Here is a 230,686-nt window from a genome sequence, read left to right on the forward strand (position 1 = left end):
GGTGCGCGAGGCGATCCACTCGGTGTTCCTGCTGTACGCCATCCGCGCCGGCCTGACCATGGGCATCGTCAACGCCGGTCAGCTGGAGATCTACGACCAGATCCCGCAGGAGCTGCGCGACGCCGTTGAAGACGTGATCCTCAACCGCACCCCGGAAGGCACCGACGCCCTCCTCGCCATCGCCGACAAGTACAAGGGCGACGGCAGCGTCAAGGAAGCCGAGACCGAAGAGTGGCGCAGCTGGGACGTCAACAAGCGTCTTGAGCATGCGCTGGTCAAGGGCATCACCACCCACATCGTCGAAGACACCGAAGAGTCCCGTCAGTCCTTCGCCCGCCCGATCGAAGTGATCGAAGGCCCGTTGATGTCCGGCATGAACATCGTCGGCGACCTGTTCGGCGCCGGCAAAATGTTCCTGCCCCAGGTGGTGAAATCCGCTCGAGTGATGAAACAGGCTGTGGCGCACCTGATTCCGTTCATCGAACTGGAAAAGGGCGACAAGCCGGAAGCCAAGGGCAAGATCCTGATGGCCACGGTCAAAGGCGACGTGCACGACATCGGCAAGAACATCGTCGGCGTGGTACTCGGTTGCAACGGCTATGACATCGTCGACCTCGGCGTGATGGTGCCAGCCGAGAAGATCCTGCAGGTGGCCAAGGAGCAGAAGTGCGACATCATCGGCCTGTCCGGCCTGATCACCCCGTCGCTGGATGAAATGGTCCACGTGGCCCGCGAGATGCAGCGCCAGGACTTCCACCTGCCGCTGATGATCGGCGGCGCGACCACCTCCAAGGCGCACACGGCGGTGAAGATCGAGCCCAAGTACAGCAACGACGCGGTGGTCTACGTGACCGACGCCTCCCGCGCCGTGGGCGTGGCGACGCAGTTGCTGTCCAAGGAACTGAAGGCCGGCTTCGTCCAGAAGACCCGCGAAGAGTACATCGACGTCCGCGAGCGCACCGCCAACCGCAGCGCCCGTACCGAGCGTCTGAGCTACGCCGCCGCGATCGCCAAGAAACCGCAGTTCGACTGGGCCACCTACACGCCGGTCAAACCGACCTTCACCGGCACCCGCGTGCTGGACAATATCGACCTCAACGTCCTGGCCGAGTACATCGACTGGACACCGTTCTTCATCTCCTGGGACCTGGCCGGCAAGTTCCCGCGCATCCTCGAAGACGAAGTGGTCGGTGAAGCGGCGACCTCGCTGTACAAGGACGCCCGCGAGATGCTGACCAAGCTGATCGACGAGAAACTGATCAGCGCCCGTGCGGTGTTCGGCTTCTGGCCGGCCAATCAGGTGCACGACGACGATATCGAGCTGTACGGCGATGACGGCAAGCCAATGGCCCGCCTGCATCACCTGCGTCAGCAGATCATCAAGACCGACGGCAAGCCGAACTTCTCCCTGGCCGACTTCGTCGCGCCGAAGGACAGCGAAGTGACCGACTATGTCGGTGGTTTCATCACCACCGCCGGCATCGGTGCCGAAGAAGTGGCCAAGGCTTATCAGGACGCTGGCGACGATTACAACTCGATCATGGTCAAGGCCCTGGCCGACCGTCTGGCCGAGGCCTGCGCCGAGTGGCTGCACCAGCAGGTGCGTAAGGAGCACTGGGGTTACGCCAAGGATGAAGCTCTCGACAACGAGGCGCTGATCAAAGAGCAGTACTCCGGCATCCGCCCTGCTCCCGGCTACCCCGCGTGCCCGGATCACACCGAGAAGGCCACGCTGTTCGCCCTGCTCGACCCTGAGGCCCAGGAAATGCGCGCCGGTCGCAGCGGCGTGTTCCTCACCGAGCACTACGCGATGTTCCCGGCGGCAGCGGTCAGCGGCTGGTACTTCGCCCATCCGCAGGCGCAGTACTTCGCCGTGGGCAAGGTCGACAAGGATCAGGTGCAGAGCTACACCTCGCGCAAAGGCCAGGAACTGAGCCTGACCGAACGCTGGCTGGCGCCGAATCTGGGTTACGACAACTGATCCCGCTTCACGCGACGACACCCTGTGGGAGCCTGTTGGCTCCCACAGTTATTTCTGCGGCCTGAAAACGGTTGGCTATGCTTGTCTGACACACACGGCAGACGGGGGATTTATGGACGATCCAGTCGACAACAAGCCACCGACGTTCTGGCAGATGCTGCATAGCGTCATGGCGGCGGCGTTCGGGGTGCAGAGCGGCAAGAACCGGGCGAGGGACTTCACCCACGGCAAGCCCAGCCATTTCATCTTCTTGGGTATCGCGTTCACGGCGGTATTCGCCCTGACGCTGTTTGGCATTGTGCAACTGGTGGTGCATCTGGCGGGCGTCTGACGGCCCTAGTGCATCAGGGTCTGCAGATTGAACGGGTAGCGATACGAAACCGGGCGCCCTTTCGCCGAGAGCTTGCGAAACTGCACGCCGTAGTCCGGTGAGGCACCCATTGCAAGGATTCGGCGGGCATGATCCCTGTCGATCAGTTGCAGCAACGGAATCTGCCGATCCCGGCCGCCATACTGATTCAGATCGACGCCTTGCGCGTGATCATGCAGCTCGACCAGTGCCCAGCCACCCAGGGTGAAATGCCCGCCGAGCAACGCGCTCAGGCGTCCGTCGACCACCGCCTGCAAAGCTTCGGGCGAGGTATTGACCGCGCTGAACAGCACGTCCTTGCCCGGCACCTTGCCGACCTCGGACGCAGCACGCATCGCGCCGAAGGCCATTTCATCATTAGCTGCCCATACCAATGAAACGTTGGGATAGCGGACCAGCAACTGCTTCGCCTGCTCGTAAGCCCGTTGCTGGGTCCAGCCGCCATAGACCAATTGCCGCAAACGTACCTGCGGATTCTCCGCCAGGGCCCGCTGCATGCCCTTTTCGCGCAATTGCGCCGATGGCGTGATCTTGAGGCCGGAAAACGCCAGCAGATCGATGCTTTCACCGGGCGCCACAGGCGGATGCAGGCGAATCAGTTCCTTCATCATCAGGTAGCCGCCCTCCTCGTCGTTGGGCACCAGGCTACCAATGCGATCCGCGCCCTCTGTCACCAGTGCCTGCTGGTTGGGCGTCAGTGCCGAATTGACGATAAAGAGCTTCACGCCGCTGCCATTGGCCAAGCGCAGAATCTGCGGTGCCACGTACTGTTCGTTGACGAACACCAGATAATCCGGGCGCTCAGGCCCCTGCAGGGCCAGTCGCGCTTGCGCCAGGGTCAGTTCCGGCTGGCGCTGGGCGTAGAGGATGCGCAGATCGATGCCCAGATCCCGGGCGGCAGCCTGCATGAATTGCGAGTAGCTGACCCAGAATGCTTCCTGCGTCGAGCCCGGATTCAGGAACAGCACCGACTCCGCACGCGCGCAGGTACCGAAAACCGCGCCGAACAGCAGCAGGCTGAGGTGAAGAAGCTTGAACATGAATCATCCGGGCCCAAGGAAAAATGGCCGCGCATTATAGCCATTGATCACCTGGCCTTTGGCGCTTGATCCCGCCTTTTGTCCGACAATCGTCGCAAGCGGGGCCCGGACGAGTCGTTTTACTGATGGCTGACCCAGAATACCGCCGTTCCAACGACCAGAATGATCAGGAACAGAATCGCCCAGGCATCGACGCTGCTATCGCTTTTCCTTGCTTTGGTTGGGTTGCTCATTGCATCGCCTCTTGTCGGTTTTATCGGTGATTGCAGAAAGACTCGACCACAGTTAAGACGATGATTGTCCGCACGACAAATGTGGTTTAGTTGACAGTGATTCTTGTTAGGCGATTTGGTTCTTTACATATACTCAAACATCACTTTTGCGCATAACTGCAAACGGGTATATTGCCCCGGCTCCGTCAGGGAGTGCGCGGCCGTGCGCGCAGAATTGCAGAGGAACCATCGGACTCCAGCAAGCGAAAACGCAGCGTTTTCCGAGTGGCCAAAGCCTGAGAACAGGACTTATATGTACGTATACGACGAGTACGATCAGCGGATCATCGAGGACCGCGTCAAGCAGTTCCGTGATCAGACCCGACGCTATCTGGCAGGTGAGCTGAGCGAAGAAGAATTCCGCCCCCTGCGCCTGCAGAATGGCCTGTACATCCAGCGTTTCGCGCCGATGTTGCGAGTGGCGGTGCCTTACGGCCAACTGACCTCGCGTCAGGTGCGCATGATGGCCAAGATCGCCCGCGACTATGACAAGGGTTACGCCCACATCAGTACGCGGCAGAACGTGCAGTTCAACTGGCCGGCGGTCGAAGACATCCCGGACATCCTCGCCGAACTGGCCACTGTGCAGATGCACGCCATCCAGACCAGCGGCAACTGCCTGCGCAACGTCACTACCGACCAGTTCGCCGGTGTTGCAGCCGACGAGTTGATCGACCCGCGTCCGTGGTGCGAAATCGTTCGTCAGTGGACCACGTTCCACCCGGAATTCGCTTACCTGCCACGCAAGTTCAAGATCGCCGTCAACGGTTCGACCTCCGACCGTGCGGCCATCGAAGTCCACGACATCGGCCTTGAGCCGGTACACAACGCTGCCGGTGAACTCGGTTTCCGTGTGCTGGTCGGCGGTGGTCTGGGTCGTACCCCGGTGGTCGGTGCGTTCATCAACGAGTTCCTGCCATGGCAGGACCTGTTGAGCTACCTCGACGCGATCCTGCGGGTGTACAACCGCTACGGCCGTCGTGACAACAAATACAAGGCGCGGATCAAGATCCTCGTCAAGGCGCTGACGCCGGAAGTCTTCGCTCAGAAAGTCGATGCCGAAATGGAACACCTGCGCGGCGGCCAGACCACACTGACCGAAGCCGAAGTGCATCGTGTGGCCAAACACTTCGTCGACCCGGACTACAAGGCGCTGGAAAACCAGACCGCCGAACTGGCCGCCCTCGACAAAGAGCATCCGGGCTTCGCCCGCTGGCGCACCCGCAATACCCTGGCACACAAGAAGCCGGGCTATGTGGCCGTGACCCTGTCCCTGAAGCCGACCGGCGTTGCACCGGGTGACATCACCGACAAGCAGCTCGACGCCGTCGCCGACCTGGCCGACCGCTACAGCTTCGGTCAACTGCGCACTTCCCACGAGCAGAACATCATTCTGGCCGACGTCGAGCAGAGCCAGCTGTTCACCCTGTGGGGCGAGCTGCGCGAGCAAGGTTTCGCCACGCCGAACATCGGCCTGCTGACCGACATCATCTGCTGCCCTGGCGGTGATTTCTGCTCCCTGGCCAATGCCAAGTCGATCCCGATCGCCGAATCGATCCAGCGCCGCTTCGACGACCTGGACTACCTGTTCGACATCGGTGAACTGGACCTGAACATCTCCGGCTGCATGAACGCCTGCGGTCACCACCACGTCGGCCACATCGGCATCCTCGGTGTGGACAAGAAAGGTGAAGAGTTCTACCAGGTTTCCCTCGGCGGCAGTGCCAGCCGAGACGCCAGCCTGGGCAAGATCCTCGGCCCTTCCTTCGCCCAGGAAGACATGCCGGACGTGATCTCCAAACTGATCGACGTGTACGTGGAACAGCGCACCGAAGACGAGCGTTTCATCGACACCTACCAGCGTATTGGCATCGACCTCTTCAAGGAACGCGTCTATGCAGCGAATCATTAAGAACAACGAGGTCGTCGACGAAACCTGGCACCTGCTGCCCAAGGATTTCAACATCGACGAAATCAGCAACTGCGACGACCTGATCGTCCCGCTGCAGCTGTGGCGTGAACACGCCCGCATGCTCAAGGCCCGCGATGGCGGTCTGGGTGTGTGGCTGGATGCCGACGAAGAAGCCGAAGAAATCGGTGACGACGTGAACGAGTTCCAGGTGATTGCCCTGAACTTCCCGGCGTTCACCGATGGCCGCAACTACTCCAACGCCCGCCTGCTGCGTGACCGCTACGGTTTCAAAGGTGAACTGCGGGCGATTGGTGATGTGCTGCGCGACCAGTTGTTCTACATGCGCCGTTGCGGTTTCGATGCCTTCGCCCTGCGCGCGGACAAAGACCCGTACGACGCCCTTGAAAGCCTCAAGGACTTTTCGGTGACCTATCAGGCCGCCACTGACGAACCGCTGCCGCTGTTCCGTCGCCGCTGACCGCCTGCCCCGGGCCCTTGTCGAAGGGCCCGGGGCCTCTGTTCAGTCCTATTTCGTTCCTAATCTGTTGGCCCCGAGGTGGCCGGCAATGGCAGCCCTGGATGGCGTGCCAATGCCGCATTGGTCAGTTGCTTGCGCAACTCCAGGCTTTCATTTCTGAAGTTGTCGTAGATTGTCGTCATTTGCTGTGCGGCGGCTTCGCGAGACAGATTGGCCTGAGACTCCAGCAGGGAAAAAGCCCGCGCACAGCGATCCAGAATCTCGGCAAATACGTCCTGACGACTCGTCCACAAATACTCGGCCCAGAATTCCTGCCGGCTGATCGAGTTTGCCAATTGCGCAGTATTTTCGGCCTTGACCACCTTTTGATAGGCTTCATCGATCTGCTCATCGCTGACCTCGACGTCCAGCCGCACATTCAGCTCAGTCGGTTGCGCAGGCAGCTCCAGCCGCTCTGCCAGTCGCACCCGGTAAATCAGGTTGATATCCAGAGCCTGGCGCAAGGTCAGCGATTCCGTTCTGGCGCGACGCGCCGTTTCCAGGACAACCTGTTTTTCAAGCTCCTGCAATCGAAACAGTCCACGCAACAGACGAATCAGATCACCCTCGAGCGCCTGACTGCCGGTGCGAGCCGCTACCAAAGCCCTGAAGCACAGAACCCTGACCTCCAGATCGCTAAATAACGCAGTGGCATTGGCAGTACTTACACGCCCTTCTCTGGCCATCCGAAACAGCACACGGCGCAGCCTGTCGTTTTCACAGGCAGCCTCCAGCACGTTCCAGACCCGCTGCCCAAGCTGGGTGCGGGCTCGGAAATAATCGGCCGTCCCGCGCAATTGCATGAGCATCTCGAAAAAGGCCCGGGAATCGGGATCAGCCGACAGCGATAACAGTACCTCCTGCGCCCGCGCAATCTGCGTCCTCGGCAACCCGCTGACCCACCCGGCACCCTGCATATCGACAGCCGGTCGTACCGTAGCGAGGTAGTCAGGGGTGATCACACCCAGGCTGATACCTTGCACTCGCTGATAATCGGCAAGGGCCTGAAGGCTGGCCACGGACAGCGGGTTGCCGTCGATATGGGTGCCTCGATTGAGCACGGCGCGCGCCTTGAACACAGAATCCGGAACCTCGGAGATTTTGTTGTTGCGCAGATCCAGGGTTTCCAGGTGCGTAAGCGCGTCGATGTCCGCCGGCCACTGGGTGATTCCCGTATGGTGCAGATCCAGGTGGCGCAAATTGCGCATCCCTGCCAACGCGGGCACTTGGCCCAAGTCTGGATTCAGACTCAGGTTCAACGAGTGCAGGTGTGTTTTGCTACCCAGCTCCTGCGCTGCTCGTTCGCTCAGGCGAATTTCGTTGTTACTCAGATCCAGTTCTGTGAGTCCCGACATGTCCGCAACGACCTGAGGGATGCGGGTCAGTTCGTTTCCTGAAAGGTTCAGCGCTCGCAGCCGGGTAAAGTTGCGCAGAAATGCATTCAGTCCTGAACTCGCCCCCACACCACTCATCTGCAACGCCGTCACATGGGTGAAATCACCGACGACCACCGGCAGATTTCCCAGCGGGACCGCATCGAAAACAAGGTTGTACAAGTTCTCACCGGAAGGTGCGGGCGCCTGGTTTTCCTTGCGCCACGCACGCAGGATCGCCTGCGCCGCCCGCCTCTTGTTATCGGCAGGAACCCTCAGCCTCCTACCATCGCCGTCGTGATACCACGTTTCGCGATGAACCCATCGCTCAAGCGTGTCGAGGATTGTTTGGTATTCCTGACGCATGTCCTCAAGCTTTCGAATGGCCAGCACTTCGTCAGTCCCAAGCGTCGACACAAAGCGTTCAATCTGCGCCGTTGAATGCGCGGGATACAGCCGTCGGGCACGGCGCATCAACACGGACGATCGATGCGGCATCGGATGAGTGGACGACCCTGCCCGCACAACCGATTGTTCGATTTGCCGGTCCGCCAACCCCATGGGAGACCGATAATCGGCATGCGGAGCTTCCATTCCCAGCACCTTGGCGTAGGCCACACGTCGCTGCAGTGCCAACGTGGTTATTTTTTCTCTCAGGCCCGTGCCATCCGGATCCGCATCGACGCCAATGGCTTTACGGCTGTGTGACGGAAGGCTTTGCCACAATGCCTGGAAAAAATTCGTCCGGGTACGCCCCGGCTGCCTGGAAACGACGGCATGGCTCGAATCCAGGCCCTGATAGCGTTCAGGGTAAGCCTCGAGCAACGCCTGATGTTCAGCGCCGTCAGCACCGATCGTGGCTCGTTGATCGGCAAATACACCCCAATCCAGTATTTCGATAAACACATCACCAGGCCAACCTGGCAAGTGCGTCAAGGTGTCGAGTATCAACATATCCGCATCGCGCCCGCTGGCGGCGTCCAGATACAACGCCTCATAGGCGCGGTTCAGACGCAGGATCTGCTGATATCGCCGTGCTTCTTCCGCCAGACGCAGCGGAACGGTACCTGCGTCAAGCTGCGCCCATTCATGCGCATCGGCATGATGCGCCAACTCGTCGGCGACGCTTGCCGACAACCCCGGAAAGGCCTTGACGATCGGCTCGCTCCTGGAAAGTTCGCAGACGTCCGCGCGCCGAAACAGTCGATCCATCATTGCCATGCGCATGCGGGGCGCCAGCCCGGCAATGTGCATCCCGAGCAGCGCGCTCTGATTGTTGGGCTCTACGGTGGCGGAACCCAGCAGATGCGAACGCTCACTGTCACTGAGCGCTGCCAGCAACGGCGGATAAAACCGGCCGTCGCGCATCAGATCTTCATTGATTTTTACCTCGCGGGTGCCTTTGGTCCCACCGTATCGGGTCACTTCGTTGGCCATGATATCCGTCACGCTGATTGCCAGATCCCGCGGCCAGCGGCCCCTTGCTGTCAGCAAGTACAGCTGCAGATCGGCATCGGCCAGCGGCGCGGAGGCAGCAACGGCCATCTGGTCCATGAACCGGGTGACACCGATATCCGCACGAAAGCGCCTGACCGAATCTGTCAGGATCGCCATGGGCTTGCCACGCTCGACAAACAGCCGGCGCATGGCGGCTTCGTCGATTCCGGTTGCGGCGATGATTTGTTCGGCACGAGTGTCCGAAATCTGTTCTTCACGAAAGCCCAGCCGACGGAACAGCGTCAGCGCATTCCACTCGTGAGGCAGCTCCGAGTCATGCCGCCAGGCGCCCGCACCATTGGACTCAAGCAATGGCGAATAACGTTTGGGCAATGTGGGATTATGCACCTCCCACAGACTGGTGCCGCTCAACGGACGCACCGCGTAAGCATCGGGCCCCAAGGGCAGATAACCGTCCTTGCCGCGCCAGACCAGACCTTGTGCATCGGTCGACATACTGCTCGGCATCGACTCCTGCTGGCGGTAAGCGCTCATGTCTGGATTCCACAACCGTTGCGACAGGTCGTCAGCCACCGGTACACGCTCAAGGCCCTTGATGAAATTCGACGAGCGCACGGTTTTAAAGACGTTTCCCACCGCTACGCCGCCGGCGGCGAACCCCGCCATCAGGATCAGATTTTCAAGCGTGTCAAACAGGCAGTCGGCGGCATGTTCCTGATCGCCGTGGGCCCAACTGTCAATGCCTTCATATATCTCGTTGAGCAACTGCAAGCCGGCCACGGCACACAGGACTTCACCCAGAACCGGGACAAATGAAAGGAAGAACAGCACGGTGTTCAGCCCGATGGCTTTATAAGTGTCCAGCCTCGCCAGCCGGGTTTTCTCGTCTTCGTCGTCGGTCGGCACCACCAGCAGACGAGCGTCGGCGCAAACCTGCGCGGCACGGTGCTGGAAGATCGCCAGAAACAGATCCTGTTTTGCGTCACCTTCAAGATCTATACCCGTCAGCGGCAGATACGTCGTGGAGATCGGGAAATGATTCGGCTGGACTTTCAACAACCTTACATCCAGTCCGTTAAGGAACGCCGGACGATCCTTCATCGTAATGAAGCGCGAAAAAAAACGGTGGAACCGGGCGTCACGCAGACGCCCGCTCAATTCGAGTTCGAACCTCTGAAACGACGGGTATTCTTTCAACGGGTGATCAGGATCGCCTGGCATATAGATCACACAGCGGTAATCGCTGTCGGCATGCTCGCTGACCGGGCCGATGAACATTGGGCCCCTGAGCGTCACGCCGAGCATTTCAAGGCTTTGAAACCCAAGTGTGTTGTTGCCCAGTTTGATCGACGGCTCCTGGTTTTTTACCGAATTCAGCATCTGATAGACATCTGGGCTGATGTAGCCGCGCATTAAAGCAATGTGCCGATCAACATCAAACTGGTCTTTCGAGTACGTTACCGAAGTTGCCTGCAGACTTGCGACTTGACTACCGCCACCAAAAAAAGTCTTCACATGTTTTTGATATTGCTCGCCAAGATCCAGATAACGGCACAGCCTGGCGAATTCGTTGGGCCGCATCGACAACACCCGACTGGATCGCCCTGTTACCTGTTCCGGAATATAAAGCAAGGAATGTTCGTGATAGTTGCTGGCCAGCGTTTCCGATAATTCGAAATTTTCGCAGGCAGCCATCAGTAAATCGCGTTCGATGGGTAATACCAGTTTCTTGCGCAGGCCCAAAAGGCTGGAGGTGGAACGCACATGCTGAAAAATCGCTCCCTCGACCTCGAAAGGTTCACCCAGTTTTTCACTCATCGCCTTGGCCAACAGCGGCGTACAGAAGCTTTGTGGAGACTTCAGTGCGCGCAGTTGCTCCAGCGCAGCATGTCGCGACTTAAAACTTTTTTTCAAACTTTCGTAGAGGTCATTGCGAACCGTCTCCGCAGACGTCAGCAACCAGGAAGGAATCTGTTTTTTATACAACTCAAAAAAGACACCTTGTTGATCAGGCGTCATGGCAGGCAAACTTGATTTACTATTTTCAACGTCCATGTTTAACAACTTTATTCTGAAGTGGACATTCAGAATAAAGGCGAAAAACCCTTGGATACAGCGCGCTTATTTGATGAGTTCGTCACTGAAAACAGCAACATTATCAAACTTTAAAATATCTATATACCGCACTGTCTTGCGTTGAAAATGCATCGCGCTCGCGGGGCGAAAACCTCGCGAGCGTGCGCAATTGTTACCAGAAACGCTGCTGGGTCAAGCGACTCCACCAGCTCAGCAACACGCGATCCACCGAGCCGCTGGCCGCCATACCGATACGCTCCTGCAGGCTTTTGCGTTCGGCGTAGTGCAGGTGATAAACCTCGGACTGCTTGGCGCGCTCGGCCAGGTATTCGTCGCTGGTCTTGAGTTCGTCGACCAGTTGCTTGTCCAGTGCCGCGATGCCGAGCCAGACTTCACCGGTGGCGACCTCGTCGATCGCCAGCTGTGGGCGATAACGGGCAACGAAGTTCTTGAACAGCTGATGGGTGATGTCCAGGTCTTCCTGGAATTTCTCCCGGCCCTTCTCGGTGTTTTCGCCGAATACGGTCAGGGTGCGTTTGTATTCACCGGCGGTCAGCACTTCGAAATCGATGTCATGCTTTTTCAGCAGGCGGTTGACGTTGGGCAACTGAGCCACCACGCCGATGGAACCGAGGATGGCAAACGGCGCACTGATGATCTTCTCGCCGATGCACGCCATCATGTAGCCGCCGCTGGCCGCGACCTTGTCGATGCATACGGTCAAGGGCACACCGGCTTCACGGACGCGCGCCAGTTGCGACGAGGCCAGACCGTAGCTGTGCACCATGCCGCCGCCGCTTTCCAGGCGCAGGACCACTTCGTCTTTCGGTGTGGCCAGGGTCAGCAGTGCGGTGATCTCGTGGCGCAGGCTTTCGGTGGCCGAAGCCTTGATGTCGCCGTCGAAGTCGAGCACGAACACCCGAGGTTTGGCCTCGGGTTTCTTTTTCTGCTTCTTCTCGGACTTGGCCTGGCCCTTGCGCAAGGCCTTGAGCTGATCCTTGTCGAGCAGGGTCTGCTCCAGGCGCTCACGCAGGCCTTTATAGAAATCGTTGAGCTTGCTGACCTGCAACTGGCCGGCCGATTTGCGCCGGCCCTTGCTGCGCAATGCAGCAAAACTTGCCAGCACCACCAGAATGGCGATGACCAGCGTCACGGTCTTGGCCAGGAAACTGGCGTATTCAGTCAAAAACTCCACAGAGACTCCTTCAAACGATGCGCGGTCGTAAAACACACGCGGGAATTGGCTCCAGCATACCCATGCACCGGCCCGTCGGCCAGCCGTGAAACCTCTGGCAACAAGGCTGGAACGGGCATTTCAAACAAGCGTATGTTTTTTCATTGACAGCTCACCGTCATCCCCATAACCTCGCCACAACCTTCAACGTACCGGGATGACGCGGACGTGGGCAGCATCTACTTGATTCGACATGGCCAGGCCTCCTTCGGTGCAGACGACTATGACGTCCTGTCGCCGACCGGTGTACGCCAGGCAGAAATCCTCGGCCGCCACCTCGCCGATCTCGGAATCAGCTTCGACCGCTGCCTGTCGGGCGATCTGCGCCGCCAGCAACACACGGCCAACAGCGCTCTTGAACAGTTCGCCGCCGTCGGCCTGCCGGTCCCGACTCTGGAAATCGATTCGGCGTTCAACGAATTCGATGCCGACGCCGTGATCCGCGCCCTGCTCCCGGCCATGCTGCCGGAAGAGCCCGAAGCCCTGGAAATCCTGCGTAACGCCGCGCAAAACCGTGGCGAGTTCCAGCGCATCTTCGCCTTGATCATCGAACGCTGGCTCGCCGGCACCTACGACACACCGGGCCTGGAAAGCTGGCTGGGTTTCGTCGAGCGGGTACAGGCCGGGCTGCAGCGGATTCTCGAACAGGCCGACAACACCCAGAAAATCGCGGTGTTCACCTCCGGTGGCACGATCACCGCCCTGCTCCACCTCATCACTCAAATGCCTGCCCGGCAGGCCTTTGAACTGAACTGGCAAATCGTCAACACCTCGCTCAACCAGCTGAAGTTCCGCGGTCGCGAGGTGGCTCTGGCTTCCTTCAACAGTCATGCACACCTGCAACTGCTGAAGGCCCCGGAACTCATCACCTTTCGCTGAGTCCGGATTACTGTGACCCTGCTGCAATCAACCAAAAAGGATCGAACCATGACCTCCGTAGCTGATGCCGTAAAAGCAATGCAAGCCAAGTTCAACCCAGCCGCCGCTGCCGGTCTGGATCTGGTCTTCGGTTTCAACATTACTGACGAAGACAAGCAATACGCCCTGATCGTCAAAGACGGCACCTGCGACATCCAGGAAGGCGAAAACCCGGACGCCAACTGCACGCTGGTGCTGGACAGCGAAACCCTGAAAGGTATCGTCAGCGGCGAAACCGACGGCATGCAGGCTTTCATGGGCGGCAAGCTGCGCGTTGAAGGCGACATGATGCTGTCGATGAAATTGTCCGAGCTGTTCCCTGCGTAAGACCGCAGCCAGCCTGCAAACGAATCCCGCCCCTGTGGCGGGATTTGTCGTTTCAGGCGTTCACACCGGCAAACGACGCCGCCAGCAGCTCCCGCGTATACGGGTGCCGGGCTGAATGAAACAACCCGGCCGTATCGCCACGCTCCACTACCTCGCCATCCTTCATCACGATCAGATCATGGGCCAGCGCCCGCACCACCGCCAGGTCGTGGCTGATGAACAGATAGGTCAGCCCGTGTTCCTCCTGCAACCGGCGCAACAGCGCGACGATCTGTTTCTGCACCGTGCGATCCAGCGCCGACGTCGGCTCATCCAGCAGGATCAGATCCGGCTTGAGCACCAGCGCCCGAGCGATGGCGATGCGTTGCCGTTGCCCGCCGGAAAACTCGTGGGGATAGCGATGACGCGTCGCCGGATCGAGCCCGACTTCCTTCAGTACATCGATCACAGCCTGCTCGCGCGCCTGCGCATTCAAGTCGCTGTGCACCTGCAAACCTTCGGCAATGATCTGCTCCACGCACAAGCGCGGACTCAGGCTGCCGAACGGGTCCTGAAACACCACTTGCAGGCGTTTGCGCAGCGGACGCAATTGCTTGCCGCTCAGTCGTTCAAGCGCCTCACCCTTGAAGCGGATGCTGCCGTCGGCGTCGATCAGACGCAAAATCGCCTGACCTAAAGTGGACTTGCCCGATCCGGATTCACCAACAATGCCCAAGGTCTTGCCCCGTTGCAGGTTCAGATCGATGCCATTGACCGCGTGCAGATAAGTCTTGGCCCGCAGCCATCCGCCACCCAGCGGAAAGCGCACATTCAGATCACGAACCTCGAGCAAATCCTCTGCTGCATCACGGCACAGCGCCGCGCCGCCGGGTTCGGCATTGAGCAACTCGATGCTGTAGGGATGCTGCGGCGCACGGAACAACTGCTCGCAGCTCGCCTGTTCGACGATTTCGCCCGCGCGCATCACCGCCACCCGCTGGGCGATGGTGCGCACCAGATTCAGGTCGTGACTGATGATCAGCAGCGCCATGCCCAGCCGCTGTTGCAGCTCCTTGAGCAGCAACAGAATCTTGCGTTGCACCGTGACATCGAGGGCTGTGGTCGGCTCATCGGCGATCAGCAACTGCGGTTCGCACGCCAGCGCCATGGCGATCATCACCCGCTGCCGCTGCCCGCCGGAGAGCTGATGCGGATACGCTTTCAGCCGCTCGCGCGGACGTTGAATGCCGACCAGTTCCAACAGCTCCAGAATCCGTTTGCGCGCCGCCGTGCCCGCCAGGCCTTTGTGCAGCGCCAGGCTTTCGCCGAGTTGCCGCTCGATGCTGTGCAACGGGTTGAGCGAACTCATTGGCTCCTGAAAAATCATTGCGATGCGGTTGCCGCGCAGTTGCCGCAGATAGCGCTCGTGCACACCCAGCAGCTCTTCGCCGCCATAACGGATGCTGCCGTCGATCTGCGTGATGTGCGGGTCCAGCAGTTGCAGAATGCTGTGGGCCGTCACTGACTTGCCAGAACCCGATTCGCCCACCAGCGCCAGGCATTCCCCCGGGCAAATGTCGAGGTCGATGCCGTGCACCACTTCCTGCCCTTTGAACGCCACCCGCAGGTCGCGTATTTCGATCAGATGTTCACGCATATCAAGTCCTGGGGTCGAAGGCATCACGGCAGGCTTCGCCGATGAAAACGAGTAAAGAAAGAATCAGCGCCAGGGCGAAGAACGCCGTCAGGCCCAACCACGGTGCTTGCAGATTGTTCTTGCCCTGACCGATCAGCTCACCCAGCGAAGCACTGCCGGCGGGCATGCCGAAGCCGAGAAAATCCAGCGCCGACAACGTGGCGATCGCCCCGGTCAGAATAAACGGCAGGTACGTCAAGGTCGCACTCATGGCGTTGGGCAGAATGTGACGCACGATCACCTGCGAATCGCCCACACCCAGCGCCCGCGCCGCTTTCACGTACTCAAGCCCGCGGCTGCGCAGAAACTCGGCGCGCACCACGTCCACCAGACTCAGCCAGGAAAACAGCGCCATGATCCCCAGCAACCACCAGAAATTCGGCTCGACGAAGCCCGACAGAATGATCAGCAGGTAAAGCACCGGCAGCCCCGACCAGACCTCCAGCAAACGCTGGCCGAGCAAATCGACCCAACCGCCGTAATAGCCCTGCAAGGCACCGGCGGCGATGCCGATCAACGCGCTCACCGCTGTCAACCCCAGAGCAAATAACAGCGAGACCCGTGTGCCGAATATCACCCGCGCCAGCACATCCCGCGCCTGATCGTCGGTGCCCAGCCAGTTTTCAGCGGTGGGCGGGCTCGGGGCCGGTTCGCTGAGGTCGTAGTTGACCGTGTCGAAACCGAACGGGATCGGCGCAAACCACATCCGCCCGCCCTGCCCCTCGATCAGTTCACGCACCTGAGCGCTGCGGTAATCAGGCTGGAACGGCAGCTCACCACCGAAATCCTGCTCGGTGTAACGCTTGAACGCCGGGAAAAACCATTCGCCCTGATACGTCACCAGCAACGGTTTGTCATTGGCGACCAGTTCGCCGCCCAGGCTCAGGCCGAACAGCGCGAGAAACAGCCACAACGACCACCAGCCGCGCCGATGAGCCTTGAACCGCGCCCAGCGGCGCTGTCCGATGGGAGAAAGCGTCGGCATCAGGCAGTCCTCGCGGTGAAGTCGATGCGCGGATCGACCAGCGTGTAGCACAGGTCGCCCAGCAGTTTTATCAAGAGCCCGAACAGGGTGAAGATGAACAGCGAACCGAACACCACCGGGTAATCCCGCGACACCGCCGCCTCGTAGCTCAGGCGGCCGAGACCGTCGAGGGAGAAGATCACTTCGATCAAGAGCGAGCCGCCGAAAAACACCGTGACCAATGCCTGAGGCAATCCGGCCACCACCAGCAACATCGCGTTGCGAAACACGTGCCCGTACAACACCTGCCGTTCACTCAAGCCCTTGGCCCGGGCCGTGACCACGTACAGCCGCGAGATTTCATTGAGAAAGCTGTTCTTGGTCAGGATCGTCAGCGTCGCGAAACCGCCGATCACCAGCGCGCTGACGGGCAACACCAAATGCCAGAAGTAATCGGCAACCTTGCCCCACAGCGACAGCTCGGCGAAGTTGTCCGAGACCAGCCCGCGCACCGGAAACCAGTCCAGCGCCGTACCACCGGCAAACAACACGATCAGCAGCAACGCAAACAGAAACCCCGGCATGGCGTAGCCGATGATGATCGCCGCGCTGCTCCAGACATCGAACGCCGAGCCGTTGTGCACCGCCTTGCGAATGCCCAGCGGAATCGATACCAGATAAGTGATCAGCGTCGCCCACAATCCCAGCGACAAGGTCACCGGCAGCTTCTGCCAGATCAGCTCGGTTACCGTCGCACCCCGGAAGAAACTCTTGCCGAAATCCAGTTGCGCGTAACTCTTTAGCATCAGCCACAAGCGCTCACCGGCACTTTTGTCGAAGCCGTACTGGCGCTCGATATCGGCTACCAGTTTCGGGTCCAGGCCCCGAGTCGCGCGGGACTCGCCGCCAATGCTTTCGACATGGCTGGCACCCACCGCCGCACCGACACCGATCCCCTGCAATCGGGCGATGGCCTGCTCGACCGGGCCACCGGGTGCGGCCTGCACAATCACGAAGTTCACCAGCAGAATCGCCAGCAAGGTCGGCACGATCAGCAGCAGACGCCGCAGGCTATAACCCCACATGGGCGAACTCCTTGTGCTGTTGCTGCATTTGCGTCGCGGTCAGCGCGGTCGGGCTGATTTCCCACCAGGTGTCGAGGCCGGCGTCGTACAACGGCGCAATTGCCGGGCGACCGAAACGGTTCCACCACACCGTGGAAATTCCCGGCGGGTAATAGTTGGGAATCCAGTAGTAACCCCACTGCAACACCCGATCCAGCGCATGGGCGTGGCGCAGCAGACTCTCGCGATTGTTTGCCTGCACCACGCCTTCAAGCAGCGCATCCACCGCCGGATCGCGCAGCACCATGTAGTTGTTGGAGCCGGGATCGTCGGCGCCGTCGGAGCCGAAATAGTTGAACAGCTCGCGCCCCGGCGCCTGACTCACCGGGTAACCGACGACGATCATGTCGTAGTCGCGGCTGCGCACGCGGTTGGTGTATTGCGCGGTGTCGACCTGGCGAATATCGAAACCGATGCCGATCTGCGCCAGGTTGCGCTTGAAGGGAAGCAGCAGGCGCTCGAAGCCCTTCTGGCCGTTGAGGAAGGTGAATTGCAACGGCTCGCCGGCGGCATTCACCAGTTGATCGCCACGGGGTTTCCAACCAGCGGCCTCCAGCAATTTCAGCGCCTGCAACTGTTGCGCGCGGATGTTGCCGCTGCCGTCGGTGCGCGGCGCTTCGAACACTTGACTGAAGACTTCATCGGGAATCTTGCCGCGCCACGGTTCGAGGATTTTCAGCTCTTCGGCATCCGGCAGTTCGGTGGCCGACAACGCACTGTGGGAAAAGAAGCTGCGCTGGCGCAGGTACATGCTGCGCATCATCTGCCGGTTGCTCCATTCGAAATCCCAGAGCATGGCAATCGCCTGCCGCACCCGACGATCCTGAAACATCGGCTTCTGCAGATTGAACACAAAGCCTTGGGCACCTTGCGCGGCGCCGGGTGCGAGGTGTTCGCGCAGCAACTTGCCCTGCTCCAGCGCCGCCCCCGCATAACCGATGGTGTAACTGGTGGCGGAGAACTCGCGGTTGTAATCGAAGCCGCCGGCCTTGAGCACTTGTCGCGACACGTCGGTGTCGGCAAAAAACTCCACGCTCAACTGATCGAAGTTATAAAGCCCGCGAGTGATCGGCAGATCCCTGGCCCACCAGTCCTTGATCCGCTGGAATTTCACACTGCGCCCGGCGTCCACCGCGCTGACCTTGTACGGCCCGCTGCCCGGCGGAATCTCGAAACCTGCGCCATCAGCAAAATTGCGCGTGCGCCACCAATGCTCGGGCAGCACCGGCAACGTCGCCAGATCCAGCGGCAAGGTACGGCTCTCGTTGTTCTTGAACACGAAACGCACCTGGGTCGGCGACTCGACCTGCACCTCGGCGACATCACGAAACTGCTGGCGATATTTGAGGCTGCCCTGAGTGGTGAACAACTCGAAGGTGTAGCGCACGTCCTCGGCGGTGATCGGCGTGCCATCCTCGAACTGTGCCTTGGGGTTCAAGTAAAAGCGCAGCCAGCGCCGGTCAGCGCCCAGCTCCATCTGCTGCGCCACCAGACCGTAGACGCTATAAGGTTCGTCCTTGCTGCGATAGGCCAGCGGCGCATAGAGCCAGCCGTCGATGTCGGCAACGCCGGTGCCTTTGTCGATGTAGGGAATCAAGTGATCGAACGGACCGCTCTCCAGCGAAGAGCGGCGCAGGGTTCCACCCTTTGGCGCGTCGGGGTTGGCGTAGGCCAGGTGCTGGAAGTCCGGGGCGTATTTCGGGGCTTCGCCGTAGACCGTGAGGGCGTGTTGGGGCGCGGCGAAACTGAGCGGGCTCAACCACACTAAGGCGGCAAAAAGCATGAGTCTGAAGTGCATTGGCAAGGTCCTGATGATTGGGCGACGCCAAGGGCCTCTTCGCGAGCAAGCCCGCTCGCACACAGGTTCGTGGTGAACACAAATCCCCTGGGGGAGCGAGCGTGCTAGGGAAGAGGTCAGAGCAGTCACCACACCTCCTGCCTACCTGGGATGTGCAGCAGGCAGGCATTTTTTATAGGGCGGGGTTTAGAACGATAAGTGACTAAAACCCGCCACGACCGATCATTTTCAGAACTTGTAATTGACCCGCGTGTACAGCGTGCGGCCAAACGGGTCGCCGTATTTCGGGTCGTAGCCGCTCTGGAACGTGTAGGTCTGGTTGCTGAACGGCGGCTCGCGGTCGAACAGGTTTTTCACCCCGAGGGTCACCGCCAGGGTCTTGTGCCAGGTGTAGGTGCCGGCCACGTCCCAGACGTTGTACGAACCGACGTAATCGTGAGTCTCGCGATCCGAGTCGTGGTAACCGCTGGTGTAGCGGTTGGTCAGGCTTGCGCCGAGCGGGCCGTAGTTCCAGCTGCCGGTCAGGCTGTGACGCCAACGGGCCACGGCGCCGGCCGAGGCAAAGTCGCCGCCGCGAAAATCGCCGAGCTTGTCGATGTAGTCGCCCTTGAGCTGTTGCTGATAGTCATAACGGGTCACGTAAGTGCCTTGCAGACCGATGCCGAAATCACCGTACAGCGTGCTCGGCAGGCGATAGTCGAAACTCACGTCGACGCCGTTGGTCTTGATCTTGCCGAGGTTGGCCAGCCCGGTGACGATGTGGTCGATGGAACCGTCGGGCTTGCGGATCAGGCGCTCCGGGTACAGCTCCGGATTCTCGAACACCGCCGATTCGGGGAACTCGGCGATCTGGTTGGCGATGTCGATCCACCAGAAATCCAGGCCGGTGGTCAGGCGATCAAACGGCTGATATACGAAACCGAGGGTGACGTTGCGCGCGGTCTCCGGGCTCAGGTCGGTGTTGCCGCCGGAGGTGCGATTGAACTGCTGGGCGCAGTCGCGGTTGGCAATGCCGCCGTTGCTCGGGTTGCCTCCAGCGCACAGGCGCGGGTCGTTGTAGTTGGCGTTGGTGAACGAGGTAAACGTCGGGTTGTACAACTCGTACAGCGATGGCGCACGGAAACCTTCGCTGTAGGCGCCGCGCACCACCAGTTCCTTGAACGGCTGGAAGCGGAACGAGTATTTCGGGTTAGTGGTGCTGCCGAAGTCGCTGTACTTGTCGTGGCGCACGGCGGCGGACAGTTCCAGGCTGTCGAGCACCGGCACGTTGACCTCGGCGTACTGCGCCGAGACGCTGCGATCCCCTTGTACGCTGCCGTTGGGATCAACACCCAGGCTCTGCACGTCGCCGGCAAACGCAGCGAAATCCTGATGAAAATCTTCCTTGCGATACTCGCCGCCCAGCGCCAGTGCCGAAGGCCCTGCACCGAACCAGTCGCCGATCTCGCGGCTGACACGCCCGTCAATCGCCTTGACCCGGCCCACTGCGGTCGCGTAATCGCCGTCTACCTCGTTGGCTGCCAGTAGTGCCGAACCGGCGGCGGTCTGCGGGCCGAACGGGTTGATCACACCGTTGGCGATGCCCTGGCTGACGGCACGGTCGTTCACATAACCGCTGCGAATTGTGTTGACCACTTTGTTCTGGTTGTACGACGCGCCGAGGTTGTAATCCCACCCGACCAGCGTGCCGTCGAAGCTCAACAGCAGACGCTGACCGGTGTTGTCGTCCTCATGCTGACGCGCACCGACAGCCGTCTCGCGCCAGTTCACGTCCACCGGTTGCGTCGGGTCCAAAGCAAAACCGCTCGGCCCGGGCGTGATGCCGTTACCCGGATAGAACGCCGTACCAGGATTAACCTGATTGCCCATCAAAGTGCCGGGCCCGATCTGCGTACGGTTTTCGTTGCGCGCCCAGAAGTACTCGAGGCTGACGTTGTGATCGTCCGACAGCTTGCCGGTGGCCTTGGCGAAGGCCGAGGTCTTCTCGGTTTCCGGCACCAGATCAAGGTAGTTCCACAGGCTCTGGCGGCAGATTCCGTTGCGTGACAACAGCCCCGGCGCATTGCAACCGGAACCGGCCAGCGAGTTGGTGGCGTTACTGCCCTGGCTCCAGTTGGCGGGCGATGCCGTGCCGGAGGTGTAATCCAGACCGCGCCCTGGCTGGTAGTTATAGGTGTAGCCACGATCATCGGCGGCCAGGCGATTCTGCTTGTCGTAACTCACCACGCCGAAAACGTTGAAGCGATCGTCCTGTAAATCGCCAAACCCCCAACTGCCGCTGAAATTGCGGCTTTCGCCGCCGCCAGAATGGGTCGGTGTGTCGTAGTTCGTGCTGATCTGACCTTCGGTGAGGCTGGTCTTGGTGATGAAGTTGATCACCCCGCCGATGGCATCGGTACCGTACAGCGCCGAAGCGCCGTCGCGCAGCACTTCCACCCGGTCGATGGCGGCGAACGGAATGGTGTTGAGGTCGACGCCGGAGCCGTTGATCGCATTGGTTGCGTTGTTGCTCAGGCGTCGACCGTTGAGCAGCACCAGGGTTTTGTTCGGGCCAATGCCCCGCAGGTCGGCATAGGACGCCCCGCCACTGCTCGACCCCACCGAGCGCCCGGAGCCCACCGAAGACTGGTTGGCCGAGATGCGGTTGACCAGCTCTTCAGTGGTGGTCACGCCCTGCTTCTGCAACTCCTCGACCCGCAGAATGGTAACCGGTACGGCGGTTTCGGCATCGACCCGGCGGATCGCGGTGCCGGTGACTTCGACCCGTTGCAGTTGGGTGGTCGGTTCGTTTGCCGTGCTGTCGGCAGCGACGGCCGGCAACGTGTTGATCGCCAGCAGCAAGGCCAGGCTCAAAGGGGATTTAACGGGTGAAAAATGGATCATGAACAGCCATCCCTGCGTTTTGGTTTATGCAGGGATGTGCGATGGCAGACAGGGTTTTATAGGGCGCGATTTAGACCGTTGGGTGCTGAGGTTATGCAAAAAGACGCGCGTGATTTCTCATACCAGTTCCGCGTCCTTGAGCAATCGCGTATCCAGCCCGAATCGCTCTTGCGAGACCATCCTGAATTGCCCCTCTGCCAAATCGCAGCTCACCAGCAAATTCCACGAGTGCCGGGTGGCTGCCGATGGAATCAGTACAAATGGGTGCTCGGCGAGCAACGCGTCGGCAAAATCCTGCTGGTTGGGCGAGGCCTGTGCGGGACTCATCCAGTAGGGGTTGGGCAGCTCCTCGGGTTGCACGATTTTCACAAGCGCCTCACTGACCACCTCAAAGCACGTCAGCACATAGGGACTTCTATCAAGTGCGTTGAAACTCCCGTGAGCGGCCACCTCCAGAATGGCTGTAGATGGATCGATCGAAGCATAAACGACACGGCGGCCGGGCCGGTTTCATCGCCCGCCCTGCAGTTCTGAACCGATGCCGCTGTCCCATGTGCACCGGTAAAGCTCAGGGTCCAAACGCCACGCATACCAGCGGTCGTCCCAAGGCAGCGGGTTCATTGATAAACCCCGTATTTAATCCGGTGCAGATAAGCAATGACCGATTGATACCCCAGTGAGCTTTCAATCAATGCAACGGGTCTGTAACCGTTTAACCATTTGGTCGCCTTGCTCATCCACTCCTCGGCGCTCGGCTGATCGTGGAACACCTCGATAGCGGACTCAAGAGCGTGCGCATACTGAAAAGCGATCATGCTCTGCTGTCGGCTCATTCGCGTCGGCTCGCCACTGTTCAGCAAGCGCCGCACGGTTCTGACGGACTTTCCGGTGATGAGCTGCACAAGCTCGCTTTCCCGGTAGAGCTCGGATGTTGAAATCATGTTCACAACGTCCCGCAGATCAAAACCTTCCCGCGCGTAACCAACAATGTGCATGGTGTCTCTGTCCCATATCCGGCCGTTCAGCAACACCTCAACAGGCTTCCCCTCGACCTTCTTCAGCCCCGTAAACCGGGGTGCTTTCGCTTGGGGCATCGGAACACCCTCCATAGGGCATCTGGCGTGATCGTGGCGCCAGGAATCACGAGGGGAATAAGTAGAGTTTTCGTGCTCGAGATGTGGGATTCGCATAATCCATCCAATGTCAGGGGCCCGAGTCTCCAGGCCGGTCAGTGACTTCATGTCACGACCGATGCTATAGGCCCCGCTTCCGACGGCCAACCTTAAAAAGTCGTCGGAAATATCCCCGTTTTCGTCCAAAGCCCGGCAACTTCCGTAGGACGCTGCCGGGCATTATTCCGTCCTCAACTGCCGAAGTGATAACTCACATCCAGCCACCACTGGCGCCCGTACGGGTCGTAGTTGCCGGTCGGGTAATACGGCCATCCCGCCGAGTCGTCATGCTTGACCTGATTGAGCACGTTGTTCACGGTCAGCCCGACGCTTGCCCGGTCGTTGAGCTTGTACCGCGCACTGGCGTTGAACACCGTCCACGGCGACAGACGCCCGTCGCCCGCGCCATTGGTGACCGAGCCGTAACGAATCCCCATCAGCGTTGCCGTGGCCTTTTGGTAATCCCAGGTCAGGCTGGCGTTGACCTTGCTGCGCCAGTCGTAGTTGGTGCGCGAAGTGCGCCAGTCCTGGGTCGGCGCCTCGTCCGATTCTTTGTAGTAATGCGAGAGCACCAGGGTGTAACCCAGCGCAGAACTGAACGCGCCGTACTGCCCGGCGCCCCAGCGGATGTTGCTCTTGAAGTCCAGGCCGCTGACCCGCTCGCTGGCGGCGTTGATCGCGTTCACGCGTACCCGTTGCAACTGATTGGGATCTACGGCGGCGTTGCCGGGATTGCGATCGACGCGCGCCAGGGTCGACTGGCAGTTGGCCGAGTTGATGTCCTGGGTGCCATTGCGGCATTCGTTCTCTTGCTGCAACAGACGGTTTTCGTCGACGGTGGTCAGCAGGTCATCGATCTCCACCCGCCAAAAATCCGTGGAGAAATCGAAGTTGCGCGACGGCGACCAGACGAAACCGTAGGTCCAGGATTTGCCGCGTTCGGATTCCAGATCCGCCGTGCCGCTTTGGGTGTAATCGACCCGCCCGCGATCACAGGCGCCCTCCACGCCCTGGCTGCAGCCGTAATAGTCGATCTGCGCCGGGTAGTAACCGTTGCTGTCGGACTGATAGATGTAGTTCAGGTCCGGTGCGCGGAAACTGGTGCCGTAGCTGCCGCGCACCAAAAGGCTGGTCACCGGCCGCCATTCCAGGCCGAGGTTGTAGGTTTTCTGCTGCTCGGTGCGGCCGCTGAATTTGTATTGGTCCCAGCGCCCTGCCGCTGTCGCCAGCACCGTGTCGGTGACCGGAATGCTGAACTCGCCACCGGCCGCATAACGCTTGCGCGAGCCGCCGGAGCTTTGCGCAGGCGTCACGCCGTAGAAACTGCCGTCGTTGAGGCTGTCATCCGGGTCGATGCGGTATTCCTGCTTGCCCGCCTCCAGCACCCCGGCGAATCCCACCGGACCGGCGGGCAGGTCAAACAACTCGCCGTTGACCGACGCGTTGTAACTGGTGGAAACCGACTTGCTGCTCTGCGTCAGGTTGCCGCGAAACTGCTCCCATTCCTGCTGCGTCAGTGGCCGGTCGAGGCGCGAGGCATCCGGCGCGAACACCGGGTAACCGCCACGGGTGCCCAGTTGCGGGCCGAGGTAGAAATCCTGGATCGACGACAGCGGCGTGTAACGGGTGGTGCGCACGCTTTTGTACTCGGACCGGTTGGCCGCCAGTTCATAGTTCCACCCGGTGTCGGCGATCTTGTCCGAAAGGCCCAGGGTGCCGGTCCAGGAGGTGTCGCGCCACTTGCTGTTGTTGCTGGTGCGCCCGCCAATTTCCTCTTCGCCGAAGCGTCGATACCAACGCTCCAGATTGCCGCTGTTCTGGTTGATGAAATCCGGCGAGGTGAAGCTCGGGCCGCGTGTGTTGTTCTGGATGTGATCGAGGCCGTACATCAAATCGGCGAAGACCTGCCCGCTGTCGCTGAAATGCCAGGTGCCACGGGTGTAGCCGTCGTAGTTTTCCTTTTGCGTCTGCACCGTCCAGTAATCGTTGTAGATCTGATCGGTGCGGCAACGTCCGCCGCTATTGAACAGCTTGTTGTCGAACGTGCCCTGATACGCGCCACAGCCGGGTCCCAGGTAGCGGTTGTTGGTCAGGTCGCGACGGTAGCCGACATCCGCCAGCGGCCCGCTCTGCATGAAGCCACGGTCATCGGCCCAGATCGGATCGCGGTTAGTCAGTTCGAGCCCGAACAACCCGTCGAAGTCGCCCCAACTGCCGCCGCCGCTGATCTGCAAACGCTGGTTGTCACCGCCGCCGCGCTCGCTGGTGCCGCCCTTGAGATTGACGTCGACGCCATTCATTTTGTCCTTGAGGATGATGTTCACCACCCCGGCAATCGCGTCCGAACCGTAGATCGCCGAGGCGCCGCTGCTGAGCACTTCGATGCGCTCGATGATCGCCGACGGAATGTTCGCCAGGTTGGTGAAGTTGACCTTGCCGTCGTAGGGCGTCGGGTAATCGGCGACCCGTCGGCCGTTGATCAGCACCAGCGTGTGGTTCGGGCCGAGGCCGCGCAGGTTGAGGGCGCTGGCCGCCGGTTGCCAGGTGTTGCCGTAGTCTTCGCCCTGGGTCATGCCGGTGTTCTGGGTTTGCGTGGCGAGGGCGTCGTAGACATTCTTGTAGCCGCGCGCTTCCATCTCTTCGTGGGTGATGACGTTGACCGGGGTCGCACCATCGCTCTGGGCGCGGGCAATGCGCGAGCCGGTGACGGTGACTTTTTCCATGCGGTAATCGGCAGTGCTGGCGGGTGCCACGGCAGCGGCCTTGGCCGGCGCGGCACTCGGCGTATCGGCCGGGCGAATGCTCAGGCCCTGCGCCCCCTGCTCGACTTGCAGACCACTGCCGAGCAAGGCTTTCTCTACCGCCTGGCGGCCACCCAATGCGCCGCGCACCGCACTGCTGCGCTTGCCCTGAACCAGATTCTGACTGAAGGAAATCGGCACGCCGGTCTGGCGCGAGATGTCCAGCAGCACCTCGTCGAGGGCCCCGGCGGCAATGTCGAAGGTAAAGACCTGAGCGGCGGCGTCTTGTGCCTGAACGGCGACCGGAACCATGCCCGTCGCCAGCACGATGGCCAGCGTCAGGCGGGACAATTGTTGTTGTTTGAATGAGAACATCGAGGGGCTTCCCTGTTGAAGGCGTCTGCAGGGAATGAGCAGCGGGCCGGCGCTTTTTATAGGGTCGCGGATAGACCGGGAAGTTATGGATTTATAACCGTGCTTCGATGCTGACCCAGTACGGGTTGTGCCAGGTGACTCGGATCGGCAGCGAACGCTCCAGCAGCTGCAGGGTGCGGTCGCTGTCGTCCAGCGGATAGAGACCGCTGAGGCGCAAACCGGCGACCTCGGGACTCAGGTGCAGGATGCCGCGACGGTAGCTGCGCAGGCTGTCGATGACTTCGCTCAAGGGGCGATCACGCACTTCAAGCCGCCCATGCACCCAGGCACTTTCCTGCCCTTTGCTGTGTTCCAGCGCGAGGATTTCCTGAGCGTTGAACAGCAGACTTTCGCCCGCCTCCACCACTTGCCGCGCGCCGCTGGCGGTGACCACTTCGACCTGTGAATGCAGCATCACCAGCCGCGTCGAATCCTCACCGCGCTGCACCAGGAATTTGGTCCCGAGCGCGCGCATCCGCCCATGCTCGGTTTCGACCACAAAGGGGCGTCCCAGATTTTTCGCCACATCGATCAGCAGTTCACCGCTGCGCAAGTCCAGCAGACGCTCAAGATTGTTGAAGCGCGGCACCACGCGGCTGCGGGCATTGAGGGTCAGGGCGCTGCCATCCTCCAGCGTGAACGCCCGACGCTCGCCCGTTCCGGTCGACAACTCGCCGGCCTCCGGCAGCCAGCCATAGCGTCGCCCGAGCAGACCCGCCAGCACCGCGATCCCGAGCACACTCAAACTGCCGCTGAGGAATCGACGGCGACTGGACGGCGCATTCAGGCTGTGCAGGACACTTTCACGCGGCAAGCCGCGCAGGTTCGCATGGCGCAGCAGGTTCAACCCGCCACCCATTTGCTCGATGATTTGCTGATGCCGTGGATCCGCCGAGCGCCAGGCGTCGAAGGCCGCGCGCTCCTGCAAGCTGACGTGCCCCGATTGCAGCAGCGCCATCCATTGCGCGGCTTCGTCGATCAGCGTGTCGTCCGGCCTCATGTCTGCATCGCCTGATAGCAACGTTTGAATGCCTCGACCATGTATTGCTGCACTCGGCTGGTGGACACGCCGAGGCGTTCGCCGATTTCGCTGTAGGTCAGGCCATCGAGCTGGTGATAGAGAAATGCAGCCTTGGCCTTGGCCGACAGGCCGTTGAGCAAGCGATCCACCGCCAGCAGCGTTTCGATCACCAATTCCCGCTCCTCGGGCGACGGGTGCACCGGTTCCGGCGCCAAGGCAAGGCTTTGCAGATAAGCGCGCTCCAGATCCTGCCGGCGCCAGCCTTCATAGACCAGCCGCCGCGCAATCGTGGTCAACAGCGCGCGGGGTTCGCGAATCGCCAGCGGATCGGGCAGTGCCAACACCCGAAGAAAAGTTTCCGAAGCAATGTCCTGTGCGCTGTGCGGGCAGCCGAGGGTACGACTGACCGCCGCGCACAACCATCGGTAGTCCTTTTGGAACATTTGCCCGATGACCTGGTAATGCGGGTTGTGACTCCCCATGCCTTACTCCCTGAAAACGGGCTCCACCCGCTGCGAAAATCCATGGATACGCCGGGATCTTCCGGCGGTGATCAAGGGTGCGACTGTGCAATAGCGCCGGATACATTTGAAGTAATAAAAAATCAGGATCAGCAAACCTTTGAGAATAAGGCACGCCGTCGGCACAGCAACATTGCCTGACACAACGTTGATCTCGATCAGTGGCGCCCCCCACGCCAGTCTCTAACCTTGCGCCTCCATCGATAGCCACGGACGGCTCACCGGGAGCCTGCGGCTGACCTTTCAAGGAAGAGCAATCATGCGATCACTCAACATCATTCTTCTGTCGTCGGCGTTCAACGGCTTGACCCAGCGCGCGTGGCTGGAACTGCGCCAGGCCGGGCACTCACCCAGTGTGGTGCTGTTCACCGATGAAGCCGCCGTGTGCGAACAGATCGAAAACAGCGGCGCTGACCTGGTGATCTGCCCTTTCCTCAAGGACCGCGTTCCCCACGCGCTGTGGAGCAACCCGCAGCGTCCGGTAGTCATCATTCACCCGGGCATCGTCGGCGATCGCGGCGCCAGCGCACTGGATTGGGCGATCATGCGCGAGCTGCCGTCCTGGGGCGTGACCGCCCTGCAAGCGGTGGAAGAAATGGACGCCGGCCCGGTCTGGGCCACCTGCGAATTCAACCTGCCGACCGGCCTGCGCAAATCCGAGCTGTACAACGGGCGAGTCAGCGACGCGGCGATCCGTTGCATCCGTGAGGTGGTGGAAAAATTCATCGACGGCTTCGTGCCGGTGGCGCTGGACTACAACGATCCCAAGGTTCGTGGACGCTTGCAGCCGAACATGAAACAGGACGATCGCACCTTCAGCTGGCACGACTGCTCGCGCTTCATCAAGCGCTGCATCGACGCGGCGGACGGCCAGCCCGGCGTACTCGCCAGCCTCGCCGGCGGGCAGTATTACGTGTACGACGCGCACCTCGATCAGCGCACCGGCATGCCCGGTGAAATTCTCGCGGTGCACGACGACGCAGTGCTGGTGGCGACCGGTGATCACAGCTTGTGGATCGGCTCGCTGCGGCGCAAACCGCAACCGGGCGAGGAAACCTTCAAGCGTCCGGCCCGGCATGTGCTGGCCGGTCAGTTGTCTGGCGTGCCGGTGCTGGACTGGTCGCTTGCCAACGCGCCGTTCAGCGACGAGCCGTATCAACCGATCCGTTATCGCGAGTCCGGTCAGGTCGGCGAACTGACGCTGGAGTTCTACAACGGCGCCATGAGCACCGAGCAATGCCGGCGCATGGTGGAAGCGCTGCGCTGGGCCAAGTCCCGCGACACTCAGGTGCTGCTGATCAAGGGTGGACGCGGCAGTTTTTCCAATGGCGTGCATCTGAACGTGATCCAGGCCGCCGAAGATCCGGGTGCCGAAGCCTGGGCCAACATCCAGGCCATCGATGATGTGTGCGAAGAATTGCTCAGCGCACGGCAACTGGTGGTCAGCGGGGTTACCGGCAATGCCGGCGCAGGCGGTGTGATGCTCGCACTGGCCGCCGATATCGTGTTTGCCCGCGCCGACATCGTGCTTAACCCGCATTACAAGAGCATGGGCCTGTATGGCTCGGAATACTGGACCTACAGCCTGCCCCGCGCCGTCGGCCCGGCCATGGCAGAACAACTGACCCAGGCCTGTCTGCCGGTCAGCGCGGCTCAGGCGCTGCAACTGGGCATGGTTCAGGAAATCGGCCCGCACTGCCCGGACGAGTTCTCGCTGTGGCTGCTGCAACGGGCCAACAGCGTGCTGAGCGATCCGACTTATGCGCCGGTGCGCGAACGCAAGCTGCGGGTCGATCATGTGTTGATCCGTCAGTGTCGCGAGGCTGAGTTGAAGGAGATGCAGGAAGACATGCTGTACAACCGCAATCAGTTTGCCGAGAAGTGCCGCAACTTCGTCTACAAGCGCAACACCTGCTGCACACCGGCGCGGTTGGTGGAGGATTGGGCTCGGGTGCGAGAAGTCGAAGTGGCTGACTGAACAATGACGCGGTCCCGGGGCTGCCCGTACAATGCGCGCACTTCAACCACCGGCCCGCCCATGGACATTGACCTCGCCCGCACCTTTCTGGAAATCGTCCGCCACGGCAGCCTTGCCGCGGCGGCGGAGAAACTGTTCGTCACGCAAACGGCAATCACCGCCCGGGTCCAGAAACTCGAAAGCCAGTTGGGCAGCACGTTGTTCGTGCGCAATCGTGCCGGTGCGCGGCTGACCGCCAACGGCGAGGCCTTCGTGGTCTACGCCAATCAGCTGGTGCAGACCTGGGAAGCCGCACGCCGCGACCTGCCCTTGCCCGAGGGCTATCACAACGTGCTGCACATCGGTGGCGAGGTCAGCCTGTGCAACCCGTTGATGCTCAGTTGGGCCGCCGAATTGCGCGAGAAAATCCCCGGTCACGCCCTGCGCATGGACATTCGCGACGGCGAAAACCTGCTGCGCCAGCTCGAACTGGGGGTGCTCGATGCGGCGCTGGTCTATCAGCCGGAATACTGGCCGGGGCTGCAGGTCGAGCAGGTGCTGGAAGAGAAACTGATTCTGGTGACCACGCCCGGCCGCCCTGCCCCTTACGTGTACATCGACTGGGGCCCGGACTTCCGCCGCCAGCACGACGCCGCCCTGCCGGAAAAAGCCAAGGCTGCCCTGAGCTTCAACCTCGGCCCGCTGGCCCTGCAATACATTCTCGAGAACGGCGGCAGCGGCTATTTCCGGACCCGGGTCGTGCGCACTTATCTGGAAAGCGGCGCGCTGGAGCCGGTGACCAAAGCCCCGGAATTCGGTTATCCGACCTACCTCGTCTACTCCCGCGACCGTGACTCGGCGATCCTGCAACAGGCGTTCGACCTGCTGCGCGAGGTGATCAGGGCCGATGACGACTGGTCGCAGCGCTGGAACCCGTTGAGCTGACGGCCGCTTTACACCGAAGCATGGCACTTGTGACCTGAATGTTGGCGCTGCACAAACGGCCGGATCGGCTACGCTGCCGGGATGACGACAATATCCGCAGGTGAGCGCAGTGAGGCAGACCACCGAGGCATTTCGCAGCCGCTACCGGGCGGCGATCCATCCCCGCTACAACCCGTGGCTGCATGGCGCGTTCGTGCTGCTGTTCGGTGTGCTGGCCATCGGCGCGTTCTGGAGCAGCGTGCACCAGATGCGGTCGCTGGAATGGCTGACCGTGCCGCTGACCTTGCTGTTCTTCAATTTCGGCGTGTACATGGTGCACCGCCACCTCGGCCACCACAAAAAGCGCTTCGCCCGGATGTTCTACGCCCGACATGCCGGCGATCATCACAGCTTTTTCACCCCCGGCCACATGACCTACGACGGCGCCCGCGACTGGCGGGTGATCCTGTTCCCGGCCTGGCTGATCGTGCTGCACACGCTGGCGATCACCCTGCCCCTGTGGTGGCTGTTCGCGCAGGTCAACAGCAACGTCGCCGGGCTGTTCGGTGGCTGCATGGTGTTCGGTTACCTGACCTATGAAGTGTTTCACGCCTGCGAGCATCTGCCGCCGCAGAACCCGCTGACCCGCCTGCCGTGGATCCGCCAGATGCGCCGTCTGCACGAGCTGCATCACCGTCGCGAGCACATGCAGGAACGCAATTTCAATATCGTTTTTCCGCTGATGGACTACCTGTTCGGCACCCTCTACCGGGAGCCGGAAACCGCCCCTCTGACCGATTCGAGAACGCCCATGACCCGCATGCAGCACACAGTCGATATCGCCGGTGATCCGATTGCCGTCCTCGCCTACGCCGCCACCGTCAGTCGCTGGCCGGAGTGGCACCCGTCTTCGCTGAAAATCGACGGCCCGAGCGGTGCGTTGCATGCCGGCGCACGATTCGACGAGGACATCCATGCCGGCGGTCGCGAGGGGCATTTGCGCTGGGAGGTCACCGAGTACCTGCCCGGCCGACGCTGGTGCGCCCGGGCCCAGGGTGATCAGGGGCTGTCGTTGCGGCTGACCTATGAATGCTCGGCGCACGACGCTGCCACGCGGTTCGTACGCACCCTCGATTACCAGTTCGAAGGGATCGGCCTGCGCATCGCCAACCATCTGCTGCTCAAGCGGCGCATCGAACGCGAGTCGGCAACGTCGATGCTGGCCCTGCGCGACATGGCCACCCGGCATCTCGCACTCGCGGGAGCCCACGTGTGAGATGGCGTTATCTGGTGTTGCTGCTGGTTGTCGGGGTTCTGGGCTTTTTGCTGTTGATGCCGACCAGGGTCGAGCCCGTGGCCTGGACGCCGCAACCGGCGCCCTCGCTGACCGAGGGCCAGTACGCTGACAATCAGCGGCTCAAGGGCGCGGCGCAAGTCGGCCCGAGTAACATCGAAGGCCCGGAAGCGCTGCTGCTGGAAAACGACTTTCTGATCACCGGACTGCACGACGGACGCCTTCTGCGCACCAGTCTCGATGGCCAGCAGCGCAAGGTGCTGGCCGATACGGGCGGCCGGCCGCTGGGGCTGGCGCGGCATCCCAACGGTTTGCTGGTGATCGCCGACGGGGTCAAGGGTTTGCTGTCCCTTGATGCACAGGGGCAACTGGTGGCGCTGACCACCGAAGCCAATGGCCTGCCGTTCGGGTTTACCGATGACGTGGCCATCGACAAGTCCGGGCATTACGCCTACTTCAGCGATGCCTCCAGTCGCTGGGGTTACGGCCACGATGGCGAAGCGATCATCGAGCATGGCGGCGACGGGCGCCTGCTGCGTTACGACTTCCAGACCGGAAAAACCAGCGTATTGCTGGACAGGCTGGAGTTCGCCAACGGCGTGACCCTCGGCCCGGAAGACGCCTATGTGCTGGTCAACGAAACCGGCGCCTACCGCATCAGCCGTTATTGGCTGACCGGGCCCAAGGCCGGCACCCACGATCTGTTCATCGACAACCTGCCGGGGCTGCCGGACAACCTGGCGTTTAATGGTCGGGATCGTTTCTGGGTGGCGTTGTACACGCCTCGCAATCCGTTGCTCGACCGCACCGCCGCCCATCCTTTCGTGCGCAAGATGCTGGTGCGGGCGATGACCGTGCTGCCCAAACCGGTGGAAAAGCGCGGGTTCGTGCTGGGGCTGGATCTGGACGGCAAGGTGATCGCCAATCTGCAGGATGCCAGCGCCGGCAATTACTCGCCGATCACCACGGTGCGCGAGTATGGCGACTGGTTGTATTTCGGCTCGCTGAAGGCGACGCACATGGCGCGGATGCCGTTGGAAGCAGCCTTGAAGTGAGGCGATGGCAGCCGGTCAGTTACTGGACCGATCGAACTTGTCCGGGTCTTCATCCTCCGGCACTTCCTCGCTCTTGCGTTCCTCTTCAGGATTACGGACGGTATGCGCCGGACTGTTGGGCTCGGGATGGGTGGGAACCGGGTCGAATGCACCCTGTTCTTCACTGGGGAATTTTGGATCTTTCATAAGGCACCTCGTTGAGAGTCGCAATGTGAAGACTCTGAACATTCGAGGTGCCGGTCGGGGCTGTCGTTCCAGTCAATTCACCACCGCAGGCCGGTGGTGCGACTGACGGTCAGGATCGAGCCTGCAACTGCTCGACGATCTTGTCTTTGACCTGCAGGCGTTTCTCTTTCAGTTTCTTCAGGGTGTCGTCGCTCGGCGCATCCGAGGTCGCCGTCTCGGCCTTGACGACTTCGGCGTCCGCCTGGGAATACCTGTTGATCAGTGCATCCAGATGTGGATCCGCGGTGCGTCGTTGCTGGATCTCTTCCTTTGTAAGTTTCAAGTCCTGTAACAGATCATGGGTCACCGGCATGGAACACCTCCGTCAGTTGATCGGCAGCCAACGCGACCGATTGCGCTGGCCAGGTATCAGAATGGCCTCGGTTGGCCACTTCTGTCGACCACCTGTCAGACCAGCGGTGTCCGTTCGTCGCCCTTTCGCAAATGCGATAAAACCTTTGGTCGGCGAACTCCCTCCATTGAATAACGCTCACAAAAACCTGCGTGGAGAAGCACCAATGGACGGATTCAAACTGCGTCACCTTTTTCTGGCTGTCGCCCTGAGCACCGGCATGGGCTCGGCCTTTGCCGCCACCGACAACGATTTCGTCGATAACGCAGCGGCCGGCGGCATCGCCGAAATCGAAACCAGCCGTCTGGCACTGGAAAAGAGCCAATCTGCCGACATCAAAGCGTTTGCCAACATGATGATCACCGACCACGGCAAGGCCAACGATGAACTGGCGACGATTGCCAAGGCCAACGACATCGAAGTGCCGGACACCACGACTCTGGTCAAACAGGCCAAGGAAAAAATACTCGAAGTCCGTGATGAGTCGTTCGACGCCGCCTATGCCAACAATCAGGTGAAGGCTCACGAAGAAACCATCGAGCTGTTCAAGAAACAAGCCAATACCGTGACCGACGACAAAGTCAAAGGCGCCACCGAACTCAAAGCCTTTGCGCAGAAAATGCTGCCGGCATTGGAGAAACACCTGGCCCATGCCAAAGAGCTGCAGGCCAAACACCCCAGCAAGTAATCGCCAGGTATACAAAGAGGCCGCCTCCATTGGACGCGGCCTCTTTGCGTTGGGCTTTGTTGCTGGCAAAAGATCAGCATTCCTGGCCGCGCCGACTAGAGTTACCGGTGCGTTCCTTGCGGCAGATCAAAAATATCCTCGGGGGAACGAACAACTATTTCGAACGGCCAAGGTCATTCACTTCGCGCCGGTCATTTCCCGAAGAACCGGCCCCCTATTCGCAATGGAGCAACAGGCACATGGCAGCACTGCAGAACAGCACACTTAATGCGATTAAAAACAATCAGGTTCAACTGCTGGGCGAATGGATCAACGGGCTTCAAACCACCGGCGCTACGCGCAACCTCAAAGAACACGACATACAGCAACAGACCGGCGAATTCCTGCAACTGGTGGTCAGCGGCCTGGAAAACGACAGCGGCACCAACATCACCGCGCCGGGCTGGGAAGGCATGCGCCAGTTCCTCGAAAAACTCTCCCACAGCCGTGCCCAGCTCGGTCAGGATTCCCAGCAGACCGCCAGCTTCATTTTCTCGCTCAAGGGCCCGCTGTTCGCCCTGCTGCAAAACCATTATCAGGATCAGCCCGCCCTGCTCGCCGAACAGCTTTGGGAAATTTCCGAATTGTTCGATGCCTTCGGTCTGTACACCATCCGTACCTTCCAAAAATCCCGTGAAGCGGTGATCAAGCGCCAGCAGGAAGAACTGCTGGAACTGTCGACCCCGGTGGTCAAGCTGTGGGATGGCGTGCTCGCACTGCCGATGATCGGCACCCTCGATTCACAGCGCACCCAAGTGGTAATGGAATCGCTGCTGCAACGCATCGTCGACACCGGCTCGGAAATCGCCATCATCGACATCACCGGCGTGCCGACCGTCGACACGCTGGTCGCCCAACACCTGCTCAAGACCGTGACCGCGATCCGCCTGATGGGCGCCGATTGCATCATCAGCGGCGTGCGACCGCAGATTGCCCAGACCATCGTGCACCTGGGCCTCGACCTGCAAGGCGTGGTCACCAAAGCCAATCTGGCTGATGCGTTGAAACTGGCGCTGACCCGTCTGGGCATCACCCTCACCAAGACGGTCTGAACAATGGAACGTATCCCGATTCTTCAGATGGGTGACTTCCTGCTGGTGACCATCCAGGTCGACATGCACGACCAACTCGCCCTCACCCTGCAGGACGACCTGTCCGAACGCATCAGCAAGACCTCCGCGCGCGGGGTGCTGATCGACATCTCGGCGCTGGACATGGTCGATTCGTTCATTGGCCGGATGATCGGCACCATTTCCGGCCTGTCGAAAATCATGGACGCCGAAACCATGCTCGTCGGCATGCAGCCGGCGGTCGCCATTACCCTGGTCGAGCTCGGTCTGTACCTGCCAGGCGTCAGTACCGCGCTGAACGTCGAGCGCGGCATGAAACTGCTGCAGGAACGAGTACGCCAGCAATGACCGTGCGCAGCAGCGGTACCCAACCGATCAACATCGAGCAGGACGTGGTGCTGGCCCGGCAACAGGCGCGAAAGCTGGCCACCGAATGCGGCATGCGCCTGATCGACCTGACCAAACTGGTGACCGCCGTCAGCGAGCTGGCGCGCAACACCATGGTGTATGGCGGTGGCGGAGACATGGACTGGCAGATCCTCGACGACAACCACAAGGTCGGCCTGCGCCTGACCTTTCGCGATGAAGGCCCGGGCATTCCCGACATCAAACTGGCGATGACCGACGGCTGGACCTCCGGCAGCGGTCTGGGCCTGGGCCTGACCGGGGCAAAGCGTCTCGTGGACGAATTTGAACTGGACACCGAGCCCGGCAAAGGCACTCGCATAACGATCACCCGATGGACATGAACATCAGCGGGACATTGACCCAGGTGTTGGTGATCGAGGACAGCAGCCAGATCGGCCATGCCCGGCGTACGGCGCAACGTCTGGCCGAGCAACACGGTTTTGGCGAAAGCGATGCCGGCCGCGTCGCGCTGGTGGCCACGGAGCTGGCGAGCAATGTGCTCAAGCATGCCGGGCGCGGGGAATTGCACCTGCGCCTGTTGCCCCGTCAGGGTGACGACGGCATCGAGATGATTGCGGTCGACCGTGCCCAGGGGTTTGATCTGGACGCGTGTCTGGCGGATGGCTTTTCCACCGGTGGCACTCAGGGCATCGGCCTCGGTGCAGTGGCTCGACAGGCGGATATCTTCGACGTATTTGCCGATCATCGCGGCGCCGTGCTGCTGGCTCGTCTGTACCCGCGCAGCGACCGTCAGGCGGATCTGCCGTATGGTGTCAGCCAGCACTCGCTGCACAACGATCCAGCCTGCGGTGACGTCTGGCATCTGGCGATTCATGGCCGTGACATCAGTGCCCTGATCGTCGACGGTCTGGGCCATGGCGAGGACGCCGAGCGTGCGGCCCGTGCAGGAGAGAAAGCCTTTGCCCTGAGCCCGTTCGGTACGCCGACGCTGCTGATGGAAGACATGCACCGCGAGATGATCGGGAGCCGGGGTGGCGCAGTGGCATTCGCGCAGTTTCACGCAGGGCGTGCCAGTCTGTCGTTCACCGGTGTCGGTAACATCGGTGCCAGCCTGATCGCCTCCGACAAGTCGCGCGGACTGGCCTCGCATCCAGGGATAGTCGGCGGCCAATACCGAAAAGCCCAGCCCTTTGACTATGCTCAAGTGAACGGACATCTATTGATCATGTACAGCGATGGCTTGCAGTCCCGTTGGAACCTTCAAGACTACCCCGGTCTGGTGCATCGCCATCCCGCCGTGATAGCCACCGTCCTGCACCGCGATTTCTGTCGCGGGCGCGACGATGTAACGGTGCTGGTCGTTGCCCTGGAGGCCGCCCATGGCTGAGTCCCCGACACTGAGCAATGCCGAACAGGCTGCGTTGATCGCCCAGTTGCAGAGCGAAACCGCTGCGTTGCGCGAAGAGCTCGACGAAACCAATCAGGGCGTGCTCGCGCTGTACGCCGAACTCGACACTCAGGCCGAACAACTGCGCCAGGCGTCCGATCTGAAAAGCCGCTTTCTGTCGTACATGAGCCACGAGTTCCGCACGCCGCTGGGCTCGATCCTGAGCATCAACAGCCTGCTGGCCGACGAACTCGACGGCCCGCTCAGCCCCGAGCAGCACAAGCAGGTGGCCTTCGTCAGCAGCGCCGCCCGGGAACTCAGCGACATGGTCGACGACCTGCTCGACCTGGCGAAGATCGAGGCCGGACGCATCAGCATTTCTGCGGCGTGGTTCGACATGTTCGACCTGTTCGCGGCGTTGCGCGGAATGTTCCGGCCGATTGTCGACGCCACCGCCGTCGACCTGATTTTCGAGGAGCCGGTAGGCCTGCCGCGTCTCTATACCGACGACAAGAAGCTCGCGCAGATTCTGCGCAACTTCATTTCCAACTCGCTGAAATTCACCACCCGTGGTGAAGTCCGGATCTCGGCGCGCCTTGAAGGTGAGGACAAGGTACGGTTCGCCGTCAGCGACACCGGTATCGGTATCGCTTCGGAGCTGCACGGCACCTTGTTTGAAGACTTTTCTCAGGTCGACTCACCGCTGCAAAAACGCCTGCGCGGCACCGGGCTCGGCTTGTCCCTGTGCAAACGCTTCGCCGAACTGCTCGGTGGCGAGGTCGGCGTCCAGAGTACCCCGAGCGTGGGTTCGTGCTTTTTCGTGATCATCCCGCTGGCGATCGCCCAGGAGAGCGTCGATGAAACATGACATCCGTCTGTTGATTGTCGACGACAACGTCGCCACCCGTTACGCCTTGCGCCGGCGGCTGGAACGCCACGGCTATGAGGTGTCAGAGGCCGGCACCGGTGGCGAAGGCCTGGCGTTGATCGCCAGTGAAAAGCTCGACGCGTTGATTCTCGACGTCAACCTGCCGGACATGAGCGGCTTCGATATTGTCCGCGAACTGCGCGCCGACGCCCGCACCGCCCTGCTCCCGGTGATCCACGTGTCGGCCGCGTCGATCCAGACCGGCGACATCATCACCGGCCTCGATGCCGGGGCCGATGCGTATCTGATTCACCCGGTCGATCCCGATGTGCTGCTGGCAACATTGCGCACCCTGCTTCGGGTGCGCGACACGGAGAACGCGTTGCGCGAAAGCGAGGCGCGTTTCCGCGAGATCTTCGTCAACATCTCCGCGCCCATCGCGGTGCTGGATGCCGACCTGAAAGTCCACGAGTGCAACCACGCTTTCTCCCAACTGATCCAGGACAACCGTGACCCGCAGACCCTCAGCGAATGCTTCGCCGAGGATCAGAGCGCGATCCTCGACGAACTGCGCCTGCGGCTGGTGGATGGCGAACGCTGGAAAGGCACGCTGAACATGCGCGTGCAGGGCGAGATCCGTGAGACCGAGTGGCAAATTTCCCCCTACCGCACCCCGAAACTGAGCCTGGTGTTCGTCGAAGACGTCACCGAACACCGTCACCGCGAACGTTCGCACCTGGCGCGGCTGGACGACACCACCACGCAACTGGCCAAGGAAGTCGCCGACCGGGTACGCGCCGAATCGCAACTGCTGCAAGTACAGAAAATGGATGCGCTGGGCAAACTCACCGGCGGCATCGCCCACGACTTCAACAACCTCCTGACCGGGATCATCACCAGCCTCGAACTGATCCAGAAACGCGTCGCCGATGCGCGCCCGGACAAGGTCCAGTTCTATGCCGAAGCGGCCCTGAGTTCGGCGATGAGCGCGGCCTCGCTCACCCATCGCCTGCTGGCTTTTGCCCGCCAGCAACCGCTCGACACCCGTCCGGTGGACATCAACAAGCACGTCCGCTCGCTGGAAGAGTTGCTGGTGCGCACCATCGGCGAACGCATCGCCCTCAAACTGGAAATGACCACCAAACCTGCCATCGCGCTGGTCGATCCGATCCAGCTCGAAAGCGCAGTGCTCAACCTGGTGATCAACGCCCGGGACGCATTGCCACGGGGCGGCAATATCTGGGTCAGCACTTACGCGGCGTATTCCCACGGCGACCCGAACCTCGCCGATGGTTCCTATGTGGCGCTATCGGTGCGCGATGACGGTACCGGCATCGAGCACAGCGTCATCGATAAGGTGTTCGAGCCGTTTTTCACCACCAAACCGCTGGGCCAGGGCACCGGGTTGGGGCTGTCGACGATCTACGGTTTCGCTCGTCAATCCGGTGGCGATGCGCACATCCGCAGCGTGGCGCGACGCGGCACCGAAGTGACGATCATGCTGCCGGCCACCAGTGATCCGACCGCTGTCGATGTGGCCCCGGTGACCATCGATCCGCAAGGCTCGGGCGAACATGTGTTGATCGTCGAAGACATGCCGGCGGTGCGCCTGTTCGTCACCGAAGTGCTGGAAGACGCTGGTTACCGCTGCACCCAGGCGGCCGATATCGAAACCGCGCTGGAGCGCTTGCAAAACGACTCGTCGATCGACCTGCTGCTGACCGATGTGGGTCTGCCACGCATGACCGGCCGTGAACTGGCGGACGTTGCCCGGGGCTGGCGTGAAGCGCTGCCGATCCTGTTCATGACCGGTTACGCGGAAACCGCGATCAACCGCCAGGTGTTCCTCGGGGCCGGCATGGAGATGCTGGTCAAACCGTTCCAGATCCGCGAGTTGCTGGACAAGGTTCGCCGCACGCTCGACGGCGCCTGATACACCGCCATTGCGTGCAAGCCCGTGATGAGGCCCGCCTAGGCGACGCAGTTATCGGTTCAAGGCACGGGCTAGAAACGGCGCAGTCCGGCTCTTCTTGCTCGCCGCCACTTTCTGCGGCGTACCGGCCACGACGATCTTGCCGCCCTGATCCCCGGCGCCCGGACCAATGTCGATCACCCAGTCGCTCTGCGCCACCACGCGCATTTCGTGCTCGACCACGATCACCGTGTGCCCCGCCGTCACCAGCGCATCCAGCTGCTCCAGCAAGCGGTCACCGTCCCGCGGGTGCAACCCGGTGGTTGGTTCATCCAGCACATACAACGTCGCGCCACGCTGGTTGCGCTGCAGTTCGGTGGCCAGTTTGATGCGCTGGGCTTCGCCGCCGGACAACTCGGTCGCCGGTTGACCGAGGCGCAGGTAACCGAGACCGATGTCGCGCAGCACCTCCAGCGAACGGCGGATCGCCGGTTGCTCGGCAAACACCGTCACCGCCTCGTCCACCGTCAGTTGCAGCACCTGCGCGATGCTCAAGCCCTGCCACAGGATGGCCAGGGTCTCCGGGTTGTAACGCGCGCCATGGCAGGTCGGGCACGGCGCATAAACGCTGGGCATGAACAACAACTCGACACTGACAAACCCCTCGCCTTCGCAGGTCGGGCAGCGACCCTTGGCGACATTGAAGGAAAACTGCCCGGCGTCGTAACCCGCCGCTTTCGCCTCGTCGGTCGCGGCGAACAACTTGCGCACGTTGTCGAACAGCCCGGTGTAGGTCGCCAGATTCGAACGCGGCGTGCGGCCGATGGGTTTCTGATCGACCTGCACCAGACGCTTGATCGACTCCAGCCCGGCGCTGACCTGGCCGGTGCTGGCAGACGGGGTATCGTCTTCCAGATTGAGTTCTTCCGGCTCGGCGTCACTGACGCTGCGCCCGAGCTGCGCGCCGACCAGTTCCAGCAGCGCCTGGCTGACCAGACTGGATTTGCCCGAACCGGAAACACCGGTGACCGAGGTGAAACAGCCCAGGGGAAATTCGGCGCTGAGGTTATTCAGGTTGTTGCGGGTGACACCGTCGAGCTTCAGCCAGCCCGACGGTTTGCGCGCCGTACGGGTCGACCGTTGCTGTTCGGCGAACAGATAGGCGCGGGTCTGCGAGTCCTCGATCGCGGCCAGCCCCGGTGGCGGGCCGCTGTAGAGAATCTGCCCGCCCTTTTCACCGGCCGCCGGGCCGACGTCGATCAGCCAGTCGGCGCGGCGCATGGTGTCCAGATCGTGCTCGACCACAAACACGCTGTTGCCGTCGGCCTTCAGACGCTGCAAGGCCTCGAACAGCGCCTCGCCGTCCGCCGGGTGCAGGCCGGCGGAGGGTTCGTCGAGCACGTAGATCACGCCGAACAATTGCGAGCCCAATTGAGTGGCCAGTCGCAGGCGTTGCAATTCGCCGGACGACAGGGTCGGCGTGCTGCGCTCCAGCGCCAGATATCCGAGCCCGAGATCGGTCAGGGTGCTGACCCGCTCCAGCAAGTCCTCGGCAATGCGCTGCGCGGCCAGGCGTTTTTCCAGCGACAGGTTCGGCGTATGGCGCACGTCCGGCGCGTTGGCGTGGCCGCTGGCGCCATGGGCCACGCGTTGTTGCCGGGCTTCGCGGGTCTGACTGTGGCTCAGGGTTTCGCCGGTTTCATCGGCGTGTTCCAGCCAGCTCGGGTCCGCCACCGGTTTCAAGACTTCGGCAACTTGCAGCAGCGGCATCCGCGACAACTCGCCAATGTCATGCCCGGCAAACGTCACCGACAGCGCCTCGCGCTTGAGGCGCTTGCCATCGCACAGCGGGCACAGGCTGCCGAGCATGAACTGCGACACGCGTTTCTTCATCAGCGCGCTTTGCGAATGGGTGAACGTGTGCAGGATGTAGCGCCGGGCGCCGGTGAAGGTGCCTTGATAGCTCGGCTCCATGTTGCGCTTGAGGGCGACGCGGGTTTCTTCCGGCGTCAGCCCGGCGTACACCGGAACGGTCGGTGTTTCCTCGGTGAAGAGGATCCAGTCACGCTGTTTTTTCGGCAGCTTGCGCCACGGGATATCGACATCGATGCCCATGGTCACCAGGATGTCGCGCAGGTTCTGCCCCTGCCAGGCCAGCGGCCAGGACGCCACGGCGCGCTGGCGGATAGTCAGATTCGGATCGGGCACCATCAACGCCTCGGTGACCTCGTAGACCCGGCCCAGTCCATGGCATTGCGGGCAGGCGCCTTGTGGCGTGTTCGGTGAGAAGTCCTCGGCGTAGAGCATCGGCTGCCCCGGCGGATAGCTGCCGGCGCGCGAGTACAGCATTCGGATCAGGCTCGAGAGCGTGGTGACGCTGCCCACCGACGAGCGCGTGCTCGGCGTGCCGCGCTGTTGCTGCAGGGCCACGGCCGGGGGCAGGCCTTCGATGGAATCGACGTCCGGCACGCCGACCTGATCGATCAGCCGCCGCGCATAGGGCGCCACCGATTCGAAATAGCGCCGCTGGGCTTCCGCATACAGCGTCGAAAACGCCAGCGACGACTTGCCCGAACCCGACACCCCGGTGAACACCACCAGTGCATCGCGAGGAATGTCGACGTCCACGTTCTTCAGATTGTGTTCACGGGCACCGCGCACGCGAACCATGCCGGCGGCAGAACTGGAATTGCGTCTGGAAGTCATCGGCCAGCCTTGGTCAGGGGATTGGAGCTCAGGTGCTGAGCACGGAACGGATCATCTGCAGCAGTGCTTCGGGGCCATAGGGCTTGCCGAGCAAATGGGTGTCGGGGCTGAGCTGGTGGTTGCGCGAGATGATGTCGCGGGTGTGGCCCGAGGTGAACAGCACCGCCACCGGCGGCATTTGCACCTTGGCCCACGCCGCCAGATCGGAGCTCTTGATAAGACCGGGCATGACCACGTCGGTGAAGATCAGGTCGACCCGCGCGCCTTCCATCAACATCTGCATGGCCGCATCGCCGTTGCCGGCGATCAGCACGCGGTAGCCTTCTTCGCGCAACAGTTCGACCGCCGAGGTGCGCACCGCTTCGTTGTCCTCGACCACGAGGATCGTTTCGTGACCGCCCGCCTGCTGATGATTGACGCTCGGCGAGTCATCGAGCACGGGGCGCAGGCTGCGTGGAAAGTACAACTGCACCCGTGTGCCTTCGCCGATCCGACTGTCGATCTCCACATGCCCGCCGCTCTGCTTGACGAAGCCGAACACCATGCTCAAGCCCAGGCCAGTGCCCTGGCCGTCGGCCTTGGTGGTGAAGAACGGTTCGAACACCTGCTCGAGCATGTGCGGGGCAATGCCCACGCCGCTGTCACTGACCGAAACCCGCACGAAATCCCCCGGCACGATGCCCTTGCCCGAACAGAACGCCCGGTCCAGCGAGAGGTTGGAGGCGCCGAGCACAATCGTGCCCTCGCCCTTCATGGCATCCCGGGCATTGATCGCCAGATTGAGAATGGCGTTTTCCAGTTGATTGCGGTCAACGTTGATGTGCCAAGGCTCAACAGGCAGTTGCACGTCGATCTGAATGGTTTCGCCCAGCGCCCGTTGCAGCAACTCGCCCACGCCTTCGAAAATCTGCCGGGGATTGCACACCGCCGGCGACAGCGGCTGACGCCGGGCAAACGCGAGCAGTTGCGAAGACAGCTTGGCGCCCCGCTCCACCGCCGCCAGCGAGGCGCTGACCCGACGCTGGACGTTGGCATTGTCCGGTTCATGGCGAGCCAGCAGGTGCAGGTTGCCGGCGATCACTTGCAGCAGGTTGTTGAAGTCATGGGCCACGCCGCCCGTAAGGCCGCCGATGGCTTCGAGCTTCTGCGACTGACGCAATTGCTCTTCCGCGGCGAGGCGCGCCTCGACTTCATCCGCTACCCGCTGTTCGAGGTTGCGGGTGAACTTGAGCAGCGATTCCTCGGCGGTCTTGCGCTCGTGAATATCGATCAGCACACCGGGGAAACGGAACGGCCGGCCCTGCTCGTCGAATTCGCAAGCACCGCTGGCGAGCACCCACAGACAACTGCCATCGGCACGCACCACCCGGTACTCGGCGTTGTAGGGCTCGCCGGTACGCACCGAATTCTCCACGCACTCCTGTACCCAATTACGGTCGTCCGGATGAATGTGCGTCTCGGCGATATGCTGCGGCAGGTTGCTCAGGTCTTGATCAGGCGGGTAGGAAAATGTCCGGGCAAAACGCTCGTCGGCCGACAGCACGTTGTTTCTGACGTCCCAGACAAACGAGCCGAGCAATGCCCCGGCATTCAGTGCCAGGCGCACCCGCTCATTATCGGCGCGATAGGCATCTTCAGCGGCCTGGCGCAGACGCTCGGACAACACCAGTTCAGTGGTCTCCACCACCATCGCCATCACGCCCGAAGGCACACCGGCATCGTTGGCCACCGGGCTGTAATACAAATCGAGCCAGACATCCTCGGGCACGCCGTCGCGCAGCAACACCAAGACCTTGTTGCGGTATTCCAGGGTGCCGCCGGCCAGACAGGTGTCGACCACATGCCGGTTGAAATCGGCCACCTCCGGCCAGCCAAGCTCCACCGGCGATCCGAGCAGGTAGGGATGTCGTCCGCCGGCGAATCGTGAATAAGCGTCGTTGTAGATCATGTAACCGGCATGCCCCCAGAGCATGACCATCGGCAGCGGCGAGGCCAGCATCAGCTGGACAGTGCTGCACAGGCTGGCCGGCCAGGTTTCGAGGGGGCCCAGATCAGTCCTGCTCCAGTCAAACGCACGAATGCGCCCGGCCATCTCGCCTTGCCAGCCGTCACACCCATGGCTATCGGATAAAAACTGCATCAGCTGCTTCAACGCCTTGTAGTGGGTCCGGTTCTATCGCCGCGCGTTCAAACGCCACGCCCGTCTGTTTCGAGCGTGTCGGGCAGCGATGGTTTCATTAGAGGTATAGCCGATTTCACCTGCACTCGACGCTCACACTCCGATCAGGTGTTTGAGCGGATGGTAGCCAGTCTTCATTTTCGCAGCGACGTCGAGGATCGCCTTCTGGATGCCGTCCAGGTGCATGCAGGTCAGCTCGATCGCGGCGCTCTGATTGCCGGCCTCGATGTACTCGATCAGGCGCAGGTGCTCGTCATCACGGCAGGCTTCGTGGCTGTCGTCATCCAGCGCGGCGGCGTACAGCGAGGCGCGGGAAATCAGCTTCTGGAACCAGTCGAGCAGTACCGGGTTGTTCAGGCTGCGGGCGAGTTTGATGTGGAACTCGCCGAGCAGGTGAATCAGCCGCTCGTGATCGCCGGCTTCGTGGGCTTCGTCTTCCAGCAGCAAATGATCACGCAGGTCCTGCATCGCCGCAGAGTCCTTGCGCCGGCACAGTTCGGTGACGATGCCGATCTCGATCAGGCGCCGGGTTTCGAACAGCGAACGGATCTCTTCATCACTGGGCAACGATACCGATGCACCTTTATTGGGCTCGGTGGTGACCAGTCCGTCGGCCTCCAATTGCTTGAGCGCGGCGCGAACCGACGTGCGGCTGACATTGAACAATTCCGCCAGCGACGCCTCGCCCAGCTTCATCCCCGGACGCAGCGAACGCTTGCTGATCGCCTCGTAAACCCCTTGGTAGACGCGGTCGACCGTGGTTTCCGTTTTTTTCTCGGTCATTTGGAAGCTCCTTCAACGCTGGCGACGCTGCCCGACGAACGACTCAGTCAGGGAAATGGGGGGTTGCGCCAGCAGATTAATCCGGGTATTTCTAAATTGCATTCAGATATTGCATACAATAATTAGAGGATTGCACCATTATGGGTCAGCCAATAGCCATTGAAGTGCGTAACGTATCCAAGCGGTATTCTGATGACCCTGGCCTCGCGCCTGCCCTCGACAACGTGTCGGTGAACATCGCCGACAACGAGTTTTTCACCCTCCTCGGCCCCTCGGGCTGCGGCAAGACCACCCTGCTGCGCACCATCGCCGGTTTCGAACACGTCAGCGACGGCGAGATCCGTCTGGCGGGCGAAACGGTCAATCACCTGCCGCCGTTCAAGCGTCGGGTCAACACGGTGTTCCAGAGTTACGCGCTGTTTCCGCACATGAGTGTCGCGCAGAATATCGCCTTCGGCCTCGAGATGCAGGGTCTTGATCGCAAGACAATTCCGGGACGGGTTGACGAGATGCTCGCACTGGTGCAGATGGAGCACCTGGCCGGGCGCAAACCGGCTGAGCTTTCCGGCGGCCAGCAGCAACGTGTCGCGCTGGCCCGGGCCCTGGCGCCAAAGCCCAAAGTGCTGTTGCTCGACGAGCCGCTGTCGGCGCTGGATCTGAAGCTGCGCAAGGAAATGCAGGTCGAACTCAAGCGCGTGCAGCAGGAAGCCGGAATCACCTTCATCTTCGTCACCCACGATCAGGAAGAGGCCTTGACCCTGTCCGACCGGATCGCGGTGATGTCCGCCGGCAAGATCCTGCAGATCGGCACCCCGACCGACATCTATGAACGCCCGCAGCACCGTTTCGTCGCCCAGTTCATCGGCGACATCAATTTCCTCCCCGGCGAGCTCAAGCGCGGCGACCACAACGAAAACCTCTTCGTGCCCAGCGGCATGCCGGTGGAAATCCCCTGCCCGCCGCAAGGCGTCAATGGCAGCAGCGTGCAACTGGCATTTCGGCCCGAGCGCTCGCAACTGGTCGCAGCGGATCAGCCGCATCACCTGCGCGGGGTAATCGAGGCGGTGCTGTATGTCGGCACCGCGACGCTGTACCAGTGCCGTTTGAACAACGACATCAAAGTCATGCTGCGGGAAAACAACGAAGGCCTGAACCGTGGTCGTGCAGTCGGCGAGCCCGTGGCGGTGCACCTGCCGCCCCAGGCCTGTCTGTTGATGGAGGCCTGAGATGAGCGTCAGCAGCACTTCCCCCTCTCTCAACCGCGCGCTGTTGCTCAGCCCGGTGGTGTTGACCCTGCTCGCCCTGATCGCCATTCCGCTGGGGATCATGGGCTACATCAGCCTGCTGCCGCGCAACACCTACGGCGGCGTCGACTGGCAGGCCCAATGGCAGTTGCAGAGTTACGTGCAGCTGTTTTTCCAGGAAGGTTTTGACGGCGAGCTGGAGCTGAACTGGGTCTACGCCCAGGCGCTGTTGCGCTCGGTGTTCCAGGCCGGTGGCACCACACTGTTGTGTTTCCTGTTCGGCTTTCCGGTGGCGTTGTGGATGTCGAGCCTGACCCCACGCCGGCGCAACCTGATGGTGTTGCTCATCACCATTCCGTTCTGGACCAACCTGCTGATCCGCAACTACGCGTGGCTGATCATCCTGCGCGAACAGGGCTGGGTCGCCCAGAGCCTCAACGCGCTGTTCCCGAGTGCCGGCGGCATCACCCTGCTGTACAACGACTTCGCCGTGAGCGTCGGTCTGGTCTACAGCTTCTTGCCGTTCATGATTCTGCCGATCTACTCGACCCTGGAAAAACTCGACTGGCGTCTGGTGGAAGCCGCCTATGACCTGGGCGCCAATCGCTGGCATGCGCTGCGGCGGATCATCCTGCCGCTGTCGATGCCCGGCGTGATTGCCGGTGCGTTGCTGGTGTTCGTGCCGAGCCTCGGCGCCTTCATCACCCCGGCGATCCTCGGCGGCGGCAAGACCCTGATGATCGGCAACCTGATCCAGCAGCAATTCGGCACCGCACGCAACTGGCCGCTGGGCAGTTCGCTGTCGTTCCTGCTGCTGGGGATTCTGCTGTTGTCACTGGTGCTCTACGCCCTGTACAGCCGCAGCGCGGCGAAAACCCTGAACCGGGGAGCGAAAGCATGATCTCTCTGCACCTGAAAAAACTCCCGGCGACCCGGGAAATCAGCCTGCTGATCCTCGCCTATCTGTACGTGCCGATCCTGGTGTTGATCGCCTACAGCTTCAACGCCAACCGCTCGGCGACGGTGTGGACCGAGTTCTCGTTCGCCTGGTACGGGCGGATCCTGGCCAACCCGTCGATCCAGACCGCGGCGCTGAACTCGATCATCGTCGCGACCATCGCCACCGTGTGCGCCACGGCGATTGCGCTGCTGGCGGCGCTGGCGACCTACCGGCCGTTCTACGGGCAGAAAATGGTCGAGGGCGGGATCAACCTGCCGCTGATCCTGCCGGAGATCGTCACCGCCGTGGCCACCCTGCTGCTGTTCATGGCGCTGGGCATCAAGCTCGGGCTGATGACGGTGATCGTCGCGCACATCGGCTTCTGCATCCCGTTCGCCTACCTGCCGATCCGCGCACGCCTGAACGATCTGGACAAGAGCCTGCTGGAGGCCGCCAACGACCTGTATGCCAATCCGTGGCAGGTGTTTCGCCGCGTGACCTTGCCGCTGCTGTGGCCGGCGGTGCTGTCCGGTTCGGTGCTGGCGTTCGTGGTCAGCCTCGACGATTTCATCATGACCTTCTTCGTCGCCGGGCCCGGTTCGACCACGTTGCCGGTGTACATCTTCTCGGCGATCAAGGCTGGCGTAACACCTGAAATCAACGCGATTTCAACCCTGATGCTAGTGATTTCCATCGTGCTGGTGGTGCTGGCCTTCTGGCTCGGCCAACGCGGCAAACAACAATAAACCTGGAGCGCGCTCATGAAAGTGAAAAACATGCGTCTGGCAGTATCCGGTCTGGCCCTGAGTTGTTTCACCGCGTTCGGCGCCCACGCCGCCGAGCCCAAACAGTTGTTCTTCTACAACTGGACCGATTACTACCCGGTGGACCTGCTGGCCAAGTTCGAAAAGGAGACCGGGATCAAGGTCACCATGGACGGCTACGACAGCAACGAAACCCTGCTCGCCAAGTTGCAGGCCGGCGGCGCCGCGTATGACGTGATCGTACCGTCGCAGTCGATCATGCAGACGCTGATCAAGCAGGACCTGCTGTTGGAAATCGACGCCCCGACCCTGAGCAACTTCCAGTACGTCAAAGGCCCGTTCCGCGACCCGAGCTTTGACCCCGGCCGCAAGTTTTCGGCGCCTTATCTGTGGGGCACCACCGGGTTTTCCTATGACAGCGCCCGCGTACCCGGCGGCAAGCTCGACGACTCGTGGAAAGAATTCTTCGAGCCGCGCAAGGAACTGCAAGGCCAGCTCGCCGCCCTCGACACCTCCAGCAGCGTGATCAACGCCGCCAGTCATTACCTGAACGTCGACGAATGCACGGAAAACCCGCAGGACGCCAAGCGCATCCTCGAGCTGCTGCAAAAGCAGAAACCGTTTTTGAAGATGTACAGCTCCGACAACACCGTCGACCGCATGGCCTCGGGCGAGGTGATCATGATGCAGAACTGGAACGGCTCGACGGCCCGCGCCACGTTGCAGAAGAGCACGATCAAATACGTGTACCCGAAAGAAGGCCTGGCAATGTTCCAGGACAACTTCGCCGTACCGAAAAGCGCGCCGCATCCGGGCAACGCCAAGATCTTTATCGACTGGATGATGAAACCGGAAAACGCGGCGGCCGTGTCCAACGCGATTGCCTATGCCAACGGGATTCAGAGCGATCAGTTGCTGGATGCGAAATGGAAGGTCATGGACGCGATCAACATGCCCGAGGAGTACGCCTCGCGCCTGCGCCCGGAGAAGGAATGCAGCAACAAGGCGCGGGAGCTGCAGGATCGGATCTGGTCGAAGCTCAAAGGTTGATCGCCTGACTCAAGACCGCGTCGAGACCATCGCGAGCAGGCTCGCTCCCACATTGGATCTCTGAGTGACACAAATCCCTGTGGGAGCCGGCTTCCCAGCGATGAGGCCCGCCCAGACAACCTGGAAACAGAGGTATGAAATGTCCCACCCCCGCTGGCTCAGAAACATCCGCCCCTACGGCGCCCCCGCCGAAGACCTGCTGATCGAAAACGGCCGCTTCACCCAACGCCGTCCGGCCTCGAATACGCCGCTGGCCGCCACCGACATCGACGGCCAGAACCAGCTCCTGACCGCCCCGCTGGTGGAAAGCCACGTCCACCTCGACAAGACCCTGTACGGCCAGCCCTGGCGCCCGAACAGTGCCGGCCCGACGCTCAAGGACTACATCAGCAACGAGCGCCGCGTGCTGCGCGAAGTCAAAGCGCCAATCGCCGAACGCGCCGGCGCCCTGCTGGAGAACTGCATCGCCCGGGGTTCGCTGACCATGCGCTGCCATGTCGACATCGACCCGGAATTCGGCCTGCGCCACGTCGAGGCCATGCAACAACTGCGCGAAACCTACAACGACCTGATCGACCTGCAGCTGGTGGTCTTCCCGCAAACCGGCCTGATCAGCCGCCCCGGCACTGCCGAGCTGATGCGTGAAGCCATGGCCCTGGGCGTGGAAAACGTCGGCGGGCTTGACCCCTGCGGCATCGACAATGACCCGATCGCGCAACTGGATTTCGTGTTCAAACTGGCCAGCGAATTCCAGCGTGGCGTCGACATTCACCTGCATGACAAAGGTGAACTGGGCCTGTGGCAGATCGCCCGGATCGCCGATTACACCGAGCGTTTCAATCTGCACAACCGGGTGATGATCAGCCACGCCTATTGCCTGGGCATGCTGCCGTGGAGTCAGGTCAAACCGGTCGCCGAACGCCTTGCTGCACTGGGCATTTCGCTGATGAGTTCGGCGCCGGCCGATTGCGCCGTTCCACCCTTCCTGGCGCTGCGCGAGACCGGCGTCAACGTGTGTCTGGGTTCCGACGGCATTCGTGATGCGTGGTCGCCGATGGGCAATGGCGACATGCTGGAACGGGCGATGCTGCTGGCCTTCCGTTTTGATCTGGGCAAGGACGATGAACTGGCGGCGGCGTTCGACGCGGCGACGGTCAACGGTGCGCGCGCATTGGGGATCGAGGATTACGGCTTCGCCGTCGGCCGGCCGGCGGACTTTCTGCTGATGCCGGTGGAAACCCTCGGTGAAGCGGTGGTCGCGCGGCCGGTGCGTCAGGTCTATCGCGGCGGAGAACTGATCGCCAGCGGCGGTCGTTTGCTGGGCAGCCGTCTGTGAAACGCATCGGCCTGAAGGCCGGTTGCGTGGTCGGTTTCGACGGCACGCAACATGTGCTGTGGCGCGACGGCGAAGTGGTGTTTGCCGGCTCGCGCATCGAATTTGTCGGGCGCGGTTATCAAGGGCCGGTGGATCAGTGGATCGACTACGGCAATGCACTGATCGGCCCCGGCTTCATCGACCTGGATGCCCTCGGCGATCTCGACTCCACGGTGCTGACCCTGGACAACGGTGACGAACGCGCCATGGGCCGCATGTGGTCGGCGGAGTATCTGGCGGCCGACCCGCACGAGTCGTTCAGCCCCGAGGAAGAGGTCTTCAAATACCGCTACGCCTTCACTCAGTTGATCCGCAACGGCATTACCACGGCCATGCCGATCACCTCGATGTACTACCGCGAATGGGCGGAGACCTACGACGAGTTCGCCGCTGTCGCTGACGTGGCGGGCGAGTTGGGCCTGCGTACCTATCTCGGCCCCTGCTACATGAGCGGCATGAGTTACTGGCGCGCCGACGGCAGCCTCGCCCATCACTGGGATGAGGCTCGGGGCCTGGCGGGACTGGACGCGGCCGAACGGTTTTTCAAGGATTTCGATGGCGCCCACGCCGGGTTGATTCGCGGCGCGCTGCTGCCGGATCGCATCCAGACCTGCACGCCGAAACTGCTACAACGCACATCCGCCTTGAGCCGCGAACTGAACGCACCGATGCGTCTGCATTGCTGTCAGGCGCCGGGGGAAGTGGCGATGGTCGAACAGTTGCGCGGCACCACGCCGCTGGGCTGGTTGCAGCAACTCGACCTGCTCACCCCGCGCAGCCTGCTGCCCCACGGCCTCTACACCTCGGGCGATGACGACTTGCAGCGGGTCATTGATGGCGGCGCCAGTCTGGTGCACTGCCCGCTGGTGTTCGCCCGTGACGGCGAGGCGCTGAATTCGTTCGGCCGCTATCGTGCCAAAGGCATCAACTTCGCCCTCGGCACCGACACCTGGCCGGCAGACCTGCTGGAGAACATGCGCCACGGTTTGAACATCGCCCGGCTCATGGAAGGTGGTCCATCGCTGACCAGCAGCCTCGACCTGTACAACGCCGCCACCCTCGGCGGCGCCAAGGCGCTGGGCCGTGACGACCTCGGTCGTCTGGCCCCCGGCGCCAAAGCGGATATCACCGTGTTCAACCTGCGCGGTCTGCATCTGGGCCCGCTGTTCGATCCACTGAAAAACCTGCTGCTGGCCGGACGCGGCGACGACTGCCTCGCCAGTTACATCGACGGTCGCTGCGTGATGCAGGACGGTCAGGTCATCGGCGTCGACTACCCCTCTCTGCAACGCCAGGCCCAACGCCAATACGAAAAACTGATGCGCAGCCACAGCGACCGGGCCTTTGGCCGACCGGATTGGAAAACCCTGTTCCAGCCGGCCATTGCGTTCGCCGACGAATACAGCGCCGAAGCGCCGTTGAGCGCCATCGATCCACTTCTTTAGAGAACACTGCCATGCACAGCTTCGATTTCAGCCAACTGAGCCCACGGGAAAAGTACAAGATTCTGATCGGCAGCGTGGTACCGCGCCCGATTGCACTGGTCACCACCATCGACGGCGAAGGCCGGGTCAATGCCGCGCCGTTCAGTTTTTTCAATGCGCTGTCGGCAGATCCGCCCATTCTCGCGCTTGGCGTCGAGAACTATGGCGACCAGAGCCCGAAGGACACCACGCGCAATATCCAGATGAATCAGGAGTTCACGGTCAACATCGTCAGCGATGCACTGGTGGAAGCCATGAACGTCTGCGCCGTGCCGTTTGCGCCGGGCTTCGATGAGTTGACCGCTGCGGGCCTGACAGCAATCCCCGGCACCTCGGTCAAATGCCCGCGAATCGGCGAAGCACCGGTGGCGCTGGAATGCCGACGGATGATGGCGCTGAACATCGGTCAGTCCCGGGAGATCATTTTTGGCGAGGTGTTGATGGCGCATGTGCGCGACGAGTTGATCGACCCGAAAACCCTGTACATCGATCAATTGGGGCTGGATGCGATCGGGCGCATGGGCGGGCATGGTTATGCGCGGACCCGGGATTACTTCGACCTGCCGACCCGCTCGTTGCAAGCGTGGACGGAAGCGCCGGGGGGTGGCGAGCGGTTCTGGCCACAGCGCTGATCAGTGGAAGTCGCGGCTCTGTACGCGGATGCCGTTGAGCAGCGGAGTCAGATCGCTCAGGCGTCCGGCAATCAGGTGCCGCACCTCGCCTTCACGCTCCCAGCGGCCATCGACCTTGAGCAGTTGTGAGCCCACCAGCACCTGACGCTGACGCTCGGCCAGATCGCGCCAGACCACCACGTTGACGTTGCCGAACTCGTCTTCGAGGGTCACGAAGGTCACGCCGCTGGCGGTGCCCGGCCGCTGGCGACCGGTCACCAGCCCCGCCACGCTGACCGGCCGACCATGCTCGACTTCCAGCAACTCCCGGGAACTGCGGCAGCGCCGTGTCCGCAACTCGTTGCGCAACAACGTCAGCGGGTGCGGCCCCAGCGTAGTGCCCAGTGTGGCGTAGTCGGTGAACAGGTCTTCGCTGACACTCGGCGTCGGCAGCAGCACATCCGGCTCTTCCTGACTCGGCAACCCGGCAAACAATCCGAGCTGTTTCTGCACCCCGGCCACTTCCCAGCGTGCCCGATGACGATGACCGGCCAGACCGCGCAGTGCCCCGGCATCGGCCAGCAGCGCCTGAGCGCGACTGTCGAGCCCGGCCCGTTCGCCCAGATCGGCGACATCGGCAAACGCACCCCTCGCCCGTGCGCTTTCAATGCTGCGCGCATCCTCCTCGCGAAAGCCCTTGATCATCCGCAGGCCCATGCGGATGGCCGGTTGCTCGCCGGTGATCGGCTCCAGGCTGCAATCCCAGTCACTGGCGCGCACGTCCACCGGGCGGATCTGCAAATGATGCCGGCGCGCGTCCTGAAGAATCTGATCCGGGCTGTAGAACCCCATCGGCCAACTGTTGATCAGCGCACAGGCGAACGCCGCCGGTTCGTGGCACTTGAGCCAGCAACTGGCATAGGTCAGCAAGGCAAAACTGGCAGCGTGGGATTCAGGGAATCCGTAACTGCCGAAGCCCTTGATCTGCTCGAAGATCTGCGCGGCGAATTCCGGGCTGTAGCCGTTCTTCTTCATGCCGACGGCCAATCGCTCCTTGTGCGGCTCCAGCCCGCCGTGGCGTTTCCACGCGGCCATGGAGCGGCGCAACTGGTCGGCCTCACCGGGGCTGTAGTCGGCGGCGACAATGGCGATCTGCATCACCTGTTCCTGAAACAGCGGCACGCCAAGGGTGCGCTTGAGCACCACTTCCAGTTCCGGGGACGGATAGGTTTCTTCTTCCTCCTTGTTCCGGCGGCGCAGGTACGGATGGACCATGCCGCCCTGGATCGGCCCCGGCCGGACGATGGCCACCTCGATCACCAGGTCGTAGAAAGTTTGCGGGCGCAGGCGCGGCAGCATCGACATCTGCGCCCGGGACTCGATCTGGAATACGCCGATGGTGTCGGCGCGGCTGATCATGTCGTACGTGGCGCGATCCTCGGCCGGAATCGTCGCCAGGCTCAGCTTCTGGTTACGATGACGGCGCAGCAGGTCGAAACAGCGGCGGATCGCGCTGAGCATGCCGAGGGCGAGGATATCCACCTTGAGCAGCCCGACCGCATCGAGGTCGTCCTTGTCCCACTGGATAATCGTGCGGTCGGCCATGGCGGCGTTCTCCACCGGCACCAGCGTGTCCAGCGGTTGCTCGGAAATCACGAAACCACCGGGGTGTTGCGACAGGTGCCGGGGGAAGCCGATCAGTTGCCCGGTCAGGCTCAGCACCCGGTGCAGCAGCGGACTTTCCGGGTCGAAACCGCCTTCGCGCAGGCGCTCCACGGGCGGCGTGTCATCGCTCCAGTGGCCGCAGCAGTCGGCCAGCGCATTGATCTGGTCCGGCGGCAAACCCAGCGCCTTGGCCACATCGCGGATCGCGCCGGAAGCGTGGTAGGTGCTGACCACCGCGGTCAGCGCCGCACGACGGCGACCATAACGACGAAACACGTATTGCAGGACTTCTTCGCGGCGTTCGTGCTCGAAATCCACGTCGATGTCCGGCGGCTCGTTGCGCTCCCTCGACATGAAACGCTCGAACAGCAGCGTGGTGCGGTCCGGATCGATCTCGGTGATGCCCAAGGCAAAACACACCGCCGAGTTGGCCGCCGACCCCCGGCCCTGACAGAGGATTTTCTGCTCACGGGCGAAGCGCACCACGTCGTGCACGGTGAGGAAGTAGCTTTCGTAGCCGAGTTCGGCGATCAGCTTCAGTTCCTTGTTGATCTGCCTCAGCACCTTGAAGGGCGCGCCGTTTTCCCAGCGCCAGGCGATGCCCTGTTTAGTCAACTGTCGCAGCCAGGAACGGCCCGAGTGTCCATCGGGCACCAGCTCTTTCGGATATTGATAACGCAATTGGCTCAAATCGAACGTGCAGCGTCGGGCCAGGCTCACCGACTCGTCCAGCAATAGCTGCGGATACAGTTCCCGCAACACATCGAGGCTGCGCAAATGCCGCTCGCCGTTGGGGTGCAGGCGCAATCCGGCTTCCGCTACCGGGACGTGGTGTCGGATCGCGGTCATGGTGTCCTGCAAGGCCCGGCGACCACGGGCGTGCATGTGCACATCGCCGCTGGCCACCGCTGGAATCTGCAGTTCATCCGCCAGACTCAGCAGTGCAGCCAGTCGCCGCTGATCGTCCTGCCCGCGGTGCAACTGCACCGCCAGCCACAGCCGCTCGCCGAAGGTCTGCTTCAGCCAGCGGCCCTCTTCCACCTCATCGACCGAATCCGGCACCCACAGCACCAATAGCCCCGGCAGCGGTTCGCTGAAGTCCTCGCGCAGTATTTGATACTGGCCTTTCCGGGTACGCCGTCGAGCCTGGGTGATCAAACCGCACAACGCCTGATAACCCTCGATGTTCTCGACCAGCAACACCAGTTTCGGGCCGTTCTCGATGCGGATTTCGCTGCCGATGATCAGCGGCAGCTCCACGGATTTTGCCGCTTGCCAGGCACGGACGATCCCGGCCAGGGTGCATTCATCGGTGATCGCCAGCGCCTGATAGCCGTGTTTTTTCGCCCGCTGGAACAGCTCCAGTGCACTGGACGCCCCGCGCTGGAAGCTGAAGTTCGACAGACAGTGCAGCTCGGCATAACCCTGACTCACGCGAACCAGCCCTGCAGCCACAACGGGCCGCCCTCACCCACCGCCCGGTACGCCCAGCCTTGCTGGCCGGCGCGGTTCTGGATCAGGTAATAGTCGCGGCGCACATCGTCACCGTCCCACCAGCCGGACTCGATGCGTTCCGGGCCCATGAGAATCCGCGCCGAACCTTCGGGCACCGACTGCGGCTCGCTCAACAACCAGCCCGGACGCTGCACGCCCGGCAATGCAGGACAACGCTGTTTGTCATCGGCGCTCTGCCACGCGCACTCCGGTCGATGATCGGCCTGAAAGCGCAGGCCCTGCACCGCCTCATCCCCCAGCCGCGCGCGCAGGCGTTCGCGCAATTGTTCCCAGGGCAAGGTCTGCTGCGGACGGTCGTCGAACAGCTCCTGAAACTGCGGCACGAAACTCGGCAGATCCTCGGCGCGCAGACGAAAACCGCGCACCGGGGCTTCGACCTGCACCTGCTCCAGTCGACCACGGGCCAGCTCGAACAGCATCGCCGGATCGCGCTCGGCGCTGAGCAGGCCGACCTTGATCAGCGTGTCCGGCAACCCGGCGTGTTCCAGATGCAGATCGAAGCGCTGCACGCCGCTGTCGCGCCCGCACAAAAACGCCGCCAGATCGGACGTCAGGCGGCGCAATGGAAACAGCAGCGCCTGATGGGACTGCACGTCGAAATTGAGTTCGATGCGCACATCGAAGCGATCCGGCGGCAGGTAGAACGCCAGCGCCAGCGGCCGTGCGCCGAACAGCGTGTCCAGGTGCTTGAGCATCGGCGCCTCGAAACGTCGGGCCAAGGCCTGACGCGGCAGGTTCTGCACCTGATGGAGGTTGCGCAGGCCCATGCGCGACAACGCCGTGGCCACGCTCGGTTCAAGGCCGATGCGGTCGACCGGCAATTGCCCGAGGTGATGGCGCAGGGCTTCACCGTCGGGCACCACCAATCCGTCGTAGGCGTTGGCCAACACCCGCGCCGCCACCGGATTGGGCGCGGCGACGATGCGGTGACGAAAACCCAGCTCCGTCAGTTCCGTGCGCAAGCGTGCCTCGAACTGCGCCCAGGAACCGAACAGGCCGAGGCTCGATTCGATCTCGAACACCACGGTGCGCGGATAATGCACGCTGACCTGGGCGCTGAAACGATAGGCCCAGGCGGCGAGAAACTGCTGCCAGTGCTCGACCTCGGCTGCGTCGTAATCGACGGTGGCAAACCCTTTGCTCATGGCCTGCGCGGCGGTCATCGATTGCCCGGGACGCAAGCCCAGTGCCCGCGCCGCCGGGTTGACCGCTTGCAGCACCCGGCGCTGGGCCGGGCCGCTGAGCAGCGCCAACGGTTGCTCGGGATCGGGGCGCTGACGCAGTACGGCGTCGAGGGCCAATTGCGGGAACAGAATGCAAACCCAGCGCATGAAGACCTCAATGCCCCACGGTGAAGGCAATCGGTGCGCTGCGCGCCAGACCACCCCGGCACTTGAGCACGCGCAATTGCGCCGGGCGGGCATCGATGGCAATGCGCAACGCGGCCGGCGACGGGTTGACCGCTTCGCTCAATGGCCGCCATGCGAACGCCAGGGTCTGGCCGGTCTCCGCCGCCACCTGCAAACGACGCAAGGCGCGATCATCGGCCTTGTGCGGCCAGCACAGCACCGCACCGCAGCTGCCCGAGCGCAGGCATTGTTCCGCCGCCCACAACGCATCGCGCTCGCTGGCCTGGATCACCGACAACTGCCGCAGATCGACCCCGGCATTGGCCCAGGCCTGCGGGTACGGTACGAACGGCGGCGCCACCAGCACGATGCGCTCGCCCGCCGCCGACAACCGCGCCAACGTCGGCCACACCAGTTGCAGCTCACCGACACCGGGCCCGGCCAGCAGGATTTCGCTCAGCGCCGCTTCCGGCCAGCCGCCACTGGGCAAGGCAGCGTCCAGCGCCGCGTGGCCGGTGGGTTGCGGGCTGGCGGCCGGTGGCGCAGGCCGGCCCTTCCAGACCTGGCCGCCATTGAACAGCGTATCCAGCGCAACGACGGCCCCCATCAGCCTTGCCTCACCAGACCGCAGAACACCCCTTCGATGGCCAGATCCTGATCGGCCCGCACCACAATCGGCTGGTACGCCGGGTTGCGCGGCAACAGGCGAACCTCATCGCCGACCCGTTCGAAGCGTTTGATGGTGACCTCACCGTCGAGTCGTGCCACCACGATCTGGCCATTGAGCGCCTCGGGGTTGCGCCGCACGCCAACCAGATCGCCGTCGAGAATCCCGTCCTCGATCATCGAATCGCCCTGCACCCGCAGCATGTAGTCGGGCGTGCGGGAGAACAGCGCCGGGTCGAGCATCAGCCGATTGTGCAGGTCGGCATCGGCGCCGATAGGCGCACCGGCGGCCACTCGGCCGAGCACCGGCACTTCGAGCAGTTCCGGTCGCGCCGGTTGCCCGAGCAAACGAATGCCCCGGGCCTGATGCGGGTTGACCTCGATAAACCCGGCTTCGGTGAGCGCCAGCACATGCTTGCGCGCCACGCTGCGGGAGGCAAAACCAAAAGCCTCGCTGATTTCAGCGAGGCTTGGGGGCTGACCGTGTTCGGCGATGCGTTCGCGGATAAAGGTCAGGATGGCGGTACGGCGGGGAGTCAGAGTCGTCATGGAGTACATTTGTACTCTTGTGGGAATTTCCTGACAAGCACCGCCAGTCAGCTCGGTCCCACTTCATCGCGCGGTGCTCAACGGCCACCTGAGTTACGTCAGCCATCGCTGAAAAACTGTTACCGGATGTTTACAAAATTTTTACCCATCATCTTCTACAGTCAGGAGCACATTCGTATGTGTTTTCTATCGGTAGAGGAAAGATTCAAATGGCTTTGGGCAAAGGACTGCGCTTGCCAGTCATCACTCCGACCCGCCTGGTGCTGCTGTTTTCCCTGGCACTGGTGGCGCTGTACAACCTGGCGACCTGGAAGGCGCTGGGAACGCTGATTACCCTGCAAGGCGCACAGAAACTGGCGTTTTTCGCCTCCTTCGGGCTGTTTCTGTGGGCGGCGATCACCCTGCTGCTGACCCTGGTGTCGTTTCGCTGGACGCTGAAACCGGCATTGACGCTGGTGGCTGTGCTTTCGTCTTGCGCGGCGTATTTCATGAACGAATACGGCATCACCATCGACACGGTGATGATCCAGAACGTGTTCGAAACCAACCCCGGGGAAGCCACGGCGCTGTTCAGCGGCAAACTTCTGGCTTACGTGCTGTTGCTCGGTGTGTTGCCGGCCGTGCTGATCTGGCGCTGGCCGGTGGTTTATCGGTCGTTCTTTCGGGGCTTGCTGAACAAGGTGCTGGTGATCGTGGCCTGTGTGCTGGTGATCGGCGCTTCGGTGGGCGCGTTCTATTCGACCTACGCGCCGATCTTTCGCGAGGAAGACAAGCTCACCCACTTCATCAACCCGACCAACTACATCTACGCGATCAGCAAATACACCAAGCAACGGCTGGGGATCAAAAAGCATTTCGTGGTGCAGGCCATCGGCGAAGACGCGGTGATGAGCGCCAAGGCGGCCGGTCGCGAGAAGAAATCGCTGATGGTGTTCGTGGTCGGCGAAACCGCCCGGGCCGACCATTTCTCGCTCAACGGCTATGAGCGCGAGACCAATCCCGAGCTGAGCAAACTCGACATCATCAACTTCACCAACGTGCATTCCTGCGGCACCTCGACGGCGGTGTCGGTGCCGTGCATGTTCTCGATGTTCCCGCGCGAGGACTACAGCGACAAGAAAGGCAAAACCTACGAAGGCCTGCTGGATATCCTGCAACGGGCCGGCGTACAGGTGCTGTGGCTGGACAACAACAGCGACTGCAAGGGCACCTGCCTGCGCGTGCCGAACCGCGACATCGCGAAGAACCAGCCGGGGCCGTTCTGCGACGGCAACAACTGCCTCGACGAAGCGCTGCTGGCTGACCTGCAAGGCTACATCGACCGCCTCAAGGGCAACGCGATCATCGTCCTCCACGCCGACGGCAGTCACGGCCCGGAATACTACGAGCGCTATCCCAAGGACATGGAGCGCTTCAAACCGATCTGCCACACCAATCAACTGGGCAGTTGCAGCCGTGACGAACTGGTCAACGTCTACGACAACACGATCCTCTACACCGACCATTTCCTGGCCAAGGTGATCGAGCTGCTCAAGCGCAATCAGGACCACCTCGATACGTCGATGCTGTACGTCTCCGACCATGGCGAATCCCTGGGCGAAAACGGCCTGTACTTGCACGCCGCGCCTTATGCGCTGGCGCCTGAGGCGCAGATCCATGTACCGATGGTGATGTGGTTCGGCAACAACACCCTGGCGCAACTGGGCATCGACCGTGGCTGCCTGCAAGGCAAAAGCAGTCAGCCGGATCTGAGCCATGACAACCTGTTCCACTCGGTGCTGGGGTTGTTCGAGGTCAGGACGTCGCTGTATCAGCCGGGGCTGGATATTTTCCATGGCTGTCGGCCGGCGATGACGGCGGGACAGTGATCCCCTCCAGCTGCGCCAGATAGGCCCACGGGTAAATCCCGCGCTGATGGCCGTCGCTGAACACCAGTTGCAGACCGTAGCCCTGAGCGTTCAATTCGAGGACCCGCACACGCGGGTCAACCATGGGCGGCGAGCCCCGCAGGCGAAACGCCCGGCATTGCGAGCACGGGCATTGGCGGCGCAGTTCGGCATGGTCAAGCAACTGCTCGCGGCCATCCGGCCAGCTCAGCCGCAATCGGTGTTCACGTTGGGAATTGCCGACCGACAGCGGGTTCATTGCAACTGACTCAAGGCAATCCGCACGGCTTTGCGCACTTCCGGGTCGCCGTCGTCCTGCGCGGCCTGCAATGCGGCCACGGCCCCATGATCGTTCAGTTCGCCGAGGGCCAGCGCGGCTTCCTTGCGCAGGTTGCTGATGCGGTGGCCGAGGGTGTCGATCAAGGCGTCGAGGGCAGCGACGTACTTGAGGCGCCCGAGACTACGGGTAGCGCGCAGGCGCACTTGCCAGTAGTCGTCGGCCAAGGCTTCGATCAGCGCCGGGCCCGCGTCGGTGTGGCCGACCTTGCCGAGGGTGGTCGCGGCTTCTTCGCGCACTTGCCAGGCCTGGTCCTGCAAGGCTTGACGCAAGGCTGGCAGCACTTCGGCGTCACTTGCCAGACCCAGGGCGCCGGTGGCGGCGCGGCGAACTTCGGTGTCCGGGTCATCACTCGCCAATCGGGCCAGAGCCGGCAGTGCGTCGAGTTGCTTGAGCCAGCCGAGCACGCCGACGGCTTCACGGCGCACGCTGGCGTCGGCATCGCTAAGCGCCTGAATCGCGGCCGGCGCAGCGCCGGGGAAACGCAACTCGCGCAAGGCCCGGAACGCGGCAATCCGCACGCCGGTTTCGGCATGGCTGGTCCACGGCAGAATCACCCTGCCCGCCGCTTCGGTCTTGAGCAGGCTCAGGCTCTGCGCCGCAGCGGCTTGCACCGCCGGCGACGGATCCGTCAGCGCCTGGCACAGCGCTTCAACCACCGGCTCGTCTTCCCAGGCTTCCAATAAACGCGCCGCTTCGGCACGCACCTCTTCGGCAGGGTCTTCGGCCAGTCGTTCGACCAGCCAGAGCAGACCGTCCGGCTCTTCGAGGTCGGCCAGGTCGATCAGGGCAATCCGCCGCACCCCGGCATCATCGGCGGTCAGGCGTGGTTGCAGGGCGAGAATGTCGTCGTTATCGGTCAAAGCAAAAAATGAAGTCACAGGGCAAATCTCGGCAAAGAGTTTTCAGGAGGCAGGCCGAGCGGATTGAGGCGCGGCAGCGGTCGGTCGTTGTCGTGGCGCAGCAAGTCGAGGCAGTGGCGCTTGAGGCGCGAAAATTCGTGGCTGGTCACCAGTTCGGTGGTGCGTGGCCGGGGGAAATCCAGGCGCAGGTCTTCGATGATTCGCCCCGGTCGTGCGCTCATCACCAGCAAGCGGTCGGCAAGGAACAGCGCTTCGTCAATGTCATGGGTGACGAACACCACGGTGGTGCGAATCCGTGTCCAGATGTCCAGCAGAAGTTCCTGCATGTTCAGCCGGGTCAGCGCGTCCAGTGCGCCGAAGGGTTCGTCCATCAGCAACAGCCGTGGCCGGTTGACCAGCACCCGGGCGATCTCCACCCGTTGCTGCATGCCGCCGGAAAGTTGATCGGGCCAGCGTTCGGCGAAGCCTTCGAGGCCGACCAGTTTGAGGATTTCATCGGCGGCGCGATGGCGCTCGGACTTGCCGATTCCACGCATTTTCAGGCCGAAGGCAACGTTGTCGCGCACCGTGCGCCACGGGAACAGGGTGTGATGCTGGAACACCATGCCGCGTTGCGGTGACGGGCCGGACACGTCGGTGCCGTCGACTTTCAACTGCCCGCCATGGGGCTGCAGATGCCCGGCCAGCGCGCCGAGCAAGGTCGACTTGCCACAACCGGACGGACCGAGAATACACACGAACTGGCCGGGCTCGATCTGGCAATCCAGCCCCTGCACCGCTTCAAACGCTTGCCGGCCTTCGCCGAGGACAATGGATAGCTGACGGATATCGATCCGCCCTGCCGGGGTTTGCATCACGCTCATCAGGCTTTTCCTCGTGGACGATGCCAGGACGTGAACAGCCCGCCCAGGCGTTTGATCAGCAGGCTGCTGCCCATGCCCAACACGCCGATCAGCAACATGCCGACCACGATGTCCGCATAGTTCTGGATGGTGTAGGACTCCCAGGTGTAGTAACCGATGCCGAACTGGCCGGAGATCATTTCAGCGGTCACCAGACAGAACCACGACGTGCCCATGCCGATCGCTAGGCCAGTGATGATGCTCGGCGCGGCGCCTGGCAGGATCACTTCCAGCAGAATCGCCCGACGCCCGGCCCCGAGGCTTTTGGCCGAGGCGATCAGGCGCGGGTCGACGCCTTCGACGCCGTGCACGGTGTTGAGCAGGATCGGGAATAGCGCGCCGGTGAAGGTGATGAAGACCATCGACAGTTCGGAGGATGGGAACATCAGGATGGCCAGTGGAATCCAGGCGACGGCGGGGATTGGGCGCAGCACTTCCAACGGTGGCAGCAGCAGGTCTTCGGCCCACTTTGAGCGGCCGATGGCCAGGCCCAGGGCGATGCCGATCACCAGCGCCGCGAGGTAGCCGGCGAAGACCCGGCCGAGGCTGGCGCTCAGGTGCTGGATGAGCTTGCCGGAGTCGCCGAGGCCGAGGGCGGCTTCGATCACGGCCAGCGGGGTTGGGACGTTGGCGAAGGTGACGAGGCCGAGGTTCCAGTGGTGGCTGGCGGCTAGTTGCCAGAAGAGCAGGCAGAGCAGCAATGAGGCGGCTCGGGGGATCCAGCGTGAAAACATATATCACCTCTGATCGTTCCCACGCTCCGCGTGGGAATGCATCCTGTGACGCTCCGCGTCACATCCAAAGCGGACGCAGAGCGTCCATAGCGGCATTCCCACGCGGAGCGTGGGAACGATCTACGTTTGAGTCAACGGGTGGCCACGGCCTGGGTCGTGGCGTCGGTGAAGTCGAGAACCTTCCCGCCCTGCGCCGACGCGTATTGCTGGGCTTGGCCTTTGAGCAGAAACGCGCTGAGGCGCCCCTTCGCATCGCTGGCAAACCACGCCTGCTCCGCCAGCAACTTGATTCCGCTGTCACTCGCCTGGGCATACACCGCCCGGATGTTCTTGCCTTCCGACTTCAGGCCGGCCAGCGCGGTGAACGCCTCTTCAGCCGAGGCATAGCGCCGGACCTTGTCCTCACCGCGCACCCAGATTTCCGCGACATGGCTGAAATCGCTGATAGCTTTTCCAGTCACCGCATCGACAGACTTCAACGGCGTCTGCGCGTAGTTGGCCAGTTGCGCGGTGTAATCCAGATTCGAAGCCTTGAACGCCGCACGGATGTACTGATCGTCAATAAAGGTATTCAGATCGAGCCCACGATCGGCCTTCTTCAGCAGCTTCAGCGTGTCGATGGCCGTGCCCACAGCCTGGCGATATTCCGGTTTCCAGCTCAGGTCGCGGGTCTGCACGCCGAGCGGGCCGTGGAACAGGTAATTGACCTCACCATCAACGCCGGTGACCTTGGCGATCAGCTCGCTGTATTTCTCCGGTTCGGCGGCCAACAGTTGATTGGCCTCGATGCTGGCGCGCAGGTAAGCAACGACGATTTCCGGGTATTTTTTCGCGTAGGCCTGATCCACCAGCGCACCGTGGAAGGTCGGTGCATTGGCCTGGGCGCCGTCGTAGATCTTGCGAGCGAAGCCACGGCTCGGGAACAGCTCGGCGAACGGTACGAAGTCGGCGTGGGCGTCGATCTTGCCGGCCTGCAACGCCGAGCCTGCGACTTCTGGCGGCTGGGCGATGATGTTCACGTCCTTGAGCGGATCCCAGCCCTGCTCCGCCACCGCGCGCAGCAGCATGCCGTGGGCGGTGGACGCGAACGGTACGGAAATGGTCTTGCCCTTGAGCTCGCTCAGCGACTGCACGCCCGACGCGCTCGGCACCACGATGCCGTTGCCGCTGCCCTTGATGCTGCCCGACAGCACGCTGATGAACAGGCTGTGTTTGCCGGCGGTTTCGAACGCCACGCCGTTGAACGCACCGGGGAAATCGGCCATGGCGCCGAAGTCGAGTTTGCCGGCGACCATCTCGTTGGTCAGCGGCGCACCGCTGGTGAAGTTTTTCCACTGCACGTCATATTTGGCGTCTTTATAGGCGCCCTCGTGAGGCAGGTATTTGTCGAGCAGGCCCAGCTCACGAATCAACAGGCCGCCGGCGGCGCAGTTGATGGTGGTGTCCTGGGTGCCGATGGCAATGCGGATGGTTTCGGCCGAGGCCGACAGGGTGAACGAAGCCAGTACCAGACCGGCGATTGCTGCACGCAACATGGTTGAATCCCCTCGAATCATTTATAGGATGTTCGTCTCCGCCGCGATCAGGGCGCGGTGGGAAACGAGGGGTGTTTGGTGAATCCAGCGTCCGGGGTTTTCCGGATGGCTATCGGCTCGCTACAAATCCCCTGTGGGAGCGGGCTTGCTCGCGAAAGCGGTGTTTCAGTCAATAGTGATGCCAGCAATGCCGGCCTCTTCGGGAGCAAGCCCCCTCCCACAGTGGATTTGGGGTCACCGCAGGAGATAAGGGATTTCGACTTTGACGGCACCAGTCGGGCAGTCCTTTTCGCACGGCATGCAGTACCAGCACTCATCGAAGGCCATGTAGGCCTTTTGCGTGGCCGGGTTGATCGCCAGCAGGTCCATGGGGCAGACGTCAACGCACACGGTGCAGCCCTTGTCGGCGATGCATTTGTCCTCGTCCACGGTGACGGGGGCATTGGAGCGGAAGAAGATTTCCTGGGCTTGATAGGCCATGGTTCGGACTCTCTCTAGTGATGCATCAAGCGGCGAAAGCGCCGACCCGCAAGCGGTCGTAAGCCTGCATTTCCTCGGCGTCGAGGGGGATGATGTAAGGCTCGACGGCTTTCTTGAAACTGGTCATGCGCCCGTCCTCGCCCTTCTTCAGGTGGCAGTGGCAGAACCATTCGCGGTCGTCCCGTTGCGGGTGATCGACGCGGTAGTGGTACAGGCCCCAGCGGCTTTCTGCGCGGAACAGCGAGGCGCGGGCAGCCATTTCGGCGCAGTCGCGGATCACGCTGGTTTCCATGGCGCGCATCAGTTCGTGGGCGTTGTTGGCCTTCATCTCGTTGAGATCGCGCTCGATGTCGCTGAAGCGTTGCAGGCCGATTTCCATTTTCTTGGTCACTTTCGGCGGTTGCAGGTAGTCGTTGACGAAGCGTCGCAGCTTGTACTCGACCTGCGCCGGCGGCAGCCCATGCTCGCGATCCAGCGGTGCGTAGACCCGGGCCTTTTCCTTTTCGATCTGCTTGGCATCCAGCGCAGAGAACTCGCGCCCGGCGACAAACTCCGCCGCGTTGTTGCCCGCGAACCAGCCGTAGGTGAACGCGCCGAGCATGTAGTTGTGCGGCACGGCGGCCATGTCACCGGCCGAGTACAACCCCTTCACCGAGGTTTCGGCGCGCTCGTTGACCCACACGCCAGACGCCGAATGGCCGCTGCAAAAACCGATTTCCGAGATGTGCATCTCGACCATCTGCGTGCGGTAATCGGTGCCGCGATTGGCGTGAAACTGGCCACGGCTCGGGCGTTCGTTGCTGTGGAGGATTTCCTCGATGTTCTGGATGGTTTCCTCGGCCAGGTGATCAAGCTTGAGGAACACCGGGCCGTTGCCGCTTTCCAGTTCCTGGTGGAATTCCCACATCATCTGCCCGCTCCAGTAGTCGCACTCGATGAAGCGTTCGCCCTTGTTGTTGGCGGTGTAGCCACCCAGCGGGCCGGTGACGTAGGCGCAGGCTGGGCCGTTGTAGTCCTTGATCAGCGGGTTGATCTGGAAGCACTCGAGGTTCGCCAGTTCGGCCCCGGCGTGATACGCCATCGCGTAACCGTCGCCGGCGTTGGTCGGGTTTTCGTAGGTGCCCATCAGGTAGCCCGAGGACGGCAGACCTAACCGGCCAGCCGCGCCACAAGCGAGGATTACTGCCTTGGCTTTGATCACATGGAAGTCGGCGGTGCGGCAGTCAAACCCCATCACACCGTTGACGGCGCCCTCCTCGTCGGTCAGCAAACGGGTGCAGACCAGGCGGTTGGTGATGCTCACCCGCGCCCGCTTCAACTGGCGATACAGGACTTTCTTGATGTCGTGCCCTTCCGGCATCGGCAGCACATAGGCGCCCATGTGGTGGACTTTCTTCACCGCGTAATCGCCGGTTTCGTCCTTCTCGAACTTCACGCCCCAGCGGTCGAGTTGTTCGATGGTTTCAAAGCTGTGCGTCGCGTAGGCGTACACCGCCGCCTGATTGACGATGCCGTCGTTGGCGATGGTGATTTCCTTGGTGTACTGCTCGGGCGTCGAGTGGCCGGGGATGATCGCGTTGTTCAGGCCGTCCATGCCCATGCTGATCGCGCCGCTGCGCTTGACGTTGGCCTTGTCGACCAGCAGCACGCGCAGTTCCTTGTTCTTTTCCTTGGCCTTGATCGCGGCCATCGGGCCGGCAGTGCCGCCGCCGATCACGACGATGTCGTATTCCTGTTCGAGAGTATTGCGGGTCATGTTCAGGCCCCTTTTTGCCGGTCGATCCGCAGGCGGTACTGGAACGCATCGCCACGGTAGTAAAGGTGTTCGAAGTCCAGCGGCTGGCCGTTGGCGTCGTGAGTCAGACGCTCAATACGCATGATCGGCGAGCCGGCCTCGACGTTCAGTGCCTGGGTCAGGTCGCTGTCGGCCAGCACCGCGTCGATGGCCAGATCGGCGTGGCCGAGGGCGATGCCGCAGCCGTTTTCGAGGATCAGGAAGATGTCGCGGGTCACCAGATCAGCCTTCTCCAGCCGCTCGCCGACGGCTTTGGGCAGGTAGGTGATTTCCAGCGAAATCGGCTCGCGATTGATCAGGCGTACGCGTTTGATCTGCGCAACAGTTTCGCCTTCGGCGACCTGCAAACGCTCGGCGACCAATTTGTCGGCGGCGATGAATTTGAAGCTGCGCAGGCGGTTGATCACCTCGTAGCCACGGCCGGTCATGGATTCGGCGAGGCCTTGCAGGGTGCTGACGTTTTGAAAGGTCTTGGGCTTGGCGACGAAGGTGCCTTTGCCGTGGATCTTGAAGATCAGCCCTTCCTTCTGCAGATCGCCCAGGGCCTGGCGCACGGTGATGCGGCTGACCTTGAACAGTGCGCCGAGCTCGCTTTCAGACGGCATCTGGCTGTCTTGCGGGTATTCACCGTCGAGAATCCGGGCGCGCAGCACGTCGCGCAGTTGGGTGTGCAGAGGAACGCTGCTTAAGGAGAGAACGTTATCGGTCATCACGGGATCACTTGTTATAACGAGTTATGACGTGATCTTAGAGACGTTATGACAAGCTTGAGAAATACCGAATGAGCATAAGGTTAGACAGGTGGCGCAATTTCTTAATGTGGGAGCGGGCTTGCTCGCGAATGCGTCGTGTCAGGCACTATTCTGGTAACTGACACTCCGACTTCGCGAGCAAGCCCGCTCCCACATTGGTATTGAGTGCGACCAGCGAATCAGTAGCGTTTGAGAATCTGATCCATGACCCAATCGGTCTTCAGGGCTTCGGCGGCGACTGCCGGGTGCCGGGACTCACCGCGAATCTGCGCATTCATGCCCAGTACGTGCCATTGGATGTGCTCGTGATGGGAGATTTCCAGGCTGATGTGTTCATCGGCGTGCAGCTCGACCGGATGTTCGTCGAACACCGAAAAACCGATCCGCCCTTGGCTGCCGATGATCTCGACCCGATCCTCGCGCCGGTCCGCGACAAAGCTCCAGCAACCCATGCCCAGCGCGCCCGAAGCGAATCGCCAACTGGCGCTGACCGCATCTTCCGCCGCGTACAACCCGGCCTGACGCGCGGTGAAGCCGGCGACTTCGACGATGTCGCCGAGCAGGTACTGGAACAGGTCGAATCCATGGCTGGCCAGATCCGCGAAATACCCGCCACCCGCCACCGCCGGATCGGTGCGCCAGTTTGCGCTGCCGTCCAGATCCTTGGGCGATGGTGCCTTGGTCAGCGTCCAGCTCAAATGCCGCACCTCACCGATGCGCCCCTGCTCCAGCCATTGCCGCACCTGCTGGAAGCGCGGCAATGAACGGCGGTAATAGGAGACGAACAGGTGCAAACCGGCATCGGCAAACACCTGCTGCATCTCGCGGCTTTGCCCGACGTTGAGCGCCATCGGTTTTTCCACGCAGCAATGCTTGCCGGCGGCGGCGACTTTCAGGCTGTAGGCGTGGTGGCTGTCGGGTGGCGTGGCGATGTACACCGCGTCCACCTCGGGGTCGTTGATCAGGGCATCGACGTCGGTGTAAGTCCGGGCGATACCGTGGCGCGCGGCGTAATCGATCACCGCTTCGAGGCGTCGCCCCATGACGGCCACCAACGCCGAGCCGGGCGCCTTGTAGAAGGCCGGCCCGCTCTTGCGTTCAGCGACACTGCCGCAACCGATCATGCCCCAACGCACCACGTTCATGCTTGCGCCTCAGCCGATGCGCAGTGCGCGCAGGTCGAGGTGGCCGTTTTGCAGCGGCGGGCACCAGTAGTAGCCGCCGGTGATCGGCCGGCTGATGCGGTACAGACCGTCGGTGATGCCGTCTTCCAGACCGCTCATGCGCCGCAGTTGCGCTTCGAAGGCATCAAGGGAGAAGCCGAACGCGAGGAACATCAGGCCGGCGCGATCGCCTTCGATCCACGGCATCGAACGGCGCACGACGAAGGCTTCCGGGGCGAAGCTTTCCTGAGCGGTGCGTTTGACGTGAGCGGACACCGGGGCGTCGTCGATCTCTTCGTTGTCGCTCAGGCGACGGCCCATGATGTTGTCCTTGTCTTCAGCGGACAGCGCATGGAATCCCTTGAGGTCGTGTTGCCACTGCTGGATCGCAGCGAAGCTGCCACCGACCAGACCGTCAGCGCCTTCACTTTGCAGTGCGGCGGCGATGGCGGCTTCGTCATGGGGGTTTTCGGTGCCGTCTTCATAACCGGTGAGGTCATGGCCGTCCTTGTGGCGGAAAGCTTCCTGCATCTGCACCAGACGCAGCGCCGGGGCCAGGGCGGCCTCAAGCGCAGTGCTGCGATTGAGCAGCTCGCCACGGTCGACGCCGTGCAGCCAGACCCACAGGGCGTGCTGGGTCGACGGGTTTTCCACGCCGACACCGGTCAGCGCCGGAAAGCTGCGCAGGCCGTCGACGTGCACATTCAGGGCCTTGGCCAGGGATTCACCAAAACCGACCACCGCCGACTTGCCATCCACCAGGTTCAGCAGGTTGTCGATCGCCTGCGGCAGCGCTTCAACCGACTCGAGAGCGAAAAACAGGTGACGTGCTTGCGGCGGAACAGGGGTGGCGAGAATGCCCGGCTGGTAGTAACTCATGTCGACTCCTTGGAAAGAGCGCGGAGTTTAACTGTAGGCGGAGGGTTTGTGGGGGATCAGATGACGCACTCGCTGCGCCACGCACTCGGGCTCTTCCCCGTCCAACGCTTGAACGCCCGGCGAAAACTGCGCACATCGCTATAGCCGACCTCCTCGGTAATCCGCTCGATCGGCATATCAGGATTGGCCAGCAAACTCATGGTGCGCGCCTGCCGCACCTGCTCCAGCAACGCTTCGAATGTCAGCGAGTGCTCAGTCAGCCGTCGGCGCAAAGTCCGGCTGCTCATGTTCAAGTCACCGGCAATCTTTTCAATATGGCTGCCCCGGCTCAGATCCCGGGCAATCGCCCGCTCCACGGCCTGGATCAGATCAAGTTTCTGATGAACCTGCGCCGCTTCCAGTTCCAGCAGTTTGACCGCCTGACGCAGCGCCAGCGAATGATGATTGGGCAGGTTCACATCCAGCCATTGCACGTCGATCAGCATCCGATTGTGCAGGCAACCGAAGCGCACCTCCGGCCCCAGCAGGCGCCGGTATTCATCAACGTAATCCGGCGCCGCATGCATGAATTCCACGGCAATCGGCTTGAACGTCTCGCCCACCAGCGCCCGGCCATAGACCAGCAGGCTGGCGAAAAACTCTTCCACCGCAAACACCTGCACCTCGGCAAACGGCAGCCGGCATTCAACGTCGACGTAGACCTGATCGCCCACCACATCGACGCTGGAAACGACAATCCCGCCGGAGGTGTGCTGATGCCGAACGCCAATGTCGAACGCATCGCGCAAGGTCTTGCACAGCGACAGTACGTGCCCCAGCAAACCGAGCGTCCCGAGCACGTTCTGTGCGCCCACCCACAGGCCCAGCCCCTGATTGGGCAAAGCTTTAAGCGCCCGCTGGATCATCGCCACGGCCTGGCGGTAGGAAATCCGCTGCGCCGGATCCTGCAGATCTTCGAAATCAAAACCCAGGCCACGGCACAGGCTCTGCGGCTCGACGCCCTTGTTGGCGGCGACTTCGGCCAGGGTTTGCAGGAGAAACGGCGACACCAGCGCCATTTCGAAGGTCGGGTCTTGGACTTTTACGTTCATGGGGGCTGACATTCCGGATCACGCTGAATTGTTATTTTTGTAACCGGTTATGTCGAAGGAAGTTAGCACAGGGTTGGCGGACTGTCCGCAGAAGTCCCCTTCCGTGTCCGCCAATACCCTGCCCTGTTGTGCGCCAAGGGCTTATTTCTATCGTGGCCGGGCACCCTGCGTGCCGGCGTTGCGCCCAAACACAATAATAATGAGGACGGACATGACCCCGAACCGCGCGACATTCCCTGTGCGACTGGCGCTGAGCCTGCTCGGCTGCGCCGCGACCCTGCCGGCGCTGGCCACCGAAGCCGGCGTCGACAACATCGGCCCCGGCACCGACGGCTTCTTCATGCTGCCGCTGGAAGTCGACAGCCTTCCGGAGAACATGGTCGCCTTCAACCTCTACTACAACCACTACAAGTCACGAAAGCTCAACATCAGTTCGCTCGGCGGCAAGGTGCCGAATGTCGAGATCGAATCCACCGCCGTCATCCCGCGCCTCGATTACCTGAGCCCGGTGCGGATTTTCGGCGGGCGCCTGGCCGGTTACATCGCCCAGCCGTGGCTCAAGCAGGAAGTCTCGGTGTTCGGCCTGAGCGACACGCGTGAAGGCATGGGCGATACCACCATCGCACCGATCATCCTGTGGGACATGGGCAAGGACCTGACCCTCGGCGCCGCCGTGGAAATCACCGTGCCCACCGGCGAATACAGCGTCGATCGGCTGGCCAACACCAGCAACAACTTCTACACCTACAAGCCGCTGTTTTCCTTCACCTGGCTGCCGACCGAACGCACCGAGGTGTCGATGAAGACCACCTACAGCTTCAACGAGAAGAACAAGGACACCGACTACAAGTCCGGGCAGATCTTCCACTTCGATTACTCGGCCAGCTACAAGATCACCGACGACCTGATGCTCGGCATCAACGGCTATTTCCTCAAGCAGACCACCGACGACAAACAGTTCGGCCACACCGTGCAGTTCGCCGGCGAAGACGTGAACGACGGCGTACGCGGCAAGGTCTTCGCCATCGGCCCGGCGCTGCACTTCACCTTCCTCAAGTACGCCAGCGCGGAGATCCGCTGGGCCAAGGAGTTCGACGTGGAGAACCGGCCGGAGGGGGAAATGCTGTGGGCGAAGGTGAGCATTCCGTATGCATTCTGAGTGCATTTGTAGGAAGGTGCGTGCGGATTTGTAGGCTGAAAACCTGAAAAACAGAGGGCAGGAATAGGCCTACAGTGGCGGTCGAGATTGCCGGACAACGGGAGGAAACGTCCGGCAGATTTAACGGGGGTGCTTGCAGATACTGGGCTTCGCAACCGAAGGGTTCGTTTGGAACTCATGAGGTGCATCGTCCGCGAGTGACGACAGCGAGCCAATCCTCTTGAGATTGATCACCGAGGCCACTATGAGCATTTTGCTTTCCCCGTTTTATTCCGAGTTCGAATCCGAAGAAGAGGCAGAGAGCTACGATCGCTGGTTTCGTGCCAAGGTGCAGGAGGCACTTGATGACCCCAGCCCTGGCATTCCCCATGATGAAGCTATGGCAATGCTCGACCAGATGCTGGAAGAGATGCGCAGGAAGCGCCGCGCTGCTGCTTGAATGGATCAACTGGCTGACATCTTCAACATAAAAAAAGGGCGACCAAATGGCCGCCCGAAGCGTACTACACGAGAGTTCTTTACAACGTCAGCTGTCCCCGCTCCTCTTCGGTCAGCTGCTGTTTCGCCTGTTCATCCAGCGCCCCGGCGCCCAGCACCTGCACCGGGCTGTTGGGGTTGTAGCCGGGTGTCGGTGCGCGGCTGGCGCCGTCGCGGGTCGGGGCCAGTTGTTCGTTGCCGAAGCTCAGTACCTGCACGGTGAACACCGAGGCCTGGTTCTGGCGCGAGGCGGCTTGTTGCTGACGGGCGACGTCTTCCGCCGCCTGGGTGGCCGACGACGCGGCGGAACTGGCGGAGGTGATCGCCCCGGTGTTGACCGCCGACACCACCGGCACGCCAGTCGCCTTGCCCTGCACCGAGATGTTGGCGGCGTTGACCACCGTCAGCGCGGCGATGTTGACGTTACCCGAAACGCGAATCCCCGCCTCGCCCGCATCGATGGTGCCCAGCGGCGCGATCAGGTCGATGTCCCCCGGTGCCACTTCGGCAATCGGGTTGAGCGTGGCGATACCGGCGCCGGTGCTCGGCACCGATGGCGACAGGGTCACGTTGCCCCAGGTGTCGTACACGCGTTTCGGCGGGGTGTAGACCACGGTGGTTTTCGAGCCGCGACCGGCGTTGATGTCGCCCTCGGCAGACCAGCCGAGAATCGAGCCGCCGAACGTGGTCATGATCCGGCTCTGCCCCAGCAAAATACTGCCTTGGGAGTAAAGCTGAATGTTGCCCGAACCCTGGGTGATGATCCCTGCCGTGGACGGCGGCGCGGCACCCTCGATGCCGAACACCTGACCGCCGCCCGGCGTGAGCATCTGGATATCGCCACCGAACAGGGTCTTGACCCCGGCGCCACCGTAAAGGGTGATGTCGCCGTCATACCGGATCGGGTTTCCGGCCACGTCGGTGGTCGGGAACAGCGAAGCAATGGCGTTGCGACCGCGCAGGTAACTGCCTGTGCGCGGGCCGTCGACATCGTTGTATTCCAGGCCGCCAGCACGCAATTCGGCGAAGTACACCTGGCGGGCGAAGATCGCCTGCTCGGCACTTGGCAACGCGGCGAAGAAGGCTTGCGCCTGCTCTGCGTTGCCGCTGAAGCCGTAGCCGAGGGTCAGCCAGCTCTGCAATTCGTCGAGGTAGGTCTTGACCACTTTGCCCGGCTGCCCGTTGAGGGAAACGCTCGGATCGGCAAGGTTCTGCGGGTTCAGATAACGCGCGATGAACCGCGAATAATCCGGTCCTTGCGCACCCACGCCCGCCTGCATCACCACGCTGGCGCCGGGTCGCTTATCGCCTGCCACCAGCGATCCGAGGCTGGTGATGCTGGCGCGGTTTTCCATGAGGATGTTGCGCCCGGCATTGATATCGAGGACACCAGGACCGGCGATATCGAAGCTGCTGTAGAGAATGTCGCGACCGGCAGAAACGCGAGAGATGTCTCGTGAGTCATTGTGGACGAACAGGTTGCCGGTGGACGTGATGTTCTCACGGTTGATGCCCATCTCTTCCGGCTGCACGGAGGTTGGCTGTCCAAGATTGGTTCCGGACGCGACGATGTCACGACCGGCGATCATCCAGACGGGGCCCGCGGCTTCGTACCAGGTCCGTTTGGATGTTTCGAAATTCAAGGTCTCACCGGTGCGTATACCCACCAGATCACCGGTCAACGCATAAAAGCGTGCAGGCTGCTGCACATCGCTCAATCCCGAATAGCTGTCGGGACCGAATGCGAACAACGGATAACGCGTGTTTCCGTCCGGAACAACACCGTCGCGACTGTAATTGCTGGCCACCAGTGTGCCTTGCGAATTGGCATCAAAGCGATTGAACGCCGGATTGAATGGTGTCGCGATGGCTAAAGGACTGGCACCGGATTGATTGATCGCATAGCCACCCGCGTAGATCGAATCACCCGCCAACAATTCCAGCTGACCTGACTGCGATGGCGCCAGCAGCAACGAATAGGCTTTAAGCGGGTTGTTGCCAAGCCCGCCGTCAAAAGCGGCAGACGGACCGGCATAAATGGAACCCTGCCCCGCCACTGCCCGAAGGATGGAGGGATAGACGAATCGACCGTCCGTAGGCGAAGTGTTTCGCCCAAGGATCAGATTGTTGGAACCGTCGAACTCTGCGATCTGCGTACTGGGCGTGAGATTGCCACCCGCCGAAAACAAGTCGATTGCCGTATGGTCGGTCCACAACGAAAAACCACTCAGGATCCCGCCTCTCTTGATGTCCCCATTGCTGTCGAAAACAGGGGTCGCGTTCTGCAGGCTCACTCGCCCCGGATCCCCAGCCCCGCCCAACACCAGATCGCCACGGGTGCTCAGGCTCATGCCCGAGTCACCGGGAATCAACACCAGGCCACCGGAAGCTTTGCTGAGCGTGGAAGTAAACGGATCGAAAGCGCGCGTCTCTCTCGGGTCATTGAATTGCGAGGCCGCGCCGTATTGCAGATCAATTCCGCCCACAGCCCCGCCACTCAATTGTGCCGCGCCGCGCAGGTTAATCAGTGCACCTTGCAGATCGTGGAATGGTCGCGCCGTGCCGGTATCACCCGCCCGGGCTTGCAGCGACGGGTTGAGCTGACCGCCAATGCGGATATCCATGTCACCGCCACCGGTCATCTGCACGCTACCATCGCTGCCGATTCTGCCTGTGCTGCCGACTGCCACGATCAGCCCTTGACTGCGCAGGTAATTGCGCGAATCGCCCATGGGCTTCAACAGGCCCGCGTCAGCCCCGGCGCGCAAACTGATGTTGCCGCCGCCCAGCGTACCAAAGCCGGTAAACCCCACCAGATACGGGTCGGTACTGGTTGCATTCGGTATCGGCTGAGTGATGTAACTGCCGAAGTTGATCCACCAGGCGGTTGGAACATCGGCACTCCCCGTCCCCTGGCGCCACAGCCAGTTGCCGACGGCGACGCTGGCGATCTGGTCGCGGAAACCGCCGGACGAGGTTTGCTCCTTGTGCCCTACCGAATCGCCGGAAATCGATCCACCGGCATTGATTGTGAGGTTGCCGCCCAGCTGTGGATACCAGGCCTGATAAAGGCTGTCAGTGCCACCGTTGACCCATTTTTCGTAGTCGGCCCCCGTGCTGCCCAGAACCGAGTTGGTATCGGAAAGGTGCCCGCGTGGCTGGTTATAGAGCGGATCGACATTGGCCGACTGCGTCCCTGCGGTGTACACACCAAAAGGTGAGTCCATGCTCAGATTGCCCGCCGATATCAGGTCGAGATCGCCCGTCCCTGTGCGCAGCACACTGAACATCTGGGTGTGAGCCTTGGCGGATTTCTGCGGATTGTTTTCCAGGCACAACTCCGGCATCAGTTGGCAAAGGATCAGGTAGTCATCTGGAACGGGCTCGTAATCGGCGCCCATGCCACTGCCCGGTGCCCAGACCCAGCGTGCCATCGGCGCGCAATCGCCGGGACCGATCTCGCACAGAATCAGGTACTCCTCGGGGATCGGCTCATACGCGGGGAAGCCATACTGGTTGCCGACGGCCCAGACCAGTTTCGCGGCACCCTGAGTGACCGTCACGCCATAGTGAGTATCCGCCAGTCGTAAATTGCCTTCGCTGGTCACCGGTTTGACCATGCGGTTATCGGCGGCCTCAAGATCGGCACCGGCCACCACACGCATTGACCACGACGCACTGCCCGACGGCAACATGCTCGCCACTGCCCAGTTCTTGCCCTGCTGCGTGCCGTTGAACGGGCGCAACTCGATCAGGGACGTACCGTCGGCCAGTTTCACGTCCGTCATTGACGGAATCAGCGACCCGCGCAACAAGGCCAGTGAACCGCTCAACAGAACGCCGTCAGTGTTGCCGGTGTCTGCATCGACAGTCCCGGGGAGCGGCACTCCTTTGGGCCAGGTCATCGCGTCCAGCGAGGTCGCCTTGTTCAGGCGAATGCCTGCACCCAGACGCGTAGTGGCTGGCAAGGTCACGCTGTCGCTGAGCAATGTTCCTGCGGCGTACAGCAAATTGCCGTTCTGGTCGTGAATCGCGCCAGCCAGCACCGTACCGGCGCTGAAGGTATAGGACTCTTTCAGGGTCACTTGACCTGGCAGCAACGTACCGCTGGCGAAGGTCGCACTCTGAATCGCCACGTCATAGTTCAGCGTTGCACCTACCGGGAACCTCGTACCCTCGGCCAGCGAAACACCGGTGCCCGGAACGATCAGATCGCCGCCGAACGGCTGCACACCTGCAATCAGTTTCCAGCCGGCATCATCGACGGTTTCAGGTGGCGGGGCGAAGCCGTCGTTGATGCTGCCGTAAATATCGAGGTTGCCGCCGGCACGGATCACCAGGCTGCCGGCCTCCCCTGAACCGTAAACGGCAGGGTTCAGCCGCGTGTGCGGATTGAGACTGGCGTAGCGATAGCCCGAAAGGTCCAGATCGCCCTCCACCACCAGATCACCGTCGGCAGTCTTGCTGGCGATTTCCACGCCCGGTCGCAGATGGAATGCATCGGCGTAGGTGGCGTTGTTCAGCCCGGCCAGTTTGCGTTGCAGCAGCTCACTGTTGCCCAGCGCAGCGTTGATGAAGCTGTTGCTGTCACCGTGAATGCGATCGAGCATGGCTTGATCGATGACCTGATACGGCCGCCCGCTGACGGCCTGATCGACACCATCACGGGCATCGGTGTAACGGCGCACGCCATTGAGCCCGATAGAACGGGCGCCCTGAATGGTCAGCGCACCGCTGGCGTCGATGGCGAGGTCATTGCTGCCCAGGCGTGGCGCGTTGAGCTCCAGCGTGCCGCGCAGCATTCCATCGTGTTGCCCCGCAAGGAAACCGGGCACGGCATCGGTGCCGTGGCGCAGGTCGATGCGCGCGCCGCTGCCCAGCGTGAGCAAGCCATCGCCTGAACCGAGTTCGACCGTGGCACGGTTCGGCGCATCGATGATCTTGCCGTAGCTGTCCACCCGCAGCACGCGACCATGGGCATCGAGCACGCTGTTACCCGCGAGGGTCAGACCGTTTTTCGCCGACAGACGAATGCTGCCGACACGTTCGCCGCTGGCATCGATCAGACCGGCCACCATCAGGCTGCCATTGTCCACCGACACATTGACCTCACCGGCCTTGAGACCGTCGCCGATCACCAGGTTGCCCTGCTTGAGCTGCAAGCTGCGGCTGCCGAACACCTGACCGGCGTTCAAGCGCTGGTTGAGCGCGGCAAACTGCTCGGAGGCGTCACCGTCCAGACGCTGCGCGCGAATGTCCACGCCCCCGGCCTTGTAGGGCACCAACGTGCCCCCGGCGTCGTAGTAACCGCTGCTGCCGCCGACAATCTCGCCTTGCAGGTCGACCATCCCGGCTGCGTCCGCCAATGCGACGACGCTGAGATTGCCGGCCTGATTGTTCTGCGCCGACAGATCGATGCGCGAGCCCGCGGCCTGACGGATATTGCCGTTGGCGCTGTACAGCGAAACATCGCCGCCCCAGCTGTACTTGCTGACATCGTTGAACGGCAAGGTGCGCCCGGCCATATCCAGCACGGCTCCGCTGCCCAGGGTCAGATCGCCCTCGGACTTCACCGTCAGCTTGCCGCTGGCCAATGCGATACGGCTGTCGAGCACGACGTTGCGGGCTTCAAGGTTCAACTCCGCCCCCAGGGCATTGGCCACTCCAACAGCCCCGGCGCCACTGAGCGTCAGGCTGTTGCCGGTCTTGAGCAGACTGACCGATGCGGCCTCCCCCGTGAGCAAGGGCGTGCGCAGATTCAGATTACCGCCACTGTAGCTGTAACCCTTGACCGGGTCGTAAGCGCCCTGCTCCTGATACACCGCCAGACTGCCCTTGTGATTGGCGGTAATGCGTTCACTGGCCGTCAGGTTAACGTTGGCAAAACCCAGCACCAGACGATTGTTCTGATCCAGACCATTGGGCTGTGGCATCGGCCCGTAACCCAACTCGATGCGTTGCGCCTGAATATCCAGCGTCCCCTTTCCGGTGCCGGCCCCCTCTTTGATCACCGTGCCCGGGTTTTGAGTGGCACCGTTCCAGATCAGATTGCTGGTACGGATGGTCGCCACATCATTGGCATCGCCCAAGCCGTAAATCGCAGGTGTAACGAGTAACAGATTCTGCAACTTGCTCTGACCGGTCTGCGGATCCAGCGTATCGAGGGTCACGCTGCCAAAGAAGTTGATTGCATCGCGAGCGGTCAGGCTCAGGGTTTCAAGGGCTGGCGCACCATACTGGGTATCGCCGCGTAACAGGCGGTCAAGCACAGTCGGGTTCAGTACCAGGCCATTGGGTACGCGGTTGCCTGCCGCCGCCAGCGACGCTGCATTACCGACATTCACCGCGCCAACGGCGAGCGCCAGATGTCGGGTACCGAAACGTACGGCCTCGCCCAGCTCGAACTGATCGTTGGTGGCGGCGGTAATGCTGCCATTGGAATAAAGCAGCGCCGGGTTGCTGCATGCGCCCGACGCGCAACTCCCGATACGAACGTTGCCGCCGCTGCCGAGGTCGGGTGCCAGCACATTGGTCCAGCCGTTGGACACCAACAACATGCTGGCGGCCCCCGGTTTATAGAGATAGCCGTCTGCGGAGTCATAAGCGACATTGCCGCGCCCCAGCGTATTGATGCCCGCCCCAGCCTCGACCGTTATCCCGCCGGCGCCCGATGTCGTGCGCAACAGCACTTCCGGCGCCGACAATACGGCCCCTTCACGCAGAACGATGCTGGAGTTATCACCCAGGAAACTGATGAGATTACCTTCCACGGTGTACCGCACATTCGGCATTGCGCCGACGGTCAGACGTCCTGCATTCAGGTTGTTCAGGGTATCGGCATAGAGAGAGACGCCTTTGAAACCTTCCGTGGGTGCATGCCCTGCACCCAGGATTTCAAAATCTGCGCCGGCGTTGCCACTGCGTACCACCGCTGTGCCAACCCTGCCATTTTCGGCTGCCGCGAATAACGCGCGACCCGCGAACTGAAGCGCAATGTCTTGCTTGCCGCCAGCAACCAGACGCAAATCCAGTGTCTTGCCATCCATCGGTGCCAGCGCCCTTGGCACGCCACGGCGCGCGGCATCGCTCTGGATAAATGCAGTGAATCCGGTTTCGTTGTACTGCGAATAACGGCGCAACACATCAGCCGACGTCAGAATGACCTGACTGGCCAGACTGTCGCGCAGGCCGGTATTGGCAATCGACATCTGTGCGTTACTGGTCCACGAACCATTGCGCAATGTGCCCGTTGTCGTGCCTGGCGCGGCCTGACCATTGACCTCGACCCGGAACGCGCCGGGCAGCAGCGCGAAGGTAGAAGGCAACAGTGTGTAAGTGCCCGCCGGCAGCCCCGGCACACCGCTGCCAAGGGTGATTTGCTGGCCGATACGCGGGTCCACCGCACCGGCTTCGGCGAGCACGGGCGCGTAGGTACTCTGATTGCCCGGGACAATGGCGTACACCGGGTTGCTTGCCAGCCCCGGCAAGCTGAATGTACCGTCAGCGGCGTTGCGTACCAGCGGGTTGAAACGCGCATCGGTTGAGCCGCCACGCCCGGAAACGAAACCGGCGCCGCGCAGATCGCCACCGCCCGAAAGGTCAATGACCGCGCCGCTCTGTACGTCAATGAATTGCGAGCGGATTGCCACGCCGGTGTTCTCGCCCGTGATCCCCTCAAGGGCGACGGACTTGCCGTTGTAAAGGTAGTCGATGCCATCGGTGGTGCCACCATACGGCATGACCAGGCCGGCAGCGCTGACCGAGGTCAGGCTGCCGGGAAGCAGATGAACCTCGCGGGTCTGGGTCAACAGGTCGTCACCCAGAGAAATCTGGCCCAGCGGTGCGCGAATCACCCCTCCCTGCTCGACGTACCCGCCATACAGACTCAACTTGCCGAACACCGAGTACGGCAATGCAACGGGCGCCGCACCCCGTCCGCTGATGCGCAACGTGTGCGCCGGCGCCGTAATCGAGCCCTGATAACCGACACGCACTTCAGCCTGGACGCCGCTGGCGGGATAAATCTGTGCAGCGCCAAGGCTCAAGTCACCCGGCGTCCACAGGCGGGTCCTCTCCGCGCCATCGGTCTGTGCCAGGAAACGCAGATCACCGCTGCTGTCGAGCGATACCTGGCCAAAAGCCCGTCGGCTGTATTCAGCGGCAGGTCCGCTGACTTGCCGGATCACGCCCTGGGTACCGAACGACAGACCGTTGCTCAGATCCAGCAGATTCGCCGATGCGTTGAAGCTGGCCTCTGACAGTCGGGTCGTCGGATTGAGTGTTGCCTGAGGTCGAACCTTACCGACGATGCCGTAGTAGGTGCCGACTCCGGACAGGCGCAGATAGGGTGCGCTGACATTGACACGCGTTGCATCGTTCGACGACTCGGCCAGAGACAGGGCGCCCGCATACAGGCTCAGGCTCTGATTCATGTGCAGATTCACGTCACCGTCGAACGACAGCAGACCGTTGCTGAGCAGACTCAGGTTATCGAAACCACCACTCATCAAACCATCGGCACTCAAGCGCGCCTGCCCATAGCGCAAACCGTCAGCGCTATGGCCGGGTTCCAGATCCGATCCCAATCGCTGATCAGCCGCGCCTTGAGCAATGATCATCTCCCTTGGCGCTCGCACCTTGTTGTCCGCAGAGTCCGCGTACAACGGTGATTCCAGGGCAATGTCCAGACGTCCTCCAGCGGCCCCGAGACCACCCGCCACCGCACGCAGACTGCCTTCGATGAACAGACCGTTATAAGAACTCAGGCTGATGCGACCACCGTCAGTGGCGATGCGGGTCGGACCCTGACCGGCGATATCGAGCAACGCCTCTGCACCCGAGGCATCCAGCCGTGCGCCTGGTCGTACGATCACGTAAGCATCGGCAGCGGTGGCTGTGGCGAGTTTCGAGTCGATCTCGCCGCCGATGACGATGCTGCCGCCCTTGCCCACCTGACCATACGTGCGCCCCAGAACGTCCGTTGCGGTACTGACTTGGCCGGATACATCCAGCACGGCCTGTTCACCGATCCAGATCGAACGGTCATGGGCCTTCGGATCGGCAACCAGGATGGACGTCGCCGGCTTGATCGAGCCGAACTGTTGCTGGCGGATGTCAATCGTGCCCCCCCTTGCATACAGCTCACCATCGACAGTGATCTGCCCGGCGCCACGCAGTTTGATGCTTTGTCCCGGGTCGACGCTGATGCGCGAGCCACGGCCCAGCGTCAAGGTGCTGTTGGCGGCATCGATCAGGTCGTCCAATGTCGCGCCACCTTGCAACGTCAGGCTGGCACCGGCGCGCTGGGTCAGAACGCCCTTGGTCGGGTTTTCCTGGAACAGCGTCGGGGTCCACAGCTCCAGCGCCGTACGCGGATCAACGCCGCTGATCGCGTTCGGTGCCGCATCGCCGAAACGGTAGACCGGCATGGTCACGTCGATTGCGGTGCCTTCGGCAACTTCGAGTCCGCTCAGGCCGATCAGGTTATAGGCGGAGAATCCTTTGCCGAACAGATCCGCGGACAGTTGCAGGGTGTTGTCCGCCAGGGCTTTATCCGTTTGCCCGACGAGTATTTTGTTGGCCTGCACCGTCAGGGTGCCGCCGCCCGTGACGCCGTACCCGCGCAGTTCGCCATCGAGGTTCAGATGGGTCTTTCCGGGCGCGGAAATAGCGCTCGACTCCAGCGTCAGATCGCCGCCCTTGCCGCCCCGGGTCTTGCCATTGGCAAGCACGGCACCACCGGAAGAGACATCGAGCAGGCTGTCGGCAGCGACGTCGATATCGCCGCTGCTGCGGACCGATATCAGGCCACCGTTCAGATACGCCAGGCTGGCGTTATCGTCCGGGTTGGTGCGCAGGTTGCTCCACAGGCCTCGTGTATCGAGAAGCACGCCCTCGGCGATGCGGGTTTGTGTCGCCTTGTCGGTTTTGGCCGCCAGGCGAGTGTCGGTGTTTGTACCGCCGTTGAACTGGTTGAGTACGTTGCCCAGACGCAGGCTGCCACCGCGAGCAGTCAGGTCGGCGCCGACCTGCACATCCGGGGCGTAGAGGGTGATTTCGCCACCGCTGTCGACCGTGAGCGCGCCGTCAACGGCGATCTGATCCTTGGCCGAAACCTTGAGCGCACCCAGGCGGAATCCGTTGAGCTGATCGTTATCGAGATACAGCTTGCCCTTGCGGGCATCGGACACCGCGCCGGTCAATTCAAGATCGTTGCCGGCGACCGGGCGCGTGCCACCGATCTGCACCTGATCAAGCATTGGATTGAGGGTGTAGAGCAGGCCGTTCGACGCCGCGACAAAGGTCGGCTCGTAACTGCCGACAATCAATTGCGCACGCCGGGCCAGCGCGGTCTGGCTCTGCTGATAGCCGTCGAGCACCGGTTTCGGCGCCTGATTCTGCCGCTCGCCCTGGTACACGTCACCGATCATCTGCCCGTCGAGCACGGCGCTGGCAGTGGAAATCACCAGTTGCCCGGCATCCCGGCCCACGGTGTAACCCGACTCGAAGCGCGAACGCGGAGCGATCAGCGGGTTGTAGAAGTAGCTGGTCTGGCCCCAGCGCTCGCTGTTGTCTTCATAACCTTTGTACAGCCCGGTGTAGAGCAGATCCCCCGGTGCACGGGAAACTTCGTACAAGCGCCCGTCTGCGCCACGCAGCCAGCTCTGGCGGATCTGCCCGCTCTGCACATCCAGGGTGCCGCCGGACAGGTTGATCAGCGAACCCTTTTCGGTGACCACGTCGTTGCCGGCGAAACTCACCACGCCACCTTGGGCCATCCACTCGCCGACGCTGTGCCCCTGGGTGCCGAGATAACCACCGACTTCCAACAGGCCACCGGCGGTGTACCAGCGATCCGTGGCATAGCCGTTGGTGCCGGCCGGCACATACACCAGCTCGCGAACATCGACCCAGATGTCGTTGCTGTTGAGCGCGCCCTTCTCGCGGTTGACCGACGCATCACGCTGCTCATTGCCCTGCACGTTGATTTTGATGCTGTTGTTTTCCATCGCCACCTTGACGCCGATGGCACCGGACACATCGATCATCGCGCCCTCACGCACCAGGCTGCGGCGCTGCGCGCCGACCGCGACCTGCCCGCCTGTGGCCAGGGTGATCGAGCCGTTCTGGAACTCGACGCTGCCGCCGCTCTGGATCTCGATGCGCGACTGGTCGCCACGGATCCGGTTGTTGGCCGTGACTCCCGTCAGCGCGGCCTGATGCTGGCTGTCGAGGGCGGTCATGTCGCTGCTGTCGAGCATGATCGCCGTGGCACTGCCCTGCCCCAGCGTCACGCTGCCGTTGGTATCGGAGATCGGGTTGGTGAGGTGAATCGTGCCCCGCGTCGCTACTGACGTACTGGCGAGCGATACGCCGTTTTGCACCACCTCATGACCGGTCAGGGTGATGTCGCCCGTAGCGGACTGGATCAATCCGTTGTTGCTGACCTTGCCCGCCACCGCACCGGCCTTGAATCCCGGAATCACTTCGCTGCCAAATGTGGTCGACAGCGCATTGCCTTCCGTGCCCGAGCCCTTGCGGATGTAGAAACGGTCACCGGCCGCGAGCACGGTCTGGCCCTTGGCGGTGTTGATGCTGCCGTCGTTCTGCACTTCGTTGCCGAGCAGCAGCGCATAGCCGCCGGCATCGGTGGAAGCCGACGGTTTATGGGTTTCAATCGAGGCACCGCGCTCCACCAGCACTTTGCCGGCTGCATCGGTGAAGGTCGGTTGACTGCCGGTGCTGTCGAAATACAGACCCCGATCACGGAACTGGATATCGGTGATGTTCGCCGCTGCTGCCACCAGGTTGCGCACGTTGACCTGACTGCTGCCGCTGAACACGATGCCGTTGCGGTTGATCAGCATCACCGTGCCGTTGCCCTTGATCTGGCCTTGAATCTGGCTGGCCCGGGCGTTCGGATCGTTGACCCGGTTGAGCACTGCCCAGTTCGACTGCTGCGCGAAATCGACCGTGGTGTTGCGACCGACGTTGAAGGTTTCCCAGTTGAGAATGGCCTTGTCGGCGGTCTGCTCGATCGTCACTGTGGTCTTGCCATCGACCTGGGTCTGCTGCGGGCCCTTCGCGTTCTGCCAGCCCTGGGTCAGGCTGTTGTCGACTTTCAGACCGCCTTCACCCAGACCGTCCGGCACAAACTGCACCGAGCCCAACGCGGCGGCGCGCCCGGCCGCCTGCGCCGCCTGTTGCGCGGCAATCGCGGCGACCGTGTTGTTCAGGGTCTGAATCGAACGCTGCAACTGCGCATTGGCCTTCTGCTGCTGGGCCAGCGGCGGTGTCATTCCAGGCAAGCCACCCACGCTCGGACGCGCCGCCGCAGCCTGTTGCGCCGCGCCCTTGGCAGCAAACCAGCCCGAACTGAACGCCGTCTGCGCCTGCGCGCTGCCCGCCACCAGACACAACGCCACCGCGTGCGCCAACGGTTTGAGCAACCACAGCGCCGGCTCCATGGCTTCACGTTTGGAGGACAGAACGCTGGTACGACGACGGGATGGGCGAGCGAGCATCACTACGAGATCCTTTTTGATTGCCACACAAGGCCGCAGGCGTGCAAAAACCTGCTGTTACGTCATAGGCAGTTGGCGAGGGGCGCGACCGAACGGATGTCACACAAACTTCATGATTGAGGTGTATCCAGCCAAAAAAAATGGCGGCAACCCGAAGGTTGCCGCCATTTCTGTTACGACTGCGCGAGCTTACAAAGGACGACCGATGGTGTTGCACACGGTGGTGTTGTTGATGTCCAGGTTGTTGCCCGAGGTGTTGGTGATGAAGTTGGCGGTTACAGCGTTTTTCCAGGAATCAGGCACTGCGACGAACTTGTGAGCCTGAGTCGCGGCGTTGTTGCCCGGGATGCTGTAGTGCTTGGTCAGGAAGGCTTTGACGTCGGCGGCCACGGCTGCATCCTTGTAGCACTGACCGAAGATGAAGTTGGTGTAGGCAGCGAGCTTGTAACCCAGAGCCGGGTTGGCAACCACTGGCGACCAGTTGGCCGGGTTGGCAGCCTGGGCAGCGGTCGAAGGAGCGGTAACCGATGCCAGTGCCAGGTTGACGTTGGCCGAAGTCGGTTGAACACCGTTGACGCGGGCAACAACAGCGTTGCTGGTGGCATCTACACCGTCCGGACCGACGTAACCGATGGAGCCGTCAACTGCGTTCACGGCAGTGGCGACATCGGAAGTGTTGGCAACGCCGACCCAGTTCGAAGGCAGCGCGATGCCACCGATACGAGCGGCGGTGAAGGTGGTGCTGGTGGCGAACTGAGTCGGGCAGACGGCGTTCAGGTGACGGGTCAGGATTTCCGAAGTGCCGCTGGAAACGTTGCGATAAACAACGCGGATGGCGGTGGTGTCGGAAGTGCCCAGTACAGCACCCCAAGTGGTTTTGGCGCCGGAGAACACGTCGCACAGTTGAGCGCTGGTCAGGTTCAGAGCGGTCTGACCGGCTTTTTTGTAAGGGATGGCAACCGAAGTGGCAACCGAAGGCAGTTGAATCAGCGGCCCGAACGAAGCGCCGTAGGTGCTGCTGTAGGTGCTGAGTTCCGAAGCGCTGAGGATCGAGTCGCTACCGGCGAAGTGCACAGTGCCAGTGGTGCTGAAGCCAGCCGGGTTGTTGGTCAGGAAAGCGGTCTTGCCACCGCCGCTGCCGATGGCTGCGTAGCTGAAGTTGGCTGGCAGGATGCTGTCGGACGAGCCTTTGTACAGAGCGGCTGGCAGGGTTGCACCACCACCGGTAACGGCCATGGCTTGAGCGGAAGCCAGAGCGGCAACGGTCAGGGAAGCTGCGATCAGAGTGCGCTTGAACATGAAGAATCTCCTTTTCAACGTTGGTTGTGAACACAGGTTTTCAGGGGTCTTGCATGACGCTGGGAGGACTCACCGCTGACCTTCGCAAGCGGGGTCCGGGGTTAAGTCGCACTGAGAAATTCGCAGTTTCCGGTGACAGATAAAGGAAAAAACCTCGGGAGGTGCAGGCTGATTTTCGAGGGATTTTCTCGGGTGTTCCGGGGGTTGTGCGAAGTGTCTACGGCAAGCTTTTCGAGGGAATCGGCCACAGCCCTTGAAGGGCCGTTGCAGATGACAGAAAGGAGAACCCGAGGATGGGGGGAATGAGGGTCGGGTGATGCTGAGGCTGCGGAAAAAAACTGAATTATTTATTGCTCTGACCGGCCTCTTCGCGAGCAAGCCCGCTCCCACAGGGGTATGTATTTCAAATGTGGGAGCGGGCTTGCTCGCGAAGGGGCCGGAACAGCCAACGTCAAACCAACAGACACACCCCTACTGCACCAACTGATTGATCTCGATGATCGGCAACAGCACCGCCATCACGATCACCAACACCACCCCGCCCATCACCACAATCATCAGCGGCTCAAGCAACGCGGTCGTGCCCATCGCCCGGCGCTCGATATCGCGTGACAAGGTCTGCGCAGCGCGTTCAAGCATCGGTGGCAGCGCGCCGGTTTTCTCGCCGCTGGCGATCAGGTGAATCAGCACCGGTGGGAACACGTTTTCCACTTTCAGCGCTGCTGCCAGGTTGACGCCCTCGCGCACCTTGGCGGTGGCCTCATTGACGCTCAGGCTCAGACGATCATTCGACAAGGTCTGCCGCGCCGCCTCCAATGCGCGCAACAACGGCACCCCCGCGCCACCGAGAATCGCCAGGGTCGAGGCGAACCGGGCGGTGTTCAGCCCCAGCACAAAGCGCCCGATCAGCGGCAGCTTCAGCACCCGATGATGCCAACTCAAGCGCGCCGCCGGGTTGCGCAGATACAGGCGCCAGCTCCAGAACGCACCGGCCATGACGCCTGCGCACAACCAGCCCCACGCCCGGATGAAATCACTGGCATTGAGCATCGCCAGCGTCAGCCCCGGCAGATCCTGCCGCGCCTGGGAAAACGCACTGACCACCTGCGGCACCACGTAGCTGAGCAGGAAAATCACAATGCCGATCGACACCAGCCCGACCACGCCCGGATAGATGAACGCGGTGAGAATCTTGCCGCGCAGGTTGTTGCGTTCCTCGATGTAATCCGCCAGCCGCTCCATCACCTGCGCCAGATCACCGGACTCCTCACCTGCTGCAATCAGCGCCCGGTAAATCTCCGGAAAATCCCGTGGCCGCGCCGCCAGCGCTTCGGCCAGGCGCATGCCACTGCGCACGTCGGCGCGCACGGCGCTGAGGGTGTGGGCGATATGCTTTTTCTCCGCCTGTTCGACGGTGGCACTTAGCGCCGCTTCCAGCGGCAGACTGGCGCCCAGCAGGCTCGACAGCTGGCGGGTGGCCCACGCCAGATCGTTATCCGAGAGCTTGGCGCTGAACAATCCACCGCCGCCATGCTGGGAGACATTGCTTTCCTTCTCCACCGACAACGCCGTCAAACCACGACCGCGCAGCACGCCAAACGCCGCGCCCTGACTCTCCGCTTCCAGATGCCCGGACTCGATCTTGCCGCTGGCATCGGCGGCTTCAAAACGATAGCGATTCATCAGGCGTCCCGTGTCACACGAAGGATTTCTTCCGGCGCCGTGGCACCGCTGCGAATCCAGCGTTCGCCGTCCTCACGCAGGCTGAACATCCCGGCCTTGCTCGCCGCCGCACGCAACGCCTGCTCCCCTGCCCCTTGGTGAATCAGGGTGCGGATGTCGTCGTCGATGCAGAACAATTCGTGAATGCCGGTCCGGCCGCTATAACCGGTGTGATTGCACGCCGCACAACCGACCGGGCGCCAGGTGCCGGGCGTGGCCGGGTCTTCCTGTTTGCACTGATTGCACAGGCGCCGCACCAACCGCTGGGCCAACACGCCGAGCATCGACGAGGCCAGCAGAAACGGCTCGACGCCCATGTCGACCAAGCGATTGACCGCCGACACCGCATCGTTGGTGTGCAGGGTCGCGAGCACCAGGTGACCGGTCAGCGAAGCCTGCACCGCGATCTGCGCGGTTTCGAGGTCGCGGATCTCGCCGATCATGATGATGTCCGGGTCTTGCCGCAGAATCGCCCGCAATGCCAATGCAAAAGTCATGTCGATCTTCGCGTTGACCTGAATCTGGCTGATGCCCGGCAAGTCGTATTCCACCGGGTCTTCCACGGTGAGGATGTTGCTGGTGCTCGCATCCAGTCGTGCCAGTGCCGCATACAAACTCGTCGTCTTGCCACTACCGGTCGGGCCGGTGACCAACACGATGCCGTGGGGCTGGCGGATCAGGTGATCGAGTTTGGCCAGCACCTGCGCGTCCATGCCCAAGGTTTCCAGATGCAGGCGTCCGGCCTGCTTGTCCAGCAAACGCATCACCACCCGCTCGCCATGGCCGGTAGGTACGGTCGAAACGCGAATGTCGATTGGCCGCCCCGCCACGCGCAAGGCAATGCGGCCGTCCTGTGGCAGGCGTTTTTCGGCGATATCGAGCTGCGCCATGATCTTGATCCGCGACACCAGCGCACCGTGCAACGCCTTGCGCGGCGAGACCACATCACGCAGGGTGCCGTCGACCCGGTAGCGCACCACCGAATGGGTTTCGAACGGTTCGATGTGAATGTCGCTGGCCTCGTCCCGCGCCGCCTGCGTGAGCAAGGCGTTGATCATGCGGATCACCGGCGCGCCATCCTGGGTGTCGAGCAGGTCGGTGATTTCCGGCATGTCCTGCATCAGGCGGTCGAGGTCGACTTCGTTTTCCGCCGCACCGACCACCGCCGCCGCGCTGCCGGTGTCGGCGTAGGCCGTGGCCAGCAAACCGTCGAGTTCGTCGTCGCGCACCCGCTCAAGCTTCGCTGCGCCGAACTGCCGCCGTACTTCGCTGATCGACCAACCTGGCGTCGACGGGCACACCGTCAGCACGCCATCGCGCAGCAAAATCCGCTGCGCCTTGGCCCAGGCGTAAGGCAATGCGCTCATTGCAGCGGCACCGCTTTGATCGTCGCGCGCGGGCCGGACACCGGTGCCGGCACGCCTTGGGCAGTGGCGGGCAATTGCGGCGCCTGCATGTCCGGCATCGCCCAGCTGCGCTCCGGTTGCAGACCGCCCTGTGCGCGGCGCATGAAATCGTAGCGGTTCAACGTGATGCTGCGCCCCGCCGCGCTGTCGCGGATGATGTACGGGCGCAGGAACACCATCAGGTTGGTCTTGGTGATCGAGCGGCGCTCGTTGCGAAACAGTGCGCCAATCCCCGGAATGCTCGACAACCACGGCACCGCGTCATTGCTCTGGCTGTAGCCGTCCTGCAGCAGACCGCCGAGCACCATGATCTGGCCGTCGTCGAGCAGGATGCTGGTGTCGAGCGCGCGTTTGCTGGTGACGATCCCCGCCGAATTGGCCGCCGCCGAGGCGCGCTCGTCGATGCTGCTGACTTCCTGATAGATGTCGAGCTTCACCGTGCCGCCCTCGGAAATCTGCGGCCGCACGTTGAGCTTCAAACCGACCTCTTCGCGAGTCACGGTCTGGAACGGGTTGTTGCTGGTGCCCCCGCCGCCGGTGACGTAACTGCCGCTGACAAACGGGATGGTCTGGCCGACGAAAATGCTCGCCGCTTCGTTGTCCAGGGTCAGCAGGTTCGGCGTCGACAGCACGTTGGTGCCGCCCTTGCTCTTCAGGGCCCGGGCCAGCACTTTCAGGTCGAGGATCTTGCCGATGCCGGGGATGTCGACCGTGCCGTTGACGTAGCCAAGGTTCAGGCCTTGGGGCAGTACATCGAGGCTGGTCTTGCCATTGACGTTGATCCCCGAACCGCCAAGGTTAGCGCCGCCGATCACGCCTTTGCCGCCGAGGTTGCCGGTCTGCCATTGCACGCCGAATTCGCTCGCGTCGTCCTCGCCGACTTCGACGATCAGGCTTTCGATGACCACTTGGGCGCGGCGCTGGTCGAGCAGATCAATGACTTCGCGCAGGTTGCGGTACAGCGGTTCCGGCGCGGAAATCAGCAAGGTGTTGGTGGTCGCGTCCGCCTGAATAGTCACGCCGCCGGCGCTGAAGGCCACGTTCTGTTCGCTGCTTTGCGCATTGCCGCTGCCGCTGGTGGCGCCGCTGCCCTGGGCGTAACTGCCGCCGGTGCTGCCGCTGTTGGTGGTCGACGTGCTGCCGTTGGTTTGCGTACCGCTCTGGCCGTTTTGCCCGCCGCCCGAGTTGGTGGAACTGCCCATGTTGCTGAGCACTGAGCGCGCATTGTCGCTGGTGCCGCTGTCGCTCTCGCCGGTCAACAACCCGCGCAGTGCCTGGGCGAGTTTGCCGGCCTGGGCGTTGCGCAGATACACCACGTGCAGATTGCTCGGGTTGCTCTGGGCGTTGTCGAGTTTGTAGATCAGGTTGCGCGCCAGCTCCGTGCGCTCGGGGCTGCCGGCGCGGATGATGATGGTGTTGGAGCGCGGATCGCCGATCACTGCGATTTTCTGGGTTGGATCGTTGCCCGGTGCGTCGAGCAGGTCGGCAACCATCGGCGCGATGTCGGCGGCGATACCGTTCTGAATCTGCACCACGTCGGTGTCGATGGCGCTCGGGGTGTCGATGCCCTGAATCAGTTGCGCGACCCGCGTCAGGTTCTCGGCGTAGTCGGTAACGACAATGGTGTTGTTGCCCGGATAGGCGTTGATCGGGTTGTTCGGCGAAACGATCGGGCGCAGCACCGGGATCAGGTTGACCGCGTTCTCGTATTGCAGGCGGAACGTGCGGGTGAGCATGCCGTTGCCAGCCGGTTTGTCGGCGCTGTAGATCGGCCCGCCGAGCAACTTGGCATCGGCTTCCGGCACCACCTGCGCCACGCCGCCGACGTCCACCACGCTAAAACCCTGCATACGCAGCGCCGCCAGCAACATGTCGTAAGCCTGATGCGCCGGCACCTGGCCCTCGGAGACCAGCGTCAAGTTGCCCTTGACCCTTGGGTCCACCAGAAACTGCTGGCCGGTCGAGCGCGACAACGCCCGCACCACCGCTTGAATATCCGCATCGACAAAATTCAGCGTCACCGGCTGATCGCCCAACGGATTGGCCGGCAACGTCGTGCCCCGCGCCGAACCGCCACTGCGGGCGCGTTCGGTGATGTTGTGCAATTGCTTCGGCGCCGGTTTTACCTGGGCCTGCGCGCGCTCGCGGTCGAGCACCGCGTCGCCGCTGCGCTGGGTGTTGGCCAGCGGCCGGCCGAGTTCGCTGTCCACCAGCAGCGGCGGTTGATTCGGTGGCGTGGTGTTGCTGCACGCGCTCAATGCCATCAACAGCATCGGCAACGCCATGCGTTTGGATCCTGACCCCTTCATGAAGCTTCCTTAGCGCCCAGCGCCTGATCCATGCGTACGGTGCCCGACAGAGTGCCGGCCGTGTCATCGGTCGCGGCGTCGTCTGCGCGTTGCAGACGGGCCTCGACCACTTGCAGTGAAAAATTCCGGGGTTGGCTCAGCAGCCAGTCGAGCACGGCGTCGGCCGGTGCCGCGTCGAAGGTCAACTGCCAGCCGGCGGACACGGCCGCCAATTGGTAATGGCCGCCCAGTCCGCTGGCCTGCAAGGTTTGTTGCAGCGACTGCTCCAGGTTCTGCCCGTCGGGGCGCACGCTGACGTCGCGCAACAGCACTTCCAGCGCTTCGGCCTGGGCGCGCAATTTCGGGGTTTCGACTTGCGAGGCGGTGATCTTCTTCAGTGGCGGCTGAATCAACGCCACCCACACAAACAGCCCCAGCAACAGCGCCGCCATGCCGCCGACCATGCGTTTTTCCCGCAAGGCCAACGGCTGCCAACGGGCCTTCAACTGAGCGTTGAAGCGCTGCCAACCGGCGCGGTATTTCGCAAGCGAGGGGCTATTCATCTTCGGCTCCGCTGCTGTCTTCGTTGTCGGTGGCGGCGGTCGCCTCGCCGGCCGGGCGCAGGACCCAGCCGTCGTCATTCGGGCTGATGCTGATGCCGGCCTGGGCCAGCGTGCCTTGCCAATCCTTGTCGTTGCCCGAACGCCGAGCCTCGGGCAGCAGACTCAGTTGCAACGCGCCGTCGACAAACTCCAGACGTTGCACCGTCCCGGCCATGGACGGCATGCCACTGCCGGCCTGCGACACCAGCCGCGTGAAATCCTGCCCCGGCGCATCCACCGCGCCTTGCTGGCGCGCCGCGATCTGCTGACGGGCCTGTTGCAACGGATTGAGGATCACCGGCAACTCGGGGAACGCCTGCTTCACCCGCTGCGCCATCTGCGCCTTGAGCTGCTGGCCCTGCCCGGCCTCGCGAGCGGCGTACAGGTTCAAACCGATCACCCACACCGCCAACGCCAGCGCACAGCAACCGAGCGCCCTGCCCCAGCCGCGATGCTCACTGCCCGGTTGCTGAAGGCCGCCGTGCAAGCCCCAGTTCGGCACCGGGCCGGAGCAACGTTGTGTGTCGGCCAATGTCGATTGCACCGCTTCCGGCGCGCCGTCACCGATCCAGTGCGCTGGCAGACCGGTTTCCAGCAGCCAGGCTTCATCAATCATCGGCTGCACCTGCGCCGCATTCGGGCCATGGCGCAGCAATAGATGATCGTCATGCAGGCAACCGACGCCGCCGGCCATCACCGGCAAGCTGTAAGCCGCCGGGTACAGGCCCTTGAGGTTCAAGCCGAATTGCCCGAGGTGCTGCAAATCCTTGCGGGCCACCCAGGCGATCTGCACTTGGCCGCTTTCATTTCGAGCGCTGTGGGCGATGTGCATCTCGGCGCTGTCACCGAGCATCAACGCCTGCGCCGCACATTGCACCGCCGCAGCGGTTTTGTTCGCGGGCAGCGGCGGCAAATCGATGCTCGCCAGCAGGCTGTCCGACGGGTGCAGAAAGCACACCAACGGCTGTTTCGGCAGAGCGCCGAGCTGCACGCGTTCCTGGCGAGTGACCTGCCCCTGACGATCCAGCCACGCGCAATCCACTTCACTGTCGAGACTCAGCTCCGCCAGCGGCGGCAAACTCACACGCAACTGGCTCATACGCCCACCCGCGACCAGATCACTTGCGGCAAACGATCCTGACTGCGATGCAACAACGCATCGAGGCTCACCCGCCGCTGATCGCGCCGCGCCTGCCCACGCAGCCGAAACCAGTCACTGGTGATCCCGACCTTGACGCTGGTGATCTCCAGTTGCGGCAGTCGCAGGCGATTGACGAAATCCCCGCGATTGATAAACCAGCGCCCGGCGTCACGCTCATTGATCAACGCCTGCGCCCGCTCCAGCGACAACCCCGGCACATACGCCGCGAGCACCGGCGCCGTGGCGGTGTTGCCGTTGAGCCAGGTGGTCGCCGGAATCACCGTCAGGTACGGCGCCAGTTTCGCCAACAGCGCATCGTTGACCCCGTCGACACTGCGTAAATCGTCCAGCGTGCGCAGCATCGGCAAGGTCGGCGGTTGCGGTTTGCGCGAAGCGGATGGCGACGTGGCGCGCCCGCTGTCGAACGTATTTTTCGCCACAGGCTTGTCCACCACTTGGGCATTCAACAGGTGCGGATAAGAGCCGATCACCCGCTGACTGATGCGCCGGCTCAAGCCGCTGCTGACACCGATCAACTCGCACAAGCGCTCGAACGCCTGCACCTGGGCGTCATCGACCCGCTCGTTGGCCACCAGATTGCGCAGGTTGAACTTGCCCTGCTCGTCCTCCAGCCGCCCCTCGAAACCTTGGGCATTCAACAACTGCGCCCAGGGTTGATCGAGGCGGGTCAGCGGATCGCGCTGCCGCGCATCCCACAACAATTGCCGGCTGATCTCCAACCCGCCGTGCAACAGCCAACGGCCCTGCACGCGCAGTTGCTCGGCTTCCAGCGCCCGGGTCGAAACGCTCTGGCGGGTCAGCATGCCGGCGGCGATAACCGCGACCACCGCCGCGATCAGCAGCGCACTGATGATCGCCATCCCCTGCTGGTTCGATTGGCTGTTCATGGCCGGCCTTACAACTGCCAGGAACCGATGTCGGCATTCACGCCGTCGCCGTCAGGCTGGCCGTCGGCACCGAGGGAAAAGATGTCGATCTCGCCGTTGGCACCGGGATTGAGGTACTGATAAGGACGACCCCACGGGTCATTCGGCAGGCGCTCCAGGTACGAGCGCCAGTTGGTGTTCTTCGCATCGGCCGGCCGCTCCACCAGCACTTTCAGGCCCTGGCTCTGGCTCGGGTAAGTGCCGTGATCGAGGCGATACAGCTTCAGCGCCTGCATCAACCCGCCAATGTCCTGCTTCGCCGCCGTGGCCCGCGCCTGATCCGGCCGGTCGAGCACCTTGGGCACCACCATCGCCGCCAGAATCCCGAGAATCACCACCACCACCATGATCTCGATCAGCGTGAAACCCTGCTGCCCACGGGGCATCCGGCTCGGTCGACTGGGCTGTTTGAACTGCGCGATATCCATCTCGTCATTCCCTGGCTTGATTCGATTCGACGCGCAGTGTTGCAAGAAGATATGTCAGGGATGTTGAAAATCCTCGGGAGAAAAAGTCATCCAAATAGAGGCTGGGCGGCGACTGCCCGGTCGCCGCCCAGCCTTACGCAGCACCTGTCACTGCGTACCTGCATAAGTGCCTTTCGCTGGGTTCGTTGATTGCCACTTGCCCACCACCTGTTCCCCGCTGAAAAACTGGAAGCTGGCGCTGCCACCCTGCACGGTGGGCATGGTCACCCGAATGATTGGCGCCACGATCCCCCCTGAAGCCGTATAGAAATCCTTCTGGTTGTATTGAGCATCGGGCAGGCCACTGCCCGTGTAGAAGAACGCCCACAGCGGCACGGTGCGATGAATGTTTTGCGGCCAGATACCGCTGACGACTTCGTTCCAGCCCTGGAACGAAGTGGCCCCCAACAACGCCATCGCGCGAATGCCTTCAATATAGGCAGACGCCGAGTGATCGCCTGCCGTCGTTTCGCGGACATTGAAGCCGCATTGCGCATTGTTGGTACGGTAATTGGTCATCCACTGCTGGGCCGTGGTGATGCCCTGAATGTGGCAAGGCCGGCTGGTGAGCGGTTGAGAAGCCAGCGCGCCACAACCGTTTTCAGAGCGGGAGGCGGTGCTGCCGTTCATGGGAAAAATGCAGAAAAAATCGAAATCGACCTTGTCTGTCGGGCTCTCGAAGATCGGATAGATGATGTAGCCGTTGTTGTAGTAAAAACCTTTGAAAGACGAATCACGTCGTAGCCATGACCATGACACCCGCCCCTGCTGCACCGAGCCCGGACTCGGGTTCCAGACATGATAGGCCAGCGATTTCACCGTTCCCCTGGCCATGACGCCTTCGCACAGAAACGCAGGCCGGGATGGACCGCCGCAATCGGTACGAGTGCCGTTATAAAGTGCCTGGAGCCTGGCGGCCGTTGCCGCTCCGTCAAGGGTAGCTTGCTGAATCTGCAGATCATCGGAGACCTGCTGCTGGCTGGTGCAGCCCACCAACAGGCACAGCATCACAACCGTGAGCATTCTCATCAGTGAAATTCCTCTCTCGAATGGACGTAGCCAGCGACAGACGCAATTCCAACTGGCGGATGCCCTTGGAAACCCTCTGCAAAAATACCCGCCAGACAGAGCTTTTTCAGGGACGCCTCAATCAAATCTCACGGACATAAGTGTCGCTACTGTCAGATCTGACAGTAGCGACCAACGGTCTAGCGTCCTCGGGAGCTTTGGTCAGCAATCGGTCAACTCCGATGTTTACAGTGCGACCTCCTTCCCATCGAAATGTCCCGATGCCCAACAAAACCCCACAAGCCGGATTCACCCTGATTGAAGTGCTCGTCGCACTGGCGATCATCGCCGTCGCCATGTCCGCCGCCGTGCGCGTGGCGGGGTTGATGACGCAGAGCAGCGGGGTTTTGCGGGATCGTTCGATTGCGATGATTGCGGCGCAGAGTCGGATGGCGGAATTGCGGTTGGAAGGCAAGTTGCCGATGGGGGTCAAGGCGATGGAATGTGATCAGGGGCGGTTGTTGTTGCGGTGTGAGCAGGTGATTGGGGCGGTGGAGAATGGGCGGTTGTTGAAGGTTGGTGTGCAAGTCTTCGATCGCAGCCAGGAGGGGCCGCCGCTTGCGCGGCTGGATACGTTGTTGAATCGGCCCCAAGACTGAATGGCCCAGGTCACCAGACATAGCTGACAACCTCGGCCAGATGAATCAAGTCAATCAGGGTTTCAGTACTCCGCCTCCCGCACCGAGAATAACCAGAAGCACGACATCCGCAGGATTAGGCGTTCCGACATAAGGAACACCCGAATTCCGATAGCCGGAAATCCGCACAAGGTTGCCGCCCTGACTGCCATTGAAGTCGATCGCGCCGTTCACACATCCACCGTCGGTGAGATCGACCATGTTACCTGCGCCATTCATCAGAATACCCCGGTAATTAGGGTTCACCGCCGCCGCTGTCGCGCCAAGCACACCGCTGATCCTGTTCGCCGTTCCATAGTTTTCAATACAGTAGGTGCCACGGGTCGCGTAGTAATCACAGTCGCTGAATGAGTTCTGATTGCTGCTAATCTTGAGTGGGCAGTGACCTCCCTCAAAGTGTGAATTGACGGCCGTACAACCTGGTGCAGTGTCCTCGATATAAACCGACGCCGCTGGAACATTACTGGTGGAAGAACGGTTCCAAGGATGCAGGTTGTCCGCTCTGAAGTTTCTGCTCGCGTACAACCCAAAAAAGGAGTTATCCGCGGAGACTCCACAGTCCAGCAACGTGACGTTAGTCATCGAGGAATCGGTCGGGCCGTTGTACAACCAGCCATGGCGACCCGTTGTGTCAATCAGAATGTCTTCATACGTGCTTTCAAAACCGAGCTTGCGCTCACCGTCAATGATGTCGAAATCAGTAACCAACCCATGGTAGGCAGACTGCGTTATCGTGATCTGTCGCAGGCTCTGCTTGGCGCCTTTGAGGGCAAAGGTGTTTCCGCTGGTGTTGTTGGCCCGGTTGCCGTCGAACTGCATACCGACAATCGAAACGTTGTTCGTGTTGACGTTGAAATTCGAAGAAATGAAATCCGTGTTCAAGCCACCATTGGCCTTGAGAATGGTAAAGAACTGCCCTTTGCCAACCCAGGACATGTTCGGAATGATCTGGATGAACTCACAGACGTAAGTGCCGTAACCCCACACGATTCTCGCGCCTGCAGCCGTCACTGCAGCGTTCGCCAGATTCAAAACACTTTGGGTATTCACCGAGCCATCGCGCTTGAAGCCACACTGCTCGGCGGTGACATTGCCGTCGTGCATCAACTTCCAACGGCCACCATCGGTCGCGACGATAACCATCGGGCTTGCCTCCTTGGCCGTCGTGCCTGTTGTGTCCAAAACGTACTCGGCATGCCCTCCATCTCCGCGAGCATAAAAACCAAGCGTTGAAACCTTCTTGTATGTGGCCGAACTAACGGCGCGGAGATCTTCGAGGATATCGACCGTCATGCAATCAATCTGGGCGGCGAGGTTTGTGGTGTTTCCTGTCATTGGGCATAAATCCTTTTGCTTGGAGAAAGCTCCGCGTCTGGCGGGGCTCGGTGGCAACCTGAGATGTTGAGGACGGGTTGCGGTGGGGTGGAGAGATTTGTTTTTAGACGGCTTGCGGAACCGGCTGGAAGCAAGATTATGCATTTATGCATAGTTAATCAATGCATTTGTGCATATCCATTTCCATCACTGCGCGCCGCCTAATAGGCGGTGGTGTAAGTTGATATGAATCGGAATGAAGCCCCGGAGATCAGCAGCACGCCGAAAACAGGAGCTATAGACCAGGCTGAGATTTCGCTCCCAGGCCAATAAACGGATGTGACAAGGGTAACTATGCTTTCGAATTCCCCCGGACGAAAAATCATCAACCAATGCCGTTTACGAAGCAATGGAGTGCAGGATGAAAATCATCGCTTTTTTTGCTATCTATCTCGCCGGCGGGGTTGCCCTGTTTCCCCTCATCGACCTCTTTCGTCCGGTAGGCATCTCTCTCGACCGATTCTATTCGGAGTTCTACCTCAGCCCCGGCGCTGATGTGGCGCAACGTCTAAGCCTGAGCTTCATCTACGCAAGCGTGTTTCATCTGGGGTGGGCTGCCCTGTTTTCTGAATCCGCAAAAAGCTGGGTGTACACGACCAACATCAAAGACCTTTGCTATCTCGCCTTACGGTGTTTGAGCTATTTTTGCATCAGCCTGATGACGCTTGGACTGGTCGGGAAAAGCGCACAGAAAGTGCCCTCTACAGAATTTCATCAATATTTTCATTTTCTGGTTATCGGCATGCTCGCGGGCGTTTGGGCGTGGGAGCTCAAGAATTTTTTGATAGCCGTCATTCATTACACCGCAAGAAAAATCAGGGGAACGACTGAATGAGAGAGGCCAGATTTATTTCCAGACAGGAAAATTGGCCTTCTTTTTTCACCTGTTTAATCAATTCCCACGACCCCGTTTAAAGACACCCTCCGTTACTTCCTCAAGGCTACAACGCCTTGCGTCATTGCCTACGACTACGCCAGAATCCGCCGGCTTGTGCGTCTAGGGTGCGGGTTTTATCGTTTCCGGGTCACTGAAAAACAGTGATCGGGTTTGGTAGCCCGACCTCCCATATGACGCATAACGTCACCTAGCGCAGATGCTCTTTCGGCATCCGTCTTATGGTGGCCATGCGCAGGGCGCCCTCGGGCGCGCCGGATTTTCCATATGGGCCGGTCTACCAACCTTCGTATGGCCACCACCACTCGTTTGGTAGCGAGAGTGATGGCTCCTTAAGTCCCATATGGAGCTACATCTATGTTCAAACCAACACCAAACCCACCAGAAACCGATCCGGTCTCCCCCTACAAATTCCCCGACTCCCGAACCCTGAACGAAGCCGCCGAACGCGCCCTCGACCACTACCTCACTCCGCAGCAACGCATCATGGGCAGCCACCATAAACACGACCCCATGTACCTGGCTAACCCGGCCTACAACACCGAGTCCCTTCTAGCCAATGCCAGCGAATCCCTGGGATCGGCGAGCGAAATGCTCAACAACTTCGCGGCCACGCTGGAGCCTGCCCATCGCAAGACTGCGATCGGGATTGCGCAGTTGGTGATGTTGAGCGAGCTGGCGGTGAATCAGGCGTTGGATCATGTTGAGGTGAAGGCGTGATCGGCTAAGCGCTGTAGCTCAGCAGCCGGAAAGAAAATGGCCGAGGTTGTCAGGTGTAACTGATGACCTCGGCCAAATGAGCAGTTCTATTTTTTGCGGCACATCTCGACGTCATCCTGCGTATTCAGGTCGGTGTCGCTCCCAAGCGATACTTGCAGTAATCAATAATCCACCCCCGTTCCTCTGCTGTCAGGCGCTCTACCCCCTCTATTTTCCAGCGACTGAATTACCGCAAATGGCCAGGATGTCTATGCTGTCGACTTGCCTGATCGAAAAATCGTTTGTCGATGCCGTTATACGAAGCAATGGAGTGCGAGATGAAAATCATCGCTTTTTTGGCAATCTATCTCGCCGGCGGGGTTGCCCTTTTTCCCCTCCTCGACCTCTTTCGTCCGGTAGGCATTTCTCTCGACCATTTCTATTCGGAGTTTTACCTAAGCTCCGGCGCTGATGTGGCGCAACGTCTAAGCCTGACCTTCATCTACGCAAGCGTCTTTCACCTGGGGTGGGCTGCTCTGTTTTCTGAATCTGCGAAAAGCTGGATGTATACGACCAACATCAAAGACCTTTGCTATCTCGCCTTACGGTGTTTGAGTGCTTTTTGCATTAGCCTGACGACGCTTGGACTGGTCGGGAAAAGCGCGCAGAAAGTGCCTGCTACAGAGTTTCATCAATATTTTCATTTTCTGGTTATCTGCATGCTCGCGGGCGCTTGGGCGTGGGAGCTCAAGAATTTTTTGATAGCGGTCATTTATTACGCCGCAAGAAAAATCAGGGGAACGGCTAAATGAAGGCCCCGATGCTCCTCATCGCCATTTGTTGCATGGGCACAAGCGCTGCGTGCGCTGATGTCTCGCAAGCGGCAAACGACAAAAACGGGTCAGCAGGCATCACCGTCGATGAGCCCTTGGTGTCGGCCAGATCCAAGTTGATCAAACAAGGATGGAAGCCAACCCGGATGCACACCAGCGATGGCTATGAATACAGTGGTGTCGAGCGGGAGCTGGCCGCACGCAACTTCCTGGAGCTCGATGTCTGCTCTTTCGATAGCTCGCGCTGCATCCTGTTCTATTCAAAGAAAGGCGCCTGCTTGCGTGTCGACACCATGGGTGAGCAACTCAAAGACATGACGGTAACGCGATGGACCGATGAATGTCCTGATGCGCCTTCAGAGCCAAAGAGCGGCGACGCGGGTTAAGCAACAAAAAGGGATCGATTGAAATGAATCGATCCCCTTTTTCCACTGACGGCTAGGCGTCAGAAACAGCGCATGTGCCATCGCCCTCTCTGCCAGTCCAGCTCCCACAAATTTCAGCACCTACACAATATCTGTGATCAACATAAATTCCGTGGGATCGGGCTTGCTCGCGAAGGCGCCAAAATTGACACCCGTTTAATCAGCAGGTGATCCCGAGGTCTGCTTCACCGGCAATTGCAAATTATCCAACGCCCGATTCACCGCCAACTCGCCGAGCATGATCAACTGCGCAATGCCCACCAACGCCCGACGCTGCGAAGCCGGCACCAGACTGGCGATGTTCTGGGCAATGGTTTGGGCCGAAGCGAGAGTTTCACTGGCATCAATCAGCAGTTCTTCGTTTTTGTTGTCCGCCGTCACGGCATACATCCCGCGGGTTCTGCGTGGGGGCGGCGTGGAGCCGGGCGGACAGAGGTAATGATCGAGCGCGCGGTCAGCGGCTTCGTGGAGTTTTCTGGAATCGATGGATTCGTAGGGGGAAACCGAGTCGGTTTCGGGCGGGTTGGGTGTTGGTTTGATCATGGTGAAGCTCCATTTTTATACCTGGTGGAACCACCAACACCTGTCGCTAAACAAGTAAGGGTGGCAGCTGTACGCGGGTTAGCGAACCGAGAGGTATAAGACCCGGCAGACCCGAAGGTCTCCCACGCACAGCCACCATATCGCCATCGCAAATGTCTGCGACAAACAGGAGCGTCGTTGAACTTATACCTGGTCGGGTCGCTAAACCCGGTCGCTGGGTTACCAGCGACACGTAGACGATAAAGACCAGGTACAAAGCGCACAAGCCGGCGGATTCTGGCGTAGCTGTAGGCAACGGCGCAAGGATATGTAGCCTGAGAGAGTGTCTGGAGATGTCTTTTTAAACACAGGCGTTTATCGAGGCCTTACTGCGGCACCTCCCCCACTTAAATAAATCCTCCCCATAACCGGCTGTACTCACCTATCGAGCACTCATAACTGAGCATACGCAGCTTCAAAATCATTGATCGCTTGGTTTACTTTGTATCGAAGCATCAGCGATGCCGAAAGCTTGACCATTGCTTCAAACAGGACATGCCCTGATTGAATCTGGCATTGACCAACACAATGTCCAGCATACCCGCCAGTTTCATATGCGTAGACGTTGTAAAAAACCCTGCCTGACTCCCGTCTCAACCCTGCAGTGAGAAGTGCGACAGCGCCGTCTGCCACTTGGGGCTCAGGCCGTGAAAACTCCAGAACATCATCGAACGGAACGAACATAGCTGAAGCGGACATTACAAATAGACTCGCAATATCTAATGCTTCCTCAACGTTTTTGAGCTCCGGTGTCGCGTACTCGTGTTCAAGAAAATTTCGCATATCGACGACTTTACGCAACAGACTGGGCGCCAATAATCCAAGCGCCCTTACTCGCTCGATCTTTTTTGGCACGTTCCATCTAAGTGATGGATAGCCGAAGGAGATCAGTAACTGATCAAGCTGTCCGACAATGGCTCGTTTCACATTGGTCGTTGCGTTCACAAGCGCGGCCAATCCGCCCCGCTCAAAATCTTCTTCGGCCAAGATCAAAAATTCCATTGGAGAAATTTTCAGATCTGTCATTCCAAAACTTCCACCTCCTAACGCCACTCCACTTTTACTCAAGTCAAATCCATGAGCGACGCAAAACTCTTTGATATCCATCTCAGCTCCTGGCTAATCGGCGAGTCGAAATCAGTGTATCAGTGACAACATGGCCCACCTGGCCGAATTGAGTAGGCAGGCTGCCTCCCTTATCCCAACAGTGGGTAGAAAATGGTCTTGGCTGCCGGTCCTAGCTGGCAACCTTGGCCAAATAGACAGCTTATTTTTTCCAGCACCTCTCGACGTCATCCTGAGTTTTGAGGTCGGTGTCGATTCCCAACCGGTACCAGCAGTAATCAGTAATCCACTCTTGCTCCTCTGCTGTCAGGCGCTCTACCTTCCTGATCTCTCCGTCATTAGCGTGGATGTTGTAGAACTTCATCTGAAACGTCGGATGCTTCTTGATGAAGACAATGGTCTCGATGTCTCCGTCCTCAAGAGCTTCGTAGTAGCCGACGTAAAGCATGGTCACTAGGGCGAAGACCGCCGCGATTAGAAGCTTTTTCCATTCTTGTGACGCCTTTGTCTGTAGCCCTCCGACCGTACAAACGAGGCTCTTAATTTTGCGTAAGAGTGAGATCCGCGCGTTGCACAATGCGCTAAACAAGCCCTGACTTCACAGCTACTCCGAAGCAGATCATGACCAATAACAAAGAAATCACGCTCCATTGCAGCACTATCAGCTTGCGTTTAAGGGGGACCGGGAAATTGGCTAGATCTTGAGAGTTCAGCTCACCCCTTTTCAAATAAAAATTGGGGAATGTCACAATTCCCGAAATGCCACCAACGAGCAGAAGTTTTCCCCAAGGCCCTCCATTCCGAAGCGGAGCGCGAGTCATGATGGCTGAGCAATTCTTCAGATGCTCCAACATCAGATCCATCTTCGTATACGCAAGGTGCAAACAGACTCCAATCCAAAGAACAAGTCCTGCCAGATCAGCGACGGCAATGGCCAGAAGCACCTTATCAACGACGTTCAAACTCATTTACCTGCCTCATAGATCTTCTCACCCGCCCATTCGCCTGTAGCCCCACCAAGGACTCCACCCGCATATGAGCCCGCCGCTACGACGATGACGCCACATGCCAAGGTTGCCATGCCACCTGTGGGTACACCCAAGCCAACACAGATAATCCCCGCTGTGGAACCGGTCAAAAACGCGCCGGTAGCAGCACCGCCGGCCACTCCTCCGACAAAGTTACCAGCCTCGGTATATTTGATTTTTTCGCAAGCATCTTTATTACCTGCCGCACAGACTTCTAGAACCTTCATGTAAGACGCCCCGCCACCTACGGCTGTACCCACCCAGCCACCATACTTCACAACCTTGGCTGCTCTGGCGACACCTTCTGCGTGAGTGGCGTAACCGGGAATCTGTCCCGGAGCACCGGCCAGGGTCCAGTGATGCACCAGGCTTTTGCTTGAGATGCCAAGAGCTGATTTCAGACTTGGATGATCAGGGAAACCGATACCCTTTCTGGTTAACCCGTTGAGCTGTCTATCAAGCTTGGCAAACAGTCGTGCGCGCTCGTTAAAAAACTCCGAACTACGCAAGTGACCGTCACGCTGAAAACTTTTCTGATGCAGCGTTTCGATTTCCTTTAGCGACGTTTTCACGTCTTCAAGATTCTTGGCGAAGATCGACTCACCGACACCGATTGATGTAGAGCCTTGCGAAAGAACGGATTCTATCTGACTCCGATAGCGGACCATGAAGCTCGCTTCTTCGTCGGACATGGGCTTGAGTGCCGCGTCCACTTTCTGAGCCGCTTCCATGAGCAACGCTTCTTCACGTGTGCACTGGGGATTGTTCGGATCGCTCAACACGATGAGCTGCCCGGGCTTGGCGTAACCGGTGACGTGAGGGTTGAGGCGCGAGAATTTCTCAAGCGTTGCGCCGTCCGGCTTATCGAACAATGCTGCTTCTAGCGCAGAGCGCGGCATGACTTGCTGAACGATGTAGAAACCAGGTTCAGCTATTGGCTTTGCAGCCGCCGGTTTCTCTGCCGGAGCCTCAGGGTATTCCGCCCAGTGCTTGGCGTGCAGGTCAGTCGGTTCTACGCCACGGTAGACCTTTTTTCTTGGCGGGTTAGGTTGCGCGGGCCTCGGTACGTTTCCAATTTCACTCATGAATCATCCTTGTTCACTTCGGGAATCCCGGCTTGGGTTTCTGACAGTCCGACGCTATCGAAAAGCCCAAATGCTGGCTGTAGGACAAAACCTAAAAGGCTGTACCCAAACGGCTGATTCCTGTCATTCGCGGGGTGCGCAGGGTAACTGGTAAAAAAGGGTGGTTGTATGGCAGCAGATGGCCACCTACGATGATTGCGGCCCGAATAATCTGCGTTTAACTGCTATTACGTCCAATAACGACAGCTATTTTCGGCCGAAACGGACGTACGCAAGCGGCCGTCCATAAGCGGCAGCTTTCGGCCAATAGCAGACGCTAACTGACATTCCGTTTTAGCCGAATCGACGCCCCAGCCAATTGCCGCCACTGTCTGATGCGGTGCAGTTCGATGGAATAAGAACGGAACTCGAGCTTAGCAACCGCTATGACCCAAACTTCACTATTCGAGAGCTTGGGCGCCAACTAGTAATTAACTTCAATACCTGGTTGTCTTCACCCGCGGCGTCGACCGCTGCGATGAGGAGATCTACTTTCGAAACACTGCGAGGGTGGGCCCTTCTTTGGCAGCATCCATATACCGACCGTGGTATGGCTCAGAAGCGGTGCTGCTGCATTTCATCAAATAAAGCTGTGCTATATCGCTGACGGCCGGTATTTCGATTTTCCAAGGTGACATATTGATGATTTCGAGGGTTATGTACCCGTCGAAACCCGGCTCTACCTGACCGTCATTACAGGTTACCTGCACGAACAACCGCGCAAGGGTTCCTTTGGTTTGCACCAAGCCAAAATAGTCCAACGGTATTTTGTATCGATGTTTACTGCAGGTAATGACTTGCTCACCAGGTTTTAGCACCAAATTTTGCTGAATTTCTTTTTTCTCCGAAAAAACCGTCGAAGGGACTGGATGCGAACCGTATACAATGCTTTCGGAGACGGGCAAAGATTTTGGCTCGTAATACGTATGCCCCAATTGAATTTTGAGAGAAAATTCATCAAATAAGGTTTTTTCGCATACTGAATACTGTGCAACAAGGTGTTCTAGATTTTTATCAATGACAATCATTTTGGCTTTACTTCATTCGGCGATGGCTGAGCGCTTTGTTGTGCTTGAGGAGTCTGCGATTGGTGTTCCAGTATCGTCTTGTAATAGATCGCGTACAGTATAAGAGAAGACACCAAGGAGCTTCCGATTAAGTTCAGCGTCCACCCGATCCATATGGTGGGATTGAGCGAAAACCATTTCTTCAATCGCGCGCGCCGCGTGATGGGAAGCGTCGATATTTCACTGCCACGCTTGATGGGGTTCTGGGTATGCGTCGATTCTGTGGAGAAAAAAATCACAGAGCCCAGCTTTTCGCCTTTGGTCAGGTGAACATTCTTGTTGGTGGTGTTGAATATCCTGAGCTTGAGCTTGCCATCAAATGCAGGTTCGACCTTCGCCGAAGCAACAAGCACCCCGCGTGAAAGAAAAAGACTGCCCGTCGGCAGGACGATGCCATATCGATTGTGCGGCACCTTTATTTCTTCAGCGGCCTCCACCACCACAGAATCGTGGCCCTTGATCGTCATGCCATCGACGATGCGCCACAGGTTTTTGTCGTTGCCAGAATAGTTATCACTCCACCCTTCACCTACGGACAGTTCGAGCGAAAACTCTTCGATTCTATCGTCCTGTGCATTAGTGAGAATAAGGCTGTTGCTGGAGTACGATGCCGCGTCAAAGTCCGTGTGGGATTTCGTTGTACGCCCTTTGATCTGTAACACACTCATCAGATTTGTCCTTCGTCCTTGGGCTGCGAGACGCGGCCACCCTGCCACTGTCCTTTATACCGGCCGATATCCCCGGATACCGCCTGAAAGATAACGTGCGCAAAGCGCGCACCAATCTGAATTTCAAACGCCTCGCTGTGATGGTTGGTGAGCGCGAACGTCATCGGTCCTATATAACCTGGCGGCAGGACACTGGAACTGAACGTTATCCCGCTTCTGAACAGCGTGCTTCTAGGAAAAAAAAGCGCTGCCAGATCTTCTGGAAGATCGAATTCTTCCATGGTGCTCGCCAGATAAGTTTCGCCCGGCTCCATGACGAAGCAGTCATCTGCGTCTGCGAGCATGACCTCGCTGGCAGGGGTGCGTCGCGTAGACTCCCGCAAGCTTCCACCCCCTACAGTCAGGCGAGAGAGGCCTGCGAGTCTTAGGTCAAATCCAACGCCTTCCGGGGTAGTCAACTCACGCTGAGCAAGATGCTTGATTAGTTTTCCATCCCGAACCAGTTTTAGGAGCGAGTGCGGTGAATAAATCATATGTGTTGCCTCGGGAATGGCTCAGTCTCTATTACTGAAAAATCGCCTACGTTTGCAGGCAAAAATTCTGACTCAATCGTTGTGGCCGCATTTTGCGTGTCCTGCGGGCGCAGTAGCAAGGACAAAACCGCGCGACATGCTCAGCGCAGCGCACTGACAGATCCATCGGCGTAGCAAGCCTTCACCGCCCTCTGATCGGTCACGTCCGACAAAGAGTCGATCACCGAAATACAGCACGCGCCTGTGGCAAAGTCATTCGACATATGCTCGCAGTCAGTGGGAAATCCTTGGAACTTAACCCCGGCGGCTGCATACCTGGCTTGCCATATCCCCAGTCATTTGCAGTTCATGGGAGATCTGAACCTTGCTTGCCCCCGAGCGCCCAGCGTCGTCCGTAGTCGCTACTCAGTTACGTACGTTGTAGTACGAAGAATCGATTCGGCTTTGCAAGACTTCCCACATCACCAAGAGCTAAAAAATTTTGCCAACGGCAGCTAATGGCCGATAGCGGCCAGCCGCGAAACAGATCAGCCAGGCTTCGGTAAAAGTAATGGCCTCAAAAATGCTGCTTCTGGCGCACGGTCTTCAAGCGATTAAGGTCTGCAAGCCCTCAATTAACTCTTTAAGCTCGGAGCGATCAACATCGTTCTCTCGATAACTGGAACGCTGGAGGATTTGATCAGCACTCATCAACGGCCAGAATCGGTCAATGACGTCGTTAGGGTTAATACGCGCTGCTGATCCGATTAACTTCTTGGCGTCGCAGGTATCGGATAAAACCACACTGACTCCGAGTTGGGCCTCGATCAAATCGGGGCAAAGGTAGTTTTCGATTTCTCGTTTGCGCGTGGAGTAGAACGATCGGCCTCGCGCCTCGACCTCTCCCTTGCGCTTGGTAATCGCAGCCATTTGCTCGGCAGTACCCCCGATGTCCGAATCCAAAAAAACGCACCATGGAAGTCCAAGATCATCTGCGAGATTGAGGGTGACCCAATGTTTTACGCTGCCGCAGCCACCTATCAGAATTGGGACGATTCCAAGATCCTCCAAACTAGAGGCAAGCTGCCCAGCAGCTTTGAGCGTGTTGGCTGCATGCCTAAGGAAGATTACGTCTGACTTACCCTCTACCAATACGACCGCTCGCGCGCGCTCAAGACCTGTCTCAGGAAGCACACCAAGGCTTTCAGCAGCTTCCTTCAGTACGTCGTTACTAGGCATTTTGACGATCGGGTAACCGTTTTCGCCCTTAGTTACATAACGGATTCCCTCTATGGGCATAAGACCAGCCAGGGCTGGCACGTGAGTGGTAACAATGATCTGCCGGCTGGGATGCAGAGACAGTTCAAGTAGCGCCCGCATCAACATCACTTGATAGTTCGGATGCTGAGAGGTTTCTGGTTCCTCAATGGCGTAGATGACGTCGCGCTGGGTGCCCACTACGGCTTTCTCCGCCTCAGCGCGGAAGAAGTTGAGAAGAATTAGGCGACGTACGCCGCTCCCGCGTTTATTGATCGGTATGCCGTTCTCACCATCCAAGGTGAAGTTGAATACCCACTTCGGCTTATCCTTGAAGCGCGGTGTCAACTCGTTGGCAAGCTCAGGTGCCATCTCTCGCAACTTGTCGAGGGTGCGAGCAGCCACTTCTAATACGCTGGATTCAATTTGACGCTCCAATTCAGTGATTTGGCCCTGAAGTTCGGCCTGAGCCTCCTTGACCGCTTGCTGCAGCGGATTTTTTGCTTCGGCATCGCCATCACTGCTCTCCCTGTCCGCTTTGAACAGAGCAAAGACAGGTAACTGTGCCTCGATCTTTTCCCAGATGGATTTGTTGTCAGTCGAAAGCGCTTTGCTGATATCTAGAATTGTGTCCTGACAGGCTATATGCCCCGCCGCACGGCGAATGGCCTGGCGCCACAGTGAGGCTACTCGCTTGTCGGCAACCTGTTCGGCTATCCCGCGCTGCTCCCCAAGCTTTTTAAGATCGGCCATCTTCAGACTGAGTAGGGTTGCCAATTCCGGGTCCGCAGGATGCTGGCAACGAAGGGCTATCCGCTCGAGTTTTCCAGTACTTGCCTTGTAAGTTTTGACAATCTCCAGCGCGTCCTCTGCATTCAGAAGGTACTCATCTGCCAAAGTCGTCTCAGCAACCTCGTCCAAAACCATACGCTCGGGAAGCCCATCGAACTCGCACGCGATTTCAAATTGGTCGGCGCCTTCCGCCAGGCTGAAGCAGTTCATGTCGCTTTTATCAGGCTTAAACCCTTCCGCCTCAAAGAAGACGGCCAAGGCTTCGAGAATGCTGGATTTGCCATAGTCGTTACGACCGACGATGCCAGTCATGGCTTCGTTGGCAGGGATCACCGTAACGGTGCGATAACCGCGAAAGTGCGTTAGCTTGACGGACTTGAGGCGCATCTGATTTCCCTATCTGAAGTTAAGTCAACAAGGACGAACTGAAGCCAGTCTAGGCAGAGAAATGCACAGCTGCGCGCAGCCAACGTATCGAAAATTTCGCAACGACTCTGATCAGCAAAGGCCAGAGGGTCATTTATCGCTCTCGGTTTCTCACAGTTTTTCCGAGTTCGTGAGTCGTTACTAATGTGGCTACCGCTCAACGTCAACCAGTTGTGGCATCAGCGGCGAATTACAGCAATCGGCCTTTTCAATGGAGCCGTAGTAGCTAAAAAATCACGGCCTAACCAACCTAGGCATCTCCACCCCCTCCCCCAACCTCTCCACCTCCAACCGCACCCTCTCCCCACCCTGCTCAATCACCACCCCATCCCCCTCCACCGCCACCAACTTCACCCCAGGACTCACCCGCTCCCCCTGCAAAAAACTCCTCGGCGGCCCATCGTTCAAACTCAAAATCGCCACCGCCCCGCGACTCCCCGCCATCACCCCACTGACCTTGATCTCCACCGGCGCCGTGCGATTGGAAAACCACTGCAATGCCGGGTTATCGCTACGCGCCGCGAGCAGTTGCGGCGTAGCCGCCGGGGTGTGGGATTCGGCGGTGGTCAGGAGCAGGGATGACCAGGTGGCGATGCCGACCAAGGCAGCCAGCAGCGCGGCGGCCTGGATGAGTTGGGGAGGTGAAAAGCGTGCGGTGTATCTCATGGGCTGAATCTCCTTTTAGTCCCGGTGACCAGACTACGCGGCAATTCTCACGGTTTTATTTCACACGCCTTACATGTTGGCCGTGCAGGATGGTTTTTTGGGACGTGCTGGACGCAAGGGAGTGCGCATTCGATGAACCGGTGCAGGCAGCAGGGTTTTACGCTGATCGAGTTGATGGTGGTGTTGGTGATCATCGGTATCGCCAGTGCGGCGATCAGTCTGAGTATCAAGCCCGATCCGTTGCAGTTGCTGCGCAAGGACGCCGAGCGCGTGGCGCAGTTGCTGCAGATTGCTCAGGCTGAGGCTCGCGCCGATGGCCGGCCGATTGCGTGGTTGAGCGATGGCAAGGGGTTTCGGTTCAGTCGGCGCAGTGACAGTGGCAAGGGCTTTGATCATTTCGATCGGGACCCGCAGTTGCGGCCGCGTCCCTGGCAGAGTCCGAAGCTGGAAGTGCGGGTGGAGCCGAAGCAGAAAGTGGTGCTGAACGCGGAGTGGATCAATCCGCCGCTGCAGTTGACGCTGTCTGACGGGCTCAATCGGTTGAGTGTGCTGCGCGATGCTTCGGGCCGGATTAGCGTGCAATGAACAAACAACAAGGTTTTACGCTGATCGAGGTGATGGTCGCGATTTTGTTGATGGCGGTGGTCAGTCTGATTGCCTGGAAGGGGCTGGACAGTGTCACCCGCGCCGACAGCCATTTGCAGGCCAGCGGTGAGAAGAACGACAGCCTGTTGCGGGCGTTGAATCAGATGCAGCGGGACGTGGAGATGCGCGCGGGGATTGAGCTGACGGAGCCGAAGAAGGTCGGCACCGAGGATGAACCGGCAACGGCACCACCTGCTGTTACGGTGCGCAGCAGTGACAGCAAGGGGTTTCGGCTGGACATCATTCGTAGAGCGGCGGATCAGCCGGGGGCGTTGCAGCGGGTTCGGTGGTGGCTCAAGGGCGACACGCTGTATCGCGCGGTGGCGCCGGCGCGCAGTCGGTATCCGTTGCCAGCGCCGACGGCTGGGGTGGCGGTGTTGGGCGGGGTGAGTGATTTGCAGGTGCGGGTTTGGGAGATGGACAAGGGGTGGCGGCAGTTGAGCGGGAATCGGCGGGAGGATCCGTTGGGGTTGGAGGTGCGGTTGACTCGGGAGACGGCGCAGGGGGTGGAGAAGTATCGGCAGGTGATGGGGCCGTTGCAGTAATTGAAGTCACTGAGGTCCTGTGGGAGCTGCGGTGCGACGATTCGACTTGCCAGCGATGGGGCCTGCACATCCAACATTTCATTGCCTGACATACCGCTATCGCTGGCAAGCCAGCTCCCACAGGGTTTTAGGGTGTTTGTGGGTGTTGTGTTGGATTAGCTGAGGACGACTACGCCGCCCGGCAGTTCGGTGCATTTGACGCCGTAGGCATCGCGAATCAGTGCGCCTACGCCGGCCAGCTGGTCGAGGGAGAAACGTGCTTGTACGCGGCGTTGGCCGAGTTCGCGATTGAGCAGAAGCAACATGCCTGGGCGGTAGCGGTTGATCTCGTCGATCATCTGGCTCAGCGTCGCGCCGTTGAACACCAGCACCTGCTGACGCCAGTTCATCACCGCCCCCGTGTCGACGCTTTGCACGGTGCCGACCTGTTGTGCGTCATAGGTCAGTTGCTGGCCCGGTTCCAGTCGCAGGCTACGGCCTTCAACTTCCACATCCACCGCGCCATCGAGGCAAGTCACGCACACCTGCTGATCAAGGTTACGCAGGTTGAACCGCGCCCTGCTCGCCCGCAGCCATCCACCACCGGCCTGCATCGCCATCGGCAGCCGTGCGGTCTGCACTTCGACTTCGCCGCTGACCAGTTCAAAGCCTTGCACGCCCTCATCCACCGAGCGTTGGTTGATGCGGGTCTGGGTATTCAGTTCCAGGCTCAAACCATCGACCGGTTCGACCCGGCGTTGCTGGCCGACTTCGGTGATGTAATCCGCGCCAAGCCCGGAGAACCCGCCCGGAATCGTGCCACGCACCAGCAGGAACGCCGCCGACGCGGCAATCGCGCCGCCAAGAAAGGCCCGGCGACCAAACCGTCGTGGCGCCTGCATCGCTTCCGCCGCCGGTAGCAGCAGATGCCACAACGCCTTGCACTCTTCAAAGGCGCGGGCGTGTTCCGGGCTTTGCGCGCACCACTGGCGCAGCGCTCGGGCGTCGGCGACCGTGGCGCGGCCGGAGGTCAGCAGGATCAGCCAGTCGCGGGCTTCGCTTTGCAGACGCTCGGCAGGCGTGGGCTCGGCAGGTGTCAGACGGAAGATGTTCAAACGCGCAGGTACTCGACGGGTTGATCGGGAGCTTCATTCACTAGACGGTTTTCCGGCCCCGCGACCGAACCGCTGAAACACTTTTCTTTCCAGTTTGGCCGCGCAGTGTCCGAGGGCAGCCTTGATTTCCTTCTCGACCATGCGCGTGGAGATGCCGAAACGCTGGGAGATTTCCAGGTGCGGCGCTTCTTCCAGCCGTGCGGCGATGAAGATTCGGCGCCGCCGCGCCGGCAGTTCGTAGAGGGCGCTGAGCAGGGACTGGATTTCCTTCTGGCCGCCGACCACGCGCATCGGGTCCAGCGCTTCGTCGCTGACTTGCAGCAGTTCTTCGACTTCGCTGCCGGTGAGCAGCCGCGCATCGGCCTGGCGGCGGTCGGCGGCGATGTTCAGGGCCATGCGATAGAGGTAGGCGTTGGGGCGCAGCAGGTTAGGCGGCGTTTCCATGCGGTCGACCCGCAGGTAGGTTTCGTGCAGCACGTCGTTGGCCAGGTCCTCCGAGCCGAGACGGCGTCGCAGGCGCACCCGAAAGTCCTCGTAGGACGTCAGGAACAGCTGGACCATCGAACTTTGTCCGGCGTCTTTCATCCCCCGGAAACTCCTTCCCATTGTGTGCATTCCATGCGCTTTCCTGACGATTCGGGTAACAACAGCAACGTGACTGGCTGGCGCAGTGCGCCGGGTGTGGGCCGGTCGATTTTGAGCGTGTGAAAACTGTCTACCAGCGCTGCATCGCGCCGAACATCGCCGGTCGAGGTGACCAACCGGTTGTGCTGCACCACGCCGTCGCGGCCGATCCACAGCTGCAACACCGCGCGAAAACTGCCGGGCCGGGTCAGTGGCGAACGGCACAGGTTGCGTTCAATCGCGGCCTGCACCGCGGTGGCGTAACTGCGGTTGACCGCTGCACTGGCGGGGGTCGGTTTCTCCGCCGGCAGTGGCACTTCCTCGACTTGCGCAACCTGCAAGGTGAACGCGTCGTCGCGGCTGTACTTGGCCATCAAGCCGCTGCCGCCGAGCATCCGGCGCAACGCTTCGGCGGCGGTGAATTCGCCATCCACCGCCAACGAGCGTCGGCCGCGGCTCAACTGGCTGTCGACCAGCACCGCCATGCCGGTGGCGCGGCTGAACTGTTCGAGGGCGCGGGCCAGTTCCTGGGCCGGGATGTGCAGCGTCATGCGCATCGATGCCGGCATCGGGTCGGCGCTGACGCGGCTCAGAAACAAGCCAAGCAGCAGCCCCAGACAGAGCTGGCGCACGAGCGCTGAACGCGCAAATTCGTCCCTGGCACGGCCTCGCTGCACGGCTGATGCACCCCTGAAAACCGTCATCCTGAGGGCTGTTTATGAATCTGGTGTGACGGCCACTGCAAAAAAACCATCACGGGATCGTTGCCGCCGTTGCACTAGACTCTGGAGCCAGAGCGGCCCCTTCGGGCCGGCCAGGAGGCAGGCATGAAATCAGTCTGGAAAGTCGTCTTCGGCGGGTTGTTGCTGACGGTGTTGGGCGGTGCGCACGCGGAGCAGCCGCTGGGCTGCGTCGAGGTGACGGTGGGTGGCTACAAGGCGCCGAATTACGACTGCCTGAGCCAGCAGATGGGCAACAACCCCGACGGCGCGGCGGCTGCGCAGAAGAATCAGGAAGCGATGAATGTACCGGTCAACAAGCGCCCGCCGAATCAGGTGGGACTGGCGACGCCGGCGGCCACCAGTACGCGGATGGGCAACACGTTTGGCACGTCGGTGAAACCGCAGCGGCCGCCGGTGAATACTGGCGCTTCACCGCTGCTGGGCAAGTGATCAGTCGCTGGGGATCTGGCGAAAGCTCACCGCCAACCGGTTCCAGCTGTTGATGGTGCTGACAGCCATGGTCAGGTCCACCAGTTCCGTCTCGTTGAACTGTTCCCGCGCCTGCTGGTAAACATCGTCAGGCACCCGGCTATCCGCCAGCAGCGTCACCGCCTCGGTCCAGGCCAGCGCCGCCCGCTCGCGCAGGTTGAAGAAGCCGCTGTCGCGCCAGACCGCGATGGCGTACAAGCGTCGATCCGTCTCCCCGGCCCGTCGCGCCTCAACCGAATGCATGTCGGTGCAGAACGCGCAGCCGTTGAGTTGCGAGGCGCGGATCTTGATCAGGTGCAGCAGCGGCGGTTCGATGCTCAGGTTGCTGGTCAGCGCTTCCAGGCCAATCATCGCTTTCATGGCTTTGGGCGATGCACTGTAGTAATCCAGACGCGGGGACATGGGCGGGCCTCGGGCAGCAGAAGAGTGATTTCACGGTAGGCGCTGGTTCGGCAACGTTACAGCCCCAATTCCACGAAAAAATGGCAGACCATTTCCCCCGAGCCAAACACGATACCTGTGGGAGCGGGCTTGCTCGCGAAGGCGGTGTGCCAGTCGATTTTTTGTTGCCTGACACGACGCCTTCGCGAGCAAGCCCGCTCCCACAAGGGTAAGTGACCAATTCGATATTTTTGCTCTACGCAACTACTGCCCCGTAAACAAACGGGAGTAATCTGGCCGGCACACTCAATCACCCGGAGCGCCCCGTCGGTATGGAACTGCATGTCGTGATCAATGGCCGCAAGGATCTGGCCGGTCAGTTGTACCAGCAACTGCGCGGCGCCATTGAATCCGGGCGTCTGGCCGCCGGCACGCAACTGCCGCCCAGCCGCTTGCTCGCCGAGCAACTGGGGATCTCGCGCAAGACCATTTCCGACACCTACGCGCAACTCACCTACGAGAATTTCCTCACCGGGGTGATCGGCAAAGGCACTTACGTCAACGCCCGTTCGACGCCGGTACAGCGCAAACAAAGCCATTCCGAACTGGCCAGTTCCGAGGTGATCGAGAGCTGGCGCAATCTGCCGGTGTTCCTGCGCCACCCGACGCTCGAGGGCTCGCTGCGCTACGACTTCATCGGCGGCGCCACCAGCAAGGGCCAGTTTCCCCAGGATGACTGGCGTCGCTGCGTCGCTCATGCGCTTCGGCAGATGGCCAATGCCAAAGGTTTCTACAGCGTGCCGGAAGGCCTGCCGGCGCTGCGCAATGCGATTGCCCGGCACATCGCGTTTTCCCGTGGCGTGAACTGCCAGGACGAAGACATCGTGGTGTGCAACGGCGCGCAGCAGGCGCTGGATTTGATCACCCGGGTGTTGATCCGCCCCGGCAGTCTGGTGGCGATGGAAGATCCCGGCTACCCGCCGGCGCGGCTGCTGTTCGGCACTCACGGGGCGACGGTGGTCGGCGTGCCGGTGGATGCCGAGGGCATTCAGGTCGAGCGGATTCCCGAGGGCACGCGACTGATCTACGTGACGCCGTCGCACCAGTTCCCGCTGGGCATGCCGATGAGCCAGGCGCGGCGCGAGGCCCTGCTCGAACGGGCCCATGAGCTGGGCGCGATCATCATCGAGGACGACTATGACAGCGAATTCCGCTACGAGGGCCGGCCGACCGATTCGCTGCACAACCTCGACCAGCGCGGCATCGTCGCTTACGTCGGCACCTTCTCGAAAACCCTGCTGCCCGAGCTGCGCCTCGGCTACGCGATCCTGCCGCCGGCGATTCTCGAAGCGGTGATCCGCGCCAAGCAGCTCACCGATCTGCACGCCTCCACCCTGCCGCAATGGGCGCTAGCCAAGTTCATCGCCGAAGGGTGTCTGCTCAAGCACATCCGCCGCTGCCACACCATTTATGCCCAGCGCCGCGAGCGGATTCTGGCGCGCATGGCCACCGACCTGTCGCCGTGGCTGGAGGCCGTGCCGCCCAGCGCGGGGTTTCACATGGCGGTGTTCTGCAAGGTGCCGATCAACTTGCCGCTGGTGATCGAACTGGCGAAAAAAGTCGAAGTCGGGCTGTACGCTATCGACGGCTTCTATTACCAGCAGCCGGCCAGAAGCGGCATGTATTTCGGTTTCGGCGCCATCGAGACGCTGGACATCGACATCGCGCTCGACCGCCTGCGCGACATTCTGCAACAGGTCGTTGGTTAAATTGGCCTAAACGATTAACCGCCGATTGGTTATTGGTGATCCGGGGGTGCAGGCCTATTCTGCACAAGCGTTATCCCTCAGTGAGCAGGATTCGTCCGGCCTGATTCAGGAGTGTGAGCAATGTCCAACGAAGTGATCAACACCGTACAGGTGCAGGCTGCAGCCGGCCGATCGGAGGAGCTGGGCAAGCAGTTGCAGAAGATCGTCGAAACCCTGCGCCAGACGCCGGGCTGCGATTCCTACATGGTCGACCGCTGCCCCGAGGACAGCCACCGCTGGACGGTCAGCGCCCGCTGGCAGTCGGAAGCGGCGATGCAGGCGCATTTCAATCGCCCGGAAGCTCAGGGGTTTATTGACTTGATCGACAGTCGTCTGGCCAATAGCGTGGATTTCAACAGTTTCCCGATCGTATAAAAACAACAGGATCCACATCGATGGCGACGGAGCCCCCTCCGTCGCCATCGTTCGTTTTGCCGGCCTTGTTTTCGCGCGATTGGTCACCCGAACTTCCCGAATATTGGCCGTTTGAATACCCCGGCACGCGGACTACTGTGATCACCGACTCCCCCACTTCATCAGGTGATCACCATGAAAATCCTGCACTTGCTTGCCGCCCCGCTCGCCGCTCTGGCCCTCACCATCAGCGCTTCGGCACTGGCCCACGGTACCGATTCCCCATCCGAGAAAATCTCGGTGCTGCAGGACCAGATGCTGAAAAACGTCCCCGGCAAAAAAGCCCTGATGATCGAAGTCGACTACAAACCCGGCCAGTCCTCCATCGCCCATAAACACGATGGCACCGCCATGGCTTACGTTCTCGAAGGCGAGATCGTGTCACAAGTCAAGGGCGAGCAACCGGTCACCTACAAGAAGGGCCAATACTGGTATGAACCCGCCGGTTCCGAACATCTGGTGTCGAAAAACGCCAGCAAGAGCAAGCCGGCCAGGTTGCTGGTGTTCATGGTGCTGTCGCCCGACGAGCAAGTATTGATCCCATTGAAAAACTGATGGCTGTTTAACCAGCCATAAATGAAAGGCGCAAAACATTGACTTGCGCCTTTTTTATTTCACGCGGCAATTAATCAAAAATGCTTACAACCAATAAAACTATGACATGACAGTCATTCAGCAAATTGTCAGGTTGTTTTCAGTTGGGCGGGAGTAGTCTGAGGCGACTGTCGCCGGTTCTATTTAATCAACCCCGACATGCCTGACTTTCCGACTGAAGTTGCTTCACGGGAGACTCACCATGAAACTTGCATTTGCCAGTAGTCTGGCGATATCGGTTTTAGCCTTGTCAGCCTGTTCTGTTCCAACCGCTCCGAAAGCGGTTTCCTCCCTCGATACGCTGTTCACCCAACCGGTGGGACGCAGCAGCGCCACCCAGGTCAAAAGCGGTCCCGGTGTCTCGCTGGGTGTCATCTACAGCCCAAGCACCCAGGCCAACCGTGACTATTTGCGCAAGTACCAGGCCAACGCCGGCACCGGTTTCGGCCAGAGCCTGCTGGTGCAGCCGATTCATGACGCCTACGTCGCCACCTCGAAACCGGACATGGCCGTGGATTGGGTGAAAGCCTCGCTGCAACGTCAGTTCGGCTCGGTCACGGTGTACCCGGACATGCACAGCCTGCGTGCGGCCAACCCGGATGTGGTGGCGATCGTCGATACTCACAGCCAGTTGATGACTTCGCGCAGTTCGGACATCAAGGCGGATGTGAGCGCGGATTTTTATGACGGGAAGTTCAACTATATCGGCACGGCCAAGGGGTCTGAGGCAAAAGAATTGACGCCGGTCTGGGCGGACTTCAAGCGTTCAGAGGAGATTGTTGCGGATATTAATCAGCAACAGGAAGTTCAGGTTCGGGCGTTGCAAAAGTTTGACCAGTCGCTCAGTAATTTGCTGACCAGGCCGGCAGATAAAGTGTCGATGCTTGATAACAAACAAGGACATAACTTGCAGTAACGAGAAAACCATCAGGCAAAAAAAAGCCCCCGCATCTCACAATGCAGGGGCTTTTTCATTCAACGGCTACTCAAGCAAGCTCAAGCTCCGCCGTCGCCGCAGCAGGCACGACCGCCTGACCGCTCAGCGCCACGTCGTTCAGCTCACGGTTGGCCACCGCGTACATGGCGTAGTCGGTGCCGCTGGCGGCACGGATTTCCACCAGCATGGCGCGCCAGCGCTGGATCATCGCGTCGTGTTGCGCCATCCACAGCGCCAGACGCTCTTCCACGTCCAGGTTACCGCCGCCCGCTTGCAGAACGGCGATGGTGATCGCGCGTTGCTGCCAGTCGACGTCGTCGCGGAACGCTTCACGGGCCAGGGCCTGCCAGTTGTTTTCAACCGGCAAGGCGCTGATCTGCGAAATGTACCAGGTGATGTCCAGCGCGCTGCCCACGGCGAAGTACGCCTTGGCCACTTCGGCTGGATCCTGACCGGTCACGTCGGCGGCTTCGATGATCGGCAGCAGCGTGTAGAGGTGGGTAGTCCCCGCCACCATACGCGCCAGCAGTTCCGGTACACCGGCGGCGACGTACGCCTGATAGCGCGCCTGCCAGTTTTCGCGGATTTCGCCGCTCAACAGTTCGTCCAGTTTCAGGCCCAGCTCTTTGAGGTGCGGACCGAAATGCGCGACGTCACGGGCAGCGTTCTGCTCGTTGCGACGGGCACGCAGGAACCAGCGCGTAGCGCGACGGCCCAGACGCATCAGCTCGTCCATCAGCTCCAGTTGCACGTCAGCGGAGACCTGATAGTCCAGGGCTTCGATCTGACGGAACCAGTGCGGGAGGTGGAAGATATCCCGAACAATCACATACGCACCGGCAACATTCGCCGGGGTCATGCCGGTGGACTCTTTGAGTCGCTGAACGAAGGTGATGCCCATATGATTGACCAGATCGTTGGCGATCTGGGTGCTGACGATCTCGCGCTTCAGGCGGTGACGACGCATGGCTTCAGAGAACTTGCTGACCAGAGTCGGCGGGAACGCCGTTTCCATGTCGCGGGTCAGGTAGTCGTCGTCCGGCACCAGGGAGCCCAGCAGCTGCTCCTTGAGGTCGATCTTGCTGTACGAGATCAGCACCGACAACTCTGGACGGGTCAGGCCATGGCCTTCGGCAACGCGTTCGGCCAGTTGCTCTTCGGTCGGCAGGAACTCGATGGCGCGATCCAGCTTGCCACGGCCTTCCAGGTCGCTCATCAGACGCTTGTACTCGGCGATCCGCGCGTAAGCACGGCGGGCTGCCAGGGACAGGGCCTGAGTCTGCTTGTAGTTATTGCCCAGCACCAGACCACCGACTTCGTCGGTCATGCTCGCCAGCAACTGGTTGCGTTGCTTGTCGGTCATGTCGCCGGCCTGAACCACTTCGTTCAGCAGGATCTTGATGTTCACTTCGTGGTCGGAGCAGTCCACGCCACCGGCGTTGTCGATGAAGTCGGTGTTGGAACCGCCACCATTGAGACCGAATTCCACACGACCCAGTTGGGTCATGCCGAGGTTACCGCCCTCGCCCACCACTTTGCAGCGCAGTTCGTTGCCGTTCACGCGCAGTGCATCGTTGGCCTTGTCGCCGACATCGGCGTGGCTTTCGGTGCTGGCTTTGACGTAAGTACCGATACCGCCGTTCCACAGCAGATCCACCGGCGCCTTGAGCAAGGCGTTCAGCAGTTCGGTCGGGGTCAGCTTGTCGGCCTGGATGTCGAAGCGCTCTTTCATCTGTGGCGAGATGGCGATGCTCTTCGCGCTGCGCGAGAAGATGCCGCCGCCTTCGGACATGATGCTGGTGTCGTAGTCGGACCAGGCCGAACGCGGCAGGTCGAACATGCGCTGACGCTCGGCGAAGCTGGTGGCCGGATCCGGGTTCGGGTCGATGAAGATGTGCATGTGGTTGAACGCGGCAACCAGTTGCAGCTTGTCGGACATCAACAGGCCGTTACCGAACACGTCACCGGCCATGTCGCCCACGCCGACCACCGTGATGCTGTCTTCCTGGACATTGATGCCGCGCTCGCGGAAGTGGCGCTGTACGCCAACCCACGCGCCCTTGGCGGTGATGCCCATTTTCTTGTGGTCGTAACCGGCCGAACCACCGGACGCGAACGCGTCACCCAGCCAGAAGCCGTAGTCGATGGCGATGCCGTTGGCGATGTCGGAGAAGGTTGCAGTGCCCTTGTCCGCCGCGACCACCAGGTACGGGTCATCGTCGTCATGCCGCACGACGTTGGCCGGCGGTACCAGTTTGCCGTCCTTCAGGTTGTCGGTGATGTCCAACAGGCCCGAGATGAAGATGCGGTAGCAGGCGATGCCCTCGGCCGCAATCTCGTCACGGCTGCCGCCCAGTGGCAGGCGACGCGGCAGGAAGCCGCCCTTCGCACCCACCGGCACGATGACCGAGTTCTTCACTTGCTGGGCTTTTACCAGACCGAGGACTTCGGTACGGAAGTCTTCTTCGCGGTCGGACCAGCGCAGGCCACCGCGAGCGACGTTGCCGAAGCGCAGGTGCACGCCTTCGACGCGTGGCGAGTAAACGAAGATTTCGAACTTCGGCACCGGTTTCGGCAGCTCAGGGATCAAGTGCGGGTTGAACTTGAAGCTGAAGTACGACTTGTTCTGGCCGTTGGCGTCGGTTTGGTAGAAGTTGGTGCGCAGGGTCGCTTTGATCAGGTCCAGGTAACGACGCAGGATGCGGTCTTCGTTGAGGACTTGAACGTCGTCCAGCGCAGTCAGGATCGCCTGTTCCAGACGTTGTTGCTTGTCGTCCAGATCGTCGCTGCCGAGCTTGCGGGCCAGATAGAAACGGGTCTTGAACAACCGGGTCAGTTCGCGAGCGATGTCGGTGTGGTTGTTCAGGGTGCTGGCGATGTAGCCGAGGTCGAAGCCCAGACGAATCTGCTTCAGATAACGGGCGTAGGCACGCAGCAGCGCAACGTCGCGCCATGGCAGGCCGGCGGTCAGCACCAGACGGTTGAACGCATCGTTCTCGGCATCGCCACGGACGATGTGGACGAACGCGTCCTGCAGGGTGTCGTTGAGTTGCTGGATGTCCAGTTCCAGGCCTTCGGCGGCGGTGAACGCGAAGTCGTGAATCCAGAACTCGCGGCCGTTGGTGTGACGCAGCCGGTACGGGAATTCACCGAGCACGCGCAGGCCGAGGTTTTCCAGGATCGGCAGCACGTCGGACAGGGCCAGCGGGGTATCGGCGTGATACAGCTTGCAGTGCAGCTCGCGCGGGCCGGAGGCCAGCGGCTGGTAGAAGCTCATGGCCAGCGGCTTCTTCTCGCTCAGGTTCAGCAGGTGCTGCATGTCGACCACGGCCGAATGCGCAGCGAAACGTTCGCGGTAGCCGGCCGGGAAGCCTTTCGGGAAGTCGGCCAGCACGTTGGTGCCGTTGGCTTCGCCGAAGGTTTCGACGGTCAGGGCCGCGTAGTCGTCCTGCCAGCTGCGGCAGGCCTGGATCACTTCGTTTTCCAGTTGCAGCGGGTCGATGTCGATGCGGTTTTTCGGGTCGACGCGCAGGATCAGTTGCACGCGGGCCAGCACGGACTCGGAGAAGAACGTCCAGAATTCGCAGTCGGAAGCTTTCAGGCGCTCCATCAGCACTTGCTGGATCTTCTGGCGAACTTCGGTGGAGTAGATGTCGCGCGGCACGTAGGCCAGGCAGTAGCAGAAACGACCGTACGGGTCTTTGCGCAGGAACACGCGGATCTTGTTGCGCTCCTGGATCTGCACGATCGACATCACGGTGCTGAACAGCTCGTCGACCGGGGTCTGGAACAGGTCGTCACGCGGCAGCACTTCCAGAACCTGTGCCAGTTCCTTGCCCAGGTGAGCCTTGGACTGGAAGCCGGAACGGCGCTCGATTTCCTCGACCTTGCGGCGGATGAAAGGAATCACACGTACGCTCTCGCCATACACCGACGAGGTGTACAGGCCCATGAAGCGGTGTTCCTTGATCACTTTGCCGTCGGCATCGATTTCGCGAATCGACACGTAGTCCGGGTAGGCCGGACGGTGCACGCGGCTCGGATGCGCGGCCTTGGCGAACGACAGCAGTGTCGGTTCGCGCAGGTAGTTCACGGCATAGTCTTCGATGTGGCGGTCTTCGTTGGTCAGACCGGTGCGCAGCATCTTGGTCAGGCCGAGGAAGGAGTTCTGGTCGTATTCGATATGGCCGCCATCGGCCTGATCGACAACGGTGAACTCTTCGTAACCAAGGAAGGTGAAGTGGTTGCCCACCAGCCATTCCAGGAAGCTCTTGATTTCGTTCTTTTCGTCGGCATCGACGGCGAATGCGCTGTTATCGAGCTTGGTGAGGATTTCCTGCACCTTGGCCTTCATCGGCTCGAAATCGGCGACCGCGACGCGGACTTCACCCAGGACCTGTTCCAGCTCCTTGGACAGCACATTCAATTCGGCCGCGTTGGCGCAGCGGTCGATTTCCAGGTACATCAGCGACTCGTGCAGCACGCCTTCGCCGGTGGTGCCTTTTGGCAGGATTTCCAGCAACTCGCCCTTGCTGCCACGACGCACGCTCAGCACGGTGGTCTGCAGGGTGTGGATGCTGTAGCCGCGACGGTTCAGCTCGGTACGCACCGAGTCCACCAGGAACGGCAAGTCATGGTGCAGCACTTCGACCGCGGTGTGCGTCGACTGCCAGCCGTGACGTTCGTAATCGGGGTTGTAGACGCGCACTTGCGGTTGCGCGTGATCGAAGCGCTCAAGCAGGCGCCACGCAGAAAGAGTACAGCCAGCGAGGTCGGAGAGGCGACGTTGGGTCAGCTCGTCCAGGGAAATGATGCCGAAGAATTGTTCAGCGAACAGCGCCACTTGTGGCAGTGCCTGTTCACTGATGTGCTGCGCCAGTGCCGCTTGCAGTTGGTGCTGGAAGTCGGCTTTGCTGGCTGCGGTGAAGAACGCCATCTGTGGTACTCCGCTTGGGCTTGTTATTGATGGAAAGCGTCGCGTGCAAAACCCCTTTCGGGGCGTTCCGTCGCCCTGTTCCTGATTCTCGGGCAGAGGAAACAGGGTGACAGGTGGGTGAAGCTGGACGAGACACTCAGGTCACATTCACCTTCCATGAATGGGCATCTGCAAAAACGATTGTCTGGCGCCGCTCGCGGGGTCCTGGCAATGCCTTTACGGGTGCTCATCCGTTGCGCAGCTTAATGGGTGCGACAATGTGTCTGCTTGCGGTGCTGCGACATATTCGGTCATTGGCACGTAAACCAAGGCGTGCGCATCGATAAACACTAGCATTCATGGGGCGGAACGCCGGTCTCAATCCCCGCTTTTACGGTACAGGCGTGCCAGGAATGACCATTGATCTGTGTCGCGTTCACGACACATCCTCTGACACTCTCACATGCAGAAATTCCCGGGGGCTGGCAGAATCGCGCCCAATTGCGACCAACACGCCCGCCGAGGCAGGAATTCCCCATGCAAATGACCACCGCCCTTTTGATCGTCAACCCGTGCGACGACGAAGAAGACAACATGGCCATGCTCTGCTGCCACAGCGACAAGGGCGAAATGTTTCTGATGAGCCGCTATCCGGACGAGGACGAGCTGGAGATCACCCTGGATGGCGAGCCGTCGAACCTTGATGGCGTCAAGGTCACCCTGAGCAAGACCCTGCTGAAGATCGAAATCGCCGCGGCGGATGCCGATGCGCTGAACGGGGATGATGTGCTGGAAATCACTTTCAACCCGGACATGGTCGATCTGGCTGAAGTCGAGGAAACCCTGAAGAACATTCTTGATGGTACTGGCACCTTTATCAGCCAGATTTGATGGTGTCTGGGCCGGCCCTTTCGCGAGCAAGCCCGCTCCCACATTGACCGCGTTCTGTCTGTAGTACGCGCTCCCCTGTGGGAGCTGCGGTGCGACGATTCGACTTGCCAGCGATAGGGCCCGAAAGAACACCGCACCTCCCCCGCCCTACAAAATTCCAACAATTGCCCCGGTCATTTCCCGCACTTTGCGCAAAATGCCGTTAGTCGCCACCCCCTGCGATGGATTAAAGTAACGCCCCCAGCCCCGGCGTTATCCGAACGCCTGTGGCCACCCTTTCCAGGAACAGTCATCGATGGAACATCGTGAAGCGCTGCTGGCGCTGCGAACCTTTCTTTCAACGCAGATTCTCGGCCAGGAAAAACTCATCGAGCGTTTGCTCATCGCCCTGCTCGCCGACGGCCACATGCTGGTCGAGGGCGCTCCGGGTCTGGCCAAGACCAAAGCGATCAAAGAGCTCGCCGAGGGCATCGAAGCCCAGTTCCATCGCATCCAGTTCACTCCGGACCTGCTGCCGGCCGACATCACCGGCACCGAGATCTATCGCCCGGAAACCGGCAGTTTCGTGTTCCAGCAAGGGCCGATCTTCCACAACCTGGTGCTGGCGGACGAAATCAACCGTGCCCCGGCCAAGGTGCAATCGGCGCTGCTCGAAGCCATGGCCGAACGTCAGGTCAGTGTCGGGCGCAGTACTTACGAGCTGTCGCCGCTGTTTCTGGTGATGGCCACGCAGAACCCGATCGAGCAGGAAGGCACCTACCCGCTGCCCGAAGCGCAGCTCGACCGCTTCCTGATGCACGTGAAAATGGGTTTCCCGGACGCGGCTGTCGAACGCCGGATCCTGCAACAGGCAAGGGGCGAAGCCCTCAACGGCGAGACCAAGCCTGAACGTCGGGTCAGCCAGCAGGCGATCTTCGCCGCGCGCAAGGAAATCCTTGGCTTGTACATGGCGGACGCCGTGGAGGAATACCTGGTGCAGCTGGTCATGGCGACCCGTAACCCGGCCAAGTTCGACCCGGAAATGGCCGAGTGGATCGCCTACGGCGCCAGCCCGCGCGGCTCGATCGCCCTCGACCGCTGCGCCCGCGCCCACGCCTGGCTGGCCGGTCGCGACTTCGTCAGCCCGGAAGACATCCAGGCCGTGCTGTTCGACGTGTTGCGTCACCGCATCATTCTGTCGTTCGAGGCCGAAGCCGCCGGCATCGACCAGGATCGGGTGGTGCAACGGATTCTCGACGTCGTAGCCGTCGCTTGACCTCGATGAACGCCTCCCTGCCGTCCGAACCGGGCATCCGCATCAGCCTCGCCGAGCTGATCGAGATGCGTCACCGCGTGCGCGAAGTGCAGCTGTTTTCCACGCCGAGCCAGCGCAGCCCGCTGATCGGCCTGCATCACTCGAAATTCCGTGGTCGCGGCGTCGACTTCGATCAGGTGCGGGTCTATCAGGCCGGCGACGACGTGCGCACCATCGACTGGCGCGTCACCGCGCGGACGCAGGAACCGCACACCAAGCTGTTCCATGAAGAACGCGAACGGCCGATTTTCATCATGGTCGAGCAAAGCACGCGGCTGTTTTTCGGCTCCGGGCTGATGTTCAAGTCGGTGCTCGCGGCGCAGGCCGCAGCGCTGATCGGTTGGGCGGCGCTGGGCCACAACGACCGGGTTGGCGGGCTGGTGTTCGGCGACAACGAGCATTACGAAATCAAACCACGGCGTAGCAAGCAGAGCCTGTTGCAGCTGCTCAACCGGCTGGTGAAGGTCAACCAGTCGCTGCACAGCGAGCGGGAGCCGGATCGCGATGCGTTTGGCGTGGCGTTGCGCCGGGCCCGTGAAGTGCTGCGACCGGGCAGTCTGGTGATCGTGATCTGCGACGAGCGCGCACTGTCCGACAGCGCCGAGCAGCAATTGAGCCTGCTGTCGCGCCATTGCGACCTGTTGATGCTGCCGCTGTCCGATCCGCTGGATCACGCCCTGCCCGCCGCCGGACTGCTGAGATTCGCCGAACGCGGCGCGCAGCTGGAACTCGACACCCTCAATTTCGACCTGCGCCAGACCTACCGCGCCCAGGCTGAAGCGCGGATCGCGCGCTGGGAACTGCTCGCGCAGAAGCTGCGCGTGCTGCTGATGCCGCTGAGCACCCAGAGCGAAATGGTCGAACAGATGCGCGAATTCCTTAACCCGCAACGCCCGGGGAAAGGTCGATGAACGGCCTCGAACAACTGCAACCGCTGATCTCCCCGCCACCGATTGCCTTCTGGCCGCCGGCACCGGGCTGGTGGCTGCTGCTTTTGCTGTTGCCGGTGATTGGTTTTGCAGTCTGGCGGCTGCGGCGTTTCATTCCGATCAAGAAAAAACCGGTCGTGCGCGCCGAACTGCCACTGGACCCGGTGCGCATCGCTGCACTCGCCGAACTGGCGCAGATGCCCAAACCCTACGACGGCGCTCCGGCCGGGGCCTGGCTGCAGCAACTCAACGGCCTGCTCAAGCGCCTGTGCCGCAACCACTATCCCTACAGCCAGAGTCATACCCTCAACGGTCGCAAATGGCTGGCGTTTCTCGACAACCGTTGCCCGGCCGCCGGCCTGACTCGCTGGATGGTGCTCGTCGAAGGCGCCTACAAACCCGAGTGCAAACTCGACGACAAAGCCATCGCCGGCCTGACCCAGGCAGTCGACACCTGGATCCGCAAACATGTTTGAGTTCGCCTGGCCGTGGATCTTTCTGCTGTTGCCGCTGCCGTGGCTGATGCGCCTTGTGCTGCCGGTGGCCGACAGCGGCGAGCCGGCGTTGAAAGTGAGTTTCCTGGGCGACCTCGAAGGCCTCGCCCGCCGCCGCGCCCGGGCCAATCTGCCAGCGTGGCGCCAACAGGCGCCGTTTCTGTTGTTGTGGCTGATGTTGCTGACCGCCGCCGCACGCCCGCAATGGCTCGGCGAACCGCTGCCGATTGCCGCCAGCGGTCGTGATCTGCTGGTAGCCGTGGACGTGTCCGGCTCGATGGATTTCCCGGACATGCAATGGAACGACGAAGACGTCAGTCGTCTGTCGCTGGTTCAGCATTTGCTCGGTGATTTTCTCGAAAGCCGCGATGGCGACCGCGTCGGTCTGATCCTGTTTGGCAGCCAGGCTTATCTGCAAGCACCCCTGACGTTTGACCGACGCACCGTTCGGGTCTGGCTCGATGAGGCGCGGATCGGCATTGCCGGCAAGAACACCGCGATTGGTGACGCCATCGGTCTGGCCCTGAAGCGCCTGCGCATGCGTCCGGCCCAGAGCCGGGTGCTGATTCTGGTCACCGACGGCGCGAACAATGGCGGCGAAATCGACCCGCTGACCGCCGCAAAACTGGCCGCCAGCGAAGGCGTGAAAATCTACCCGATCGGCATCGGCGCCGATCCCGAAGAAAGCGGCGCCACGGCGTTGCTCGGCGGCAACCCGACCCTCGATCTCGACGAACCGGCGCTCAAGGCCATCGCCGAGGTCACGGGCGGGCGCTATTTCCGTGCCCGCGATGGCAGGGAGCTGCAAGCGATCAAGGACACCCTCGACCAGCTCGAACCGGTGACTCAGCAACCGACCCAGGCCCGCCCGGCGCAGGCGTTGTATCAATGGCCGCTGGCATTCGCGCTGCTGCTGAGCATTTTGCTGGTGGCCCGAGTGTTGTGGCCGGACAACCCGCTGCAACGGCTGTTCACCAAGGAGCTGTATCTGCAAAGCCCCCTGCCTGACTGGCGCGAGCGCCTCAAGCGTCTGCGTTTGCGGAGGCGCCGATGATCGACCTGTGGCCGCACTGGTTCCGTCCCTGGTGGCTGTTGCTGCTGCCGTTGCTCGGCTGGCTGATCTGGCAGCTCTGGCACCGGCAGAAACGCGCCGGTCGCTGGCAGATGATTCTGCCGCCGGCCTTCCACGCCACGCTGCTCAGTGGTGGCAGCGGTCGTGACAGCAAGTTGCCGTGGGTCGCCCTGAGCGTGGCCTGGCTGCTGACGATTCTGGCGTTGCTCGGGCCGAGCTGGGAACGGGTCGAACAGACCAGCCAGAAACCCGCCGACCCGTTGGTGGTGGTGCTGGAGCTGACCCCGGAAATGCTCGCCACCGACTCGCCACCAACGCGACTGGAACAGGCCCGGCGCAAGCTGTTCGACCTGTTGCAGGTGCGCAGCGATGCCCAGACCGCTATCGTCGTTTACGCCGGCAGCGCCCATACGCTGGTGCCGCTGTCGGATGACCTGGCGACCAGCCGCAATCTGCTCGACGCGCTCAAGCCTTCGCTGATGCCGGAAAGCGGCCATCGCGCCGATCTGGCGGTGAGCAAGGCGTTGGCGTTGCTCAAGCAGGGTGCGTTGGGTCAGGGGCGGATTCTGCTGATCGGCTCTTCGCTGTCGGAAGAAGAACGCCAAGGCATTCGCCAGGCACTCAGTGGCCAATCGGCGCAGTTGTTGATGCTCGGTGTCGGCACCGCCGAGGGCGCGCCGATTGCTCAGGAAGACGGCAGTTTCCTCAAGGATGCCCAGGGCGCAATCCGCGTGCCGCAACTCGACAGCCCAGGCCTCGGCGCATTTCTCAACGCGGTCGGCGGCGAGTACCGCAGCGCACGGCTGGATGAATCCGATCTTGGCGACCTCGGCCTGCTCGATGGCCCGCGCAGCCTGCGCGACGATGGCCAGACCGTGCGCCTCGACACCTGGGCCGATCAGGGTTACTGGCTGCTGTTGCCGCTGTTGTTGCTCGCCGCGTGCGCAGGGCGGCGTGGCTGGCTGTTCTGCCTGCCGTTGCTGCTCGCGTTGCCGCAACCGAGCTATGCCTTCGACTTCGAAGACCTGTGGCTGCGTCCCGATCAACAAGGCTTGCACCTGCTCAAACAGAAGCGCCCGGCCGAGGCGGCGAAGCATTTCGAAGATCCGCAATGGCAAGGGGTGGCGTTGTACGAGGCCGGCGACTACAGTGGCGCCGCTCAGCGTTTCGCCGAGGGCAATGACGCCCACGCCCACTACAATCGTGGCAATGCCCTGGCCAGAAGCGGCGAGCTGGAAGCTGCGCTGGACGCCTACGAACAGGCCCTGGAACGCCAGCCGGATCTGCGTCCAGCCCTGACCAACAAGGCGCTGGTGGAAAACCTGCTGAAACAGAAAAACGCCCCGCCGCCAGCCGAACCGCAAGACAAACCGGCGCAGCAAAACATACCGGGCGATGAACCACCGCCAGCGACCGCTCCGCCGCCAGCGGTCAAAAGCGAAACCCAGAGCGAACCGCAAACCGGTGAGTCCGCCAGCGAACCGCCGGCGACCATCCCGCCGCTGCCGGGTGCCAACGAGCTGCCGGACAGCGAACCGGGCGAGGAACAGAACACCCCGCCGCTGCTGCGCCCCAATGAGGACACCCTCGAAGGCGAGCAACAACAGGCGCTGGAACAATGGCTGGGCAAGATCCCGGATGATCCGGGCGAACTGCTGCGACGCAAATTCTGGTACGAACAGCAACAACATCAGGATCAGGAAAACATTCGATGACCCGTTTCACCGCTCTCTTGCTGCCCCTGCTGATCTGCACGGCCGCCGCCCAGGCGGCCGAGCTGACGGCCAGTGTGGATCGCAGTCGCCTGAACTCCGGCGAGACGGTCGAACTCACCCTCGAATCCAACGATGTCACGCAGTTCGGCAAACCGGACCTGAGCCCACTGGAGCCGCTGTTCGAAGTGCGCGGCACGCGTCAGGTCAACCAGTTGAACACGCTAAACGATGACAACCGCGCTACCACGCGCTGGATCATCACATTGCTGCCCAAGCAGAACGGCAGCGTTGAAATCCCGCCGCTGAAACTGGGCGACGTCGAGAGCCAGCCGATCACCGTGCAGGTGATCGAGAGCGACACCCGCGAAGAGAACAATGCCCGCGAACCGGTGTTCATCGAAGCCAGCCTCGACCAGACCAGCGTCTACGTGCAGGCCCAGGCCATCCTGACGTTGCGCATCTACCATTCGGTGTCGCTGTACGATGACAGCAGCCTGACGCCGTTGCAGATCGCCGACGCGCGCATCGAGCAACTGGGCGACATGCGCACCTACGAAAAAGACATCAACGGTGTGCGCCACGGCGTGATCGAGATGCGCTACGCGATCTATCCGCAGCACAGCGGCTTGCTGAGCATCGCCCCGCAGACCTTCAGCGCCACACTGGTCGATACCCAGCCCTCGCAGGACGCTACGGCGCAGGGGCCGAAACCGGGCAAACTGATGCACATCAGCTCCGCCGCGACTTCGCTGACGGTCAAACCGAAACCGATGACCTACCCCAGCGATGCGCCGTGGCTGCCGGCCCGCAGCCTGAGCCTGAGCGAAAGCTGGAACCCGGAGCCGGATCACACTCAGGTCGGCGACTCCCTGACCCGCAGCCTGACCCTCAAGGTCGAAGGCCTGGCCAGTTCGCAACTGCCCGCCCTGCCCGCCACCGAAGCCAACGGCCTGCGCCGCTACCCGGATCAACCGGTGCTGAACAACCAGAGCAGCGACCGCGGCCTGATCGGCAGCCGCGAAGAACGCGAAGCGCTGGTGCCGAGCCGCAGCGGCGCGATCGAGTTGCCAACGGTGGACGTGGTCTGGTGGAACACCTTCGAAGATCACCTGGAACACACCAGCCTGCCGGCGCGCACCCTGCAGGTGGCGAACAACCCGAGCCTGCAAGTCGACACCCCGGCCGGCAACGCGCAACCGCTCAGCGCCGCCGACAGCGAAGCCTTGTGGTGGTGGAAGCTCAGCACGTTCGTTTTCGCCTGCACCACCCTGCTCGGCTTCGGCCTCTGGTGGCGTGCCCGTTGGCAACCGGCGATCCTGCGCGCCGCGCAAACCGGCCCGAGCCCCCGCACCCTGCTCGACGACATCAAACGCGCCAGCCAGGCCAACGACCCCCACGCCACCCGCCAGGCCCTCGACGCCTGGGCGCGTCAGCAACCGGAAACCCTGGCGGACATGGCGGCGCGCTTTGTGCCGCTATCAGATGCGCTCGATGGCTTGAACGGCGCGTTGTACAGCGAGACCGGGCAGCATTGGCAGGGTGAGGATCTGTGGCGGGCGATCCGGACGATTCCGACGGCGGAGCGGGTACAGGATCCGGTGGGGGACAGTGGGTTGCCGCCGCTTTATCCGAAGTAGTTGCAGTCCGGTCGAGGTTTTTGCCAGTAAACTCTCCCCTCTTTCGCCGCCCTCTCATCCCGGCGGCCATCACCTCTTTATATTGCGGAGTCAGCCTTGCGTCTGTTTCACACCTCCGACTGGCACCTTGGGCAGAACCTGCACGGCCAGGAGCGCGATTTCGAGCACGCCTGTTTTCTCGAGTGGCTGCTGCGCCAATTGAAGCTGGCGCAGCCGGACGTGCTGCTGATCGCCGGCGACATCTTCGACACGGTCAATCCGCCGGTCAAAGCGCAGGAACGCCTTTACGATTTCATCGTCAGCGCCCATGAACAGCAGCCGTTGCTGACCATCGTGATGATCGCCGGCAACCACGATTCCGGCTCGCGGATCGAGCTGCCCGCGCCGTTGATGCGGCGTATGCGTACCCATGCGCTGGGCCGGGTGTTGTGGCTGGATGACGGGCAACTGGATGCGGAACGTCTGCTGTTGCCGCTGCCGAATGCGTCCGGCGAGATCGCCGCGTGGTGCCTGGCGCTGCCGTTTCTACGGCCTGCCGAGGTCACCGGCGCGCATCTGGGCGACAACTATTTGCGCGGCATTGGCCAGGTGCATGAATGGCTGATCGAAGCGGCGAACGCCAAGCGCCAACCGGGCCAGGCGCTGGTCGCCATCAGCCATGCGCACATGGCTGGCGGCTCGGTGTCGGAAGACTCCGAACGCAGCCTGATCATCGGCAACGCCGAAGCGCTGCCTGCCAGCCTGTTCGGGCCGAGCATCAGCTATGTCGCCCTCGGCCATTTGCACAAGCCGCAGAAGGTCAATGGCGAAGAAAGAATTCGCTACAGCGGCTCGCCGATCCCGTTGTCGTTTTCGGAAATCAGTTATCAGCACCAGGTGCTCGACGTTGTTCTGGACGGCGAAACCCTGGTCAGCGTCGAGCCAATGCTGATCCCCCGCTCCGTCAATCTGCAACGCCTCGGCCCTGCGCCGCTGGCGGAAATCCTGCTGCAACTGGCGGACCTGCCGAATATCGACCTGCTCGCCGAAACCCAGCGCCAGCCGTGGCTGGAAGTGCGGGTGCGCCTCGACGAGCCACAACCGGATCTGCGCCATCAGGTCGAAAGCGCCTTGCAAGGCAAGGCTGTGCGACTGGTACGGATCGCTGCCGAATACGCCGGCAACCGTGGCGCTGATGGCGCCGAAGACGGCAGCGCGCTGATCGAACTGGACCAGCTCACACCGCAGGAATTGTTCAGCCGCGCCTGGCTCGACAACTACGGCAGCGAAGTCGACGAGCAAACCCTCAAGGACTTCGCCGAACTGCTGCAAGACGTACAGATGGAGGGCGAGCAGCCATGAAGATTCTCGCCATTCGTTTGAAGAACCTCGCCTCACTGGCGGGCCCGTTCGAAATCGATTTCACCGCCGAACCGCTGGCCAGCGCCGGCCTGTTCGCCATCACCGGCCCGACCGGCGCCGGTAAAAGTACCCTGCTCGACGCCTTGTGCCTGGCGCTGTTCGGTGCCGTGCCGCGACTGAACAACACCGGGCGTGACGCCAAGGTGCCGGACGCCGACGGCGAAATCGCCACGGGTGACCCGCGCACCCTGCTGCGCCGTGGTACGGGCGAAGGGTTTGCCGAGGTTGATTTTGTCGGCGTCGATGGCCGTCGCTATCGCGCGCGCTGGGAAGCCAACCGCGCCCGGGAAAAGGCCGGCGGCAAGTTGCAGGCCAGCCGTCAGAGCCTGCGCGACATCGATCAGGATCAACTGCTCGCCAGCCAGAAAGGCGAGTACAAGACTCAGCTCGAGGCCGCGCTGGGCCTGAACTTCGAACAGTTCACCCGCGCCGTGCTGCTGGCCCAGAGCGAGTTCAGTGCGTTCCTCAAGGCCGACGACAACGACCGCAGCGAACTGCTGGAAAAACTCACCGACACCGCGCTCTACACCCGCCTCGGCCGTCGCGCGTTCGACAAGACCAAAGAGGCCCGCGAAGCCCACAAGCAGTTGCAGGATCAGGCCACCGGCGTAACTCCGCTGGCCCCCGAGGCCCGCGCGGAGCTGGACGAGCGCTTCAATGCCGCCCAGCAACAACTGAAGTTGCAGCAGGCGCAGCTCAAGCAGATCGAGCAACAGCACGACTGGCTCAAGGAGCTGTTGCGGCTGCAAGACTCGCAACAAGCCGCCGCCGAGCAACTGCGCAGCGCCGAGCATGAACGCGAATCGCTGGCCGGTGAACGTCTGAAACTGACACGCCTGGAACAGCTCGCCCCGCAACGGCACCAGTTCGCCCGCAAAACCGAACTGGATGTACTGCTGACGCCACTGGCGGAACAGATCAGCGCGCACACCCGGCAACATGGCGAGCTGACCGAGCGCCAGACGCGACTGGAACAGGATCTCGCCGCAGCGCAGATCGCCCTGACCCAGGCGCAAACGCAGCTGAGCGAAAGCGCGCCGCTGTTGCGCCAGGCTTTCGAGGAGCAAAGCACCCTCGCCCGCCTCGCCAAGGACGTTACGTCCGGCACCGAAGCGAAGCACGCCGCAGAGCAAGCCTGCGCCCAGGGCCAAAGCACGATCCAGTCCCTGCTCGATCAGCAAAAACAGGTCGCCGAACGCTTGCAGCGCATCGCCGTCGATCTTGAGCAAAGCGCTCACTTGGCACCGTTGAGCGAAGCGTGGAATGCCTATCGCGACCGTTTGCAGCAACTGATGCTGATCGGCAATCGGTTGAGCAAGGGCGAAAGCGAACTCGCTTCCCTCGAAGAAAACGCCGCCCGCGCCAGCGAAGCGCTCGCCACGCAAAAGCAGCAGCTGGAAGTGCTGTTCAAAGAGGCCGGCGCTGAGCCTGATGCCGTTGCCGAGCAGATCGGCATCCTCGGCAATCTGTTGCAGGACAACCGCAAGCAATTGCGCGCCGTCGAGGACCTGACTCGCCTGTGGGCCAGTCAGCAGGAGCTGGACAAACGCAGTGCCGAGCTGCAACAGCGTCAGCTCGATGCGCAACAGGAACGCGAGCGCCTGACCCAGGACGGGGTGAAGACCAAGTCCGAGCTGACCGTCGCCGAACAGACCCTCAACGTCACCCGTGAACTGCTCGAGCGTCAGCGTCTGGCCCGCAGTGCCAGTGTCGAAGAGCTGCGCGCGCAGTTGCAGGACGACCAACCGTGCCCGGTCTGCGGCAGCAACGAGCATCCGTATCACCAGCCGGAAGCCCTGCTGCAAAGCCTCGGCCGTCACGATGAAAGCGAGCAGGCCAGCGCGCAGCAAGCAGTCGATCACCTGAAGGAAAAACTCACCGAGCTGCGTGCCAGTGTCGGTGGCGTGATTGCCCAACAGAAAGAGTTGCTGCAACAGCAGGAGCAACTGGCCGCCCAGCAGCAGGCGCTGACGCCGAGTATCGAGGCGCATCCGCTGGCGGCGTCCTTGCTGAATCAGGACAGTGACAAACGCGCTGCGTGGCTGACTCGCCAGAATGAACAACTGAACCAGAGCATCACCCAGGACGAACAGCGCCAGACCGCCCTGCTCACGCTGCAACAGGATGCGGCGCGACTGACCCAGCAATTGCGTCAGGCCGAGACGGCGCACCAGCAAGCGGCGCAGCACCTGAGCAATCAGCAACGCGAACTGAGCGCTGACCGCCAGCGTCTGGACGAAGAGCTGGCGGCCTTTGCCACACTGCTGCCGAGCGACACCCTCGATGCCTTGCGCGCCGAGCCGGCTGCCACCTTCATGCAACTTGACCGGCAGATTGCCGAACGTCTGGCGCAAGTCGATCAGCAGAAGGAAGAGCTGGCCGAACAGCAACAACGCCAGCAGACGCTCGAGAAAGAACAGGACCGCCAACAGGGCCGTGTGCAGCAGCTGCAAAACGCTGAACAGCAACTCAACACGCTGACCGAACAGCAACTCGCCAGCCAGGAAAAACTGGCGCAATTGCTCGGCGAGCACACCTGCGCCGAGCATTGGCAGCAGCAACTGGAACAGGCCGTGGAACAGGCGCGCAACGCCGAATCCACGACGACTCAGGCGTTGCAGGAAGCGCGTACGCAGTGGGTGCAAATCGCCGCCGAACTCAAGGCGCAGCAAGAGCGTCTGCAAGCGCTGGAAACCGAAGACCGCGAACTGGCCGGCAAGATTGCCGACTGGCGCGCCCGTCATCCGGAGCTGGATGACGGCGGCCTCGAAGACCTGCTGCGGATTGATGACGCGCAAGTTGATGAGCTGCGCCAGCGCTTGCAGCGCAACGAAAAAGCCGTTGAACAGGCCACGGTGTTGGTGCAGGAACGCGATCAGCGTCTGCTCGAACATCAGGGCCAACACAACGGCAACCTGGACGCCGAACAACTCGCCAGCGCCCTCGCCGACCTGCAAAACCAGTGCACGGCCAGCGAACAGCAATGCGCCGAACTGCGCGCCGAGCAGGCCGAAGACCAGCGCCGCCAGAACGCCAATCAGGCGCTGGCGCAGCAGATCGCCGATGCCTATGCCGAATATCAGCGCTGGGCGCGGCTCAATGCCTTGATCGGCTCGGCCACCGGCGACACCTTCCGCAAGATCGCCCAGGCCTACAACCTCGACTTGCTGGTGCATCACGCCAACGTGCAGCTGCGGCAGCTGGTCAAGCGCTATCGCCTCAAGCGCGGCGGCAGCATGCTCGGCCTGCTGGTGATGGACACCGAAATGGGCGACGAACTGCGCTCGGTGCATTCGCTGTCCGGCGGCGAAACGTTTCTGGTGTCGCTGGCCCTCGCCCTGGGCCTGGCCTCGATGGCGTCGAGTACGTTAAAGATCGAATCGCTGTTCATCGACGAAGGCTTCGGCAGTCTCGATCCGGAATCCCTGCAACTGGCCATGGACGCCCTCGACGGCTTGCAGGCGCAAGGCCGCAAGGTTGCGGTGATTTCCCACGTGCAGGAAATGCACGAACGGATTCCGGTGCAGATTCAGGTGCAGCGCCAGGGCAACGGTTTGAGCACGCTGGAGGTGAAATGAACACGCCGTATTCGTTCCGCCGCTGCCCGTACGCGATGCGGGCACGGATGGCCCTGCGTTATTCGGGCGTGCCGGTGGAGATCGTCGAAGTCAGCCTCAAGGCCAAACCGGCCCAGATGCTGGCGATCTCGCCCAAGGGCACGGTGCCGGTGCTGGACGCGGACGGTCAGGTGATCGACGAGAGCCTGGAGATCATGCACTGGGCGCTGGCGCAGAATGATCCGGATAACTGGTTGCTGGGTGGCGATTCAAGGATCGCCGAGTTGATCGAGGCCAACGATCAAGTGTTCAAGATTCACCTGAATCGCTACAAGTACGCCGAGCGTTATCCGGAACAGCCGTTGGAGGTTTATCGGGCGGAAGGTGCGTTGTTCTTGCAGCGGCTCGATGAGCTGCTCGAGGGTTGCGATTACTTGTTGACCGCGCATCCAAGCCTGGCCGACATCGCGCTGTTGCCGTTCGTTCGCCAGTTCGCCCATGTTGATCGTGACTGGTTTGCGCAGACGCCTTACGTGCGGTTGCAGGCCTGGTTGCAGCGGTTTCTGGAATCGGAGCTGTTCACCGGCATCATGAAAAAGTAGGCGCGTTACGCCAGCACTTCACACATGCCGATGGCCGAACAATCCACTTCGAACGGGCCGAGAAAACCGCTGGCGGTTTTCGCTGGCGGATTGCCGGCCAGCAGCCCCAGCGCATTGGCCCGTTCGATGTTGTGCGCGATGTTGTGGTTGGCCTCTATGGCCCGGGCCAGCCCGCCGACCGAGCCTTGGCCAAATCCCAACAGGGAAGCGCCGTTGGTCATGAACGCCAGTCCGGCAATGACCCAGAGTCTGTAGCCTTTCATGCTCCGCCGACTCCCGCGAGTTCAGCTGAACCGACCGCTGCGTTTTGCGAGCGAAGTTCGAACTGGATGCCGGGATGTGCGACGTCGATCGGTGCTTCGAAGCTGTGTTGCGACTGCGACGCCAGACTGACAAACAGCACCATGACCAGGTACAGACCGATGGCCACGTAGGCGCCGCGTTTGGCGGAAGTGATGATTGAACTGGCCATGATGTGTGCTCCGTGGACAATGTTTCGAGGTCCACAGGATCGATCAAAAAAGCCGGGGTAACCACTCAGGGTTTTCCATAGTAACCATCAGCTTCGTTGATTATTTAGCCGGTCTATCTCGCCGTTTGAAAATAGCTATCGTTGGTCGCGGCGCAGACAAAAACTGCCCAAGGCTGCGATCTTTTGATTTTGCTTTTCAGGAAACAAGATCAAAGGATCGCAGCCTTGGGCAGTTCCAGGGCGTAACGGAAATTTCAGTGTTGAGCTTTGTGATCCAGCGCGGCGTAGAAGTTGGCGCTTTGTTGCAGGTATTTCTGGGTGTAGCTCTGGGTGTGGGATTTTTTGTCGCTGATTTCAACGTTGGCACTGGCTGGCAGAGCCACGGTGGCGGAGATGGCGGAAGCGGCAATTACGGAGAAGAGATTGAAGTTCATGGCGGTAACCCTCGTGTTCAGTTGGCTTGCTTGCCCGGTTGGGCCGTGGAGCAAACTTAACGCTCGAGGGTTGATCGCTTGAAATGCTTTGCAACATTACCTGTTATCAGCAGGATTAATACAAAGCTTCAGGCCCCGTAGAACGGGGCCTGCGGCTTATTGACGCACGATAAACTTGATGTCGCTCGGGGCGTCCATCGGCAGTTTTTGCACGGTTTTGCCCAACAGACCGGTCTTGCCGTCGCGCTCGACCACGACAATCTGGTTGCTCTTCTGGTTGGCGATCAGCAGGAATTTGCCGCTTGGGTCGAGGCTGAACTCACGGGGGTGATCGCCTTCCACCGAACGTCGTTGCAACTCTTTGAGCTGACCGGACGCCGGATCGATAGCGAACACCAGCAGCTGATTGGCGGTGCCACGGTTGCTGACGTAGAGGAATTTGCCGTCGGCGGACGCGTGCAGCGCGGCGGCGGCCTTGTCCGAGGTCGGTTGACCGGCCGCCAGATCGACCAGTTGCGTCTGGGTCAGCACGCCGTCGTGGTAATCGAACACCGCAACCTGGGCGCTCATTTCCATGGTCAGCCAGGCGTGTTTGCCGTCGGCGCTGAACAACAGATGACGCGGGCCGCTGCCGGCGGGCAAAGGCACAGAAGCGGTCATCGCCGGCGTCAATGGCAAGTCCGGGTTGGCCTTGGGATCGAACAGGTAGACAAAGACCTTGTCCGCGCCCAGGTCATTGGAGAACACATAACGACCGTCCGGCGAGGAAACTGTCGAGTGCACGTGGTTCGAGGCTTGACGCTCGAGATTGATCCGGCTTGCCGGGTGCGCGCTCATCTGCACCACCGGTTTGAGCTTGCCGTCGCTGCCCACCGGCAATACCGCGAGGGTGCCGCCCGGATCTTCCATCACCGAATAGTTGCTGACGAATAGATGGCTGGCGTCGCCGCTGAGGCTGGAATGGGTCGGCTCGTTGCCCAGGCTCTGGACCTGATTGATCAAGCTCAGCGCGTGGGTTTTCGGATCGATGGCATAGCTGCTGACGCGACCGACCGGGTCTTTCTGCCCAGGGCCGTTTTCGTTGACCACGAACAGCCGACGCTGATCCTTCGACAGGGTCAGCCACGACGGGTTTTCGCTCTTGATCACTTGCAGCGGCTTGGCGTCGATCTGGCCGGTGGCGCTGTTGAAGTTCATCCGGTAAATGCCTTCGCTGGTGTCAGCGGTGTAGGAGCCCACCAAAAACTGGAAGCTCTCGGCCGAGGCACTGGAAAGGCCCATCGCGCCGACGCTGCCGGCCATCAGCAATGGCCAGAATTTACGCATGTTCATTCGGTTTCTTCCTCGTCGTCGGCGCTGCTCAGTACATCACCGAGGCACACCAAGCGGTGCTCGCCAACGGTTTTGGTGTCGCTGGAAAAACCGACGATCAGCCAACTCTGCAAATCTTGATCAAACGTCGCCGCTGCCACCTGCGCCGGGGTGAACTCCCAATGCTTGGCTGCCCGGCCATCGATGCATTCGATGTGCAGGTTGTCGTCTTCGTCGAGGGCGAATTCGAAAGCGTGCAGGCCGTCGATTTCGACCATACCGCAGTGTTCGAGGGCGTTGAGAAGGGTGTCGGTTACGGCAGTCATGGCAATCATGTCTTTCAGGGGGAAAGGGGCAATGATAGCTCAAAGCAGCTGCTGAGCCCTGCCTGTGGGAGCGAGCCTGCTCGCGATAGCGGTGCATCAGTCGACATTCATGTCGCCTGACGATCGCGAGCAGGCTCGCTCCCACATTGACTGGGTTCGGCGGTTAGAGGGCGTCGCGCGATGGCTTGCCATCCACCAGCCGCTGTATGCGCAACGGGTTGGCGTTTTTTAGCGGTTCCGGCAGCAGACTGTCGGGGTAGTTCTGGAAGCACACCGGACGCAGGAATCGATCGATCGCCAGCGTACCCACCGAGGTGCCGCGAGCATCGGAGGTCGCCGGATACGGCCCGCCGTGAACCATCGAATCACACACCTCGACACCGGTCGGATAACCATTGAGCAGGATCCGTCCGACCTTCTGTTCCAGCAACGGCGTCAGCTCCGGGAAGTGCTCGAAATCCGTCTGCTCGCCGATGATGGTCGCCGTCAGTTGCCCGTGCAGGCCCTGCAACGCCGCGCTCAACTGCGCCTTGTCGGCCACTTCGACAATCACCGTGGTCGGGCCGAACACTTCTTCCTGCAGCACTTCATCGCCATCGATCAGCAGGCTGACATCGGCCTTGAACAACTGCGGCTGCGCCTGATTGCCCTGCTGCGGATTGCCCGCCAGATGCTCGATGCCGGCGTGCGCCAAGAGTTTTTCCAGGCCTTTGCCATAGCTGCCCAGCGTCCCGGCATTGAGCATGGTTTGTGCCGGTTGATCGCCGATCAGCGCCGCGACTTGCTCGACGAACGCGGTGAATTGCGGTGAGCGAATGCCGATCACCAGGCCCGGGTTGGTACAGAACTGACCGCAGCCCTGCACCACCGACGCGGTCAGATCGCGGGCGACGGTTTCCGAACGTACGGCCAGTGCCTGGGGCAACACGATCACCGGGTTGATGCTCGACATCTCGGCAAATACCGGGATTGGCTGAGGCCGCGCGGCGGCCATGTCACACAGCGCCCGCCCGCCGCGCAGCGAGCCGGTGAAACCCACGGCCAGAATCGCAGGATGCTTGACCAGCCATTCGCCGACGCCACCGCCGTAGATCATGTTGAACACACCGGCCGGCATAGCGGTTTTTTCTGCTGCACGGATCAACGCGTCGGCAACCAATTCGGCCGTGGCCATATGACCGCTGTGAGCCTTGAACACCACCGGGCAACCGGCCGCCAGCGCCGACGCGGTATCGCCGCCAGCAGTAGAGAACGCCAGCGGAAAATTGCTGGCGCCGAACACCGCCACCGGCCCCAGGCCGATACGGTACTGACGCAGATCCGGACGCGGCAACGGCTGACGATCCGGCAATGGCAGGTCGATGCGTGCACCGTAGAAATCACCGCGCCGCAGGACTTTGGCGAACAAGCGCATCTGACCGCTGGTGCGCCCTCTTTCGCCTTGAATCCGCCCGGCCGGCAGCGCGGTTTCGCGGCAGACCACGGCGACGAAATCATCACCCAGTGCGTCCAGCTCATCGGCGATTGCATCGAGAAACTGCGCGCGGCGTTCGGCGCTGAGGCTGCGATACGCCGGATACGCCGCCGCAGCGGCCTTGGCGGCAGCGTCGACTTCCGCTTCCGTGGCCTGAATGAAATCGTGGGGCAGTGCTTCGCCCGTGGTGGCGTCGACGCTCTGCAGCTTGACGTTGCCCGCCGCGCTGCGACGACCGCCGATGTAGTTGTGACCGAGAATCTGAGTCATGGGATCTCCTTAAAGGGTGCCGATGCTGTCCGGTTCAAATGCCGCTGCAACCGGGGCGATGCCGTTGACCAGCGGTGCGCCGAATTCAGCCTGGCTGATTTCGAACACGTCGCCCGGTTGAGTACGGATGCCATCGGCGAACGACAGGGTCGCGGTGCCGAAGAAGTGAATGTGTACGTCGCCAGGACGCAGGAACTGGCGGTACTTGAAGTGGTGGTATTCGAGGTTCGCCAGGCTGTGGCACATGTTGGCCTCGCCGCTGAGGAATTCGTTCTGCCACAGCACTTCGCCGTCGCGCAGGATGCGACTGGTGCCCGCCAGGTGTTGAGGCAATTCACCCGTGCGAAGTTCCGGGCCGTAGCTGCAACTGCGCAGCTTGGAGTGGGCCAGGTACAGGTAATTCTTGCGTTCCATGACGTGATCGGAGAACTCGTTGCCCACCGCAAAACCGAGGCGATAGGGCCTGCCGTCGTGGCCGATGATGTAGAGGCCGGCCATCTCCGGCTCCTCGCCGGCGTCTTCGGCAAACGGCGGCAGCGGGAACGGCTGGCCGGGACGCACGACAATGCTGCCGTCGCCCTTGTAGAACCATTCCGGCTGCACCCCGGCCTGCCCCGCCGCCGGTTTGCCGCCCTCCACGCCCCACTTGAAGATGCGCATGGTGTCGGTCATCGCCGCTTCGTCGCCGGCCTGCTGGTGCATCTTGTCCCGGGCCGACGCGCTGCCGAGGTGCGTAAGGCCGGTGCCGCTGACCAGCAGGTGCGCCGGGTCCGGGTGATCTAACGGCGGCAGGATGCGCAGTTGGGCCAGCAACTCGGCGTAATCATGGCTGATGCCCAAGCCGAGGGTCTGCACTTGCTGCGCGAGCGTGTTGCCGGCCTCGATTGCCGCCAGTGCCAGATCACGAACCGTGCGCGCATCCTGCACTTCACGCACCAGACCGCCCTCGACCACCCCGACACGGCGCTCGCCGTTACTCAATTCGAATTGAACCAGATGCATAAATCCTCTCCTCTATACAAATCCTGAGTTCAGCGCCGTCCCTATGTGGGAGCGGGCTTGCTCGCGAAAGCGGTGTGTCATTCAACTGTGAGGGTGGCTGACCCAGCGCATTCGCGAGCAAGCCCGCTCCCACATAGGTTATGTATGGTTCTGCAGATTCAGGTGCGCGTCGCACCCCGTGCGCTGGCGGCGAATTGGTCAACCGGCAGCACATGCTTGCGCTCCAGCACGCGATAAACGACGCCCGTAAGAACCAGCCCGAACACCATCACCCCGGACAGGAAGTACAGGCCCGAAGCGAGGTTGCCGGTGTATTCCTTCAGCGCGCCGATCACGAACGGGCCGATGTAACCGCCGAGGTTGCCCACCGAGTTGATCAAGGCGATCCCGGCCGCCGCGCTGGCACCGGCAAAGAATCGGCCCGGCAGCGTCCAGAACACCGCCGTGCAGGAAAACAGCGCAAACGCCACCAGACACAACGCCGCCAGTTGCGCCACCGGCAAGGACAGCCAGGCGCTGAGGAACAGGCCCATGGCACCCAGCACATAGAGCACCGCGAGATGGCCGTAACGGTCGTTCAAACGGTCGGAACTGCGCGGAATGATCAGCAGGCCGATGATCCCGAAAATGTACGGCACCGATGACACGAAACCGGTCACCAGATCACTGCCGCCAAACTGTTTGATCAGGGTCGGCAACCACAGGCCCAGGCCATAGATGCTCAGGGTCACCGGCAGGTAGAACAGCGCCAGCAGCAACACGCGTTTGTCTTTCAGCGCATGCAGCGGATTGCCGTGACGCGTCTGGCCGTATTCCTGCAGGTCCTTTTTCAACTCGCCGGTCAGCCAGTCCTTCTCGGCCTGGTCCATCCATTTCACTTGCTGCGGGCCGTCCGGCAGCCAGCGCAATACCGGCCAGGTCAGCAGGATCGCCGGGGTGCCGATGACGATGAACAGCCACTGCCAGCCATGCAGGCCGAGGATGCCGTCCATGCCCAGCAAACCGCCCGAAACGGGGCCGGTGATCATCATCGCGATGGGTTGGGACAGGATGAACAGCCCGAGGATCTTGCCGCGGTGGCGCACCGGGAACCATTGGGTGATGTAGTAAAGAACGCCGGGAAAGAACCCCGCCTCCGCCGCGCCGAGCAGAAAGCGCATCACGTAAAAACTGTGCGGGCCCTGAACGAAGGCCATGCCGATGGTGATCGCGCCCCAGGTGATCATGATCCGCGCGAACCAGCGCCGCGCGCCGAAGCGTTCGAGCATCAGGTTGCTGGGGATTTCAAACAGAAAGTAGCCGATGAAAAACAGCCCGGCGCCAAGGCCGTAGGCGGCATCGCCGATACCGATGTCGGCGCCCATGTGCAGCTTGGCGAAGCCGACGGCAGAGCGATCCACATAGGCGATCAGGTACAGCAGGATCAGGAAGGGAATCAGTTTCAACGTGATGCGCCGGACAAGCCGCAGTTCCTGGCTCATGAGATCGGTCTCCGATTGTTGTTTTTATGGAACCTCGGGGGACGCCTCTCGCGGAAAACCGCCAGGGCCATCCCTCCGTCGAAATCGACTATATAGTAATACTAATTACGCAACAACACTTCCAAACCGGCGATTTTGCACTTATGTTTAGTCAAAGCTCGCAAACAATAGTCTTACAATAAGAGAATCGATCATGTCTGATAAGAAACCCACCCTGCGCTCCGCCCAATGGTTTGGCACGGCCGACAAGAACGGCTTCATGTACCGCAGCTGGATGAAGAATCAGGGCATCGCCGACCATCAGTTTCACGGCAAGCCGATCATCGGCATCTGCAACACCTGGTCGGAACTGACCCCGTGCAACGCGCACTTCCGCCAGATCGCGGAACACGTCAAACGCGGAGTGATCGAGGCTGGCGGCTTCCCGGTGGAATTCCCGGTGTTCTCCAATGGCGAATCGAACCTGCGCCCGACCGCCATGCTCACCCGCAACCTGGCGAGCATGGACGTCGAGGAAGCGATTCGCGGCAACCCGATTGACGGCGTGGTGCTGCTGACCGGTTGCGACAAGACCACCCCGGCCCTGCTGATGGGCGCGGCCAGTTGCGACGTGCCGGCGATCGTCGTCACCGGCGGGCCGATGCTCAACGGCAAGCACAAGGGCAAGGACATCGGCTCCGGCACCGTGGTCTGGCAGCTCAGCGAACAGGTCAAGGCCGGCACCATCACGATTGACGATTTTCTGGCGGCCGAGGGCGGCATGTCTCGCTCGGCCGGCACCTGCAACACCATGGGCACCGCGTCGACCATGGCTTGCATGGCCGAAGCACTGGGCACGTCCCTGCCGCACAACGCGGCGATTCCGGCAGTGGATGCGCGGCGTTATGTGCTGGCGCACATGTCCGGCATGCGCGCGGTGGAGATGGTTCGTGAGGATCTGAAACTGTCGAAGATCCTGACCAAGGAAGCCTTCGAAAACGCGATCCGGGTCAACGCGGCCATTGGCGGTTCGACCAACGCGGTAATCCACCTCAAAGCCATCGCCGGGCGCATCGGCGTCGAGCTGGATCTGGACGACTGGACGCGCATCGGTCGCGGCATGCCGACCATCGTCGACCTGCAACCGTCCGGGCGTTTCCTGATGGAGGAGTTCTACTACGCGGGCGGTTTGCCGGCCGTGCTGCGCCGCCTCGGTGAGGCCAATCTGATTCCCAATCCAAATGCATTGACCGTCAACGGCAAATCCATCGGCGAGAACACCAAGGACGCACCGATCTACGGTGAAGACGAAGTGATCCGCACCCTCGACAACCCGATCCGCGCCGACGGCGGCATCTGCGTGTTGCGCGGCAACCTGGCGCCACTGGGCGCGGTGCTCAAGCCGTCAGCCGCCACGCCGGAACTGATGCAACACCGTGGCCGCGCGGTGGTGTTCGAGAATTTCGACATGTACAAGGCGCGGATCAACGACCCGGAACTGGACGTCGATGCGGACTCGATTCTGGTGATGAAGAACTGCGGGCCGAAGGGTTATCCGGGCATGGCCGAAGTCGGCAACATGGGTTTGCCGGCCAAGCTGCTGGCGCAGGGCGTGACTGACATGGTGCGCATCTCCGACGCACGGATGAGCGGCACCGCGTATGGCACCGTTGTCTTGCACGTAGCTCCGGAAGCGGCGGCCGGCGGGCCTTTGGCGGCGGTGAAGGAAGGCGACTGGATCGAGCTGGACTGTGCCAGCGGGCGTTTGCACCTGGACATTCCGGACGCCGAACTGGCAGCGCGCATGGCGGATCTGCAACCGCCGCAGCAGCTGTTGGTGGGTGGGTATCGTCAGTTGTACATCGACCATGTGCTGCAGGCGGATCAGGGTTGCGATTTCGACTTCCTCGTTGGTTGCCGAGGGGCTGAAGTCCCGCGCCACTCCCACTGACACCGCCCCCCTTGTGGGAGCGGGCTTGCTCGCGAATGCGGTGTGCCAGTCGAAATATGCATTGCTGACACACCGCATTCGCGAGCAAGCCCGCTCCCACATTTGGCGTGTGTATCTGCCTCAAGATTGTGTCGTGCCTGCTATGATGCGCGGCATCTCCATCGCTCAGGATCGCGCCACTCCCCATGGATTACCGCAAACCTTCCGACCGTAAAAGCATGCACTCGCGCATCGTCCAGGAACTGGGCATGCAGATTGTTTCCGGACGTTTTCTGCCCTGCGACAAACTGCCCGCCGAAGCCCTGCTCTGCGAGGAGTACGCGGTCAGCCGGCCGGTGTTGCGCGAAGCCACGCGAGTGCTGGTCGCCAAGGGCCTGGTGTATTCCAAACCCCGCGTCGGCACCGTGGTCAAGCCGCGCCGCGAATGGCACATGCTCGACCCGGACGTATTGCACTGGTTGATGCAAAGCAGCCCGCAGAACGAGTTCTTCAACGTCCTGACCAGCGTGCGCAGCATCATCGAACCGGCCGCCGCCGCCCTCGCCGCCCAGCATGCGACCGATGCCGACATTGCCGCCATCAACGAAGCCTATCAACGCATGGAGGCCGCGCCGACGCCGGAAGCCTTGTTGCAGCCGGATCTGGATTTCCATAGCCGGATTGCCGATGCGACGCACAACGATTTGCTGGCGAACCTGTGCAACATGCTCGCGGTGGCGATTGCCGAGGCATTGAAGCATTCCAATCAACGGCCGAATCTGCATGAGTTGGCGTTGCCGCGGCATAAGGCGATTCTGACGGCGATCGAGAATCGTGATGCGTTGGGGGCCCGGCATGCGACGTTGGTGCAGCTGGATGATGCGCGCAGTGCACTGAATGTCGTGCTCGGCAGCGAACCCTCGTAATCCCTGCAGCGGTGCCCGCGTGCGCAGATGAGTGGGGGCGCTGAACATACCGATATTGACCGTCTGATGGGCGATATCCAGATACCGCACGTTGAAAATCTGCCGTTTTACTGTGAGCAATCCTAAACATGCCAAGGATTGCATCATGCCAACACTGCCTGCTCCCGCTGCACCCGGTACAACCGATATCATTGCGCGCGCCGTCAACGCCCGGTTTCCCGACCGACCGACATTACGCTCGCAAACCGCTCGCCTGCTCAATGAAGGCTTGCTGGAAAAGTACCCTGACCTTGACTTCGACCCTTATCGAACCAGAATTGCCCAGCCCACCCCCAACGTCTCCTGGCGCCTGTCGCTGCTGCTTGATGAGGTATTGGAATACCTTGCCAGCGGCGTGAAGCTCGACCTTGGTGAACAACATGGTTTCGGCTGTTTCCTTACCAACCAAGTGCCCAAGTGGCTGCGCGTCAGCGAAACCTCCCTGCGTTTTCCTGACATGCAGGTCGTCGCCGACGTGATTCTCGAGCTGCCGCAGATTTTGTACATCAGCTTGCAGCAATCCCTGACCGCCTACTGGAATGACGACAATCAAACAGGAAGCAGCCGTTGGCAGTGGCTCGGCGACCTTCTCGCCGGGGAACTGCAAACCGCCGCGATCCGTCACACGGACCTTGATGCATCACAGGCCGCGGTATTGACGGAACTGGCCAACCGTCCAGATCGTCAGGTCCGCTTGCAAAAGCCTTGGTCGGGCGGGGTGATTCAAGCCTGTACGGTTCAGACAAAACTGAGCAAAGGCTCGGTTTCCGCCATCGTGCAAACGCCCGATCTGCTGGTCAGCTGCGCCCAGACTCATCTGCTGTGCAGTGTGACCGGCAGCGTCAAAGCCTACACATCGCTGGACGATTTCGGTCTGGACTGGGCCGAGCGTTTTCAGCAGGACTTTGCGGTCGACACCGTGACCTGGCAGCGTTTCGAACCCGACGGCAACCTCTTCGATACCCAGGCAGCCTTGATGCTCAATCAACAGCTGGAAAATCTGGCGGCACTCAAACTGCCTGCCCACCAAAGCCTGGAGGAACTGCAAAAGCGCGTCGACGCGATCACCGATATCGCCCGCAATTTCAGCGATCCGCAAGCCGGTTCGCCGCATCTGGAACCGATTCAGGCGTCCCTGCCGCAGTGGTTGCAAACGGCGAGCGCTACGGATCGCATGGCCTACCGGCAACACGTGCTGGCGCTCGCCAGTCTAAGACATAAAAACCAGGGACGATCGTTCAGCGATGGCATCGACAACATCTACACCTATGCCCAAAAGGCATTGCACAAGCAGATGCTGGAAGATCAACCGCTGGCCCCCGGTTACAACTCCGATGAACTGGAGTTGACCTTCCACGTGCCGGTCGGAGACCTGGGCAGTGGCTATATCGAGAAAGTGAAAATGTCGCTGACGGAACTGGCGATCAAGAATCTTTCGGGCAAACCCAAAGGACGCATGACCATTCGCCATACGGGCAATCAACTGATTCAGGACTGGACCACAGAAGCGTATTTACTGAGCCTGGTGAAGCGCGTCGATCTCGGTAAACATTATCCCGAACAGCTCAATGGTCTGCTGCTGGGCGATAGTCCCGAAGCGCGCGAGCGCGAACGATTGTTCGCGCTGGAATTGGCCGTTCAGTTACCGTTGCAGGCGCTCGAACATTCGATCCGCGGCGAACACGGCTTCAACCGGCAGGGCTACCGCTACGTCAATGCGCTGACGAAAAGCACGGCCGCCGAACGCATTGTTGATGAGCAGGCGATTGTCCTCAGACCATTGGCGTTTCAACGCAAAGCAGACGCGGCCTGCGATGTGGTCGCCAACATGTTTGTGATCGAACCCAAAGACTTGAATGCTGAAGGCCCGCGCATCCTTTATCGCCCGCTGTATGCCCCTGCCCTGCAGCAATTCGCTAGCCGTGCCGATCTGCTCAAGGCTATTTGCCTGGCCGGGCCGCTACAGGACAGTGTGCTGGCGTGGCTGACCGATCGTGCAAGGCCGATCTACGCCAATAATGGTTTCAATGAGCCACACATCAGCCATTTTCATATCGGCGACGATTTCACACCGTTCGAAAAACCTGCGCCAGCAATTCTCGTGAGCGATGCCGCGGCAGCGGATTGGTTGAAGGCCGTCGAAGAAAATCGCGTGTTGTCCAGCCTGTTCGTCAGTAACGCTCAAGCACTGATTCAACTTGCCGATCAGCAATCGGTATCCGATTCGGAAAGTCGCTGGGCGATCATCCTGGAGGGCGCGTGGTTGATCTTCAACGTCTTGCTATTGCCACTGGACGGACCCGCCATGATGGTCGGCTGGATGTTGCAACTCACCCACAGCCTGATCAACGACCTGCCGGCACTGGACAGCGATGATGCCGTTGCCCGGAATCTGGCATGGACCGATCTGCTATTGAACATCGGCCTGGTGCTGCTGCATGTTGCCAAGGATGCGGGTACGGCTTCGGTGTCCCACCGCGCAGAAAAACTCGCCCCGATACAGCTTGAACCGTTGCGTCATCCGTCCACTTCATTCCCGATGCCGCTCGATACCGTCATCCATCAGGATGCTGCGGCGTTACCCTCCGCCGCCCCGATCAATACGCCATTGGATTTCCACCTGTCGACCGCCCGAGGTTCAATACCGGCCAGTTGGTGGAAACAGTTGCAGGAGGTACACGTGCCGTGGCCTGCTCCGTTGCCGGAGCCTATGGCAACCGGGGCCTTCAAAGGCTTGTACCGGATCGATAACCAATGGCACGCCAGCGTGGCGGGTCTGCTGGTTCCTGTGCGCATTGTCGAGGGTTTCGGCGAGGTGTATCTGGACCTTAAAGATAAACCAGGCATCCAGCTGAAAAGCAACGAGAACGGTCAATGGAAACTCGACCGGGGTTTGAGGCTGGCCGGCGGCGGGCCCAAGTCGAGGATTCAGGCTCAACGAAAGGCCGTACAGGATCGCATTAAAGTTCTTGATGACAATTACGCAGCGTTCATCAATCAACAGGAACAGGTGCAAAAAGCGGTGGACATCGCTGAACAGGTGATGAGGCGACAACAAGACCTGCCTGCCGCCGCTGAAGAAACACGCGCAAAATCCAGGAAAGCGTACGACCGTGAGCTGGAAAAACAGACCGCCACCTACATATCGCAGATCGCTGAAAAGAAGGAAATTGCAGCACTGAAAAAAATCGATCCTGAATATTCCGGGATTACGACTCTGCTGCAGAACAGCATCAACAATGTGCGCAAACGCAATGTTCTGGCTGATCTGGAACGCCAAGCGATGCTGCGTCGTTATACCGAATTCAACCGGAATGCCCGCCAGGTTGCCGAAACGCTACTGACAGGAAACGCCGCCACGAGAGTCCGCTACCTCGATTTCCTGCGTGAGACGTCCGACATCAACGAAACCATGATCAAGCAGTACGAGGAAGTGGACAGACTACTGCTGGAGTTGAAAGAGATACCTCGTCTGGGACTCACCGCCTGGGAGCAATTGACAGCCAACCGTGCTGGGAAAGAGCTGTCGCCCGTGCAGCTCAAAGCATTCCAGCTGCAAATCCTGCGTCCGCTGAGTGTCAAGACGTGGGGTTTGCAGTCGGTTCTTGGGCTGGACGATGCCGTCGACCCGTTGGTGTTACTGTCTCGTTCGCATGCCGACCTGCAAGGCGCGGAAATCCGTGACAGCGCTGATCGTATTGCGGTGTTTGATAACCTGGTCGTTCGCTATGGCCTGGCACAGGACGCGCTGGAAGGTATCGGCATTTTCCATGGCGACGAGTTGCAACCCACCTACTTCAATCGTCTGCGCGAGATCGCTGGCGAATTGCGTATCGATGCCGAACGTCGTCTGGCTGACGAACTGCAAAGCTCGCCGGAACCGGAGGAAACGCCTGGCACGTCGGCCAACATCAACCGTCCTCCCATCAGACCGCCAGCGCCAAGAGCAAGTCGCAAGAGGGTCATCAAAACCAACACCAAAGGCGCCCTGATCGGTGACTTGCGTGCTCGGGTTGGCGACCAGGGCGCAGACATTGTCGACGTCAAAGGTCCTATGGAAGACAGCGCACTGTTATCTTTCCGTGAAAATCAACCGAATGTCTGGGAGGAAATCGTCGCGCCTGAGCAGCCGCAGCCCGCTGCACCAGTGACGCCCTACCCGCAACTCAAGGGCGATGCCCGCAAGGCCTTGGCCAATGTAGACAAGCAGGTTCATAAAATCGAGGGGTACGCTCTACGAGCGACTTATCCCAAGGAAATTGAAGAGCAGATACAGCGCGAAGCACGGAAACTGACGGATTTTGCGGACAAACTCGAGCACCATGAACGTGCTCCGCTCAATCAAGAGCAGGATGTGGATCTGATCAGCAGATTACGGGCCAAAGCGAATGTGCTTGAAACCATGGCGACTGAAATTCGCACACAGATGACCCTGGCCAGACCACCGACCAGCGAGGGGGTGGCGTATCTGCTGCAGAACAACTCGGTTTACGTCCGGATGATTGGCAATCGGGTCCAGTTGAAAACCGGTCGGAAAGACTTCATGCAGGAATACGTATTGCTCGATCAGCAAGAAAAACCTGTGTGGTACGGACACTTTCATTACGCAAACGCCACGGACGAGAAGAGCAACTACACCCGTGCTCATTTGAAGACCAGGGAAGATCGCTATGAAACCTATGAGTCGGCCATGTTGAAAGCCAAGAGTGCGCAGCAGAAAATCGACATTCACAAAGGAAGAATCAGCGACGAATTGGCGGAGAACGTTTTCCTGCCGGTAGAGCCGCGCTGACAGGATGAAAAAAGCCGCAACCCAGGGTTGCGGCTTTTCTTCTCAGCCTGTCATCAGTGCGCGAACAATGAATTGCCCTTCTGCCCCGCCAGCTTCTCCGGCTTGATCAGGAACTTCGCCAACGCCGGCAGCAGCCACAGCGCACCGAACATGTTCCACAGCAGCATGAAGGTCAGCATCAGGCCCATGTCGGCCTGGAACTTGATCGCCGAGAAGATCCAGGTGCACACACCAATGGCCAGGCACAGGCCGGTGAACAGCACCGCCTTACCGGTGGATTTCAGGGTCTGGTAATAGGCTTCCTGCAACGGCAGGCCGGCACGCAGGAAACTTTCCAGGCGGCTGTAGATGTAGATGCCGTAGTCCACGCCGATCCCCACGCCCAGCGCCACCACCGGCAACGTCGCCACCTTCACGCCGATACCCATGAAGGCCATCAGCGCGTTGCCCAGCACCGAGGTCAATACCAGCGGCAGCACGATGCACAGGGTCGCCGCCCACGAGCGGAAGGTGATCATGCACATGACCGCCACGCAGATGTACACCAGGATCAGGATGGTCAGCTCGGACTTCTTGATCACCTCGTTGGTGGCCGCTTCGATGCCGGCGTTACCGGCGGCGAGGATGAATTCCAGGCCTTCCTTGTTGTTTTCCTTGGCGAAGTCCTGCACCGCATGCACCGCGCGATCCAGGGTTTCAGCCTTGTGGTCGTTGAGGAACACCAGCACCGGCGCCAGCGAGCAGCTGTTGTTGTACAGGCCGTCGGCCCGGGCGATGGAGTTGTTCAGCACGTCCGGGTTGCGCGACAGGGTTTCCCATTTCAGGTTGCCCTCGTTCATGCCCTTGATCATCTGCTTGGACACGGTCACCAGCGAGATCGCCGACTGCACGCCCTCGGTGTTCTGCATCTTCCACATCAGCTCGTCTATCGGCGCCATGGCTTCATAGCGCGAGCAGCCTTCGGACTTGGTTTTGACCATCACCACCAGTACGTCGGAGCTGGTCGAGTAGTTATTGATGATGAAGTTGTTGTCCTTGTTGTAGCGTGAGTCCGGACGCAGTTCCGGCGCGCCCTGGTCGAGGTCGCCGATCTTCAGGTTCTGGCTGTACCAGAGGCCGCCACCGAAGGCGACCAGCGCCAAAGCGATGGAAATTGGGGCGACTTTCGGGTTGGCGAAGTTCGATAGCAGGCGCCAGAACGGATGTTCGCGATGCGCGTCCTTCTTGCTCTTGGCAATGGCGCGCTTGCTGATGCCGACATAGGAAATCGCCACCGGCAGCAAGATCAGGTTGGTGAACACAATCACCGCCACGCCGATGGAAGCGCCGATGGCCAGCTCGCGGATCACGCCGATGTCGATGATCAACAGCGTAATGAAACCGACGGCGTCCGCCAGAATCGCGATCATCCCCGGCAGGAACAACTGACGGAATGTCCGCCGTGCGGCCGTCAGTGCGTTATCGGCCTCACCGGATTGCAGGGCGATCCCGTTGATTTTCTGCACGCCGTGGGAAATGCCGATGGCGAAAATCAGGAATGGCACCAGCATCGAATACGGATCGAGGCCGAAGCCGAAGAAGTGCATCAGCCCGAGCTGCCAGATCACCGCCACCAGTGTGGTGCTCAACACCGCCACGGTGCTGCGCAGGCAGTTGGTGAACCACAGCAGCAGGATCAGGGTGATGACGAAGGCAATGCCGAAGAACATCACCACCATCACCAGGCCGTCGATCAGGTCACCGACCTTCTTGGCGAAACCGACGATGTGGATCTTGACGTTGGGGTTCTGCGCTTCGAACTTGTTGCGGATCTTGTCTTCGAGCTCATGGGAAAACTGGCGATAGTCCAGCGCCAGCAGCTTGCCTTGGTCCTGCGGGTCCGGGTAGGACTCCAGCAGCGGGATGTCGACAATGCTCGACTTGAAGTCGTTGGCCACCAGACGCCCGACCTGGCCGGACTTGAGCACGTTGTTGCGCAGCAGATCGAGGCTATCCTGGGATCCGTTGTAGCTCTGCGGGATTACTTCGCCGCCGGCAAAACCTTCCTCGGTCACTTCGGTCCAGCGCACGCTCGGACTCCACAGCGACTTGAGGCCGGAACGGTCGACGCCGGAGATGTAGAACACCTCGTCGTTGATCTGGCGCAGGGTCTCCATGTACTCCCTGGAGAAGATGTCGCCGTCCTTCGCTTCCACCGAAATGCGCACGGTGTTGCCCAGGTTCGCCAGATCGTTGCGGTGCTCCATCATTTTTTCAATGAACGGATGCTTGAGCGGGATCATCTTTTCGAAACTGGTGGACGGACGGATCAGCGTGGCCTGCCAGAACAGGAAAATGCTGACCAGCAGGCAGATCACGATCACTGCCGGGCGGTTGTTGAAGATCAGGCGCTCGAGAAACGTCGCCTTGTCCTGATGATGAGTGCTCAAGGAAGTCATAGCCCCGCCTTCTTATTATTGATTCGGCTCATTTGCCCAGCTCGGCGCCGTTCGGCGAAGTGACCCGAACGCCACCCTGCCCGCTCAGGATCAGATTGCCGTTGCCGGCGGCGGTGACCGACGACAGCGAGATGCGATCCGGACGGTTGAACACGCTGAAGGTTTCGCCGTTGTCGCTGCTGCTGACCACCGAGCCGCCGTTGCCGACGATGACGATGGAGCCGTCCGCAAGCAGTGTGGCACCGGACAGGCCGAACTCCAGCGAACCGCGCGCGGCTTTCAGTTCGACCTGTTCCCAGGTGCTGCCGAAATCGGTGGAGCGGTACAGGTTGCCGCGCAGACCATAGGCCAGCAGGGTTTGCGGCTGCGCCGTGCCGATCACGCCGAACAGCGAGCCTTCGTACGGGCCTTCGAGTTTTTCCCAGGTCTGGCCCCAGTCGGCGGAGCGGAACATGCTGCCCGATTCGCCGACGATGAACAGACCGGCGTCTTTTACCGAAGCGATGGCGTTGAGGTGGAACTGGTCTTCGTTGTCGAGGCGGTCACTGACGTCTTCCCAGTTTTTGCCGCCGTTGGTGGTTTCCAGCAGCGCGCCGTAGGCACCCACGGCGAGGCCACTGTTGACATCCTTGAACCAGACGTCGAGCAGCGGCGATTCGCGCTTGAGGTCTTCGAACTGTTTGGTCCAGGTCTGACCGCCGTCTTCGCTGGCGAGAATCTGCGCGTCGTGGCCGACGGCCCAGCCGTGCTTGACATCGACGAAATACACGGCGGTCAGCAACTGGCGGCTCGGCACCTTGGCCTGGGTCCAGGTCTTGCCCTGGTCGTCGGAATAGAGAATGTGCCCGCGATCCCCGACCGCCACCAGCCGTGTCCCGGCGTGAACGACATCGAGCATCAGGCTTTTCGAGGCCTTGGCCGATTCGGTGGAATAGACCACGTCGGCGGGCGCTTCGGCGGCGAGAACCGGCGCCGACAATGTGGCAAAGCCCAGCAGAGAGAGTGCTGTGGCCAGCAACGCGGTGTTGCGTAACGCCGGCGGGCGGCAACGACTCATAGACCTTCCCCTGTTTATTATTGTTGGTCATGGACCTTAAGGGCGCCGCAAGGGTGCTCACGGTGACTGCCTGGTCACAAGCATAGTCCTGAAACCCGCTGTCCAGAGCCCCTTCGGAAGCTGGCTCATCCTATCGGGCATTCGAAACGTCTGACAATCGGCGCAACGTTATCTTTTGTTAACCGAAAGGGACTACAGCGGCGGCTGAATGCGCGGGCATTCGTCCGACTGATGGCGGGGATTCTTGCGATGGGGACTTGCACGATCGGTATTATGGTATACCATCAGACGCACAGACACTCTTTATCCCCTACGGAGCAGCTCATGAGTTTCGAAATTCGCAAGATCGTCAGCTATGTCGAAGAGACCTTCATCGAAGGCGGCAAGGCGTCCGACACCCCGGTGACCATGGTCGGCCTGGCCGTCGTGATGAAGAACCCGTGGGTTGGCAACGGCTTTGTCGAAGATCTCAAGCCGCAGATCCGCGCCAATTGCTCGGACCTCGGCGCGATGATGGTCGAGCGTCTGGTGGGGATCATCGGCGGCGCCGAGAAGATCGAGGCTTACGGCAAAGCCGCGGTGGTCGGTGCCGATGGCGAAATCGAGCACGCGTCGGCGGTGATCCACACCCTGCGCTTCGGCAACCACTACCGCGAAGCGGTCAAGGCCAAGAGTTACCTGAGCTTTACCAACAAGCGCGGCGGTCCGGGCACTTCGATTCAGATCCCGATGATGCACAAGGACGACGAAGGCCTGCGCTCGCACTACATCACCCTGGAAATGCAGATCGAAGACGCCCCGCGCGCCGACGAAATCGTCGTGGTGCTCGGTTGCGCCGACGGTGGTCGCCTGCACCCGCGCATCGGCAACCGCTACATCGATCTGGAAGAACTGGCCGCCGAAAAAGCCCAGTAATCACAATAAAAAAGGCATTGCAGGAGCGCTCCATGATTCGGCTCACCGCTGAACTCACCCCGGCCGGCACCAGTTATCTGGCGACAGGCGTTGGCCAACCCGTGGTGTTGATCCACGGCGTAGGCCTGAACAAAGAAATGTGGGGCGGCCAGATCGTTGGCCTGGCCACGCAATACCGGGTGATCGCCTACGACATGCTCGGCCATGGCGCCAGCCCGCGACCGGCCAGCGGCACCGCCCTGCTCGGTTACGCTGATCAGTTGCTGGAGCTGCTTGACCACCTGCAATTGCCCGAGGCGTCGGTGATCGGGTTTTCCATGGGCGGTCTGGTGGCGCGGGCGTTTGCCTTGCATTACCCGGAACGCCTGAAAAGCCTGGTGGTGCTCAACAGCGTGTTCAACCGCAGCGAGGAGCAGCGCGCCGGGGTTATCGCCCGCACCGCGCAGGCTGCCGAACACGGGCCGGACGCGAATGCCGAAGCGGCGCTGTCGCGCTGGTTCAGCCGTGAATATCAGGCGGCCAACCCGGCGCAGATCGCTGCGATCCGCCAGACCCTGGCCGGCAATGATCCGCAAGGCTATCTGACCACCTACGAACTGTTCGCCACCCAGGACATGTACCGCGCCGACGACCTGGGCAGCATCCAGGCGCCGACGCTGATCGCCACCGGCGAGCTGGACCCCGGATCGACCCCGGAAATGGCCGAGCAACTGGCCGCGCGCATTCCCGGTGCGAAGGTTGCCGTGCTGCCCGAGCAACGGCATATGATGCCGGTAGAGTCGCCACGGCTGGTAAACCAGACGCTGCTGGAATTTCTCGACACCGCATACGCCCGACAAAACCATATAAAGGGGATCGTTGCATGACGCTCGCACGCTTCCAGATGTGCATCGGCGGAGAATGGGTCGACGCCCTCTCCGGCAAGACTTTCGAAAGCCTCAACCCGGCGCTGGCCGAACCCTGGGCCGAATTGCCCGACGCAGATGAGGCCGACGTCGAACGCGCCGTGCAAGCCGCACAGACCGCCTTCGACAGCCCGGCATGGCGTGGTTTGACCGCCACCGCGCGCGGCAAACTGCTACGTCGTCTCGGTGACCTGATCGCTGAAAACAAGGAACAACTGGCGCAGCTGGAAAGCCGCGACAACGGCAAACTGATCCGCGAAACCCGCGGTCAGGTCGGTTATCTGCCGGAGTTCTTCCACTACACCGCCGGCCTCGCCGACAAGCTCGAAGGCGGCACCCTGCCGCTGGATAAGCCCGATCTGTTCGCCTACACCGTGCACGAAGCCATGGGCGTGGTCGCCGCGATCATTCCCTGGAACAGCCCGCTTTACCTGACCGCGATCAAACTGGCGCCGGCGCTGGCGGCGGGCAACACCATCGTGATCAAACCGTCCGAGCATGCCTCGGCGACCATCCTCGAACTGGCGCGTCTGGCCCTCGAAGCAGGGATTCCACCGGGCGTGGTCAACGTTGTCACCGGCTACGGCCCGAGCACTGGCGCCGCCCTCACCCGTCATCCGCTGATCCGCAAGATCGCCTTCACCGGTGGCGCGGCCACGGCCCGGCATGTGGTGCGCAGCAGCGCCGAGAACTTTGCCAAGCTGTCGCTGGAACTGGGCGGCAAGTCGCCGAACATCATCTTTGCCGACGCTGATCTCGACAGCGCGATCAACGGTGCGATTGCCGGGATTTATGCGGCATCCGGGCAGAGTTGCGTATCCGGCTCGCGACTGCTGGTGCAGGACGAAATCTACGACGAGTTCGTCAGCCGACTGGTGGAACGCGCCCAGCGCATCCGCATCGGCAACCCGCAGGACGACAGCAGCGAAATGGGCCCGATGGCTACCGCGCAGCAACTGGCGGTGGTGGAGGGTCTGGTGGCTGATGCCATTGCCGAAGGTGCACGCCTGCGTCTGGGTGGCAAGCGTCCGAGTGGCGTGGGTGACGGCTGGTTCTACGAACCGACGTTGTTCGAATGCGACCGCAATTCGATGAAGATCATGCAGGAAGAAGTCTTTGGTCCAGTGGCCTCGGTGATCCGCTTCAAGGACGAAGCCGAAGCGCTGGCGATTGCCAACGACTCGCAGTTCGGCCTCGCCGCCGGCATCTGGACCCGCGATCTGGGCCGCGCCCATCGCCTGGCCCGGGACGTGCGCTCGGGGATTATCTGGGTCAACACCTACCGCGCGGTGTCGGCGATGGCACCGATCGGCGGCTTCAAGAACAGTGGCTATGGACGCGAAAGCGGCATCGATTCGGTGCTGGCCTACACCGAACTGAAAACGGTGTGGATCAACCTCTCCCAGGCGCCGATGCCTGATCCGTTTGTGATGCGTTAGGAGTCCTGCGACATGATCGAACCCGGCATTTACAAAGACGTCATGAGCTCGTTTCCGTCCGGGGTCACGGTGGTCACCACCCTCGACCCGGACGGTGGCATCGTCGGCATTACCGCCAGCGCCTTCAGTGCGCTGTCGATTGATCCGGCGCTGGTGCTGTTCTGCCCCAACTACGCCTCCGACACCTACCCGGTACTGCGCGACAGCAAGAAGTTCGCGATCCATTTGCTGTCCGCAGACCAGACCGCCGAGGCCTATGCCTTCGCCGGCAAAGGCAAGGACAAGGCCAACGGCATCGAGTGGCATTTGAGCGAGCTCGGTAACCCGATCCTCGCCAAGGCCACGGCGATCATCGAGTGCGAGTTGTGGCGCGAATACGACGGCGGCGACCACGCGATCATCGTTGGCGCAGTGAAGAACCTGATCCTGCCGGAGCAACCGGTGACGCCGATGATTTATCACAAGGGCAAGCTCGGCGCGTTGCCGACACTGGCCTGAAAGATTCACACAAATCCCACTGTGGGAGCGGGCTTGCTCGCGAAGGCGTCGTGTCAGCCGACACCTATGTTGAATGAGCTACCGCATTCGCGAGCAAGCCCGCTCCCACAAGGGAATTGTGGTGACTGGAGGATTTATGAGTAGCGAGAAGTATGAAAAGGGCCTGAAGATCCGCACCCAGGTGCTGGGCGAAGCCTATGTGCAGCGCTCGATCGAGAATGCCGACGACTTCACCCGCCCGCTGCAGGAAATGGTCACCGAATACTGCTGGGGCCACGTCTGGGGACGTGAAGGCCTGTCGCTCAAGGAGCGCAGCATGATCAACCTGGCGATGATCTCGGCGCTCAACCGTCCGCACGAACTGAAACTGCATGTGCGCGGCGCCTTGCGTAACGGCCTGAGTCGTGAGCAAATACGCGAAATTCTGCTTCAGGTCGGTATTTATTGCGGCGTCCCGGCAGCCGTGGACAGTTTCCGGCTCGCCCGTGAAGCCTTCGCCGAAGCCGACGCCGAGGCCTCCAGTTAACCCCTCGGCTGTTTTGATGCCCGTCTGGCATGGACAGCCACCTTAAAGAGCGGACCCCATGAAACGCCTGCCACTCGACGACAGCTTCAAGGTCAATCGCAACCCCGTCACCCTGCGCGAAATCGTGCTGGATAAACTGCGAAGCGCCATCATGAACTTCCAGCTGCTGCCGGGCGATCGCCTGGTGGAGCGCGATCTGTGCGATCGCCTGGGCGTGAGCCGTACGTCGGTGCGTGAAGCCTTGCGTCACCTGGAATCCGAAGGCCTGGTGGAATTCGCCGACGCCAAGGGGCCGCGCGTGGCGATCATCACCCTCGCCGATGCCGTCGACATCTATGAACTGCGCTGCGTGCTCGAAGGCCTGATCGTCCAGCTGTTTACCCTGCGCGCCAAGGCCAAGGACATCAAGGCCCTGGAAAAAGCCCTCGACGAGAACCGCAAGGCGCTCAAGGACGGCGAGCTGCAACAGGTGATCGATTCGGTACAGGGTTTCTACGACGTCCTGCTGGAAGGCTCGGGCAACCATGTCGCGGCCACTCAACTGCGTCAGTTGCAGGCGCGCATCAGCTACCTGCGCGCGACGTCGGTGTCCCAGGAAAACCGGCGCGGCGCCAGTAATCACGAGATGGAAAAAATGGTCGAGGCGATCAAGAGCGGCGATCCGCTGGCGGCGCATCAGGCGTGCGTCGATCACGTCCGCGCGGCGGCTGCCGTGGCCCTTGATTACCTCAAGCGTAAACAGGAAGAGACCGGCGCCACACCGCCAATCACCCTGCCGATCGCGCTGAAAGAACCGCGCATAGGTCACTGACATGTTCAGCCCGAGCTTTTGCCCGAAATGCGGTGGCGCTGACCTCGGTCAGCAGGTGCCGCCGGGCGATACGCACGAGCGCCTGATGTGCCGCGGCTGCGGCTACATCCACTATGTGAACCCGAAAATCATCGCCGGTTGCATCATCGAGCAGGACGGCAAATACCTCTTGTGCCAACGGGCGATCCCACCGCGCCCCGGCACCTGGACCCTGCCCGCCGGTTTCATGGAAAGCGGCGAAACCACCGAACAGGCCGCCCTGCGCGAAGTCTGGGAAGAAAGCGGCGTACGCGCGGAAATCGTCTCGCCGTACTCGATCTTCAGCGTGCCGAAGATCAGCGAGGTCTACATCATCTTCCGCGCCCTCGCGCTGGAGATCACCGGCCAGTACGGCCCGGAAACCCTCGCCTGCAAATTCTTCGCCCCCGAAGACATCCCGTGGGAGCAGATCTACTACCCGGCGATCCGGCAGATCCTCGAACGCTACATCGAGGAACGCCAGGCCGGGGTGTATGGCATGTACATGGGCAATGACGACAGCGGCAAGATTCATTTCATGCGCTAAGGATCACCTCTCCCCCTGTGGGAGCGGGCTTGCTCGCGAAGGCGTCGTGTCAGTCGCAAGAAATGTTGAATTATTGACCGCATTCGCGAGCAAGCCCGCTCCCACAAGGGATCTGTAGTGTGGCTTAAAGCGGGGCGATACCTTCGACGATGACGATCTCCGCCCTCGCCCATTCCTCGCGGTAGCTCTTCGCTTCCTGATACGCCGCTGAGCGATAGCACGCAACCGCCTGCTCGTAGCTGTCGAATTCAATCACCACGCTGCGCTGTGGCGTCGGTCGCCCTTCCATCGCTTCGCTGCGCCCGCCTCTGGCTAAAAACTTCGCGCCGAACTCGGCGAACGCTTTCGGCGCGCGCTGGGTGTATTGGCTGTAGTGATCGGGATCGGTGATGTCCACGTGTGCAATCCAGTACGCCTTCATAGTGACCTCTTGGTTCATTTTGTATTATGGTATACCACGAATTTCATTCCTACCGAGAGTCCAGCATGGCCTTCAACAGCATCGAAGAAATCATCGAAGATTATCGCCTCGGCAAAATGGTGTTGCTGGTCGATGACGAGGATCGGGAAAACGAAGGCGACCTGCTGCTGGCCGCCGACCGTTGCACGCCCGAGGCGATCAGTTTCATGGCCCGTGAAGCCCGGGGGCTGATCTGCCTGACGTTGACCGACGACCATTGCCAGCGTCTGGGGCTGGAGCAAATGGTGCCGAGCAATGGCAGCGTGTTCAGCACCGCGTTCACGGTTTCCATCGAAGCGGCGGTCGGCGTGACTACCGGCATTTCCGCTGCCGACCGCGCTTGTACGGTAGCCGCTGCGGTGGCGCCGAACGCACGCGCAGAAGACCTGGTGCAGCCGGGCCATATCTTTCCGCTGCGCGCCAAGGAAGGTGGCGTGTTGACCCGTGCCGGCCACACCGAGGCTGGTTGTGATCTGGCGCGGCTGGCGGGTTTCACGCCGGCCTCGGTGATTGTCGAGGTGATGAACGACGACGGCACCATGGCCCGTCGTCCGGATCTGGAAGTCTTCGCCCGCAAGCACGGGATCAAGATCGGTACCATCGCCGACCTGATCCACTATCGCCTGAGCACCGAACACACCATCGAACGCATCGGCGAGCGGGAACTGCCGACAGTGCATGGCACGTTCCGCCTGATCACCTTCGAAGATCGCATCGAAGGCGGCGTGCACATGGCGATGGTCATGGGCGAGCTGCGCCGTGAGGAACCGACGCTGGTGCGCGTGCATGTGATTGATCCGCTGCGCGATCTGGTGGGTGCCGAGTACAGCGGGCCGACGAACTGGACGTTGTGGGCGGCGCTGCAACGGATCGCCGCCGAGGGGCATGGCGTGGTCGTGGTGCTGGCCAATCATGAATCTTCCCAGGCGCTGCTGGAGCGCATTCCGCAACTCACTCAACCGCCTCGGCAGTTCAGTCGCTCGCAATCGCGGATTTATTCCGAGGTCGGCACCGGGGCGCAAATTCTGCAGAACCTGGGCGTCGGCAAGCTGCGCCACCTGGGCCCGCCGCTGAAATATGCCGGTTTGACCGGCTACGATCTGGAAGTGGTCGAGAGCATTCCCTTCACCGAATGACCCTGTTTGCCAGATAGCCGGTACGGCAAAGTGCTTGCACAAAGCTTGGAATACCATAATATGATATTCCATAGACCGGACGACCTGAAAAAGCGTCCAGCTACTGCTCCCGACAGGCGGGCAACAACGCAAGCCCGCTCAAAAAACACAACAATGAGGGCGTAAAAATGGTGTTGAACAAAGCTGCAACCGCGATCTTTTTTGCGGGACTGCTGAGCGTGACCGGTCAGGCCGCGATGGCCGCCGAGAGTGTGAACTTTGTCAGCTGGGGCGGTAGCACCCAGGATGCGCAAAAACAGGCCTGGGCCGATCCGTTCAGCAAGGCCAGCGGCATCACCGTCGTGCAGGACGGCCCGACCGACTACGGTAAACTCAAGGCCATGGTCGAAAGCGGCAACGTGCAATGGGACGTGGTCGACGTTGAAGCCGACTTCGCCCTGCGCGCCGCTGCCGAAGGCCTTCTCGAACCCCTCGATTTCAAACAGATCCAACGCGACAAGATCGACCCGCGTTTCGTCAGCGACTACGGCGTCGGCTCGTTCTTCTTCTCCTTCGTCCTCGGCTACAACGAGGGCAAACTCGGCGCCAACAAGCCGCAGGACTGGAGCGCACTGTTCGACACCAAGACCTTCCCCGGCAAACGCGCCCTCTATAAATGGCCGAGCCCCGGCGTGCTTGAACTGGCCCTGCTCGCCGACGGCGTAGCAGCCGACAAGCTCTATCCGCTGGACCTGGATCGCGCCTTCAAGAAACTCGACACCATCAAGAAAGACATCGTCTGGTGGGGCGGCGGCGCGCAGTCGCAGCAACTGCTGGCTTCCGGTGAAGCGAGCATGGGCCAGTTCTGGAACGGCCGGATCCACGCCCTGCAAGAAGACGGCGCACCGGTCGGCGTGAGTTGGAAACAAAACCTGGTCATGGCCGACATTCTGGTGGTGCCAAAGGGCGCGAAAAACAAGGACGCGGCGATGAAATTCCTGGCCAGCGCCAGCAGTGCCAAAGGCCAGGCCGATTTCTCCAACCTGACCGCTTACGCCCCGGTCAACGTCGACAGCGTGGCGCGTCTGGACTCGACGCTGGCCCCGAACCTGCCGACTGCCTACGCTAAGGATCAGATCACTCTTGATTTCGCGTACTGGGCCAAGAACGGTCCGGCCATCGCGACACGGTGGAACGAATGGCTGGTCAAATGAAAATGGCGGCCACCGCGTCCCGTCCCTCCACTGCCACTGGGAGCGCCGCGAGCGCTGCCGGCCCGGCGTCAGGCAAGGCGAGTGCAATGGCGCAAGCCCCGTCCCTCAAGCAACGCTGGCGCGGCGCCGGCAATCTCGCGCCGGCGCTGTTGTTCCTCGGTCTGTTCTTTCTCGCCCCGCTGATTGGACTGTTGCTGCGAGGCGTGTTGGAACCGGTGCCGGGCCTTGGCAACTATGAACAACTGTTCGCCAACTCGGCGTATGCACGGGTGCTGTTCAACACCTTTTCGGTGGCGGGACTGGTGACGGTGTTCAGCCTGCTGCTGGGCTTTCCGCTGGCCTGGGCGATCACTCTGGTGCCGCGCGGCTGGGGCCGCTGGATCCTCAACATCGTGCTGTTGTCGATGTGGACCAGCCTCCTCGCCCGCACCTATTCGTGGCTGGTGCTGTTGCAGGCTTCGGGCGTCATCAATAAAGCCTTGATGGCGATGGGCATCATCGATCAGCCGCTGGAAATGGTGCACAACCTGACCGGCGTGGTGATCGGCATGAGCTACATCATGATCCCGTTCATCGTGCTGCCTTTGCAGGCGACCATGCAGGCCATCGACCCGATGATCCTGCAGGCCGGTTCGATCTGTGGCGCAAGTCCCTGGACCAACTTCTTCCGGGTGTTCCTGCCGCTGTGCCGGCCGGGGCTGGCGTCCGGTGGGTTGATGGTGTTCGTGATGTCCCTCGGTTACTACGTCACCCCGGCGCTGCTGGGCGGGGCGCAGAACATGATGCTGCCGGAATTCATCATTCAGCAGGTGCAGTCGTTCCTCAATTGGGGCCTGGCCAGCGCCGGCGCCGCGTTGCTGATCGTCATCACGCTGGTGCTGTTCTACGTCTACCTGAAGCTGCAGCCGGAATCCCCGGTTGGCGCCAGTAACGCGAGGTAAGCCGACATGCTCCTGACGCCCAATGCCATGAGTCGCCGGATGCGCTTCGGCCTGTATTTCACCACCGGGCTGATCGGCCTGTTCCTGCTGTTGCCGATCGTGTTCATCGTCCTGCTGTCGTTCGGTTCATCCCAGTGGCTGGTGTTCCCGCCACCGGGCTGGACGCTGAAATGGTACGTGCAGTTCTTCTCCAATGCCGACTGGATGAGCGCAGCGCTGGCCAGCCTCAAGGTCGCGGTGCTGACCACGATCTGCGCCGTCGCCCTCGGTTTGCCGACGGCCTTTGCGCTGGTGCGCGGACGCTTCCCCGGCCGGGAAATGCTCTACGGCCTGTTCACCCTACCGATGATCGTGCCACTGGTGATCATCGCGGTGGCGGTGTACGCGCTGTTCCTCAAGCTTGGCTACACCGGGACGATGTTCGCCTTCGTCGTCAGCCATGTGATCGTCGCGTTGCCGTTCACCATCATCTCGATCATCAACTCGCTGAAGCTGTTCGATCAGTCGATTGAAGACGCGGCGGTGATCTGCGGTGCGTCACGCCTGCAAGCGGTGTTCAAGGTGACCTTCCCGGCGATTCGCCCGGGGATGGTGGCCGGCGCCCTCTTCGCCTTCCTGGTCTCGTGGGACGAAGTGGTGCTCAGCGTGATGATGGCCAGCCCGACCCTGCAAACCCTTCCCGTGAAAATGTGGACCACCCTGCGCCAGGACCTGACGCCCGTGATCGCCGTCGCCTCGACGCTGCTGATCGGCCTGTCGGTATTGGTCATGGTGATCGCCGCCGCCCTGCGCCGGCGCAACGAAATCAGCGCCTGAGCGCCCAGGAGTACGACATGAGTGCCGTGATCAAAGACGCATCCCAGCAGAACGACAAACCCCTGGTCAGCCTGCGCAACCTGAACAAGCACTACGGCGATTTTGCGGCCGTGGACAACATCTCGCTAGACATCAAGGACGGCGAATTCCTGACCTTCCTCGGCTCCAGCGGCTCGGGCAAAAGCACCACGCTGTCGATGCTCGCCGGTTTCGAAACGCCAAGCAGCGGCGAGATCCTGGTCAACGGCCAATCACTGGTGAACGTGCCGCCGCACAAACGCGACATCGGCATGGTGTTCCAGCGCTATTCGCTGTTCCCGCATCTGTCGGTGCGCGACAACATCGCGTTCCCGCTGGCGATCCGCAAACTCGCCGCCGCTGAACGTGACAAGCGCGTAGATGCGATGCTGAAACTGGTGCAGCTCGAACAATTCGCCCATCGTCGTCCTTCGCAACTGTCCGGCGGCCAGCAGCAACGGGTCGCCATTGCACGGGCGCTGGTTTACGAGCCACGTATTCTGCTGATGGACGAACCGCTCGGGGCGCTGGACAAGAAACTGCGCGAAGACCTGCAGGATGAATTGCGCCAGTTGCACCGTCGCCTCGGCATCACCATCGTCTACGTGACCCACGACCAGGAAGAAGCCATGCGCCTGTCCCAGCGCATCGCGATTTTCAGTCACGGCAAGATTGTCGGGCTCGGCAGCGGTTATGACCTTTATCAGAATCCGCCGAATGCGTTTGTGGCGTCGTTTCTGGGTAACTCGAACTTTCTCAAGCTCAAGGCGCAGGGCAATGCGGCGGCGAGTTTTGAGGGGCAGTCGCTGTCGATTCGCCTGACCGCTGGATTGCAGACCGGGCAGGATGTGCTGCTGATGGTGCGTCCGGAAAAAGCACTGGCGTTGAGTGTGCAGCAGGCGGCGAGTGAGCCGTTGGCAGCGGGCTGGAACGAGGTTTCGGCGAAGGTGGTCGAGGTGTTGTTTCTGGGTGAGAGCCAGACGTGCAGTGTGGTCACGTCGGGCGGGACTTCGATGACGGTGAAGGCATTGTCGGCGGCGGGGATGCCGTTGAAGGCTGGGGATCCGGTTCGGGTGCGTTGGGCGACGGCGGATGCATGCGTCTATACCGAGTGGGCTGAGAGCGATCTGAATAAAGCTGCCGGATCACACTAAGTTCTTCAGAAAACAACGGAACCCTGTGGGAGCGGGCTTGCCCGCGAATAGGCCGGCACATTCAACATCAATACTGAATTTGCTGGCCCCTTCGCGGGCAAGTCGAATCGTCGCACCGCCGCTCCCACAAGTTCTGCGCCAATCAGTTGATTGGCGAATAGCCTTCGATCTGGTCCGGCCAAGCCGTCAACACTTCAAACCCATCCTCCGTCACCGCCACCATATGCTCCCACTGCGCCGACAATGACTGATCCTTGGTCACCACCGTCCAGCCATCCGCCAGACTTTTCACATGCCGCTTGCCGGCATTGAGCATCGGTTCGATGGTGAAGATCATTCCCGCCTTCAGCTTCAAGCCCTGCTCCGGATAACCGTAATGCAGCACCTGCGGCTCATCGTGATAAACCTTGCCGATCCCGTGCCCGCAGTACTCACGCACCACGCTGAACCCTTCTTTTTCCGCCAGACTTTGAATCGCATGGCCAATATCGCCCAACGTGGCGCCCGGCCGCACGACGCGGATGCCCGCGCACATGGCGTCGTAGGCTGTCTTGATCAGATGGCGCGCCTCGGGCGTCGGCTCGCCGACCACGTACATGCGGCTGGTGTCGCCGAACCAGCCGTCCTTGATCACCGCGATGTCGAGGTTGACGATGTCGCCATCCTTCAGCACGCGCTTCGAGGGAATGCCGTGACACACCACTTCGTTGACCGACGCGCAGACGGTTTTCGGGAAGCCGTGGTAACCGACGTTGGCCGGAATGGCTTTCTGCACATTGACGATGTAGTCGTTGCACAACTGGTCGAGTTGATCGGTCGTCACGCCAGCCTTGACGTGCGGCACCAGCATCGCCAGCACCTCGGCGGCCAGTCTGCCGGCCTCGCGGGACTGGGCGATTTCGGCACGGGTGTTGATCTTGATCGGGTTTCTCATGCCTTTACCGCCTCTTTGGCCGAGGCGTTCTGCGCGGCATCCGCCAGTGCGCAGACTTGCTGCAGATCCAGACCGCCCGACTGCTCGGCGCGAATCAGCAACCGGCAAATGGCGTGGTGATCAAGATCGGGATACAACTCGGCGAGCATGCCGATGCGCATCCAGTGTTCGGCCTGCGCGTTGATCGAGCGGCTGAGTGCGTTGCTGGAGATGCGCAGATTCTCGTGCATGTCCTCTGAAATCTTTACGATGCCCATGGCAATATCCGATACGAAGTGTATATGGATCGTATATTAATCGTGTATCGCCCGGGATTGCAAACGCTGCATACCCGGTAAATCGCGGCGAAAAAAATCTTCCCGGCACCGGAGACCGGTATGACGCGACTTTGCGGCTGTGTGTATTTCACGTTCTGACGAGCAATCAATCAGCATTTTTAGCTGCAAGATTTTTCCTATCGGATCAAGCGCTTCATGACGCTGAAGACGCCCTTTCAATACTCGATGGCGCCTGCGTATAAACCCCTGCAAATCGATTCCTGCCCCTCGCTGATTTCGTTCTATCGTTAGATCGAAATGGCAGTATTTCCGGCCGTTTAAAGGTTGCGACAGCTCAGGTCTGAGCCTATGTTGCACGCGAGCTTTTTACCCGCGAATGGAACGCGATCAACACCACAAAGAGGTGAAGAGATGTCAAAGGATTCACGCCCTGCCGTACTTGGGCTGATCGGCAATACGCCGCTGGTACAAGTCACCCGCTTCGATACCGGTCCCTGCACCCTGTTTCTCAAACTCGAATCACAGAACCCCGGCGGTTCGATCAAGGACCGCATCGGTCTGGCCATGATCGACGCCGCTGAGCGCGACGGTCGTCTGCAACCGGGTGGCACGATTGTCGAGGCCACCGCCGGCAACACCGGTCTGGGCCTGGCCCTGGTCGGCCGCGCCAAGGGCTACCGCGTCGTGCTGGTGGTGCCGGACAAAATGTCCACCGAAAAAGTCCTGCATCTCAAGGCCATGGGCGCCGAAGTGCACATCACCCGCTCCGATGTCGGCAAGGGTCATCCCGAGTATTACCAGGATGTCGCCGCGCGTCTGGCCAAGGACATTCCCGGCGCGTTCTTCGCCGACCAGTTCAACAATCCGGCCAACCCGTTGGCCCACGAGTGCAGCACCGGGCCGGAAATCTGGGCCCAGACCGAGCATGACCTGGACGCGATCGTGGTCGGCGTCGGCTCGGCCGGCACGCTGACCGGCCTGACCCGCTTCTTCAAGCGCGTGCAACCGGATCTGGAAATGGTCCTGGCCGATCCGGTCGGTTCGGTGATGGCTGAATACAGCCGCAGCAAGCATCTCGGCACCGCAGGTTCGTGGGCGGTGGAAGGCATCGGTGAGGACTTCATTCCGTCGATCACCGACCTGTCGAGCGTGCGCAACGCCTACTCGATCAGCGACGAGGAAAGCTTCGATCACGCGCGCCAGCTGCTGAAAGCCGAAGGCATTCTCGGTGGTTCGTCCACCGGCACCCTGCTCGCTGCCGCGCTGCGCTACTGCCGCGAACAGACCGAGCCGAAACGCGTGGTCAGCTTCGTCTGCGACACCGGCACCCGATATCTGTCGAAGGTCTACAACGACCAGTGGATGACCGATCAGGGCCTGCTGCAGCGCAAACGCTACGGCGACCTGCGCGACCTGATCGCCCGACGCTTCGAAGACGGCAAAGTCGTCAGCGTCGGCCCGGACGATACGCTGATGACCGCGTTCCAACGCATGCGCCTGGCCGATGTTTCGCAACTGCCGGTGCTGGTGGATGGCAAGCAACTGGTCGGCGTGATCGACGAATCGGACATTCTGGTGCGTGTGCACGAAGACGCCTCGCTCTTCAGCAAACCCGTCGCCAGCGCGATGACCGACAAGTTGCAAACCCTCGCCCCCGGCGCGACGCTGGCTGAACTGGAAGCCGTACTCAGCAGCGGTCTGGTGGCCATCATTGCCGACGTTTCAGGCTTCCATGGCCTGATCACCCGCGTCGACATGCTCAATCAATTACGGAGATCCCTGGCATGAGCCAGCACGACAAGAACGCCCGTCAACAAGGCTTCGCCACCCGCGTGATCCACGCCGGGCAAACGCCGGACCCGACCACCGGCGCGCTGATGCCGCCGATCTACGCCAACTCCACGTACCTGCAAGACAGCCCCGGCGTGCACAAGGGGTTTGACTACGGCCGCTCGCACAACCCGACGCGCTTTGCCTTGGAGCGCTGCGTGGCGGATCTGGAGGGCGGCACCCAGGCGTTCGCCTTCGCGTCCGGGCTGGCGACGATTTCCACCGTGCTCGAACTGATCGACGCCGGCTCGCACATCGTGTCCGGCAATGACCTGTACGGCGGCACTTTCCGTCTCTTCGACAAGGTGCGTCAGCGCAGTGCCGGGCATCGTTTCAGCTACGTCGATCTGGCGGATCTGTCGGCGTTCGAAGCGTCGTTGCAGGACGACACGCGCATGGTGATCGTGGAGAGCCCGACCAACCCGCTGCTGGGTCTGTCCGACCTCGCCGCCATCGCCCGTATCTGCAAGGCGCGCGGGATCATCTGCGTGGCCGACAACACCTTCGCCAGCCCGTGGATCCAGCGTCCGCTGGAACTGGGTTTCGACATCGTGCTGCACTCGACCACCAAATACCTGAACGGTCACTCCGACGTGATCGGGGGGATTGCCGTGGTTGGCGACAATCCTGCGCTGGCCGAGCGTCTGGGCTTTCTGCAGAACGCAGTCGGTGCTATCTCCGGCCCGTTCGACGCGTTCCTCACCCTGCGTGGCGTGAAGACGCTGGCGCTGCGTATGGAGCGTCATTGCAGCAATGCGCTGGATCTGGCGCGCTGGCTGGAGCAACAGCCGCAGGTCAAACGCGTCTACTACCCGGGTCTGGAATCCCATCCGCAGCACGAACTGGCCAAGCGTCAGATGCGTGGGTTCGGCGGGATGATTTCCCTGGATCTGAACAGTGATCTGGCCGGCGCCCGGCGCTTCCTGGAGAACGTGCAGATCTTCGCCCTGGCCGAAAGCCTTGGCGGTGTGGAAAGCCTGATCGAGCACCCGGCAATCATGACTCACGCGACCATTCCGGCCGAAACCCGTGCCAAACTCGGCATCGGTGACAGCCTGGTGCGTCTGTCGGTGGGCGTCGAGGACATCGAAGACCTGCGTGCCGATCTGGCGCAGGCGCTGGCCAGCATTTAACGCCCGAAAACGTCAAAGCCCGCACAAGGCGGGCTTTGGTGTTCGAGTAGGCGGCCAGTGCTGGTCTCTGGCTTACAAGGTTTATCAGGCTTCTCACAGTACCGGACCAAATTGAAAGGGGTACGGTCTCGGCTGCTTCACACGGCATAAGGGCTGGATCTCAGCGCGGAGATCTTTCTAACCGTGTACCCTTCGGAACGCGCCCCACGTCCCCCTGCTATCCGCTTGCGCATCAGTCTGCGTCTTCGCCTACATTCTTGAGCCTAGCAAACACACTGCATTGCGCTACGCGGTTTTTAGACTGTTTGTTTTCTAGCGCAGGCCTGCAAGGAAGCTAACCGACTATCGCCTTCACGCCCCTTCAGCCTGCCTCCCGCCAAGGGCGAACTATACTTTTCAGTTCGCTGTCCAGATTTCCTGTAGACCGTCGACACCCGTGCACCCTCCGGTGCCCCCGTGCCATTCACCAATCTGGTTGACCCCGGGCCAACGAGCCTTCCGTCGATAAACGAATGACGGGTAATGCTCGGCTGCTGTGTGGCTGATGGGGCGTGGAGAAAATCATGAAGCACACGCTTTGGCCGGGCTTCGTCCTGGCAGTTGCGGCAACGGTGGCAATGCCCAATGTCTGGGCTGCGCAGGCGCAGGCATTGGCGTCGGATGGGGCGGATCATGTGGGGGCGGGGGCGGTTGCTTCTGATGGTGCGGATCATGTTGGCGCCGGCGCCGTTGCCTCTGACGGCTCCGATCATGTCGGTGCTGGCGCGGTAGCTTCTGACGGCGCGGACCACGTCGGCGCCGGAGCCGTTGCCTCCGACGGCTCCGATCACGTTGGCGCTGGCGCCGTTGCTTCTGACGGTTCCGATCACGTTGGCGCTGGCGCCGTTGCTTCTGACGGATCCGATCACGTTGGCTCTGGCGCCGTTGCTTCCGACGGCGCGGATCACGTCGGCGCTGGTGCTGTTGCTTCCGACGGCGCGGATCACGTCGGCGCTGGTGCTGTTGCTTCTGACGGCTCCGATCACGTCGGCGCCGGAGCCGTTGCTTCTGACGGTGCGGATCACGTCGGCGCAGGCGCAGTCGCCGCCGATGGCGCAGACAAGGTCGGTGCCAACCGGCTCGCCTACTCCCGCGCAGGCGTCGGTTCGGACCAGGTGGCTTCCGCCCTCATGAGCGGCAGCTATTCCGACCAGTTCAACAGCCCTCAATAACCGCTATCGGCGCAATCAGCCCACCGCTGGTTGCGCCGCACTAGCACATTTGTGCTAATCGACCACCCCGATCCCTGGCGTTATATTCCCTCGCAACCCCCGACGCTCCCCAACATTGCCGCTGTGCAGTGCGCGGGATCGTTGTGCCTGGAAAAACAACAACACCAAGGAAGAAACACCATGAAACTGCAGCTCAGCCTCGCCAAGATCACGGTTCTCGGTGCCCTGCTCCTCGGCGCCAGCGGTTGCCAGACCGCCAAACCCACCGAAGACAGCATGCGCGAGCGTGCCCAGACCGTCATCGGCCAACCGGTCACCAAGATCGGCAACATCCGCAACGACAGCACGCTGACCTATTACACCGCCTACACCGCCGCCGGCGAATACAACTGCGAATTGCCCAGCGGCGCAATCATCGCGGTGGCGAGCATGGGCATCATGACGCCTCCGCTGTCCTGCCTGCCCAAAGGCGCGTCGCCGATTCCGTACCAGTAATCCGGCGCAGGAAAACCGTTCAACGCCTCTTCTCATCCGGTAAAGGATTCCGTTCGACCATGAAAACACTCATCGCCACCCTCAGCCTCGCGGCCGTCGTTCTCACCGGCTGCGCCACCCCCAAGCAATGGGAAGCCACCGGCGGCAGCAAGACCGACGGCGTTGTCCAGGTCTCCTATGAACTGGGCCAGTTCGAAAGCGGGCAAACCTCCGCCGCTCAAGGGTTGGCCACGGCAGAAGCCCGTTGCAAGGTCTGGGGCTACAAGAGCGCCGAAGTATCAGGCTCGGAGAAAAACATCTGCCGCACCATGGGCCAGTACAACTGCCTGCAAACCACCATCACGCAGGACTATCTGTGTAAGCGCTGACCCCTTCGGTCTGCCGGTCGCGCAGCGCACGCAGGGTCGCGCGCAGCTCGGCCGGGCGTACCGGCTTGGACAGAATGGCGATCTGGCGATCGTGCAGGGCCGCCTGAATTTTTTCGATGTCGTGCCCGGTGATGATCATGGCCGGCACCGCATAACCGCGCTGACGGCGAACCTCATCGATGCACTCGATGCCGGTGCTGTGCGCACCGAGGTCATAGTCGGCAACGATGATGTCGCAGTCCGTGACCAGGCCCTGCCCGCTCAACTCGGCCTGCACAACGCAGCCCCAACGCTCGAGCAACGCCGAGGTCGCCAGCAGAACGTTGCGATCATCCTCCACCAGGCACACCTTCAACCCCGTCAGCAAACCGATTTGCCGAGCCTCTTCACGATTGACCGGCACCTGCGGCGGCGCCAGCGGCAGTCCATGCAGGGTCACCGCCGTGCCATGCCCCAGCCGTGAGCGGATCGCGACGTCGACACCGATCAATTGCCCCAGACGCCGGACAATCGACAGCCCCAGGCCCACACCTTCGACGTCCTTGTCGCGCAACTGGCGAACCCGATAAAACTCCTCGAACACCTTGGGCAAATGCTCTTCGGCGATCCCGCTGCCCCGGTCATAGATCGCGATGGCCAACCCCGCGCCGCGCTTGCGCACACCGATCAGCACTGGCCGCTGCGCACCGTATTTGAAGCAGTTGGAGAGCACGTTCTGGACCATGGTCGCCAGCAACGCCGGATCGGTGCGCACCCAGTGTTCGCAACGCCGCAAACGCAGCTCTACGCCGGCCCAACGTGCAGCTTCGGCATTCTGGCGGATCAGATCCGCCAGCCACTCGCCCAGCTCAAGCGTCTGCAACCGGGGCAGAATCCGCCCGTTGTCGAGGGTGTAGAGATCGAGAATCGAACGAAACAACTGCGACACGTTGAGCAGCGAACGGTCGATGCTGTCCACCAGCCGCCGCTCCTCTTCGCCCAGCCGCGACTCACGCAGGCATGCGGTAAACAAGCCGATGGAGTGGATCGGCTGACGCAGGTCATGACTGGCCTGAGCCAGGAAACGCGACTTCTCAAGGTTCGCAGCGACCGCTTCTTCCGATGCCTTGCGCGTGCGCTCCAGCAGCAGGTGCGCATACACCGGAATCACCGTGCTGGTGATCATCAGCATCAACACCATGAACGGTTGCGCCTGCCAGTACGGCGTCAACCGATAGACCGCCAGCAGCGCCAGCAATGCCAGCACCGTCGCGATCGCCAGGTAGCGCGAGCCGTAGCGCATGCCGTTGCCGAGATTGACCCAGACCATGACGGCATAGATGGGCAACGCCGCCTCGCCGCCGACCACCAGCCCGAAACTGGTGCCGGTGTAATCGTGGAGCATGCCGAAAATCCGCCGCGCCGGATAATGCCCCGGCCAGCGCACAATGGCCTGACGCAGCACGACGGAGGCCAGCAGAAACAGGGAAATGTAGGTGACCACCGGCAGATAGGTATCGAAGCGCTGGCCCGGCAGGAAACCGAGCACGGCCATGTAAACCAGCGCGATGCTGGCGATGATGATGCGCAGATTGGCCTGGTCGAGCTCGGTGTTCTTTTCGAACTTCATGGGGGAACGTCCTTGTGCAGCAGTCGTCATAAACGCACGAATCAACAGGCAATGCCTTCGCCCGGTGCTATGGTGCATGCCGTGAGAAATGCTGACCCAGGGAGGGTTGCGCCATGGCGTGCCGAATCATCATAGCCGACGATCACCCGTTGTTTCGCGAAGCGCTGCTGCGCACCGTCCAGCGTTTGCTACCCGAAGCCCTGATCGAAGAAGCCGGCGACCTCGACGCCGTGCTCGCCCTGCTGCCGGCGGGCGATGAGCCTGACACCTTGATCCTCGACCTGCGCTTTCCCGGCCTGACCTGTGTGACCCAGCTCGCGGTACTGCGCCAGCGTTTGCCGCGAACCACGCTGATTGTGGTGTCGATGGTCGATGACGAGGCGCTGATCGGTGAAGTCATGGCGGCCGGCATCGATGGTTTTATCGGCAAGAACATCGCCCCCGACGAGATCGGTCAGGCGATCCGGGCGATTCGTGAAGGTGAGGTGCTGGTGAAATTCGCCCCGTCCGGCCTGCTGCCGCTGGACTCCGGCACCGCCCTCACCCCGCGTCAGCAGGATGTGCTGCGGCTGATCGCCCAAGGCAAGACCAACAAGGAAATCGCCCGCGAACTGGATATTTCGCCGTTCACGGTGCGGATTCATGTGTCGTCGTTGTTGCGGGTGCTCAACGTGCCGTCGCGGGCAGCGGCGGCGGTGAAATACTCCGGGGCCTTGTAGCGTGCCTCCAAATCAGGCGTGCGGGTGGACGGTCAGTGCGACCAGTTTCGCCACAATCGGCCGGACCACGAGAATGCACAGAAATGCCACGGGCATCGCCAGTTTGTAGGCGTGCAGCGCATTGCTAAGGTAATCGGCATCAATTCCGAAATTGGAGGCGGTGATCACCAGCGACATCAGAAACGCCATGATTGTCGCCATGTACAACGCAAATACGTACGGCATGGCACGGGCAGACAGCTTGCGCGGGCTGAATACTGTGGTTCTTGGGGATAGTCTCTGATTCATGTCAGTCCTTGTTGACCGAAGTGGATAGGCGCCGAGCACCCTAACAAGTCTGCCAAGCCGTAACTAGACTGATCGCCGTGAGCACTTTATAAACAAAATCTTATTAATTCGTCCTCGCCGGGATCCACGCATGAACCTCTTGGGTGCAATCGATTGTTTTATCAAAGTCGTTGAGGCGGGATCGATTGTCGGCGCCGCCAAAATCCTCGGGGTGAGTGCCGCCGCCGTCAGTCAGACCCTTGGTCGCCTTGAAAATCACCTCGACACACGCCTGCTGCAACGCACCACCCGCAGCATGGCGCTGACGGAGAGCGGTTCGGTGTATTTCGAGAAAGTAAAACGTATCGCGCTCGATCTGGAGTCCGCGCAGAGCGCCATCAGCCACGCGCAGACGCAACTCCAGGGACACTTGAGTATCGCCTCCACCGCCGGGTTCGGGCGCCATGTACTGGCCCCGGTCATTGCCGGTTTCGCCGAACGCTACCCGCAGTTGACGCTTGAGCTCTCGACGACCGACCGCAAAATCAATCACCTCCACGAAGGTATCGACCTGAGTCTGCGCATCGAGCCGCAACTGGAAGACGGCATCATCGCGCGCAAGGTTGCGACGGTGCCGTTCGTGATTTGCGCCAGCCCTGACTACCTGCAAAAGGCCGGTCGTCCTTCTACTCCGGCGGATCTTCAACAGCACGCCTGTCTGGCGTTCCGCTATCCGCTGGACGGACGGTTACTGCGCTGGTGGTTCGTTGAGCAGGGTCAGCGCTTTGAGGCTGCGATCAATGCGACCGCCATCAGCGACGATATCGACGCCCTGGCGCAAATGGCTGCTCATGGTGCCGGGGTCACCCGACTGGCGGAATTCGTTGCCGCGCCCTATCTGGAAAGTGGTCAACTGGTCTCTTTATTCGAACCGGGCGGCGGCTCGACCTTTGCCAGCGCCGCACCGCTCGAGATCTATGCCTGTGTACAGGAACGGGCGGCCATGACTGCCAAGGTCAAGGCCTTCACCGATTTTTTGCAGGAGTTCCTGCATACCCGCTGGCCCGCTCGATGAGGATCAAGGATCGACTTGGGCCATCAGTTCAGGCACCGATTCCTGCCGCTTCGCATACCGCTGCGCCAGCACCGCGCAGACCATCAGTTGAATCTGATGGAACAGCATCAGCGGCAGAATCAACACGCCAATCGTGCTGCCGGCGAACAACACCTGCGCCATCGGCACGCCAGTGGCCAGGCTCTTTTTCGAACCGCAGAACAGAATGGTGATGCGATCCTCAAGACTGAAACCGAACGCCCTGCCCAGCAGCGTGGACGCCAGCAGCACCAGCGCCAGCAGGATGCAGCACACCACCACCAGCCCCAGCAGGTCGATCACCGGAATCTGGTGCCAGATGCCCTCGTTCACTGCCTCGCTGAACGCGCCGTAGACCACCAGCAGAATCGAGCCCTGATCGACGAATTTCAGCCAGTTCTTGTTGCGACCGACCCAGGCGCCGATCCAGCGACGGGCAATCTGGCCGGCAATGAACGGCAGCAGCAATTGCACGCTGATTTTCACGATTGCGTCGAGGGTCGAGCCGCCGTCGCCGTGGACGTTCAGTAGCAGCGTCACCAGCAGCGGCGTGAGGAAAATCCCGAACAAACTGGACGCCGCCGCACTGCAGATCGCCGCCGGAATATTGCCCCGCGCCAGCGAAGTAAAGGCAATCGCCGACTGCACCGTGGCCGGCAGTGCACACAGGTAAAGCATGCCCATGTACAGCTGATCGCCGATCAGCGGCGACAGCAGCGGCTTGAGCGCAAGACCCAGTAACGGGAACAGGACAAAGGTCAGGCCGAACACCAGTAAATGCAGGCGCCAGTGGCCGGCGCCAGCGATGATCGATTCACGCGACAGCTTGGCGCCGTGCAGGAAAAACAGCAGCGCAATGGCGATGTTGGTCAGCCAGCCGAAACCGGTCGCGACCTGACCGCTGGCGGGCAGGAAGCTGGCCAGCAGCACCACGCCGATCAGGGTCAGGGTGAAGTTGTCGGGCAAAAATCGTGGGCGCGTCATGGTTTGTTCATCCGGGGGTTGCCAGTACGTGGAAGCGACTCTAACGTGACTGGAAATTACCGACTAACGCCGAAGAAACCACAGATGCCGCCAAAAGGACACGACAAGAGCGTCAGACGCAGCATTCCCGGGCTGCCCAGCCTGCCGCGTCCGTTGTATGGGCGCACCGAATCGCTGCCCAATCGTGCGCTCACCCGCCGCCACAGTCATCCGTGGGTGCAGTTGTCCTACGCGATTCAGGGCGTACTCGAAGTACAGACTGCCGTCGGTCGTTTCGTTGCGCCGCCGGAGCGGGCGGTGTGGATTCCGGCGGGTGTGCCGCATCGGGTGTTCAGTTCGCCGCACACGGAAATGCGCAGCCTGTACATCGATTGCAGCGTCGCCGACTGGGCGCCGGAGCGTTGTCATGTGCTCGGCGTCAGTGATCTTTTGCGTGAGCTGATTCGGGCCTTCAGTCAGATACCTGTCGAATATGACCAGAGCGGCCCGCACGGGCGTCTGGCCCAGGTGATCCTCGATCAACTGGCCGAGGCGCCGCCCATCGACCTGATGCTGCCACTGCCGCAGGACAGTCGCCTGCGGCAGATCTATCAGAGTCTGGAGCAACATCCGGAACAGCAGACCACACTGGCGCACTGGAGCGAAAAATTCGGCATAACCGAGAAAACTCTGACTCGGCTGTTCCTGCGCGATACCGGTTTGACCTTCCGCACCTGGCGCCAGCGCCTGCGTCTGCTGGGTGCGCTGACGCCGCTGGAACGCGGCGAACGCGTCACCGACGTGGCTTTGGCCTGTGGTTATGACTCGACATCGGCCTTTATTGCGGCGTTTCGCCAACAGTTCGGCGAGACGCCAGGAGAGTTTTTCCGATGAAATTAACCGATATTTATCGACTTTGTGCATGCCATTGGGCAAATTTCAGGGTAGAGTTTCGCCCATCAAGAACCTTTGACATCTTTCGACGATAACAATGATTAACCACCCTTTAGCGAACCTGTCGGCGGTAACAGCATGATCGAAGTCACTGAAGTTTCCATTGCCCAATTGCGCGCGGCGCTCGAGTCCGGCCAGACCACGGCGGTCGAGCTGGTGCAGGCCTATCTGGCGCGCATCGACGCCTATGACGGCCCTGACACCGCCACTGCGCTGAACGCGGTGATCGTGCGTAACCCCGACGCACTGAAAGAAGCGCAAGCCTCGGACGCCCGTCGTGCCAAGGGCGAAACCCTCGGTCCGCTGGACGGCATCCCCTACACCGCCAAGGACAGCTATCTGGTCAAAGGCCTGACCGCCGCGTCCGGCAGCCCGGCCTTCGCCGATCTGGTGGCACAGCGCGATGCGTTCACCATTGAGCGCCTGCGTGCGGGCGGTGCGATCTGCCTGGGCAAGACCAACATGCCGCCGATGGCCAATGGCGGGATGCAGCGCGGCGTCTATGGCCGTGCCGAAAGCCCGTATAACGCTGATTATCTGACTGCACCGTTTGCTTCCGGCTCATCGAACGGTGCCGGCACCGCCACCGCTGCGAGCTTCTCGGCATTTGGTCTGGCGGAAGAAACCTGGTCGAGCGGTCGCGGCCCTGCCTCGAATAACGGGCTGTGCGCCTACACGCCGTCGCGCGGCGTGATCTCGGTACGCGGCAACTGGCCGCTGACGCCGACCATGGACGTGGTGGTGCCGTACGCCCGCACCATGGCCGACCTGCTGGAAGTGCTCGACGTGGTGGTCGCCGAAGACAGCGACACCCGTGGCGACCTGTGGCGCCTGCAACCCTGGGTTCCGATCCCGAGCGTCGCCTCGGTGCGTCCGACTTCCTATCTCGATCTGGCAGTGAAGAGCGATGCACTGGCCGGCAAACGCCTGGGCGTGCCGCGCATGTACATCAATGCCGACCCTGAAGCCGGCACCAGCGAAGAACCGGGCATCGGCGGCCCGACCGGGCAGCGCATCAACACCCGCGCCTCGGTGATCGATCTGTGGAAACAGGCCCGTCAGGCCCTCGAAGCCGCCGGCGCCGAAGTGATCGAAGTGGATTTCCCGCTGGTCTCCAACTGCGAAGGTGATCGTCCGGGCGCACCGACCGTGTTCAATCGCGGCATCGTCTCCAAAGAGTTCATGCACCACGAACTGTGGGACCTGTCGGCCTGGGCCTTCGATGATTTCCTGCGCGCCAACGGCGACCCGAAACTCAATCGACTGGCGGACGTCGACGGCCCGAAAATCTTCCCCCACGACCCGGGCACCCTGCCCAACCGTGAAGGCGACCTCGCCGCCGGCATGGACGAATACGTGCGCATGGCCCAGCGTGGCATCACACCGTGGGATCAGATCCCGACCCTGCCGGACGGCCTGCGCGGTCTGGAGAAGACTCGCAAGCTCGACCTCGAAGACTGGATGGATCGCCTCGGCCTCGACGCCGTATTGTTCCCGACCAACGCCGACGTGGGCCCGGCCGACGCCGACGTCAACCCGGCCTCGGCGGACATCGCCTGGAGCAACGGCATCTGGGTCGCCAACGGCAACCTCGCGATCCGCCACCTCGGCGTGCCGACCGTCACCGTGCCGATGGGCGTGATGGCCGACATCGGCATGCCGGTGGGGTTGACGTTTGCCGGGCGGGCCTATGACGACTCGACGCTGCTGCGACTGGCGGCGGCGTTTGAAGCCACCGGGTCGAAGCGTCGGGTTCCCCCACGTACACCAGCACTTTCCAGCGAGCGTTGATTGACTCTCACCCTGTGAGTCCGCGCTTTAAACGTGTGCCGTGAGCCTGTTCGCGGCACATATTTCCAGACACCAACCCACGCCTTCAACTTTTAATCAACTGTCAACTCTGACAGTTGTAAATAAAAAAAATGACAACTAGATTCGAATTGCAAGAGCGGCAGAACTCACAATTGCGTTTGCCAAACTACCAATTTGATGAAGGTCAATGATTATGGAAATCGATAAATTCTCGCCAGAAATCAAAGCTGCGCTAGGTTTAGACGGCAACAGTGAAGCTATAACTGTCATCTCCAATGAGGAAAAAGAAGCTTCCATATTCCGGGTAAGTTTTGCACCGAGGCACCCGGGTCTTGGTACTGAATTTATTGCGGAGCGATACTTTTACGCAAGCCTGACCCCAGACACCCTCAGTCTCCTGGGATATAGAAAAAGACCAGATGATCTTCCAGACGATCAGATTTCAATTATTCTTCCAAAACGCTTGCCGCCTGGTGAATATCCTTTCAACAACTCCGACCCGAACCTCCCCCACGCCTATGCTGGACACTACCCCAACGGTTACAGCGCAAGGAGTGGCTTCATAAAATTCACCCGCAACGACGCCAACCAGAGGATTGAAGCGACCTTTGAATTCTCTATAAAAACTGACGAACTCGATTACGAGTTGAAAGGAAAGCTCTATCTAGATCCAACATTCCCACTTGAATAAGCACACTACCAAACAACCAACCATTGAATAAAAACTTTGGTGTTTGGCAGTCCGGTGCAGAACCTGAAGAGGGACATAAAAGGGCGGGATCAATTGATCCCGCCGCTTTTCTATGGTTCTGCCAGTTCTTCCAGCAAATCCGCCGAAGGCACAAAGAACAGACTGCCTGTGACGGCGGTGCTGAAATCCAGCAGTCGATCGTAATTGCCGGGTGGCTTGCCGACAAACATGTTCTCCAGCATCTGTTCAAGCGGCTCCGGCGAACGCGCGTAGCCAATGAAATAAGTGCCGAACTCGCCTGCGCCAGGTCGGCCAAACGGCATGTTGTCGCGCAGGATCTTCACCTCTTCGCCGTCCTTGGTGATAGTCGTCAACGCACTGTGGGAGTTGCTCGGCTTGACCGAATCATCGAGCTCGATATCGGACAGTTTGGTGCGACCGATCACCCGCTCCTGCGCTTCGACCGACAGTTCGTTCCACGCCTTCATGTTGTGCAGGTACTTCTGCACCAGCACGTAACTGCCGCCGCTGAACGTCTGATCTTCATCACCCACGAGGGTGAAATGCTCGGCTTTGCGGCCGACCGGATTTTCCGTGCCGTCGACAAAACCGATGATGCTGCGCATGTCGAAATAGCGGAAACCCTGTACTTCGTCGGTCACCGTCACGGCGCCGTCCAGCGCCGACATCAACTGCGTTGCCAGCTCGAAACACAGGTCCATCTGATCGGCACGAATGTGCAGCAGCAAGTCGCCAGGTGTGGAAACAGCGCGCCGCCCTTCTACGCCGAATTCGCGAAAGTCGTGCAAGGATGCCGGGCGTGGACTGCCGAACAGACGATCCCAGGCGTTGGAAGAGAACCCGCAAACACAGGACAGGTTTCCCGAAGGGACACGCTTGCCGACCGAGCGCGTCAGCCCCGCGACATCGGCGCACCAGCCGCGGATTTTTTCGGCGGCATCGGCCTCGGCGTTAAGGGTCGCCACGATGAAGATGGCAGCGCTGGTGATCGGGCTGCAGACGGCTTGAGGATCTGGCGTGTCGATGATCGTAGCTCCCGGAGTGGTGGACTGACTCGACAGCGAGGTTAGCAAAGAAGTGCTGAATGAAGCATTACCCGCGCTCTGCCCGTGTCGTCCGACACTTCGTTATTCACGAACAATACCCACGAAATAAACGATTTTTCTTCGTCGGAAAGCTCCTACTAGCATGGCCCCGTCTACCCCGACAAACAGAAAGACAGGGAGAACGGCATGCACCCCATTAACATCGGCGAACCCTGGATGTGGGTCGCCTTCATCGTTTTTGTCCTCGCCATGCTGGCCGTTGACCTGTTTGTCTTCGGTGGGCGCAAGGCGCATCGGGTTTCGGTACGGGAAGCCTCATCCTGGGTATTTGCCTGGTGCATGCTGGCGATGGCCTTCGCCGGATTGCTCTGGTGGTATCTGAACGGCGAATTCGGCCCCGAAATCGCCAAGGTCAAGACCCTGGAATTCCTCACCGGTTACTTGATCGAGCAGTCGCTGTCGATCGACAACATGTTCGTCTTCGTGATGATTTTCAGCTACTTCGCCGTGCCGCCGGAGTTGCAGCGCCGGGTGCTGCTGTACGGCGTGCTCGGGGCAATCGTGATGCGCGCGGCGATGATCTTCGCCGGGGTGTGGCTGGTGTCACAGTTCACTTGGCTGCTGTATGTGTTCGGCGTGTTCCTGATCATCACCGGGATCAAGATGCTGGTGTTCGCCGAGCAGCAACCGGATCTCGATAACAACCCGCTGCTGCGCTGGGTGCGCGGACATCTGCGGATCACCAACGGTTTTCACGGCGAGCGCTTTTTTGTGCTGCAGAACGGTGTGCGCTGGGCCACGCCGATGTTTCTGGTGCTGGTGCTGATCGAGGCCAGCGACCTGATGTTTGCGGTCGACAGCATCCCGGCGATTTTCGCGGTGACGACCGATCCGTTCATCATTTTCACCTCGAACATTTTCGCGATCATGGGCCTGCGGGCGCTGTACTTTTTGCTGGCGGACATGGCCGACCGCTTTCATCTGCTCAAGTACGGACTGGCGCTGGTGCTGGTGTTCATCGGCGGGAAGATGACGGTGATGCCATGGTTTCACATGCCGGTGGAATGGTCGCTGGCGATTGTCGGCGGGCTGATTCTGGCGTCGGTGGTGCTGAGTCTGATGCTGACGAAGGACAAGTCGCCCGAAGAAAGTCAGGCGAAATAACAGTCAGGGGAGCAAACGTGGTTCGCTCCCCCGGTTTTGGGCTTATTTATCCGACTTGATACTGGTCCAGACCCGGGTCCGCACCCGCTCCAGTTTCTGCGGCAACGGTTGCACCACGTACAGTTTCTTCAGCGCTTCGCTGGTCGGCGTCAGGTTCGGGTTGCCGGTAATTTCCTTGTTGATCAGCGGCAGCGAATCCTTGTTGGCATTCGGGTAGCCGAGGAAGTCGCTGATCGAAGCGATGACTTTCGGATCGAGCAAGGTGTTGAGGAACTCGTGGGCCTCTTCGACGTTCTTCGCACTCTTCGGAATGGCGAAGGTGTCGAACCAGATCGGCGCGCCTTCCTTCGGCAAGCGCCAGTCGACCACCACGCCGTTGCCCGCCTCTTTGGCACGGTTGCCAAACTGGTAGAAGCTGCCGGAATAACCGATGGCCACGCAGATATCGCCGTTGGCGATGTCGGTCATGTACTTGGCCGAGTTGAAGTAGGTCACGTAAGGGCGAACCTTGAGCATCAGGTCCTTGGCTTTCTCATAGTCGGCCGGGTTCTGGCTGTTCGGATCGAGGCCCAGGTAGTGCAGAGCCAGCGGCAGGATTTCCGACGGCGAATCGAGCATTGCCACGCCGCAGGATTTCAGCTTTTCCATGTTCTCCGGCTTGAACACCAGATCCCAGCTGTCCACCGGCGCATTCTCACCGAGCGCAGCCTTGACCTTGGCCGGGTTGAAACCGATCAGCACCGTGCCGACCATGTAAGGCACGCCGTACTGATTGCCGGGGTCGTTGGCGTCGAGCAACTTGAGTAGCGCCGGGTCCTGGTGGCTCCAGTTCGGCAGCTTGGACTTGTCGAGTTTCTGGAACACGCCGGCCTTGATCTGGGTATCGAGGAACTGGTTCGACGGCACCACCAGGTCATAGCCGGAGTTGCCGGTCAGCAATTTGGCTTCGAGGGATTCGTTGGTGTCGAAGGTGTCCCAGGTCACTTTGATGTTGCTTTTGGCGGCGAACTCCTTGGGCACCGATGGCAGGATGTAATCCGCCCAGTTGTACACCCGCAGTTCGCGCTGTTCGGCCTGTACGGCGCTGGCCAGCAGCGTCAGCCCGAAAACAGTAGCGCCCAGAATGCGTTTCATCGTGACCATGTTGTGTTTCCCCGAATGCAGCGTGAGTCGATGGTTTTTATGTTCTGTACACGGCAGTGGCTGGCAAAATCAGCCATGGGCAAGGAAAGTGCAGCATTTAGTTGTGGCTTCGATTCTTGCTGACAGCGTAGACGCAGGACAGTAGCCGGTTGGCCAAAAGGGGATCGAAACGGCCAATTTGCGTGACCGCCGGGATGCGGAAACAACAATGCCCGACGATGTGCCGGGCATTGTTTGGACAGCCAGCAAACGCTCAGTCGGTAAAACCCAACCGCGTCGCCCTACTCTGCTGCGCCTGCCCACGGGTCGCCAGGCAGTAATACAGCGGGCATGTGACGATCAGGCCGACCAGCCACGACAGGTCCGCACCCTCCACCAGATTGGCATACGGCCCGACATACAACGATGTGTTGGCGAATGGCAGCTGCACGATGATGCCGATGAAATAGGCGATGATCGCGTGCAGGTTGAAGCGTCCATAAATGCCGCCATCGGCGCGGAAGATCGAGGCGATGTCGTAACTGCCACGCTTGATCAGGTAGAAGTCGATCAGGTTGATCGACGCCCACGGCACCAGCACCAGCAGCAACGCCAGAATCAACCCGATGAACTCGGAAATGAAATCCGCCGAGGCACCCAGCGCCACCACGCAGCAGCCCGCCAGCACCACGCTCGACAAGATCACCCGCACCTTGATGCTCGGCGTCCACTGGCTGGCAAAGGTCTGGATTGAGGTGATGATCGACAGCACCGCACCATACAGATTCAGCGCGTTGTGACTGATGATATTGAGCAGGAACAGCACCATCAGAATCGGCCCCAGCCAACCGGTGGACTGCTTGACCGCCGCCATCGCCTCAGTGCCTTCCGGCGTCGCCAGTACCGCCACCGCGCCGAAGGTGAACGACAGAATCGTGCCCAGCGTGGCGCCCAGATAAGTCGCGATAAATGGCTTGCCGATCCCGATGTCCGCTGGCAGGTAACGGGAATAGTCGGAGACGTACGGCGAGAAACTGATCTGCCAGATGATCCCCAGCGATACCGTCGCCAGCCACCCGGACAGGTTGAAGCTGCCACGGGTAAAGAAGTCCGCCGGCAACTCATGGGCAAAGATGTAGATGAACCCGGCCAGCAGCGCGCTGCCCATCACCCAGGTGCCGATGCGGTTGAGCGTGTGGATGAAGTTGTAGCCGATCACGCCGATGGCCGTGGCGCTCAGGGCACCGATCAGAATACTCAACGGCGCCGGCACCGACGGCGCAATGCCGACGATGGACTTGCCGGCCAGCACGATGTTGGAAATGAAGAAGCCGATATAGATGATCGCTGCGAAGAACACGATCAGCAGCGCACCATAACGTCCGAACTGGCCACGACTCTGCACCATTTGCGGAATGCCCATGCGCGGGCCTTGCGCCGACGCCAGGGCGATCACCACCCCGCCGATCATGTGCCCCAGCGCTATCGCCAGCAGCCCCCAGAACAGGTCGAGATGAAACACCTGAACCACCATGGCGCCGGTGACGATGGGCAGTGGCGCAATGTTGGTGCTGAACCATAGAGTGAAAAGGTCGCGGGCCTTCCCGTGGCGTTCCGCGAGTGGGACGTAGTCGACCGTGTGATTCTCGATCAACGGATCTTGCCGGGACATCTGGGACATAAAAATGAACTCGATTGGGTCTGTTCTTATCGTTGTATGAAGCCAAACCGGGAGCGCTTCGTGGCCGCTCCTCAGATGAAGACCATATTATGGTATTCCAACATTTTCACAAGACTGATCCGCTCTTTACGACGGCATCTGATCCGGCATCCTCCCTCATAGCCAGCGCTCACGGCTAGAGCAAAGCCCCGTAAATGCTGAGTTTCCGACGGATGAACCACGTTTATCGTTTCACCAAAAAAGCGCTTGCAATCGACGTATTACGGTATACCATCAGACCCATAAACACATAAAAAACGCTTCACCGCACTCGAGGATTGACCAATGATCGATGCTGCCGTCTACAAACAAGTCATGGGCTCGTTCCCGTCCGGCGTCACTGTCATCACCACGCTTGATGACGACGGCCAGATCGTCGGCCTCACCGCCAGCGCCTTCAGTTCGCTGTCCATGGACCCGGCCCTGGTGCTGTTCTGCCCCAACTACAGTTCCGATTCCTACCCTGTCCTGATCAAGAACAAACGCTTTGCCATTCACGTCCTGTCCGGCGGTCAGCAAAGCGAAGCCTACGCGTTCGCCCGCAAAGGCAAGGACAAGGCGCAGGGCATCGAGTGGACGCTGAGCGAACTGGGCAACCCGATCCTGGCCAACGCGACGGCTATCATCGAATGTGAGCTGTGGCGCGAATACGAAGGCGGCGACCACGCGATCATGGTCGGCGCGGTGAAAAACCTCATCGTCCCTCAGCAGGACGCCGGCCCGCTGGTGTATTGCCACGGCAAGATGGGCGCCCTGCCCGCCTTCGCCTGATCCGCACGATTGCACTTAAACAGGCTGGCAAGCGACCGGCCGACCACAAGAGATTCGAGGTAGCGTCATGAAATTTTCCCTGTTCGTACACATGGAACGCTGGGACGAAAGCGTCAGCCACCGTCAACTGTTCGAAGACCTGACCGAACTGACGTTGATGGCCGAGGCCGGTGGTTTCAGCACCGTGTGGATCGGCGAACACCACGCGATGGAATACACCATCTCGCCGAGCCCGATGCCGCTGCTGGCCTACCTCGCGGCCAAGACCACCACCATTCACCTGGGCGCCGGCACCATCATCGCGCCGTTCTGGCACCCGCTGCGGGTCGCCGGTGAATGCGCCCTGCTCGACGTGATCAGCAACGGCCGGATGGAAGTCGGCCTTGCGCGTGGCGCCTATCAGGTGGAATTCGATCGCATGGCCGGCGGCATGCCCGCCTCCAGCGGTGGACAGGCACTGCGGGAAATGGTCCCGGTGGTGCGCGCGCTGTGGCAAGGCGACTACGCCCACAACGGCGACATCTGGAAATTCCCCACCTCCACCAGCGTGCCGAAACCCATCCAGAAGCCGAACCCGCCGATGTGGATCGCCGCCCGCGACCCGGACTCGCACAACTTCGCCGTTGCCAACGGTTGCAACGTGATGGTCACGCCGCTGATGAAGGGCGACGAAGAAGTCCTCGATCTGAAGAACAAGTTCCAGACTGCGCTGGACAACAACCCCAATGTGCCGCGTCCACAATTGATGGTGCTGCGTCATACCCACGTGCACTCGGCGGATGACCCGGAAGGCTGGAAGGTGGGCGCGAAAGCCATCTCACGTTTCTATCGCACGTTCGATGCGTGGTTCGGCAACAAGGAAGTGCCGGTTAATGGTTTCCTCGCCCCGAGCCCGGAAGAGAAATTTGCTGGTCGTCCGGAGTTTGAGCTGGAGAGTCTGCACAAGACCGCCATGATCGGTACACCGGAAGAGATCATTCCGCGGATCAAGTACTACCAGGAACTGGGGGTGGATGAGTTCAGTTTCTGGTGCGACAACAGCTTGCCGCATGCGGAGAAGAAGAAGTCGCTGGAGTTGTTTATTAAGCATGTGGTGCCGGCGTTCAGATAAACCTGCCGCCCGGCATACAAAAACGCCCCGAGCTGTTCGGGGCGTTTTCATTTGGGGTTTCAGCTCTGGGAGGGAGGCAACGATGGCTCTATCGGATCAGTCGCTAATACTGGTAATCCAGAAAGAAAAATACGGCGTATAGAAAGAAGGCAAAGGCCGCCAAAGCCGCACGCCATTCGGGATCTGCATCTCTTCCCAACCCACCCGGGGCAATGGAAATGCTCGCACCGCAGAAGTAGCAATAGACCCCCTGCGCAAACCACAGCTGAACCGCGAGCACAGTGAAAAAACGTCCCCAACTGCCATTGAACTGAAAATAACCATTTATGAGTGCCGCCGCCAACAAGGCAACACCTACACCGTGGCGATATTTGAAAAGCGCTGCAACTACGGAATTTGGGGGTTTACACATCAACCGCTCCATTAGCAGGATCATGCCTGGGGTCTCGTTCCCAATAATGATGAAGAAAAGAACCGCCCCTTTTCATCTTTCCTTTCAAACCCTATAACCCGCGGACCTCATCAGAGCAAGCACGGTCACATCAAATTGTTCGTCAGACATTCCTCTAATTGATCTGACGCTTTTCCAATGCCATATCGCAGGCAGAACCTTACTGTCCAAGCGATCAAATCTCGTCAGGAAAACATTAGCTAATTCATACTTATCCATACCGGGATCAGCCTCTAGCACCCTATTTAATACCGTGCTTGGCAGTTTTCCCTCCTAAATTTCCATTAAAAATTTTGCAGTTTCCGAGGGTGACATATGCATTCCCATCAAATGCTAAAAGCATGAAACAAAAGGTTTTCAAAACAAGGGGAGCATATTTATTAAATAGAATCCCCCCTCCCAAGCTAGACCGCCATCAGCTTTGACTCAGGGGGGGGGGGGGGGGGGGGGGGGCTAAAATCATCAATAGACATATTTTTACTTTTCAATAAAGACACGACAAACTCCGAATCGAAAGTCATAAAAAACTCCAGAGCATCATAAATTTTCCAACGATGCACCTCTGGATGATCAATTATCGACAAAAGATACTGCTTTAGTGGCGCCAAGTATTCGATATAGTTTTCACGCCTAACAAAGCGAAGCATTTCGGAAATCTCGAAAGGCCTCACTCCGGCTAACGCAACAATCTTCAAAAGGAGATCGCAAACGTGTACCCTTGCGACTTCTTTCCCTTCTTTATCAGCGACATTTGCAAAGTACATTGTCACCGCCATTAATATATGGCGATAGGTATCATCATAACCATGTAACCGGTGAACATATAGCCCTTCAAAAACTTCAGGCTTACTCATAAACTCTTCCAAGGCGACCAGGCCTTCACGAGCGCCCCAACTCGTTAACAGCTTTGCAGCATAAAATCGTACTAATTCATCATTCGATTCACGAAGTAGCTCTTTCACAGAGTCGAGTCTATCCTGTGGAATATCCTCAACCTCCAGATCTCCTGCTTCTGCGGCATAGTCTGCATTTTCTGGAATACCATTGAGCAATTCATAGATTCTCGGATCCATTATTAAACCTTCTGCTTTACAATTGCAGATGCATTCCGTAATGCATACAAGCATTGATCAGTGTATTCCTTGCCCCCCTTTAACTTAGACCGCGTCGACTGCCGATCTTCATTCAACGTGCCACTGACGGTCTGAAATCTTCAACCGTCTTATTTTTTTCTTTCAGGAGAGACATAACAAACTTCGAATCCAGCTTCAACAAGCACTCAATAGCATCATAGATTTTCCAGCGATGAATATCTGGATGATCGATTATCAAGGAAAGGTGATTCCTTATATAAGGCAAATATTCAAGATATTTTTCATTAACGACAAAATCAAAAATTTTCCCTATCTCAAAGGGTTTGCTATTCGACAATTCAATAATTTTCGTCAAGGGAGAAAAAACCTGCGCTCGCGCCAAGTCTGTATCTCCCCTATCAGCCACATTGGCAAAATATTTAGTCACAGCCATTAGTATCTGGCAATACGTATCGTCATATCCATGCAGCCGATGACTGTACGTACCTTCCAAACTCTCCGGGCTCTCCATACTTCTTTCAAGAGCAACCAGACCTTCATGAATTCCCCAACTGGTCAGTAGTTTCGCTGCAAAAAATCGCTCGTCATCACCGACTGTATCTAGAAGCAATTCCTTCACAGCTTCAATTCGGTTTAGTGGTATGTCTTCCGGATCAAGATCCCCTGCACTCACCGCATAATCTGCCTCCTCCGGAATACCGTTAAGCAACTCGTATACTTTTTGGTCCATCCCAATCACCTATTTATCGACGGGTTTAACATTACAAAAAAGGGGATGAATTTATTAAATCAAATAAATCTGTCCCCTTTTCCGCTTTTCCGTGTCCCCTTTTCCGGCAGCCCCCTTTTCCGACACTTTCTGCCCTTTCTTGACCTAGACCGCCATTAGCTTTGACTCAGGGTGCTAATATCATCAATCGACATATTTTTACTTTTCAAACAAACCCAGCTCCCTTTGGGTTTTCCTTTTTCTCCTTTACCCGAGACATCATACAATTGCGATCGCCGTGATTACTTGCTCAGGATAATCCTCCAGCGGCACTCCCCAACCGCTAATCTCAAGCCCTGGAAAAGCACCGGAAACAAACCACTCTTCGCCTTCATCAAAACTTAGATCGGCATATATTGACAAATCCGAAACGGAATCACCGAGGCCAAAGCCGGAAGAGAGCTTTCCTTGATATACCAATGCTGAGCCGGAGTTATTCGGATATTCAGGAGCATAGACCTTAATAGCGTATACCTTACCGCCCCGGATCATAATATATAAGGCACACTCGTCTGCGTTTCCAAATGACGTTGCACTTAGAGCGGTAAAAGAAAAACGATATCCACCGTCACCAAGACCATCAATTGAGCTCCAGGCCAAATGGAGATCTGGCCCAAACTCAAATTTATAAATCCCCTCTTTACCGTAAACGAGATATTTATCCAGTGACCTCGCCAATACTTCATTACTTGAACCCAAAGGAATTCCAGCGAGTGACACTGATGGCAATATAGGTGCAACCCATGATATGGGGTAACTCTCATGATGGCTCATAATGGTTTCCACGTATTGTCACTAGGGGAAAATCTCACTTCCTCACCTTGATGGTTAAGATATCGGGTATTTTTATCATAAATCACTGCGCCGCCCGAGGTAAACTTTGGCCGATATTCATTGACATCCACAATCTTGTCCTTCGACCCATCAGAATAGGTAATTTTATAATATTCACCCCTATGCTCAGACGGCGGCACATTCTTGTTTATCGTTGAAGGACTATGTTGTATTTCTTTAATACCCGTCGCACTACCTTCGACCTTATACACTTCAGCATTACCTGAGGATTTCGCCTTATATGTTTGTGTCAAAGTAGCTCCGTCCATGGTAAACGAATATTTGATATCCTCCATTGTTTTGCCCCAAACGCTTGCAGGATTACCAACAATATCTCTTGGAATACCCGCTTGTCTTGCAAGTTCTTCACGCAAACCTACACGCGAGGTTGCTGACGTAGCAGGAGGAACGTCATCTGCAACCGAGCCTCCTGTACCTGAGGCGCTCTTTGAAGTCGTAACTGTGCTATCGGTAACAGTGTTTTTGGTGGCTCCCTTGCTGCCAGGCTTGCCGCCGCCATTATCTGCCAGAAACTCTGCAGCATCTCCCCAAAAGGCCGCGCCCTCTCCATCACGCTGAACAACGGTCTCTCTGGTGATCGTATTTTGGGCTGCTTGGTTGCTCTCGGTGATATTCCAACCCACGTTTAAAGCAGCGCCCGTTTGTCCGCTTAACCGAAGCTGCTCGGCGAGCTCCCGGATTTTTGGCGCATCGGCTTGTAGCTCCGCGGAAATCTTGTTGCAGGCTGTTATGTTTGTCTGACAAAGGCTACCCAACTCCGCATTTCTCTGTTCATCCAGAGTGGCGTAGCGCTCCCGCACTTCTGTTTTACACGCATCAGATGTGCACTTAGCCTGCTCATCCAGCATTTCCACAATTTCGTGATGTAGCAGGTAGTTGTAGTTGGTGGCGTCCTTCGCAATAGTCGCGCCTTCTTGTACGTTGCCATTGCTCACTGCCGCCGCGGCAACGCCTACCAACTGGGAAGACATCGACAACAGGTTGCTGTCGTTCTTCACCAAGACTGCTAACTGGGTTACCAGCGCTTCATTGGCGCCAGCGGCCAAGGCTCCGGTTTTAAAATCTCCTCCCGCTGCTTCGTTCAACAAACCGCCCACAACAGCGTGCAAAGCAATTTTTTCGAGACCTCCATCCTTCCAACCCTGACTTGCTGCAAAATCACCTACAGCATTGAATGCTGCCGCATTCAGAGTACTCAGCAGTGCCCCTGTCAGTGCATTCCCAAAATCTGTGTGCTGACCGAGTGCGCCACCCAATAACGTCGAAGTGGTGTTCTGCAAAAGCTGGTTGCCAGCGAAACGGCCGATGCCTTCAAGACTGCTCAGATCCGTCATGACTTTGCCGGTAACAGGATTCGTCGTTGTCTTCAGGACGCTGTCGAAATACCCCGCCGTAAGACCAGCCGTTACCCCGGAAATCACATAGCTTGAAAGCGCGTCCGATGACGTCACGTCCTGGAATACGGCTCCGAGATTGCCACCATTATTGATAAAACTAGTCGTTGCGTTGGTCGCTGCCCCCGTTGCAACAGCCGCCAGACCTGCTGCCCATACCGGCCCCATCGCACTTAATGCACTCAATGCTGCCGGACCAACAAACGCCGCCATCACGATCGCAATAATGATCTGCGAGGCAGGACCAAGACCCGAGTTGCTGTATTTGAACGACTCGTGAATCTCCTTCACTCGCCGCCAATCAACATCCCCCCGCGCTTCAGCATCCTTCAGCCACGCCAACTGCGGATCTGCCTTGACCATGGTGTCGATGGTCTGGCTGACCGACTCCTGGTTCACATCCTTGATATCAATCTTCAGCCCATCAACCGCCTTCAGCACGATGTTGCCCTTGGCAATCATCTGCGTCTGGCGCAGGGTTTCGTCGGTGTTGCCGCGGCCTTTGGCGGATACCCACGCGGCGTTGTTGTTGGTTTTGGTATGGCTCTCGTCATGCAGATCCTTCACCCCTTCGAAGGTGATGGAGCCACCACTGTCCAGGATGATGTCCTTGCCGCTGTCGAGCTTCGCCACCTGATAGGTCTGGTCGCCCTTGCTGACCAGCGAGAGATTGCCGCCGGTCTTGATTTCACTGCCGACATGGGTGATCTGGGTGACTTCGTCGCGCTGTAGTTTCAGGTTGCCGAAGCCTCCCTTCTCCTTCATGTCGTAGAGGGTGTAGTCCTTGTTCTGCGCGGCCAGCAGATTCAGGTCATTACCCGCGTAGACATAGGCTTCATTGCCTGCACTGATCTTGCTTGCCACCAGGGTCGTGTCGCGACCGGAATTGGTCTTGACGTCGCCACCGGCAATGAACTCGGCAGCCTTCTGGACAGTGTGGTTGTCTTCTTCGTGAGCGCGTTTCTTGCCGTCCTTGCTGTGGGTTTCGACGTTGTGTTCGTCGCCCGCCGAGGACAGGTAGATGTCGCGTTTGGCGTCGGCGGTCAGGTTGCCCTTGGCCTCGGCGGTGCTGGCGAGGACGTTGAGGTCGCGGCCGGCGTCGAGCTTCAGGTTGCCGCCGCTTTTCACGCTGGAGCCGAGGCTTTCCACGGTGGTGGTGATGACCGAGCGATGGCCGCCATCGAACGACTCGTGCAGCTCACTTTCGTTGCGCGTCGCCAACAGGTTGATGTCGCGAGTGGCGCTCAGGGTGGCGTCGCCGCCGCTGCTGATGGATGACGAGTTGACGAGGTCGTTGCCCGACTTGATCGTCAGCGTGTCGCGTGCGCTGATGTTGCCACCTTCGTCCACCAGGGTACGCATACCGTTACCGTCACGTACAGCGACGGCGGTGCGATCGTTGACGATGTCGCCTTTGAGGCTGGTGAGGCTGACCTGATTGCCGCGAATCTCGCCGGCCAATGCGTTGCGAATGCTGTCGGAGGCCATGAGCGTGATGCGCTCGTTGGCTTCGACCAGCCCGCCCTGATAAAGACTGCCTTTGACGTCGACAGACAGATCCTTGGTCGCCTTTAACGTGCCGACGTTGACCAGATCATTGCCCGCCATCAGCTCCAGGTCACGACCTTGAATCAGACTGCCGCCACGCACGTTGCGTGACTCGGCCTGGGCCAGATAGAGCACCGGCACCAGCACTTTTTGACCGTCGACGACGCGTTCTTCCATCCACACAATGTCGTGGATCAGTGCTGCGACTTGCGCGGACGTCAGGCTCACCCCTATCGACAGGTTCAGCTCATTTTTGCTGGCGAGCGCGTTATCCATCAGATAACGGAACTGCTCGTAATCGTTGTTCAGGCCACCAGCGAGGAAGCGCTGACCGGTCTGGGCCATCACTGCGTCGCTGATCAGTCGCGTCTCGTAGCGGCCATCGCCCAGGCGGCGAGCCGCTTCATCGGCGCTGAAACTGAGTTTGCCCAGCAGGTAATCGGAGCTCATGAACGGCGCGGATTGGGTCAGCTCCGGGTTGGTTTCTATCAGGTAACGGTTCTGCGGGTTCGAGCTCTGCACGAACATGCCGTACGGGCCTTTCGGCAGACGGAAAGTCGAGGACGCCGTCGGATCCACAGCGGCAAATGGCACGCCTTTGAAGTCGACAGGCACGAAGCTGATCTGCTTCACACCATCGGCATCCACGCGCTCGATACGCGTAACGTCTTTCGGCGCCTGGGCGCTGGCGTCAGTGCTGTGCTTGCCCAGGTTGATGTTGATGCCGCCGACCGAAGTCGTCTGATCGCTGGAGAGCTTGCCGGTCAGTTGATCGTAGGTGTTGTCGTAGAGCGTGCCGTTCTGGATGCTGTTGGCGACGTCCAGTTTGACCTTGCCACCAGCCTGGAGCACGGACGAGTAGACGTTGTTGCCGTTTTCATCCCAAGTGGTGACATCACTGGTCTGCGCGAAACGCGAGTCGCTGGAGCGGCTGACCAGTTCGTTGAAGCGCTCCTCGTCGAAGTTGCCAGCGGCGACCGCCGCGTTGAAGGCCGGGATGTCGATGAATTCCATCTTGTCCCAGAGGCTGTTGTCGATGTGCCCGGGAGTACCGATTTTCACCACCCGATGGCCCGAGCGCGAGACTGCACCCTGGTTCAACAGATTGTCGGCAGTTACGGTCAGATCGCCATTCGCCGCCAGTAGGCTGTAACGGTTTTCAACGTTATTGGCCTGGATGGTGAGGTTCTTACCGGCGACAAATCGCGCCGCACGCGAGTCCTTCAAGACCTTATCGTTGAACTCGGTGTTGATGGTGATATAACCGCGCTTCCAGCCATCGCCGCCGCCACAGTGCTGAGCGCAGACCCAGCTCAGGCTGCCGGACGACTGCCCCGAGGTCATCTCGAATTCTGCCTTGGCGTTTTCAAACGAAACGGCGTTGATGTCGATGTCACCTTCGCCTTCGAGGGTGCCCGACAGGTTGCTGAACGATGAGGCCCGACCACCGCCAACGGCGTCGAAGGTCAGCTTGCCGCGGCTGTAGATATCGCCATAGAAGTTGCTCAGGCTGTTGCCGTGCAACTCCATCGTGCCGCCGCTGAACAACAGCGTGTCAGGGCCGTTGCTGATGCCGTTGGTGGCATTGAACAGAAGGTTGCCTTGTGCGCCCAGCGTGCCTTTGTTGTCGATCCGCGCAGCGGAGACCGTGAGGTTTTGGTTGGCAATCAGTCGCCCCAGGTTGTCGAGGGTGCCGCGCAGTGTCAGCTCGGTGTCGCCACCGCTGACCAGACGGCCATCCCGCTGAATCAGGTCGTTGGCGCCGATAACCAATTTCTGTTTGGCGGACACCCGTCCGCTGTTGATCAGGTTGCCACCCAGGCTCAGCGTAAGGTCACCGTCGCTGGCCAGTTCGCCGGCGTTTTCCAGGCTTGCGACATTCAGTTTGAGTGCCGAGGCACTGGCGATGCGATCCCCGGCGTTGAGGGTCAACCCCTGCGTGCTGGTGTAGGTCAGGCCACCATTCAGTTGCCAGGTGCCCACGCCATTGACCGAAGCGATATCCCAAACGCCTTTGCCCAGGCCGGTGAGGCTGCCTTGAGAGCCGGTCAGGTTGCTCAGGTCCAGATCGAACAGCCCTTGAGCGGCGTGACGAACATTGCCGCTGAGGTTGTTGAGCTGGGCACCGGCAAGTTCCAGATCCTGGCTGCCGATCTCGATGACGCCGTTCTGGTTGTTCAGGTTGCCGGTCAGTTTGATCTGGCTGGAGGCGCCGCCCAGTGCGCGAATCTGCCCGCCAGCGCTGTTGTTCAGTTGGCCGCCGATCAGTTTCAGGTCCGTGCCCGACTCGATCAGTCCGCCCTGATTGAGAATCTGACTGACCGCCTCGAGGCCCAGTCGATTGCCGCTGATCTCGCCGCCCGAGTTGTCCAGGCTGGAGCCATCGAAAACGACCTGGTCTTTGCCGAAGATCTTGCCGGCGCGGTTGGTCAGGCGTGTCACCGTCAACTTCAGATCACCCAGCAGGCTGGAGATCAAACCGGCCTTGCCGTTGACTGCGCTGTTGTCGAGGTCGGCGCTGGTAATGTCGAGGGTGTCGGCCTGTAGCGTACCGCCCTGGTTCTGCAGGTTGCCGGCGCCGAGCGCGAGTTCTGCGTGGCTGCCATTGGCGAGGATTGCGCCCTGCTGGTTCAGCAGTGTGCTACCGACGATTTTCAGACCATCGCTGCCTGCAATGATCTGGCCCGCGTCACGGTTGTCGATGGTCGTACTGGTGATGTCCAGACGCTGGCCGCGCAACGTGCCGCCGCGATTGTCGAGTTCGACCAATTGGTCGAGCAGCACGCGTTGCTCGCCAGCGTCGATCACGCCCGTGACGTTTTTGAAGACCCCGGCAATTTTCAGCGTAATGTCACCGCCCGTGCCGACGATGCCGCCCTTGTCGCTGTTGTTCAGTTCGGTGGCGTTGACTTCAATGGTTTTGCCCAGCAGGACACCGGCACGGTTGTCGACCGTGTCGCTTTCGATGTACAGATCGGCGTCGCTCTGGATCCGGCCCTTTTGATTGAGCAGTTGCGATTGACCGGCAACGGTTTGCTTGAGAATCAGCCGAGCGCCGTCAACACCCGCCGCCAACAGACCGCCCTCGCCGTTATCGAGGCTGGCGGCTTGCAGGTCGAGGTGATCGCCAATGACCCGTCCGCCACGGTTGTCGATATGACCGTCGCGAGCGACCAACAGCAACTGTTGCGCGGCCACCACACCTTTGCGGTTGTCGACACTGCCGGCGTGAACATCCACGTCACCCTGGCTGGCTTGCAGTCGACCCAAGGCATTGTTCAGGTGCTTGTTGACGACCAGCGTGAGCTTGCCGGTTTCGGCACTGATCGCGCCTTTGTCATTGCTGGTGAGATTGTCCAGCGTCGCATCGACAACACCACCGAGCAGTTGGCCATTGGCGTTGCCCAGACCGCGTGCGGTCAGGTTCAGGGTCGTGTTGCCCTGAATCAGGCCCTGAGTGTTGTCCAGGTCTTCGCTGGCCAGCACGCTGTCATCGGATGAAATCGTGCCTTGGGTGTTGTCGAGCTTGCCGCGACTGTTCAGTTCAAGGGTTTTACCGGTCAGACTGGCATTGCGGTTGTCGATGCTCTGGGCAGCGACGTTCAAGCGTTTCGATGCCTGAACCTTGCCGTCTTGGTTGTCGAGATCCTGATCCAGCGTCAGATCAACATTGCCGTTTTCGGCACTGATGACACCCTTGCTGCTGTTGTCCAGCCGAGTGCCGGTAATCCGAATCGAACCGGAGGCCAACGTACCGCCCTGATTGAGCAGCTCGGCGCCCGAAACGACGAGGTCGTTCTTTGCCTGGATCTTGCCTTTGCCATTGTTCAGACGTTCGTGGGCAACGACTTTGGTGTCGCTTTGGCTGGCAGCAAGCAGGCCGCCAGCGTTATCGAGTTGTCGGGTATCGATATCCAGACGTCCGGCGATGATCTTGCCGTCGTCGTTGTGCAGCGCCCGCGCATTGAGTTTCAAACTACCGCCGGCGATTTCAATCCGGCCTTTGCGGTTGTCCAGATTGTCGACCGAGAGCGCTGCCGCCTGACCGTCGGCAAAGCGGATCAAGCCACTGAGGTTGACGATGGCCGGGACGTTGAACGCCAGGCTGGTTTCGCCGTAGATCCGTGCGTCAGCTCCTTGGTTGATCAGGCGAGTGGCGCTCAGCGCGACGTTTCTGGCCTGGACGATACCGTTCTGGTTATCGAACCCGCCGGCGGCACTGGCGCTCAGCGAACGACTGGCCAACACACTGCCACGGTTGCTCACGGCACCGCTGTTGATAGTGAGATCGCCATTGCTGTTGCGGCTGTTGTCCGCGTTCACCCCGGCTTCGATCACTCCGGCATTGGTCAGCGTACCGCCGCTGCTCAGACGCACGGAATCCCGGGCGGCAAGGCTTTGCTGGTTGACCAGATCCTGTGCGGTTTGCGCAGCCAGTTGCGTGCCCGCGTAAACGGACTGTTGAGCTTCGAGCCCCTTGGCTTTGATGTCGACCGCATTGCTGGCCGTGACTTTGGCCAGCGTCAGTTGGCCATTGGCGTCGATCTGGATATCCCCGGCGCTGGCCGCCAGCTCGCCCGCCAGTTTCACCCCAACACCGGCCTCGGTCCCGACCAGTTTGATTGCCCCGGCGTACATCCCGCCGAGTGCCGAAGAGTCGATCGCCAGTTGCGGCTTGGCGCTGCCGTCATCGGCACGCGCGGTAGCGTTGAGCGTTTCGGCGTTTACATCGTTGCGACCGGTGGTGATGTTCAGGCCTTTGGCGTGGATCTGCGCGTTGATCTGCGCACTGCGGGTAATGATTTCGAAGCTGTCGACAGCGCTGGCATCCAGACCTTTGCCATCGATGGAAACGCTGCCCTGATCGACCTGGAAACGATCCAGACGACCCGCGCCATCGAGTACCGGTTTACCGGTGGTGAGGGTGACGCGTGGTGTATTGATGAAGCCGCAACCGTTACAGCTGATGCCATATGGATTGGCGACGATCACCCGCGCTGACTGCCCCGCCACTTCGGTGTAACCGCGCAACTGGCTCGGACTGCCGCCGTTGACTTCGTTGAGGATGGTTTGCGCAGCTGCTGCGCGCAGGTTCGGGTTACCGAGAATGATCCCGCCCATCTGCGTCAGCTGAGTGCGGCTGGTCGCGTTGTTGAGGATCAGGCCTTGGGCGTCCACGTTGTAATCGTGGAACTGGTTGTGCGACAGCCCTGCGCCATTGGGCGTGGCGATGTTGATGATCGGCACGCCGTTGCCCGTCAGGTCGAGCGTGGTGCCGGGCGCGCTGACCACAATTCCGTCTGCCTGCGCCCACATCGGCTGCCAGAACATGACGTTGGCCAGCAGGAACGCCAGGCCGCGTTTGGGCATGCCCCAGAAGCGTTCGCGGTTTTTTAAGGCAGCAGAAGGCTGACTGGCCAGAAAAGCCAGGTGGCGAATGTCCATATTAGAATCTCGGAGCAGGCAGAATTAGATAAAGAAATCCAGGCGGAAGTAGATCGGCGCTTCGCGCTCGGTCAGCGCGGCCGGTCGTTCCAGGGAATGGGCAAAAGTCACACTTGCTGCCACGTGTTCGCCACGCGCAAACAGCTCCAGCGAGTTGCTCGACATGCGCCCGTGTTGCTCGCCGTTGTAACGGTCGCCACGAATCACGCCCTGGTCGTAACCGAGGCTGGTGCCGTATTCGGCGAACACCGGGCGCAGCCATTCGGCACTCACCGGGCGCGACCAGCGCAGGTCGTTGCGCCAATAGCCGCCGCTGTCGCCAGACAGCGATTGATCCTTGTAGCCACGGATCGAAGACGACCCGCCGAGGCTGGTGCGTTGCGGGCTGAACAACACGTCCTCACTGCGCTGGCCGGTCATCAGGCTGCTAAAGCTGAAGGACTCGCCCCACACTTTGAATGGCTGCAGATAGCTCAGGGTCGCGGTGTACTTGCGATAGCGCGCGTCGGGCTCGCCGGGACCCGGATCGTGGCTGCCCTGAGCGTCGAACGCGCCGATGCCTTCCTGCATGCCGGCATCGAAGTTGACGAAGGCGCTGCCGATCCGTCGCCCGTGGTTGAAGCCGAACTGCGCTTCGCTGATGCGGTTGCTGCTCAACTTGAGCTTGCTGTCTTCGATGAAGTTGTTGGTGCGCAGATATGAAAGTCCGGCGCTGAGGGAGGTCTTGCTGACCGAGTCGCGATGGATCACCCGCTCGGCGCGCAACTGATGGTTCTCGCTGTCGCCGGTCTGCTTGAAGTTGTAGCCGTTGGCAGCGATCTGCGAGCGGTACTCACTCTGGCTGTAGGTGTAGCTGAAATTCCACCAGCCCCACGGCAGGTTGTAGTTGAGCATGGCATTGTTGGAGGTGTGCTGGTGATCGGTCATCGCGTCGTGACCACCGCGCAGGCTCAACTGGTCAGCCAGGCCCAGCGGGCTGTCCCAATCGAACGTGGTGCCCCACTGCTGCTCACCCGTGCTGCGCTGGCCATCGTTGCTGCGCGACAGCCCGGCGCGCCAGGGCTTTTGCGGAGTATTGGTGACCAGCACCTCACTGCCGCCAACGTTCTTGCCCGGCGAAAGCTCCATTTTTGCCTGATTGGACGGCAGACGATTGAGCTGATCGACCATCTGCTCGATCTCGCGCAGGTTCACCAGCTCACCGGCCTCGCCGGGAAACGCCATCGACAACTCACGCTCAGAGAGCTTGCTGTTGTCGGCGCCTTTCAAGCCCTCGAGTTTGCCTTCGACCACCAGTACTTTGAGATGTCCACCGGACAGATCCTGCTGTGGCAGGTAAGCACGGCTGGTCACCCAACCCTTCTCGATGTAGTGATCGGTGATGACCTTCAGTACTTCATTCAGCTGAGGCACACCGAGGCACTGGCCGAGGTAGGGCTTGAGCAAACGGCTCTTGTCACTCTCCGACAGGCTGTCGGCGCCTTTGAGCTCGATGTCGTTGATCTGAAAGCAACGCGTGTCGGTGGGGGCTTCCGGCTGCGCCGGTTTGGCCTCTTTGCCAGGTAGATCCTTGAGCTCTTCGAGCCGCCGCTGCTGCTCTTCGAGCAGACGGTTCTGACGTTCGCGAATCAGGTCGGTTTCACCGGGGGTAGGTGCTGCAAGTGCGGTTTGGAGCGGAGAAAGGCATAGCAAAGCCAAGCACAACCTCGCCACGAGGGCGGGTGAGGACATGTTCGATCCCTCGAGACGGAAAGCGATATCAGAATAATGGCGCGATGTTAAAGAGCCACTATTCTGACGTCAAATTAAGGATTCACCGAAATAGTGTGGCCGACGAGCGGCATCGGTGAAATCGTCCGACTCCGATAGAGATGCAGGATGTTTCGTAGATCAACCAAGGAAAAACGGTCACCAAATCTGAGAACGTTCCGAAAAACGAAACATCCGACAGATCCCGCTCACTTCACTTCAGTACTCAACAGCCCGTTTCGTCGCCACATCGTCCGGTGCCAGCACTCGACCATCGGCTGACCGCAACTCAAGCTTGCGAATCGGCTGCCCCTTCTGCGCATCCACCATCACCGACCCCGCCTCGCCCGGCTCGAACATGAACTCCCCTCCCCACTGCGACAACGCGACGATCACGGTTTGCAACGCCCGGCCCTTTTCCGTCAGCACGTACTCCTTGTAAGCACTGCCATCGGACGCCGGCACCAGGCGCAGGATGCCCCGCTCCACCAGCCCTTTGAGCCGCATGCTCAACATGTTCTTGGCGATTTCCAGGCTCTTCTCGAAATCGCTGAAACGGCTGATGCCTTCCAGCGCGTCGCGGATGATCAGCAACGACCACCAGTCGCCGATCAGGTCCAGCGTCCGAGCAACCGGGCAGATGTTGCCCTCCAGGCTTTTGCGTTTCATTCAGCGCTCTCCAGCAAAACGGTCATCAAATCGTGGTTGCATCTTACAACTCTGACGCCCGCAGGCGTCTACGCTGATTGGCTGGCGAAACTTAGCACCTGCGTACAAGTAGACCAGACGCTTAACCGCGATAGTCAGCGATGCCATCCCGGCAACCACACACGCCCCGACATAAGGAGTTTTCATGAGCACCTTCACGACCCAAGACGGCACCGAGATCTATTTCAAGGACTGGGGCAGCGGCAAGCCCGTGCTGTTCAGCCACGGCTGGCCGCTGGACGCCGACATGTGGGAATACCAGATGGAATACCTGAGCAGTCGTGGCTATCGCACCATCGCCTTCGACCGTCGTGGATTCGGGCGCTCCGAGCAGCCTTGGACCGGCTACGACTACGACACCTTCGCCGATGACATCGCGCAGTTGATCGAGCACCTCGACCTGCGTGACGTGACCCTGGTCGGCTTCTCCATGGGCGGCGGCGATGTCAGCCGCTACATCGCGCGTCACGGCAGCGAGCGTGTCGCCGGGCTGGTGTTGCTGGGCGCGGTAACGCCGCTGTTCGGCAAGAAACCGGACTTCGCCGAGGGCGTCGACAAGTCGGTATTCGACGGGATCAAGGCGGGTCTTTTGAAGGATCGCGCGCAGTTCATCGCTGACTTCAACACGCCGTTCTATGGCCTCGATAAAGGTCAGAAAGTTTCGGACGGCGTGCTGACACAAACCCTGAATATTGCGCTGCTGGCCTCGCTAAAAGGCACCGTGGATTGCGTCACTGCGTTCTCGGAAACCGACTTCCGCCCTGACATGGCGAAAATCGATGTACCGACCCTGGTAATCCATGGTGACGGCGACGTCATCGTGCCGTTCGAAACCACCGGCAAACGCGCCGCCGAGCAAATCAAGGGTGCCGAGCTGAAGGTTTATGCCGGTGCGCCGCACGGGTTTGCCGTGACCCATGCGCAGGCACTGAACGAAGACCTGCTGGCGTTCCTCAATCGTTGAGTTCGATGTAAATCAAGCGCCAACTGAAAAGGGCCGTCGACACACCTGTCGACGGCCCTTTTTTTCGTTGTCCCGGATTCCGGTGCCAGGGCGAAGCCCTTTGTTTACGGGGCTTTCAGGCCTCTGCATCACGTTTTTATCTTCACATGCCAGCTTAATAATATTTTACCGATAACCACCCCCTCCCTAGTCTGATCCCAAGCACAGAGAACAGGTCGACAGCGACCTGAATCCAACGGCCTCGTGAGAAGGGATCAGAGATGACCACTGAAATAATAAAAACAGACACGCTTGTTGTCGGCGCCGGTCAAGCGGGTGTGGCCATGAGTGAACACCTGAGCAAACTCGGTGTGCCCCACTTGGTGCTGGAGCGCAGCCGAATTGCCGAACGCTGGCGCACCGGGCGCTGGGACTCGCTGGTGGCCAACGGTCCGGCGTGGCACGACCGGTTTCCGGGGATGGAATTCGATGATGTCGATCCGGACGGTTTCGCCCACAAGGAACGTGTCGCCGATTACTTCGAAGCCTATGCGAAGAAATTCAACGCGCCGATCCGCACCGGCGTCGATGTGAAAAGCGTGGTGCGCAATGTCGGGCGTCCGGGCTTCACTGTCGAGACCTCGGAGGGCGTGATCGAAGCGGCCCGTGTCGTCGCCGCCACCGGCCCGTTCCAGCGTCCGGTGATCCCGGCGATTGCGCCGAAAGATGAGCGTCTGCTGCAGATTCACTCGGCCGACTATCGCAACCCGCAACAACTGCCGGCCGGCGCGGTGCTGGTGGTCGGCGCCGGCTCGTCGGGCGTGCAGATCGCCGACGAATTGCAGCGCTCTGGCAAGCAGGTTTACCTCTCGGTCGGCGCCCATGACCGCCCTCCTCGCGCTTACCGCAACCGTGATTTCTGCTGGTGGCTGGGCGTGCTCGGCGAATGGGATCAAGCCGCGATGAAACCCGGCCGCGAGCACGTGACCATCGCCGTCAGCGGCGCCCACGGTGGCCGCACCATCGACTTCCGTGGCCTGGCCCATCGCGGCATGACCCTGGTTGGCGTCACCGAATCGTTCAGCGACGGCGTGGTGACCTTCAAACAGGATCTGCGCGACAACCTCAAACGTGGCGACGAGAACTACCTCGCGCTGCTGGATGCCGCCGACGCCTACATCGAACGCAACGGCCTCGACCTGCCGCTGGAACCGGAAGCCCGCGAAACTTATCCGGATCCTGAATGCGTGAAAAACCCGCTGACCGATCTCGATCTGGCCGCCGCCGGTATCACCTCGATCATCTGGGCCACCGGGTTTGCCGTGGACTATTCCTGGCTGAAAGTCGCCGCTTTCGACGACAACGGCAAGCCGCAACATCAGCGCGGTGTGTCCAGCGAATCGGGCGTGTATTTCCTCGGTTTGCCGTGGCAGTCGCGGCGCGGGTCGTCGTTCATCTGGGGCGTTTGGCACGACGCCAAGCACGTGGCTGATCACATCGCCACCCAGCGCAAATACCTGGCTTATCGCGATGCTGAACAACGCGAAGCCGCGCTGCACAACAACGTTGTCGACACCGTCGACGCTTGATTTCCCTCTTCAGTACCGGCGCCTGTCGCGCCGGGTTCGAATTCGTCAGGAGCCTCACAATGAGTCAGCCAACCCATACCCGCATTCGTATGTTCAACACCAAGGATACTTACCCGAACCAGACCCTGGACAACGACCTGTGCCAGGCTGTGCGCGCCGGCAACACCGTGTATGTGCGTGGTCAGGTCGGGACCAATTTCGATGGCGAACTGGTCGGCCTCGGCGACCCGCGCGCGCAGACCGAACAGGCGATGCGCAACGTCAAGCAATTGCTCGAAGAGGCCGGCAGCGACCTGAGCCATATCGTCAAGACCACCACTTACCTGATCGACCCGCGCTACCGCGAGCCGGTGTATCAGGAAGTCGGCAAATGGCTGAAAGGCGTGTTCCCGATCTCCACCGGGCTGGTGGTGTCGGCCTTGGGTCAGCCGCAATGGCTGATGGAGATTGATGTGGTTGCGGTGATCCCCGAGTAATTCGACTTTAGCGAAGGAGGCCACACATGACATTTTCCATCGCCGCCCGTTGCCCCGAAACCGGTCAGTTCGGCATCGCCATCAGCTCCTCCAGCATCGCCGTCGGCGCCCGCTGCCCGTGGCTGTTGCCGGGGGTTGGCGCGGTGTCGAGCCAGAACATCACCCTGCCATCGCTCGGCCCGGAAGTGCTTGCCCTGATGGAACAAGGCCTGGCGCCCGAGGCGGCGCTGGACAAGGTGCTGACCCGCAACGGCTACAGCCAGTACCGGCAGATCACGGCCATCAACCACCTCGGCCAGACCGCGCATTTCAGCGGCGCGCAGACCCTCGGCGTGCACAACGCCGTGTCGGGCGAGCAATGCGTGGCGGCGGGCAACATGCTCGCCGGGCGCTCGGTGATCGAAGCCATGGTCAGCGCGTTCGAAGAAGGCGAAGGTCAATTGGCCGATCGCCTGATCAAAGCCTTGCACGCCGCCCAGGCCTTGGGCGGTGAAGCGGGCCCGGTGCATTCGGCGGCCGTGGTCGTGGTCGGCGAGTTGACCTGGCCCATCGTCAACCTGCGGGTGGACTGGGCCGATGAAGACCCGATCGGTCAATTGCAGAAACTGTGGGACGCCTATCGCCCGCAGTTGCAGGACTACATCGACCGCGCCCTGGATCCGGCCAAGGCGCCGGGCTACGGGGTTGCCGGAGACGACCGATGAGCGACAGCGTCGCGTTGCTCAAGACGCTGGTGGGGTTCGACACCACCAGCCGCGAGTCCAACCTGCAATTCATCGACTTCGTGCGCAGCTACCTCGAAGGTTTCGATGTGCCGTGCGAGCTGATCTACAACGATGAGCGCAGCAAGGCCAATCTGTTTGCCACGATCGGCCCGGCCGATCAGCCGGGCATCGTGCTGTCGGGGCACACCGATGTGGTGCCGGTCGATGGCCAGCCGTGGACGCTGCCGCCGTTCGAACTGAGCGAGCGCGACGGCAAGCTTTACGGTCGCGGCACGGCGGACATGAAGGGCTACATCGCCTGCGTGCTGGCGCTGGTGCCGTCGTTGATCGAAGCACCGTTGCGCCTGCCGGTGCACTTTGCCCTGTCGTACGACGAAGAAGTCGGCTGCCTCGGTGTGCGCTCGCTGCTCAAGGTGCTGGAGCAACGTCCGGTCAAACCGCTGCTGTGCATCATCGGCGAGCCGACCGAACTCAAACCGGTGCTCGGGCACAAGGGCAAACTGGCGATGCGCTGTGATGTCCAGGGTCACGCCTGTCATTCGGCCTACGCGCCGCTCGGAGTCAACGCCATCGAATGCGCCGCCGAGCTGATCGGCGAGCTGGGACGCATCGGTCGACAGCTCAAGGATGAACACCTCGACCCGCGTTTCGACCCGCCGTACTCCACGGTGCAAACCGGCGTGATCAGCGGTGGCAAGGCGTTGAACATCGTCCCCGCCGATTGCCGTTTCGACTTCGAAATCCGTGCCCTGCCCTCGCAGGATCCGGCGTTGGTCGCGCAGCAACTCAAGGCCTACGCCGAACAGCAAATGCTGCCGCGCATGCGAACCGTCAGCGAGCATAGCGATATCCGTTTCAGCGAATTGTCGGCCTATCCGGGGCTCGCAACCGATGCCAGGAGCCAGGCTGCGGAACTGATCGCCACGTTCTGCGGCTCGGACGATTTCGGCACCGTGGCCTTTGGCACCGAAGGCGGATTGTTCGACGCGGCGGGGATTCCCACGGTGGTGTGCGGCCCCGGCAGCATGGATCAGGGCCACAAGCCGGACGAGTTCGTCAGCGTCGATCAGCTCACGGCCTGCGATGCGATGCTGCAACGGATGCTAGTGGCGATTCGTCTTTGAAAAAACGCCTGGCTGCTGGATTGAAATCCGCAGCCAAGCCGCCGGCTCACCGACAGACAGCTGCTCCGATGGAGGTCAGCTGCGTTGTCGTTCACCGGGCTGAAACGCCCGCAACAGAGCGTTTTCAACTGACCGGAGAGCCTCTTTTTTTTAACGCCTGAAGCAACAAAACTACTAATTTATCTCTGCCCTTTCCTTGCCCATGATCAACCCCAACAAGAAATGCGCCGTCCGTGCCGGCGCTCATTGAAGTACGTCCACGTACTCGTCCTTGCCTTGGAGTTCGTCATGACCACCTCTGCATCAACGTCTGCACCGCTCATTGAAAAACACACGATCGGCTACGTGCCGCCCGAAGATCGCCACGGAAAGGTTCGGGATCTGTTCACCCTCTGGTTCGGCGGCAACATCGCGCCGCTGCCCATCGTCACCGGCGCTCTCGGCGTGCAACTGTTTCACCTGAATCTGGTGTGGGGCATCGTCGCCATTCTGGTCGGCCATCTGGTCGGCGGTGTGCTGATGGCGCTGCACTCGGCGCAAGGCCCGCAGATGGGCATCCCGCAGATGATCCAGAGCCGTGCGCAGTTCGGCTCCCTCGGCGCGCTGCTGGTGGTGTTGATTGCCGGCGTCATGTACATCGGCTTCTTCGCCTCCAACATCGTGCTGGCCGGCAAGTCCCTGCATGGCGTGGTCGACAGCGTTCCGGTGCCGGTCGGCATCGTCATCGGTGCGCTGGGCTCGGGGATCATCGGCATCATCGGCTACCGCTTCATCCACGTGCTCAACCGCATTGGCACCTGGGTGCTGGGGATCGGCATCGTGGTCGGCTTCGGCTACATCCTCACCCACATCCAGACCGATGATTTCCTCACGCGCGGCAGCTTCAACCTCTCGGGCTGGCTGGCAACGGTGTCGCTGGCGGCGCTGTGGCAGATCGCGTTTGCGCCTTACGTGTCGGACTACTCGCGTTACCTGCCGGCGAACGTGCCGGTGGCGGCGACCTTCTGGACGACCTATCTGGGATCGGCGCTGGGCTCCAGTCTGTCGTTCGTGTTCGGCGCCGTCGCCGTGCTGGCAACCCCGGTGGGCATGGACACCATGGACGCGGTGAAACTCGCCACCGGCGCCATCGGCCCGCTGATGCTGGTGCTGTTTCTGCTCAGCGTCATCAGCCACAACGCCCTCAACCTGTACGGCGCGGTGCTGTCGCTGATCACGCTGGTGCAGACCTTTGCCTACCGCTGGATTCCAACTGCCAAGAGCCGCGCAGTGATTTCGATCATCGTGCTGCTGGCCTGCTGTTTCGCTGCGGTCGGCGCCTCGGCGGACTTCATCGGCCACTTCGTCGACATGGTGCTGGTGTTGTTGGTCGTACTGGTGCCGTGGACCGCGATCAACCTGATCGACTTCTACGCCATCCACAAAGGCCAGTACGACATCGGCTCGATCTTCCAGGTCGATGGCGGCATTTACGGCCGTTACAACCCGCAGGCCCTGCTGGCCTATGCGATCGGCATTGCGGTGCAGATTCCATTCATGAACACGCCGCTATACGTCGGGCCGGTGTCGGCGCACATCAACGGCGCGGACCTGTCGTGGCTGGTTGGCTTGCTGGTGACTTCGCCGCTGTATTTCTGGCTGGCGACCCGTGACAGTGCTTATCGTCGGCGGCTGACCTCCGGGAAACTGGCGGGCAGTCTCTGAGATTGACTCGATGCACCAACAAGGCCCGCCGTTCGCGGGCCTTCTGCTTTGCGTTGTGCTATTTCTTTACGCCCGACGACAACCGGAGATGGAAATCCAATGCTGCGAATTCTGGGCAAAGCCTCATCGATCAATGTGCGCAAAGTGCTGTGGACCTGTGCTGAACTGAATCTTCCCTTCGAACGCGAAGACTGGGGCTCAGGTTTTCAATCAACGTTGACGCCGCAGTTTCTCGCACTCAATCCCTGCGCGATGGTGCCGGTGATTCAGGACGATGACTTCACGCTGTGGGAATCGAACTCGATCATTCGCTACCTGGCGTCGCGCTACGGCGGCGAGCAACTTTACCCGAGCGAGGCGCGTGCCCGCGCACGGGTGGATCAATGGATCGACTGGCAGGCTTCGGAGCTGAACAAGTCGTGGTCGTACGCGTTCCTTTCGCTGGTGCGCAAGTCACCCGCGCATCAGGACAGCGTTGCTCTTGCGGCCGGTTGCCGGGAGTGGGCAAGGCACATGGAGATCCTCGACCGGCAGCTGCAAAAAACCGGCGCCTATGTCAGCGGCGAGCAGTTTTCCCTCGCCGACATCCCGATCGGCCTGTCGGTCAATCGCTGGTTCGAGACGCCGCAGGAGCATCCGCACCTGCCCGCAGTGAGCGCTTATTACGAACGCCTGAGCCAACACCCCGCTTACCGATTGCACGGACGAAATGGCACGCCGTGATTTCAGTCATTTGTTTTTGAACGCCTCACGCCGCGCCTGTCGTTCCGCGGCGTACGCCTCTTGCGGCTGGCTGATCAAATCCTCACGGCGCAACACTTCACCGCAGTGATCGCACATCGGTCCGAGGCCGGCGCTGTGGTTGCAGTTCTTGTGGGTCATGTTCACCGCCAGCCCTTCCTCCGGCGATTTGCACCAGGTCTCGCCCCAGGCGCGCAGCGCGATCACCACCGGGTAAAACGCCTCACCCTTTGCGGTGAGGTGGTACTCGTAGCGTTTCGGCCGCTCGTTGTACAAGCGGCGCTCGACCAGTCCGTCCGCCTCCAGGCTTTTCAGACGGGCGGCGACCATCTGCGGCGTGCCGCCGGTCTGCGCCAGGATCTCGTCATAGCGATGGCTGCCCATGAACAATTCGCGCAAAACCAGCACCGTCCAGCGGTCGCCGACGATCGCCTCGGCCCGGGAAATCGGGCACAGGGTCTCAGGAAGACTATCGTTTACAGCCATCAGGGCTTGCCTCTTACACAGTTACTATGATTATCATATCAACACGATGCGGGAACAAGCCCTGAGCATCGATCACTCTCATTGCCGGAGTACATCGTCATGTCGAAACCTCTCTATCCGCTCGACAGAACCGCCTACCTGCTGGTCGATCCGTACAACGATTTTCTCTCCGAGGGCGGCAAGATCTTTCCGCTGCTCAAACCGATGGCCGAGCAGAACGGACTGCTCGACAACCTGCGCAAACTCGATCATGCCGTGCGGGCCCTGCCGATTCCGGTGGTCATCGTACCGCATCATCGCTGGGTCAAAGGCGACTACGAGAACTGGGATCACCCAACCCCGACCCAACAAAAGATCATGCACATGCACCACTTTGCGCGCGGCGAATGGGGCGGTGAATGGCACCCGGATTTCGCACCGAAGGACGGCGACATCGTGGTTCAGGAACACTGGGGCTCCAGCGGTTTCGCCAACACCGACCTGGATTTTCGCCTGAAACAGCAAGGCATCACCCACGTGATCATCGTCGGCCTGCTGGCCAACACCTGCATCGAAGCCACCGCCCGTTACGCGTCGGAACTCGGCTATCACGTCACGCTGGTGCGCGATGCGACCGCCGCGTTTAAAGAGGAAATGATGCACGCCGCCCACGAACTCAACGGCCCGACCTTCGCTCATGTCATCACCACCACGGACGAACTGATCGCCACTCTTCAGTCGCAAGGTGAAGCGAAATGAGTCTGACTGGCCACCTGCTGGTCGGCGCCGCTGACGTCCCCGCTACCGAGGGCACGATGAAGGCGCTGAATCCGGCAACCAACACGCTGATCGAGCCGGAATTCGCCTTCGGTGGCAAGGCCCAGGTCGATCAGGCGGCTACCCTCGCCGACGCGGCATTCGACACCTACAGCCACACCTCGCTGGCAGAACGTGCGGCGTTTCTCGAAAGCATCGCCGACAACCTCGACGCCGTCCGTGAGGAACTGGCCGCCCGCGCTGCCCTGGAAACCGGTCTGCCTCAGGCTCAACTGGAAGGCGAAGCCACCAAAGCTGCGACCCAGTTTCGCCAGTTCGCCGAGGTGGTGCGCAAGGGGCGCTTCCTGCAGCTGGCAATCGACCCGGCACAGCCGGAGCGTCAGCCACGACCCCGAATGGATCATCGCCTGCAGAAAGTCGCCATCGGCCCGGTGGCAATCTTCGGTGCGAGCAATTTTCCGATCTCCTATTCGGTGGCCGGCGGCGACACTGCGTCGGCACTCGCGGCCGGGGCGACGGTGATTCTCAAGGCACATAACGCGCATCCCGGTGCATCGGAAATTCAGGCGCGCGCCATCCGCAAAGCGGTGCAGTCGCATGGCTTGCATGAAGGCGTTTTCTCCATGGTGCGCGGTGGTGGTAACGCCATCGGTGAAGCGCTGGTCGATCATCCTTTGATTAAAGCGGTGACCTTCACCGGTTCAGAGGTGGGCGGCATGGCGCTTTATCGCCGCGCTCAATTGCGGCCTGATCCGATCCCGGTGTTTACCGAAATGACCAGCGTCAACCCGACCTTCATTTTGCCCACAGCGCTGACCGCGCGCGGCGGTGAGATCGGCGATGGCTTTGTCGAGCGGATGCTGGTTAATGTCGGCCAAGCCTGCCTGTGTCCATCGATCCTGATCGCGGTCGAGGGCGAAGGTCTGCAAGCGTTGCGCAGCGCGATGATCAAGCGAGTCAGCGAAGCGCCGGCGCGCACGATGCTGACGCCGGGGATTCACGGTTCATACGTCAAGGGGCTGGTGGCAATGGAAAGCGTGGGGGCGAATCTGGTGGCGGTTGGCGCGCCGACGGATGGCCCGTTTGAAGGCCGCTCGGCGTTGCTGGAAGTCAGTGGCCAGCACTTTCTCAACGAACCCGCACTGGCCCATGAAGTGTTCGGCCCGGCTGCACTGCTGGTGACGGTCAGCGATGAGGAAGAACTGCTGGCACTTGCCCGTTCGTTCAAGGGCCAACTGAGCGCAGCCATTCACCTTGAAGACCGCGATCTGGATCTGGCCCGGCGTCTGCTGCCGATCCTCGAGCGCCGCACCGGACGCATCGTGGTCAACGCCTTCGCCCACCCGCAGGAAGTGACCTTCGCCACCGTACACGGCGGCCCATTCCCGGCTACCTCGGACAGCCGCTTCACCTCGGTCGGCATGACCTCGATCGAACGCTTTTTGCGGCCGGTGGCGTATCAGGGGTTTCCGGATGCGTTGTTGCCGGAGGTGTTGCGCGACGCCAATCCACTCAACCTGCCCCGCAGCATCGACGGCCAATAAAAAATGCCCGGTTCGGCGGATCACCGAACCGGGCACGCTTTTCAATCAAATGAGCAGGTCTTCATGGAGAAGACCCGAACCCAGAGCGTCAATTCTCTTCTGCACGCACCACACCGCGCTCCTCCAGCAAACGCACAAACATACTCAGACTGCGCGAAACCGTGCCCCGTCGCCACACCAGCCACGTCGTCAAATAGCGGAAATCCGCCGCCAGCGGCCATACGCTGACCGTCGCGCAGCCGGGCATGCTTTGCAGCATGCTGCGCGGCATCAAAGCCAGGCCGGCACCCGCACTGACGCAGGCGAGCATGCCGTGGTAGGACTCCATTTCGAAAATCTTGCCGGGCACCGCAGCGTCGGTGCTGAACCATTTTTCGAAGTGATGGCGATAGGAGCAGTTCGAGCGAAATGCATAGATGTTCTCGCCATTCACGTCCGCCGCGCGCTGGATCGGCCCGTGGTGAAGCGGCGAGATGATGACCATTTCCTCTTCGAACGCCGGAATGCCCTCCAGCGCCGGGTGCAAAACCGGGCCGTCGACGAACGCGGCCGCCAGGCGCCCCGAAAGCACACCGTCGATCATCGTCCCGGAAGGACCGGTCGACAGGTCCAGATCGACCTTCGGATGTTGCTGGTTGTAGGTCGCCAGCAAACCGGGAATGCGCACCGCCGCCGTACTTTCCAGCGAGCCCAGCGGGAACGCGCCTTGCGGTTCCTCGCCGGCCACCGTGGCGCGGGCTTCCTGTACCAGGTCGAGAATGCGCCGCGCGTACTCGAGAAAACTCCAGCCCGCCGGCGACAGGCGCAAACGGCTTTTCTCGCGGATGAACAGGTCGACGCCCAGGTCCTCCTCCAACTGCTTGATGCGCGTCGTCAGGTTCGACGGCACGCGATGGATCTGCGCCGCCGCCGCACTGATGCTGCCGTGCTCGGCAACGGCCTTGAAGATTTCCAGTTGCACCAGATCCATCATCATTCTCCAATCGTGAAAGAAACGCTCTTTATTATTCAGTTTCCAGAAATCAAACGCCACCCTACTCTGAGCGCATCCACTGACCTCGCAGGACGACGCCATGAGCCCGATTTCCAGCCAGACCCACGCCATCTCGATCAATCCCGCCACCGGCGAGCAGATCGGTCACTACGCTTTCGAATCAGCCGAAGCCCTCGATGCTGCGCTGACCCGCGCCGCGTTCGGCTTCAACAAGTGGAAACGCAAACCGCTGCAGGATCGCTCCCTCGCCCTGACTGCGCTGGCCGGTGCTCTGCGTGACAGCAGCGAAGCCATGGCGACCATGATCACCCGGGAAATGGGCAAGCCGATCGCCCAGGCCCGTGGCGAAATCGAGAAATGCGCCAAGCTCTGCGAGTGGTACGCCGAACACGGCCCGGCCATGCTCAACGCCGAAGCGACCCTGGTCGAGGGCGGCAAGGCACGTATCGAGTACCGTCCGCTCGGCCCGATTCTCGCCGTGATGCCGTGGAACTTCCCGATCTGGCAAGTGCTGCGCGGCGCCGTCCCGGCGCTGATCGCCGGCAACACCTACGTGCTCAAGCATGCGCCGAACGTGATGGGCAGCGCCTATCTGTTGCGCGACGCCTTCACCCGCGCCGGTTTTGCCGATGGCGTGTTCGAAGTGATCAACGTCACCCCGGAAGGCGTTTCGACCGCCATTGCCGATTCGCGCATTGCCGCCGTAACGCTGACCGGCAGCGTCCGCGCCGGCATGGCCATCGGTGCACAGGCCGGTGCGGCGCTGAAGAAATGCGTACTGGAACTGGGCGGTTCCGATCCGTTTATCGTGCTCAATGACGCCGATATCGACGAAGCCGTGCAAGCGGCGGTGATCGGTCGTTACCAGAACTCAGGGCAAGTTTGCGCCGCCGCCAAACGCCTGATCATCGAAGAAGGCGTGGTCGAAGAATTCACCCGCAAATTCGTCGAAGCCACCCGTAAGTTGAAGATGGGCGATCCATTGTCCGCCGACAACTACATCGGCCCGATGGCCCGTTTCGACCTGCGCGACGAACTCGATCAACAAGTGCGCGACACCCTGGAAGAAGGCGCCACCCTGCTGCTCGGCGGCGGCAAAGTAGAGGGTTCGGGTAACTACTACGAGCCGACCGTGCTGGCCGACGTCACCGACCGCATGACTTCGTTCAAACAGGAACTGTTCGGCCCGGTGGCCTCGATCATCACCGCCCGGGACTGCGCCCATGCCGTGGCCCTGGCCAACGACAGCGAGTTCGGCCTGACCGCCACGATCTACACCGCCAACGTCGCCCTGGCCCAGCAACTGACCAGCGAACTGGAAACCGGCGGCGTGTTCATCAACGGTTACTCCGCCAGCGACCCGCGCGTGACCTTCGGCGGCGTGAAGAAAAGCGGTTTCGGCCGCGAGCTGTCGCACTTCGGCGTGCGCGAGTTCTGCAATGCGCAGACGGTGTGGCTGGATCGCCGTTGATCCAATGAAAGAAAGCCCGGAAGCGTTTTGCGCTTCCAGGCTTTTTCATTTATGCCGCAGCCTGTTGGGGTTCCGACACCGTCCGATCTTTGCTTAATAGCCCCAGCACCACAGCCGCCGACACCAGGGTGATGATCGTCAGGATGTGCAGCAGATACTGGAACGCCGAGGCGTAACCCTGCACCAGCCGTTCGTTAGCCAACCCCGGAACTGTGTTGATCGCATGGGCAATGTCACCGGTGGTTACCCGGTGCGCGGTCTGCGCAATCAGCGCGGCGTCTGCACCGCTGGCCACTGACTGCAGATCGGTATGCAGCAGCGAGGCAAGAATCGCCGCCACGCTCGCCAGTGCAATCCCTTCACCCGCCACCCGTACCGTGTTGAAAATCCCTGCCGCCATTCCGGCGCGCTCTTTCGGCACCACGCTGACCGACAGTCCATCCATCAAGCCCCACGGCAGACCCGCGCCGATCCCGATCAACACCATCGGCACCACCAGCGCGAATTTCGGCTCGCCGACGTTGTACAGGCTCAGCCAGTGCAGCCCCACGGCGGCAATCAGGAAGCCCACGCCCGACAGGATGCCGGCAGAGACAAACCGTGTCATGGACGCCGCCAGCATCGGCACCACCAGCATCGGCGCTGACAGCGCCAGCAACAGCAGACCGGCATCGATTTCACTCAAGCCTTCGACGCCGATAAACCGCAGCGGCAGCATGACCACCAGCACGATGTAGCAATAGCAGGTGCCGATCGGCAGCATCTGCACGCCGACGAAGCGCGGAAAGCGGAACAGCGTCAGATCGAGCATTGGACGTTTGACGCGCATTTCGATGAAGACGAACAGCGCCAGCAACAACGCCGAAGCACCCAACAGACCGACCACTAACGGACTGCCCCAACCGCTTTCGGGCGCCTGGATCACACCGAACGTGAACAGCGCCAGCATCGAGCTGAACGTCACGGTACCCGGCCAGTCGAGACCGCTGGCGTCGGGGTCGCGGGTTTCACGCATGCGCGGCAGGCCGAAGACCATCGCGATCACACCAATCAGCGCGGTGAACACAAAGATCGCGCGCCAGTTGAACGCCTTGATCAACGCTCCGGCCACCAACGGGCCGAACGCGAGACCGATACCAAACGTGGTGCCGAGCATGCTGTACGCACGGGTGCGCGCATGACCTTCGAACTCCTGCGCCAACGCCGCCGAACCGCTGGCCAGCGCCGCCGCACCGGCCACGCCCTGAATCGCCCGAAGCACATCCAGCCAGAACACCGAAGGCGCCAGGCTCTGGGCAATCGACGCTGCGGTGAACAACAGCATGCCGGCGGTGAACAGGCACTTGCGTCCATAGACATCGGCCAACGCCCCCGCCGCCATCAGCAGACTGCCGAACGACAACATGAACGCATTGGTGATCCAGGTCAGCGCCACCGGGCTGCCGCCCAGGTCACGGCCAATGGCCGGCGTCGCCACCGCGCCACCGGTAAAACTTAACGGCAGGACCAGCGCCGACAGGCAAATGGCCGCGAGGATCAGCAGCTTGTCGCGCGCGCCAGTGTGTTGGGAGACGTTTGTCATGATTTCATCCAATGAAAAGAAAATCAGGCTGCGATCAATAGAGCGCAGCCTGCGATAGCTTCAACGAGGGGCTAGGTCAGTCCTTGAAATCCGTGGACAGCGCCAGCTCATTCCACTCGGCCAACTCCTGTGCCACCAAGCGGTTCTTCGCTTCGATCCGCGCAATCGTGTCGCTGCCCAGCGCCAGCCGCTGCGGCGGATTCGGTGCGTTGACCAGCGCCAGCATCGCTTCGGCAAACTTCAGCGGATCGCCCGGTTGCGAATGGTTGGCGGCTTCGGCAAAGGTGCGCATCTTGCCGACGGTTTCGTCGTAGTCCGGGAGTACCAGCGCGGTCTTGAGCAGCGACTGCTCGTCGAGGAAGTCGGTGCGGAAGAAGCCCGGTTCGACCACCGTGGCATGAATGCCCAGCGGCGCCAGTTCCTGATGCAACGCTTCGCTGATGCCTTCCACTGCGAACTTGGTCGAGCCGTAAACACCCCAGCCCACGTAGGCCTGATAACCGCCAATCGACGAGATGTTGATGACCCGTCCGCTGCGCTGGGCGCGCATATGTGGCAGCACGGCGCGGGTGACGTTCAGCAGGCCGAACACGTTGGTGGCGAACAGGCGCTCGGTTTCGCTGGCGCTGGTTTCTTCGACGGCGCCCAACACGCCAAAGCCGGCATTGTTGATCAGCACGTCGATGCGGCCGAAGCGCTTGATGCCCTGCGCCACCGCTTGATGGGCTTCCTCTTCACGGGTGACGTCCAGCCGCACCGCCAGCAGGTTCGGGTGATCGCCGAGGCGGTCGGTGATGTCTTGCGGGTTGCGGGCGGTGGCAATCACCGCGTCACCGGCACGCAGGGCCTGTTCGGCGATAAGGATGCCAAAACCACGGGAAGCTCCGGTAATCAGCCAGGTACGCATATCAACTCCTCCTGTCGGTGACCCTGGCGAGATTGCCGGGCCTTCTTGATGAGTTGAGTCGACTTTAAAGCCGTGCTACTGATGTGATAATCCCAGCAAATTTGCATGACTTTGTGAAAGGTGCTCACAAATGAAAAACCCGTCCACGGCGGATCTGTCGATCTTTCTCTGCATCGCCCAGCACCTGAATTTCAGCCGTGCGGCGGTGGATCTGGGCCTGACACCGTCCGCGCTGAGCCATTCATTGCGCACTCTGGAAAATCGCCTGGGCGTGCGTCTGTTCAATCGCACCACTCGCAGTGTGGCGCTGACCGAAGCGGGCGAGCGGTTATATGCGCGGCTGAAACCGGCGTTTCGCGACATCGACGACGCGCTCGAAGACCTCAATCACTTTCGCGACAAACCTTCCGGCAACCTGCGCATCACTGCGGGGCGTCAGGCCTGCGAACTGGTGTTGCTGCCGATTGCCGGGGCGTTCCTGCAGGCCTACCCGGACATCCGCCTGGAAGTGGTCGAAAGCGATGCGCTGCTGGATATCGTCGCCGCCGGTTTTGATGCCGGGGTGCGGTTCGGCAATCGGCTGGAGGCGGACATGGTGTCGCTGCCGATCGGCCCGACCTTGCGCTCGGTGGTGGTCGCTTCACCGGCGTTTCTGGAACGGCACGCCGCGCCGCAAAAACCGGAGGATCTGCACACCCTGCCCTGCATCCGTCACCGCTTTCCCAGCGGCGCGCTGTATCGCTGGGAATTCGAACGCGGTGGCATCGATCAGGAAATCGAAGTCAACGGCCCGCTGACCCTGGGCGATGTCAGCCTGATGGTCGGCCCGGCGTTGCAAGGTCTGGGATTGGCCTATGTGTTCGAAGACATGGTCAGCGAGCACCTCGCGGCCGGGCGTCTGGTGCAGGTCTTGGCGGACTGGTGCCCGTACTATCCGGGTCTGCACCTGTATTACCCGAGCCGGCGCCATGTGCCGGCGCCGCTCAAGGCGTTTATCGACTTCGCCCGCCTTGCCCGCGATGGCAAAACGGGCTGAGCCGTTTTACAGATATTTCAACCAGGTTATGTCGCGGCGCCGGGCCTTCAATGCCGAAAACCAGCGCACGGCCGGGAACAACGCGACCGCCAGCACCATCGCCGCCAGCCACACCGCCGTCACCGACGAGAAACCGAAATACGTGCCCTGATTGAGCCCGAACAACGCCACGCCAATCAGGTACAGCACCTTCAGCGCATACAGGTGCAGCAGGTAAAAAAACATCGGTGCCGAACCGAACACCGTCAGCCAGCGAATCCAGCGTCGATCCTGTGCGCGTTCGAACACCAGCAACAGCAACAGTCCGACACTCACCGTCAATGTGATGAACAACAGCGACGGCGGGTATTTGGTGATGTTGAAAAAACTCATCAGGGTTTGCACACCGCTGTCACCGAAGGCCCAGGGTTTCTCGCCGTAACCGTTGACCAGCCGCAGGACCACGAACCCCAGCAGCCCGGCGATGCCACCGATCAACAAGCGGCGCTGACGCACGGCTGCATCGGCGGCGCGAGCGAACCACGGCCCCAGCGCGTAACCCAACCCGATCACGCCGATCCACGGCAACAACGGGTACGAGGTGCGCAGACGCAAGGTCTCGCCCGCCTCGATCCAGCCGCGATCATGCAGGATCGCCCACGGTACGTGCAGCGCCGACTCCGCTGCGAAGTGCAGTCCGTCGAGCAGATTGTGCCCGGCGATGATCGCCAGGCTCAGCGTCAACAACAGCCAGCGTGGCAGCCAGACCAGCAGCGACAGCGCGATCATGCTCAGGCCGATCGCCCAGATCACTTGCAGGTAGATCACAGTCGGTGGCAGCTGGAACGTCCAGGCAAAATTCACCAGGGTGAATTCGAGCGCCACCAGAAACAAACCGCGCTTGAACAGAAAGGCACTGACGTCAGCCTTGCCGGCGTACTTTTCCCCGAACAACCACGCTGATAAGCCGGTCAGCAGCACGAACACCGGCGCGCACAGATGCGCCAGGGTACGGCTGAAGAACAGCACCGGCTCGGTGCTGGCGATGTCCATCGGGTCGCTGACCTGACGATGCAGCAGAAAAGTTTCGCGCACGTGGTCCAGCAACATGAACAGAATCACCAGGCCACGCAGCGCATCAATGGACAGCAACCGGCCAGTGGCCGAGGGGGCAGAACGGGGAACCGCAATCGTCATGGAAGTATCGCAATCGAAAGGTTGATCAATGCGGCCGCCCGAAAGCGGCCGTAAAATTTGCGTTACCGTATAACATGAAAAACCGATCCAATCGCTAGCGGTTCTCAAACAGCGATCACGCGGTGCGCAGGGTTTCCAGCACGACCTGCAACGGATGGCGCAACTGTCGATCGGCCTGGCGCTTGACCTGACTGCGGCAGGAATACCCGGTGGCCAGTGCTTCGCCCTTCTCCACCGGCGCCTCGATCTGCTTCGCCCAGGATTGCTCGTAGATCACCGCCGAGGTCTCGCGATTACGCGCTTCGTGTCCGTAAGTGCCGGACATGCCGCAGCAACCGGTGGCCTGAGTCGCGAGCTTCAGGCCGACACGCTCGAACACCTGCTCCCATTGCCGAGTGGCGGCCGGAGCGTTGGTTTTTTCGGTGCAGTGCGCCAGCAGGCGGAAGGTTTCGTCGCGGCGCTTTCCGACTTGCTCCGGCATGACCTTGAGCAGCCACTCCTGCACCAGCGCCACCTCCGGGCATTTCTCCATTCCCGGTACTTTCAGATATTCCTGGCGATACACCAGAGTCATGGCCGGGTCGAGCCCTACCAACGACACACCAACCTCGGCCAGCGCGCGCAATTGCCCGGCATTGCGCAACGCCGCGCGGTTGAACGCCGAGAGAAAACCCTGCACATGCAGCGGCTTGCCGTTGGCACTGAACGGTGCCAGGTAGACCTGATAGCCGAGACGCGAAATCAGCTCGATCAGATCCGCCAGCAACGGCGCCTCGAAATACCTTGTGAACGCATCCTGCACCAGCACCACACTGCGCTCGCGCTGGGCTGCAGTCAGCGCCGACAACACCTCGACCGACGCCGGCTGAACCTGCCAGCGGCGCATCGCCGCATAAAAATCAAAACGACTGAGCAGCGGCACATCGACCATGCCGCCAAGACGCTCGATCAAGCGTCGGCTGAACGAGACGCCCATCAAGCCGTTATAGAGAAACGGAATCCGCGCCATGTACGGAATCGTGTACTCCAGCGAGGCGATCAGGTAATCCCGCGCCGGTCGCAGATAGCGCGTGTGGTACAGCTCGAGGAACCGCGAACGGAAGTCCGGCACGTTGACCTTCACCGGGCACTGCCCCGCGCAGGATTTGCACGCCAGGCAGCCGGCCATGGCGTCGTACACCTCGTGGGAGAAGTCCTGTTCCTGCGCACGGCTGTTACGCCAGCGCTGCAGCAACGTGCTGAAAAATGGCGGACGGCGACTGGCATCGGCCAACACGTCGACCCCCGCCTCGCCCTGCAACCGCAGCCATTCGCGAATCAGCGAGGCGCGGCCCTTGGGCGATTGCGCACGCTGGCGGGTGGCTTTCCACGACGGGCACATGGCGTCGTCGGGATCGAAGTTGTAGCAGGCGCCGTTGCCGTTGCAGTGCATCGCTGCGCCGTAGTCCTGCCAGACTTTCTCGTCGATCTGCCGATCCAGTTCGCCGCGCAGGGTCACTTCATCGATCTTCAGCAATGCCGCGCCGGGAATATTCGGTGTGGCGATCTTGCCCGGATTGAACTGGTTAAACGGATCGAACGCCGCCTTCAGGGCCTGCAGCGCCGGGTACAAGTCGCCGAAGAAGGCCGGCGCATATTCCGAGCGCAGGCCCTTGCCGTGTTCGCCCCACAGCAGGCCGCCGTAACGCTGGGTCAGCGCGGCGACGCCGTCCGAAACGGGACGCACCAGTGCGGCTTGTTGCGGATCCTTCATGTCGAGAATCGGCCGTACGTGCAGCACGCCGGCATCAACGTGGCCGAACATGCCGTATTGCAATTGGTGGCTGTCGAGCAGGTCGCGCAGTTCGGCGATGTACTCGGCCAGGTGTTGCGGCGGCACGGCGGTGTCTTCGACAAATGGCTGCGGCCGCGCTTCACCGGCGACGTTGCCGAGCAGGCCCACCGCGCGTTTGCGCATGCCGTAGACGCGATTCACCGCCGCATGCCCGACGGCCAGCGTATGCCCCAGGCGCTCGACCGTGGCGTCGTTGCCCAAGTGCTGGACGAAGACTTCGACCCGGCGCTGCAGCTCCTCGGGATCGTCGCCGCAGAACTCCACCAGGTTGATCCCCAGCGTCGGCCGCTCGGCGCTTTCCGGAAAGTACTCGGCGACGCCATGCCAGACGATGTCCTGCATCGCCAGCAACAGCACTTTGGAGTCGACGGTTTCAATCGACAGCGGCTTGAGCGCCATCAGCGCACGGGCATCGCGCAAGGCATCCATGAAGCCGGCGTAGCGTATGTTCACCAGCATCGTGTGCTTGGGAATCGGCAACACGTTGAGTTTGGCCTCGACCACAAACCCCAGCGAACCCTCGGCGCCGCACAGCACGCTGTTGAGGTTGAAACGGTTGTCGGCCTCGCGCAGGTGCGCCAGGTCGTAGCCGGTCAGGCAGCGATTGAGATCGGGGAAGGTTTCCCGGATCAGCTCGCCCTGCTCATCGATGATCTGCCGCGCACAGCGATACACCTCACCGGCCCGGCCCTCGCGGGCGCACTCCGCTGTCAGCTCGGGTTCTTCCAGCGGGCGACCGTGCAAGCGCTCGCCACCGCGCAGGACCATGTGCAGTTCCAGCACGTGGTCGCGGGTCTTGCCGTAGGTGCAACTGCCCTGGCCGCTGGCGTCGGTGTTGATCATGCCGCCGACAGTAGCGCGGTTGGAGGTCGACAGTTCCGGGGCGAAAAACAGCCCGGCGGATTTCAGGGCGGCGTTGAGTTGATCCTTCACCACGCCGGCCTGCACCCTTACCCAACGCTGTTCAACGTTGATTTCGAGAATGCGGTTCATGTGCCGCGACAGGTCGACGACGATACCGTCGGTCAATGACTGGCCGTTGGTGCCCGTGCCGCCACCGCGAGGGGTGATCACCACTTTCTGGTAGGCCGGTTCGGCGATCAGGCGTGCCAGCAGCGCCACGTCGTCGGCGTCACGCGGGAATACTGCTGCTTGCGGCAAGCGCTGATAGATCGAGTTGTCGGTGGCCAGCACCACGCGGCTGGCGTAGTCGGCACTGATTTCGCCGCGAAAACCGCTGGTTTCAAGGGCTTTGAGAAACTGTTGGTAGTCAGTGTTCAACGTGGTGGAAGGCGACAGCTGAGCAATCATCGGAAGTGCAATCTCGGTCAAAAACGGGCCGTGTGGCGGTGAACAGTTGTGCGCAAGGAATGATTGCGTCACGCTCCCGCCATCTCATAGGCCTTATGTTCATTGCAGAGCGATGCCGGGACAACCGTAAAATCGACCCGCAATCCATGACTAAAACGAATGAATCCGCGAACCCTCACTCCCTCGATGTCGTTGCTGCTGGCATTTGAAGCCGCCGCACGCCATGAAAGCTACACCCGCGCCGCCCACGAACTGTCGCTGACCCAAAGCGCGGTCAGCCGGCAGGTGCAGATTCTGGAAAAGATGCTCGGCATGCGCCTGTTCAGCCGCGAAGGCCGGCGAGTGATCCTCACTGACGTCGGGCGCATGTATCAGCGCGAACTGTCCGAAGCCCTCGGCCAGATCCGCAGTGCGACGTTGCAGGCCATGGCGTTTGGCTCGGGCATCCACAGCCTGCGCCTGGCGACCTTGCCGACCTTCGGCTCGAAATGGCTGCTGCCGCGCTTGAAGGATTTCTACACCGCGCACCCAGGCATGACCGTGCACCTGCATTCACGCATCGAGACGATCGACTTCGACACCAGCGAAATCGACGCGGCGATTTGCGTCGGTGGCGGGGACTGGCCGGGGCTGACTGCCCACCGCCTGCACACCGAGGAACTGGTGGTGATCGCCAGTGCGCAGCTGACCGATGCCGAACGCCGTGCGGCCGACAAGGATATCGCCGGGCAATTGCTGCTCAACGTCAGCAGCAATGCTCAGGCCTGGTCCGAGTGGTTCAGTCATCACGCCCTGCCCCATCGCAGCATGCGCATCGGCCCGAGTTTCGAGATGACCTCGCACCTGATCCAGGCGGTGCGCGCCAATATCGGCATCGGACTGGTGCCGAGGATTCTGGTCGAAGATGAATTGCACAACGGCGAGCTGCTGCAACTGGGCCAACCGATCAGCAGCCGGCGCAGCTATTACCTGGTGTACCCGGCGCGCAATGAGTCGCTGGCGTCGCTGAAGGCGTTTCGCGACTGGTTGATGCGTACGCTCTGAATCTCTACATCGCCAGATCAATTGCCATCGCGAGCAGCCCCGTGAACTCAGAACCGCGGCTTCACCGCTTTCCAGTCCGGTTTATAGCGCTGCATCTGCCGCACATCATCACGCTGGCGAATGCCGCAAGTCAGGTACTGGTCATGCAGCTTGCCCAGTTGATCGTGATCCAGTTCCAGCCCCAGACCCGGTGCACGAGTAACCTTCACGCAGCCATCGACAATCGGCAGCTTGCCGCCCTTGATCACTTCTTCATCCGGTTCCTGCCACGGGTAATGGGTGTCGCAGGCGTAGTCCAGATTCGTTACGGCAGCCGCTACGTGAGCCATCGCCATCAGGCTGATGCCCAGGTGTGAATTGGAATGCATCGACACGCCGAGGCCGAAGGTGTCGCACATTTTCGCCAGCGTCTGGGTGTCGCGCAGACCGCCCCAGTAATGGTGATCGGCGAGGACAATCTGCACGCTGTTCAGCGCAACGCTGCGGCGGAACTCATCGAAATCGGTGACCACCATGTTGGTCGCCAGCGGCAGCCCGGTGCGTTTGTGCAGTTCGGCCATCCCTTCGAGGCCCGGGGTCGGGTCTTCGTAATACTGCAGATCATCGCCCAGCAACTCGGCCATGCGGATCGAGGTTTCCAGCGACCAGTTGCCGTTGGGATCGATGCGCAGCGGATAACCGGGAAAGGCCTTTTTCAGCGCCTTGATGCACGCCACTTCGTGTTCCGGCGGCAGCGTGCCGGCCTTGAGCTTGATGCTCTTGAAACCATACGCCTCGATCATCCGCGCGGCCTGGGCGACGATCTGCTGCTCGTTCAGCGCCTCGCCCCAGTTGTCCGGCTTGTACGGTGAATCGACGTGTTGCGCGTACTTGAAAAACAGATAGGCGCTGAACGGTACTTCATCGCGCACCGCACCGCCCAGCAGATCCACCAGCGGCACATTCAAGTAGCGGGCCTGCAAATCGAGGAACGCCACTTCAAACGCCGAATACGCGTTGCTCACCGCTTTACTGGCATGGGAACCAGGGGCGAGTTCAGCACCGGCCAGACTGGCCGGTTTGTTGGCAGCGACCGTCGCTTGGACAATCCGACGCAGCTGATTGAGGTTGAACGGATCGAGGCCGATCAACTGCGATTGCAACTGTTGCTGGATCGCCAGTGCCGGGGCATCCCCATAGCTTTCGCCGAGGCCGATGTAGCCGTTGTCGCTTTCGATCTCGATGATCGAGCGCAGGGCGAACGGTTCGTGGATGCCACTGGCGTTGAGCAGCGGCGGATCACGGAAGGCAATCGGAGTGACGGTTACGCGAGTGATTTTCAAAATGACGCTCCTGTTGAGTCGGAATCAGTGGCTCGCCACCGGATTGGCCGTCGGCGCGACGGCGGTTTCGGGTTCAGGCTTTGCCGGGGTTTTGCCTTTGGCGCCGGGCGCCATGCGGGCAAAGAAGATCACCACTGCTGCCACCAGCGAAGTTGCGGCCAGGCCATACAGGCCGCCTTCTATGGAGCCGGTGGTCTGTTCCAGGAAACCGAACGCGGTCGGCGCAACGAAGCCACCCAGATTGCCGATGGAGTTGATCAGCGCGATCACCGCCCCCGCGATGCGCGCATCCAGATAGCTTTGCGGAATCGGCCAGAACAGTGCCGAAGCCGCCTTGAAACCGATGGCCGCAAAACAGATCGCGACGAAGGCGAAAATCGGCCCGCCGGTGGTGGACATGAACATGCCGAACGCGGCGATCACCAGGGTCAGCGCGACCCACGCCTGTTGGAATTTCCACTTGCCGGCCAGCGCCGCAAAGCTGTACATCGCAACGATGGAAATGATCCACGGCACGGAGTTGAGCAACCCGACCTGGAAGTCGCCGAGATTGCCCATCTTCTTGATCATGCTCGGCAGCCAGAAAGTGGCGCCGTAGATGGTCAGTGCGATGGAGAAGTAGATGAAACAGAACAGCGCGATCTGCCGGTCCGCCAACAGTTTGAACATCGATGGTCTGGCGACGTGAGTTGCTTCGCGGGCGCGCTGCTCTTCAGCGATTGCCGTCACCAGCGCTTCACGCTCCTCCTCGCTCAGCCACTTGGCCTGACGCGGATGGGATTGCAGCCAGAACCAGACAAACCCGCAGAGCACTACCGACGCGGCACCTTCGATCAGGAACATCCACTGCCAGCCGTGCAGGCCCAGACCGCTGATGTGCAACAGCGCGCCGGACACCGGACCGGAAATTACCGAAGCGATTGCCGAGCCGCTGAGAAACACCGCCATGGTCTTACCGCGCTCAGAGGCCGGCAGCCATTGGGTGAAGTAATAAATGATCCCCGGGAAGAACCCGGCCTCGGCAGCGCCCAGAATGAAGCGCAGCACATAGAAACTGGTTTCACCCTTGACGAACGCCATGGCCATCGCGGCGGCGCCCCAAGTGAACATGATCCGTGTCAGCCAGGCGCGGGCGCCGTAGCGTTGCAGGAGCATGTTGGATGGCACTTCAAACAAGGCGTAACCGATGAAAAACAGACCGGCGCCAAGGCCATAGGCAGCGGCGCCGATACCCAGATCGGTTTCCAGATGACTGCGCACAAAACCGATGTTGACCCGGTCGATGTAGTTGACGATGAACATCACCACGAACAGCGGCAGCACATGGCGCTTGACCTTGGCGGCGGCGCGGGCGAGTACCGTGATGTCCGGCGGACTCTGGAGGGTATTCAAAGGGCGACTCCCGATCTTTGTTTTTGTAGGGATGGCCTGTTCAGGCGTAGAGCGATCATGGACGGGGTGATTGATCCCGTCTAATCTAACTTGGCATTCGATTGATACCTGGATTAGATCAATGTTCGAGCTGACCCAACTGCGCTGCTTCACCACCGTCGCCACCGAACTCAACTTCCGGCGTGCCGCCGAGCGGCTGAACATGACCCAGCCGCCACTGAGCCGGCAGATCCAGTTACTGGAACATCACCTGGGCGTCGAACTGTTTACCCGCAGCACACGCAGCGTGGCGCTCACCGCTGCCGGCCGCGCATTCTTCATCGAGGCGCAGAACCTGCTCGAGCGCGCCCAGCAAGCCGCCGTCACCGCCCGGCGTTTTGCCGAGGGCGATATCGGTTCGGTGAACATCAGTTTTGTCGGCAGCGCGGTTTATGAATTCCTGCCCAAGGTCATCGCCGAGGCGCGCCTCAAGCAGCCGCAGGTGAAGATCGACCTGACTGAAATGAACACCTACCAGCAACACGAAGCCCTGCGCGCTCGACGCATTGACCTGGGGATCGTCCGCGCGCCGTTGCTGGAACCGGGCTACGCGACCGAGTGCCTGGTGCGCGAGCCGTTTGTGCTGGCGGTGCCGAGCGGCCATCGACTGGCCGAGGCCGACGAGGTTTCAGTGAAGGATCTGGACGGGCAGCCGTTCCTGATGTATTCCCACGCAGCCTATCCGCCGTTCAACGAATTGCTCACCGGCATGCTGCGCTCGGCCCGGGTCGCCCCGGATTACGTGCAATGGCTTGGGTCTTCGCTGACGATTCTGGCGCTGGTCAACGCAGGCATGGGCCTGGCGCTGGTGCCGCGTTGCGCGACCAGTGTGGTGTTCAGGAATGTGGTGTTTCGCGAGATCGATCTGGGCGAAGGGGTGCAGAGCGAGCTGCATCTGATCTGGCGGGAGAACAACGACAACCCGGCGTTTGCGATGTTGCTGGAGGGCATTCGCCGGGCGGTGAAGGATGGATGGGGTTAGGATTGGGCATGCGGTGATGGGGGATACTTCAGCGGTGGTGGTGCCTTTGAAGCCTGAATCGGTGGATTCTCCAATCGCTTACCGTCTGGCCCATAAACCAGGTGTCTGAGATGCTCCGGCATAGGTCGTCGTGCTCTAGCAGTCATGTTGAACCCTCTGATGTCGGGTTGAACTCAACCCATTTAACCTTTGCGGAATCTATCAGCAAAAACTCCGCGCCCAAAGGCGACTTGGTGCCATCTTCATTGAGCCAGTACGGAGATCCCATCAAGAATTGCCCGGTGCTGGATTCGGGAGGCCATTCGACCGGCCAGCCTAGAACGCGCCTTTCGTCGTTCAAATGCAGGGTGATGAATTGATCATTTTGCGCAAACGCGCTGAACCATTCACTCGGATAGGAAGATTGTTTCGTTACGTTTCTACTGCGTAACCACCCATGCAATCGGTCATTGGTTGCCAGACAGCAAGCCATCAACCCAAGCAACAACGAAGCAGAAAATGCCCAGCACGCTTCAGCCTTCGCATCCCACTTCCCTACAGAAAACCCCTTCTCCCCCACCCACACACAAACCGCTCCAACCCCCAGCACCATCCCGTGAATCACAAACGTGAAAATCAGCGCCTGCACAATCTGGCCGAACGTATCCGGCCGCTTGAAGGCCGTCAGGGTGTAGAAAATCCAGGTCGAGACAAACCCCGGAATCAGGTACTGCAACAGCGGAATCACTTCTTTCACCAGATCATCCATGATCGGTCGCTCCTTGAATCAAAAACAATCCTCCAGAAACAGCAATGCCGGCCCGTAACGGGCCGGCATTCAAAGCCTAGTGCTCGCGGGAAAAACGCCCGCAATCAACTGTCACCGCGCATTACACATCCCGCAGAATCTGATCAGCACCGTTCCCTGCCGCCATCAGCACCGCCGCATGAAGGTTGATGCACGAGCCGGATCGTTTCATCATCGCGCAAGGTTTCGAGGAGTAACGCCATGACCCGTTATCAGCCGTTGAACTGTGATCTGCACGACTACCTGGAAATAGCCTGCCTGCGCGGCTATCAGCTGGACATTGAGTTGGTCGACGGTCAGCGTCTGATGGCCCGGGCCGTGACCACGCGAACCAGCAGTGACAAGGAAGAGTTCCTGGTGATCGAGCAACAAGCCGCGCGACAGGAAATTCGCCTCGACCAGTTGCTCGCGATCACACCTCAGGAGGCCAACGCCGAGTTCGGTCGAGTGATCCTTGCCGGAGGAGTTTGCGGAATCTGAACAAAAAAATCCCGCCCGGCATCAACCGGGCGAGATTTTCTGTGACACGCCGTTTTACGCGACGACAGGGATCATCGGATCCGCAGCCGCCAGCGCGATGGCACGGTCAGCCACCGGCGGGTAGATCCACTGGGTGTTGATCTGGGTCTTGAGCGACTTGCCCTCCTCCTTGACCAGTTTTACCTGACGATCCCAGCCTTCGCTGTACACCGCGCCCCAGGCGCCGAGGTCGAGGCAGGTCACGTATTTCGGCTGGCTGTACGGCGTCGGGTCGACCCCCAGAATCTGCGCCGCAACGTTGTTGCCGGCGTGACGACCGAGGGAAATCGCGTGTTGACAGGTCATCAGGGCGAAGTTGCCGATATCGTCGGTGGCCGCGTAAGCCACGTCGCCAGTGGCGAAGATGTCGTCTTGGCCGATGACTTTCAAATGGGTATCAACGTGCAGCCGACCTTGGCGATCGCGCTCGGCAGGAATCTGCTCGGTCAGGGAGCTGGCGCGTACACCGGTGGTCCAGACCACGGTTTTTGCCTCGATGCGCTGGCCGTCCGACAGGGTCACGCCGTTTTCATCGACCGACAGCACCGACACACCCAGTCGCCATTCGACGCCCAACTCTTCGCTCGCTTCGGCAATCGACACGCTGATCGCTTCGCCCATGGCAGCGCCGACTTTCTGCCCACGGTCAACGATGATCACTTGGATGTTGGCATCATCGCCCAGCACGGCTCGCAGACGCGCCGGCATTTCCGTGGCGGTTTCGATACCGGTGAAACCACCGCCGGCGACGACCACAGTATTGCGCGCCTGGCTTTCAGGCTGGTCGATCAGGGATTTCAGATGATGTTCCAGGCGGATGGCGGCTTCGATCTGGTCGACGTCAAACGCATACTGCGCCACGCCCGGGGTGTCCTGCAGGGCCAGGCCGCTGCCGGCGGCCAGCACCAGTTTGTCGTAGTTGAACACCTGTTGCGTACCGGCTGCGTCGGTGTAGCCCACGGTTTTCGCCTGTACGTCGATGGTGTTCGCCGCGCCTTTGATGAAGTTGACGCCAACCGCATCGAACAGATCGCCCAGCGGCGCGGCCAGCGTGTGGGCGTTCGGCTCGTAGAAACGCGGACGAACGCGCAGCTCGGCCTGCGGCGCCAGTACGGTGACGTCGATGTTGTCCCGATTGTGAATGTCGACCAGACGCGTGGCGCTCAATGCCGTCCACATACCACCGAAACCTGCGCCGATTACCAGAATGTGCTGTTTCATTGTTCTCTCCAGGCACGAAGCCAAGTCACTGAATGAGGTTGAAGGATTCACATCATCGGGAGCGGACTCGGTTGTATTTTTCAAAAACGCGGAAGGCTGCTCACCTGACAACGGCGACTGTATTGGTCGCCTTTAAATCCGAAAAGTCAGATTTTGTGATGATTAGCATCGAAAACTTCAATAGCTCAGATCGAACGTAGCCACCTCCCTTAACTCATTGATTTAGCTAAAAACCAATAAATCCGGGATCCTCATAGCCAAACACTCAAGGCGCTCCCGATTTGTTTGCCACGAACAACCCTGATAACATCGGCGACAAATACAGTCGGAGATAGTTATGTCGCTTTACAGTGCGGGGGTCGAGTACGGCATTCACTGCCTGGCCTTTCTGGTAGGCAGCGGCGGTGACAGTCGTGAAGCCAGCGTGCGCGATCTGGCAGAGCTGCAAGGGGTGCCGCTGGATTATCTGGCGAAGATCTTCACCAAACTGGCCAAAGGCAAACTGGTGGAATCCACCGGCGGTGTGCGCGGCGGCTTTACCCTGGCGCGTCCGGCGGATGAAATCACCCTGCTCGACATCGTCAATGCCATCGATGGTCGCAAGAACATTTTCGAGTGCCGGGAGATACGCGGACGTTGCGCACTGTTCGACGGCTCCCCGCCGGACTGGGCGCTGGACGGCACCTGCTCGATTCACGCCGCGATGATGACCGCGCAAAAGCGCATGGAAGAAGCCCTCGCCCAGCAGACCATCCTCGACATCGCCAGAAAGGTCGGGCGCAAGGCACCGGCAGGGTTCAACAGCCAGGTGGAAGACTGGATGCAGGATCGCCGGGAAAAGAAGACCGGTGGCGCCGGCATTCCGCTCACCGACATCTCGGACTGAGCCCGATCAGCAGGCAAAAAAAAGCAGAAACCGATCTCCGGTTTCTGCTTTTTTTATTTCGCCATTACAGGCAGTCGCGCACCGCTTTGCGCAACGACCCGGACTTCGCCCACGGCGGCCCCTGGTACAGGGAAACGCGGCTGCCGTCCTTGTACTTGACCACATCGAGAATCTCGTCGGCGGTGACGATGCTCGGCGCGGTGATCCGGTAGCCATTGGAAATCGCTGTCTGGGACGTCTTGGCAACGTCCTGCTGCCATAGCGGCAATACACACGCGGCGTAGTCCTTGGGAGTCTTGTCGCTGGTCTTGCTGACATTCGGC

The 230,686-nt window shown here is 60.8% G+C and carries 186 protein-coding genes and 2 pseudogenes (2 of these 188 cut by a window edge); 92 read left to right on the forward strand and 96 right to left on the reverse strand.

The window, feature by feature from the left end; all coding sequences use genetic code 11:
* Both metH and K3819_RS16290 read left to right on the forward strand, forming a co-directional pair.
* A protein-coding gene (gene metH, locus K3819_RS16285; protein WP_064597034.1) for a methionine synthase crosses the window boundary here: on the forward strand, window positions 1-1,981 show its 3' portion. It extends 1,730 nt beyond the left edge of the window; only the last 1,981 of its 3,711 coding nucleotides appear in the window; its start codon lies off the left edge, out of view; its stop codon occupies window positions 1,979-1,981.
* Window positions 1,982-2,093: 112 nt separating this feature from the next.
* A complete protein-coding gene (locus K3819_RS16290; RefSeq protein WP_007959515.1) occupies window positions 2,094-2,312 on the forward strand; it encodes a DUF2970 domain-containing protein in 219 nt (72 codons plus the stop codon).
* Window positions 2,313-2,317: 5 nt separating this feature from the next.
* On the opposite strand, the gene K3819_RS16295 is transcribed toward K3819_RS16290, so the two are convergent.
* Window positions 2,318-3,391 (reverse strand): ABC transporter substrate-binding protein, encoded by a 1,074-nt coding sequence (locus tag K3819_RS16295; protein ID WP_221397464.1) that lies wholly within the window; start codon window positions 3,389-3,391, stop codon window positions 2,318-2,320.
* 525 nt (window positions 3,392-3,916) lie between these two features.
* Between K3819_RS16295 and K3819_RS16300 the strand changes: the two genes are divergently transcribed.
* Window positions 3,917-5,575, forward strand: a complete 1,659-nt coding sequence (locus tag K3819_RS16300; protein ID WP_064597038.1) for a nitrite/sulfite reductase — start codon at window positions 3,917-3,919, stop codon at window positions 5,573-5,575.
* A complete protein-coding gene (locus K3819_RS16305) occupies window positions 5,559-6,053 on the forward strand; it encodes a DUF934 domain-containing protein (protein ID WP_007959510.1) in 495 nt (164 codons plus the stop codon). Before K3819_RS16300 ends, K3819_RS16305 begins: the two co-directional genes overlap by 17 nt.
* 59 nt (window positions 6,054-6,112) lie before the next feature.
* On the opposite strand, the gene K3819_RS16310 is transcribed toward K3819_RS16305, so the two are convergent.
* Window positions 6,113-10,978 carry a dermonecrotic toxin domain-containing protein gene (locus K3819_RS16310; protein ID WP_221397465.1) on the reverse strand — a complete coding sequence of 1,622 codons (4,866 nt, stop codon included), beginning with the start codon at window positions 10,976-10,978 and terminating at the stop codon, window positions 6,113-6,115.
* A gap of 193 nt (window positions 10,979-11,171) precedes the next feature.
* Window positions 11,172-12,194: a protease SohB gene (sohB, locus tag K3819_RS16315; RefSeq protein WP_039768836.1), complete on the reverse strand. Its 1,023-nt coding sequence runs from the start codon at window positions 12,192-12,194 to the stop codon at window positions 11,172-11,174.
* A gap of 207 nt (window positions 12,195-12,401) precedes the next feature.
* Between sohB and K3819_RS16320 the strand changes: the two genes are divergently transcribed.
* Window positions 12,402-13,112: a histidine phosphatase family protein gene (locus tag K3819_RS16320; RefSeq protein ID WP_221397466.1), complete on the forward strand. Its 711-nt coding sequence runs from the start codon at window positions 12,402-12,404 to the stop codon at window positions 13,110-13,112.
* Between the two features lie 48 nt (window positions 13,113-13,160).
* A complete protein-coding gene (locus K3819_RS16325; RefSeq protein WP_007959502.1) occupies window positions 13,161-13,478 on the forward strand; it encodes an SCP2 sterol-binding domain-containing protein in 318 nt (105 codons plus the stop codon).
* Window positions 13,479-13,530: 52 nt separating this feature from the next.
* Here K3819_RS16325 and K3819_RS16330 read toward each other — a convergent pair whose 3' ends face one another.
* The 10 genes and pseudogenes from K3819_RS16330 to K3819_RS16375 form a co-directional block, all read right to left on the reverse strand.
* A complete protein-coding gene (locus K3819_RS16330; RefSeq protein WP_221397467.1) occupies window positions 13,531-15,114 on the reverse strand; it encodes an ABC transporter ATP-binding protein in 1,584 nt (527 codons plus the stop codon).
* 1 nt (window position 15,115) lies between these two features.
* Window positions 15,116-16,138: an ABC transporter permease gene (locus tag K3819_RS16335; RefSeq protein WP_221397468.1), complete on the reverse strand. Its 1,023-nt coding sequence runs from the start codon at window positions 16,136-16,138 to the stop codon at window positions 15,116-15,118.
* Window positions 16,138-17,202: a microcin C ABC transporter permease YejB gene (locus tag K3819_RS16340; protein WP_085610466.1), complete on the reverse strand. Its 1,065-nt coding sequence runs from the start codon at window positions 17,200-17,202 to the stop codon at window positions 16,138-16,140. The genes K3819_RS16335 and K3819_RS16340 overlap by 1 nt, the downstream gene beginning before the upstream one ends.
* A complete protein-coding gene (locus tag K3819_RS16345; protein ID WP_221397469.1) occupies window positions 17,189-19,039 on the reverse strand; it encodes an extracellular solute-binding protein in 1,851 nt (616 codons plus the stop codon). The genes K3819_RS16340 and K3819_RS16345 overlap by 14 nt, the downstream gene beginning before the upstream one ends.
* 228 nt (window positions 19,040-19,267) lie before the next feature.
* Window positions 19,268-21,922 carry a TonB-dependent receptor gene (locus K3819_RS16350; protein WP_221397470.1) on the reverse strand — a complete coding sequence of 885 codons (2,655 nt, stop codon included), beginning with the start codon at window positions 21,920-21,922 and terminating at the stop codon, window positions 19,268-19,270.
* A gap of 117 nt (window positions 21,923-22,039) precedes the next feature.
* Window positions 22,040-22,543: pseudogene (locus tag K3819_RS16355) on the reverse strand (RES family NAD+ phosphorylase).
* Window positions 22,540-23,016, reverse strand: a complete 477-nt coding sequence (locus K3819_RS16360; protein ID WP_172829488.1) for an antitoxin Xre/MbcA/ParS toxin-binding domain-containing protein — start codon at window positions 23,014-23,016, stop codon at window positions 22,540-22,542. The pseudogene K3819_RS16355 and the gene K3819_RS16360 overlap by 4 nt, the downstream one beginning before the upstream one ends.
* Window positions 23,017-23,285: 269 nt before the next feature.
* Window positions 23,286-26,210, reverse strand: a complete 2,925-nt coding sequence (locus tag K3819_RS16365) for a TonB-dependent receptor (protein WP_221397471.1) — start codon at window positions 26,208-26,210, stop codon at window positions 23,286-23,288.
* Between the two features lie 91 nt (window positions 26,211-26,301).
* A complete protein-coding gene (locus K3819_RS16370; protein ID WP_221397472.1) occupies window positions 26,302-27,249 on the reverse strand; it encodes a FecR domain-containing protein in 948 nt (315 codons plus the stop codon).
* Complete coding sequence (locus tag K3819_RS16375; protein ID WP_064597063.1) at window positions 27,246-27,752, reverse strand: sigma-70 family RNA polymerase sigma factor; 507 nt, start codon at window positions 27,750-27,752, stop codon at window positions 27,246-27,248. Before K3819_RS16375 ends, K3819_RS16370 begins: the two co-directional genes overlap by 4 nt.
* A 298-nt stretch (window positions 27,753-28,050) precedes the next feature.
* Here K3819_RS16375 and K3819_RS16380 point away from each other — a divergent pair, with 298 nt between their 5' ends.
* The 4 genes from K3819_RS16380 (at window position 28,051) to K3819_RS16395 (ending at window position 33,021) form a co-directional block, all read left to right on the forward strand.
* Window positions 28,051-29,769, forward strand: a complete 1,719-nt coding sequence (locus tag K3819_RS16380; protein WP_221397473.1) for a hydrogenase maturation protein — start codon at window positions 28,051-28,053, stop codon at window positions 29,767-29,769.
* A gap of 60 nt (window positions 29,770-29,829) precedes the next feature.
* On the forward strand, window positions 29,830-30,693 hold the full coding sequence (locus tag K3819_RS16385; protein WP_085610473.1) for a LysR family transcriptional regulator: 864 nt from the start codon (window positions 29,830-29,832) through the stop codon (window positions 30,691-30,693).
* A gap of 109 nt (window positions 30,694-30,802) precedes the next feature.
* Window positions 30,803-31,948 carry an SRPBCC family protein gene (locus K3819_RS16390; protein ID WP_085610474.1) on the forward strand — a complete coding sequence of 382 codons (1,146 nt, stop codon included), beginning with the start codon at window positions 30,803-30,805 and terminating at the stop codon, window positions 31,946-31,948.
* A 56-nt stretch (window positions 31,949-32,004) separates the two neighbouring features.
* A complete protein-coding gene (locus K3819_RS16395; protein WP_409348354.1) occupies window positions 32,005-33,021 on the forward strand; it encodes an SMP-30/gluconolactonase/LRE family protein in 1,017 nt (338 codons plus the stop codon).
* A gap of 15 nt (window positions 33,022-33,036) precedes the next feature.
* Here K3819_RS16395 and K3819_RS16400 read toward each other — a convergent pair whose 3' ends face one another.
* Window positions 33,037-33,207 (reverse strand): hypothetical protein, encoded by a 171-nt coding sequence (locus tag K3819_RS16400; RefSeq protein WP_007959467.1) that lies wholly within the window; start codon window positions 33,205-33,207, stop codon window positions 33,037-33,039.
* Window positions 33,208-33,316: 109 nt separating this feature from the next.
* Window positions 33,317-33,559 carry a YdcH family protein gene (locus K3819_RS16405; protein WP_085610476.1) on the reverse strand — a complete coding sequence of 81 codons (243 nt, stop codon included), beginning with the start codon at window positions 33,557-33,559 and terminating at the stop codon, window positions 33,317-33,319.
* A 205-nt stretch (window positions 33,560-33,764) separates the two neighbouring features.
* Between K3819_RS16405 and K3819_RS16410 the strand changes: the two genes are divergently transcribed.
* The 7 genes from K3819_RS16410 to K3819_RS16440 all read left to right on the forward strand — a co-directional run bounded on the left by K3819_RS16410 (window position 33,765) and on the right by K3819_RS16440 (window position 39,952).
* Complete coding sequence (locus K3819_RS16410) at window positions 33,765-34,286, forward strand: DUF4142 domain-containing protein (protein WP_039768854.1); 522 nt, start codon at window positions 33,765-33,767, stop codon at window positions 34,284-34,286.
* A gap of 239 nt (window positions 34,287-34,525) precedes the next feature.
* On the forward strand, window positions 34,526-35,377 hold the full coding sequence (locus K3819_RS16415) for an STAS domain-containing protein (RefSeq protein ID WP_221397475.1): 852 nt from the start codon (window positions 34,526-34,528) through the stop codon (window positions 35,375-35,377).
* 3 nt (window positions 35,378-35,380) lie between these two features.
* Window positions 35,381-35,743, forward strand: coding sequence for an STAS domain-containing protein (locus K3819_RS16420; RefSeq protein ID WP_011334518.1), 363 nt, complete (start codon window positions 35,381-35,383; stop codon window positions 35,741-35,743).
* Complete coding sequence (locus K3819_RS16425) at window positions 35,740-36,144, forward strand: anti-sigma regulatory factor (RefSeq protein ID WP_039768856.1); 405 nt, start codon at window positions 35,740-35,742, stop codon at window positions 36,142-36,144. The genes K3819_RS16420 and K3819_RS16425 overlap by 4 nt, the downstream gene beginning before the upstream one ends.
* The gene (locus tag K3819_RS16430; RefSeq protein ID WP_221399713.1) at window positions 36,141-37,151 is read left to right on the forward strand and encodes an ATP-binding protein; all 1,011 of its coding nucleotides are present in this window, start codon (window positions 36,141-36,143) and stop codon (window positions 37,149-37,151) included. The genes K3819_RS16425 and K3819_RS16430 overlap by 4 nt, the downstream gene beginning before the upstream one ends.
* Complete coding sequence (locus tag K3819_RS16435; RefSeq protein WP_221397476.1) at window positions 37,144-38,019, forward strand: sensor histidine kinase KdpD; 876 nt, start codon at window positions 37,144-37,146, stop codon at window positions 38,017-38,019. Before K3819_RS16430 ends, K3819_RS16435 begins: the two co-directional genes overlap by 8 nt.
* Window positions 38,009-39,952 (forward strand): response regulator, encoded by a 1,944-nt coding sequence (locus K3819_RS16440; RefSeq protein WP_064597085.1) that lies wholly within the window; start codon window positions 38,009-38,011, stop codon window positions 39,950-39,952. Before K3819_RS16435 ends, K3819_RS16440 begins: the two co-directional genes overlap by 11 nt.
* A gap of 51 nt (window positions 39,953-40,003) precedes the next feature.
* Here K3819_RS16440 and K3819_RS16445 read toward each other — a convergent pair whose 3' ends face one another.
* The 3 genes from K3819_RS16445 to K3819_RS16455 all read right to left on the reverse strand — a co-directional run bounded on the left by K3819_RS16445 (window position 40,004) and on the right by K3819_RS16455 (window position 45,599).
* Window positions 40,004-42,637, reverse strand: a complete 2,634-nt coding sequence (locus K3819_RS16445) for an excinuclease ABC subunit UvrA (protein WP_221397477.1) — start codon at window positions 42,635-42,637, stop codon at window positions 40,004-40,006.
* 28 nt (window positions 42,638-42,665) lie between these two features.
* Window positions 42,666-44,777: a PAS domain-containing sensor histidine kinase gene (locus K3819_RS16450; RefSeq protein ID WP_221397478.1), complete on the reverse strand. Its 2,112-nt coding sequence runs from the start codon at window positions 44,775-44,777 to the stop codon at window positions 42,666-42,668.
* 132 nt (window positions 44,778-44,909) lie between these two features.
* Window positions 44,910-45,599 carry a GntR family transcriptional regulator gene (locus K3819_RS16455; protein WP_039768861.1) on the reverse strand — a complete coding sequence of 230 codons (690 nt, stop codon included), beginning with the start codon at window positions 45,597-45,599 and terminating at the stop codon, window positions 44,910-44,912.
* Between the two features lie 140 nt (window positions 45,600-45,739).
* Between K3819_RS16455 and K3819_RS16460 the strand changes: the two genes are divergently transcribed.
* From K3819_RS16460 to K3819_RS16490, 7 genes are all read left to right on the forward strand, one after another.
* On the forward strand, window positions 45,740-46,825 hold the full coding sequence (locus tag K3819_RS16460; protein WP_039768863.1) for an ABC transporter ATP-binding protein: 1,086 nt from the start codon (window positions 45,740-45,742) through the stop codon (window positions 46,823-46,825).
* 1 nt (window position 46,826) lies between these two features.
* The gene (locus K3819_RS16465; RefSeq protein WP_085710121.1) at window positions 46,827-47,744 is read left to right on the forward strand and encodes an ABC transporter permease; all 918 of its coding nucleotides are present in this window, start codon (window positions 46,827-46,829) and stop codon (window positions 47,742-47,744) included.
* Window positions 47,741-48,529: an ABC transporter permease gene (locus K3819_RS16470; protein ID WP_064597101.1), complete on the forward strand. Its 789-nt coding sequence runs from the start codon at window positions 47,741-47,743 to the stop codon at window positions 48,527-48,529. Before K3819_RS16465 ends, K3819_RS16470 begins: the two co-directional genes overlap by 4 nt.
* Window positions 48,530-48,544: 15 nt before the next feature.
* Window positions 48,545-49,597, forward strand: a complete 1,053-nt coding sequence (locus K3819_RS16475; RefSeq protein ID WP_064597104.1) for an extracellular solute-binding protein — start codon at window positions 48,545-48,547, stop codon at window positions 49,595-49,597.
* A 139-nt stretch (window positions 49,598-49,736) separates the two neighbouring features.
* On the forward strand, window positions 49,737-50,933 hold the full coding sequence (locus tag K3819_RS16480; protein ID WP_085610482.1) for an amidohydrolase family protein: 1,197 nt from the start codon (window positions 49,737-49,739) through the stop codon (window positions 50,931-50,933).
* Window positions 50,930-52,417: an amidohydrolase family protein gene (locus K3819_RS16485; RefSeq protein WP_221397479.1), complete on the forward strand. Its 1,488-nt coding sequence runs from the start codon at window positions 50,930-50,932 to the stop codon at window positions 52,415-52,417. The genes K3819_RS16480 and K3819_RS16485 overlap by 4 nt, the downstream gene beginning before the upstream one ends.
* Window positions 52,418-52,428: 11 nt before the next feature.
* Window positions 52,429-53,088, forward strand: a complete 660-nt coding sequence (locus tag K3819_RS16490) for a flavin reductase family protein (protein WP_064381260.1) — start codon at window positions 52,429-52,431, stop codon at window positions 53,086-53,088.
* On the opposite strand, the gene K3819_RS16495 is transcribed toward K3819_RS16490, so the two are convergent.
* Genes K3819_RS16495 through lexA form a run of 4 tightly spaced genes read right to left on the reverse strand, consistent with a single transcriptional unit; the run spans window position 53,089 to window position 58,820 of the window.
* Complete coding sequence (locus K3819_RS16495) at window positions 53,089-56,187, reverse strand: error-prone DNA polymerase (RefSeq protein WP_221397480.1); 3,099 nt, start codon at window positions 56,185-56,187, stop codon at window positions 53,089-53,091.
* Window positions 56,163-57,578, reverse strand: coding sequence for a DNA polymerase Y family protein (locus K3819_RS16500; protein WP_221397481.1), 1,416 nt, complete (start codon window positions 57,576-57,578; stop codon window positions 56,163-56,165). Before K3819_RS16500 ends, K3819_RS16495 begins: the two co-directional genes overlap by 25 nt.
* Before the next feature lie 7 nt (window positions 57,579-57,585).
* A complete protein-coding gene (imuA, locus tag K3819_RS16505) occupies window positions 57,586-58,203 on the reverse strand; it encodes a translesion DNA synthesis-associated protein ImuA (RefSeq protein ID WP_011334534.1) in 618 nt (205 codons plus the stop codon).
* Window positions 58,203-58,820: a transcriptional repressor LexA gene (gene lexA / locus K3819_RS16510; protein ID WP_064381249.1), complete on the reverse strand. Its 618-nt coding sequence runs from the start codon at window positions 58,818-58,820 to the stop codon at window positions 58,203-58,205. The genes imuA and lexA overlap by 1 nt, the downstream gene beginning before the upstream one ends.
* A gap of 200 nt (window positions 58,821-59,020) precedes the next feature.
* Between lexA and K3819_RS16515 the strand changes: the two genes are divergently transcribed.
* Window positions 59,021-60,679, forward strand: coding sequence for a phosphoethanolamine transferase (locus tag K3819_RS16515; RefSeq protein ID WP_221397482.1), 1,659 nt, complete (start codon window positions 59,021-59,023; stop codon window positions 60,677-60,679).
* Between the two features lie 7 nt (window positions 60,680-60,686).
* Here K3819_RS16515 and K3819_RS16520 read toward each other — a convergent pair.
* The 11 genes and pseudogenes from K3819_RS16520 to K3819_RS16570 form a co-directional block, all read right to left on the reverse strand.
* Window positions 60,687-60,956: pseudogene (locus K3819_RS16520) on the reverse strand (DUF971 domain-containing protein); the annotation flags it as partial.
* On the reverse strand, window positions 60,953-61,915 hold the full coding sequence (locus K3819_RS16525) for a HEAT repeat domain-containing protein (protein WP_221397483.1): 963 nt from the start codon (window positions 61,913-61,915) through the stop codon (window positions 60,953-60,955). The gene K3819_RS16525 and the pseudogene K3819_RS16520, both read right to left, overlap by 4 nt.
* The gene (locus tag K3819_RS16530; protein ID WP_221397484.1) at window positions 61,912-62,760 is read right to left on the reverse strand and encodes an ABC transporter ATP-binding protein; all 849 of its coding nucleotides are present in this window, start codon (window positions 62,758-62,760) and stop codon (window positions 61,912-61,914) included. The genes K3819_RS16525 and K3819_RS16530 overlap by 4 nt, the downstream gene beginning before the upstream one ends.
* A complete protein-coding gene (locus K3819_RS16535) occupies window positions 62,760-63,533 on the reverse strand; it encodes an ABC transporter permease (protein ID WP_221397485.1) in 774 nt (257 codons plus the stop codon). Before K3819_RS16535 ends, K3819_RS16530 begins: the two co-directional genes overlap by 1 nt.
* A 131-nt stretch (window positions 63,534-63,664) precedes the next feature.
* Complete coding sequence (locus K3819_RS16540; protein ID WP_221397486.1) at window positions 63,665-65,068, reverse strand: ABC transporter substrate-binding protein; 1,404 nt, start codon at window positions 65,066-65,068, stop codon at window positions 63,665-63,667.
* A 234-nt stretch (window positions 65,069-65,302) separates the two neighbouring features.
* The gene (locus K3819_RS16545; RefSeq protein WP_041062341.1) at window positions 65,303-65,548 is read right to left on the reverse strand and encodes a ferredoxin family protein; all 246 of its coding nucleotides are present in this window, start codon (window positions 65,546-65,548) and stop codon (window positions 65,303-65,305) included.
* Window positions 65,549-65,573: 25 nt separating this feature from the next.
* A complete protein-coding gene (locus K3819_RS16550) occupies window positions 65,574-67,304 on the reverse strand; it encodes a fumarate reductase/succinate dehydrogenase flavoprotein subunit (protein ID WP_221397487.1) in 1,731 nt (576 codons plus the stop codon).
* 2 nt (window positions 67,305-67,306) lie between these two features.
* Window positions 67,307-68,053: a GntR family transcriptional regulator gene (locus K3819_RS16555; protein WP_221397488.1), complete on the reverse strand. Its 747-nt coding sequence runs from the start codon at window positions 68,051-68,053 to the stop codon at window positions 67,307-67,309.
* A 221-nt stretch (window positions 68,054-68,274) separates the two neighbouring features.
* A complete protein-coding gene (locus tag K3819_RS16560) occupies window positions 68,275-69,240 on the reverse strand; it encodes a Gfo/Idh/MocA family protein (RefSeq protein ID WP_221397489.1) in 966 nt (321 codons plus the stop codon).
* Window positions 69,241-69,249: 9 nt separating this feature from the next.
* Window positions 69,250-70,137: a Dyp-type peroxidase gene (locus tag K3819_RS16565; protein WP_085610495.1), complete on the reverse strand. Its 888-nt coding sequence runs from the start codon at window positions 70,135-70,137 to the stop codon at window positions 69,250-69,252.
* Between the two features lie 56 nt (window positions 70,138-70,193).
* On the reverse strand, window positions 70,194-71,228 hold the full coding sequence (locus tag K3819_RS16570) for an AraC family transcriptional regulator (RefSeq protein ID WP_221397490.1): 1,035 nt from the start codon (window positions 71,226-71,228) through the stop codon (window positions 70,194-70,196).
* Window positions 71,229-71,439: 211 nt separating this feature from the next.
* On the opposite strand from K3819_RS16570, the gene K3819_RS16575 reads away from it, so the two are divergent.
* Window positions 71,440-72,387, forward strand: coding sequence for a transporter (locus K3819_RS16575; protein ID WP_085610497.1), 948 nt, complete (start codon window positions 71,440-71,442; stop codon window positions 72,385-72,387).
* Between the two features lie 244 nt (window positions 72,388-72,631).
* Window positions 72,632-72,826, forward strand: coding sequence for a hypothetical protein (locus K3819_RS16580; protein WP_039768899.1), 195 nt, complete (start codon window positions 72,632-72,634; stop codon window positions 72,824-72,826).
* Window positions 72,827-72,905: 79 nt separating this feature from the next.
* On the opposite strand, the gene K3819_RS16585 is transcribed toward K3819_RS16580, so the two are convergent.
* The 10 genes from K3819_RS16585 to K3819_RS16630 all read right to left on the reverse strand — a co-directional run bounded on the left by K3819_RS16585 (window position 72,906) and on the right by K3819_RS16630 (window position 96,289).
* Window positions 72,906-85,388, reverse strand: a complete 12,483-nt coding sequence (locus K3819_RS16585) for a filamentous haemagglutinin family protein (protein WP_221397491.1) — start codon at window positions 85,386-85,388, stop codon at window positions 72,906-72,908.
* A gap of 189 nt (window positions 85,389-85,577) precedes the next feature.
* Window positions 85,578-86,687, reverse strand: a complete 1,110-nt coding sequence (locus K3819_RS16590; protein WP_085610499.1) for a substrate-binding domain-containing protein — start codon at window positions 86,685-86,687, stop codon at window positions 85,578-85,580.
* Window positions 86,688-87,158: 471 nt separating this feature from the next.
* Window positions 87,159-88,370, reverse strand: coding sequence for a type II secretion system inner membrane protein GspF (gspF, locus tag K3819_RS16595; protein ID WP_221397492.1), 1,212 nt, complete (start codon window positions 88,368-88,370; stop codon window positions 87,159-87,161).
* On the reverse strand, window positions 88,370-89,776 hold the full coding sequence (gspE, locus tag K3819_RS16600) for a type II secretion system ATPase GspE (protein WP_039768906.1): 1,407 nt from the start codon (window positions 89,774-89,776) through the stop codon (window positions 88,370-88,372). The genes gspF and gspE overlap by 1 nt, the downstream gene beginning before the upstream one ends.
* Window positions 89,773-92,124 carry a type II secretion system secretin GspD gene (gene gspD, locus K3819_RS16605; RefSeq protein WP_221397493.1) on the reverse strand — a complete coding sequence of 784 codons (2,352 nt, stop codon included), beginning with the start codon at window positions 92,122-92,124 and terminating at the stop codon, window positions 89,773-89,775. The genes gspE and gspD overlap by 4 nt, the downstream gene beginning before the upstream one ends.
* Entirely contained in the window at window positions 92,121-92,666 is a 546-nt protein-coding gene (gene gspM / locus K3819_RS16610) for a type II secretion system protein GspM (protein ID WP_221397494.1), read from the reverse strand. The genes gspD and gspM overlap by 4 nt, the downstream gene beginning before the upstream one ends.
* The gene (gene gspL / locus K3819_RS16615; protein WP_221397495.1) at window positions 92,659-93,804 is read right to left on the reverse strand and encodes a type II secretion system protein GspL; all 1,146 of its coding nucleotides are present in this window, start codon (window positions 93,802-93,804) and stop codon (window positions 92,659-92,661) included. Before gspL ends, gspM begins: the two co-directional genes overlap by 8 nt.
* Window positions 93,801-94,754, reverse strand: a complete 954-nt coding sequence (gene gspK, locus K3819_RS16620; RefSeq protein WP_221397496.1) for a type II secretion system minor pseudopilin GspK — start codon at window positions 94,752-94,754, stop codon at window positions 93,801-93,803. The genes gspL and gspK overlap by 4 nt, the downstream gene beginning before the upstream one ends.
* Before the next feature lie 8 nt (window positions 94,755-94,762).
* Complete coding sequence (gspG, locus tag K3819_RS16625; RefSeq protein WP_085610505.1) at window positions 94,763-95,221, reverse strand: type II secretion system major pseudopilin GspG; 459 nt, start codon at window positions 95,219-95,221, stop codon at window positions 94,763-94,765.
* A 147-nt stretch (window positions 95,222-95,368) separates the two neighbouring features.
* Window positions 95,369-96,289, reverse strand: a complete 921-nt coding sequence (locus K3819_RS16630; RefSeq protein WP_221397497.1) for a halovibrin HvnC — start codon at window positions 96,287-96,289, stop codon at window positions 95,369-95,371.
* A gap of 260 nt (window positions 96,290-96,549) precedes the next feature.
* Between K3819_RS16630 and gspI the strand changes: the two genes are divergently transcribed.
* A complete protein-coding gene (gene gspI, locus K3819_RS16635; protein ID WP_085610507.1) occupies window positions 96,550-96,927 on the forward strand; it encodes a type II secretion system minor pseudopilin GspI in 378 nt (125 codons plus the stop codon).
* A gap of 54 nt (window positions 96,928-96,981) precedes the next feature.
* Here the strand turns inward: gspI and K3819_RS16640 are convergent, their stop codons facing one another.
* Window positions 96,982-98,301, reverse strand: coding sequence for a hypothetical protein (locus K3819_RS16640; protein WP_221397498.1), 1,320 nt, complete (start codon window positions 98,299-98,301; stop codon window positions 96,982-96,984).
* A 400-nt stretch (window positions 98,302-98,701) separates the two neighbouring features.
* Here K3819_RS16640 and K3819_RS16645 point away from each other — a divergent pair, with 400 nt between their 5' ends.
* The 4 genes from K3819_RS16645 to K3819_RS16660 all read left to right on the forward strand — a co-directional run bounded on the left by K3819_RS16645 (window position 98,702) and on the right by K3819_RS16660 (window position 101,153).
* Window positions 98,702-99,175: a hypothetical protein gene (locus K3819_RS16645; protein WP_221397499.1), complete on the forward strand. Its 474-nt coding sequence runs from the start codon at window positions 98,702-98,704 to the stop codon at window positions 99,173-99,175.
* A gap of 417 nt (window positions 99,176-99,592) precedes the next feature.
* On the forward strand, window positions 99,593-99,955 hold the full coding sequence (locus K3819_RS16650) for a DUF6124 family protein (protein ID WP_007959368.1): 363 nt from the start codon (window positions 99,593-99,595) through the stop codon (window positions 99,953-99,955).
* Between the two features lie 317 nt (window positions 99,956-100,272).
* A complete protein-coding gene (locus K3819_RS16655; RefSeq protein WP_221397500.1) occupies window positions 100,273-100,746 on the forward strand; it encodes a hypothetical protein in 474 nt (157 codons plus the stop codon).
* Window positions 100,743-101,153, forward strand: a complete 411-nt coding sequence (locus K3819_RS16660; RefSeq protein WP_221397501.1) for a hypothetical protein — start codon at window positions 100,743-100,745, stop codon at window positions 101,151-101,153. Before K3819_RS16655 ends, K3819_RS16660 begins: the two co-directional genes overlap by 4 nt.
* A 195-nt stretch (window positions 101,154-101,348) precedes the next feature.
* On the opposite strand, the gene K3819_RS16665 is transcribed toward K3819_RS16660, so the two are convergent.
* The 10 genes from K3819_RS16665 to K3819_RS16710 all read right to left on the reverse strand — a co-directional run bounded on the left by K3819_RS16665 (window position 101,349) and on the right by K3819_RS16710 (window position 110,379).
* Entirely contained in the window at window positions 101,349-101,735 is a 387-nt protein-coding gene (locus tag K3819_RS16665; RefSeq protein ID WP_085730684.1) for a DUF6124 family protein, read from the reverse strand.
* 432 nt (window positions 101,736-102,167) lie between these two features.
* On the reverse strand, window positions 102,168-102,881 hold the full coding sequence (locus K3819_RS16670; RefSeq protein WP_119428684.1) for a hypothetical protein: 714 nt from the start codon (window positions 102,879-102,881) through the stop codon (window positions 102,168-102,170).
* Window positions 102,882-103,041: 160 nt separating this feature from the next.
* On the reverse strand, window positions 103,042-103,287 hold the full coding sequence (locus K3819_RS16675) for a hypothetical protein (protein ID WP_221399714.1): 246 nt from the start codon (window positions 103,285-103,287) through the stop codon (window positions 103,042-103,044).
* 133 nt (window positions 103,288-103,420) lie between these two features.
* Complete coding sequence (locus tag K3819_RS16680) at window positions 103,421-103,807, reverse strand: hypothetical protein (RefSeq protein ID WP_102687571.1); 387 nt, start codon at window positions 103,805-103,807, stop codon at window positions 103,421-103,423.
* Window positions 103,804-104,952, reverse strand: a complete 1,149-nt coding sequence (locus tag K3819_RS16685) for a hypothetical protein (RefSeq protein WP_221397502.1) — start codon at window positions 104,950-104,952, stop codon at window positions 103,804-103,806. The genes K3819_RS16680 and K3819_RS16685 overlap by 4 nt, the downstream gene beginning before the upstream one ends.
* A 527-nt stretch (window positions 104,953-105,479) precedes the next feature.
* Window positions 105,480-106,019: a dCTP deaminase domain-containing protein gene (locus K3819_RS16690; protein WP_221397503.1), complete on the reverse strand. Its 540-nt coding sequence runs from the start codon at window positions 106,017-106,019 to the stop codon at window positions 105,480-105,482.
* Complete coding sequence (locus K3819_RS16695; RefSeq protein ID WP_221397504.1) at window positions 106,016-106,726, reverse strand: dCTP deaminase domain-containing protein; 711 nt, start codon at window positions 106,724-106,726, stop codon at window positions 106,016-106,018. Before K3819_RS16695 ends, K3819_RS16690 begins: the two co-directional genes overlap by 4 nt.
* Complete coding sequence (locus K3819_RS29700; RefSeq protein ID WP_221397505.1) at window positions 106,726-107,259, reverse strand: dCTP deaminase domain-containing protein; 534 nt, start codon at window positions 107,257-107,259, stop codon at window positions 106,726-106,728. The genes K3819_RS16695 and K3819_RS29700 overlap by 1 nt, the downstream gene beginning before the upstream one ends.
* A gap of 585 nt (window positions 107,260-107,844) precedes the next feature.
* Window positions 107,845-109,674, reverse strand: a complete 1,830-nt coding sequence (locus K3819_RS16705) for an AAA family ATPase (RefSeq protein WP_221397506.1) — start codon at window positions 109,672-109,674, stop codon at window positions 107,845-107,847.
* Window positions 109,675-109,947: 273 nt separating this feature from the next.
* A complete protein-coding gene (locus K3819_RS16710; protein WP_064381190.1) occupies window positions 109,948-110,379 on the reverse strand; it encodes a type II secretion system protein N in 432 nt (143 codons plus the stop codon).
* 132 nt (window positions 110,380-110,511) lie between these two features.
* Between K3819_RS16710 and gspH the strand changes: the two genes are divergently transcribed.
* Both gspH and K3819_RS16720 read left to right on the forward strand, forming a co-directional pair.
* A complete protein-coding gene (gene gspH / locus K3819_RS16715) occupies window positions 110,512-110,964 on the forward strand; it encodes a type II secretion system minor pseudopilin GspH (RefSeq protein WP_011334577.1) in 453 nt (150 codons plus the stop codon).
* A complete protein-coding gene (locus K3819_RS16720) occupies window positions 110,961-111,569 on the forward strand; it encodes a prepilin-type N-terminal cleavage/methylation domain-containing protein (RefSeq protein WP_221397507.1) in 609 nt (202 codons plus the stop codon). The genes gspH and K3819_RS16720 overlap by 4 nt, the downstream gene beginning before the upstream one ends.
* Before the next feature lie 155 nt (window positions 111,570-111,724).
* Here the strand turns inward: K3819_RS16720 and K3819_RS16725 are convergent, their stop codons facing one another.
* Genes K3819_RS16725 through K3819_RS16735 form a run of 3 tightly spaced genes read right to left on the reverse strand, consistent with a single transcriptional unit; the run spans window position 111,725 to window position 113,964 of the window.
* The gene (locus K3819_RS16725) at window positions 111,725-112,663 is read right to left on the reverse strand and encodes a DUF4880 domain-containing protein (protein ID WP_221397508.1); all 939 of its coding nucleotides are present in this window, start codon (window positions 112,661-112,663) and stop codon (window positions 111,725-111,727) included.
* 33 nt (window positions 112,664-112,696) lie between these two features.
* The gene (locus K3819_RS16730; protein WP_064597192.1) at window positions 112,697-113,248 is read right to left on the reverse strand and encodes an RNA polymerase sigma factor; all 552 of its coding nucleotides are present in this window, start codon (window positions 113,246-113,248) and stop codon (window positions 112,697-112,699) included.
* Window positions 113,245-113,964, reverse strand: coding sequence for a secretin and TonB N-terminal domain-containing protein (locus K3819_RS16735; RefSeq protein ID WP_221397509.1), 720 nt, complete (start codon window positions 113,962-113,964; stop codon window positions 113,245-113,247). The genes K3819_RS16730 and K3819_RS16735 overlap by 4 nt, the downstream gene beginning before the upstream one ends.
* 150 nt (window positions 113,965-114,114) lie before the next feature.
* Here K3819_RS16735 and K3819_RS16740 point away from each other — a divergent pair, with 150 nt between their 5' ends.
* Window positions 114,115-114,459 (forward strand): hypothetical protein, encoded by a 345-nt coding sequence (locus K3819_RS16740; RefSeq protein WP_085648453.1) that lies wholly within the window; start codon window positions 114,115-114,117, stop codon window positions 114,457-114,459.
* On the opposite strand, the gene K3819_RS16745 is transcribed toward K3819_RS16740, so the two are convergent.
* The gene (locus tag K3819_RS16745; protein ID WP_085610522.1) at window positions 114,460-114,900 is read right to left on the reverse strand and encodes a carboxymuconolactone decarboxylase family protein; all 441 of its coding nucleotides are present in this window, start codon (window positions 114,898-114,900) and stop codon (window positions 114,460-114,462) included.
* Between the two features lie 311 nt (window positions 114,901-115,211).
* Between K3819_RS16745 and K3819_RS16750 the strand changes: the two genes are divergently transcribed.
* The 4 genes from K3819_RS16750 (at window position 115,212) to K3819_RS16765 (ending at window position 118,611) form a co-directional block, all read left to right on the forward strand.
* The gene (locus K3819_RS16750; RefSeq protein WP_085648452.1) at window positions 115,212-116,648 is read left to right on the forward strand and encodes a PLP-dependent aminotransferase family protein; all 1,437 of its coding nucleotides are present in this window, start codon (window positions 115,212-115,214) and stop codon (window positions 116,646-116,648) included.
* Window positions 116,649-116,768: 120 nt separating this feature from the next.
* Complete coding sequence (locus K3819_RS16755) at window positions 116,769-117,062, forward strand: putative quinol monooxygenase (protein WP_039773274.1); 294 nt, start codon at window positions 116,769-116,771, stop codon at window positions 117,060-117,062.
* Window positions 117,063-117,236: 174 nt separating this feature from the next.
* Window positions 117,237-117,656 carry a cupin domain-containing protein gene (locus K3819_RS16760; RefSeq protein WP_221397510.1) on the forward strand — a complete coding sequence of 140 codons (420 nt, stop codon included), beginning with the start codon at window positions 117,237-117,239 and terminating at the stop codon, window positions 117,654-117,656.
* A 241-nt stretch (window positions 117,657-117,897) separates the two neighbouring features.
* Window positions 117,898-118,611, forward strand: coding sequence for an ATPase (locus K3819_RS16765; RefSeq protein ID WP_221397511.1), 714 nt, complete (start codon window positions 117,898-117,900; stop codon window positions 118,609-118,611).
* A gap of 70 nt (window positions 118,612-118,681) precedes the next feature.
* Here the strand turns inward: K3819_RS16765 and K3819_RS16770 are convergent, their stop codons facing one another.
* A complete protein-coding gene (locus K3819_RS16770; RefSeq protein ID WP_221397512.1) occupies window positions 118,682-123,568 on the reverse strand; it encodes an NAD-glutamate dehydrogenase in 4,887 nt (1,628 codons plus the stop codon).
* Between the two features lie 516 nt (window positions 123,569-124,084).
* On the opposite strand from K3819_RS16770, the gene K3819_RS16775 reads away from it, so the two are divergent.
* From K3819_RS16775 to K3819_RS16820, 10 genes are all read left to right on the forward strand, one after another.
* Complete coding sequence (locus tag K3819_RS16775) at window positions 124,085-124,438, forward strand: hypothetical protein (protein ID WP_221397513.1); 354 nt, start codon at window positions 124,085-124,087, stop codon at window positions 124,436-124,438.
* Window positions 124,439-124,733: 295 nt separating this feature from the next.
* On the forward strand, window positions 124,734-125,693 hold the full coding sequence (locus K3819_RS16780; protein ID WP_011334589.1) for a MoxR family ATPase: 960 nt from the start codon (window positions 124,734-124,736) through the stop codon (window positions 125,691-125,693).
* A gap of 5 nt (window positions 125,694-125,698) precedes the next feature.
* Window positions 125,699-126,643 carry a DUF58 domain-containing protein gene (locus tag K3819_RS16785; RefSeq protein WP_007959332.1) on the forward strand — a complete coding sequence of 315 codons (945 nt, stop codon included), beginning with the start codon at window positions 125,699-125,701 and terminating at the stop codon, window positions 126,641-126,643.
* Window positions 126,640-127,137 carry a DUF4381 domain-containing protein gene (locus K3819_RS16790; RefSeq protein ID WP_039766825.1) on the forward strand — a complete coding sequence of 166 codons (498 nt, stop codon included), beginning with the start codon at window positions 126,640-126,642 and terminating at the stop codon, window positions 127,135-127,137. Before K3819_RS16785 ends, K3819_RS16790 begins: the two co-directional genes overlap by 4 nt.
* Complete coding sequence (locus K3819_RS16795) at window positions 127,130-128,209, forward strand: VWA domain-containing protein (RefSeq protein ID WP_085610528.1); 1,080 nt, start codon at window positions 127,130-127,132, stop codon at window positions 128,207-128,209. Before K3819_RS16790 ends, K3819_RS16795 begins: the two co-directional genes overlap by 8 nt.
* On the forward strand, window positions 128,206-129,942 hold the full coding sequence (locus K3819_RS16800) for a VWA domain-containing protein (protein ID WP_221397514.1): 1,737 nt from the start codon (window positions 128,206-128,208) through the stop codon (window positions 129,940-129,942). Before K3819_RS16795 ends, K3819_RS16800 begins: the two co-directional genes overlap by 4 nt.
* Complete coding sequence (locus tag K3819_RS16805) at window positions 129,939-131,579, forward strand: BatD family protein (protein ID WP_221397515.1); 1,641 nt, start codon at window positions 129,939-129,941, stop codon at window positions 131,577-131,579. Before K3819_RS16800 ends, K3819_RS16805 begins: the two co-directional genes overlap by 4 nt.
* A gap of 96 nt (window positions 131,580-131,675) precedes the next feature.
* The gene (locus K3819_RS16810; protein ID WP_221397516.1) at window positions 131,676-132,920 is read left to right on the forward strand and encodes an exonuclease SbcCD subunit D C-terminal domain-containing protein; all 1,245 of its coding nucleotides are present in this window, start codon (window positions 131,676-131,678) and stop codon (window positions 132,918-132,920) included.
* The gene (locus K3819_RS16815; RefSeq protein WP_221397517.1) at window positions 132,917-136,558 is read left to right on the forward strand and encodes an AAA family ATPase; all 3,642 of its coding nucleotides are present in this window, start codon (window positions 132,917-132,919) and stop codon (window positions 136,556-136,558) included. Before K3819_RS16810 ends, K3819_RS16815 begins: the two co-directional genes overlap by 4 nt.
* Window positions 136,555-137,139, forward strand: coding sequence for a glutathione S-transferase (locus tag K3819_RS16820; protein WP_221397518.1), 585 nt, complete (start codon window positions 136,555-136,557; stop codon window positions 137,137-137,139). Before K3819_RS16815 ends, K3819_RS16820 begins: the two co-directional genes overlap by 4 nt.
* A gap of 5 nt (window positions 137,140-137,144) precedes the next feature.
* Here K3819_RS16820 and K3819_RS16825 read toward each other — a convergent pair whose 3' ends face one another.
* The 8 genes from K3819_RS16825 to K3819_RS16860 all read right to left on the reverse strand — a co-directional run bounded on the left by K3819_RS16825 (window position 137,145) and on the right by K3819_RS16860 (window position 143,909).
* Complete coding sequence (locus K3819_RS16825; protein ID WP_039766855.1) at window positions 137,145-137,402, reverse strand: hypothetical protein; 258 nt, start codon at window positions 137,400-137,402, stop codon at window positions 137,145-137,147.
* Window positions 137,399-137,611: a hypothetical protein gene (locus K3819_RS16830; RefSeq protein ID WP_064380404.1), complete on the reverse strand. Its 213-nt coding sequence runs from the start codon at window positions 137,609-137,611 to the stop codon at window positions 137,399-137,401. Before K3819_RS16830 ends, K3819_RS16825 begins: the two co-directional genes overlap by 4 nt.
* 254 nt (window positions 137,612-137,865) lie before the next feature.
* A complete protein-coding gene (locus K3819_RS16835) occupies window positions 137,866-138,045 on the reverse strand; it encodes a hypothetical protein (RefSeq protein WP_007941320.1) in 180 nt (59 codons plus the stop codon).
* A 156-nt stretch (window positions 138,046-138,201) separates the two neighbouring features.
* On the reverse strand, window positions 138,202-139,377 hold the full coding sequence (locus K3819_RS16840; RefSeq protein WP_221397519.1) for a lactonase family protein: 1,176 nt from the start codon (window positions 139,375-139,377) through the stop codon (window positions 138,202-138,204).
* Window positions 139,374-139,682, reverse strand: a complete 309-nt coding sequence (locus tag K3819_RS16845) for a DUF5629 family protein (protein WP_085610688.1) — start codon at window positions 139,680-139,682, stop codon at window positions 139,374-139,376. Before K3819_RS16845 ends, K3819_RS16840 begins: the two co-directional genes overlap by 4 nt.
* Before the next feature lie 163 nt (window positions 139,683-139,845).
* Complete coding sequence (locus K3819_RS16850; protein WP_221397520.1) at window positions 139,846-141,426, reverse strand: aldehyde dehydrogenase (NADP(+)); 1,581 nt, start codon at window positions 141,424-141,426, stop codon at window positions 139,846-139,848.
* 9 nt (window positions 141,427-141,435) lie between these two features.
* Window positions 141,436-142,428, reverse strand: coding sequence for an AraD1 family protein (gene araD1, locus K3819_RS16855; RefSeq protein WP_221397521.1), 993 nt, complete (start codon window positions 142,426-142,428; stop codon window positions 141,436-141,438).
* Between the two features lie 158 nt (window positions 142,429-142,586).
* Window positions 142,587-143,909, reverse strand: coding sequence for an MFS transporter (locus K3819_RS16860; RefSeq protein WP_221397522.1), 1,323 nt, complete (start codon window positions 143,907-143,909; stop codon window positions 142,587-142,589).
* Between the two features lie 193 nt (window positions 143,910-144,102).
* Between K3819_RS16860 and K3819_RS16865 the strand changes: the two genes are divergently transcribed.
* From K3819_RS16865 to K3819_RS16875, 3 genes are all read left to right on the forward strand, one after another.
* Window positions 144,103-145,839: an IlvD/Edd family dehydratase gene (locus K3819_RS16865; RefSeq protein ID WP_064380416.1), complete on the forward strand. Its 1,737-nt coding sequence runs from the start codon at window positions 144,103-144,105 to the stop codon at window positions 145,837-145,839.
* Between the two features lie 185 nt (window positions 145,840-146,024).
* Window positions 146,025-146,744 (forward strand): FadR/GntR family transcriptional regulator, encoded by a 720-nt coding sequence (locus tag K3819_RS16870; RefSeq protein ID WP_221397523.1) that lies wholly within the window; start codon window positions 146,025-146,027, stop codon window positions 146,742-146,744.
* Between the two features lie 145 nt (window positions 146,745-146,889).
* Entirely contained in the window at window positions 146,890-151,575 is a 4,686-nt protein-coding gene (locus tag K3819_RS16875; protein WP_221397524.1) for a dermonecrotic toxin domain-containing protein, read from the forward strand.
* Between the two features lie 53 nt (window positions 151,576-151,628).
* Here the strand turns inward: K3819_RS16875 and K3819_RS16880 are convergent, their stop codons facing one another.
* Window positions 151,629-154,013, reverse strand: coding sequence for an RND family transporter (locus K3819_RS16880; protein ID WP_221397525.1), 2,385 nt, complete (start codon window positions 154,011-154,013; stop codon window positions 151,629-151,631).
* A 28-nt stretch (window positions 154,014-154,041) separates the two neighbouring features.
* Window positions 154,042-155,070, reverse strand: coding sequence for a YCF48-related protein (locus K3819_RS16885; protein WP_221397526.1), 1,029 nt, complete (start codon window positions 155,068-155,070; stop codon window positions 154,042-154,044).
* A gap of 324 nt (window positions 155,071-155,394) precedes the next feature.
* Here K3819_RS16885 and K3819_RS16890 point away from each other — a divergent pair, with 324 nt between their 5' ends.
* The 7 genes from K3819_RS16890 (at window position 155,395) to K3819_RS16920 (ending at window position 160,729) form a co-directional block, all read left to right on the forward strand.
* Window positions 155,395-155,985 (forward strand): amino acid synthesis family protein, encoded by a 591-nt coding sequence (locus tag K3819_RS16890; RefSeq protein WP_007957412.1) that lies wholly within the window; start codon window positions 155,395-155,397, stop codon window positions 155,983-155,985.
* A 32-nt stretch (window positions 155,986-156,017) separates the two neighbouring features.
* Window positions 156,018-156,851 carry an alpha/beta fold hydrolase gene (locus tag K3819_RS16895; protein ID WP_085610541.1) on the forward strand — a complete coding sequence of 278 codons (834 nt, stop codon included), beginning with the start codon at window positions 156,018-156,020 and terminating at the stop codon, window positions 156,849-156,851.
* Complete coding sequence (locus K3819_RS16900; RefSeq protein WP_085603065.1) at window positions 156,848-158,329, forward strand: aldehyde dehydrogenase; 1,482 nt, start codon at window positions 156,848-156,850, stop codon at window positions 158,327-158,329. Before K3819_RS16895 ends, K3819_RS16900 begins: the two co-directional genes overlap by 4 nt.
* Window positions 158,330-158,341: 12 nt before the next feature.
* Entirely contained in the window at window positions 158,342-158,827 is a 486-nt protein-coding gene (locus K3819_RS16905; RefSeq protein ID WP_085610543.1) for a flavin reductase family protein, read from the forward strand.
* A gap of 136 nt (window positions 158,828-158,963) precedes the next feature.
* Window positions 158,964-159,353, forward strand: a complete 390-nt coding sequence (locus tag K3819_RS16910) for a carboxymuconolactone decarboxylase family protein (RefSeq protein WP_085610544.1) — start codon at window positions 158,964-158,966, stop codon at window positions 159,351-159,353.
* Between the two features lie 58 nt (window positions 159,354-159,411).
* Window positions 159,412-160,164, forward strand: coding sequence for a GntR family transcriptional regulator (locus tag K3819_RS16915; protein ID WP_085603063.1), 753 nt, complete (start codon window positions 159,412-159,414; stop codon window positions 160,162-160,164).
* A gap of 1 nt (window position 160,165) precedes the next feature.
* Complete coding sequence (locus K3819_RS16920) at window positions 160,166-160,729, forward strand: NUDIX hydrolase (RefSeq protein WP_007957402.1); 564 nt, start codon at window positions 160,166-160,168, stop codon at window positions 160,727-160,729.
* A 124-nt stretch (window positions 160,730-160,853) separates the two neighbouring features.
* Here the strand turns inward: K3819_RS16920 and K3819_RS16925 are convergent, their stop codons facing one another.
* Window positions 160,854-161,150: a DUF1330 domain-containing protein gene (locus K3819_RS16925; RefSeq protein ID WP_085610545.1), complete on the reverse strand. Its 297-nt coding sequence runs from the start codon at window positions 161,148-161,150 to the stop codon at window positions 160,854-160,856.
* Between the two features lie 65 nt (window positions 161,151-161,215).
* Between K3819_RS16925 and ribBA the strand changes: the two genes are divergently transcribed.
* From ribBA to K3819_RS16950, 5 genes are all read left to right on the forward strand, one after another.
* Window positions 161,216-162,325 carry a bifunctional 3,4-dihydroxy-2-butanone-4-phosphate synthase/GTP cyclohydrolase II gene (gene ribBA, locus K3819_RS16930; protein WP_221397527.1) on the forward strand — a complete coding sequence of 370 codons (1,110 nt, stop codon included), beginning with the start codon at window positions 161,216-161,218 and terminating at the stop codon, window positions 162,323-162,325.
* A 167-nt stretch (window positions 162,326-162,492) separates the two neighbouring features.
* Entirely contained in the window at window positions 162,493-163,518 is a 1,026-nt protein-coding gene (locus tag K3819_RS16935; RefSeq protein WP_210710399.1) for an ABC transporter substrate-binding protein, read from the forward strand.
* On the forward strand, window positions 163,515-164,459 hold the full coding sequence (locus tag K3819_RS16940) for an ABC transporter permease (protein WP_007957398.1): 945 nt from the start codon (window positions 163,515-163,517) through the stop codon (window positions 164,457-164,459). Before K3819_RS16935 ends, K3819_RS16940 begins: the two co-directional genes overlap by 4 nt.
* A 6-nt stretch (window positions 164,460-164,465) precedes the next feature.
* Window positions 164,466-165,275, forward strand: coding sequence for an ABC transporter permease (locus K3819_RS16945; protein WP_007957396.1), 810 nt, complete (start codon window positions 164,466-164,468; stop codon window positions 165,273-165,275).
* 17 nt (window positions 165,276-165,292) lie between these two features.
* The gene (locus K3819_RS16950) at window positions 165,293-166,447 is read left to right on the forward strand and encodes an ABC transporter ATP-binding protein (RefSeq protein ID WP_085610548.1); all 1,155 of its coding nucleotides are present in this window, start codon (window positions 165,293-165,295) and stop codon (window positions 166,445-166,447) included.
* A gap of 142 nt (window positions 166,448-166,589) precedes the next feature.
* Here K3819_RS16950 and map read toward each other — a convergent pair whose 3' ends face one another.
* The gene (gene map / locus K3819_RS16955; protein WP_221397528.1) at window positions 166,590-167,381 is read right to left on the reverse strand and encodes a type I methionyl aminopeptidase; all 792 of its coding nucleotides are present in this window, start codon (window positions 167,379-167,381) and stop codon (window positions 166,590-166,592) included.
* Window positions 167,378-167,638 carry a ParD-like family protein gene (locus K3819_RS16960; RefSeq protein ID WP_064597267.1) on the reverse strand — a complete coding sequence of 87 codons (261 nt, stop codon included), beginning with the start codon at window positions 167,636-167,638 and terminating at the stop codon, window positions 167,378-167,380. Before K3819_RS16960 ends, map begins: the two co-directional genes overlap by 4 nt.
* 432 nt (window positions 167,639-168,070) lie before the next feature.
* Here K3819_RS16960 and K3819_RS16965 point away from each other — a divergent pair, with 432 nt between their 5' ends.
* The 5 genes from K3819_RS16965 to yecR all read left to right on the forward strand — a co-directional run bounded on the left by K3819_RS16965 (window position 168,071) and on the right by yecR (window position 172,696).
* The gene (locus tag K3819_RS16965) at window positions 168,071-169,447 is read left to right on the forward strand and encodes a cystathionine beta-synthase (RefSeq protein WP_085610550.1); all 1,377 of its coding nucleotides are present in this window, start codon (window positions 168,071-168,073) and stop codon (window positions 169,445-169,447) included.
* Entirely contained in the window at window positions 169,444-170,622 is a 1,179-nt protein-coding gene (locus K3819_RS16970; protein ID WP_221397529.1) for a PLP-dependent aspartate aminotransferase family protein, read from the forward strand. Before K3819_RS16965 ends, K3819_RS16970 begins: the two co-directional genes overlap by 4 nt.
* 563 nt (window positions 170,623-171,185) lie before the next feature.
* Entirely contained in the window at window positions 171,186-171,833 is a 648-nt protein-coding gene (locus K3819_RS16975; RefSeq protein ID WP_260328930.1) for a phage infection protein, read from the forward strand.
* Window positions 171,834-172,013: 180 nt separating this feature from the next.
* Window positions 172,014-172,328: a hypothetical protein gene (locus tag K3819_RS16980; RefSeq protein WP_039766904.1), complete on the forward strand. Its 315-nt coding sequence runs from the start codon at window positions 172,014-172,016 to the stop codon at window positions 172,326-172,328.
* 59 nt (window positions 172,329-172,387) lie between these two features.
* Window positions 172,388-172,696 carry a YecR family lipoprotein gene (yecR, locus tag K3819_RS16985; protein ID WP_085610552.1) on the forward strand — a complete coding sequence of 103 codons (309 nt, stop codon included), beginning with the start codon at window positions 172,388-172,390 and terminating at the stop codon, window positions 172,694-172,696.
* Here yecR and K3819_RS16990 read toward each other — a convergent pair.
* A complete protein-coding gene (locus K3819_RS16990; protein ID WP_221397530.1) occupies window positions 172,668-174,305 on the reverse strand; it encodes a hybrid sensor histidine kinase/response regulator in 1,638 nt (545 codons plus the stop codon). The two genes, yecR and K3819_RS16990, sit on opposite strands and share 29 nt — an antisense overlap.
* Window positions 174,306-174,418: 113 nt before the next feature.
* Between K3819_RS16990 and K3819_RS16995 the strand changes: the two genes are divergently transcribed.
* On the forward strand, window positions 174,419-175,024 hold the full coding sequence (locus K3819_RS16995) for a response regulator transcription factor (protein ID WP_221397531.1): 606 nt from the start codon (window positions 174,419-174,421) through the stop codon (window positions 175,022-175,024).
* A gap of 12 nt (window positions 175,025-175,036) precedes the next feature.
* Here the strand turns inward: K3819_RS16995 and K3819_RS17000 are convergent, their stop codons facing one another.
* Window positions 175,037-175,312 (reverse strand): DUF2798 domain-containing protein, encoded by a 276-nt coding sequence (locus K3819_RS17000; protein WP_221397532.1) that lies wholly within the window; start codon window positions 175,310-175,312, stop codon window positions 175,037-175,039.
* 130 nt (window positions 175,313-175,442) lie between these two features.
* On the opposite strand from K3819_RS17000, the gene K3819_RS17005 reads away from it, so the two are divergent.
* Window positions 175,443-176,366, forward strand: coding sequence for a LysR family transcriptional regulator (locus K3819_RS17005; RefSeq protein ID WP_085610556.1), 924 nt, complete (start codon window positions 175,443-175,445; stop codon window positions 176,364-176,366).
* A 3-nt stretch (window positions 176,367-176,369) separates the two neighbouring features.
* Here K3819_RS17005 and K3819_RS17010 read toward each other — a convergent pair whose 3' ends face one another.
* Window positions 176,370-177,368 carry a bile acid:sodium symporter family protein gene (locus tag K3819_RS17010; RefSeq protein WP_064597281.1) on the reverse strand — a complete coding sequence of 333 codons (999 nt, stop codon included), beginning with the start codon at window positions 177,366-177,368 and terminating at the stop codon, window positions 176,370-176,372.
* Window positions 177,369-177,452: 84 nt separating this feature from the next.
* Here K3819_RS17010 and K3819_RS17015 point away from each other — a divergent pair, with 84 nt between their 5' ends.
* The 3 genes from K3819_RS17015 to K3819_RS17025 all read left to right on the forward strand — a co-directional run bounded on the left by K3819_RS17015 (window position 177,453) and on the right by K3819_RS17025 (window position 180,804).
* Window positions 177,453-178,241 carry a helix-turn-helix domain-containing protein gene (locus K3819_RS17015; RefSeq protein ID WP_221397533.1) on the forward strand — a complete coding sequence of 263 codons (789 nt, stop codon included), beginning with the start codon at window positions 177,453-177,455 and terminating at the stop codon, window positions 178,239-178,241.
* Window positions 178,242-178,379: 138 nt separating this feature from the next.
* Window positions 178,380-180,092: an amidase gene (locus tag K3819_RS17020; protein WP_221397534.1), complete on the forward strand. Its 1,713-nt coding sequence runs from the start codon at window positions 178,380-178,382 to the stop codon at window positions 180,090-180,092.
* 214 nt (window positions 180,093-180,306) lie between these two features.
* The gene (locus K3819_RS17025; protein ID WP_221397535.1) at window positions 180,307-180,804 is read left to right on the forward strand and encodes a hypothetical protein; all 498 of its coding nucleotides are present in this window, start codon (window positions 180,307-180,309) and stop codon (window positions 180,802-180,804) included.
* 110 nt (window positions 180,805-180,914) lie between these two features.
* Here K3819_RS17025 and K3819_RS17030 read toward each other — a convergent pair whose 3' ends face one another.
* Window positions 180,915-181,898 carry a Dyp-type peroxidase gene (locus K3819_RS17030; RefSeq protein WP_409348306.1) on the reverse strand — a complete coding sequence of 328 codons (984 nt, stop codon included), beginning with the start codon at window positions 181,896-181,898 and terminating at the stop codon, window positions 180,915-180,917.
* A 159-nt stretch (window positions 181,899-182,057) separates the two neighbouring features.
* Between K3819_RS17030 and K3819_RS17035 the strand changes: the two genes are divergently transcribed.
* Complete coding sequence (locus tag K3819_RS17035) at window positions 182,058-183,035, forward strand: TerC family protein (RefSeq protein WP_064597295.1); 978 nt, start codon at window positions 182,058-182,060, stop codon at window positions 183,033-183,035.
* 42 nt (window positions 183,036-183,077) lie between these two features.
* Here K3819_RS17035 and K3819_RS17040 read toward each other — a convergent pair whose 3' ends face one another.
* A complete protein-coding gene (locus K3819_RS17040; protein WP_064597297.1) occupies window positions 183,078-184,178 on the reverse strand; it encodes a polyamine ABC transporter substrate-binding protein in 1,101 nt (366 codons plus the stop codon).
* A 253-nt stretch (window positions 184,179-184,431) separates the two neighbouring features.
* The gene (locus tag K3819_RS17045) at window positions 184,432-185,838 is read right to left on the reverse strand and encodes a cytosine permease (RefSeq protein ID WP_064380468.1); all 1,407 of its coding nucleotides are present in this window, start codon (window positions 185,836-185,838) and stop codon (window positions 184,432-184,434) included.
* A 324-nt stretch (window positions 185,839-186,162) separates the two neighbouring features.
* On the opposite strand from K3819_RS17045, the gene K3819_RS17050 reads away from it, so the two are divergent.
* Both K3819_RS17050 and K3819_RS17055 read left to right on the forward strand, forming a co-directional pair.
* Complete coding sequence (locus tag K3819_RS17050; RefSeq protein ID WP_007950450.1) at window positions 186,163-186,648, forward strand: flavin reductase family protein; 486 nt, start codon at window positions 186,163-186,165, stop codon at window positions 186,646-186,648.
* A 67-nt stretch (window positions 186,649-186,715) separates the two neighbouring features.
* Window positions 186,716-187,759, forward strand: coding sequence for an LLM class flavin-dependent oxidoreductase (locus K3819_RS17055; RefSeq protein WP_221397536.1), 1,044 nt, complete (start codon window positions 186,716-186,718; stop codon window positions 187,757-187,759).
* A 103-nt stretch (window positions 187,760-187,862) separates the two neighbouring features.
* Here K3819_RS17055 and K3819_RS17060 read toward each other — a convergent pair whose 3' ends face one another.
* The 7 genes from K3819_RS17060 to K3819_RS17090 form a co-directional block, all read right to left on the reverse strand.
* A complete protein-coding gene (locus tag K3819_RS17060) occupies window positions 187,863-188,195 on the reverse strand; it encodes a hypothetical protein (protein WP_221397537.1) in 333 nt (110 codons plus the stop codon).
* Between the two features lie 419 nt (window positions 188,196-188,614).
* Window positions 188,615-189,283, reverse strand: coding sequence for a hypothetical protein (locus tag K3819_RS17065; RefSeq protein WP_221397538.1), 669 nt, complete (start codon window positions 189,281-189,283; stop codon window positions 188,615-188,617).
* A gap of 112 nt (window positions 189,284-189,395) precedes the next feature.
* Entirely contained in the window at window positions 189,396-190,034 is a 639-nt protein-coding gene (locus K3819_RS17070; RefSeq protein ID WP_221397539.1) for a hypothetical protein, read from the reverse strand.
* A gap of 258 nt (window positions 190,035-190,292) precedes the next feature.
* The gene (locus K3819_RS17075) at window positions 190,293-190,847 is read right to left on the reverse strand and encodes a hypothetical protein (RefSeq protein ID WP_221397540.1); all 555 of its coding nucleotides are present in this window, start codon (window positions 190,845-190,847) and stop codon (window positions 190,293-190,295) included.
* Window positions 190,844-199,315 carry a DUF637 domain-containing protein gene (locus K3819_RS17080; RefSeq protein ID WP_260328932.1) on the reverse strand — a complete coding sequence of 2,824 codons (8,472 nt, stop codon included), beginning with the start codon at window positions 199,313-199,315 and terminating at the stop codon, window positions 190,844-190,846. Before K3819_RS17080 ends, K3819_RS17075 begins: the two co-directional genes overlap by 4 nt.
* Window positions 199,316-199,339: 24 nt before the next feature.
* Complete coding sequence (locus K3819_RS17085; RefSeq protein WP_221397541.1) at window positions 199,340-201,046, reverse strand: ShlB/FhaC/HecB family hemolysin secretion/activation protein; 1,707 nt, start codon at window positions 201,044-201,046, stop codon at window positions 199,340-199,342.
* Between the two features lie 237 nt (window positions 201,047-201,283).
* Complete coding sequence (locus K3819_RS17090; protein ID WP_085610569.1) at window positions 201,284-201,733, reverse strand: helix-turn-helix domain-containing protein; 450 nt, start codon at window positions 201,731-201,733, stop codon at window positions 201,284-201,286.
* Between the two features lie 184 nt (window positions 201,734-201,917).
* Between K3819_RS17090 and K3819_RS17095 the strand changes: the two genes are divergently transcribed.
* The 7 genes from K3819_RS17095 to K3819_RS17125 all read left to right on the forward strand — a co-directional run bounded on the left by K3819_RS17095 (window position 201,918) and on the right by K3819_RS17125 (window position 209,056).
* Window positions 201,918-202,736: an alpha/beta fold hydrolase gene (locus K3819_RS17095; RefSeq protein WP_064597308.1), complete on the forward strand. Its 819-nt coding sequence runs from the start codon at window positions 201,918-201,920 to the stop codon at window positions 202,734-202,736.
* A 260-nt stretch (window positions 202,737-202,996) separates the two neighbouring features.
* Window positions 202,997-204,304 carry an NAD(P)/FAD-dependent oxidoreductase gene (locus K3819_RS17100; RefSeq protein WP_221397542.1) on the forward strand — a complete coding sequence of 436 codons (1,308 nt, stop codon included), beginning with the start codon at window positions 202,997-202,999 and terminating at the stop codon, window positions 204,302-204,304.
* Window positions 204,305-204,363: 59 nt separating this feature from the next.
* On the forward strand, window positions 204,364-204,780 hold the full coding sequence (locus tag K3819_RS17105; protein WP_007950460.1) for a RidA family protein: 417 nt from the start codon (window positions 204,364-204,366) through the stop codon (window positions 204,778-204,780).
* A 26-nt stretch (window positions 204,781-204,806) separates the two neighbouring features.
* On the forward strand, window positions 204,807-205,484 hold the full coding sequence (locus K3819_RS17110) for a DUF1028 domain-containing protein (RefSeq protein ID WP_039766940.1): 678 nt from the start codon (window positions 204,807-204,809) through the stop codon (window positions 205,482-205,484).
* A complete protein-coding gene (gene argE, locus K3819_RS17115) occupies window positions 205,481-206,629 on the forward strand; it encodes an acetylornithine deacetylase (protein WP_221397543.1) in 1,149 nt (382 codons plus the stop codon). Before K3819_RS17110 ends, argE begins: the two co-directional genes overlap by 4 nt.
* 288 nt (window positions 206,630-206,917) lie before the next feature.
* Window positions 206,918-208,333: a cytosine permease gene (locus K3819_RS17120; RefSeq protein WP_039766943.1), complete on the forward strand. Its 1,416-nt coding sequence runs from the start codon at window positions 206,918-206,920 to the stop codon at window positions 208,331-208,333.
* Between the two features lie 99 nt (window positions 208,334-208,432).
* Window positions 208,433-209,056, forward strand: coding sequence for a glutathione S-transferase family protein (locus K3819_RS17125; protein WP_221397544.1), 624 nt, complete (start codon window positions 208,433-208,435; stop codon window positions 209,054-209,056).
* A 6-nt stretch (window positions 209,057-209,062) separates the two neighbouring features.
* Here the strand turns inward: K3819_RS17125 and K3819_RS17130 are convergent, their stop codons facing one another.
* The gene (locus K3819_RS17130) at window positions 209,063-209,560 is read right to left on the reverse strand and encodes a helix-turn-helix domain-containing protein (protein WP_085648408.1); all 498 of its coding nucleotides are present in this window, start codon (window positions 209,558-209,560) and stop codon (window positions 209,063-209,065) included.
* A gap of 99 nt (window positions 209,561-209,659) precedes the next feature.
* Here K3819_RS17130 and K3819_RS17135 point away from each other — a divergent pair, with 99 nt between their 5' ends.
* Together K3819_RS17135 and K3819_RS17140 are read left to right on the forward strand one after the other, a co-directional pair.
* Window positions 209,660-210,298, forward strand: coding sequence for an isochorismatase family cysteine hydrolase (locus tag K3819_RS17135; RefSeq protein WP_221397545.1), 639 nt, complete (start codon window positions 209,660-209,662; stop codon window positions 210,296-210,298).
* Complete coding sequence (locus K3819_RS17140; RefSeq protein WP_221397546.1) at window positions 210,295-211,860, forward strand: aldehyde dehydrogenase (NADP(+)); 1,566 nt, start codon at window positions 210,295-210,297, stop codon at window positions 211,858-211,860. The genes K3819_RS17135 and K3819_RS17140 overlap by 4 nt, the downstream gene beginning before the upstream one ends.
* 88 nt (window positions 211,861-211,948) lie before the next feature.
* Here K3819_RS17140 and ptrR read toward each other — a convergent pair whose 3' ends face one another.
* Window positions 211,949-212,830, reverse strand: a complete 882-nt coding sequence (gene ptrR, locus K3819_RS17145; protein ID WP_039767672.1) for a putrescine utilization regulator PtrR — start codon at window positions 212,828-212,830, stop codon at window positions 211,949-211,951.
* A gap of 103 nt (window positions 212,831-212,933) precedes the next feature.
* Between ptrR and K3819_RS17150 the strand changes: the two genes are divergently transcribed.
* Entirely contained in the window at window positions 212,934-214,325 is a 1,392-nt protein-coding gene (locus K3819_RS17150) for an aldehyde dehydrogenase family protein (protein ID WP_221397547.1), read from the forward strand.
* Between the two features lie 49 nt (window positions 214,326-214,374).
* On the opposite strand, the gene K3819_RS17155 is transcribed toward K3819_RS17150, so the two are convergent.
* Together K3819_RS17155 and K3819_RS17160 are read right to left on the reverse strand one after the other, a co-directional pair.
* On the reverse strand, window positions 214,375-215,907 hold the full coding sequence (locus tag K3819_RS17155) for an MFS transporter (RefSeq protein ID WP_221397548.1): 1,533 nt from the start codon (window positions 215,905-215,907) through the stop codon (window positions 214,375-214,377).
* Window positions 215,908-215,983: 76 nt separating this feature from the next.
* Complete coding sequence (locus tag K3819_RS17160; RefSeq protein WP_221397549.1) at window positions 215,984-216,814, reverse strand: oxidoreductase; 831 nt, start codon at window positions 216,812-216,814, stop codon at window positions 215,984-215,986.
* 130 nt (window positions 216,815-216,944) lie between these two features.
* Between K3819_RS17160 and K3819_RS17165 the strand changes: the two genes are divergently transcribed.
* Window positions 216,945-217,850, forward strand: coding sequence for a LysR family transcriptional regulator (locus K3819_RS17165; protein WP_221397550.1), 906 nt, complete (start codon window positions 216,945-216,947; stop codon window positions 217,848-217,850).
* Window positions 217,851-217,856: 6 nt separating this feature from the next.
* On the opposite strand, the gene K3819_RS17170 is transcribed toward K3819_RS17165, so the two are convergent.
* Complete coding sequence (locus tag K3819_RS17170) at window positions 217,857-219,026, reverse strand: DUF1624 domain-containing protein (protein WP_221397551.1); 1,170 nt, start codon at window positions 219,024-219,026, stop codon at window positions 217,857-217,859.
* A gap of 115 nt (window positions 219,027-219,141) precedes the next feature.
* On the reverse strand, window positions 219,142-222,171 hold the full coding sequence (locus tag K3819_RS17175) for an FAD-binding and (Fe-S)-binding domain-containing protein (RefSeq protein ID WP_221397552.1): 3,030 nt from the start codon (window positions 222,169-222,171) through the stop codon (window positions 219,142-219,144).
* 159 nt (window positions 222,172-222,330) lie between these two features.
* Here K3819_RS17175 and K3819_RS17180 point away from each other — a divergent pair, with 159 nt between their 5' ends.
* Window positions 222,331-223,215, forward strand: coding sequence for a LysR substrate-binding domain-containing protein (locus K3819_RS17180; RefSeq protein WP_085610583.1), 885 nt, complete (start codon window positions 222,331-222,333; stop codon window positions 223,213-223,215).
* Between the two features lie 47 nt (window positions 223,216-223,262).
* Here the strand turns inward: K3819_RS17180 and K3819_RS17185 are convergent, their stop codons facing one another.
* Both K3819_RS17185 and K3819_RS17190 read right to left on the reverse strand, forming a co-directional pair.
* Window positions 223,263-224,537, reverse strand: coding sequence for a glucarate dehydratase family protein (locus K3819_RS17185; RefSeq protein WP_221397553.1), 1,275 nt, complete (start codon window positions 224,535-224,537; stop codon window positions 223,263-223,265).
* Window positions 224,538-224,561: 24 nt separating this feature from the next.
* Window positions 224,562-225,929, reverse strand: a complete 1,368-nt coding sequence (locus K3819_RS17190) for an MFS transporter (RefSeq protein ID WP_221397554.1) — start codon at window positions 225,927-225,929, stop codon at window positions 224,562-224,564.
* Between the two features lie 121 nt (window positions 225,930-226,050).
* Here K3819_RS17190 and K3819_RS17195 point away from each other — a divergent pair, with 121 nt between their 5' ends.
* On the forward strand, window positions 226,051-226,950 hold the full coding sequence (locus K3819_RS17195) for a LysR substrate-binding domain-containing protein (RefSeq protein ID WP_007950480.1): 900 nt from the start codon (window positions 226,051-226,053) through the stop codon (window positions 226,948-226,950).
* Between the two features lie 142 nt (window positions 226,951-227,092).
* Here the strand turns inward: K3819_RS17195 and K3819_RS17200 are convergent, their stop codons facing one another.
* Window positions 227,093-227,698, reverse strand: a complete 606-nt coding sequence (locus tag K3819_RS17200; RefSeq protein WP_221397555.1) for a DUF6338 family protein — start codon at window positions 227,696-227,698, stop codon at window positions 227,093-227,095.
* Window positions 227,699-227,938: 240 nt separating this feature from the next.
* On the opposite strand from K3819_RS17200, the gene K3819_RS17205 reads away from it, so the two are divergent.
* Window positions 227,939-228,217 (forward strand): Rho-binding antiterminator, encoded by a 279-nt coding sequence (locus tag K3819_RS17205; RefSeq protein ID WP_085610587.1) that lies wholly within the window; start codon window positions 227,939-227,941, stop codon window positions 228,215-228,217.
* A 54-nt stretch (window positions 228,218-228,271) separates the two neighbouring features.
* On the opposite strand, the gene K3819_RS17210 is transcribed toward K3819_RS17205, so the two are convergent.
* Window positions 228,272-229,477, reverse strand: coding sequence for an NAD(P)/FAD-dependent oxidoreductase (locus tag K3819_RS17210; protein WP_221397556.1), 1,206 nt, complete (start codon window positions 229,475-229,477; stop codon window positions 228,272-228,274).
* 337 nt (window positions 229,478-229,814) lie between these two features.
* Between K3819_RS17210 and K3819_RS17215 the strand changes: the two genes are divergently transcribed.
* Window positions 229,815-230,363, forward strand: coding sequence for an Rrf2 family transcriptional regulator (locus K3819_RS17215; RefSeq protein ID WP_221397557.1), 549 nt, complete (start codon window positions 229,815-229,817; stop codon window positions 230,361-230,363).
* 64 nt (window positions 230,364-230,427) lie between these two features.
* Here K3819_RS17215 and K3819_RS17220 read toward each other — a convergent pair whose 3' ends face one another.
* On the reverse strand, window positions 230,428-230,686 hold the 3' portion of the coding sequence (locus tag K3819_RS17220; RefSeq protein ID WP_041475321.1) for a hypothetical protein. The gene runs 77 nt beyond the window's last position; only the last 259 of its 336 coding nucleotides appear in the window; its start codon lies off the right edge, out of view — the gene reads right to left on this strand; it ends in the stop codon at window positions 230,428-230,430.

The organism is Pseudomonas sp. 3-2 (assembly GCF_019710535.1).
Taxonomy (GTDB): Bacteria; Pseudomonadota; Gammaproteobacteria; order Pseudomonadales; family Pseudomonadaceae; genus Aquipseudomonas; species Aquipseudomonas pharyngis.

What these genes read in the sequence shown, in the direction of transcription:
- K3819_RS16555 (WP_221397488.1), bottom strand. Translation starts at nt 68,053, where the DNA reads ATGACCGATAACGTTCTCTCCTTAAGCAGCGTTCCTCTGCACACCCAA.
- K3819_RS16295 (WP_221397464.1), bottom strand. Translation starts at nt 3,391, where the DNA reads ATGTTCAAGCTTCTTCACCTCAGCCTGCTGCTGTTCGGCGCGGTTTTC.
- K3819_RS16875 (WP_221397524.1), top strand. Translation starts at nt 146,890, where the DNA reads ATGCCAACACTGCCTGCTCCCGCTGCACCCGGTACAACCGATATCATT.
- K3819_RS16415 (WP_221397475.1), top strand. Translation starts at nt 34,526, where the DNA reads ATGGCAGCACTGCAGAACAGCACACTTAATGCGATTAAAAACAATCAG.
- yecR (WP_085610552.1), top strand. Translation starts at nt 172,388, where the DNA reads ATGAAAACACTCATCGCCACCCTCAGCCTCGCGGCCGTCGTTCTCACC.
- K3819_RS16630 (WP_221397497.1), bottom strand. Translation starts at nt 96,289, where the DNA reads ATGAGAATGCTCACGGTTGTGATGCTGTGCCTGTTGGTGGGCTGCACC.
- K3819_RS16455 (WP_039768861.1), bottom strand. Translation starts at nt 45,599, where the DNA reads ATGACCGAGAAAAAAACGGAAACCACGGTCGACCGCGTCTACCAAGGG.
- K3819_RS16695 (WP_221397504.1), bottom strand. Translation starts at nt 106,726, where the DNA reads ATGAGTGTGTTACAGATCAAAGGGCGTACAACGAAATCCCACACGGAC.
- K3819_RS16865 (WP_064380416.1), top strand. Translation starts at nt 144,103, where the DNA reads ATGTCTGATAAGAAACCCACCCTGCGCTCCGCCCAATGGTTTGGCACG.
- K3819_RS16645 (WP_221397499.1), top strand. Translation starts at nt 98,702, where the DNA reads ATGAAAATCATCGCTTTTTTTGCTATCTATCTCGCCGGCGGGGTTGCC.
- K3819_RS16800 (WP_221397514.1), top strand. Translation starts at nt 128,206, where the DNA reads ATGATCGACCTGTGGCCGCACTGGTTCCGTCCCTGGTGGCTGTTGCTG.
- K3819_RS17065 (WP_221397538.1), bottom strand. Translation starts at nt 189,283, where the DNA reads ATGGATCCGAGAATCTATGAATTGCTCAATGGTATTCCAGAAAATGCA.
- K3819_RS16900 (WP_085603065.1), top strand. Translation starts at nt 156,848, where the DNA reads ATGACGCTCGCACGCTTCCAGATGTGCATCGGCGGAGAATGGGTCGAC.
- K3819_RS16305 (WP_007959510.1), top strand. Translation starts at nt 5,559, where the DNA reads ATGCAGCGAATCATTAAGAACAACGAGGTCGTCGACGAAACCTGGCAC.
- K3819_RS16385 (WP_085610473.1), top strand. Translation starts at nt 29,830, where the DNA reads ATGGACATTGACCTCGCCCGCACCTTTCTGGAAATCGTCCGCCACGGC.
- K3819_RS16395 (WP_409348354.1), top strand. Translation starts at nt 32,005, where the DNA reads ATGCCGACCAGGGTCGAGCCCGTGGCCTGGACGCCGCAACCGGCGCCC.
- K3819_RS16330 (WP_221397467.1), bottom strand. Translation starts at nt 15,114, where the DNA reads ATGCGTGAACATCTGATCGAAATACGCGACCTGCGGGTGGCGTTCAAA.
- K3819_RS17165 (WP_221397550.1), top strand. Translation starts at nt 216,945, where the DNA reads ATGAAAAACCCGTCCACGGCGGATCTGTCGATCTTTCTCTGCATCGCC.
- K3819_RS16435 (WP_221397476.1), top strand. Translation starts at nt 37,144, where the DNA reads ATGGCTGAGTCCCCGACACTGAGCAATGCCGAACAGGCTGCGTTGATC.
- K3819_RS16745 (WP_085610522.1), bottom strand. Translation starts at nt 114,900, where the DNA reads ATGTCCCCGCGTCTGGATTACTACAGTGCATCGCCCAAAGCCATGAAA.
- gspK (WP_221397496.1), bottom strand. Translation starts at nt 94,754, where the DNA reads ATGAACAGCCAATCGAACCAGCAGGGGATGGCGATCATCAGTGCGCTG.
- K3819_RS17160 (WP_221397549.1), bottom strand. Translation starts at nt 216,814, where the DNA reads ATGCGTACCTGGCTGATTACCGGAGCTTCCCGTGGTTTTGGCATCCTT.
- K3819_RS16685 (WP_221397502.1), bottom strand. Translation starts at nt 104,952, where the DNA reads ATGAGTGAAATTGGAAACGTACCGAGGCCCGCGCAACCTAACCCGCCA.
- K3819_RS16835 (WP_007941320.1), bottom strand. Translation starts at nt 138,045, where the DNA reads ATGAACTTCAATCTCTTCTCCGTAATTGCCGCTTCCGCCATCTCCGCC.
- K3819_RS16770 (WP_221397512.1), bottom strand. Translation starts at nt 123,568, where the DNA reads ATGGCGTTCTTCACCGCAGCCAGCAAAGCCGACTTCCAGCACCAACTG.
- K3819_RS17045 (WP_064380468.1), bottom strand. Translation starts at nt 185,838, where the DNA reads ATGTCCCAGATGTCCCGGCAAGATCCGTTGATCGAGAATCACACGGTC.
- K3819_RS16760 (WP_221397510.1), top strand. Translation starts at nt 117,237, where the DNA reads ATGAAAATCCTGCACTTGCTTGCCGCCCCGCTCGCCGCTCTGGCCCTC.
- gspL (WP_221397495.1), bottom strand. Translation starts at nt 93,804, where the DNA reads ATGAGCCAGTTGCGTGTGAGTTTGCCGCCGCTGGCGGAGCTGAGTCTC.
- ptrR (WP_039767672.1), bottom strand. Translation starts at nt 212,830, where the DNA reads ATGGATCTGGTGCAACTGGAAATCTTCAAGGCCGTTGCCGAGCACGGC.
- K3819_RS16925 (WP_085610545.1), bottom strand. Translation starts at nt 161,150, where the DNA reads ATGAAGGCGTACTGGATTGCACACGTGGACATCACCGATCCCGATCAC.
- K3819_RS16675 (WP_221399714.1), bottom strand. Translation starts at nt 103,287, where the DNA reads ATGCTTTACGTCGGCTACTACGAAGCTCTTGAGGACGGAGACATCGAG.
- K3819_RS17170 (WP_221397551.1), bottom strand. Translation starts at nt 219,026, where the DNA reads ATGACGATTGCGGTTCCCCGTTCTGCCCCCTCGGCCACTGGCCGGTTG.
- K3819_RS16895 (WP_085610541.1), top strand. Translation starts at nt 156,018, where the DNA reads ATGATTCGGCTCACCGCTGAACTCACCCCGGCCGGCACCAGTTATCTG.
- K3819_RS16560 (WP_221397489.1), bottom strand. Translation starts at nt 69,240, where the DNA reads ATGAACGTGGTGCGTTGGGGCATGATCGGTTGCGGCAGTGTCGCTGAA.
- K3819_RS16575 (WP_085610497.1), top strand. Translation starts at nt 71,440, where the DNA reads ATGACCCCGAACCGCGCGACATTCCCTGTGCGACTGGCGCTGAGCCTG.
- K3819_RS17010 (WP_064597281.1), bottom strand. Translation starts at nt 177,368, where the DNA reads ATGACGCGCCCACGATTTTTGCCCGACAACTTCACCCTGACCCTGATC.
- K3819_RS16970 (WP_221397529.1), top strand. Translation starts at nt 169,444, where the DNA reads ATGAGCCAGCACGACAAGAACGCCCGTCAACAAGGCTTCGCCACCCGC.
- K3819_RS16805 (WP_221397515.1), top strand. Translation starts at nt 129,939, where the DNA reads ATGACCCGTTTCACCGCTCTCTTGCTGCCCCTGCTGATCTGCACGGCC.
- K3819_RS16870 (WP_221397523.1), top strand. Translation starts at nt 146,025, where the DNA reads ATGGATTACCGCAAACCTTCCGACCGTAAAAGCATGCACTCGCGCATC.
- K3819_RS16665 (WP_085730684.1), bottom strand. Translation starts at nt 101,735, where the DNA reads ATGATCAAACCAACACCCAACCCGCCCGAAACCGACTCGGTTTCCCCC.
- K3819_RS16905 (WP_085610543.1), top strand. Translation starts at nt 158,342, where the DNA reads ATGATCGAACCCGGCATTTACAAAGACGTCATGAGCTCGTTTCCGTCC.
- gspG (WP_085610505.1), bottom strand. Translation starts at nt 95,221, where the DNA reads ATGGATATCGCGCAGTTCAAACAGCCCAGTCGACCGAGCCGGATGCCC.
- araD1 (WP_221397521.1), bottom strand. Translation starts at nt 142,428, where the DNA reads ATGCATCTGGTTCAATTCGAATTGAGTAACGGCGAGCGCCGTGTCGGG.
- K3819_RS17150 (WP_221397547.1), top strand. Translation starts at nt 212,934, where the DNA reads ATGAGCCCGATTTCCAGCCAGACCCACGCCATCTCGATCAATCCCGCC.
- K3819_RS17120 (WP_039766943.1), top strand. Translation starts at nt 206,918, where the DNA reads ATGACCACCTCTGCATCAACGTCTGCACCGCTCATTGAAAAACACACG.
- K3819_RS16335 (WP_221397468.1), bottom strand. Translation starts at nt 16,138, where the DNA reads ATGCCGACGCTTTCTCCCATCGGACAGCGCCGCTGGGCGCGGTTCAAG.
- K3819_RS16370 (WP_221397472.1), bottom strand. Translation starts at nt 27,249, where the DNA reads ATGAGGCCGGACGACACGCTGATCGACGAAGCCGCGCAATGGATGGCG.
- K3819_RS16360 (WP_172829488.1), bottom strand. Translation starts at nt 23,016, where the DNA reads ATGCCCCAAGCGAAAGCACCCCGGTTTACGGGGCTGAAGAAGGTCGAG.
- K3819_RS16950 (WP_085610548.1), top strand. Translation starts at nt 165,293, where the DNA reads ATGAGTGCCGTGATCAAAGACGCATCCCAGCAGAACGACAAACCCCTG.
- K3819_RS16345 (WP_221397469.1), bottom strand. Translation starts at nt 19,039, where the DNA reads ATGCACTTCAGACTCATGCTTTTTGCCGCCTTAGTGTGGTTGAGCCCG.
- K3819_RS16655 (WP_221397500.1), top strand. Translation starts at nt 100,273, where the DNA reads ATGAAAATCATCGCTTTTTTGGCAATCTATCTCGCCGGCGGGGTTGCC.
- K3819_RS17110 (WP_039766940.1), top strand. Translation starts at nt 204,807, where the DNA reads ATGACATTTTCCATCGCCGCCCGTTGCCCCGAAACCGGTCAGTTCGGC.
- K3819_RS16820 (WP_221397518.1), top strand. Translation starts at nt 136,555, where the DNA reads ATGAACACGCCGTATTCGTTCCGCCGCTGCCCGTACGCGATGCGGGCA.
- K3819_RS16680 (WP_102687571.1), bottom strand. Translation starts at nt 103,807, where the DNA reads ATGAGTTTGAACGTCGTTGATAAGGTGCTTCTGGCCATTGCCGTCGCT.
- K3819_RS17055 (WP_221397536.1), top strand. Translation starts at nt 186,716, where the DNA reads ATGAAATTTTCCCTGTTCGTACACATGGAACGCTGGGACGAAAGCGTC.
- K3819_RS16830 (WP_064380404.1), bottom strand. Translation starts at nt 137,611, where the DNA reads ATGGCCAGTTCAATCATCACTTCCGCCAAACGCGGCGCCTACGTGGCC.
- K3819_RS17005 (WP_085610556.1), top strand. Translation starts at nt 175,443, where the DNA reads ATGAACCTCTTGGGTGCAATCGATTGTTTTATCAAAGTCGTTGAGGCG.
- K3819_RS16815 (WP_221397517.1), top strand. Translation starts at nt 132,917, where the DNA reads ATGAAGATTCTCGCCATTCGTTTGAAGAACCTCGCCTCACTGGCGGGC.
- K3819_RS16440 (WP_064597085.1), top strand. Translation starts at nt 38,009, where the DNA reads ATGAAACATGACATCCGTCTGTTGATTGTCGACGACAACGTCGCCACC.
- K3819_RS16945 (WP_007957396.1), top strand. Translation starts at nt 164,466, where the DNA reads ATGCTCCTGACGCCCAATGCCATGAGTCGCCGGATGCGCTTCGGCCTG.
- K3819_RS16380 (WP_221397473.1), top strand. Translation starts at nt 28,051, where the DNA reads ATGCGATCACTCAACATCATTCTTCTGTCGTCGGCGTTCAACGGCTTG.
- K3819_RS16420 (WP_011334518.1), top strand. Translation starts at nt 35,381, where the DNA reads ATGGAACGTATCCCGATTCTTCAGATGGGTGACTTCCTGCTGGTGACC.
- K3819_RS16940 (WP_007957398.1), top strand. Translation starts at nt 163,515, where the DNA reads ATGAAAATGGCGGCCACCGCGTCCCGTCCCTCCACTGCCACTGGGAGC.
- K3819_RS16545 (WP_041062341.1), bottom strand. Translation starts at nt 65,548, where the DNA reads ATGGCCTATCAAGCCCAGGAAATCTTCTTCCGCTCCAATGCCCCCGTC.
- K3819_RS16790 (WP_039766825.1), top strand. Translation starts at nt 126,640, where the DNA reads ATGAACGGCCTCGAACAACTGCAACCGCTGATCTCCCCGCCACCGATT.
- K3819_RS17180 (WP_085610583.1), top strand. Translation starts at nt 222,331, where the DNA reads ATGAATCCGCGAACCCTCACTCCCTCGATGTCGTTGCTGCTGGCATTT.
- K3819_RS17080 (WP_260328932.1), bottom strand. Translation starts at nt 199,315, where the DNA reads ATGGACATTCGCCACCTGGCTTTTCTGGCCAGTCAGCCTTCTGCTGCC.
- K3819_RS16465 (WP_085710121.1), top strand. Translation starts at nt 46,827, where the DNA reads ATGAGCGTCAGCAGCACTTCCCCCTCTCTCAACCGCGCGCTGTTGCTC.
- K3819_RS17105 (WP_007950460.1), top strand. Translation starts at nt 204,364, where the DNA reads ATGAGTCAGCCAACCCATACCCGCATTCGTATGTTCAACACCAAGGAT.
- K3819_RS16880 (WP_221397525.1), bottom strand. Translation starts at nt 154,013, where the DNA reads ATGACTTCCTTGAGCACTCATCATCAGGACAAGGCGACGTTTCTCGAG.
- K3819_RS16500 (WP_221397481.1), bottom strand. Translation starts at nt 57,578, where the DNA reads ATGCGCTGGGTTTGCATTCTGTTCCCGCAATTGGCCCTCGACGCCGTA.
- K3819_RS16825 (WP_039766855.1), bottom strand. Translation starts at nt 137,402, where the DNA reads ATGAAAGGCTACAGACTCTGGGTCATTGCCGGACTGGCGTTCATGACC.
- K3819_RS29700 (WP_221397505.1), bottom strand. Translation starts at nt 107,259, where the DNA reads ATGATTTATTCACCGCACTCGCTCCTAAAACTGGTTCGGGATGGAAAA.
- K3819_RS16515 (WP_221397482.1), top strand. Translation starts at nt 59,021, where the DNA reads ATGGCTTTGGGCAAAGGACTGCGCTTGCCAGTCATCACTCCGACCCGC.
- gspH (WP_011334577.1), top strand. Translation starts at nt 110,512, where the DNA reads ATGAACCGGTGCAGGCAGCAGGGTTTTACGCTGATCGAGTTGATGGTG.
- K3819_RS17200 (WP_221397555.1), bottom strand. Translation starts at nt 227,698, where the DNA reads ATGGATGATCTGGTGAAAGAAGTGATTCCGCTGTTGCAGTACCTGATT.
- gspM (WP_221397494.1), bottom strand. Translation starts at nt 92,666, where the DNA reads ATGAATAGCCCCTCGCTTGCGAAATACCGCGCCGGTTGGCAGCGCTTC.
- K3819_RS16300 (WP_064597038.1), top strand. Translation starts at nt 3,917, where the DNA reads ATGTACGTATACGACGAGTACGATCAGCGGATCATCGAGGACCGCGTC.
- K3819_RS16750 (WP_085648452.1), top strand. Translation starts at nt 115,212, where the DNA reads ATGGAACTGCATGTCGTGATCAATGGCCGCAAGGATCTGGCCGGTCAG.
- K3819_RS16405 (WP_085610476.1), bottom strand. Translation starts at nt 33,559, where the DNA reads ATGCCGGTGACCCATGATCTGTTACAGGACTTGAAACTTACAAAGGAA.
- K3819_RS16705 (WP_221397506.1), bottom strand. Translation starts at nt 109,674, where the DNA reads ATGCGCCTCAAGTCCGTCAAGCTAACGCACTTTCGCGGTTATCGCACC.
- argE (WP_221397543.1), top strand. Translation starts at nt 205,481, where the DNA reads ATGAGCGACAGCGTCGCGTTGCTCAAGACGCTGGTGGGGTTCGACACC.
- K3819_RS16290 (WP_007959515.1), top strand. Translation starts at nt 2,094, where the DNA reads ATGGACGATCCAGTCGACAACAAGCCACCGACGTTCTGGCAGATGCTG.
- K3819_RS16670 (WP_119428684.1), bottom strand. Translation starts at nt 102,881, where the DNA reads ATGGATATCAAAGAGTTTTGCGTCGCTCATGGATTTGACTTGAGTAAA.
- K3819_RS16720 (WP_221397507.1), top strand. Translation starts at nt 110,961, where the DNA reads ATGAACAAACAACAAGGTTTTACGCTGATCGAGGTGATGGTCGCGATT.
- K3819_RS16475 (WP_064597104.1), top strand. Translation starts at nt 48,545, where the DNA reads ATGAAAGTGAAAAACATGCGTCTGGCAGTATCCGGTCTGGCCCTGAGT.
- K3819_RS16550 (WP_221397487.1), bottom strand. Translation starts at nt 67,304, where the DNA reads ATGACCCGCAATACTCTCGAACAGGAATACGACATCGTCGTGATCGGC.
- K3819_RS16935 (WP_210710399.1), top strand. Translation starts at nt 162,493, where the DNA reads ATGGTGTTGAACAAAGCTGCAACCGCGATCTTTTTTGCGGGACTGCTG.
- K3819_RS17085 (WP_221397541.1), bottom strand. Translation starts at nt 201,046, where the DNA reads ATGTCCTCACCCGCCCTCGTGGCGAGGTTGTGCTTGGCTTTGCTATGC.
- K3819_RS16775 (WP_221397513.1), top strand. Translation starts at nt 124,085, where the DNA reads ATGCAAATGACCACCGCCCTTTTGATCGTCAACCCGTGCGACGACGAA.
- K3819_RS17140 (WP_221397546.1), top strand. Translation starts at nt 210,295, where the DNA reads ATGAGTCTGACTGGCCACCTGCTGGTCGGCGCCGCTGACGTCCCCGCT.
- K3819_RS17090 (WP_085610569.1), bottom strand. Translation starts at nt 201,733, where the DNA reads ATGAAACGCAAAAGCCTGGAGGGCAACATCTGCCCGGTTGCTCGGACG.
- K3819_RS16690 (WP_221397503.1), bottom strand. Translation starts at nt 106,019, where the DNA reads ATGATTGTCATTGATAAAAATCTAGAACACCTTGTTGCACAGTATTCA.
- K3819_RS16540 (WP_221397486.1), bottom strand. Translation starts at nt 65,068, where the DNA reads ATGTTGCGTGCAGCAATCGCCGGTCTGGTACTGGCTTCGTTCACCCTG.
- K3819_RS16860 (WP_221397522.1), bottom strand. Translation starts at nt 143,909, where the DNA reads ATGAGCCAGGAACTGCGGCTTGTCCGGCGCATCACGTTGAAACTGATT.
- K3819_RS17100 (WP_221397542.1), top strand. Translation starts at nt 202,997, where the DNA reads ATGACCACTGAAATAATAAAAACAGACACGCTTGTTGTCGGCGCCGGT.
- K3819_RS17175 (WP_221397552.1), bottom strand. Translation starts at nt 222,171, where the DNA reads ATGATTGCTCAGCTGTCGCCTTCCACCACGTTGAACACTGACTACCAA.
- K3819_RS16410 (WP_039768854.1), top strand. Translation starts at nt 33,765, where the DNA reads ATGGACGGATTCAAACTGCGTCACCTTTTTCTGGCTGTCGCCCTGAGC.
- K3819_RS17050 (WP_007950450.1), top strand. Translation starts at nt 186,163, where the DNA reads ATGATCGATGCTGCCGTCTACAAACAAGTCATGGGCTCGTTCCCGTCC.
- K3819_RS16960 (WP_064597267.1), bottom strand. Translation starts at nt 167,638, where the DNA reads ATGGGCATCGTAAAGATTTCAGAGGACATGCACGAGAATCTGCGCATC.
- K3819_RS16585 (WP_221397491.1), bottom strand. Translation starts at nt 85,388, where the DNA reads ATGCTCGCTCGCCCATCCCGTCGTCGTACCAGCGTTCTGTCCTCCAAA.
- K3819_RS16780 (WP_011334589.1), top strand. Translation starts at nt 124,734, where the DNA reads ATGGAACATCGTGAAGCGCTGCTGGCGCTGCGAACCTTTCTTTCAACG.
- K3819_RS16795 (WP_085610528.1), top strand. Translation starts at nt 127,130, where the DNA reads ATGTTTGAGTTCGCCTGGCCGTGGATCTTTCTGCTGTTGCCGCTGCCG.
- K3819_RS16915 (WP_085603063.1), top strand. Translation starts at nt 159,412, where the DNA reads ATGAAACGCCTGCCACTCGACGACAGCTTCAAGGTCAATCGCAACCCC.
- gspD (WP_221397493.1), bottom strand. Translation starts at nt 92,124, where the DNA reads ATGAAGGGGTCAGGATCCAAACGCATGGCGTTGCCGATGCTGTTGATG.
- K3819_RS16365 (WP_221397471.1), bottom strand. Translation starts at nt 26,210, where the DNA reads ATGTTCTCATTCAAACAACAACAATTGTCCCGCCTGACGCTGGCCATC.
- K3819_RS16840 (WP_221397519.1), bottom strand. Translation starts at nt 139,377, where the DNA reads ATGAACATGCGTAAATTCTGGCCATTGCTGATGGCCGGCAGCGTCGGC.
- K3819_RS16640 (WP_221397498.1), bottom strand. Translation starts at nt 98,301, where the DNA reads ATGACAGGAAACACCACAAACCTCGCCGCCCAGATTGATTGCATGACG.
- K3819_RS16530 (WP_221397484.1), bottom strand. Translation starts at nt 62,760, where the DNA reads ATGAGCGTGATGCAAACCCCGGCAGGGCGGATCGATATCCGTCAGCTA.
- K3819_RS16460 (WP_039768863.1), top strand. Translation starts at nt 45,740, where the DNA reads ATGGGTCAGCCAATAGCCATTGAAGTGCGTAACGTATCCAAGCGGTAT.
- K3819_RS17195 (WP_007950480.1), top strand. Translation starts at nt 226,051, where the DNA reads ATGTTCGAGCTGACCCAACTGCGCTGCTTCACCACCGTCGCCACCGAA.
- K3819_RS16570 (WP_221397490.1), bottom strand. Translation starts at nt 71,228, where the DNA reads ATGAACGTAAAAGTCCAAGACCCGACCTTCGAAATGGCGCTGGTGTCG.
- gspF (WP_221397492.1), bottom strand. Translation starts at nt 88,370, where the DNA reads ATGAATCGCTATCGTTTTGAAGCCGCCGATGCCAGCGGCAAGATCGAG.
- gspI (WP_085610507.1), top strand. Translation starts at nt 96,550, where the DNA reads ATGCCCAACAAAACCCCACAAGCCGGATTCACCCTGATTGAAGTGCTC.
- K3819_RS16480 (WP_085610482.1), top strand. Translation starts at nt 49,737, where the DNA reads ATGTCCCACCCCCGCTGGCTCAGAAACATCCGCCCCTACGGCGCCCCC.
- K3819_RS16650 (WP_007959368.1), top strand. Translation starts at nt 99,593, where the DNA reads ATGTTCAAACCAACACCAAACCCACCAGAAACCGATCCGGTCTCCCCC.
- map (WP_221397528.1), bottom strand. Translation starts at nt 167,381, where the DNA reads ATGAGAAACCCGATCAAGATCAACACCCGTGCCGAAATCGCCCAGTCC.
- imuA (WP_011334534.1), bottom strand. Translation starts at nt 58,203, where the DNA reads ATGGGGGCCGTCGTTGCGCTGGATACGCTGTTCAATGGCGGCCAGGTC.
- K3819_RS16740 (WP_085648453.1), top strand. Translation starts at nt 114,115, where the DNA reads ATGAAATCAGTCTGGAAAGTCGTCTTCGGCGGGTTGTTGCTGACGGTG.
- K3819_RS16340 (WP_085610466.1), bottom strand. Translation starts at nt 17,202, where the DNA reads ATGTGGGGTTATAGCCTGCGGCGTCTGCTGCTGATCGTGCCGACCTTG.
- K3819_RS16965 (WP_085610550.1), top strand. Translation starts at nt 168,071, where the DNA reads ATGTCAAAGGATTCACGCCCTGCCGTACTTGGGCTGATCGGCAATACG.
- K3819_RS16710 (WP_064381190.1), bottom strand. Translation starts at nt 110,379, where the DNA reads ATGAGATACACCGCACGCTTTTCACCTCCCCAACTCATCCAGGCCGCC.
- K3819_RS16660 (WP_221397501.1), top strand. Translation starts at nt 100,743, where the DNA reads ATGAAGGCCCCGATGCTCCTCATCGCCATTTGTTGCATGGGCACAAGC.
- K3819_RS17095 (WP_064597308.1), top strand. Translation starts at nt 201,918, where the DNA reads ATGAGCACCTTCACGACCCAAGACGGCACCGAGATCTATTTCAAGGAC.
- K3819_RS17130 (WP_085648408.1), bottom strand. Translation starts at nt 209,560, where the DNA reads ATGGCTGTAAACGATAGTCTTCCTGAGACCCTGTGCCCGATTTCCCGG.
- K3819_RS16310 (WP_221397465.1), bottom strand. Translation starts at nt 10,978, where the DNA reads ATGGACGTTGAAAATAGTAAATCAAGTTTGCCTGCCATGACGCCTGAT.
- K3819_RS17155 (WP_221397548.1), bottom strand. Translation starts at nt 215,907, where the DNA reads ATGACAAACGTCTCCCAACACACTGGCGCGCGCGACAAGCTGCTGATC.
- K3819_RS16990 (WP_221397530.1), bottom strand. Translation starts at nt 174,305, where the DNA reads ATGAAGTTCGAAAAGAACACCGAGCTCGACCAGGCCAATCTGCGCATC.
- K3819_RS16910 (WP_085610544.1), top strand. Translation starts at nt 158,964, where the DNA reads ATGAGTAGCGAGAAGTATGAAAAGGGCCTGAAGATCCGCACCCAGGTG.
- K3819_RS17070 (WP_221397539.1), bottom strand. Translation starts at nt 190,034, where the DNA reads ATGGACCAAAAAGTATACGAGTTGCTTAACGGTATTCCGGAGGAGGCA.
- K3819_RS17125 (WP_221397544.1), top strand. Translation starts at nt 208,433, where the DNA reads ATGCTGCGAATTCTGGGCAAAGCCTCATCGATCAATGTGCGCAAAGTG.
- K3819_RS17025 (WP_221397535.1), top strand. Translation starts at nt 180,307, where the DNA reads ATGGAAATCGATAAATTCTCGCCAGAAATCAAAGCTGCGCTAGGTTTA.
- K3819_RS16470 (WP_064597101.1), top strand. Translation starts at nt 47,741, where the DNA reads ATGATCTCTCTGCACCTGAAAAAACTCCCGGCGACCCGGGAAATCAGC.
- K3819_RS16350 (WP_221397470.1), bottom strand. Translation starts at nt 21,922, where the DNA reads ATGATCCATTTTTCACCCGTTAAATCCCCTTTGAGCCTGGCCTTGCTG.
- K3819_RS16845 (WP_085610688.1), bottom strand. Translation starts at nt 139,682, where the DNA reads ATGACTGCCGTAACCGACACCCTTCTCAACGCCCTCGAACACTGCGGT.
- K3819_RS16325 (WP_007959502.1), top strand. Translation starts at nt 13,161, where the DNA reads ATGACCTCCGTAGCTGATGCCGTAAAAGCAATGCAAGCCAAGTTCAAC.
- K3819_RS16730 (WP_064597192.1), bottom strand. Translation starts at nt 113,248, where the DNA reads ATGAAAGACGCCGGACAAAGTTCGATGGTCCAGCTGTTCCTGACGTCC.
- K3819_RS16890 (WP_007957412.1), top strand. Translation starts at nt 155,395, where the DNA reads ATGAGTTTCGAAATTCGCAAGATCGTCAGCTATGTCGAAGAGACCTTC.
- K3819_RS16400 (WP_007959467.1), bottom strand. Translation starts at nt 33,207, where the DNA reads ATGAAAGATCCAAAATTCCCCAGTGAAGAACAGGGTGCATTCGACCCG.
- K3819_RS16490 (WP_064381260.1), top strand. Translation starts at nt 52,429, where the DNA reads ATGCACAGCTTCGATTTCAGCCAACTGAGCCCACGGGAAAAGTACAAG.
- K3819_RS16980 (WP_039766904.1), top strand. Translation starts at nt 172,014, where the DNA reads ATGAAACTGCAGCTCAGCCTCGCCAAGATCACGGTTCTCGGTGCCCTG.
- K3819_RS16535 (WP_221397485.1), bottom strand. Translation starts at nt 63,533, where the DNA reads ATGTTTTCACGCTGGATCCCCCGAGCCGCCTCATTGCTGCTCTGCCTG.
- K3819_RS16850 (WP_221397520.1), bottom strand. Translation starts at nt 141,426, where the DNA reads ATGACTCAGATTCTCGGTCACAACTACATCGGCGGTCGTCGCAGCGCG.
- K3819_RS16785 (WP_007959332.1), top strand. Translation starts at nt 125,699, where the DNA reads ATGAACGCCTCCCTGCCGTCCGAACCGGGCATCCGCATCAGCCTCGCC.
- ribBA (WP_221397527.1), top strand. Translation starts at nt 161,216, where the DNA reads ATGGCCTTCAACAGCATCGAAGAAATCATCGAAGATTATCGCCTCGGC.
- K3819_RS16580 (WP_039768899.1), top strand. Translation starts at nt 72,632, where the DNA reads ATGAGCATTTTGCTTTCCCCGTTTTATTCCGAGTTCGAATCCGAAGAA.
- K3819_RS16975 (WP_260328930.1), top strand. Translation starts at nt 171,186, where the DNA reads ATGAAGCACACGCTTTGGCCGGGCTTCGTCCTGGCAGTTGCGGCAACG.
- K3819_RS17075 (WP_221397540.1), bottom strand. Translation starts at nt 190,847, where the DNA reads ATGAGCCATCATGAGAGTTACCCCATATCATGGGTTGCACCTATATTG.
- K3819_RS17205 (WP_085610587.1), top strand. Translation starts at nt 227,939, where the DNA reads ATGACCCGTTATCAGCCGTTGAACTGTGATCTGCACGACTACCTGGAA.
- K3819_RS17060 (WP_221397537.1), bottom strand. Translation starts at nt 188,195, where the DNA reads ATGATCCTGCTAATGGAGCGGTTGATGTGTAAACCCCCAAATTCCGTA.
- lexA (WP_064381249.1), bottom strand. Translation starts at nt 58,820, where the DNA reads ATGTACTCCATGACGACTCTGACTCCCCGCCGTACCGCCATCCTGACC.
- K3819_RS16755 (WP_039773274.1), top strand. Translation starts at nt 116,769, where the DNA reads ATGTCCAACGAAGTGATCAACACCGTACAGGTGCAGGCTGCAGCCGGC.
- gspE (WP_039768906.1), bottom strand. Translation starts at nt 89,776, where the DNA reads ATGAGCGCATTGCCTTACGCCTGGGCCAAGGCGCAGCGGATTTTGCTG.
- K3819_RS16590 (WP_085610499.1), bottom strand. Translation starts at nt 86,687, where the DNA reads ATGTTCAAGCGCACTCTGATCGCAGCTTCCCTGACCGTTGCCGCTCTG.
- K3819_RS16885 (WP_221397526.1), bottom strand. Translation starts at nt 155,070, where the DNA reads ATGAGTCGTTGCCGCCCGCCGGCGTTACGCAACACCGCGTTGCTGGCC.
- K3819_RS17035 (WP_064597295.1), top strand. Translation starts at nt 182,058, where the DNA reads ATGCACCCCATTAACATCGGCGAACCCTGGATGTGGGTCGCCTTCATC.
- K3819_RS16450 (WP_221397478.1), bottom strand. Translation starts at nt 44,777, where the DNA reads ATGCAGTTTTTATCCGATAGCCATGGGTGTGACGGCTGGCAAGGCGAG.
- K3819_RS17040 (WP_064597297.1), bottom strand. Translation starts at nt 184,178, where the DNA reads ATGGTCACGATGAAACGCATTCTGGGCGCTACTGTTTTCGGGCTGACG.
- K3819_RS16425 (WP_039768856.1), top strand. Translation starts at nt 35,740, where the DNA reads ATGACCGTGCGCAGCAGCGGTACCCAACCGATCAACATCGAGCAGGAC.
- K3819_RS16445 (WP_221397477.1), bottom strand. Translation starts at nt 42,637, where the DNA reads ATGACTTCCAGACGCAATTCCAGTTCTGCCGCCGGCATGGTTCGCGTG.
- K3819_RS17215 (WP_221397557.1), top strand. Translation starts at nt 229,815, where the DNA reads ATGTCGCTTTACAGTGCGGGGGTCGAGTACGGCATTCACTGCCTGGCC.
- K3819_RS17210 (WP_221397556.1), bottom strand. Translation starts at nt 229,477, where the DNA reads ATGAAACAGCACATTCTGGTAATCGGCGCAGGTTTCGGTGGTATGTGG.
- K3819_RS17015 (WP_221397533.1), top strand. Translation starts at nt 177,453, where the DNA reads ATGCCGCCAAAAGGACACGACAAGAGCGTCAGACGCAGCATTCCCGGG.
- K3819_RS17000 (WP_221397532.1), bottom strand. Translation starts at nt 175,312, where the DNA reads ATGAATCAGAGACTATCCCCAAGAACCACAGTATTCAGCCCGCGCAAG.
- K3819_RS17020 (WP_221397534.1), top strand. Translation starts at nt 178,380, where the DNA reads ATGATCGAAGTCACTGAAGTTTCCATTGCCCAATTGCGCGCGGCGCTC.
- K3819_RS16765 (WP_221397511.1), top strand. Translation starts at nt 117,898, where the DNA reads ATGAAACTTGCATTTGCCAGTAGTCTGGCGATATCGGTTTTAGCCTTG.
- K3819_RS16565 (WP_085610495.1), bottom strand. Translation starts at nt 70,137, where the DNA reads ATGAGTTACTACCAGCCGGGCATTCTCGCCACCCCTGTTCCGCCGCAA.
- K3819_RS17135 (WP_221397545.1), top strand. Translation starts at nt 209,660, where the DNA reads ATGTCGAAACCTCTCTATCCGCTCGACAGAACCGCCTACCTGCTGGTC.
- K3819_RS16920 (WP_007957402.1), top strand. Translation starts at nt 160,166, where the DNA reads ATGTTCAGCCCGAGCTTTTGCCCGAAATGCGGTGGCGCTGACCTCGGT.
- K3819_RS16430 (WP_221399713.1), top strand. Translation starts at nt 36,141, where the DNA reads ATGAACATCAGCGGGACATTGACCCAGGTGTTGGTGATCGAGGACAGC.
- K3819_RS16375 (WP_064597063.1), bottom strand. Translation starts at nt 27,752, where the DNA reads ATGGGGAGTCACAACCCGCATTACCAGGTCATCGGGCAAATGTTCCAA.
- K3819_RS16995 (WP_221397531.1), top strand. Translation starts at nt 174,419, where the DNA reads ATGGCGTGCCGAATCATCATAGCCGACGATCACCCGTTGTTTCGCGAA.